The organism is Nocardia sp. NPDC050697 (assembly GCF_040654395.1).
GTDB lineage: Bacteria > Actinomycetota > Actinomycetes > Mycobacteriales > Mycobacteriaceae > Nocardia.
Genome location: NZ_JBFAHY010000012.1, coordinates 1 through 182959, shown reverse-complemented (window position 1 = coordinate 182959; position 182959 = coordinate 1). Strand labels below are relative to the sequence as shown.

Here is a 182959-nt window from a genome sequence, read left to right as displayed (position 1 = left end):
CTGTTTGTGGTGGTTTCTGTTCTTCTTGCTTTGGTTGTTTTATTTTTTACTCCTCCTCCCTCTTTCCACCCCCCCCCCCCCCGACCCCTACCCCGGAGGGATCAGTCCTGCGGCACGCAGAGGTCGCGGAGCAGCGAACCGTACTCCGGGTGCGCCAGCGCGGAGGCGAACTGGGCGACCAGGTAGTCCGCCGGGTTCCCGGTGTCGTACCAGCGGCCCGAGATCACCTGCCCGAACACCGGATTCGCTGCGGCGTGCGCGTTGATGGCATCCGTCAGGTAGATCTCACCGGTGCGGTGCTGGTGCCAGTCGCGCGTCTGCGTCCGCAGCTCCTCGACGATCCCCGGCGTCACCACGTACCCGCCGATGGCGGCGAACGAGGACGGCGCGTCCTGGGGCTTCGGCTTCTCCCGCAGCCCGGTGATCCGCAGCAGCCCGGCCCCCCGGTCCTCGGCCACCACCGGGACGCCGTAGCGCTGCGAATCCGCCGGATCCATCGGCAGCAGCGCGAGTACCGGCGCACCGGTGCTCTCGTACGCGTCGATGAGCTGCTGCGCCCGCGGCACCTCGGCGACGAAGACGTCGTCCGGCCAGAGCACGAGCATGGGCTCGTCACCCGCGTGCCGCGCGGCATTGAGCACCGGCGTCCCGTTGCCGTACGGCCCGTGCTGGTCCAGGTAGGTGATGTGCCCGCGCCGGGAGAGCTCCCCGACCTCCTCGACGGCATCGGCGAACGCCGTCTTCCCGTCCGAGCGGAGCTGCGCGACGAGCGCGGGGTTGGGGCGGAAGTGGTCCTGGATCAGCGATTTCCCGCCGCTGACCACGATGGTGATGTCGGTGATGCCCGAGGCGACCAGCTCGCGCACGGTGTGCTCGATGACCGGCTTGTCGCCGACCGGAAGCATCTCCTTCGGGATCGCCTTGGTCAGCGGCAGCAGCCGGGAGCCGATTCCGGCGGCCGGAATCACGGCCTTGCGGATCTTCATGCGCCGATCATCACACAGCGACCGCCGGTCGGCGCGGAGCCCCCGATCCGGGCGGGGATTCGGCACCCGCCCCCGATTTCCGGCCTGGTCACGGCGTTCGCTGTCGGTGGGCGGGCGTAGATTCTGCACCCGTGCGACCCGTCCGCAGCCCCGCCCCGGTACCGGCGGTGCCGCACGCCCGGGGCCGGGGCGCGGGGCCCGGGTGACGACCGGGCAGGCGGCCCGCCGATGGGTGCTGCACATCGACATGGATGCCTTCTTCGCCTCGGTCGAGCAGCTCACCCGGCCCACGCTGCGCGGGCGGCCGGTGCTGGTCGGCGGAGTCGGGCAGCGCGGGGTCGTGGCCGGCGCCAGCTACGAGTCCAGGGTCTTCGGCGCCCGCTCGGCCATGCCGATGCACCAGGCCAGGCGGTTGGTGGGGAGTACCGCGGTGGTGCTGCCCCCGCGCGGCGCGGTGTACGGCGCCCTGAGCGGGCAGGTCTTCGACGCGCTGCGCGCGCGGATCCCGGTGCTGGAGACGCTCTCCTTCGACGAGGCGTTCGGCGAGCCCGCCGAGCTGGCCGGCGCCACCGCCGCCGCCGTGACCGAGTTCTGCGCGGAGCTGCGCGCGCTGGTCAGGGCGCGCACCGGGCTGGTCGCCTCGGTGGGCGCCGGGACCGGCAAGCAGCTGGCGAAGATCGCCTCCGGGCTGGCCAAGCCGGACGGCATCCGGGTGATCGCCCCCGCCGAGCAGGGCGCGCTGCTGGCCGCGCTGCCGGTGCGCAAGCTGTGGGGGATCGGGCCGGTGGCGGACGGCAGGCTGCGCGCGGCCGGGATCGAGACGGTCGGCGCCTTCGCGGCGCTGCCCGAGCAGGAGGCCGCGACGCTGCTCGGCGGCGCCGTCGGCGCCGCGCTGCACCGGCTGGCCCGCGGCGTCGACGACCGCCCGGTCGCCGAGCGCGCCGAGGCCAAGCAGATCAGCGCCGAGACCACCTTCGAGCACGACCTGGTGACGCTCGCCCAGCTGCGCCCGGCCATCGATGCCATGGCCGCGGCCGCGTACCGGCGGCTGACCAGGGACGGCAGGGCCGCCCGGACCGTGGTGCTGAAGCTCAGGAAGGCGGATATGAGCATCGTGACCCGTTCGGTCACGCTGCCCTACGCCACCACCGATGCCGCCACCCTGGCCACGGCGGCGCAGCGCTCGGCCATCGATCCCATGGAGCTGGGGGCGGTGCGGCTGGTCGGGGTCGGGTACGCCGGGCTCTCCACGGTCCGGCAGGAATCGCTCTTCCCGGAGCTGGACCGGGAGCTGCCCGCGCCGGAGGAGACCGGGGACGAGCCCGGCTACTTCCCGGGCGGCGCTGTGCCGCAACCACTTCCGGTGGCCGCCCGGGATCCGGCGGCGAACGCGGCGCTGCCGCACTGGTACCCGGGGCTGGACGTGGCGCACCCCGAGCACGGCCACGGCTGGGTGCAGGGGGCCGGGCACGGGCGGGTGACGGTGCGGTTCGAGACCCGCTCGACAGGGCCAGGCCCGGCGCGTACGTTCGCTGCCGACGACCCGAGGCTGTCCCGAGCCGACCCGCTGGGCAGCCTCCGCTGACGGGTAGCCTGGGTGGCTCGTGCAGCGAACCTCCTCGACATGTGAAGGACGAGCAGTTGAAGCTTCGTAAGACCGGACGAATCGCGATCGCGGGCTTGGCCATTGTCGCGTCGCTTGGCCTGACGGCCTGCGGTGGCGACGACAACGAGAGCAAGCCCGCCACCACGACCAGCAAGAGCGCCGCGGCCAGCAGCTCCGCGTCGAACGCCGCGCTGCCCCCGGTCCCGACCGTCGAGCAGCTGAACAGCCAGCTCGGCACCGCGCTGGATCCGGCGATCCCGAGCTCGGAGAAGCTGGAGCTGGTGCAGGGCATCGAGGCCGATCCGGAGCTGCCGAACCGGCTCGCCGAGGCCGCCAAGGCGGCCGGTGTCGCGGTCACCGTGACCGACGTGACCTCCTTCGGCGAGAGCGTCAACGCCAAGGCCAACTTCGTGCTCAACGGCCAGGCCAACGTGGTCGACGTGCCGTTCGTCGCCGAGGACGGCAAGTGGAAGGTCCAGAAGCAGTGGGCCTGCCTCATGCTGACCAACCTGGGCCAGCAGTCGGTCGCCTGCACCGCCTGATCGCGGACGTGGACCGGCCCGGCCGGTCACCCCTTTCCCGGGGTGACCGGCCGTTCCGCATTCCGGGGCCGGACCCCGGGGCCGGAGCGCAGGATCGCGCGTGGCACGATCGAACCCCGTGGCCGATACGATGGTGCGGGCCGGGCGCGAGCCCGCCGTGAACGATCCGGATCCCGCGCGATCGCCCGGCGGTGCGCGGAGCTGGGCCGCTCCGGTCGCCCTGATCGCCGGAGTGCTCGGCATGCTCTGCGCCATCGCGGTCCCGCTGCTCCCGGTCCGGGTGGACGCCACCACGCTGGAGTTGCCGCAGCGCGGGACGCCCGGCTCGGTCGAGGCGCCGCTGGTCGCCTACGCCCCGCTGACCTTCGACGCCGAGATTCCGTGCGCCGCCGTCGCGCAGCTGCCCGAGGGCGGGGTGCTCGCGGCCACCGCGCCCGTCGGCGCCCCCGATCTCGAGCGCTACGGGTTCATCGCCCAGGTGCGGCCGGGCACTGCCGCACCTGATGCGTCCGAGCTGGATGGCCCCGGCACTCCGGCGCCCGGCGCGGAAGGTTCCGGCCCTGGCGCCGCAGCGGACCCGGCGAGCGGGGGTACTCCGGCCCGGCTGGATGTGGTGCTGCGCAACCAGGCGCTGCTGAGCACCCCGGTCACCGACCTCCCGCCGGGCTGCGTGCTCACCCTGCACGCCGACGGCGAGAAGACCACCTTCACCGGCGCGGGCGGCACCGAGGCCACCCTGGCCGGCGACTTCCGCCCGCAGGTGGCCGGGCTCTTCAGCGACCTCCCCGACCCGGCGGGCGCCAGCATGCGCGCCGAGGTCGACTCCCGCTTCTCCTCCACCCCCGGCCCGCTCAAACTGCTCGTCATCTGGGGCGCCGCGCTGAGCACGGTGCTTGCGCTGGCCGCGCTGTACCTCCTCGACCGGCGCGACAACCTGCGCCCGCGCCGGGTGCTGCCGGCCCGCTGGTGGCGGTTCACCCCGCTGGACGGCTTCGTCGCCGCGGTCATGGTGCTCTGGTACTTCATCGGCTCCACCACCTCCGACGACGGCTACCAGTTCGGCATGGCCCGCACCTCGGGCACGGCCGGGTACATGGCCAACTACTTCCGCTACTTCGGGGTGCCGGAGAACCCGGTCGGCACGCCGTACTACGACCTCATCCGGATCCTGGCCGAGATCAGCACCGCGAGCCCGTTCGTCCGGCTGCCCGCGCTCGGCGCCGGGCTGCTGATCTGGCTGCTCATCAGCCGCGAGGTCATCCCCCGGTTCGGGGTGGCGGTGCGGCAGCACCGGGTCGCGCGCTGGACCGGCGCGCTCGCCTTCCTCGCCGTCTGGCTGCCCTACGACAACGGCCTGCGCCCGGAGCCGGTGGTGGCGCTCGGCATCGTGCTCACCTGGTGCTCCATGGAGCGCGCCATCGCCACCCGGCGGCTGCTGCCCGCGGCGATCGCGGTGCTGGTCGCGGCCTTCGCCTGCACCGCGGGGCCCTCCGGGGTGCTCTGCGTGGCGGCGCTGCTGGCCGGGCTGCGGCCGCTGGCGCACATCGTCCGGCGCCGGGCGGCCGGGCCGCGGCGCTTCCTCGCCGGGCTCGCGCTGGCCGCGCCGATCGGCGCGGCGGGCACGCTGGTGCTCGCCGTCGCCTTCGCCGACCAGCCGCTGAGCGCCATGCGCGAGATGCAGCGGGTGCACTCGATCGCGGGCCCGGACGTCAAGTGGTTCCAGGAGTACCTGCGCTACCAGTACCTGCTGCAACCGGAGGTGGACGGCTCCTTCGCCCGCCGCGCCGGGATCTTCCTGCTCTTCGCCGGGGTACTCACCTGCGTGCTGGTGCTGCTGCGCAAGGGCGGCCGGATCCCGACCACCGCCGCCGGGCCGACCCGCCGCGCGCTCGGTACCGCCGTCGGCACGCTGCTGCTGGTGATGGTCACCCCGACCAAGTGGACGCACCACTTCGGCGTCTTCGCCGGGGTGGCGGGCATGGTCGCGGTGCTGGCCGCCGTGGCGGTGGCGCCCGCGGTCATGAAGGCGCCGCGCAACCGCGCGCTCTTCGCCGCGGTCGTCTCCTTCCTGCTCGCGCTCGCCTTCACCGGCGACAACGGGTGGTGGTACGTCTCCTCGTACGGCATTCCGTGGTGGGACAAGCCGGTGTCGCTGGCCGGGATCCAGCTCAGCACGGTGTTCCTGCTGCTCGCCGCCGGATTGCTCGCGGTGGCGGCGTGGTGGCAGGTGCGCGCGCCGGAGCCGGGGACGCCGCACCGCATCTCCGGGCTCGCGCGGCGGCTCTCGGCGACGCCGGTGCTCGCCGTCGCGCTGGCGCTGGCGGTGCTGCTGGAGGTGGCCTCCTTCGGGAAGGCGGCGATCAGCCGGTACCCGGCGTTCACGCTGGCCAGCTCGAATATCTCCGCGGTGCTCGGCGAGCCGTGCGGGCTGGCGAACGAGGTGCTGGTGGAGACCGACCCGACCGGGTCGGTGCTGCCACCGCTCACCGGCGACGCCGGGGCCGCGCTGGCGGGGACCGGCACCGGGTTCGTGCCCGGCGGGGTCGCCGCCGACCTGCGCCCGGACGACGAGAGCAGCGCCTCCGGGAGTATCGCGGACGCGCTCAGCGGCGCCACCAACTCCGACACCGCCAACGGCACCCGCTCGGCCGCGCTGCCCTTCGGGCTGGACCCGGCGCGGGTGCCCATGCTCGGCAGCTACGGCTCCGGCGACGCGGGCCCGGCCCAGCTGACCACCGGCTGGTACCGGCTGCCCGCCGAGCGGGACGGGATCGTCGCCATCGGCGCGGCGGGGCGGATCCGCTCGGTGGACAGCGACGGCGTGGTGACGCCGGGGCAGACGGTCGAGCTGGAGTACGGCACCGCCGACGGGGGTCCCCTCGGGCGGCTGCTGCCGATCGATATCGGGCCCGCGCCGTCCTGGCGCAATCTGCGGGTGCCGCTCGCGGACATCCCGGCCGAGGCCGATGTCGTCCGGATCGTCGCCGCCGACCGGGACCGCAACCCGGCGCAGTGGATCGCGCTCACCCCGCCCCGGGTGCCGCGCACCGCGACGCTGAACGAGGTGGTCGGCTCCGAGGCGCCGGTGCTGCTCGACTGGATGGTCGGGCTGCAGTTCCCCTGCCAGCGCCCCTTCGACCACCGCCGCGGGATCGCCGAGGTGCCCGAGTACCGGGTGCTGCCGGACCGCCCCGGCGCCGAGATCACCAGCCTCTGGCAGAACCACGACGGCGGCGGCCCGCTCGGCTGGACCACGCTGCTGCTCCGCGCCGAGACGCTGCCCACCTACCTCGCGAACGACTGGCGGCGGGACTGGGGTGAGCTGCAGCGCTTCACCCGGATCGACCCGAGCGCCGTCCCGGCGCGCCCGCAGGTGGCGCAGGAGAGCCGCTCCGGGCTCTGGACCCCGGGGCCCATCCTCACCGGCTACTGAGCGCCGACCATGCGCGCCGCCAGCGCGACCAGGTCCTCGCCGGTGAGCCCCGGGTACCCGTGCAGCAGCGCACGCCAGCGGGCGGGAACCGCGCTCGCGCCCCGGACGGCGCCGAGCAACCCGCCCGCGATGGCGGCGGTGGTGTCGGTGTCGCCGCCCGCGCGCACGCAGAGCTCCAGTGCGCGCGGCAGGTGCTCCGGCCCGTCGGCGGGGGTGTGCGTGATGGCCCACCAGGCCGTCTGCAGCGCGTGCACGACCCAGCCGTTCTCCGGGAACTCCGCCGGCGTGCCCTGCTCGGCCCGATCGAGCAGCGGGAGCCAGTACTCCGGGTCGATCCGGCCCGCGTACTCCCTGACCCCGGCGAAGCCGTCGCCGAGCACCGCCCGGCGCATGGCCCCGCTCCAGATCCGGCACGCCTGAATCGCCCGCTCGTCATGGTGCGTGAGCGTGCTCAGCGCCCCCGCCGCGCGCAGGCACCCGGCCTCGTCGCGCAGGTACGCCAGCGCCACCGGCGCGGTCCGCATGAGCGAGCCGTTGCCGCCGGTGCGGCCGTCCAGTTCCATGGCGACGAGCCGCATCTCGTGCGCGGAGCCGGGCCGCCGGGAGAGCACCCGGCTGGTCTGCACCCCGACGTCCGGCGGGGCCGAATCCCACCAGCGCACGAACCCGGCGGCCACCGCGTCCGCGTCGATGCCGGTGCCCGGCGCGCCCGCCGCCTGCGCGAGCACCACCGCCATGGCGGTGTCGTCGGTCCACTGCCCCGGCGCCCAGTCGAACGGGCCGCCGCCGATCATGTCGATGGGGGTCTCCGGCGACGGGTGGGTGAATTCGTAGCCCGCGCCGAGCGCGTCACCGGCGGCGGTGCCGAGCAGGACGCCCGCCGCGCGATCGTGTGTCTCCGCATCCATGGCGTCATCTTCCCGGGTCGGGCACCGGAAGTGCCGGTGCGGCGCGGCGATTCGTGCGGGCGCGGAGCAGGGCGTGCGCGCTGAAGACGAGGAGGGCGCACCAGATGAGGGCGAAGCCGGCCCAGCGCGAGGGGGGCATGGGCTCGTGCAGCACGGCGACGCCCCAGAGCAGCTGGAGCGCGGGGGTGAGGTATTGCAGCAGCCCCATGGTGGAGAGCGGGACCCGCTGGGCGGCGGTGGCGAAGAGCAGCAGCGGGACGAGGGTGACCGGGCCGGTGGCGATGAGCAGCGCGGTGTGCCCGACCCCGGAGCCGAACGAGCTCTCGCCGCGCACCGCGAGCACGAGGAGGAAGGCCAGCGCGATCGGCGCGCCGACCACCCCCTCGGCCGCGACGCTGCGCAGCGCGTCCAGCCGGATCACCTTCTTGACCAGCCCGTAGGTGGCGAACGAGCAGGCCAGGACGAGCGCGATCCAGGGCGGGCGGCCGTAGTCGACGGTCAGGACCAGCACCGCGAGCGCCCCGAGCCCGAGCGCCACCCACTGCGCGCCCGCCAGCCGCTCGCGGAAGATGAGCACCCCGAACGCCACCGTGACCAGCGGATTCACGAAGTAGCCGAGCGCGCACTGCACCACATTCCCGGAGAGCACCCCGAAGACGTAGACGCCCCAGTTCACCGAGATGGCCAGCGACGCCGCCGCGGCCAGCCGCCAGGTGCGCGCATCGATGCCGCGCAGTTCCCGCAACCGCCCGGTGACCGCGAGCACGAGCAGCACCACGACCAGCGTCCAGACGATCCGCTCGGCCAGCACCTCGACCGCCCCGGCGAAGGCGAGCAGCCCGAAGAACGCGGGGAAGAGCCCCCAGAGCAGATACGCCGAAGCACCGAACGCGACCCCGGGTATCGACCTCTTCCGCCACACCCGATCCACGGTAGTTCGCCGCGCCGCCTCGGTGCGGGCCGACGGCGATACCCCCGTAGCCTTGCGGCATGTCTGTTTCCGTCCGAGCGGATGCCGCGACCGGGCTGACCGCGGCCGAGGTCGAGCAACGCCGCAGCGACGGCCGCGCCAACGACGTCCCGGCCCGCGCCTCCCGCTCGGTGCGGGAGATCGTGCGCGCCAATGTCTTCACCCGGATCAATGCCATCCTCGGCGTGCTCTTCGTGCTCGTCCTGGCCGCCGGGTCGCCGATCGACGGCATGTTCGGGCTGCTCATCGTGGCCAACAGCGCGGTCGGGATCATCCAGGAGGTGCGCGCCAAGCGCACCCTGGACGAGCTCGCCATCGTCGGCCAGGCCCGCCCCCGGGTGCGCCGCGACGGGGTCGCCGCCGAGGTGCCGCCCGGCGAGGTGGTGCAGGACGACCTGATCGAGCTCGGCCCCGGCGACCAGATCGTGGTGGACGGCGAGGTGCTCGAGGCCGAGCTGCTCGAGGTGGACGAATCGCTGCTCACCGGCGAGGCCGACCCGATCGACAAGAAGACCGGCGCCGAGGTGCTCTCCGGCAGCTTCGTGGTCTCCGGCTCCGGCGCGTACCGGGCCACCAAGGTCGGGCGCGAAGCGTACGCGGCCCGGCTGGCCGAGGAGGCCAGCAAGTTCACCCTGGTCCACTCCGAGCTGCGCAGCGGAATCGACAGGATCCTGCGCTTCATCACCTTCCTGCTCATCCCGGCCGGGCTGCTGAGCATCTACAACCAGCTCTTCTCCAGCCACCAGAGCTGGCAGCCCGCGGTCACCGGCATGGTGGCGGCGCTGGTGCCGATGGTGCCGGAGGGGCTGGTGCTGATGACCTCGATCGCCTTCGCGGTCGGCGTGGTCCGGCTGGGCAGGCGCAAGTGCCTGGTCCAGGAGCTGCCCGCGATCGAGGGGCTGGCCAGGGTGGACGTGGTCTGCGCGGACAAGACCGGCACGCTCACCGAGAATGGCATGCGGCTCGCCGACGTCGAGAGCCTCACCGGCGACGCCGCCCCCGCCCGCACCGCGCTGGCCGCGCTCGCCGCCGACGACCCGCGCCCGAACGCCAGCGTGCAGGCGCTGGCCGAGGCGCTGCCGGAGCGCCCGGAGTGGCGCTCGACCGCGGTGGCCCCCTTCTCCTCCGCCACCAAGTGGAGCGGCCACTCCTACGGCGAGCACGGGAACTGGCTGCTCGGCGCCCCCGACGTGCTGCTCGACCCGCAGTCGGCGGCCGCCCGCAGGGCCGAGGAGCTGGGCGCCGCCGGGCTGCGGGTGCTGCTGCTCGCCCGCGGCGACCGCGCGGTGGACGCCGCGGGCGCCCCCGGCGAGGTCACCCCGGAGGCGCTGGTGGTGCTGGAGCAGAAGGTGCGCCCGGACGCCAGGGAGACGCTGGACTACTTCGCGAAGCAGGACGTCGCCATCAAGGTGATCTCCGGTGACAACGCGGTCTCGGTCGGCGCCGTCGCCACCTCGCTGGAGCTGCCCGGCGGCGACCACGCCGTCGACGCCCGCACCCTCCCCGACGGCCGCGACGAGCTGGCCGGCGTGCTGGAGCGCGAGACCACCTTCGGCCGGGTGCGCCCGGACCAGAAGCGCGCCATGGTCGGCGCGCTGCAATCCCGCGGCCACACCGTCGCCATGACCGGCGACGGCGTGAACGACGTGCTCGCGCTGAAGGACTCCGATATCGGCGTCGCCATGGGGTCGGGCAGCCCGGCCACCCGCGCGGTGGCGCAGATCGTGCTGCTGGACAACAGGTTCGCGACGCTGCCGTACGTGGTGGGCGAGGGCCGCCGGGTGATCGGCAATATCGAGCGGGTCTCCAATCTCTTCCTCACCAAGACCGTCTACTCGGTGCTGCTCGCCTTTCTGGTGGGGCTGGCCGGGGTCGGCTCGCAGATCTTCGGCTACGACCCGATCGGCTACCCGTTCCTGCCGCGGCACGTGACCATCGCGGCCTGGTTCACCATCGGCATCCCGGCCTTCGTGCTCTCGCTGGCGCCGAACAACGAGCGCGCCCGCACCGGCTTCGTGGCCAGGGTGATGAAGCTGGCCATTCCGTCCGGGGTGATCATCGGCGTCGCCACCTTCGTCGCCTACCTGATCGCCTACGCCGGGCCGGAGGCGGGCGAGCAGCAGCAGATCCAGGCGGGCACCACCGCGCTGATCACGCTCATCGTGATCGCCGTGTGGGTGCTGGCGATCGTGGCCCGGCCCTACGTGTGGTGGAAGGTGCTGCTGATCGGCGCCTCGGTGCTGGCCTACCTGCTGCTCTTCTCGCTGCCGTTCACCCGCGAGTTCTTCCTGCTCGACCCCTCCAACCCGCGGCTGACGGCGGCGGCGCTCGGCTGCGGCGCGGTCGGCATCGTGCTGGTCGAGATCGCGCAGTGGCTCGGCCGCCGCGGCGCCGCGGAGTAGACCGGAGACGCCACCAGAAACCTTGCGGCAAGCGGGCATTCGGCCCCGGTGTACCTTCTGGAGCCATGGAGGTACTGCTGCACCAGATCGACGCGTTCGCGGAGGCGCCGTTCACCGGGAACCCGGCCGCGGTGATGCCGTTGACCGCGTGGTTGCCCGACGGGCTGCTGCACCGGCTGGCCGAGGAGAACAACCTCTCCGAGACCGCCTTCCTCACCCCCGCGCTGCCCGCCGCCGCCGGGGCGCCGCCCGCCGACCGGCCCGCCTTCCACCTGCGCTGGTTCACCCCCGCGGCCGAGGTGGCGCTCTGCGGGCACGCCACCCTGGCCGCCGCCGCGCAGGTGCTGGAGGACCTGCACCCCGGGGTCGACGGGGTCTCCTTCTGGACCCGCAGCGGCTGGCTGCACGTGGAGCGCACCGACGACGACGAGTACGTGCTCGACCTGCCCGCGCAGCGGTCGGCGCCGGTGCCGGTGGCCCCGGCGCTGGCGGCGGCGCTGCGGGCCGAGCCGGTGGCGGCCTTCTCCGGGCCGGACGAGGTGCTCGTCCTCGGCAGCGAGGCCGAGATCCGCTCGCTGCGGCCGGATTTCGGGGCATTCCCGGCGGTGCCGCGCGGGGTGGTGGCGACGGCGCCCGGTGACTCGGTGGAGTTCGTCTCCCGGATGTTCGCGCCCGGGATCGGGGTGCCGGAGGATCCGGTCACCGGGTCGGCGCACGCGCAGCTCGCCCCGATCTGGGCGGAGCGGCTGGGGCGCACGGAGTTCCGTGCCAGGCAGCTCTCCCGGCGCGGTGGTGCGCTGCGGGTCGAGCTGGCGGGGGAGCGGGTGCTGGTGGCCGGGCGGTGCAGGCGCTACCTGGACGGGGTGGTCCAGGTGCCGGACGGGTACGTCACGGCGGTCGAGGGGGATGGCGCGGGCTGAGCCGCACCTCGGCCGCCCAGCGGCCGGGCCGGGCTCGGGCGCTGTGGCTTTCGCGAGTGCCGCGGGCTGCGCGCGGGCGCGGCACCCCGTCGGCGCGATGCGGGCCGGAAGCCGAGGCGGATGTTCAGCGCGGGGGCACCGGGCCGTCGTCCGGCTCGGGGCCGACCGTGCGGGTGGTGCCGGGCAGCAGCGGGGTGACCGCGAAGCGGTCGGCGACGGTGTCGGCGGGCAGCGCCTCGACGGCGCGAATACCGGTGCGCGCGGCCAGTTCCCGCAGCTCGGCGGGGGCGGCGCGGACGATCAGCCCGGCGGTGCAGGCGCACCCGGCGCGCAGCCGGGCTACCGCCACCTCGTGCACCTGCGCCGCGCGCTGATCCAGCGGCTGCCGGTCGAGGCGGTCGCGCAGGATGTCCGCCGCGGCGGCCGCTGCCCCGGTGACCGCCGCCGCGGAATCCGGCACCGGGATCGCGACGATCGGCGTCTGTACCCGCTCCAGCGGCACGTGCTCGAGCACCCGCGCCACCCGGACCCCCGCGGCGAGCGCCGGAACCCGCTCCGCCGGAACGTAGTCGGCGAAGGAGACCAGCGCCCAGCGCGGCGCGTCGTCGGTGCGCTCCAGGGTGGCGCGCGCCCTGGTCAGGTACGCCGAGACCGCCTCGCCCTGCTCCGGCCCCACCCGGTCGGTGGATACCCCGGTCGAGCGCGGCGGCGTCTGCGCCCCGATCCCGACGCCGGCCAGCACCAGCAGCCCGATCGCCCCGGCGAGCAACCCCTTGCGCCAGCGCGGATCCAGCGGCTCCGAATCCGGGTCAGGCATCCCGGAGGACATCCAGCGCGTGCCGCAGATCGTCCGGGTAGTCGCTGGTGATCTCCAGCCAGCGCCCGTCCGCCGGGTGGTGGAACCCGAGCGCCCTGGCGTGCAGCCACTGCCGCTGCAACCCGAGCCGCTCGGCCAGCCGCGGATCGGCGCCGTAGGTCAGGTCACCGCAGCAGGGGTGCCTGACGGCGGAGAAGTGCACCCGGATCTGGTGCGTGCGCCCGGTCTCCAGGTGGATGTCGAGCAGGCTGGCCGCCTGGAACGCCTCGACGGTGTCGTAGTGCGTCACGCTGGGCCGCCCGTCCGCGGTCACCGCGAACTTCCAGTCGTTGCCCCTGGCCCGGCCGATCGGCGCGTCGATGGTGCCGCTGGACGGGTCCGGGTGGCCCTGCACCAGCGCGTGGTACCGCTTGTCCACCGTGCGCTGCTTGAACGCCCGCTTGAGCACGGTGTACGCGTGCTCCGACTGCGCCACCACCATCACCCCGGAGGTGCCGACGTCGAGCCGGTGCACGATGCCCTGGCGCTCGTGCGCGCCGGAGGTGGAGATCCGGTAGCCGGCCGCGGCCAGCCCGCCGACCACGGTCGGGCCGCTCCAGCCGACGCCCGTGTGCGCGGCGACGCCGACCGGCTTGTCCACCGCGACGATGTCGTCGTCGGCGTAGAGGATCTTCATCCCCTCCACCGGCTCGGCGTCCACGGTGAGCTCGCGGCGCGGCTCGGGGAACTCGACCTCGAGCCAGGCGCCCGCGGTGAGCCGATCCGACTTGCCCGCCGCGACGCCGTCCAGCTGCACCGCGCCCTCGGCGGTGAGCGCCGCCACCGCGGTGCGGGAGAGCCCGAGCAGCCGGGAGAGCCCGGCGTCCACCCGCATGCCGTCCAGCCCGTCCGGAACCGGCATGGTCCTGGTCTCCCTCACGCGGGCTCCTCACCCGCCGTGCGCGCGGATTCCTTGCCGCGGTGCCTGGTCCCGTCCGGCTCGAAGCCGAAGACGGTCAGCGCGACGAGCAGGATGGCGCCGCACACGATGGCCGAGTCGGCGACATTGAACACCGGCCACCAGCCCACCGCCATGAAGTCGACGACGTGCCCCTGCAGCGGGCCGGGCGCCCGGAAGAGCCGGTCGGTGAGGTTGCCGAGCGCGCCGCCGAGCACCATGCCGAGCCCGACCGCCCACCACGGCGAGCGCAGCGTGCTGCCGATCCGGATCACCGCGATCACCACGCCCGCCGCCACCAGGGTGAGCAGCCAGGTCATCCCGGTGGCCATGGAGAAGGCGGCGCCCGGGTTGCGCACCAGGGAGAACCGGACCACGTCGCCGATCAGGTACACCGGGTCGCCCGGGGTCAGCCGCGCCACGGCGATGCTCTTGGTGAGCAGGTCGAGGCCGTACAGCACGGCGGCCAGGATCAGCAGCAGCGGCAACCGCTTCGGCCCGAGCCCGGCCCCCGGCTCGGCGGGTGCGGCTTCGCTGTGCGCGGCGCTGTCACTGCCTGCGGCGGGTTCGTTGTCGGCGGCGGGGTCGTCGGTCACACCGACCATCATCGCTCGAGCCGGTGCGGCGATTCGCCCCGGATGTCCCAGGCTGCGCTCAGGAACCGGTCGTACCCTGTTGCACGTGACGGTGTTGTCTTCTCCCCTGACGCCCCGGGCGGCCCGCTCGGGGGTGTTCCTGATGGTGCTCGCGGTCGGGCTCTCCGCGCTCGGCGTCGGGTGCGGCGACGGCGGGGAGCCAGGAAGCGACCGGGACGCGGCCACCGAGCCGCTCGGCTACGGCAAGGAGGTGACGGTGCCGATCTCGGCGGCCGTCACCACGCTGGTGTACCCGGGCGAGGAGCCCAGGTCGCCGCTGCGCCCGCACTACGCCGTCGGCACCGTGCAGCGGGTGACGCTGCGGACCGACCACAATATCGAGCAGATCATCAACGACCAGCAGCCGCGCGATTTCTCCAATCCGGAGATCACCATCCCGATGACCGCCGAGGCCGATGCCGACGGCGTCGACCTGGTGCTCGGCAATGTCACCACCGACGACCCGGTGCTGGCCAAGGCGCTCACCGATGCCGGTGGCTCGCACGCCGGCTTCGAGATGAGCGAGCTGGGCGCGATCACCGCGCTCCGCCTCGCGCCGTCCCCCGACACCTCGAATACCGCCCGCGCCGCGCTGGAACAGGCCTTCTACCAGGCGGTGTACCGCTCGGTGACCTTCCCGGACGAGCCGGTCGGCGTCGGCGCCATGTGGACCGTGCGGCAGGAGGTGACCGGCGGCGTGCTGCTGGACCAGGTCACCACCGCGACGCTCACCGAGCGCGACGGCGACCGGATCACCCTGCAGCTCGACGTCTCGCAGACGCCCAAGTCGGCGGTCTGGTCGCTGCCGAACGACGCCGGGACGCTGCAGATCGAGGACTACGAGATGACCGGCTCCGGCACCATCACCGTCGACCTCGGGCTGCCGCTGCCGGTGGCCGGGTCGATCACGGTCGGCGGGCACCAGGCGTACCGGGACGCGCGCAGCGACAGCGTGCTCCAGCAGACGATCAACACGCAGGTCTCGTGGGCCGAGTGAGGTTCGGTCCGGCGGGGGCCGCCGCGCTCGCGGTGCTGGTGCTCGCCGGGTGCGGGGACGACGAACCGGCGCCCGCGTCCGCCGGCGGGCTGCCGTCCTTCGGCGCTCCGGTCACCGCGGCGCCGGTCACCGGGACCGGCCCGGCCGGGCCGGCGGAGCTGCTGAACCGGCTGCTCTCCAGCACCGACCTGCCCGGCAGCTTCACCCCGCTGCCACCCCGCGACCCCGGCACCGGCGCGACCGCCGACGCCACCGACCCGGCCGCCTGCGTCGCCGTGCTGACCCCGATCGCCGCCCAGGCCCCCGGCGCCCGCGCGGACGCCGCGGTGCAGTACGCGGGCCCGGACTTCTCCAGCATCGATATCGACGCCGCCGCCTACCCGGCCGACGGCGTCGCGTCCGCGCTGGCAGCGGTGCAGCGCACCCTGCGCGACTGCGTCACCTTCGCCGACGCCACCCCGCCGGAGAGCGCGGACGACCCGCGCATCACCTACGAGGTGGCCCCCTTCGACCAGCCCGCCGCGGGCGACAGCAGCACCGCCTACCAGGTGCTGGTGCGCGCCGACGAGCTGACGCTGCACTCCGCGGTCGCGCTCGTCCAGGTCGGCGACACCCTGACCCAGATCGCGGTCACCGCCCCCGAGTCGGTGCAGCCCGAGGTGCTGAGCGCGCTCACCGCCCAGCAGGTCCGCCGCCTGCGCGGCATCGCCGGCCCCTAACCCGCGACGATGGAGTCCCCCTGGACCCGCACCGCCTTCGCGGCCAGCGGCTTCTTGGCGGGCCCCGCCACCGCGGTGCCGTCGAGCGCGAACTTGCTGCCGTGGCACACGCAGTCGATGGCGCCGTCCAGTACCTTGGTCACCTTGCAGCCCGCGTGCGTGCAGGTCGTCGAGAGCCCGACGTAGCTGCCGGGGGTGGGCTGGGTGATCACGGTGTCGCCGACGATCACCCCGCCGCCGACCGGCACGTCGGCGGTCTTGGCCAGCGCCTGCGCCGGGGCGCCCGGCTCGGTGGTGCCCGGCGCCGGGGTGCTCGGCGCCGCGGTGGGCTCGTCGCCGTAGGTGCTGCATCCGGCGACCGCGACGGCCGCCGCGGCGGCCCCGGCGCCGAGCACGACGCCGCGCCTGCTCACAGTGGGAGAGAGGGTCATGGGGAACTCCGTTCGGGTCGTGCGGATCAGAAGACGAGGCCGTTGTGCTGGAAGAACCACAGTGCGGAGGTGAGCCAGACGCCGACCAGCCCGGCGAAGAGCGCCCCGCCCGCGACCGGAATCACCCACCCGGGCAGCCCGCGCCGGGTGAGCAGCAGCATCTTGGCGACGAAGGCGCCGTAGAAGAAGCAGCCGAACAGCGAGTGTGCCAGCACCCGCGGCTCGCCGTGCTGGAAACCGAGCGCGTACAGGCAGTGCACCGCCACCGGCGTCGCGGCCAGCACCGCGAGCCGCCCGGACCAGGCGTGCGCCGCGCCGAGCCAGCCCGGCGCGGTGAAGCCGGGAATCCGCCCGTACATGGCCGCGGCCGAGCCGAGCTGGAACACCGCGAGCAGCGTCGCCAGCGTCGCCAGCCAGGACTTCACCGAGACCGGGCTGGAGAACCCGGCGACGTTCACCGAGAAGAACCGGGGTTCGTGCAGGGCGCCGTACGCCCCGAGCACCACCGCGACAGCGGCGCCGATCAGGACGGCACCGGCGATCACCACCGCGGGCGAACCGGTGCGCTGCTCAGTCGGCACTGTCCCCACCTCCGATCCGGGTCGCGGTGGCGGGCAGCGGCCCGGCCGGTGCGGTCGTGCCGTCGGGGCCGCGGCCCACGCCGGTCACCCCGCCGGCGCCGTCCACGATCCAGCTCTGCCTGACCCCGCCGTCGGTGGCGGCGTAGAGCCCGGCCGCTCCGGCGACGACCGGCGCGGTGAACTCCCAGCTCTTGTCGCCGATCCAGAGCGTGCCCCGCACCGCGCCGCCGCCCGCCCTGCCCTCCAGCCGGGCCCCGTTCTTCCCTTCCAGCCGGGCGACGTCGTCGACCACCCGGCCCTGCAACCAGGTCTCAACCGCAGCGCCGTCGCAGGCGTACGCGGTGACCGCGCCCTCCGCGACGGTGATCGCCAGCGTGAGCGGCGGCCCGGCGGCCCTGGTGATGGTGCCGACGTAATCCGCCTTGGCGGGGAACGGGACACCGGGCGTAACCGGGCTCGGGGCCGGGACGGCTGTTGTGGGGGGCACCACCGCCGCGGCGGGCGACGTCGCCGCGGCGGGCGCCGGTTCCTCCTTGGACATATTGACGCCGAGCAGGGCCAGGCCCAGCACGGCGGCCGCTGCGAGGGTCAGCAGCGGGCCACGACGTGTCATCGTTCGCTCCTCGATCGGGGTGGACGAGCGCGGTCCTCCCGGTGCGGGCACCGGTACCGCGTTTCGCCCCGACTACGGCGCGGCGGCCCCGCACGGTTCACCGCGCGCCGGAATCCGCTGTGAATCCGGCGTGTCGTCGGCGTGTCCCCGAAAAGCGAAGGGACCCGGCTGCCCCTCATCGGCAGCCGGGTCCCGCGCGAAACGATCAGTCGCCCTAGGCCTCCGCGATGGCGGTGAAGACGGTCGGGTCGACCAGGGTGCTGGTGTCGCCCAGCTCCCTGCCCTCGGCGACATCGCGCAGCAGCCTGCGCATGATCTTGCCGCTGCGGGTCTTGGGCAGCTCGGGGACCACGTGGATCTCGCGCGGCCGGGCGATCGGGCTGATCTCCCGCGCCACGTGTTGGCCGAGCTCGGCGGTGAGCGCCTGCCCGGTGTTCTCGGTGGTGGCGGTGAGGATGACGAAGGCGACGATGGCCTGCCCGGTGGTGGCGTCGCTCGCCCCCACCACCGCCGCCTCGGCCACTCCGGAGTGCCCGACCAGCGCGGATTCCACCTCGGCGGTGGAGATGCGGTGGCCGGAGACGTTCATGACGTCGTCCACCCGGCCGAGCACCCAGAGGTCGCCGTCCGGGTCGAGGCGGGCGCCGTCACCGGCGAAGTACCAGCCCCGCTCGGCGTAGCGCTCCCAGTAGGTCTCCTGGAAGCGCTGGTCGTCGCCCCACACCCCGCGCAGCATGGCGGGCCACGGCTGGTCCAGCACCAGGTAGCCGTTGGCCTCGGTCTCGCCGCGCAGCACGGCATTGCCCTCCTCGTCCACCACCCGCGCGGAGATCCCCGGCAGCGGGGTCATGGCGGCGCCCGGTTTGGCGGCGGTGACGCCGGGCAGCGGGGAGATCATGATGGCGCCGGTCTCGGTCTGCCACCAGGTGTCCACGATCGGGGTCCTGCCGTGCCCGATCACCTCCCGGTACCAGCGCCACGCCTCCGGGTTGATCGGCTCGCCGACGCTGCCGAGCACGCGCAGCGAGCTCAGGTCGTGCGCGTCCGGGATCTGCCTGCCCCACTTCATGAAGGTGCGGATGAGGGTGGGCGCGGTGTAGTAGATGCTGACGCCGTAGCGGTCGATGATGTCGAAGTGCCGGTGCTCGTCCGGCGAGTTCGGCGTGCCCTCGTACACCACCTGGGTGGCGCCGTTCGCCAGCGGCCCGTAGACGATGTAGGTGTGCCCGGTGACCCAGCCGATATCGGCGGTGCACCAGTAGACGTCGCGCTCCGGCTTCAGGTCGAAGACGTGGTGGTGGGTGTAGGCGGCCTGGGTGAGGTAGCCGCCGCTGGTGTGCAGGATGCCCTTGGGCTTCCCGGTGGTGCCGGAGGTGTAGAGGATGAAGAGCGGGTGCTCGCTGTCGAAGGACCGCGGGGTGTGCTCGGCGGGCTGCCGCTGCACGGTGTCGTGCCACCAGTGGTCGCGGCCCTCGGTCATCGGGGTGTCCTGGCCGGTGCGGCGCACCACCAGCACGTTCTCGACGGTGTGGCCCGGGGCCGAGAGTGCCTCGTCGACAGCGGGTTTGAGCCCGGCCGGGGTGCCGCGGCGGAACTGGCCGTCGGTGGTGACGACCAGGCGGGCCGCGGCGTCGTCCACCCGGGAGCGGAGCGCCGTCGGGGAGAAGCCGGCGAAGACCACGGAGTGGGTGAGGCCGAGGCGGGCGCAGGCCAGCATGGTGATGATCGCCTCCGGGATCATCGGCATGTACACCGCCACCCGGTCACCCGCCACCAGACCCAGGGTTTCGAAATGGTTCGCCGCACGGGAGACCTCGGCGAGGAGGTCAGCGTAGGTGAGGTCGCGGGTGTCGCCGGGCTCCCCGACGAAGTGGATCGCGACTCTATCGCCGCGGCCTTCGTGGACGTGGCGGTCCACGCAGTTGTAGGCCACGTTCAGGCGGCCGCCGGTGAACCACTGGGCGAAGGGGGCGTTCGACCAGTCGAGGACGTCGGTCCACCGCTGCTCCCAGTGCAGCCGGTCCGCCTGCTCGGCCCAGAAGGCGAGCCGGTCCGCCTGGGCACGTTCGGCCAGTTCCGGGCCCGCGTTCGCGGCCGCGGCGAACTCCGCCGTCGGCGCGTAGGTGGTTGGCAGCTCGGGTGCGCTGGTCACGAGGGATTCCTTTCTAACGCCGCAAGCGGCTTCGTCAGTGGGGGCGTTGGCGGCGCATCGGCGGCTTCCGGCCACTTGCCGCCGCGAAACGGCTGGGTTCGGTGTCGCGCACCGGGATCGGGGCGTCGGAACGCGCGCGGGCGACACTGCCGCACGCCGGAACGCGCCGCGCGAGGTGTTCCGCGCGGCGCGTGACCGGGATCAGTGCGAGATGGCCTTCTCGGCGCCGACGCCGGTGAGCGACCGCACCTCCATCTCGATCGCCTTGGCCGGATCCTCGTCGTCCTTGCCGAGGAAGGTGCCGACGATGCCCAGCACGAAGGCCAGCGGGATGGAGACGATGCCGGGGTTCGACAGCGGGAACCAGTCGAAATCGGCGTCCGGCAGCATGGCCGTCGGGCCGCCGGAGACGGCGGGGGAGAAGACGATCAGCACGATCGTCGAGATCAGCCCGCCGTACATGCTGCACAGCGCGCCGGTGGTGTTGAACCGCCGCCAGAACAGCGAGTACAGGATGGTCGGCAGGTTCGCCGCCGCCGCCACCGCGAAGGCCAGCGCCACCAGGAAGGCGATGTTCTGGCCATTGGCCAGGATGCCGAGCCCGATGGCGAGCACCCCGATCACCACCGCGGTGATCCGCGAGACCCGCACCTGCTTGCGCTCGTCCACCTGGCCCTTCTTGATCACGCTCGCGTAGATGTCGTGCGCGAACGAGGCCGACGCGGTGATGGTGAGCCCGGCGACCACCGCGAGAATGGTCGCGAAGGCCACCGCGGAGATGATGCCGAGCAGCACGACGCCGCCGAGTTCGAAGGCGAGCAGCGGGGCCGCCGAGTTCTGCCCGCCCGCGGCGGCCAGGATCCGGTCCGGGCCGACGATGGCCGCGGCGCCGTACCCGAGCACCAGGGTGAACAGGTAGAAGGCGCCGATCAGGGCGATGGCCCAGACCACCGAGCGCCGCGCCTCCTTGGCGGTGGGCACCGTGTAGAAGCGCATGAGCACGTGCGGCAGCCCCGCCGTGCCGAGGACCAGCGCCAGGCCGAGCGAGACGAAGTTCAGCTTCGAGGTCTCGCTGCCGCCGTACTGCGCGCCGGGCGCGAGCACGTCGCGCGCGGCGACCTTGGCGTTGGCCGACCCGCTGACCGCCTCCTGCGCGCCGCCGAGGATGTCGGAGAGGTTGAAGCCGAACTTGGCGAACACCATGACCGTCATCAGCGCGGCGCCGGTGATCAGCAGCACCGCCTTGATGATCTGCACCCACGTGGTGCCCTTCATGCCGCCGACCAGCACGTAGACGATCATCAGGATGCCGACCACCGCGATCACCACCGACTGCCCGGCCCGATCGGAGATGTCGAGCAGCAGCGCCACCAGGCCGCCCGCGCCCGCCATCTGCGCGAGCAGGTAGAAGAGCGAGACGGCGAGCGTGGTGAGCGCGGCCGCGGTGCGCACCGGGCCCTGCTTCAGCCGGAAGCTGAGCACGTCGGCCATGGTGAACTTGCCGGTATTGCGCAGCATCTCGGCGACCAGCAGCAGCGCGACCAGCCAGGCTACAAGGAAGCCGATGGAGTACAGGAAGCCGTCGTAGCCGTAGACCGCGATGGCGCCCGCGATGCCGAGGAAGGACGCCGCCGAGAGGTAGTCGCCGGCGATGGCGATGCCGTTCTGCGGGCCGGAGAAGCCGCGGCCGCCGGTGAAGTAGTCGGCGGCGGTGGCATTGTTGCGGCTGGCCCGGATCACCACCACCATCGTCACCGCGACGAAGATCGCGAAGATGGCGATATTCGCGGCGGGGTTGCCGACGGTGGTCGAGGCGGCCAGCAGGGAGGTGGTGTTCACGCCCGGTCTCCTTCCAGCTCCGTGCGGATGGCGGCCGCGCGCGGGTCGAGTTCACGGTTGGCGAACCGCACGTAGAGCCCGGTGATCAGGAAGGTGGTGACGAACTGGGCGAGGCCGAGCAGCAGCCCGACATTGATATTGCCGAACACCGTCGTCGCCATGAAGTCGTGCGCGTAGGCGCCGAGCAGCACGTAGGCGAGGTACCAGGTCAGGAAGAGCGCGGAGACGGGGAACACGAAGCGCCGCAGACGGCTTCGCAGCTCCTGGAACTGAGGGCTGGAGTGCGCCGCGGCGAACTCGGCCTGGGTCGGCGGCTGTCCGCCGCCGAGGTCGGTACTGGTCATCCGGGGGAGTCCTGTCGTGTGACGTGGCTGACAGCGGATGACCGTAACTCCGGGGCGGGGCCGCCGGGGCCTGTGTCGCAGGTCACTCCGTGAAGGGGTGTGATGGTGCGGTGAGCGGTCGGCGGGGCGCGGCGAGCGGTCAGCGTCCGGCGGGGCCGGGTGGCTCGGTTCCGAGGGTTCGGCCGACCGCGAGATCGCCCGCGGCCGGGCCGGGCAGGGAAGCGACCGCACCGTGCTGCTCGGGGCCGGATTCGCTGCTCCCGGCGCCCATTCCGTGCTCGCGGTCCGCGCCCATGCCGAGCTTCTCCGGCGCGTGCATGCGCACGAAGATGCGCCCGACCGCGCGCGTGTCCTGCCCGCGGGTCACCAGGCTCACCACGACCATGGTGGCGAAGGCGATCGGCACGCTGACCGCCGCCGGGTAGCCGATGATGTCCGCGGGCCAGCCACCCGCCCACCCGGCGGCGACGCCGCCCGTCACCGAGACCACGGTGGCCGCACCGGCTGTGAGCCCGCCCGCGGTGAGCCCCGCGGCGGCGCCCGCCGCGGTCAGCCCGCGCCACCAGATGCCGAGCACCAGCAGCGGGCAGAGCGTGGAGGCCGCCACCGAGAAGGCGAGCGCCACCGTCCGGGAGAGGTCGAGCGAGACCACGGTGAGCGAGAGCAGCAGCGGCACCACCCCGGCCACCACCGCCGCGAACCGGAAGTCGCGGACCCGCCCGCGCAGCACGTCGGTGCCGAGCACCCCCGCGATGCCGACCAGCAGCCCGGACGAGGTCGAGAGGAACGCCGCGATCGCCCCCGCCGCCGCCAGCGCCGCCAGCAGCCGGCCGGGCAGCCCGCTCAGCACCGCGCCGGGCAGCAGCACCACCGCCGCGTCCGAGGTGCCGGTGATCAGCAGCTGCGGCACGTACAGCCGGGCGAAGACCCCGAGCAGCACCGGGAACAGGTAGAAGACGCCGAGCAGCCCGATCACCGCGAGCGCGGTGGCGCGCGCGGCCCTGCCGTCCGGGTTGGTGTAGAAGCGGACCAGCACGTGCGGCAGCCCCATGGTGCCGAGGAAGGTCGCGATGATCAGCGAATACACCTGGTAGGTCGGGTGCGTGCCGCCGAACCCGCCGCCGGGCAGCAGCCAGCCCGCGCCGTCCGCGGGCGCACCCGCCACCACCGGGACCGCGCTGCCCGGCTCCAGCACCAGGTCGGTGCCTGCCCCGAGTTCGTGGTCGCCCGGGGTGAGCTCGACCGGTCCGTCCACCGCGGCGCCGTCCAGCGTGCCGCGCACCGTGACCGGGGTCACCCCGGCCACCTGCACCACCACGTCGGTGCTGATGTCCACCGTGGTGCGCTCGGCGAGCACCGGCGGCGCCGGCGCGCCGAGCGGCCGGTCCTCGGCCAGGAAGTGCCCGGCCAGCACCAGCGCGGGCAGCGCCACGGCGGTGAGTTTGAGCCAGTACTGGAAGGCCTGCACCAGCGTGGCCGAGCGCATGCCGCCGCCCGCCACGTTGCCGATCACGATCACCCCGACCGCCACCGCGCCCACCCACCCCGGCCAGCCGAGCAGGATCCGCAGCGTCAGCCCGGCGCCCTGGAACTGCGGGATCAGGTACACCGCGCAGACCAGCACCACCACCACCGCGGCCAGCCTGCGCAGCCGCGCCGAGCCGAGCCGGAACTCCGCGAAATCCGGCACCGTGTAGGCGCCCGAGCGGCGCAGCGGCGCGGCCACGAAGAGCAGCAGCCCCAGGTACCCCGCGGTGAACCCGACCGGGTACCAGAGCGCGTCCGCGCCGTACTTGGCGATCAGCCCCGCGACGCCGAGAAACGAGGCGGCGGAGAGGTACTCGCCGGAGATGGCGGCGGCGTTCCAGCGCGGGCCGACGCTGCGGCTGGCGACCAGGAAGTCGGAGGTGGTGCGCGCCAGCCGCACCCCGTACACCCCCAGCGCCACCGTGACCAGCGCCGCGAGCAGCAGCGCGGCCACGGTGAGCAGCGGGGCGGTGCCTGGCACCTCAGTCCCCGGCCAGTTCCAGGAAGTCCTGCTCGTTGCGCTCGGCCAGCCCCCGGTACAGCCGCCCCGCCCCGTAGAGCAGCGGATACGCCACCGCGCCGAGCAGCAGCCAGGGCAGCCGCACCCCGAACACCGTGAACGTGGCGGGCCCGCCCGCGGCGAAGAGCATGGGCAGCGCGCCGAGCCCGAGCGTCACGATCAGCCCGATCCGCAGTGCCAGCCCGAGCTGGGCCCGGATCAGCCCGTTGATCAGCGCCGCGCCGATCTCGGTCTGCTCGGCGACCTCGCTGCGGGTGCGCACCCGGCGGGCGCCGCGCCGCTCGGCCAGCACCACCCGCTGCCGCTGTGCCGCCGGGCGCTGCGGTCCCTCGCGCGGTGTCGCCGGGCGCTGCGGGCCGGTCACCGGCCGGTCCAGTTCTGCCGCGGGCCGTGCACCAGGCGGTTCTTCAGCTCGCGCAGCTGCCTGCGGCTCACCGGCAGCTCCACCGCCGCGGCCTCGCCCTCGGCGCGCAGGCACACCAGCGTCGCGCCGCCCGCCGTGCGCAACCCGGTGACCAGCCGCAGCGCGATCAGGTAGGAGCGGTGCACGCGCAGGAAACCCGCGTCCCGCCAGCGGGTCTCCAGCGCGGAGAGCGGAATCCGGACCAGGTGCGAGCCCGCGCTGGTGTGCAGCCTGGCGTAGTCGCCGTCGGCCTCCACCCAGTTCACGCTGCTCCGGTGCACCAGCGTGGTGACCCCGCCCAGCTCCACCGGGATCACCTCGGCCGGGTCGGCGCGCTGCGCGGCGGCCGGCGGCGCGGCGGCCGAGCGGGCGGCCCCGATCCGGCGCACCGCCTCCGCCAGCCGCTCCGTGCGCAGCGGTTTGAGCAGGTAGTCCACCGCGCCCAGGTCGAAGGCGGCGACCGCGCGGTCGTCGTGCGCCGTCACGAAGACCACCGCGGGCGGGTGCGCGAACTCGGCGAGGATGCCGGCCAGCTCCATTCCGTCCAGCCCCGGCATATTGATGTCCAGGAAGACCGCGTCCACCGGATGCTGCCGGAGCAGCCGCAGCGCCGCCGTCGACTCCCTGGCCGCGTGGATCTCGCCCACCCCCGGCTGCGCCCGCAGCAGGTAGACCAGCTCGTCCAGAGCGGGTTTCTCGTCGTCGACGGCGAGCACGCGCAGGGCGGCGCCGGGCGGGGTGGTGGCGGTCACAGCGGTCTCATCGTAGAAGAATCCGCCGTCACACCCGCACGCCCGGGCGGAACTTGGGCACCCGCAGGCTCACCTTGGTCCCCGCGCCCGGCGCCGTCTCCACCACCAGCCCGTAGTCGTTGCCGAAGGCCGCGCGCAGCCGATCGTCCACATTCGACAGCCCCACGTGCGCCGACTCGCCGGTGGTGACGGCATCCAGCTCACCGGAGCGGAGCAGCTCCGGGTCCATGCCTGCGCCGTCGTCCTCCACGCTGATCAGGCACTCCGTCCCCGCGTCGGCCGCCACGATGCTCACCGTCCCCGACCCGGTGAGCCCGTGCCGCACCGCGTTCTCCACCAGCGGCTGCAGCGCCAGGAACGGGAGCACCACCCCCAGCACCTCCGGCGCCACCCGCAGCCGCACCTGCAGCGCGTCCCCGAACCGGGCCCGCTCCAGCGCCAGGTACCGCTCGATATTGCGCAGCTCGTCGGCGAGCACCGTGAACTCGCCCGCCGCCCGGAAGGAGTAGCGGGTGAAATCGGCGAACTCCAGGATCAGCTCGCGCGCCCGATCCGGGTCGGTGCGCACGAACGAGGCGATGGTGTTCAGCGCGTTGTAGATGAAGTGCGGGCTGATCTGCGCGCGCAGCGCCCGCACCTCGGCCCGGTCCAGCCGGGCCCGCGAGGCGTCCAGCTCGGCCAGTTGCAGCTGGCCGCAGGCGTACCGCGCCACCTCCGCCAGCGCGCCGAGCGTGCCGGGGCCCGGCCGCTCCTCGGTGACCACGCCGAGCACGCCGGTGACCTCGTTGTCCGGCAGCAGCATGGGCTGGGCCACCAGCGTCCGCCCCGCCTGCTCGCCCGGGCCCGCCACGAGCACCGCGCGGCCGCCGGCCGCCGCTCGGGCCGCCGCCTCGGCGAAGGTCGCGCCGAGGGTCGCGTGCGGGCCGTCCCACGCCAGCACCGCCCCCGCGGCGTCCGCCACCCCCAGCGCCGCGCCCCCGATCAGCGCCCGCAGGTGCGGAGCCGCCTCCGCCGCCGACTCCGCGGTCAGCCCCCGCCGCAGCGGGACCGCCGCCAGCGCCGCCGTGTGCAGGGCGGAGTGCACCGCTCGTTCGGCGGGGGTGGTGACCACGCGGCGGGTGCGGGGCCACAGGAGCAGGGCGCCGGCCAGGAGGGCCGCCGCCACCACGAGTGCCACCGCGGTGGTGTTCATCGGGCGGGTTCCATGGGGTCGATTATGCGGTTCGCTCCCAGGTGCCCCGGGGAGCAGCCGGTGTCGGCCGCGCGCTTCGGATCCGGTTTACTCCACCCCCACCCGGGGCAATCCTCCCCAGCCCCTCCCACCGACCCGAGAAGGCCCCGATGAGATCAGCCAGACCCGTGCTCGCCGTACTGGCCACCGCCGTGCTCGCGACGGCCGCGCTGGTCGTCTTCGCCACCCCCGCGGTAGCGAACCCCGCCACCACCGGCGGCCCGTTCACCCCCGCGGTCGCGCTCACCGACGGGCCGTGCGTGGCTTACGTGGACACCGCGGTCACCGGTGACGCCTACCCGGAGCACGCGGCGTTCACCGTGGCGGCGACGCTGGTCGGCGTGGGCCCGTGCGCCTTGCCGGTCACGCTGACCTGGCGCAATGTCGACACCGGGGAGACCGGCGTGGTGACGAAGACGGCCAAGGGGCCGGGGTACTGGAGCACCAGCGGGCGGGACGCGCTGTTCCACGCCGGGATCGGCCGCTTCGAGGGCACCGTGACGATCGGCCCGGCGCACCTGCCGGAGCCGGGCACCGTCGACTTCACCGTCACCCGCTACCAGGGCTGACCAAGCCGGGCGGCGGGGCACGTCGAATCCGGAGCGGCGGACGGTGCCGGATTCGAGCCCCGGCATCGCCCGCCGCTCGAAAATCCGGTGCGCCCGGCCGCGCCCCGGCGCTACCGTCCGCGGGTGATCGATTACTTCGGGGAGGCGGTCGCCGCGACGTACGACCGGAATTCGGTGGAGCGGTTCGCGCCGGAGCTGGTCGAGTCCATCGTCGCCGTGCTGGCCGAGCTGGCCGGTGACGGCAGGGCACTGGAACTCGGGGTCGGGACCGGCCGGATCGCGCTGCCGCTGGCCGCGCGCGGAGTCCCGGTGCACGGCATCGAACTCTCGGCGGCCATGGTCGCCCGGCTGCGGGCGAAGCCGGGCGGCGCCGGGATCGGCGTTACTCTCGGGGATTTCGCGAGCACCAACGTGGGCGCCGATTTCACGCTCGCCTACCTGGTCTTCAACACCATCATGAACCTGACCACCCAGGACGCCCAGGTCGCCTGCTTCCGCGCCGTCGCCGAGCAGCTCGCGCCCGGCGGCTGCTTCCTCGTCGAGGTCATGGTGCCGGAGCTGCGCAAACTGCCCGCCGGGCAGACCGCGGTCCCCTTCGGCTTCGGCCCGGAGCGGTGGGCCTACTCGGACTACGACCCCGCGACCCAGTCGGTGATCTGCCACTACCTCGATACCGGGCGCGGTACGCACCGCAGCGTCCCGTTCCGCTACGTCTGGCCCGCCGAGCTCGACCTCATGGCGCGGCTGGCCGGGCTCGAGCTGCGGCACCGGTGGGCGGATTGGGAGCGTCGGCCGTTCACGGGGGAGAGTGCGCAGCACGTCTCGGTCTGGGCGAAGCCGGATTCAGGAGATGGCCCACGCCGGTAGCGGTTCGGTCCGCGCGGACCACTCGGCGGGCAGGCCGGGGTCGGCCGCGAGCACGCCGCCGACGATCGCGCAGGTCGTATCCACGTCGCCGCCCGCTGCCGCCGCGGTCCACCACGCCTCGGTCACCCGGCCGCGGTGGCGGGCGGCGAGCCACAGGCAGTACGGGACGGTGTCCAGGGCGCGACACTCCTGCCCGGTTCCCAGTTCCGCCGCGGCCGTTGCGGGTTCGGCGAATCGAGCGGTCAGGATGCGGTCCCGCACCGCCCCGGGCGGGGTCCGCTCGGCAACCGCGGTGAGCAGCGCTTCCCCGCCCAACCCCGGCTCGGCGACGACGAGCGCGGCCGCAACGGCCACCGCGACCGCCCCCGCGATGCCCTCCGGATGCGCATGTGTGACCTCCGCGGCGGCAGCCGCCTGCCCCGCGACCCGATCCGGATCGTCGGCGAAGTACGCGCCGAGCGGCGCGATCCGCATCGCCGCGCCGTTGCCCCGGGACCCCGCCCCGCCCCCGACCCGCGGCGCCAGCTCGCGCCAGTCCGTGCCGTCCCGGCGCATGAGCCGGAGAATTCGCGTGGTGCCCGGTCCGTAGCGGCGGTAGATGTCGTAGTGCTCGGCGAACGACCGCGCGAGCGCGTCCTGCTCCACCTGCCCGTGCCGCAGCAGGATGCGATACACCGAGCAGGCCATCTCGGTGTCGTCGGTCCACAACCACGGCCCCGGGGGCAGCGAGCGCGTCGCGAGGGCTGCCCGCCCGAGCGGGTCGGTGAAGCAGGAGCCGAAGCCGTCACCCGTCGCCAACCCGCGCAGCGCTGTCACCGCTCGTTCGTCCCGCTCGATCCGCACGTCGCACCCCGTCAGGCGGCGAAGACGGCGCGGACGACGGATTCGTCCCCGTCGATCTCGAGCAGGCCGAGCGCACGGGCATCGCCGAGGGTGACGGCGCCGGCGGCGAGTCCCAGTAGGTAGGCGGGTTCGGCGCGGACGGTGGCGGCGAGAACACGCCCGTCGCGCGGACCGATCTCGAATCCGGAGTCCGTCGCGCGCAGTTGCAGCGGCGCCTCCCCGATATCGATGCCGATCGCCGCCGGGGAGCGCACCTCGACCCGGGCACCGAGCAGCGCGGGGACGGCGAGCGCGAGCCACTCGGAGCGGAAGGTGTCGTCCCCGGGGCCGCGCGTCATCAGCGGGGTCGACCAGCGGATCAGGCTCTCGATCGGACCCCGCAGCTCGGTGCCCCACGGTGTCAGGACGTACTCGACCACGCTGCCCGTGCCCGCGAGGCGCCGCTCCACCACGCCCGCCGTCTCGAGGTCGCGGAGCCGGTCGGCGAGCAGGTTGGTGGCGATGCCGGGCAGGCCGTCGAGCAGGTCGCGGTAGCGGGCGGGGGCGATGAGCAGCTGGCGGACGACGAGCAGGTTCCAGCGATCACCCACGACCTCGAGGGAGCGGGCGAGCCCGCAGAACTGTCCGTAGCTACGCATCGGCTTCCTCGCTTGAAATTCTCAAGTGTGTATGACAAATTCAAGCATAGGTTCGGGCCGAGACACAAAGGGGCAACCATGACCGATCGCATCGAGAGCGCGCGGCCCGCCTGGGTCGACGACGCCCTGTTCCCGTTCGAGAGCCGTTTCCTCGAGATCGACGGGCACACCGTGCACTACGTCGACGAGGGATCGGGGCCGGTGCTGCTTTTCCTGCACGGCAATCCGACCTGGTCGTTCCTGTGGCGCGAGGTCATCGTCGCGCTGCGCACCGACTTCCGGTGCATCGCCGTCGACTACCCGGGCTTCGGGCTGTCGACGGCGGCGCCCGGGTACCGCTACCTCCCCGAGGAGCACGCGGAGGTGGTCACCGCGTTCCTCGGCGAACTGGCCCTCGAGGGGGTCACCCTGGTCGGGCAGGACTGGGGCGGCATGATCGGCCTGGCCGCGGCGCAGCGGCGACCGGGCGTGGTCGAGCGGCTGGTGCTCGCGAACACCTGGGCCTGGCCCGTCAACGGCATCCCGCACTTCGAGGCCTTCTCCCGCATAGTCGGCGGCGCGCCCGCCCGCTTCCTGATCGAGCGGTTCAACCTGCTGGTCAGCGCCTTCATCCCGACGGGCCACCGGCGGCGCACGCCAACCGCGGCCGAGATGGAGCACTACCGCCGGGCGCTGGACACCCGCGAGCGGCGCGGGGCCTCCGCCGTGCTGCCGCGCCGGGTGCTCGGCAGCCGGGCCTTCTTCGCCGAGGTCGAGGCGGGGCTGCCCGCGCTCGCGCAGCTGCCGACCCTGATCGTTTGGGGCGACGCCGATATCGCCTTCCGTCCCCGCGAGCGGGCCCGGCTGGAGGCGACCTTCCCCGAGCACACGACCGTGATCGTCGAGGGGGCCGGGACGTATGTCGAGTCCGACGCCCCCGAGGAGTTCGTCGCCGCGCTCCGCGACTGGGCGCCGCTGCGCGCGGACCCCGCTCAGCTCTGACAGACTGGATAGACCGCGGCGGGATGGCAGTGCCCGGGGCAGGCGAGCAGGTAGACCATATTGCCGAGCAGGAACCCGTCGTCGAAGGCGATCGCCTCGTCCGCCTGCCGGGTGCGGTGCCGGTAGCCGCCGAAGTCGTAGTTCTCCGCGACCTGGCACAGGAACACCAGGTCGGCGCCGCAGGGGCAGCGCAGGTGCTCGGCGCCCTGGAACCAGTGGGGGGTGCCGCCGACCTTGAAGTCCTGGAGCGGCCCGTCGTACCCGGGGTGATCGTCCTCGTCCACCGCGCGCTCCAGTGTGAGCCGGTGCGGGTGCAGGTAGGGGTCGAACTCGGCGAGCTCGGTGGCGTTGCGCTGCAGCAGGATTCGCCAGTGCGCGTGAGCGTTGGCGGGCGGGTGGTCCCAGAACTCCGGCGGGAGCTGCCCGGCGGCCTGGAAGCAGGCGTCGCTCTCGACCGGGCACTGGAATACCAGGAGCTGATCGCCGGCGAAGTGCGCGATGTCGGCGGGGACGCGGAGCTGGAAGTAGAGCGCCATCCGGGCCCCGCACGGGCACACCGGCCACGGCTGGCCAGGGTCGAGGACGGGCCAGCCGCCGATGGTGTCGAGATCGCCGGCGGTGGCGGGTTCGCCGTCGGCTCGGATGATGTAGGTGTGCGCGTCCACGGTCTGCTCCCTTCGGGCGGGGTCCACCCTGGCAGGCGCGGTGATGCGGCGCGAACCCGGGCGCGGAAAGATCCTCGCCGCGCGCTCGGGCCTACCCGGCTCCTGGTCGAGGCGCCGCTGATCGGCGGCGCCCCGGCCCGCGCTCAGCCCTCGTCGAGGCTCAGCACGACCAGCGGAATCGGCCGCCCCGCCTTGGACTGGAAATCCGCGAGCAACGGATTCTCGGCCAGTACCCAGGCCGCGAACTCGGCGTACTCGGCACCTTGGAGCACCCGGCCGGTGGCGCGGTGCGTCCGGTCCCCGAGCTCGACGGTGACCTGCGGGTTCGCCTTGATGTTGTGCCACCAGGCGGGGTACCTGTCCTCGACGAACGAGCTCACGTACAGGGTGTCGCCCCGGTAGAGGGGGCCGAGTGGGGTCGTGTGCTGCTTGCCGCTCCTGGCGCCGGTGGTGGTGAGCAGGATGAGGTCGCCGCCGGCGTAGGCGCCGCCCACCCTGCCCGAGTTCGCCCGGAACTCCGTGATCACGTCGCCGTTCCAGCCGGCGATGCTGCCCTCCTGGTCCCATGCCTGGTTCCAGGGGGCGCTCGGGTCGTTGTAGTCGGTGATGTCGGTATCGCTCATGAAACGAGTATGTCGAGGTCTTAGGTCAGTTCCGGTCCTAAGTGCGACGGCTTATCAAGATTGCGAACACAGCCGCTCCCTTAGCACGGGGGTGTGACAGACTCGAAAGTATGTTCGAGTGGATCTGGCGATGAGCGCTCGCGACCGGCTCGACCCGGAGCGCCTGGCCGCTATGTCGAAGGCCGAGCGAGTGGCGGCGCTGCGCGACGTCATCGACCGGGTCCCGGCCGCCGCGCGCACCCCGGTGCTCGCGGTCCCCCCGGCGCTCGGCCCGATCTTTCCGGGCGGCGGGCTGGCCAAGGGGTCCACCGTGACCTACGCCGGGACCAGTGCGGTACTGCTCGGGTTGCTGGCCGCTGTCACGGCGGACGGCGCGTGGGCCGCGCTGGTCGGCGGCGGGCGGCGCGGGCTGCTCGCCTTCCACGAGATGGGGGGTGCGCTGGAGCGGCTCGCCGTCATCCGGGATCCGGGGCGGGATCCGCTCGGCGTGGTGGCGGCGCTGACCGACGGAATCGACCTGGTCGTGCTGGACCACCGGGTCGACATCCCACCCGCTCGGGCCAGGACCCTGGCGGGGCGGGTACGCAGTCAAGGTGCTGTGTTGGTGATCGCCGGGCAGGACTGGCCGCACCCGGACCTGCGGATTCGCAGTCACCTGGCGGGGGCGCACGGCCTCGGCGCGGGGCGCGGGCGGCTCAAGGGGCTGGAGGTGGAGGTGGCGGCGCAGGACCGGACCGGCCGGGTGCGGGAGATCACCGCGGTGCTGGACGGGGTGGGCGGGCGCACCGGCTGGACCGCCGCGGAGGAACCGCGCGGCGCCGCCGCGCAGCCGCCGGTCACCGATCAGCGGACAGGATGAGAGCCGTGTCGGCACCCGGCCGGGGGACCGGAGCGCGGCCGCGCCGGATGTCGCCACCCGGCCGAGCGGACCGGAGCGCGGCCGCTGCCGGATGTTCGCCGAGGTGTCGCGCGGCAACCGGGCGCGGCCCGAATCGGGGCCATTTCCGACGCGCCGAAGGCGACGCGCCGGGATGCATATCGGCCGTCCCGCGGCGTCGGCGGGGCGGCTCGCACCGGCCGCGGCCGACGCCTAAACTCGGCCACTCGGGCCGGATCGACGGCGGGGCGGCACGCCTCCTCGCCGGAACGAGCGCGTCCCGATCCCGTCGCGACCCTGGGAGGTAGGACCGTCTTGGCCGAGTCCGGTTTCGTTCACCTGCACAACCACACCGAGTACTCGATGCTCGACGGCGCGGCCAAGATCTCGCCGCTCTTCGCCGAGGCGAACCGGCTCGGGATGACCGCGGTTGGCATGACGGACCACGGCAACATGTACGGCGCCTCCGAGTTCTACAACTCGGCGAAGAAGGCCGGGATCAAACCCATCATCGGGATCGAGGCGTACATCGCGCCCGCCTCCCGCTTCGACACCAAGCGGGTGCTGTGGGGCGATCCGAGCCAGAAGGGCGACGACGTCTCCGGCTCCGGCGCCTACACCCACATGACGATGGTCGCGGAGAACGCGACCGGGCTGCGGAACCTGTTCAAGCTCTCCAGCCTGGCCTCGATCGAGGGCCAGCTCGGCAAGTGGGCGCGGATGGACGAGGAGATCATCGCCGCGCACGCCGAGGGCATCATCGCCACCACCGGCTGCCCGTCCGGCGAGGTGCAGACCAGGCTGCGGCTCGGCCACGAGCGCGAGGCGCTGGAGGCGGCGGCCAAGTGGCAGGAGATCTTCGGCCCGGAGAACTTCTTCCTCGAGGTGATGGACCACGGCCTCTCGATCGAGCGCCGGGTGCGCGAGGGGCTGCTGATGATCAGCGAGCAGCTCGGCATCCCGCCGATCGCCACCAACGACTGCCACTACGTCACCAAGGACCAGTCCACCAACCACGAGGCGCTGCTCTGCATCCAGACCGGCAAGACGCTCTCCGACCCGACCCGGTTCAAGTTCGACGGCGACGGCTACTACCTCAAGTCGGCCGCCGAGATGCGCGCCATCTGGGACGCCGAGGTGCCCGGCGCCTGTGACAACACGGTGCTCATCGGCGAGCGGGTGCAGTCCTACGACGAGGTCTGGCAGCACCGCGACCGGATGCCGGTCTTCCCGGTGCCCGAGGGCGAGACCGAGGCCACCTGGCTACGCAAGGAGGTCGCCCGCGGCCTGGACCAGCGCTTCCCGAACGGGGTGCCGCGCGAGTACGCCGATCGGGCCGACTACGAGATCAGCGTCATCCTGGAGATGGGCTTCCCGGCCTACTTCCTGGTCGTCGGCGACCTGATCAAGCACGCCCGCGAGGTCGGCATCCGGGTCGGCCCCGGCCGCGGCTCGGCGGCCGGTTCGCTGGTCGCCTACGCCCTGCACATCACGAATATCGACCCGATCCCGCACGGCCTGCTCTTCGAGCGCTTCCTGAACCCCGAGCGCGTCTCGATGCCCGATATCGATATCGACTTCGACGATCGCCGCCGCGGCGAGATGGTGCGCTACGCCACCGAGCAGTGGGGCACCGACAAGGTCGCCCAGGTGATCACCTTCGGCACCATCAAGACCAAGGCCGCGATCAAGGACTCGGCGCGGGTGCTCTTCGGCCAGCCTGGCTTCGCCATCGCCGACCAGATCACCAAGGCGCTGCCGCCGCCGATCATGGCCAAGGACATCTCGGTCTCCGGGATCACCGACCCGAACCACGAGCGGTACAAGGAGGCCGCCGAGGTCCGCCAGCTGATCGACACCAACCCGGATATCGCCAAGATCTACGAGACGGCGCGCGGCCTGGAGGGGCTGATCCGGAACGCGGGCGTGCACGCCTGCGCGGTGATCATGTCCTCGGAGCCGCTCACCGACGCCATCCCGGTCTGGCGGCGGGCCCAGGACGGCGCCATCATCACCGGCTGGGATTACCCGTCCTGCGAGGCCATCGGCCTGCTCAAGATGGACTTCCTCGGGCTGCGCAACCTCACCGTGCTCGGCGACGCCATCGACAACGCCAAGCTCAACCGCGGTATCGAGATCGACCTGGACGCCCTGCCGCTGGACGACGAGCCCACCTACAAGCTGCTCCAGCGCGGCGACACCCTCGGCGTCTTCCAGCTCGACGGCGGCCCCATGCGCGACCTGCTGCGCCGCATGCAGCCCACCGCCTTCGAGGACATCGTGGCCGTCGGTGCGCTCTACCGCCCCGGCCCGATGGGCATGAACGCGCACAACGACTACGCGGATCGGAAGAACGGGCGGCAGGAGGTCAAGCCGATCCACCCGGAGCTGGCCGAGCCGCTGAAGGAGATCCTGGGCGAGACCTACGGCCTGATCGTGTACCAGGAGCAGATCATGCACGTCGCGCAGAAGGTCGCCGGGTACTCGCTCGGCCGCGCCGATATCCTGCGCCGCGCCATGGGCAAGAAGAAGGCCGAGGTGCTGGCCGCGGAGTTCGAGGGCTTCGAGGCGGGCATGCAGGCCAACGGCTACTCCAAGGCCGCCATCAAGGCGCTCTGGGACACCATCCTCCCGTTCGCCGGCTACGCCTTCAACAAGTCGCACGCCGCCGCCTACGGCCTGGTCTCCTACTGGACCGCCTACTTCAAGGCGAACTACCCCGCCGAGTACATGGCGGCGCTGCTCACCAGCGTCGGCGACGACAAGGACAAGGCCGCCGTCTACCTCTCGGACTGCCGCAGGCTCGGCGTGCACGTGCTGCCGCCGGACGTGAACGAATCCGAGCTGAACTTCGCCTCGGTCGGCACCGACGTGCGGTTCGGGCTCGGCGCGGTGCGCAATGTCGGCGCCAACGTGGTGGCCTCGATCCTGCAGGCGCGCAAGGAGAAGTCGAAGTACACCGACTTCTCCGACTACCTGAACAAGATCGATACCGTCGCCTGCACCAAGAAGGTCACCGAGTCGCTGATCAAGGCGGGCGCCTTCGACTCGCTCGGGCACCCGCGCAAGGGGCTGCTGCTCATCCACTCGGACGCCATCGACGCGGTGATGACCACCAAGAAGGCCGAGGCGATCGGGCAGTTCGACCTCTTCGGCGGGATGGACGCCGACGAGTCGATCACCTCGATCTTCAATGTCGCGGTGCCGGACGACGAGTGGGAGTCCAAGCACCGGCTGGCGCTGGAGCGGGAGATGCTCGGGCTCTACGTCTCCGGGCACCCGCTGAACGGCGTCGAGCACGTGCTGGCGGCGCAGGCCGACACTCAGATCCCGGCCATCCTGGAGGGTGACCTCAAGGACGGCACCCAGGTGACCGTCGGCGGCATCCTGGCCTCGGTGAACCGCCGGGTCAACAAGAACGGCCTGGCCTGGGCCTCGGCCCAGCTGGAGGATCTGACCGGCGGCATCGAGGTGCTCTTCTTCCCGCAGTCGTACCAGCTCTACGGCATGGACGTGGTCGAGGACGCCATCGTGCTGGTGAAGGCCAGGGTCAGCGTCCGCGACGACCGGGTCTCGCTGATCGCCAACGACCTCGCGGTGCCGGATCTCTCCGCCATCGGCGTCGCCAAGCCGCTCGCCGTCACGGTGACCACCCGGATGTGCACGCCGGACAAGATCGGCGAGCTCAAGCGGGTGCTCGGCAGGCACCCGGGCACCGCCGACGTGCACCTGCGGCACGTCGGCGCCAGGGACAAGACGACGCTGCTCAAGCTCGACGACAGCCTGCGGGTCTCGCCCTCCTCGGCGCTCATGGGCGATCTCAAGGCGCTGCTCGGCCCCGGCTGCCTGGCGAGCTGAGCCACATCGGGAGGCGCGTCGCCCCCCGGCTGCGCAGTGCCCGCGCCCTGCGGCGACACGCAGCGCGAATACCGAGGTGACCAGGACTTTCGGCCCTATTGTTGGGGTCGTTCGTCCTGATCTCGGCTCGTGTGGTGGAGGTGTGGGCATGGCGGTCGCCGGTTCGATCCGGTCCGGTTTCGCGCGCTGCGCGGCGGCCGGGGTGGCGGTGCTGCTGCTGGCCGCACCGGTGGGGGCGGCGCCGCTCCGGCAGGACGCGCAGTTCCCGCTCCCCGCGCTCGGGCTGACCGCGGCGCAGACCTTCGACGGCCGGGACGACGTGGTCACGCTGGTGGTCCCGGTGCCGCCGGGCATGGCGCCGGCCACGCTGCGCGGCACCCTCCAGGTCGCCCCGGACGCCGGGACCGGGCGGATCGATCTCGAGGTGCAGGGCCGGGTGGCCGGCTCGATCGAGGTGCCGCCGGGCAGCTCGACGCTCCCGGTGAGCCTCCCGCTGGCGGGGGTGCCGGTGCTGAACGGCGCCGCCACCGTCACCCTGCACTCGCACCTGACCGACATGGGCCAGGGCTGGTGCGCGCCCGACCCCACCGGCACGCTCACCCTGGTGGACGCGAGCGTCGACTACACCGGGGACGAGGCGCAGCCGGGGGTGATCGCGGACTTCCTGCCGCCGGTGCTGAACCGGCTCACGCTCTACCTGCCCGCCACCCCGTCGGCGGACGAGACCGCCGCCGCGCTGGAGCTCGGCACCGCCGTGGTGGCCAGGTACGCCAACCAGACCGTCGCGGTGCAGCTGCGCCCGCTCGGCCCCGGCAATGCCGTCCCGGCCGACCCGCCCGGGCTGCTGGAGCGCCGGGTGGTGATCACCGAGGCGGACACCGCGGGCACCACCCTGCAAACGGGGGCCCCCGGCGGCCCGGTGCTCGCCGTCACCGGCCGCGGCACCGAGCTGCGCACCCAGGCCCGGCTGATCACCAGCAATATGGCCTGGATCGCCGCGGACACCGACGCGGTCGCCGGCTCGCTGGAGCTCGCGCCGCAGCTCGCGTCGGACAGCGTCTCGCTGCGCGACCTCGGCGTCAGCACGCTGAGCGGGACCGGCCCCGGCCGGGTCCGGATCCCGATCGCGGTGGACCAGACCCGGCTCGGCCGCCCCTCCGGGGAGGTGCGGATCCACCTGCGCGGCAACTACACCCCGCTGCCGGAGGTGGCGAACGGCCAGCTCACGGTGGCCGTCGGGGACAGCACGCTGGACCACTGGCCGGTGGAGGGCTCCGGCCGCATCGACCGCTGGATCGACATCCCGGACCGGCTGCTCGGCCGCTTCACCGAGGTCGTGGTCGCGCTGCAGGTCGCGGGGACCGCGGGCTGCGAGGTGGCGCAGCCGGTCACGCTCACCCTCGACCCGGAGAGCACGGTGGAGAGCGTGCGCCGGGTGCCGCCGGTGCCCGGCGGGTTCGAGGCGCTGCCGCAGGCGCTCATGCCCGCCGTCCAGGTCGGGCTGAGCGCGGGCACGCTGGCCGACGCGGACCGCGCGCTCGGGCTGCTCGCCGGATTGCAGCGGATGACGCTGGAGCCGCTGCGCCCGGAGCTGGTCCCACTGGACACCGCGCTGGACTCCGCGAGCCCGGCCGTGCTGATCGCCGCCGACGGCGGGCTCCCGGACTCGCTCGACCTCCCGCTCACCGTGACCGGCCCCACCGTCACCGTCGCCGGCCCCGCGGGCGGCCCCGCGCAGACCGTCGACCTGCCGGGCCAGCGCCTCGGCTCGCTGCAGGCCACCTGGGAGGGCGACCGCATGCTGCTGGTCGCCACCTCCACCGGCGACCCCGCCGCCGCCGACCGGGTGCTGGACTGGCTGCGCGCCGAGCCGGACCGCTGGTACGGGCTGCGCGGCGGCGTCCTGGTGCAGACCGGTGACCGCGAGCCCATCCTGCTGCAGGAGCCGGTCGCGCTGCCCGCCGAGCCGGCCGCCGACGACCACACCGCGCTGCTCGCCGCGGGCGCGGCGCTGCTCGGCATCGGGCTGATCGGCGCCGTCCTGGTGCTGCTCACCCGGGCGCGGCGGAACCCCGGCCACCGGGCGTGAGACGGGCACCGGCCGTGCGCTGCGCACAGGGAGACCGGAAGCCGCCGGGCGGGCTGGGGCCACCCCGCGGGCGGGGCACGCCGATGGCGGCCGGGCGGGGGACGCCGTGAGCACCGAGACCGCGGCGCGCGCTCCGCTCTGGTTCCGGCATCCGGTCCTCGCGATCACCCTGCGCTGGGCGCCCATCGTCGGCGGCGGCGCCATCGCCTTCGACGCCTCGCTCGACCGGCTGCAGCCGAGCGCGGAGAACGGCCAGCGCATCGGGTACCTGGTGATGCTCCCGCTGCTGGCCCTGGTGGCCGCGCTCGGCATCGCCCGGCGCCGATACCGGGAGCTGCCGATCCACGACCGGCAGGTCGACTACATCGTCGGCGGGATGGCGCTGGTCCTGGCGGTGGTGATCGTCGGGCTGCTGGTCCCGCGCTACCCGGACACCTTCGACCTGCTGCGGCTGGACATGTACGCCGGGGTGGCCTACTACTTCGGCGGCTGCGTGCTCATGTTCGGGCTGCGCGCGACCGGGCGGTTCTGGCCGGTCTGGCTGGTGGTGCTGCTCTTCGGCCCGCTGCCGTACCGCGCGCTCGCGGTGCTGCTCGGCGGCGACTGGAAGGCATCGGCGCTGGTTTCGGTGCTCTTCGTCGGGTTCTGCGCGGGGATCGCGGTGGCACGCACGTGGCGGCGCGGGCTGCTCGGCGCGGTGGTGGGGCTGCTGGTCGGGCTGGTATTGGTCGGGCTGCTCGATCTGGCCACGACGGGCATCCCGAACCCGTTCGTGCAGCAGCTGCCCGCCGCGCTCGCGGCGGCCGCGGTCGGTATCTACTTCATCTGGCACACCATCCGGAACCGGGAGCCGAACGCGCACCTGGTGCCGCGCCGCGAGCCGACCGTGGCGCGGCCGTGGCCCGCGCTCATCGTGCTGGCCGCCGCCACCGTAGCGCTCGCCCTGCTGCCGCTGCCCCCGCCGATCGATCAGCGGATCGGCACCGGCCCGCCGCTCACCGATTTTCCCGGGCTGAGCGTGCCGGACGGCTGGGACCAGACCGGGTTCGCCCGGCTGGACTGGGCGCCGCAGTTCTTCGGCACCGACGCCACCCTGGTCCGCCAGGTGGTGACCGCCGACCGCGTGGTGGACGCCTGGGACACCAAGGGCCGCAGGCGGACGCTGGTGGTCGACACGCTGAACACCGACGACGTCTTCAATCTCCAGGTCTACCCGGGCCAGACCCTGTACTCCACCATCTACGCCCGCCGCTCCGACCCGCTCACCATCGAGCTCGCCCCCGGGCTGACCGGCCGGATCTACACCATCGTGGACGAGAACCTCTTCCTCACCTGGACCTACCTCAGCTTCATCTGGCACCGCGGCGCCGTGGTGGAGTCGGTGCGGGTGATCGCGGTCGACAACCACGAGCCGGATGCCCCGTTCCCCGAGCCGACGCCGAACATGGGCTCGATCGCGGCGCAGACCTTCACCATCATGATGCGCGGCAATGCCGTCGCGGTGGACGACAAACCCGAGTACAAGGACGTCGACCTGCTCACCACCTTCGGCCGCGCCCTGGTCGCCGAGCAGTGGGAGGCGCCGTGACCGATCCGGAGTTCCGCGCCGCCGCGCTGCACGACGCCGTCTCCGGGCTGCGCGAGCGCACCCCGAGCGCGTCGGCGGCGGTGCCCTTCACCCCGGGGCAGCGCGCGGTCGCGCTCACGCTGCTCGCGCTGCTGGTGGCGGGCGGCATCCTCGCGCCGATCCCCACCCTCACCACGCTCACCGCGCTGAGCACGCTGGCCTACGTCGCCGCGCTGATCGACCGGCTGGTGATCTTCCGGCGCGGGCTGCCCGCCGACGCCATCGTGCAGATCGACGACGACGAGGCGCACGCCATCCCGGACGCCGAGCTCCCGCCCTACACCGTGCTCATGCCCGCCTACGACGAGACCGAGGTGATCGGCCAGCTCATCGCGGCCATGCGCGCGCTCGACTACCCGGCGGAGAAGCTGCAGATCCTGCTGCTGCTGGAGGAGGACGACGACACCACCATCGCCGCCGCGGCCGCCGCCGGGGTCGAGCAGGTGGCCACCGTGGTGCTGGTCCCCGCCGCCGACCCGCGCACCAAACCCAAGGCCTGCAACTACGGGCTGCACTTCGCCACCGGCGAGATCCTCACCATCTACGACGCCGAGGACATCCCGGACCCGCTGCAGCTGCGCAAGGTGGTCGCCACCTTCGCCCGCGCCGACGAGCGGACCGCCTGCGTGCAGGCCAAGCTGGCCTTCCGCAACGGCAGGCAGAACCTGCTCACCGGCTGGTTCACCGTGGAGTACGACGTCTGGTTCAGCTACCTGCTGCCCGGCGTCATGCGGGTGAACGCGCCGATCCCGCTCGGCGGCACCTCCAACCACCTGCGGCGCCGGGTGCTCGACCACATCGGCGCCTGGGATCCGTACAACGTCACCGAGGACGCCGACCTCGGGGTCCGGCTGGCCATCAACGGCTACCGCACCGCGGTGCTGAACTCGATCACCTGGGAGGAGGCGAACAGCGACCCGATCAACTGGCTGCGCCAGCGTTCCCGCTGGTACAAGGGGTATCTCCAGTCCTGGCTGGTGCACACCCGGCATCCGGTGCGGCTCTGCCGCGCCATCGGCATCGCCGCCTTCCTGCGCTTCACCCTGCTGATCGCGGGCACCCCGCTGATCGCCTGCGTGAACGCGCTCTTCTGGCTGGTGCTGCTGCTCTGGCTGCTCGGCCAGCCGCGCGCGGTGGCCTGGGTCTTCCCGCCCGCGGTCTACTACCCGGCGCTGCTCAGCCTGGTGCTCGGCAACGCGCTGACCATCTACATGAACCTGATCGGCTGCCGCGAGGGCCGCGACCCCCGGCTGCTCGTCGCCTGCCTGACCGTGCCGATCTACTGGTTCCTGATGAGCATCGCCGCCATCAAGGGGGTCTGGCAGCTGCTGCGCAACCCCTCGTACTGGGAGAAGACCGCGCACGGGCTGGAGGTCACGACCGACGAGCCCGCGCCGTGAGGACGCGGCTGCTCTTCACCGGCACCGCCCTGGTCTACCTGGTGCTGGGCTGGCTGCTCGCGGTGCGGCACGGCTACCTCATGGGCGACGCGCTGAGCCGGGTGCAGGCGGTGCAGGCGGTGCTCTTCAGCCGCGACCCGCACCTGGCCGCCATCGGCTTCGTCTTCACCCCGCTCACCGCGCTGCTGGAGCTGCCGCTGGTGGCGCTGAGCCCGTGGCTGCCCGCGCTCACCCGGTACGGGGTCGCCGGGGTGGTGGTCTCCGCGCTCTTCATGGCGGGCGCGACCGTGCAGGTGTATGGGATCGGCATCGACCGCGGCGCCCCGCGCTGGCTGACCGTGCTGGTCACGGCGGTCTTCGCGGTGAACCCCATGATCCTCTGCTACGCGCTGACCGGCATGAGCGAGGCGCCGTTCGTCTTCTGCGGCTGCTGGGCGGTGCGCAGGCTGATCCGCTGGGTCCGCACCGACGACATCCACGACCTGATCACCGCGGGCACCGCGCTCGGGCTCGGCTACCTGGCCAGGTACGACGCCGTGGTGCCGATCGCGGTCACCGCGGCCTTCGTCGCGCTGCGCAGCTACCGGGCCGGCCGCGGCCGGAAGCGCGGCGACCGGGTGGCCGCCGGGGTGCTGGACGCGCTCATCCTGATCGGGCCCGGGGTGCTCGCGGTGCTCACCTGGTTCGTCACCAGCTGGCTGCTCACCGGCGAGGGGCTGGCCCAGTTCAGCTCGGCCTACGGCAATGCCGCCATCATCGAGCAGTCCGGCGGCGCGGCGCAGCGGGGGCTCGCCGCGCTCGGCTTCTCCGCCGCCGGGCTGCTGGTGCTCGCCCCCGCGCTGCCGCTGATCGCGCCGGTCGCGCTGGCGCTCGGGCTGCGCCGCCGGGACGTCGAGGTGCTGGTGCCGACGCTGATCCTCGGCTCGGTGCTCGCCTTCCAGGCGTACGCCTACTTCCGCGGCGCCACCTTCCCGCTGCTCCGCTTCTACATCGCGGGCATCCCGCTGGTCTGCGTCTACGCCCTGCAGCTGAGCCCGCCGGCCGGCGCGCTCCCCGCCCGCAGGCCGGGCCGCAATGCCCGCCCGCGCGGCGCCGCCGTGCCGCGGGCCCGCGCCGCCACCGCGCTCGCCGCCGCGCTGCTGGTGCTGAGCCTGCCGTTCACCGCGCTCGGCCTCGCCGAGCCGACGCTCTCGGTGCAGCAGTACGCGCTGCGCAGCCTCTTCACCGGCCCCGGCGACACCGCGCCGACTGTCGACACCGAGCACCGCATCCTCGCCTCCTTCCGCACCGAGCGCGCCATCGCCGACTACCTCGACGCCAAGCACCTGCCGGACGGCTCGGTCGTCACCGACTCCGTCTCCGGCTTCGGCATCGTGGTCGCCTCGGACCACCCGGAGCAGTTCGTCATCCCCTCCGACGAGGACTTCATCACCATCCTCAGCGACCCCGCCGCGCACGGCGTCCGCTACATCCTCGCCGTCCCGCCGGTCGGCCGCGGTACCGCGGACGCCGTCAACCGCCGCTACCCGACCATCTACGAGAACGGCAGCGAGGTCGCGGTGCTCGAGCTGGAGGCGCCGAACGACGGCCAGGACCAGCCGGATTGGCGGCTCTACCGGGTGATCCCGCCGCGCCCTAGCGAGCCAGGACGCTGAAGAGCGGGTCGCCCGGGCCGATGTCGTAGGTCTGCTCGCCGGGGCGCGGGTCCGGGACGAAAGCCCAGAGCAGGGCGCCCGCGGTGCCGGCGGCGCGCTGGCCGTCGATCTTGTGGGCGATATCGGTGGCGCGCTGGGCCAGCGAAGCTGGTGATTGGTCGCTGTTCTGCCCGATCTCACCTACCAGCAGCGGTTTTCCGGCGGCCCGCGCCTGCTCGATGCGGCGGGCGAGGCCGTTCCACTGGTCGCCGGGGAGCGGGACGCCGTCGGCGCCGTAGTCGTGGTACTGGATGATGTCGACGTTCGGCGACTCCGCGATCAACCCGTATTCGTCTCCGGCGGAACCGCATTGGCCGCCGCCGAGCAGCCCGGCGGTGATCGGGATGCCCGGTGCGTTCGCGCGGACGATCGCGCCCGCCTCGTCCATGAAGGCGCGCAGCACGGCGGCGGCGTCCGGCGGGCAGGTGCGGGCGTTCCAGGCGCAGTCGCCGCCGGGGCAGATGCCGGGCTCGGGCTCGCCGACGAGCTCGACGGCGGCGAGTGCGGGGGAGGCGTGCCAGCGGGCGGTGGCGGCCGCGGTCCAGGTGGCGAAGGGGCCGCGCCAGCCGGTGGTGTACCAGCTGTACTGCTTGAACTGCTCGTCCTCGCAGGCGCCGTCCTGTGCGGTGAGCACCGGGATCACCAGCTGTCCGTGCCGCTCGGCGGCGGCGAAGACCGCGTCCAGCGGGGTCCAGTCGCGCGCACCGGTCACCTTGTGCGTGGCCAGCGCCTCGAAGGCATTGAACCGGGTGAGCGAATTCGGGTGTAGCGCGGCGAAATACGCGTCCAGGTCGACCTGGGCGCCGCAGCCGCGGTTGATCGCCCAGTTCGTGCCGAGCTGGTAGGCGTTCAGCCCGGCCGGCCACCACGGCACGCCGTCCAGTCGCAATTCCCCCTGCTGCACGCTCACCCTCGGCATCACCCCAGTGTGGGCGTTGACCGAACGTTAAGGGGGCGAAAAGCGGAGGACCGCATTCTTTTCTCAACACCGACCGAAACACACACAGGAGAGAGAAAATGAACGTCCTTCGCGCCCAGTTCCGGCTGCTGGCCCTCGCGTTCACCGCGCTGGCGGCCGCCGCCGCGCTGACCATCGCGGGTGCGTCGGGTTCGGCCACCGCCGGGGTCTTCACCGAGCTGAAGCTGCAGCCGGGCACCAGCAGCGGCGGCATCGGCGGCGCCGTGGTCCGCGGCGACTCGGACACCTACATCCTGGAGGCCCGCTCCGGCCAGCTGTTCACCGCCGGGCTCGGCTCGGTCGAGGACAACGCGGTCTTCACCCTGATCGCCCCGGACGGCACCATCCTCGCCATCGAGGAGACCTACACCGAGGTCTGGCTGCCGCTCTCCGGCGACTACGTCCTCGATATCGCGCCGACCCGCGGCAATACCGAGTACTACCTGCAGCTCGAGATTCTCTGACGCTCCCGGCGGTGGGGGCGAGGGGTGCCCACCGCACGGGTCATGAAGGCCGCCGGTCCACGGACCGGCGGCCTTTCCCGTTTCCGGCACACCGGCCGCGAACGTGGAATCCTGGCCGGGTGACTCTCTTCGAGGTGTGGGCGCCCCGGCCGGATCTGGTCCGTCTCGATCTCGACGGCGAGGCGCACCCCATGCACCGCGACCACGGGGGCTGGTGGCGGGCCGATATCCCGGCCGCCCCCGGCGCCCGCTACGGCTTCCTGCTCGACGACGACCCGACCGTCCTGCCGGACCCGCGCTCGCCCCGGCAACCGGACGGCGTGCACGGCCGCTCCGCGCTCTGGAGCCCGGACCCGGAGCTCTGGACCGACGCCGCCTGGCCCGGCCGCGGGCTGCCCGGCGCGGTCTTCTACGAGCTGCACATCGGCGCCTTCACCCCGGAGGGCACCTTCGACGCCGCCGTCGGCAAGCTCGATCACCTGGTCGACCTCGGCGTCACGGTGGTCGAGCTGATGCCGGTGAACGCCTTCGACGGCACGCACAACTGGGGCTACGACGGCGTGCTCTGGTACGCCGTGCAGGAGTCCTACGGCGGCCCGGCCGGGTTGCAGCGCTTCGTGGACGCCTGCCACGCGCGCGGGCTCGCGGTGGCGCTGGACGTGGTCTACAACCACCTCGGCCCCTCCGGCAACTACCTGCCGAAATACGGCCCGTACCTCACCGACGGCCGCAATACCTGGGGCCAGAGCCTCAACCTGGACGGCCCCGGCTCCGACCACGTGCGCAGGCACATCCTGGACAACGCGCTGCGCTGGCTGCGCGACTTCCATATCGACGCGCTGCGCCTTGACGCGGTGCACGCCCTGGTCGACCGCACCGCCGCGCACCTGCTGGCGGAGCTCGCCACCGAGGTCGCGGTGCTCTCCGCCCGGGTCGGCCGCCCGCTCACCCTGGTCGCCGAGAGCGACCTCAACGACCCCCGGCTCATCACCCCGCGCGCCGCGGGCGGGTACGGCCTGACGGCGCAGTGGAACGACGATTTCCACCACGCCGTGCACACCGCCGTCTCCGGCGAGCGGCAGGGCTACTACGCCGACTTCGGCAGCCTCGAGTGCCTGGCCACCACGCTGACCCGCGGCTTCTTCCACGCCGGGACCTACTCCAGCTTCCGCGACCGCAGGCACGGGCGGCCGGTGGACCGCGCCACCACCCCGCCCGCGGCGCTCTTCGGCTACACCTGCGACCACGACCAGATCGGCAACCGGGCCATCGGCGACCGGCCCTCGATGAACCTCACCGACGGCCAGCTCGCGATCAAGGCGGCGCTGGTGCTGCTCGCCCCCTTCACCCCCATGCTGTTCATGGGCGAGGAGTGGGGCGCGCGCACGCCCTTCCTCTTCTTCACCTCGCACACCGACCCGGAGATCGGCGCCGCCACCGCCGCCGGGCGCAAGGCGGAGTTCGCCGAGCACGGCTGGGCCGCCGCCGAGGTCCCCGACCCGCAGGACCCGGCGACCTTCGCCCGCAGCAAGCTGGACTGGACCGAATCCGCCGACCCGTCCCGGGCCCGGCTGCTCGCGCTCTACCGCGACCTGCTCGCCGTGCGCAGGCTGCGCCCCGAGTTCACCGGCACCTGGATCCCGGACCAGGCGGTCCGTTACGACCAGAGCGAGAATTGGATCGTGATCACCCGCGGCGGCCTCGAGCTGGCCTGCAACCTCGGCACCGAGCCGGTGGCAGTACCGGTGACCGGCATCACAGTACTGGCCTCGGCCGAGCCGGACAGTGCGCCCGATGCGGCCGCCACGGTGCTCCCCGGCCACTCCTTCGCACTGCTGGCCTGCGAGAACGATTGAATCACCGTCTCGGACGGGCGATTGCCGGAGCGGAATCCCGCGACTACCGTTGTTCTATGAGCACCGTTGCTTCCGCCGGCGATTGCGCCGAGCTACCGGACGGTGTCGGCGGCAGCGCCGGCACCGAGTTCGCCCCGCTGGTCCGCGCCTTCGCGCGGGTCTTCGGCCACCGCAGGGACGCGGGGGCCGCGCTGGCGGTGTACCGGCACGGACAACCGCTCGCTCACATCTGGACCGGCTACGGTGGCGACCGGCCCTGGACCGCCGAGACCGGCACCGTGGTCTTCTCCGCCACCAAGGGCATCACCGCCACCGTCATCCACCGCCTCGCCGACCGCGGCCTCATCGACTACTACGCCCCGGTCGCCGAGTACTGGCCGGAGTTCGCGGCCAACGGCAAGGCCGGTATCACGGTCGAGCAGCTCATGACGCACCGCTCCGGGCTCTCCGCGCTGCGGCAGGTCGCGCAGAACACCACCGAGGTGCTCGACCACGAGCTCATGGAGCAGCGGCTGGCCGCCGCCGCGCCGGACCAGCTGCTCGGCACCCCGACCTACCACGCGCTCACCTACGGCTGGCTGATGAGCGGGCTGGCCCGCTCGGTCACCGGCAAGAGCATGGGGCAGCTCTTCCGCGACGAGGTCACCGAGCCGCTCGGGATCCGCGACGGGCTGCACCTCGGCTACCCGAGCCCCGGCTCCACCACCCGCTACGCGCCGATGGCAGGCACCCAGCTCAGCGCCGCCCGCCACCCCATCGCCTCGCTGGTGCTCGGCCGCGGGCACGGCATCCCCGGCGTGGTCGGGGCGGCGGTGCGCTGCCTCTTCGTGCCCGGGCTCGAGGCCATCCTCGAGGGCGCGGAGCCCTCGCTGCTGCAGACCGAGCAGGGCGCCGCGAACGGCGTCTGCACCGCCTCCGCGCTGGCCACCGTGTACGGCGCGCTGGCGGGCGACGGCATGGTGAACGGCGAGCGCTACCTCTCCGGCCACACGCTGCACGAGATGCGCAAGGTGCGCAGCTACCAGCTGGACCACGCGCTCTTCTACCTGCCGATGATGTGGCACCTCGGGTACCACTCCATCCCGGTGCCCGGCGGGCACACCGGCTTCGGCCACATCGGGCTGAACGGCTCGTTCGGCTGGGCCGATCCGCGCTCCGGCATCTCGGTCGGCTTCGTGCACAACCGCTTCACGCTGCCGTTCTTCGGCCTCGACATCTCCACCGTCGCCTGGCTGCTCCCGCTGATCGTCGGCTGCCTGCGCGGCGCCCCGGCCGAGCTCGCGCCCGCCACCCGCTCCGCGGCGTGAGCGGGCGGCGGGCGGGCCGGGTCAGGTGAGGTAGCGGTAGGCGGGGGAGCCGGGGTCGAGCCGCTCGCAGTTGATCGGCGAGTCCGCGATCCGCCGCAGCAGGGCGTCCAGGCAGTCGGCGGCGCCGAGCTCGATGCCGACCAGCGCGGCCCCGGTCTCCCGGTTGTTGCGCTTGACGTACTCGAAGACGGTGATGTCGTCGTCCGGGCCGAGCACCTCGTCCAGGAAGCGGCGCAGCGCCCCCGGCTCCTGCGGGAAGTCCACCAGGAAGTAGTGCTTGAGCCCCTGGTGCACCAGCGAGCGCTCGATGATCTCGTTGTACCGGGAGACGTCGTTGTTGCCGCCGGAGACCAGCACCACCACCGTCGAGCCGGGGGGCACCGAGATCTCGGCGAGCGCGGCGGTGGCGAGCGCACCGGCCGGCTCGGCGATGATGCCCTCGTTCTGGTACAGCTCCAGCATGGCGGTGCAGATGGCGCCCTCGTCGATCTGCATGAGCCCGAAATCGCCGTCGGAGCCGGTGCCCGCCGGGGCCGCGAGCAGCGGCAGCGATCCGTGCGAGACCACCCGCCCGCCGAACTCGGTGACCGCGGCGAACGGCACCGCGCCGATCCGCCGGACGGCGGCGCCGTCCACGAACGGATCGATCTCCGGCAGCGTCACCGGGCCGCCCGCCACCAGCGCCGCCGTCATCGAGGCCGCGCCCGCGGGCTCGACGCCGAGGATGCCGGTGTGCGGGGAGCGGTCGCGCAGGTAGGTGCCGATCCCGGCCAGGCAGCCGCCGCCGCCCACCGGGACGACGACCAGGTCCGGCGCGGTCTCCAGCTGGGTCAGGAACTCGGCGGCGATGGTGCCCTGCCCGGCGGCGGTGCGCGGGTCGTCGAAGGGCGGGACCATGGTGGCCCCGGTGCTCGCCACGTCGTCGGCGGCGGCCGCTGCGGCCGCGTCGAAGTTCTCACCGATCGCGATGAGCTCGACGAACTCGCCGCCGTGCACCTTGATCCGGTCGCGCTTCTGCTTGGGCGTCGTGGTCGGCACGTAGATCCGGCCGCGCACCCGCATGGCCTGGCAGGCGTAGGCGACGCCCTGCGCGTGGTTACCGGCGCTGGCCGCGACCACACCGGCGGCGCGCTCGGCCGCGGTGAGCTGGACCATGAGGTTGTAGGCGCCGCGCAGCTTGTAGGAGCGGACCGCGGTGAGGTCCTCGCGCTTCAGGTAGACCGTCGCACCGGTGAGCGCCGATAGCCGCGGGCTGTGCTGCAGCGGCGTCGGCTCGATAATGTGCCGAATGCGCTCCGCCGCGAGGTCGATCTCGGCAGCGGTCAGAGCCGGATGCGCGATGGACTGGGTCTCGAGTACCGGAAGCGGATTGGACACCCGGTCCATGGTGCCACCCGGCGCGGGTGCGGCGCGCGCCGGGTGGCGGGGTGTCTCGGCTGGTCAGCGCGGCGAGAGCACGAAGACCGGAATCTCCCGGGTGGTCTTGGTCTGGTAGTCGGCGTAGTCCGGCCAGACCGCGACCGCGCGCTCCCACCAGGCGGCCTTCTCCTCGCCGGTCACCTCGCGCGCGGTGTAGTCCTTGGTCTCGGTGCCGTCGCGCAGCTCCACGTGCGGGTCGGCCTTGATGTTGAAGTACCAGACCGGGTGCTTGGGGGCGCCGCCGAGCGAGGCCACCACCGCGTACTCGCCGCCGTGCTCGACCCGCATGAGCGGGGTCTTGCGCAGCTTGCCGGTCTTGGCGCCGCGGGTGGTGAGCAGAATGACGGGAACCCCGCGCAGCGTGGTGGCCTCGGTGCCGCCGGAGTTCTCGTACTGCTCGGCCTGCTCCCTGGCCCAGTCGGATGTGCTCGGTTCGTACTCTCCTGTAAGAGGCATGCAACCAGTAACTCGCGCAGCGGGCCGCACTGTTCCCGTGACACACGGAACAGAAAAGTTCGGTGGACCGAAAACTTCCTCGCGACTATGGTGAAGACATGACAGCGGTGCACCCTGATTCCCGGATCGCCGAGCGGCCCACGGTGTTGCTCGCCGGGGTGCCGTGGCCGCTCTTCAAGCTGGAGGCGCTCGCGCTCGGGCTCGGCGCGCTGCTGGTCCTGCTGCTCGTCACCGGTGCGCCCGCGGTCGCGGTGCTCGGTGGCGCCGGGCTGGCCGCCGGGCGCTGGGCGCTCGCCGCGGTGTCACCCGGCCTCCAGCGGTAGGTTCGCCAATTCTCCGCGGGCGGCAACGCCCAGCTTCGGGTACGCCTTGTAGAGGTGGTGGCCCACTGTCCGCGGGCTCAGGAAGAGCTGAGCGGCGATGTCCCGGTTGGACAGGCCGCGGGCGGCCAGCCGGACGATCTGCAACTCCTGCGGGGTGAGGCGGGCTATCGGGCTGGGGCCCGCCGCCGGTGCCGTGCCGCCGCCGAGCGCCGCGAGTTCGGTGCGGGCCCGCGCCGCCCACGGGGTGGCGCCCGCCCGGTCGAAGGTCTCCGCCGCCGGTTCCAGCTGGGCTCTGGCCTCGGTCTTGCGTTTGGCCCGGCGCAGCCACTCGCCGTAGAGCAGGCGGGTGCGGGCCTGTTCCAGGGGGCGGGCGCCGGATTCCAGTGCGGCGCGGTAGTGGTGCTCCGCGCCGGTGCGGAGGGCGCGGCAGCGCTGTTCCAGCGCGGCCACCCAGGGCTGACCGCTGCGGCGGGACCACTCGGCCAGCCGCTCGACGGCGTCGCCGGCGCGGTCCGGCTCGCCGAGCCGCACCGCCGCCTCCACCACGTCGGGGAGGGCCCGCACCGCCGCCACGTGGTGCCGCACCGGTCCCTCGGTGAGCGCGGTCAGCCGGTGCAGGGCATGCGCCACCCGGCCGAGGCCGAGGTCGAGCAGCCCCTGCGCGGCATCCGCCCAGGTCGAGCCGGGTGAATTGGCGCCGCCGACCTGCGCCACCGCCTCCGCGCACGCCCGCTCGTCGCCGGTGAGCGCGGCCAGGTAGGCGCGGAAGGCGTAGTGCTGGCTCACCCACTGGCCGAGCCCGGCGTCCTCCGCTATGCGCAGCCCCTCGGCGCCCGCTACCGCGGCTTCGGCCGGGTTGCCGCCGAAGAGCTCGGCCTCGGCGCGGAAGAAGAGCAGCGGCGGGAGCAGGGCGATGCGGCCCTGTTCGCGGCACTCGGCGATCAGCTCGGCGGCCAGCTCGCCCACCTGGTCATCCTGGCCGACCACCAGCCCGGCGCCGCAGAGCTGCACCAGGTCGCGCGGGCTGTCCGCGCCGAGCCGCCCGGCCGTGGCGGCGGTGTCCCGCAGGTCCGTGGTGCGGGTGCCGCGCAGGGCGGGGAGCATGTACCCGGCGATCGGTGCCACGGCGTCGCCCTCCGGCAGCTGGAGCTGCTCGAAAGCCGCCGCCACCGCGGTGATCTCGGGGTCGCCGAGGTACCAGGCGGGGTGGACCGCCTGGATCAGGATGCGGGCGGCGCGGGCGGGTTCGGTGGTCGCGGCGGCGCCGAGCAGCAGGCGGTGCGCCGCCGCCGGACGTCCCGCGCCGAACTCGGCCAGCCCCCGGACCACGTCGAGCCGGGCCAGGGTGGCCGGGTCCGGTGCGGCCACCGCGGCGGCGCGCTCGGCGCAGCGGCGGGCGAGGTCGAGCAGCCCGGCCTCGGCGGCGGTCTCCGCGGCGGGCAGCAGCCGCCGGGCCCGCGCCGCGTCGTCCACGCTGAGCGCGGCCGCGCGCTCGTAGGCGGCCACCGCGCCGTGGTAGCCGCTGCGCGCGCGGGCCCGCTCGGCGGTGCGCTCCAACGCGGCGGCGACCTCCTCGTCCGGGCCGGTGGCCGCCGCGGCCAGGTGCCAGGCGCGGATATCGGCGTTCTCCGGGCCGGTGGCGGCCGCGGCCAGCGCGCGGTGCACGGCCAGCCGCTCGGGCAGCGGCGCGCCCTGGTACACCGCCGAGCGCAGCAGCGGATGCCGGAACACCACCCCGGCGGTGCCGGTGCGCACCAGCCCGGCCCGCTCGGCCGGGGACAGCTCGGCGGCGCCCGCCCCCAGCGCCGCCCCGGCGCGCAGCACCGTGCCGAGATCGGCGGCGTCCGCCGCGGCGGCGACCAGCAGCAGGGTGCGGGTGGCGACCGGAAGCCGGGCGACCCGGCCGTGAAACGCCTGCCGGAGCCGCTGCGGCAGCGGCTGCTCCGGCGCGGCGCCCGGTACCTCGGCCGCGAGCAGCGCCGGGAGCTCCAGCAGCGCCAGCGGATTGCCCGCCGCCTCGACCAGCGCGCGGTAGCGCACCGTGGGCGCGAGGCCGGTGTGCCCGGCGTCCAGCAGCGCGGCGGCGACCTCGGGCGGCAGCGCGCCGACGGGCAGCTCGGGCAGCCCGGGCGCCGGGAAGTCGTCGTCGCCCGCCCTGGTGGCGAAGATCAGCGCGACGCCCTCGGCATCGAGCCGGCGGGCCGCGAAGAGCAGCGTCTCGGCGGTGGCCCGGTCCAGCCAGTGCGCGTCGTCGACCAGGCAGAGCAGCGGGCCGTCGGCGGCCTCCTCGGCGAGCAGCGAGAGCACCGCGAGCCCGATCAGCATGCGGTCGGCGGGGTCGTGCTCGGCCAGGCCGAAGGCGCCGTCCAGCGCGGCGCGCTGGCGCGGTGGCAGCGCGGTCAGGTCGGCGCCGCGGACCAGCAGGTGCAGTGCGGCGAAGGGCAGCTCGGCCTCGGACTCCAGCCCGGCCCCGCGCACCGTCGGCAGCCCGGCGGCGGCCGCGTGCTCCAGCAGCGCGGTCTTGCCGATGCCCGCCTCGCCGCGCAGCACCAGCGCACCGCTGCGGCCCGCCTGCGCCGCGGCGAGCAGGGCGTCGATGCGGGCCAGCTCGGCCGCGCGGCCCAGAAGTGCGGTCGGCATCCTCGAAAAGTACCTATAGGCGACCGATTCGGCGTACCCCCGGCCCGCCATAACGTAATCCTCACACCGCAAAACAGCAGGTAGAGGAGAAATCGTGAACGAGATCGTGGCGCAGTACCTGGAGGCGTGGAACACCACCGACCCGGCGGCCCGCCGGGCCGCCATCGCCAGGGCCTTCACCGACGACGCCGCCTACACCGACCCGCTCATGGCCGTGCGCGGCCACGCCGAGCTCGACGCCGGAATCGCCGCCGCCCAGGCGCAGCAGTTCCCCGGCTGGGAGTTCCGGCTGGCGGGCGAGCCGGACGGCCACCACGACCAGGTGCGCTTCACCTGGGAGCTGGGCCCGGCCGGTGCCGCGCCGGTGGTGATCGGCTTCGACGTCGCCGTGCTGGAGCAGGGCCGGATCGCCACCGTCTACGGCTTCCTCGACCAGCTGCCTGGGTGATTGGCGAGGGCTCAGCGCACCAGTAGCGCTACCGGCAACCGGTCGAAGATCTTCTCGAGGTGGGCCCGCCCCTGGAAGGTCTCGCCGGTGAGCCGGTCGGTCCAGAGGCCGGGCGGGAGGTCGAGGACCGTGTCCGCCCAGCCGGTCTCCCGCAGCTTCACGCTGTGCCTGGTGGCGGCGACCAGCACCTCGGGCAGCCGGCCCGGCTTGCCGCGGCCGTAGCAGATGAGGTGCCCGGCCTGCTCGCCGATGGCGTGCATGGGCAGGTAGCTGCCGCCGACGAAGCACTCGGGGCGCTCCCGCCGCAGCCAGAGCGCGTAGGCGACCACCCACATCTTGGCCGCGCCGGTGGGGTCCGGCGGCGGGGTCGTGGTGAGCGACTGCAGCATTCCGGCGCGCACCTGGAAATCCACCGGGCGCCGATTGTCCGGGTCGACGAGCGAATCCTCCCAGAGCTCGCAGCCCTGGTAGATGTCGGGGACGCCGGGGCCGCAGAGCTGCAGCAGCTTCTGCGCCAGCGCGTCCGACCAGGCGTGCGGGGCCAGCTCGTGCACCAGGTCGTTCAGCCCGGAGCCCACCGGTCCGTCGATCACCGCGTCCAGCCAGCGGTGCACCGCCGTCTCGAACTCGGTGTCCGGGTCCTCCCACGAGGTGCGGGTGCCCGCCTCCCGGATCGCCTTCTCCGCGTACTGGTGGATGCGCTCGCGCAGCCCGGGCACCGAGGAGGCCGGGCGGCCGTCCGCCGGCCAGACCCCGAACATGTTCTGCAGCAGGAAGAGCGCGGTCGCGCCGTCCGGGCCCGGCGTCATCTCCTGCCAGCTCCGCACCTGCCGCGCCCACTTGTTGCCGACCTGGGAGAGCACCCCGATCCGCGCCCGCACGTCCTCGCCGCGCTTGGTGTCGTGGGTGGAGAGCGTCGTCATCGAGGAGGGCCAGCGCCGGGCCCGCTCGCTGTTGGCCAGGTGGAATTCGTTCACCGAGCGGGCGAACCGCGCCGGGCTGCCGCCCACCTCCTGCAGCGAGATCAGCCGGACCGCGCGGTAGAACATGGCGTCCTCCACCGCCTTCGCCGTCATCGCCCCGCACACCTGGTCGAACCGGATCTGCGCCTCACCGTCCCTGGCCAGCGCGGTGACCAGCACCTGCAGCGGCGCGGTGAGCTCGGCATTGCGCCGCTCCACCTCGGCGACCACGGCGCCGGTCATCCCGGCCAGCGGGCTGTAGTCGGCCCGGTAGACCGGCATGAAGGCGAGCACCTCGATGGTGGCGTTGGTCAGCGCCATGGTGTCGAAGCCGGGGGTGTCGGCGTCGTGCTTGATCGCCGCGACCAGCCTGCGCACCTCGGGCGAGAGGATGGTCTCGGCCACCGCGCGCTTGATCCGGTGCTCGGTCTCGCCGATCCAGGAGCGGTCGCTGCCGTGCCCGGTGAAGCGCCGGGAGAGCTCGGTGAGCGCGGGCTCGCCCGCCGGGTCGATGAGGACCCCGCCCAGGTCGGCCAGGGCGTCGTAGCCGGTGGTGCCGTCGATCGGCAGCGTCGGGTCCAGCGGCTCCCGGTTCGCCAGGATCTTCTCGATCAGCAGCAGCCGGTCCGGGCCGAGCAGCTTCCGCAGCCGGTGCAGGTAGCCGATGGGGTCGGCGAGGCCGTCCGGGTGGTCGATCCGGACCCCGTCGATCAGGTCGTGCTCGCACCACGCCGCCAGCTCCCGGTGCGTGGCCTCGAAGACCTCCGGATCCTCCTGGCGCACCGCCGCCAGCTCGCTGACCGCGAAGAACCGCCGGTAGGTGCAGACCCCGGACTTCCAGCTCACCAGCCGGTAGTGCTGCTTGTCGTGGATGCGCAGCGCGTTGTCGCCGTCGGTGCCCGGCGCGATCGGGAACCGCATGTCGTGCAGGCTGAGCATGGGCTCGGGGCCGGAGCGGTCGACGCCGAGCGCGGCCGGGTCGTTCTCGCCCTGCAGCACCGGCAGCGCGAGCCGCCCGCCCGCGCCGTTGCCCTGGCTCCAGTCGATGTCGAACCAGTGCGCGTACTGCGACTCCTTCCCGTGCCGCAGCACGTCCCACCACCACTTGTTCTGCCGCGGGTCGCCGACCCCGACGTGGTTCGGCACCAGGTCGACGATCAGCCCCATGCCGCGGGTGCGCACCTCGTCGGAGAGCGCCTTGAGCCCGGCCGGGCCGCCGAGCGCCGCCGAGACCGTGGTCGGGTCGGTGACGTCGTAGCCGTGCGTCGAGCCGCGCACCGCGGTCAGGATGGGCGAGAGGTAGAGGTGCGAGATCCCGAGCTGCTGCAGGTACTCCGCGATGGACCTGGCGTCGGCGAAGGTCAGCGCGTCCGGCCGGAGCTGCAGCCGGTAGGTGCTGCGCACCGGCCGCCGGGCGGGCTCCCGGCGGCGGGGGGTGGGGTCGGTGGCGTGCGTCGCGGACTCGGTCATGGGCGCGGTTTCTCAGGTCGAGGGGTCGGTGTGGCGCAGGACGAGCAGACAGCGGGCGGGCACGGTGAGCGCGGCGCCCGCCGCCAGGACGGCCGCCGACTCACCGGTGGGCGTGGAGCAGTCCAGCACCACGCTCCAGCCCAGCCCGTAGTCCGTACCGGGCAGGGCGAAATCGAGCTCTTCGTCGTGCGCGTTGAAGCAGAGCAGGAACGAATCGTCGGTGACCCGCTCGCCGCGCGGGCCCGGTTCCGGGATACCCGCACCGTTGAGATACACCGCGAGCGACTTGCCGAAACCGCTGTCCCAATCCGCCGGGGTCATCTCCTCGCCCGCCGGGGTGAGCCAGGCGATATCGCGGGCGTCGTCCTTGGAGCGGATCGGCCGCCCGGCCAGGAACCGGCGGCGCCGGAAGATCGGGTGCTCGGTGCGCAGCGCGATCACCCGCCGGGTGAACTCCAGCAGGTCGGCATTGGTCTCCGCGAGCGACCAGTCCATCCAGGAGAGCTCGGAGTCCTGGCAGTAGACATTGTTGTTGCCGTGCTGGGTGCGGCCCATCTCGTCGCCGTGCGCCAGCATCGGGGTGCCCTGGCTGAGGACCAGGGTGGCCAGCAGGTTGCGGCTCTGCCTGGCCCGCAGCGCCAGGATCTCCGGGTCGTCGGTGGGCCCCTCGACGCCGCAGTTCCAGGAGCGGTTGTGGCTCTCGCCGTCGCGGTTGCCCTCGCCGTTCGCCTCGTTGTGCTTCTCGTTGTAGGAGACCAGGTCGTGCAGCGTGAAGCCGTCGTGCGCGGTGATGAAGTTGATGCTCGCGCTCGGCCTGCGGCCGGTGGCCTCGTAGAGGTCGGAGGAGCCGGTGAGCCGGGAGGCGAACTCGCCGAGCGTGGCGGGCTCGCCGCGCCAGTAGTCGCGCACGGTGTCGCGGTACTTGCCGTTCCACTCCGTCCAGAGCCCGGGGAAGTTGCCCACCTGGTAGCCGCCCTCGCCGACGTCCCACGGCTCGGCGATCAGCTTCACCTGGCTCACCACCGGGTCCTGCTGCACCAGGTCGAAGAAGGTGGAGAGCCGGTCCACGTCGTGCAGCTCCCTGGCCAGGGTGGCGGCCAGGTCGAAGCGGAAGCCGTCGACGTGCATCTCCAGCACCCAGTAGCGCAGCGAGTCCATGATCAACTGGAGGGTGTGCGGGTGCCGGACGTTCAGGCTGTTGCCGGTGCCGGTGTAGTCCATGTACTTCGACGGGTCCTCGTCGACCAGCCGGTAGTAGGCGGCGTTGTCGATCCCGCGGAAGGCGATCGTCGGACCCCGGTGGTTGCCCTCGGCGGTGTGGTTGTAGACCACGTCGAGGATCACCTCGATGCCCTCCTCGTGCAGCGACCGCACCATCGCCTTGAACTCGGTGACGGCGGCGCCGGCGCGCGGCATGGCGGCGTAGTCGGCGTGCGGGGCCAGGTAGCCGAAGCTGTTGTAGCCCCAGTAGTTCCGCAGCCCCTGGTCGAGCAGCACGGTGTCCTGGAGGAACTGGTGCACCGGCATGAGCTCGATCGCGGTGACGCCGAGGCTCTTCAGGTGCTCGATCACCGCCGGGTGCGCGATCCCCGCGTAGGTGCCGCGCAGCTCCTCCGGCACCGCCGGGTGCGTCATGGTCATGCCCTTGACGTGCGCTTCGTACAGCACCGTCTCGTGGTAGGGGGTCTTCGGCGCGCGGTCGTTGCCCCAGTCGAAGTAGGGGTTGATCACCACGCAGGTCATGGTGTGGCCGAGCGAGTCCAGGCCGTGCGTGTGCAGCGAGGGGTCGCCGTCGAACTCGCCGTCGAACGCCTTGCCGTACGGGTCGAGCAGCAGTTTGCTTGCGTCGCAGCGCAATCCGCGTTCGGGGTCCCACGGGCCGTGCACCCGGTAGCCGTAGCGCTGGCCGGGGCCGAGGCCCGGCAGGTAGGCGTGCCAGACGTAGCCGTCGACCTCCTCCAGCGATAGCCGCGTCTCCTGCCCGTCCCGGTTGATCAGGCACAGCTCGACCTTCTCCGCCACCTCGGAGAACACGGAGAAATTCACCCCGGCGCCGTCGTAGGTGGCGCCCAGCGGGTACGCCGTACCCGGCCACACCCCCAGCGGCGCCACCTCGGCCAGGGCGGGGGCGGGGGGACTGTCGCCGACCGGCGCGGACTCGAGCATGTCAACGACAGTAGCGGCACCTGGCGGGTCGGGGTTGCCAGGTCGCGACCATCACAGGGGCCGCGGACTTGAACGGTGTTCAAGGTACGGTGCTGCGATGGACCTCGACCGGCTGATCACCCTCGACGCCGCCCACGTCTGGCACCCGTACGGCGGTTTTCCCGCGAGTACCGCGCCGCTGCCGGTGGCGTCGGCGGCCGGGGTGCGGTTGCGGCTCGGTGACGGGCGGGAGCTGATCGACGGCATGAGTTCGTGGTGGGCCGCCATCCACGGCTACCGGCACCCCGCGCTCGACGCCGCGCTGCTGCGGCAGGCCGGGCGGATGAGCCACGTCATGTTCGGCGGGCTCACCCACGAACCGGCCGTCCGCCTGGCCGAGCTGCTGGTCGAGCTGACCCCCGCCGGGCTGGAGAAGGTGTTCCTCTGCGACTCCGGGTCGGTGTCGGTGGAGGTCGCGGTGAAGATGTGCCTGCAGTACTGGCGGGCGCGCGGGCGCCCGGAGAAGCGGCGGCTGCTCACCTGGCGCGGCGGATACCACGGCGACACCTTCACCCCGATGAGCGTCTGCGACCCGGACGGGGGCATGCACTCGCTCTGGACCGACGTGCTGGCCGCGCAGGTCTTCGTCGGCCCGCCGCCGCGCGAGTACGACCCGGCCTATGTGGCTGCGCTCGACCGGGCCCTCGGTGCGCATGCTCAGGAACTCGCCGCCGTCATCGTGGAGCCCGTCGTGCAGGGCGCCGGTGGCATGCGCTGGCACCACCCCCGCTACCTGAGCGACCTGCGCGCGCTCTGCGACCACCACGGCGTCCTGCTGATCTTCGACGAGATCGCCACCGGATTCGGGCGCACCGGAACGCTTTTCGCCGCCGACCAGGCGGGGGTGGCGCCGGACGTGCTGTGCGTCGGCAAGGCGCTCACCGGCGGGTACCTCACCCTCGCCGCCGCGCTCTGCACCACCCGGATCGCCGAGACGGTGAGCGCCGCGCACGGCGGGCTCATGCACGGCCCCACCTTCATGGGCAACCCCCTGGCCTGCGCCGTCGCCGTCGCTTCGGTGGAGTTGCTGCTCTCCAGGGACTGGGCGGCCGAGGTCTCCGGGATCTCCGCCGGGGTGCGCGCCGGGCTCGCGCCGCTGGCTTCGCTGCCGGGGGTGGTGGATGTGCGGGTGCTCGGGGCCATCGGGGTGGTGGAGCTGGAACGGCCGGTGGATATGGTCGCCGCCACCGATGCGGCTGTGCGCGAAGGGGTTTGGTTGCGGCCGTTCCGGAATCTGATCTATACGATGCCGCCCTTCATCTGTGGTCCTTCCGAGGTGGCGGCGATCGCGCGGGGGATCGGCGCGGCCGTGCGGGCGTCCCTGCCGTCGTGAGGCGTTACGCCACCCAGGGCGGCACGATGCCGTCGGTCTCGCCCGCACGGTAGGCGCGGGCTCCGGCGGGGGCCGTTGCCACGGCCGTGAGCCCCCACGGCCCCGCCGTGATCTGCCGGGGCACGTCGGCGGGGAGGACGGCGGTGTCGCCGGGGCCGAGCGTCACCGTCTCGGCGCCGAGGGTGATCTCCGCGCCGCCGTCGAGGACGGTCCAGAGCTGCTCGACGTCGATGCGGTGCTCGGGGCCGGCGGCGTGCGGGGCCATGCGGACGCGCCAGAGCGCGGAACCGGCACTGCCGAGGGTGGGGGAGGCGAGGGTGGTCATGGCGCCGGCCGGGGTTTCGGTGTGGCGGGCCTGGTCGCGGGTGATGACGGGCATGGGGTGCTCCTCGAGATGGTCAACGTGGTTGTCTTTCCGGGTAATGGTCAACCAGGTTGTCTATCCTGTCAAGGGTGAACTCCTTCGAGCTGCCGCTGCGCATGCTGCTCGCCTTCCGGTCCGCCGTCGACGAGGTGCACGCGGAGCTGGCCGCGCACGGGCATCCGGAGATCCGGCCCATGCACGGTTTCCTGTTCCAGGCGGTGCTGCGCACCGGAGGGTGCACGGCGGCGGAGCTGGGGCGGGTGCTGGGGATCTCCAAGCAGGCGGCCGGGAAGCAGGCGGAGGCGCTGGAGCGGCTCGGGTACCTGCGGCGGGAGGACGATCCGGCGGACGCGCGGCGCAGGGTGTACCGGCTGACGGCGCGCGCGGACGAGGTGCTCGCCCGGTCCGAGGCGGTCTTCGACCGGGTGCGGCGGGGGTGGGCCCGGGAGCTGGGGGACGGGCGGATCGCGGAGCTGGAGCGGGATCTGCGGGTGCTCGCGCCGGGAGAGCTGTTCCGGCTGGACGTGCCGGGTTGGTTCGCCCGCTGACCCGCCTTGAACGGCGTTCAAGTATGCTGCCGAGCTGTGAATATCGATCCGCTGAGCTGGTTGGACGAGCGCGCCGCGGAGCGGGTCGCGGCCGGGTTGCGCCGGGAGCTGCGGCCGCGGGGCGCCGGCATCGATCTGGCCTCCAACGACTACCTGGGGCTCACCCGGCATCCGGAGGTGGTGGCGGGGGCGGTCGCGGCGGTGCGGCGGTGGGGTGCGGGGGCCACCGGGTCGCGGCTGGTCACCGGGACCACCGACGAGCACTGTGCGCTGGAGCGTGAGCTCGCGGAGTTCGCCGGGGTGGAGAGCGGGCTCGTTTTCGCCTCCGGGTACGCGGCGAACCTCGGGGTGGTGACGGCGCTCGCCGGGCGGGACGCGCTGGTGGTGTCCGATGCGGCGAGCCACGCCTCGCTGGTCGATGCCTGCCGGCTTTCCCGGGCTCGGGTCGCGGTGGCGCCGCACGGGGATGTCGACGCGGTGGCTCGGATCCTGGCCGCGCGCAGTGAGCGGCGGGCGCTGGTGGTCACCGATTCGGTGTTCAGCGCGGACGGTGATCTCGCGCCGCTGGTCGCGCTGCACCGGGTGACCGGGGCCGCGGGGGCGGTGCTGGTGGTGGACGAGGCGCACGGGCTCGGGGTGCGGGGGAGCGGGGGACGCGGGCTGGTGCACGAGGTGGGGTTGGCCGGGGAGCCGGATTTGATCGTGACGGCGACGCTCTCCAAGGCGTTCGGGGCACAGGGCGGGGTGGTGCTCGGGCCGCGGCGGGTGCGGGACCACCTGGTCGATGCCGCGCGCACCTTCATCTTCGACACCGGGCTCGCCCCCGCCGCCGTCGGCGCCGCGCGGGCGGCGCTCGGTGTGCTGCGGCGCGAGCCGGAGCGGGCCGCCGCCGTGCTGGAGCGGGCGGCTGATATCGCGCGGATCGCGGGGGTACCGGAGCCGCCGTCCGCCGTCGTCTCGGTGGTGCTCGGTGACGCGTCGGTCGCCTACGAGGCGGCGCTGGCCTGCCGAGACCGCGGGCTCGAGGTGGGGTGCTTCCGGCCGCCGACGGTGCCGGAGGGGACGTCGAGGCTGCGGCTCACCGCGCGGGCGGATCTCACCGATGCCGAGCTGGGGGTTATTTCCGAGGTGCTCACGGAGGTGCTGGCGGCGCGACGGCCCAAGGTGGAGGTGCCCGCGTGAGCGGCATCGAACCGGCGCGGAGCGTCCGCGGAAGTGCCGGCCCCGCCGCGCCGACCGAGCCGCACAGTGCGGCGGCGGTCCAGAAGGCCGGGCGCGCCGCATCGGCGGCTCCGTACGCGCATACCGGGATTCTGCTGGTCACCGGCACCTCGACCGAGGTCGGCAAGACCATCACCACCGCCGCGCTCGCGGCAGCGGCACGAGCCGCGGGCCGCACCGTCGCGGTCTGCAAACCCGCGCAGACCGGCATCGCACCGGGCCAGCCGGGCGACCTCGCCGACATCACCCGCCTCAGCGGCGTCACCCGCACCGTGGAGCTGGCCCGCTACCCCGACCCGCTCGCCCCGGACACCGCCGCCCGCCGCTGCGGCGCCCCCCTGCTCACCCTGGGCGAAACCGCCGCCGCCATCGAGGAACTCGACGCCGACCTGATCCTGGTCGAGGGCGCGGGCGGCCTCCTGGTCCGCCTCGGCGACTTCACCCTGCTCGACCTGGCACTCCGGCTCGCGGCGCCGGTCCTCGTGGTCGCCGCCGCGGGCCTCGGCACCCTCAACCACAGCGAGCTGACCGTCCGCGCGCTCGACAGCGCGGGCATCCCGTGCGCGGGCCTCGTCATCGGCTCCTGGCCGCACACACCGGATCTCGCCGCCGAGTGCAACCGCGACGACCTGCCCCGGGTGACGGGGGTGCCGGTCGTCGGCGCCATCCCCGCCGGAGCCGGCGCGTGGGACCGCGCCCGCTTCACCGCCGCGGCCGCGGACTGGTTCGCGGAACCCCCTACAACCCCAGATCCCGCCCGATCAACTCCTTCATGATCTCGTTCGTCCCCGCCCAGATCTTGGTCACCCGAGCATCCCGCCAGGCCCGCGCCACCCGGTACTCGTTCATGTACCCGTACCCCCCGTACAGCTGCACGCAGTGGTCGAGCACCTCGTTCTGAATCTCCGAGGTCCACCACTTCGCCTTGGCGGCATCCGTCGCCGACAGCTCCCCCTGGGCGTGCGCGGCCACGTACCGCTCCACGAAAGCCCTGGTCACGTCGATCTTCGTGGCGAGCTCGGCGAGCAGGAACTTGTTGTGCTGGAACGACCCAACCTGCTGCCCGAACGCCTTGCGCTCCTTCACGTACTCCAGCGTCTCGGCCAGGATCTGCTCCGCGTGCGCGAGATTCGACACCGAGCAGCCGAGCCGCTCCTGCGGCAGGTTCTGCATCATGTGGATGAACCCGCCGTCCACCTCCCCGACCACCTCGGCATCGCTCACCCGGACCCCGTCGAAGAACAGCTCCGCGGTATCGGACTCCGGCTGCCCCACCTTGTCCAGCTTGCGCCCGCGGGAGAAGCCGGGCCGGTCCGCCTCGACGGCGAAGAGCGTGATGCCGCGCGCCTTCTTCTCCGGGCTGGTGCGCGCCGCGACGATGATCAGGTCGGCGGAGTAGCCATTGGTGATGAAGGTCTTGGAGCCGTCCAGCACCCAGTCGGCGCCGTCGCGCACGGCGGTGGTCTTCAGCGCGGCCAGGTCGGAGCCGCCGGAGGGCTCGGTCATGGCGATGGCGGTCAGGATCTCGCCGCTCACCACGCCGGGGAGCCAGCGTTTGCGCTGCTCCTCGGTGGTGAGCTTGGTCAGGTAGGGCGGCACGATGTCGGCGTGGATGCCCATGCAGGAGGCGAGCGAGGCATTCACCTTCGCGCACTCCTCCAGCAGCACCGCGTTGAACCGGTAGTCGCCCGCCTCGCCGCCGCCGTACTGCTCGGGCACCTCCAGGCCGAGCAGCCCCTGGCTGCCCGCGTCCAGCCAGAACTGCCGGGGCAGCGCCTTCCGCTCGATGTGCTCGTCCAGGTGCGGCCGCACCGAGCGCTCGACGAACTGCCGGACACTGTCCCGGAACGCCTCGTGGTCCGCGCTGTACACGGTGGGTGGGGGGAGCGCCATTGCCGATCCTTCGTTGCCGGGTAACTCTGATCCGCCGTCCAGTATCGTCGGGCCCGTGACATCGACCCGAATCGGCAGGCACATCGCGGCCCCGCGCGCCGCCGTCTACCGGTTGCTGCTCGACGCCGACGCGGTCGCCACCTGGATGGTGCCGGACGGCATGCGCAGCGAGGTGCGCGCCTTCGAGCCGCGCGAGGGCGGTGCGGTGCACATCGCGCTCACCTACGACGACCCGGCCGCCACCGCCGGCAAGACCGATGCCCGCACCGACTCCTACCGCGGCCGGTTCGTGGCGCTGGTGCCGGACGAGCAGGTGGTGCAGGTGGTCGAGTTCGACACCGACGACCCGGAGATCCGCGGCGAGATGCGCATCGTGTTCACGCTCGCCGACGCCGACGGCGGCACCGACCTGGTCGCGCTGCACGACGGGGTGCCGCCCGGCGTCGCGCCGGAGGACAACGAACTGGGCTGGCGGATCTCGCTCGGCAAACTCGCCGCACTCGCCGAGGGCGAATCGCTGCCCTGACCACCCCGCACACCGCCCGCGACCCGACCGTCCGCCCCGCTTCCCGTGGCACCCCCGCCGCACCGTGCCTACAGTGGGATGGATGTCGCCGTTGGACGATCGGCACCCGTCCACCGTCTCGGACTGGAGCGAATCGCGACGTCGGGCCCGCTGGCGGGAGACCCGGCCGTGGACGTCGCGGCACCGGACCCGGACGGCCCTGCTGCGGGTGACCGCCCTGCTCCTCGCGGGGTTCGTCGGGTTCGCCCAGTACTGGCAGCACGACGTGGCCCCGGAGCGAGACCGCCTGGCCCGCACCGAACCCGCGCTGCTCCCGGTCGCCACCCCCGCCGACGAACGGAGCTGGGACACCGTCGTGGTCGACCTGGTCGGGCTCGGCAACCTCAACGCCCACGACACCGCCGCCGCGCTGCCCGCGCTCAGTGAGCTCGGCGTGGTGTGGGCGGTGCGCTACGACCAGAGCGGTATCGACACGAAGGTCATCGCCGACCTCATCGTGCGCGCGGCGCAGATGTCCGGGCTGCGCAACGTGATCCTGGTGGGGCACAGCATGGGCGGGGTGATCGCGCTCGAGGTGGCGCGGCACATCCACACCGAGAGCGACCGCAGGCTGCTCGCGGTGATCCTGGACTGCACCCCGCTCGACCTCGACGCCGTGCGCCGGGAGAGCCGCGGCCGCGGCGAGGACCTGGTGCGCTGGATGGGCTGGCTGCCGGGCGTCAGGGAGAGCCGGACCCTGCGCACCGCCGCCGAGCTGTACGCGCGCCGGGACCGCTTCGTCACCCACCGCGGCGCCCTGCCCGCCGTCGACTGGCCGCGGCTCGGCACCGCGCTGGACGAGGTGCTGCGGCAGAAGACCTTCTCCGCCGACGCCGCCAGCAACGGCCTCATCGAATCCCAGTTCCTCGCCATCGTGGCCAGCGGCGCCGGCAACGACCTGCGCGCCCTGCGCGAGCCGCGCCCCGGCCGGGCCCGCCCCGCCATCGTCCTGCTGCGCCCGCAGGACCCCGCCGACGACCACATCGTGCTGGTCGACCGCACCCAGGCCACGCTCACCGCGGAGGCGGGCGCCCGCGCGGGCGCGCTGCTGGTGGTCAGCGGCAAGATCGGGCACGCCAACCCGCGGCAGCGCCCGGAGGCGTACAACGCCATGCTCACCGAGCGGGTGCTTCCCTTCCTGGCCCGCTACCAGCAAACAGCGCGCGGCGGCGCCGCCCTCCCTCAGCCGAGGTGAGCGACGGCGGCGCTGCCGTGCTTCGCGGCGTGCCGGAAGAACTCGCGGAGCCCGGCGTAGTGGTGGTTCAGGTAGTGCAGCCCCTCGGCGCCGCCCTCGCGCAGCCAGATATTCGGATAGATCCCCGCCCGGTCGAGGGCGGCCGGGTCGTAGTGCGCGGCGAGGGCGTCGAACGGGAGCGCGCGCAGCCGCTCGTCGGTCTCCCGCACCAATTCCCCGGGCCAGAGCGAGTAGTCCGTGTCGGCCAGCGAATTCCCGGCATCGGTCAGCTCGATCCCGCTCCCCGCGGCCTGGAGCAGATGGTCGAGCCCGCTCCACGCCTTGTCCAGGTAGCCGCTCGGGCCCGGGTTCTCCGCCGCGAACACCAGCTCCCCGACCTCGTCCGCCCCGGCGAACCCCAGCTCCGCGACCTGCTCCGGGCGCACCCGGACGAACGACATGACGATGCCCATAGCGCGCACGGTAGCCGGACGGGGTGACAACGCCGAGTTGGAATCGCGATGAAAACAACCGTTCTCGCTGCTCCCCGCTGCTGCTTGACTACTGCACCATGTCTCGAACCCGTCTGTTCCGCACCGGCCTTCGCGGCCGCATGACCGCCGCACTGCTCGCCGTGGCGACCGTCGCGACCCTCGGCACCGCCGGTTGTGCGAAGAGCGACGAGCCGGTGGCGGCGGCCAGTGGTCCGCTGCCCACCGAGATCCAGCCCGGTACCAAGCTCGTGATCGCCGACCAGTCCGAAAGATTACAGTCGGCGCTGCGCTTCTCCGGCGAGCTGGACAAGCTCCCCTTCCAGGTGGAGTTCGCCAACTTCACCGGCGGCCCCGCCATTCTGGAGGCGTTCCGGGCCGGCGCCGCCGACCTCGCCCCGGTCGGCGACGTCCCGCCGATCCACGCCCTCGCGGCCGGCCAGGACGTCCCGATCATCGCCTCCTACCGCACCAACCCGCAGGCCATGAAGCTCGCGGTGGCGCCGGGTGTCCCGGTGCGCACGCTGGCCGACCTGAAGGGCCGCAAGATCGCCTACGCCGAGGGCACCGCCCAGCAGGCCGCGGTGCTGCGCGCCCTGGACAAGGCCGGGCTGAAAACCGGTGACGTCGAGCTGGTCCGGCTGCAGCTGGCCGAGTTCCTGGACGCGGTCCGCACCGGCCAGGTCGACGTGGCGCCGCTGCTGGAGCCCAACGTCACCCGGCTGCTGCGCACCCAGGGCGCCACGCTCATCCCGGACTCCGAGACCGCGGGCATCTACCCCGGCCTCGCCTACCTCTACGCCCGCCGCGACGTGGTGAACGACCCGGCCAAGGCGGGCGCGGCCCGCGCGCTGGTCGCGGCCTTCATCCGCGCCTTCCACTGGGCCAACACGCACGGCGACGAGTGGCAGCGCCGGTACTACGTGGAGAACCAGAAGGTCAGCCCCGAGGACGCCGCGCGCATCGTCGCCTCGCTCGGCCAGTGGACCTTCCCGCACCTCGATCAGAAGGTGATCGACGTGCAGCAGCAGACCATCGACGCCATCGACGCCGCCGGGCAGCTGCCCAGGAAGGTGCGCGCGGAGAACGGCTTCGACCTGCGCTTCGACGACGTGATCACGCAGACGGTCACCGAGTCCGGCGCCTCCTTCGGACCGGAGGTCGGCTGATGGCCACCATCACCAGGAAGATCAGTGCCCCGGCCGGGCTGCTCGGCCGCAGCGCCGGAAGGGCGAGCGGCGAGCGGCGGGTGGTCCGCAAGCGCCGGCTCGGCCCCGGCAAGGCGATCCCGTTCGGGATCGGGCTCGGCCCGGCGATTCTCATCGCGGTCTGGGTGATCGGCTCGGCCGCGGGCACCATCGACCCGGAGACGCTGCCCGCCCCCTGGACCGTCGCGCAGACCGCCGGTGACCTGATCGCCGACGGCCGGTTGCAGTCCAACCTGCTCACCTCGCTGCAGCGCGCGGTGATCGGGCTGGTGCTCGGCGTCTCCATCGGGCTGGTGCTCGCGCTCGTCTCCGGGCTGAGCCGGGTCGGCGAGGCGCTGGTCGACGGCCCGGTGCAGATCAAGCGCTCGATCCCGACGCTGGCGCTGATCCCGCTCTTCATCGTGTGGTTCGGCATCGGCGAGGAGATGAAGCTGGTGGTGATCACCACCAGCGTGCTCATCCCGGTCTACATCAACACGCACGCGCACCTGCGCAGCGTGGACGCCAGGCACGTGGAGCTGGCCGAGACCGTCGGGCTCTCCCGCTGGGGCTTCGTCCGCCGGATCGCGCTGCCCGGCTCGCTGCCCGGCTTCTTCACCGGGCTGCGGCTCGCGGTCACCATCTCCTGGCTCGCCCTGGTCGTGGTGGAGCAGGTCAACGCGACCAGCGGCATCGGCTACCTGATGACCCAGGCCCGCACCTACGGCCAGATCGACGTGATCGTGGTCGGGCTGGTGATCTACGGCCTGCTCGGCCTGTTCGGCGATATCGCCGTGCGCACCATCGAGAGGAGGGCGCTGTCGTGGCGACAGACACTCGGGGACTGAACGTGGTCCGCACCCGCGGCCTGACCAGGAGCTTCGGCGACCGGGATGTGCTGGCGGGGATCGACCTGCAGATCGCGCGCGGCGAGTTCGTCGCGCTGCTCGGGCGGAGCGGTTCCGGTAAGAGCACGCTGCTGCGCGCGCTGGCCGAGCTGGACGGCGAGGTCACCGGGGCCGGCGAACTCACCGTGCCCACCGAACGCGCCGTGGTGTTCCAGGATTCGCGGCTGCTGCCGTGGAGCCGGGTGCTGGACAACGTGATCCTCGGCCTCACCGGCTCGGACGCCAGGGCCCGCGGCACCGCCGCGCTCGCCGAGGTCGGGCTGGCCGGGCGGGAGCGGGCGTGGCCGCGCGAGCTCTCCGGTGGTGAGCAGCAGCGCGTCGCGCTGGCCCGCTCGCTGGTCAGAGAGCCGGAGCTGCTGCTCGCCGACGAGCCGTTCGGCGCGCTGGACGCGCTCACCCGGCTGCGCATGCACGCACTGCTGGAGGCGCTCTGCGCCAGGCACCGGCCGGCCGTGCTGCTGGTGACCCACGACGTGGACGAGGCGGTCGCGCTGGCCGACCGGGTGCTGGTCCTGGACGAGGGCCGGATCGCGCTGGACGAGCCGGTCGAGCTGGAACGCCCGCGGCGCCACGGCGACCCGCGCTTCGCCCGGCTGCGCGAGCGGCTGCTCGGCGCGCTCGGCGTCGACACCCCCGATTCGACCGAAAGACGAGCCTCATGAGCACCGCGTCCCGTCAGCTCAGCCTCAATGCCTTCATCTACCCGTCCGGGCACCACGAGGCGGCCTGGCGGCACCCGGCCAGCAGCCCCGACCGGCTCTACGACGTGAAGTACTACCAGGAGATCGGCCGCACCGCCGAGGCCGCCAAGCTGGACGCGGTGTTCTTCGCCGACGGCCCCGCGCTGCGGGTGAACGTCAAGCACAATGCCGCCTCCGGGCTGGAGCCGATCACCCTGCTCACCGCGATCGCCACCGCCACCACGCACCTCGGGCTCATCGCGACCGCCTCCACCACCTACTACGAGCCCTACAACCTGGCCCGGCTCTTCTCCACGCTCGACCACCTCTCCGGCGGCCGCGCGGGCTGGAACATCGTCACCACCGCGACCGACCAGGCCGCCGCCAACTTCGGGCTGGACCGGCACCCGGACCACGAGGAGCGCTACGCCCGCGCCCGCGAGTTCGTCGACGCGGTTGTCGCGCTGTGGGATTCGTGGGAGGACGACGCCATCGTGCTCGACCCCGCGGCCGGCATCTACGCCGACCCCGAGCGCATCCACCGGATCGACTTCGAGGGCGAGCACGTCAGGGTGCGCGGGCCGTTCAACGCGCCGCGCACCCCGCAGGGCCACCCGGTGCTGGTGCAGGCGGGCGCCTCCAACGAGGGCCGCGCCTTCGCCGGCCGCTATGCCGAGGCCATCTTCACCGCGCACCAGCAGCTCAGCGACGCGCAGACCTTCTACCGCGACATCAAGCGGCAGGCCGCCGAGTTCGGGCGCAACCCCGAGCACGTCAAGATCCTGCCCGGGCTCAGCCCCTTCATCGCCGACACCGAGGCCGCGGCCAAGGCGCTGGAGCGGGAGTTCAACGAGCTCACCGTGCCCGAGTACGGACTGCACCAGCTGGAGAACCTGGTCGGCACCAGCCTGCGGCACCTGCCGCTGGACGAGCCGGTGCCGACCGCGCTCTTCGAGCAGGCGGGCGACGTCACCGACAACACCCGCAGCCGCCTGCAGGTGATCGCGGGCATCGTGCGGCGCGAGCACCCGACCGTGCGCGGCCTGCTGCACCGCCTGGCCGGCGCCCGCGGGCACCGGGTCTTCGCCGGCACCCCCGAGCAGGTGGCCGACACCATCGAGGAGTGGTTCACCCAGGGCGCGGCCGACGGCTTCAACGTCATGCCGCCGTACTACCCGGGCGGGCTCGAGGTCTTCGCCGAGCAGGTGGTGCCGATCCTGCAGCAGCGCGGGCTCTTCCGCACCGAGTACAGCGGGACCACGCTGCGCGACCACTTCGGGCTGCCGCGCCCGGAGAGCCAGTTCGCCGGGCGCCCGGCGCTGGCCGGGTGACCGCCGCACCCGCCACCGGCTGTCCCACGCCGGGTCCGCGTGTGCGGGCCCGGCTGGCACCCCTGGTTCTCCCGGTCTTCGTGCCGTCCGCCGTCTACGGCCTCGGCAACGGCGCCGCCGCGCCCATGTTCCCGCTGCGCGCCCTGGAGCTGGGGGCATCGCCAGGGCTCGCCGGGCTGGTCGTCGCGCTCTCCGGATTCGGCATGATCCTCATGGACCTGCCCGCCGGCTCGATCGTGGCCCGGCTCGGCGAGCGCGTCGCCATCGCGCTCGGCTCGGCCGCGGGCGCGCTCGGCATGCTCGCCGCCATCTTCGCGCCGAATATCGCCGTGTTCGGCGCCGGAATGCTGCTCACCGGGGCCGCCACCGCGGTGTGGGGGCTCGCGCGGCAGTCGTACGTCGTCGCCGTGGTGCCCGTCGCCGATCGCGGCCGGGTGCTCTCGATCTTCGCCGGGAGTATGCGGCTCGGGTTCTTCGCCGGGCCCTTCCTCGGCGCCGCCATCGTGCACGGGGCCGGGCCGGTGGGTGCGCTCTGGGTGCAGCTGGGCGCCGTCGTGCTGGCCGGGGGACTGGTCGCGGTCATGCCGGAGCCGGAGGAGGGGGCCGCTACCGGTGCGACCGGGATCGGCACCGTGCTCCGCGAACAGCGCGGGCTGCTCACCACGCTCGGCTCCGGAGCCCTGCTCATGGGCGCCGCGCGCGCCTCCCGGCAGGTCTTGCTCCCGCTCTGGGCCGCGCACATCGGGGCCGACGCCGCGGTGGTCGCGCTGCTCTTCGGCATCGCGGGCGCGGTCGACGTGCTCATGAGTTACCCGGCCGGGCTGTGGATGGACCGCTTCGGGCGACGGGCCATCGGCGTGCCCTCCATGCTCTGCTTCGCCTCCGGGTACGTCGTGCTTCCCTTCGCCGGGTCGGTGCTGTGGCTGGGGGTTGTTGCCACGCTGCTCGGTGTCGCCAATGGGCTCAGCAATGGGGTCATCATGACGGTCGGCGCGGATATCGCCCCCGCTGACCGGCGGGCGGAGTTCCTCGGGGCGTGGCGGTTGACGCACGATTTCGGCATGTTCGCCGGACCGATCACCATCGGCGTCATCGGCGCCGTGTCGATGCTCGGGGGAGCGGCGGTGGTGCTCGCCGTTTCCGCCGGTGTGGGCGCTGCGGCGATGTATCGCTGGTTCCCGGGTCCGGGAGGAGTACTGCGCGGTTCCGCGCGGTAGCCCTGTGGTCCATCGGGTGTAGGTCCGCTCAGGTCCGGTAAGGCCAGGATTCAGGTCGGAATTGTGGCCAGCATGCCAGACTCGGCTCGGTGGAGATCATTCCCATCACAGAGGCCACAGCGCGCTTCGTCGAGCTGGCGGACGGCGTGGCGCGCGAGCACGACCACTTCACCATCACCCGCGATGGCCGAGCGGATGTCATGCTGATCGCCGTCGCCGAGTACGAGTCGATGCAGGAGACGCTGAACATTCTGAGCGACAGCGACACCCTGGCGGACCTGCGGCAGTCCAGGGAGGACTTCGCCTCGGGTAACACCTTCGACCTCGACCAGGTGCAGGCGGAGTTCGAAAAGCGGCGCCGCGGGCCATTGCCAACTGGCTGACGACTTGTCACACGCTACAGATCGTGAAACGGCACTTCATGTCGCCGTCACCGTTCTCGGAGGAGCGCGATCGTGAGGCCGATCAGTCCGAGGACGAGCGCGACCAGGGCGAGTTCGGCGCCCGTCACGACCAGCCCACCGTTTCGAGGTAGGCATCGGCCATGGCATACCGGGGGCAGCGATGCCCGGCGTGCATCGCCATCACGTGCAGAGCATGTGACCGGCCGCGAAAGGGATCCGCCCACCGGCACGCGGCCGGGTGTATATCCAGCCGCCGTAACCCCGCCGCTACGCGACGCATCGTCCGCGAATCAGTAAGCCAGACCCCCACTACCGCACCCCCATTTTCGGCCTTCCGGCCTGTCGCTCGGCAGGCTCAACCCTGTCTGCCGAGCCGACTGCGAAGTGCCACATCCTGTGGCACCGTTGAGGTATGGACGACGTTAGCGTCGGCGAACGGACCGCGAGGGCGCGCAAACTGGCGCGGCTCACCCAGCCGCAGCTCGCGATGCAGGCGTCCGTGTCGCTCTCCCTCCTGCGGAAGGTCGAGCAGGGCTCCCGGCCCGCTTCTCCGGTGTTCATCGCGGCGGTGGCCCGGGTCCTCGGCGTCGGAATCGCGGACCTGACCGGCCAGCCCTACGCACCCGAGCAGCACGACGGCGGCGCGCACGCCACCATTCCCGAACTGCGGCGCGCGATCGTGGCCTTCGACGACGAAACACCCGCGGTGCCGCCCACCTTCGATGAACTCACCACGACCCTGGACCGCGTGCGGGAGGGAATGCGCCGCGCCCGCTACAGCGACCTCACCGCCGATCTCCCCGACGTGATCCGCGGCCTGCACCTGCTCGCCGCCGACCAAGCCCCCGGGTGCCACCGCGAGGCCGTCCACTCGGCGCTCGCCTACGCCTACAGCAAGGCGATGCTCTTCGCCTACCAGTACGGATATCTCGACCTCGCCGCGCTGGCCGCCGAACGCTGCACGTGGTCCGCCGACCGCAGCGGGGATCGGGTCTGGACGATCGCCGCCGAGTACAACCGGGCGCTGATCCTGCTGTCGTCCGGTGCCTACACCGGCGGGCAGCGCATCATCCAGCGCGCCTACTCCGCCAGCGAGGACCTGGAGACGACACCGGATCTCTTGGCCGTGCGCGGCGCCCTGCACCTCCGTGGAGCGATCCTTTCCGCCCGCGCACTCGACGCCGATACCGCCGAGGCGCACCTCCGGGAGGCCAGCGGGATCGCCTCGGCCGTCGCCGGGATTAGCTACCGCAACTACGGGACCGGTTTCCGCCCGTCGAACGTCGACATTCATTCCGTGGCGGTCCCGGTCGAACTGTCGGACTACACCGCCGCGGTCACCCGCGCCGAGCGAATACGGCTCCCGTCCTCGGTCGCGCCGTCCCGCGTCGGACACCACCACATCGACCTGTCGCGGGCCTGGCTGCTGCACGGAGACCACCAACGGGCGCTGGCCAGCCTGGAGAAGGCCAGGGCCGCGGCCCCCGAGCTGACCCGCAACCACCCTCAGGTGCACGAGACCGTCCGGGCCCTGGCGCGGTCCCGCCGGGGGACCGGTTCCCTGACCCGTTTCGCGAAGTGGGCGAATATCAGGATCTGACCGGCGCTATTCCACTTCGGTGACGTACTCCTGACCGAGACTGTTCCTGACCCCACCCACGAACAACTGCAACCCGAAGTCGAACCGCGCGGTCGGATCGGCATCCACCTCGGCGAGCGGCGAATCCGGCTCAGCCAGTGCCCCGGCGGAATCCATCTGCATCCGCGACTGCTCGTCCACCGTCTGCCCGAGCACGTAGTAGAGCAGCGCGAAAGCAGCGAGATCGGCGTCCCGCTGCGGCATTCCGGCGCGCAAAGCGGCGGCCGCGAAACGTTCCCGCCCGCGACTGGTGGTGAGCCGGGAGGCATAGGTGGCGGAGACCAGCTCGGCACCGTCGCGGTAGGCGAGCAGACAATCGCGCAGCCGATGCGCGAGCTCGACCAACTGCCCGGCCCAGTCCTCGGCCACCACCGCCCGCTCCATGGGCGCGAGAATCCGGTCGGCGACCGCGCCGAGCAGCGCCTGCTTGTTCGGGAAGTGCCAGTAGAGCGCCCCCGGCTGCACGTTCAGCGAGCTCGCCAACCGGCGCATGGTCAGGTCGGCCAGGCCGTACTGGTCCAGGATGCCGATCGCACCGTCCACCACATCGCCCCTGCGCAACTGCACCCGCCGACCTCCCGTCTCGCCTGGCCTCGAACCGTACTCTATCCTGAACGCCGTTCAAGTAGTCCTGAACGGCGTTCAAGTCGGCGGGCTACCTCGGCGAAGAAGGGATTATTCATGACCCAGGCACCCGTGCTCACCGACATTCTGGCGCGAGCCCGCGAGCAGGTGCTCGAGCGCGGAACCGGGCTGGACCGGGCGCAGACGCTGGAGGTGCTCGAGCTCGGCGACGACCGGCTGGAGGAGCTGCTGGCGCTGGCGCACGAGGTGCGGCTGCGCTGGTGCGGCCCCGAGGTCGAGGTGGAGGGCATCATCAGCCTGAAGACCGGGGGGTGCCCGGAGGACTGCCACTTCTGCTCGCAGTCGGGGCTCTTCCAGTCGCCGGTGCGCGCGGCCTGGCTGGATATCCCGAGCCTGGTCGAGGCGGCCAAGCAGACCGCCAAGACCGGCGCCACCGAGTTCTGCATCGTCGCCGCGGTGCGCGGGCCGGACGCCCGGCTCATGGCGCAGGTGGCGGCGGGGGTGGAGGCGATCCGCAACGAGGTCGACATCCAGGTGGCCTGCTCGCTCGGCATGCTCACCCAGGAGCAGGTGGACCAGCTCGCGGCGATGGGCGTGCACCGCTACAACCACAATCTGGAGACCGCGCGCTCGCACTTCCCGAGCGTGGTCACCACGCACAGCTGGGAGGAGCGCTTCGAGACCCTGCGCATGGTGCGGGAAGCGGGCATGGAGGTGTGCTGCGGCGGCATCCTCGGCATGGGCGAATCCCTGGAGCAGCGCGCCGAATTCGCCGCCGACCTGGCCGCGCTCGACCCCGACGAGGTGCCGCTGAACTTCCTGAACCCGCGCCCGGGCACCCCCTTCGGCGACCTGGAGGTGCTGCCCGCGGCGGACGCGCTGCGCGCGGTGGCCGCCTTCCGGCTGGCGCTGCCGCGCACCATGCTGCGCTTCGCCGGCGGCCGGGAGATCACGCTCGGCGACCTCGGGGCCAAGCAGGGCATCCTCGGCGGGATCAACGCGGTGATCGTCGGCAACTACCTGACCACCCTCGGCCGCCCGGCCGAGCGCGATCTGGATCTGCTCGGCGAGCTGAAGATGCCGATCAAGGCGCTGAACGAAACGCTCTGACCGGTGCGATGAGCGAAAGACCACTGGGTACTGTCATGGCCATGGAGGAGCGCTACAACCCGTTCACCGGCGCACCGATCGGGCCCGGTGCCGAGGACGCGATCCCGGCGGCGGCCGCGCTCGGGCTGGAGCCGCCGCGGTACTGCGCGCACTGCGGCCGCCGGATGGTGGTGCAGGTCAGCCCGGACGGCTGGTGGGCGCGGTGCTCCCGGCACGGGATGCTGGAGTCGGCCGCGCTGGAACGTCGCTAGTGGCCGGCCGGATGCGCCGCGAGCTGCGGGCCGCGCTCGCGATCGGGGTCGGGGTGCTGGTCGCGGGTGCGCTGCTCGGCGTCGCCTGGGGGTTCCTGGCCCCGGCCGAGCGGCTGGTGGTGGTCTCCGACGGCCGCGGCGCGCCGCTCACCGGGGAGAGCCTGCACCGCTTCGACGCGCTGGCGATCTTCGTCCTGCTCGGCGCCGGGCTCGGGCTGGTCTCGGCCGCCGCGGCCTGGCGGGCGCGCTCGGTGCGCGGGCCGCTGGTGCTGCTCGCGCTGCTGCTCGGCTCGTTCGCGGGGGCCTACGCCATGTCCGACATCGGGGAGCTGGTGGCGGAGGGGCGGAATCCGCGACCGGACGATCCGATCGTCGGCCAGCTCGTCACGCTGCCCGCCGAGGTGGAGGCGTGGCAGGCGCTGCTGGTCCAGCCGCTGCTGGCCGGGCTGGTGTTCCTCTTCCTGGCCGCGCTGAGCACCGCCGAGGATCTCGGCACCGGGTTCACCGGGCCGTTCGGCGAGAGCAGGCCGGTGGGGGAGGCGGAGCCCGACGACTCCGCGGCCTACGCACCCGTTCCCGAGCCCCGCCCGGCGCAGCCGGATTCCGGCTGGTCCCGCCCGGACCCGGCCGAGCGCTGACGGGGTCGCGCCGCCTCGCGTTCTCCCCCGATTATTCACCGTTCCCGCCGGATCAACCCACCGGACATCCGCGTGTCCACCCGGATGTCCGGTGCGAAACCCGGTGCGGCTGCTCGATCCTGGGGAGATGACGGAGACCGAGCTCGACCTCTTGCCGGTGCCCGACGAACTACGCCGCGCGCTGGCCGGTGACTACGCCGATCGCGCGCGGGTCGTCGACGGCCAGCGGGTGCGGGTCGACCTGGACTGGTGGAACACCTCCCTGGTGAAGCTGGGCGCCCCCGGCGGCTGCCTGTGGGTGGACGGCACCGACACCGGCCAGGTCGACGTGACCCGCGCGCACGTCTTCGCCGCCGCCGACCAGGGCGTCTGGCCGCTGCTGTGGCTCTCCATGGCCTGGGGCACCGGTTCCCGGCGCAGGCTGGTGCACAAGCGCATGCGCGCGGCCGCCGCCGACCCGGAGCGCTACGCCGCCGCGCTCACCGCGGCCGCGCGGGCCGCCGCGGACGCCCCCGAGCACGCCTACGCCCTGCTCTACCCGGGCGACCGCAGCCTGGTCCCCACGCTCGGCCCCTCCTTCTTCACCAAGTTCCTCTACTTCGCCGGCGCCGGGAACCCGGTGCACCGCAGCCGCATCCTGGACAGCCGGGTGGCCCGCAGCCTGCACCGCGCGGGCTGGCGCTCGCTGAAGACCGGCGGCGCCTGGCCCGCCCGCACCTACGGCCGCTACACCGGCCTGCTCGACGGCTGGACCCGCACGCTCGGCGCCGAGCTCGGCCACCCGGTCGCCGCCGACACCGTGGAGCGCTGGCTCTTCGACCAGGGCGTCTCAGCCCCGCGGCCGGAGCGCCGCGAACTCGTCCGTGACGCGTAGCTCGGAGTCGGTGAAGCGGTAGAGCGCCGCCGGGCGGCCGCCGCTGCGGCCGGGGGCGGCGGTGGCGCCGGTCGGGGTGATCACCGTGCGGCGGCTCAGCACCCGCTGCAGGTTCGTGGTGTCCACGTCGTAGCCGAGTGCGGCGCAGTAGATCTCGCGCAGGGTGGACATGGCGAAGCGCTCGGGCGCGAGGCCGAAGGCGATATTGGTGTAGGAGAGCTTGGCGGCCAGCCGGTTGCGCGCGTGCTGCAGCACGGTGCCGTGGTCGAACGAGGTGACCGGGAGCGCGGAGAGCGGGTGCCAGGCGGTGTCGTCCGGGAGCCGCGGGTCGGCGGTCATCGGGACCAGCCCGAGGTAGGCCGAGGCGATCCGGCGCGGGCCGGGCACCCGGTCCGGCGCGCTGAAGACCGAGAGCTGCTCCAGGTGGCTGAGCTCGCGCACGTCCACCTTCTCCGCGAGCTGCCTGGCGGCGGAGGCGTCCAGGTCCTCGTCGGCACGAAGTTTCCCGCCGGGCAGCGACCAGGTGCCCTTCTGCGGGTCGAGCGCGCGCTCCCACAGCAGGACCGCGAGCTCGGGGCGCTTACCTGCGGAGACGTCGCGAACCTGGAACACCGCGGTGAGCGATTCGTGGATGGTGCTACTATGGGTCACGTTTTCGATTGTAAGTCGAAAACCTGGTTCGGTGCGAATCCGGCGACGAGGGCCGGCGCACGAGGAAGGAGCCGTCATGGCGATGCCAGCACTGATGGAACAGGTCGTGGACGGGCCCGAGGGGTACGAGGGCGTGCAGGCGGGGCCGGAGTGGGCCGCCGAGGTGCGGCGGCTGGCGAAGGCGCGCAACGCCACCATCCTGGCGCACAACTACCAGCTGCCGGAGATCCAGGACGTCGCCGATCACGTGGGCGATTCGCTCGCGCTCTCCCGGTTGGCGGCGGAGGTGCCGGAGCAGACCATCATCTTCTGCGGCGTGCACTTCATGGCCGAGACGGCCAAGATCCTCAGCCCGGAGAAGACCGTGCTGATCCCGGACCAGCGCGCGGGCTGCTCGCTGGCCGACTCGATCAAGGGCGAGGAGCTGCGCGCCTGGCGTGACGAGTTCCCGGACGCCGTCGTGGTCTCCTACGTGAACACCACCGCCGAGGTGAAGGCGCTCACCGACATCTGCTGCACCTCCTCCAACGCGGTCGACGTGGTCGCCTCCATCGACCCGGAGCGCGAGGTGCTCTTCCTGCCGGACCAGTTCCTCGGCGCGCACGTCAAGCGGGTCACCGGCCGGGCCAATATGCACATCTGGGCCGGCGAGTGCCACGTGCACGCCGGCATCAACGGCGACGAGCTGGCCGAGCAGGCGCGCACGCACCCGGACGCCGAGCTCTTCGTGCACCCGGAGTGCGGCTGCGCGACGTCGGCGCTGTACCTCGCGGGCGAGGGATCGTTCCCGGCCGACCGGGTGCACATCCTCTCCACCGGCGGCATGATCGACCAGGCCAAGGCGGCGAAGTCGTCGCAGGTGCTGGTGGCGACCGAGATCGGCATGCTGCACCAGCTGCGCAAGGCGGCGCCCGGCATCGACTTCCAGGCCGTGAACGACCGCGCCTCCTGCCGCTACATGAAGATGATCACCCCCGCCGCGCTGCTGCGCTGCCTGGTCGAGGGCGCCGACGAGGTGCACGTCGACCCCGAGATGGCCGCGCTCGGCCGCAGCTCGGTGCAGCGCATGATCGCGATCGGCAACCCCGGCGGCGGGGAGTGACCGGGTTCGTCCCGCGTACGGTGCCGGTCGCCGTGGACTGGGAGGCAGCCGCCGATCTGGTGGTGATCGGCGGCGGCGTCGCCGGGCTCACCGCGGCGCGCACGGCGTCGCTGCGCGGGCTGCGGGTGCTCACGCTGAGCAAGGGCGGCCCGGCCGACACCGCCACCCAGTACGCGCAGGGCGGGATCGCGGTGGTCGCGCCGGACGGTGATTCGGTGGATTCGCACGTGCGCGACACCGTCGCGGCGGGCGCCGGGCTCTGCGATGCCGCCGCGGTGCGCTCGATCGTGGCGGGCGGGCAGGCCGCCGTCGCCGCGCTCACCGACCTCGGCGCCGTCTTCGACCTGGGCCGGGACGGCCGGGTGGCGCGGACCAGGGAGGGCGGGCACAGCATCCGCCGGATCATCCACGCCGGCGGTGACGCCACCGGCGCCGAGGTGCAGCGGGCGCTGAACGCCGCCGGGCTGCCGGTGCTCTTCGGCGCCGCCGCCGGCGAGATCCTGCGCGGGCCGGACGGGGTGCGCGGGGTCCTCGTGGTCTCCGAGCGCGGCACCGGGGTCGTGCACGCGCCCGCGGTGCTGCTCGCCACCGGCGGGCTCGGGCAGCTGTACGCGCTCTCGACCAATCCGGACGGTGCCACCGCCGACGGGGTCGCGCTGGCGCTGCGCGCCGGGGCGGCGGTGGCCGATCTGGAGTTCGTGCAGTTCCATCCGACGGTGCTCTACACCCCCGGTGGGCTCGGGCGCAGGCCGCTGATCAGCGAGGCCGTGCGCGGGGAGGGCGGGGTTCTGATCGATCTCGCGGGCCGCTCGGTGACCGCGGGGGTGCACCCGCGCGGGGATCTGGCGCCGCGCGACGTGGTCTCGCTGGCCATCGCCGCGCGGATGCGGGCGACCGGGGCCGACCACGTGCTGCTCGACGCCACCGGCATCGCCGGGTTCGCCACCCGGTTCCCGACCATCACCGCCTCCTGCCTGGCCGCGGGGATCGATCCGCGCACCGACCCGATCCCGGTCGCGCCCGCCGCGCACTACCAGTGCGGCGGGGTGGTCACCGATACCGCAGGGCGGACCGGGGTGCCCGGGCTGTACGCGGCCGGTGAGGTGGCGCGGACCGGGTTGCACGGTGCCAATCGACTGGCCTCCAACAGCCTGCTGGAGGGGCTGGTCGTCGGGGAGCGGGCCGGTGCGGCCGCGGTCGAGCGGCGGGGTGCCGCCGCCGAGGTGGGCGAGGTGCGGCGGGTGGCGGCCGAGGTCGCGCCGCGGGCCGCGGTGCAGGCGCTCGCCACCGCGCACGCGTCCGTGGTCCGCGACGCGGCGGGGCTCGACCGGGCGCTGCGGCGGTTGGCCGAGCTGAGCCGTCCGGTGGCCGCGGATGACCGGCGTTGGCCGGACGCTATCGGCGGGTGCACTGCCGCGTCCGACGGACCGGGGCACGGAGGAAGTGGTCCCGCCCGTGCGGAGGCCGTCGCTGCCAGGCGGATCACCGCCGTCGAGGATGCCGCGCTCACGCTGACCGCGCGGGCGCTGCTGGCCGCCGCCGCCCTGCGCACCGAGAGCCGCGGCTGCCACACCCGCTCCGACCACCCGGGCACCGACGCGGCCCAGGCGCACAGCACCCGCTTCGTGCTCGGCCCGGACGGCACGCCGGTCCCGGCGGGCGCCGCCCCTGCCGTCCCGACGGCGTCCTGACCCGGCCGCCCGGCGGTGTTCCGACGGCGACCCCTTCCATCACCCGACCCCGAGGAGAACCGATGACCCTCGACCCCACCCTCGACCGCGAGGAACTACTCACCCTCATCCGCACCGCCCTGCACGAGGACCTGCGCTACGGCCCGGACGTCACCACCACCGCCACCGTCCCCGCCGACGCCACGGTGAAAGCCCGCGTGGTCTCCCGGCAGCCGGGCACGATCGCCGGGCTGGATATCGGGCTCCTGGTCCTGGACGAGGTGCTCGGCGCGGACGGCTACGAGGTCACCGCCCGCATCGCGGACGGGGCCCGGGTGGCCCCCGGCGATGTCGCCCTCGAGCTCGCCGCCCCCACCCGCGGCCTGCTCACCGCCGAGCGCACCCTGCTCAACCTGCTCTGCCACCTCTCCGGCATCGCCACCACCACCGCCGCCTGGGTTGATGCCGTCGACGGCACCAGCTGCCGCATCCGGGACAGCCGCAAGACCCTGCCCGGGCTGCGCGCGCTGCAGAAGTACGCGGTGCGGGTCGGCGGCGGCGTGAACCACCGCATGGGGCTCGGCGACGCCGCGCTCATCAAGGACAACCACGTGGCCGCCGCGGGCTCGGTGGTCGCCGCCCTGCGCGCGGTCCGCGCGGCCGCCCCCGGGCTACCCTGCGAGGTCGAGGTGGACAGCCTGGAGCAGCTGGACGCGGTGCTCGCCGAGAACCCCGAGCTGGTCCTGCTCGACAACTTCCCGCTCTGGCAGACCCAGGCGGCGGTGCAGCGCCGCAATGCCACCGCCCCCGGCACCGAGCTGGAGTCCTCCGGCGGCCTCACCCTCGATGTCGCCGCCGACTACGCCCGCACCGGCGTCGACTACCTCGCCGTCGGCGCGCTCACCCACTCCGTGACCGTGCTCGATCTGGGGCTCGACGTCTAGCTCGACAGCTCCTTCTCCAGCGGGGTGCGGAACCGCGGAACGGCCCGCACCTCGCCGTAGAAGGCGCGCATGCGCTCCGCCTCGGCGGTGATCGCGGCCTCGGCGTCGCCGCCGACGTCCTCCAGCAGCCGCCAGGCCAGCTCGCCGTCCTTCCGCTGCGCCCAGCCGCCGACGATCCGGCCGTTCCACCACACCGTCGGGCCGATATTGCCGAAGGTGTCGAAGAGCGCGGGGCCGTGCGGGCCCAGGTACCAGTCGCGCGATTTCCAGCCCATGGGGGTCGGGTCGAGGTGCGGGAGCAGGGCGGCCCAGGGCTCCGGCTCGGGGACCGGCTCCAGGTCGTCGGCGAGGAGCAGGCCGGGGGTGCCGTCCAGGTCGACCTCGGCGGTGTCCACCTCGGCCAGTGCCTTGGTGACGTCGCGCTTGGCCCAGCCGGTCCACCACACCAGGTCCGAGAGGGGCGCCGGGCCGAAAGCGCGCAGCCAGGCCCGGAGCAGGGCGGCGCGCGCCTCCACCAGGGGAACGGCCGGAACGCCCGCGGGAAGCCAGGATTCGATCGGCTCCCAGCGGTACTGGCTGCCCGCCCAGGTGCCGCCGGGGCGGCCGCGCACGATCCGGCCCTGCGCGCCGAGCAGGACCAGCACCCACGTGGTGATCGGGCCCGGTTTGGAGTACGCCTTCTCCGGGGCTGGGTCGACCTTGGTGGCCAGCCGGGGGACCAGCTTGCCGAGCTGCGCGCCGGTCGCCGAACCGGCCGCGAGCAGGGCGCGGTGGGTCTCCTCGGCGACCTCGTCCAGCCAGGCCGCGGTATCGCCGTCGCCGACCCCGGCCTTGGTGAGCAGGCGGGTGTAGTTGCGGTGCTGGGTGACGGCGAGCGCGTCGGCGCAGGCGGCCTGCATCACCGGGACCAGCTCGGTCGGGACGACGAACATGGTGCGCCGCATGCCGAGCAGCCGCACCAGCTCGCGCCGGTCGTACAGCGCCTCCTCCAGGTGCCGCGGGGTGAGCTCGGGGCCGCGCGCCGCGGTGGAGAGGAAGACGGTCGCCGGGTCGGTGGCGTGCAGCGCGACCAGGGAGCGCACCACCTCCACCACGTCCGCGGTGCGAGCCTCGTGCGCGAGCCGGTGCCGCACGGCGAGCCGCGCCCGTCGCTGCGCCGTATCCATGGTGTACACGCGCGCAGCGTAGCGGGGGAGGGTGACACGGGCCGCCCGCGCGGTCGCCGGATGGGATGCCCGAGCACGCCCCGTGGAGCCCGGCGCGGGAACGCGGGCGGGCAGCAGCGGGGTGCGGCGGGAACACCCGCGCGGCTTCCGCGGTTGTCGCGGGAGAGGCGCGTCCGCGCCGCACCCGAGGCGAGGAGGCCCGATGCCGGCACAGCCACCCTGGCGAGGCGCGGAACTCGACCTGGACGCCTACCTCACCCGTATCGCCTACGACGGCGATCGCACGCCGACCGCGTCCACCCTGCACGCCCTGATCCGCGCCCACACCACCGCCATCCCCTTCGAGAACCTGGAGACCCTGCTCGGCCGCCCGGTCCCGCTGGATCTGGATTCCTTGCAGCGCAAGCTGATCCACAGCAGGCGCGGCGGCTGGTGCTACGAGAACGCCGTCCTCTTCGCGGCGGCCCTGGAGCGCCTCGGCTTCGACTTCACCGCGCTCAGCGGCCGGGTCACCATGGGTGCGGCGGGCCCGCTGGACATCCCGGCCAGACCCGCCACGCACGCCCTGCTCGCCGTCCGGGTGCCGGGGTCGGCGCATCCGCTGATCGTCGACGTCGGCTTCGGCGCGGGCCCGCTCGCCGCCTACCCGCTGGCCGAGCGGGGCGAATTCGCGCTCGGCGACTGGCGCTTCCGGCTCGAACGGCTCCCGGAGTGCTGGGTCCTGCACCAGTTCGCCAGGGACGGCTGGGTCGACCGCTACACCTTCACCGAGGCGCCGCAGTACCCGATCGACTACGAGGTCGCCAACCACTACGTCGCGACCTCGCCGCACTCGCCCTTCACCCGCCGCGTCTTCGCCCAGCGCTTTTACCCGGAGGTGCACCACATCCTGGACAAGACCACCTGGACCGCCGAATACCCGGACGGCCGAGCGGAATCCCGCGCCCTGGAACCGGACGAGCTGCCGAAGGTCCTCACCGAGGTCTTCGACATCGACCTGAACGCCGCCGACGCGGCGCGGATCGTCGCGACTGTCCGGGACTGAGCCGCTTCGTCCCGCATATCCGGCCCCTCCGGCGTTACTCTCCCCGCGTGCGCTCTCCCTTCCGCCGACCGCTGGTCGCGCTCGTCGTGCTCGGCTTCGGGCTGGCCGGTTGCTCCGGCCCGGCCCAGCCGGACACCGTGGCCGGCGAGTTCGCCGACGCCATGCAGCGCGACGATGTCGCCGCCGCCGCCCGGCTGACCACCGACCAGAACGCCGCGATCCCGGTGCTGGAGGGGCTCTACCGGGCACTCGGCACCGAGAACGAGGTCACCGTGCGCTCCGCTGACGGCAGCGACTTCACCCTCGACGTCACCTGGCGGCTCGGCCCCGGCGGCCGGAACCTGTGGCAGTACACCACCTCCGGGCTCGCCACCGACACCGACGACGGCTGGCGGGTCAAGTGGAACCCCGCCACCGTGGCCCCCGGCCTGGACACCGGCCCGCTCGAGTACTCCACGGCCTACGGCACCCCGGCCCGGGTCCTCGACGCCGCGGGCGGCGAACTCATGACCGAGCAGATCGTCACCCTGGTCAACCTGGCCCCCGACGCCGACACTGCGGGCGCCGCCGCGCTGCTCGGCCCGGCCGCGCCCGGCCTCACCGCGCAGACCCTGGACACCGAACTCGCCGCCGCGCAGGGCCGGACAGTGACCGCGGTATCGCTGCGCGCCGCCGATATCGCCCCCATCCAGGACCGGCTGAGCGCACTGCGCGGCGTCACCCTGGCCCCGCAGACCCGGCTGCTCACCGTGGACCGGGCACTGTCCGGGCCACCGCTGAACGGGCTCGCCGAGCTCTGGCAGCGGGAGGCCGACGAGGCCGCGGGCTGGTGGATCCAGGCGGAGACCGCGCAGGGCACCCGCCGGGTCGCCGGCCGTGACCCGCGCGCCGCCGCCGACCTGCCGAGCACCGTCGACCCGGGGGTGCAGCGGGCGGCGGAGGCCGCGCTCGCCCCGATCGCGACCCCGGCCGCCGTGGTCGCGCTGCGGCCCGCCACCGGCGCCGTCGTCGCGGTGGCGCAGAACGCGGCCGCCGACGCGCAGGGCGCGCTCGCGCTCACCGGGCTCTACCCGCCCGGCTCCACCTTCAAGACGGTCACCTCATCGGCCGCGCTGCAGGCGGGCGCCGCCACCCCCGACACCGTGCTGCCCTGCCCGGGCAGGGCGGATATCGAGGGCAGGCGGATCCCCAACGACGACAACTTCGACCTGGGCCGGGTGCCGCTGCACACCGCCTTCGCGCGCTCCTGCAACACCACCATGGCCGCGCTCGCCGCCGGGCTACCCGCCACCGCGCTCACCGACGCCGCCGCCCAGCTCGGGCTCGGCATCGACTACGTCACCCCGGGGCTGACCACCGTCACCGGCTCGGTGCCCGCCGCCGAGACCCCCGCGCAGCGGGTGGAGGCGTCGATCGGGCAGGGGCAGGTCACCGCATCGCCGTTCGGCATGGCGCTGGTGGCGGCCGCGCTGGCGCAGGGCTCGGTGCCGGCCCCCGCCATCGTTCAGGGCCGCCCGGGCACCCCCGACCGCACCCCGCCCGCGCTGCCCGCCGGGGTCGCCGACGACGTGCGTTCGATGATGCGGGAGACCGTCACCGGGGGCACCGCGACCGCGCTGCGTGACATTCCCGGCCTACTCGGCAAGACCGGTACCGCCGAGTACGGCGACAACTCCGCGGCGCACGGCTGGTTCGTCGGGATCGACGGCGAGCTGGCATTCGCCGTGTTCGTCGCGGACGCGGGCAGTTCGGAGCCCGCGGTGGCGGCCGCCGGGCGCCTGCTTCGGGCACTGCGATAGCGAAAACGTATGGAAACACGGTATCGTGATCGGCGCGAGATAAACCACCGCTGACGCCGACTCGGGATCACAGGCCCGCTACACTTGGCGTCGAACGCGCGGATGTCGAGCCGCGCGCTGTCACGATTTCGAGAAGGTTCGGAGTAGAAGCCATCGATACCGGTCAGTTGATCGCGGAACACTACCGCCTGGTCGAGCGGATTGGTAGCGGCGGCACGGGCGTGGTCTGGCGTGCCCTCGACGAGCGGTTGCAGCGCTCGGTCGCGGTCAAGCAGATCCACATCAAGCCGAGCCTTCCGCAGGCCGAGCGGGAAGTGGTCCGCCAGCGCGCATTCCGTGAGGCGCGCAACGCCGCCCGCTTCCAGCACCCGAACGCCATCGTGGTGTTCGACATCACCGAGCACAACGGTGACCCGTGCCTCGTCATGGAGTACCTGAAGTCGCGCAGCCTGGCCGCGGTCATCTCCGCGCAGGGCACGCTGCCGCTGACCCAGGTGGCCCGGATCGGCGAGCAGGTTGCCGCCGCGCTGATCGCCGCGCACCAGGCGGGCATCGTGCACCGCGACGTCAAGCCGGGCAACGTCCTGCTGGACGAGCACGGCACGGTGAAGATCACCGACTTCGGCATCTCCCGCGCCACCGGTGACGTCACCCTCACCGAGACCGGGCTGATCTGCGGCACCGCCGCCTACCTCGCCCCCGAGGTGGCCCGCGGCGCCGACCCCACGCCGTCGGCCGACGTCTTCGCGCTCGGCGCAACGCTTTTCCACGCGCTGGAGGGCGAGCCGCCCTACGGCGCCAGCGCCAACCCGCTCGCCGTGCTCTACGCGGCGGCCAACGGCCAGGTCAGCGAGCCGCGGAATGCCGGGCCCGCCACCGATTTCCTGCTCCAGCTGCTGGATCCGGATCCGGAGCAGCGGCCGACCATGCGCACCTCGCGGGCCCGGCTGGCCGCGCTCGCCGAGGCCGGTTCGGAGCCGGTGCCCGCCGGGTTCGTGCCCGCCAGCGAGGCGTACGGGGGCCGCGAGCAGCAGCGCGGCGGTGCCGGGGTGCGCACCGCGGCCCCGCCGCCGCAACGACATTCGCGCCCCACCTCGCCGCGCAACGGCGCGCCCGGTACCCCGCGCAACGGCGTCCCGCCGCGCGGCCAGGGGCATCCGAAGACGGCGACGCACCCGCGCACGGCCGCGCACCCGCAGCCCGCGCCGGATTCCGGCTCGGGCTCCGGCAAGCGCACCGCGGTGCTGATCGGCGCCGGGCTCGGCGCGGTCGCCGCCGTGGCCGCGGTGCTCTTCACCACCATGGGCGGCGACGGCTCGTCCGGGAACCAGGTGCAGGCCAGCACCCCCTCGATCAGCGCGCCCGCGGGCCCCGCCACCAGCTCGGCCCAGCTGGCCGCCATCGGCCAGACGCCGAGCGCGGCCACCGTCGACCTCGGCTCGGCCGCCCAGCTGGTCGTCGACTTCTACAGCAGCCCCGCGAGCAACTGGTCGCTGCTCACCCCGGCCGCGCAGAAGGTCTACGGCTCCGAATCGGAGTTCCGCCAGTACTGGCGCTCCCGCACCATCGACACCTTCTCCAATATCGACGCCCCGTCCCGCGCCAACAACGACGACGGCTCCATCGACATGCGGGTCGCCAGCCTCACCATCGGCGGCCGGACCGAGGCGGTCACGCTGCGGGTGATCGGCTCGGGGAGCGGCAAGCTGCTCATCGACAGCGACACCCGCTAGGTCCCGGCGACGCCGCGGGGGTGACGGCGACCACGCGGCGCGGCGGCCCGGGAAAAGCCCGTGCGCGGGACGGATAGGCTGGTAGCCGGACGCGCGCTGCCGCCCACCCCCTCGAGACAGGACCGCACACCGAGATGACCACACCCCTCGAGCTCGCCCGCGTGGATCTGCGCGGTCGCACTCCCGCCGTGGCCGAGCTGCGCAGCGCGCTGCCGCGCGGGGGCGTCGACGTGGACTCGGTGCTGCCGCAGGTGCGGCCGGTGGTGGAGGCGGTCCGGGATCGCGGGGCCGCGGCCGCGCTGGAGTTCGGCGCGAAGTTCGACGGTGTCGCGCCCGCCGCGGTGCGGGTGCCCGCGAAAGCGCTGGCCGAGGCGCTGGCGGAGCTCGAGCCGAAGGTCAGGGCCGCGCTCGAGGTCGCGATCGAGCGGACCAGGAGGGTGCACGCGGATCAGCGCCGCACCGACACCGTCACCGAGGTGGTGCCGGGCGGCACCGTCACCGAGCGCTGGGTTCCGGTCGAGCGGGTGGGGCTCTACGTGCCGGGCGGCAATGCCGTCTACCCGTCGAGCGTGGTGATGAACGTGGTGCCCGCGCAGGCCGCGGGGGTGGAATCGCTGGTGGTGGCCTCGCCGCCGCAAAAGCAGTTCGGTGGCGCGCCGCACCCGACGGTGCTGGCCGCGGCGGCGCTGCTCGGCGTGGACGAGGTGTGGGCGGTCGGCGGCGCGCAGGCCGTCGCGCTGCTCGCCTACGGCGGCACCGACACCGACGGGCAGCCGCTGGCCCCGGTCGACCTGATCACCGGGCCGGGCAATATCTACGTCACCGCCGCCAAGCGGCTCTGCCGCGGGCTGGTCGGGATCGACGCCGAGGCCGGCCCCACCGAGATCGCCATCCTGGCCGACGCCACCGCCGACCCGGTGCACGTGGCCGCGGACCTGATCAGCCAGGCCGAGCACGACGTGCTCGCCGCCAGCGTGCTGGTCACCGACAGCCCGGCGCTCGCCGACGCGGTGGACGCCGCGCTCACCGCGCAGCTGCCGGTGGTCGAGCACGCCGAGCGGGTGCGCACCGCGCTCACCGGCGCCCAGTCCGGCACCGTGCTGGTCGACGACATCGCCCAGGGGCTGCGCGTGGTGAACGCCTACGCCGCCGAGCACCTGGAGATCCAGACCGCCGACGCCCCCGCGGTCGCCGCGCGGGTGCGCAGCGCGGGCGCGATCTTCGTCGGCGCGTACGCCCCGGTCAGCCTGGGCGATTACTGCGCCGGCTCGAACCACGTGCTGCCGACGGCGGGCTGCGCCCGGCACTCCTCCGGGCTCAGCGTGCAGACCTTCCTGCGCGGCATCCACGTGGTCGAGTACACCGAGGCCGCGCTGAAGGACGTCGCCGGGCACGTGGTGGCGCTCGCCGACGCCGAGCAGCTGCCCGCGCACGGCCAGGCCGTGCGGGCCCGGTTCGAGGCGCTGTCGTGACCGTTCCCGGAATCGGCATCGGGCTCGACGACCTGCCGCTGCGCGAGAACCTGCGCGGCAAGCAGCCCTACGGCGCGCCGCAGCTCAGCGTCCCGGTGCAGCTCAACACCAACGAGAACCCGCACCCGCCGACCCGCGCGCTCGTCGACGACGTGGCCGAGGCGGTGCGCGCCGCCGCCGCCGAGCTGCACCGCTACCCGGACCGGGACGCGGTCGCGCTGCGCACCGATCTCGCCGCCTACCTGACGAAGCAGACCGGCATCGCGGTCGACACCGCCAATGTCTGGGCCGCCAATGGCTCCAACGAGATCCTCCAGCAGCTGCTCCAGGCATTCGGCGGCCCCGGCCGCAGCGCGCTCGGCTTCGTGCCCTCCTACTCGATGCACCCGATCATCTCCGAGGGCATCGACACCGAGTGGATCGAGGCCAAGCGGGCCGGCGACTTCGCGCTCGACGTCGACCACGCGCTCGCCGCCATCGCCGAGCGCCGCCCCGACGTGGTCTTCGTGACCAGCCCGAACAACCCCACCGGCCACAGCATCCCGGCGCCCGAGCTGGAGCGCATCCTGGACGCCGCGCCCGGCATCGTGGTGGTCGACGAGGCGTACGCCGAGTTCTCCGCGCAGCCCAGCGCCATCGGGCTGATCGACCGGTACCCGGCCAAGCTGGTGGTCAGCCGGACCATGAGCAAGGCCTTCGCCTTCGCCGGCGGCCGGCTCGGCTACCTGGTCGCCGCGCCCGCCGTGGTGGACGCGCTGCTGCTGGTCCGGCTGCCGTACCACCTGTCGGTGGTCACCCAGGCGGCCGCCCGCGCGGCGCTGCGGCACGCCGCCGAGACGCTCGGCAGCGTCGCCGAGCTCGCCGCCGAACGCGATCGGGTGGCGGCCGAACTCACCGCGCTCGGCTTCGACGTCGTCCCCAGCGACGCCAACTTCCTGCTCTTCGGCCGGTTCGCCGACGCACCGGCCAGCTGGCGGCGCTACCTGGACCGCGGCGTGCTGATCCGGGATGTCGGCATCCCCGGGCACCTGCGCGCCACCATCGGCCTCGCCGCCGAGAACGACGAATTCCTGCGGGCGAGCGCCGGGCTGACCGGCGACCTCGCCCCGCGATGACCACCGGAGGGAGCCCGATGAGCAGAACCGCGCGGGTGGAGCGCGTCACCAGGGAATCGAGCATCCTGGTCGAGCTGGACCTCGACGGCACCGGCCGCACCGAGATCAGCACCGGCGTGCCGTTCTACGACCACATGCTCACCGCGCTCGGCGCGCACGCCGGCTTCGACCTGACCGTGCGCGCGCAGGGCGATACCGAGATCGAGGCGCACCACACCGTCGAGGACACCGCCATCGTGCTCGGCCAGGCGCTCGGGCAGGCGCTCGGCGACAAGGCCGGGATCCGCCGCTTCGGCGACGCCTGGATCCCCATGGACGAGACGCTCGCGCACGCCGCCGTCGACGTCTCCGGCCGCGCCTACTGCGTGCACACCGGCGAGCCGGAGCACCTGCTGCACGCGGTGATCCCCGGCTCCGGGCCCGGCGCGCCGTACTCGACCGTGCTGAACCGGCACGTCTTCGAATCGCTGGCCTCGCACGCCAGGATCGCGCTGCACGTCCGGGTGCTGTACGGCCGCGACCAGCACCACATCACCGAGGCCGAGTTCAAGGCGGTGGCGCGCGCGCTGCGCGCCGCCGTCGAGCCGGACCCGCGGATCACCGGGGTCCCCTCCACCAAGGGCGTGCTGTGAAATCCGTCGCGCTGCTGGACTACGGCTCCGGCAACCTGCACTCCGCCGAGCGCGCCCTGGTCCGCGCCGGCGCCGACGTCACCGTCACCGCCGACCCGGAGACCGTGCTCGCCGCCGACGGCCTCGTCGTCCCCGGCGTCGGCGCCTTCGCCGCCTGCATGGACGGGCTGCGCGGGGTGCGCGGGGAGCGGCTGATCGGGCAGCGGCTGGCCGGTGGGCGGCCGGTGCTCGGCATCTGCGTCGGCATGCAGATCCTCTTCGAGCGCGGGGTGGAGTTCGGCGTCGAGGCCGACGGCTGCGGGGAGTGGCCCGGCACCGTCGACCGGCTGGAGGCCCCCGTCCTCCCGCACATGGGCTGGAACACCGTCGACGCCCCCGCCGGGAGCGTGCTCTTCGACGGCCTCGACCCCGAGACCCGCTTCTACTTCGTGCACTCCTACGCCGCCCGCAGCTGGGAGCTCCCCGGCTCCGACCACCTCGCCCCGCCCCGCCTGACCTGGGCCACGCACGGCGGCCGCTTCCTCGCCGCCGTCGAGAACGGGCCGCTCTCCGCCACCCAGTTCCACCCGGAGAAGTCCGGCGACGCCGGCGCCGCCCTGCTCCGCAACTGGATCCGCGCGCTCTGAATCCCGGTGGCAAACCCCCAGGCCGGGCCGCTCCGCCCGCCCGACTAAGCTGCCACGGGTGAGTCTCGTACTACTGCCCGCCGTCGATGTCGCCAATGGTGAGGCCGTGCGCCTCGTGCAGGGAGAGGCCGGTAGCGAAACCAGCTACGGCTCACCCCGGGAGGCGGCGCTGGCGTGGCAGGAGGCCGGGGCCGAGTGGGTGCACCTGGTCGATCTGGACGCCGCGTTCGGGCGCGGGTCGAATCGGGAGCTGCTGGCCGGGGTCGTCGGTGAGCTGGATGTGAAAGTGGAGCTCTCCGGGGGAATCCGGGACGACGACTCGCTGCGCGCGGCGCTCGCCACCGGGTGCGCGCGGGTGAACCTGGGCACCGCCGCGCTGGAGGATCCGGTGTGGTGCGCCAAGGCGATCGCGGAGTACGGGGAGCGGATCGCGGTCGGGCTCGATGTCCGGATCGTGGACGGCGAGCACCGGCTGCGCGGCCGCGGCTGGGTGAGCGACGGCGGCGACCTGTGGGAGGTGCTGGAGCGGCTGGAGCGCGACGGCTGCACCCGCTACGTCGTCACCGACGTCACCAAGGACGGCACCCTCACCGGCCCCAACCTGGACCTGCTGCGCGACGTCGCGGGCGCCACCGACGCCCCGGTGATCGCCTCCGGCGGCGTCTCCACCCTGGACGACCTGGTCGCCATCGCCGAGCTGGTCGGCGACGGGGTGGAGGGCGCGATCGTCGGCAAGGCGCTGTACGCGGGCCGGTTCACGCTGCCCGAGGCGCTGGCGGCGGTGCGCTGAGCGGTGGGTCTCGCCGACGACGATCTGCCCGAGCTGCTGCACCTCGCGGGCACCATCCTGGATGAGGTCGCCCCCCGCTTCGTCGAGGGCATCGGCGCGCCGAGCGCGGTCACCAAGGGCCGCAACGACTTCGCCACCGAACTCGACCTGGAGCTGGAGCGCACGGTGAGCGCCGCGCTGCGCGACCGCACCGGCATCGAGGTGCACGGCGAGGAGTTCGGCGGCCCGCAGCTCACCTCCGGCGCCGCCTGGGTGCTCGACCCCATCGACGGCACCTTCAACTACTCCGCCGGGCACCCGCTCTCCGGCATGCTGCTCGCCCTGGTCCGGGACGGCGAGCCGGTACTCGGGCTCACCTGGCTGCCGCTGCTCGGCCGCCGCTACGCCGCCGCGGCGGGCGGCCCGCTGCTGGTGGACGGCGTGCCGCTGCCGCCGCTCGAGCAGGCCGCGCTCGGCGAGTCCATGATCGGCTTCGGCGCCTTCAACGTGGAGTCCATGGGCCGCATCCCCGGGCAGTTCCGCTTCGACCTGCTCGGCCCGCTGAGCAGGCTCTCGTCCCGGGTCCGGATGCACGGCTCCACCGGGATCGACCTGGCCTTCACCGCGCACGGGGTACTCGGCGGCGCCATCGTCTTCGGCCACCACCCGTGGGACAACGCGGCCGGGGTCGCGCTGGTCAGGGCCGCGGGCGGGGTGGTCACCGATATCGCGGGCGAGCCGTGGACCATCACCTCCGGCTCGGTGCTCGCCGCCGCGCCCGGCGTGCACGCCGAGCTGCTCGCGATGATCTGCACGGTCGCCGAGGACGCGTGAGAAAGGTGCCGACATGACGCTGGCCGTGCGGGTGATCCCGTGCCTGGACGTGGACGCGGGCCGGGTGGTCAAGGGCGTGAACTTCCAGAACCTGCGGGACGCGGGCGACCCGGTCGAGCTGGCCGCGACCTACGACGCGCAGGGCGCCGACGAGCTCACCTTCCTCGACGTCACCGCCTCCACCGGCGACCGCGGCACCATGATCGACGTGGTCACCAGGACCGCCGAGCAGATCTTCATCCCGCTCACCGTCGGCGGCGGCGTGCGCACCGTCGCGGACGTGGACCGGCTGCTGCGCGCGGGCGCCGACAAGGTCTCGGTGAACACCGCCGCCATCGCCCGCCCCGAGGTGCTGCGCGAGATGTCCGAGCGGTTCGGCTCGCAGTGCATCGTGCTCTCGGTGGACGCCCGCACCGTGCCGGACGGGCAGCCGGCGACCCCGTCCGGCTGGGAGGTCACCACGCACGGCGGCAAGCGCGGCACCGGGATCGACGCGGTCGAGTGGGCCGAGCGCGGCGCCGAGCTCGGCGTCGGCGAGATCCTGCTCAACTCCATGGACGCCGACGGCACCAAGGCCGGCTTCGACCTGCCGATGATCAGGGCGGTGCGGGCCGCGGTGGCGGTGCCGGTGATCGCCAGCGGCGGCGCGGGCGCGGTCGAGCACTTCGCCCCCGCGGTGCAGGCCGGGGCGGACGCGGTGCTCGCGGCCAGCGTCTTCCACTTCGGCGAGCTGACCATCGGGAACGTCAAGGACTCGCTGCGGGACCAGAAGATCGTGGTGCGCTGAACAAGAATCACCGCCTGCCGAAGCCGGGGAATTCCCTTGCAGCGGAACGCCGTTGCATCGTGACGTGAGTATCGGAATCGCACTGTCCCCCGTCGTACTCGGCGCTGCCGCCAATGCCGTCGACGCCGCCGTCTCGCTGGGCCGGGAGGCGGAGGCCGTCGGGCTCGCCTCGCTCTGGCTCGGCCAGACCTTCAGCCACGACGCGATCGCGGTCGCGGGGATCGTCGGCCGCGAGGTGCCCGGCCTGGAGGTCGGCACCTCGGTGGTGCCGATCATCGGCAGGCACCCGCTGCTGGTCGCGAGCCAGGCGCAGACCGCGCAGGCCGCCGCGCGCGGCCGCTTCACGCTCGGCATCGGGCTCGGCGCGGCCGCCATCGCCACCCCGGCCTTCGGGGTCGCCGACGAGCGCCCGATCACCCGGCTGCGCGAGTTCATCACCGCGCTGCGCTCGGTGATCGGCACCGGCGGCGCCGAGCTGCGCGGCGAGACCATCACCGCCGTCACCCCGATGCCGGGCGCGGTGGCGGGCGCGCGCACCGACACCGCGATCCTGGTGGCCGCGATGGGCCCGCAGGCGCTGCGGGTCACCGGCGAACTGGCCGACGGCACGCTGCCCTTCCTGATCGGGCCCGCCGCGCTGGCCGAGCACGTGATCGCGCCGCTGCACGCCGCCGCCGAGCGGGCGGGCAGGCCGCGGCCGCGGGTCGCGATCGCGGTGCCGGGGGTGGTCACCGCCGACCTCGAGGCGGCCCGGGCGGCGGCGGCCGCGCAGACCGCGTTCTACGACACCATCCCGTCCTACCGGCGCACCATCGAGCTCTCCGGCGCGCGGAGCGCCGCCGAGCTGGTGGTGTTCGGCGACGAGGAGACGGTGGCCGCCCGGATCGCGGAGTACTTCGACGCGGGCGCCACCGACGTGATCTTCACCCAGACCGACCTGACCACCCCGGCCGACCGGCGCCGCACCTGGCGGCTGCTCGGTGAGCTGAACCGGTCCCGTATAAAGGCAGCATGAGCCTGGATCCGACGATCGCCGCCCGCCTCAAGCGCAACGAGGCGGGGCTGGTGGCCGCGGTGGCCCAGGAGAAGGCCACCGGGGCGGTGCTCATGGTCGCCTGGATGGACGACGAGGCGCTGGCCCGCACCCTGGCCACGCGCAAGGCCACCTACTACTCGCGCTCCCGGCAGCAGTACTGGGTCAAGGGCGAGACCTCGGGGCACACGCAGTACGTGCACGAGGTGCGGCTGGACTGCGACGGCGACACCGTGCTGCTCGTCGTGGACCAGGAGGGCGCGGCCTGCCACACCGGCACGCACACCTGCTTCGACGGCGATCGGCTGCTCGCCGAGGTGTAGGTCAGTCCTGATTCTCCTGGTCGAGGACATCGGTGAGGTGCCGGGAGAGCGTGTCGACCACCCGGGCGAGTTCGCGGGTGGTCTCGGCGTCCAGCGCGTCGAAGACCAGCCTGCGCACCGCCTGCAGGTAGCCCGGCGCCACCTCGACCACCTTGACATACCCGGTATCGGTCAGGACGGCCTGCACGCCGCGTTTCCCCGTGGTCGCGGAGCGCTGCACCCAGCCGAGCCTCTCCAATTTGGAGATCACGTGCGAGAGCCGGGATAACGACGCATTTGCCTTGTGCGCCAGCTCGCTCATCTGCAAACGGTGCCCGGCCTCCTCCGAGAGCAGGGTCAGCACCCAGTACTCGAAATGCGTGATCCCGAATTCCCGCTGCAGCCGGGTGTCGAGCGCACCGGGCAGCCGCGTGGTCACCGTGACCATCGCGCGCCAGGCGCGCTCTTCGACCGGGTCGAGCCATTTCGTCACTGCCTGCCTACTTTCGGAGCCAAGTGACGTGGGGAGGAGGTTCAGCCGGGCTGCTTCGGCGCGGAATTCACTGCTACGTGTCTTCACAGTCACTCGCCCGAGCGAGTTTGCCACGGTGATGCTCGAGCGTCATGGAGATGCCGAGTTCCGTGAAAACACTCACAAACCGCCGAAATGGGTCGCCGGTGCTACTTCGCGCGGTCGCGGAGGAACCGCAGGGCGTCGTCGGCGTGCACGGTGGCGCGCAGCTCGCTGGCGATCACGGTGAGCACGGTGCGGTCGGTGTCGATCACGAAGGTCTGCCGCTTCACCGGCGCCAGCTTGCCGAGCAGCCCGCGCTTGACGCCGAACTCCTTCGCCACCGCGCCGTCGGCGTCCGAGAGCAGCGGGTACCCGAGGCTCTGCTTGCCCGCGAACCCGGACTGGGTCTGCACCGAGTCGGTGCTGATCCCGGCGCAGCTCGCGCCGAGCGCCGCGAACTCGCCGGCCAGGTCGCGGAAGTGGCACGCCTCCGCGGTGCACACCGGGGTGTTGGCGGCGGGGTAGAAGAACAACACCAGCGGTCCGTCGGCGAGCAGCGCGTCGAGCGAACGGGGTGTACCGGACTGATCGGGGAGCTCGAACCGCGGAGCGAGCTGGCCTGTCTGCATGAACCCCGACCCTACCTCCCGCGCCCCCGCTCGACCGGGGGCGCGATTCCCGCTCGCGGCCGACTGGGATGATGGCCGGATGCACGCCGCGCCGACCCCAGCCACCACGTCCCGCGCACGCTTCCACGAGCTGGCCGCGGAGCACCGCGTGGTCCCGGTGACCCGCAAGGTACTGGCGGACTCCGAGACCCCGCTCTCCGCCTACCGCAAGCTGGCCGCGAGCCGCCCCGGCACCTTCCTCTTCGAGTCGGCGGAGAACGGCCGCTCCTGGTCGCGCTGGTCGTTCATCGGCGCGGGGAGCCCGTCCGCGCTCACCGTGGCCGACGGCGAGGCCGCCTGGCTCGGCACCACCCCCGCCGATGCCCCGGTCGGCGGCGACCCGCTGACCGCGCTGCGCGACACCCTGGAACTCCTGCGCACCGAGCGGCTCCCCGGGCTGCCGCCGCTCACCGGCGGCATGGTCGGCTACCTCGGCTACGACGCGGTGCGGCGGATGGAGCGGCTGCCCTCGCTCACCACCGACGACCTGCGGCTGCCCGAGATGGTGCTGATGCTCGCCACCGACCTGGCCGCCTTCGACCACCACGAGGGCGCCATCACGCTCATCGCCAACGCGGTGAACTGGAACGGCACCGCCGACCGGGTGGACGAGGCCTACGACGACGCCGTCGCCCGGCTGGACCGGATGACCGCCGCGCTCGCCGCCCCCGCCGCCTCGACGGTCTCGGTCTTCGACCAGCCCGAGCCGGACTACCGCAGGGCCAGGACCAGCGACGAGTTCGGCGCCGATGTGCGCAGGCTGATCGGCGAGATCGAGGCGGGCGAGGCGTTCCAGGTGGTGATCTCGCAGCGCTTCGAGATGGACTTCGACGGCGAGCCGATCGACCTCTACCGCATGCTGCGCGCCGCCAACCCGAGCCCGTACATGTACCTGCTGCAGATCCCGGACGCCGCGGGCGGGACCGCCTTCTCCATCGTCGGCTCCAGCCCGGAATCGCTGGTCACCGTGGTGGACGGGGTCGCGACGACGCACCCCATCGCCGGTACCAGGTGGCGCGGGGCCACCGAGGAGGACGACCTGCTGCTGGAGAAGGGGCTGCTGGCGGACGAGAAGGAGAACGCCGAGCACCTCATGCTCGTCGACCTGGGCCGCAACGATCTCGGGCGGGTCTGCCTGCCGGGGACCGTGCGGGTCACCGAGTACCGGCACATCGAGCGGTACAGCCACGTCATGCACCTGGTCTCCACGGTCTCCGGGCACCTCGCGCCCGGGAAGATCGCGCTGGACGCGGTGCGCGCCTGCTTCCCCGCCGGCACGCTCTCCGGCGCGCCCAAGGTGCGGGCCATGCAGCTCATCGAGGAGCTGGAGCCGACCCGGCGCGGGCTCTACGGCGGCGTCGTCGGGTACCTCGATTTCGCCGGGGACGCCGATACCGCCATCGCCATCCGGACCGCGCTGGTCAAGGACGGGATCGCCTACGTGCAGGCGGGGGCGGGGGTGGTCGCCGACTCGGTGCCGGAGTACGAGGACGACGAGGCGCGGAACAAGGCGATGGCGGTGCTGCGCGCGGTGGCCGCCGCGCGGACGGTCCGGCCGTTCGGGGCCGAGGCCCTGATCAGCGACGGTGCGCCGTGAGCCGCGGGACGGCCGACGCGGGGGAGCCGGATCCTTCGGCCGCCGACGGCGGCGGCGCGAAGCCGGGGCGGCGGTATCCGGTGGGGCCGGTGGTGCTGCTCGCTATCGCGGCGGGGCTCATGTGGGTGGCCTCGCGGATGACGTGGGTGACGGTGACCTCGTCGGACGGGCTCACCGAGCCGCGCACCGACGAGCTCGTCGGCGGCACCTGGTTCGGCGCGCTCACCCCGCTGGCGCTGGTGCTGCTCGCCGCCATCGCGGCGGTCTTCGCGACTCGCGGGTGGCTCCGGCGGTTCCTCGGGGTGCTGGTCACGCTGGTGGCCGCGGTGACGGCGGTGCCCCCCTTCGCGCTGCTCACGAACTCCGGCGATCCGGGGCAGCGCGGGGCCACGCTGGCCGAGCTGCCCGGGCGGGCCGAGGTGACCGGCGTGCAGACCGCGGTGTTCCCGGCGGTCATCGCGCTCGCCGCCGCGCTCGCCGCCTTCACCGCGGGCGCGCTGCTGGCCCGGATGCCGCGCGAATCCGCCGAGCTCTCCGGGCGCTACGACGCCCCCGCCGTGCGCCGCGCCGCGGCCGGTGCCGAGCTGGACCGGGCCAGGTCCGGCGAGGACGCCGACCTCACCGAGCGCGTCCTCTGGGACGCCCTCGACGCCGGGGACGACCCCACCGCCGATCCGCCCCCCGCCGCCGACGGTGACCGGCCTCGCAACGGGGGCCGCGAGTGACCCGGCGCACCACCGCGGAACGCACCGCGGGAACCCGGGTCCGGCCCGGTGGGAGCACGGATCGGGGAGGCTACCCCGGACCCGATTCGGGCTCCGGGTTCCCCGCCATTTATTCTTGGTCGGCATCGGTGAGACAGCGCCTGAAGGGATTCTCCGGCAGCAAGTCCGTCTCCCCAGAAAGGATTCGAGCCAGATGACGGTACTCGACTCGATTCTCGACGGGGTCCGTGCGGACGTGGCCGCCCGCGAAGCCGTCACGGATTTCGCCGCGATCAAGGCGGCCGGCGCCGCCGCCCGCCCCGCCCTCGACGCGCGGGCCGCGCTGCTCGAGGACGGTATCGGAGTCATCGCGGAAGTCAAGCGCGCCAGCCCGTCCAAGGGCTCGCTGGCGACGATCACCGACCCCGCCGCGCTGGCCAAGGCCTACGAGGACGGCGGCGCCCGGGTGATCAGCGTGCTCACCGAGGAGCGCCGCTTCCACGGCTCGCTGGACGACCTGGACGCCGTGCGCGCCGCCGTCTCCATCCCGGTGCTGCGCAAGGACTTCGTCGTCGGCCCGTACCAGATCCACGAGGCGCGGGCGCACGGCGCCGACGTCATCCTGCTGATCGTGGCCGCGTTGCAGCAGGACGTGCTCTCCTCGCTCATCGACCGCACCGAATCGCTCGGCATGACCGCGCTGGTCGAGGTGCACACCGAGGAGGAGGCGGACCGCGCGCTGGAGGCGGGCGCCTCGGTGATCGGCGTGAACGCCCGCAATCTCAAGACGCTCGAGGTGGACCGCGACGTCTTCTCCCGGATCGCCCCGGGGCTGCCCACCGAGGTCATCCGGATCGCCGAGTCCGGCGTCCGCGGCACCGCCGACCTGCTCGCCTACGCGGGCGCCGGCGCGGACGCCGTCCTGGTCGGCGAGGGGCTGGTGACCAGCGGCGACCCGCGGGCCGCCGTGCTCAAGCTGGTCACCGCCGGTACCCACCCGTCCTGCCCGAAGCCGGCCCGGCGGGGCCGGTGATGGCCGGGCTGCCCCAGGCGAGCGCCGGCGTCGCCGAGCACAGCGCGCACGAGCCGACGCCGGGCGGCCACTTCGGCATCTACGGCGGCAGGCACGTCCCCGAGGCGCTGATGGCGGTGATCGAGGAGGTCACCGCCGAGTACGAGAAGTGCCGCACCGACCGCACCTTCCTGGACGAGCTGGACCGGTTGCAGCGCGACTACACCGGCCGCCCGTCGCCGGTCTTCGAGTGCACCCGGCTGGCCGAGCACGCGGGCGGCGCCCGCATCCTGCTCAAGCGCGAGGACCTGAATCACACCGGGTCGCACAAGATCAACAATGTGCTCGGGCAGGCGCTGCTGGCCCAGCGCATGGGCAAGAAGCGGGTGATCGCCGAGACCGGCGCCGGTCAGCACGGCGTCGCCACCGCCACCGCCTGCGCGCTGCTCGGGCTGGAGTGCGTGATCTACATGGGCGCGGTCGACACCGCGCGGCAGGCGCTGAACGTCGCCAGGATGCGGCTGCTCGGCGCGGGCGTGGTCTCCGTGGAGACCGGTTCCCGCACGTTGAAGGACGCCATCAACGAGGCGCTGCGCGACTGGGTCTCGCACGCCGACGACACCTACTACTGCTTCGGCACCGCCGCGGGTCCGCACCCGTTCCCGCTGCTGGTCCGGGATTTCCAGCGGATCGTCGGGCTGGAGGCGCGCGAGCAGGTGCAGGCGCGCACCGGCAGGCTGCCGGATGCCGTGGTGGCCTGCGTCGGCGGCGGCTCCAATGCCATCGGCATCTTCCACCCCTTCATCGACGACGCCGGGGTCCGGCTGATCGGCTACGAGGCGGCCGGTGACGGCGTCGAGACCGGGCGGCACGCGGCCACCTTCACCGGCGGCACCCCCGGCGCCTTCCAGGGCGCCTACTCGTACCTGTTGCAGGACGAGGACGGCCAGACCATCGAGTCGCACTCCATCTCCGCCGGGCTCGACTACCCCGGCGTCGGCCCCGAGCACGCCTACCTCAAGGACATCGGCCGCGCCGAGTACCAGCCGGTCACCGATGCCGAGGCGATGGACGCGCTGCTGCTGCTCAGCCGCACCGAGGGGATCATCCCGGCGATCGAGTCGGCGCACGCCGTCGCGGGCGCGCTGCGGCTCGGCAGGGAGCTGGGGCCGGGCGCGATCATCCTGGTGAACCTCTCCGGGCGCGGGGACAAGGACATGGATACCGCCGCCCGCTGGTTCGGGCTCTTCGACGAAGGGCAGGAAGCGTGAGTTCGCGTCTCGCCGGTACGTTCGCGGCCGCTCGCGGTGAGGGCAGGGCCGCGCTCATCGGCTACCTGCCCGCCGGGTACCCGGATGTGGACGGTTCCATCGCCGCCTGCCGGGCGCTGGTCGAGGCCGGGTGCGACATCGTCGAGGTGGGGGTCGCGTACTCCGACCCGGTGATGGACGGGCCGACCATCCAGGTCGCCGCCGAGCAGGCGCTGCGCAACGGGGTGCGGGTGCGCGACGTGTTCCGGGTGGTCGAGGCGGTCACCGCCGCCGGCGGGCAGGCCGTGGTCATGAGCTACTGGAATCCGGTGCTGCGCTACGGGATCGACACCTTCTCGCGCGATCTCGCCGCCGCCGGCGGGGCCGGGATCATCACGCCGAACCTCATTCCGGACGAGGCGGGGGAGTGGTTCGCGGCCTCCGACGCGCACGGGCTGGATCGGATCTTCCTGGTCGCGCCCTCCTCCACCGAGGAGCGGCTGGTCATGACGCTGGAGGCGAGCCGCGGGTTCGTGTACGCCGCGTCCACGATGGGCGTCACCGGGGCCCGGGATGCCGTCTCCTCGGCGGCGCCCGAGCTGTGCGCGCGGATCCGGGCGCACAGCGATATCCCGATCGGGGTCGGGCTCGGGGTGCGCTCCGGGGCGCAGGCGGCGGAGATCGCGGCCTACGCCGACGGGGTGATCGTCGGCTCCGCGCTGGTCACCGCGGCGGGCGAGAGCCTGGATGCGGTGCGGGCGTTGACCGCCGAGCTCGCCGAGGGTGTGCGCTCCGCGCCGGTCACCTCCTGAGGTAGAAACTTTCGTACCCCCTCCGGGGGTACACCCCCTTCACCCCTGCCGGGGCGGGGGACCGAGCGGCTCGGATACGGTGGCGGTCGTGACCTCACGAGTCCTGGCAGACAGTCTTTCCGGCGCCGCCGACGTGCTGGCCTACATTCCGAGTCCCGCGCAGGGTGTCTGGCAGCTGGGGCCGTTCCCGTTGCGCGCCTACGCGCTCTGCATCATCGCGGGGATCATCGTCGCCATCTGGTGGGGTGAGCGGCGCTGGCGGGAGCGCGGGGGACAGCCCGGGGCTGTGCTCGACGTCGCCATGTTCGCGGTGCCGTTCGGGCTGATCGGCGGCAGGCTCTACCACGTCGCCACCGACTGGCAGAAGTACTTCGGGGCGGACGGGAACGCGATCGACGCGCTCAAGATCTACCAGGGCGGGCTCGGGATCTGGGGCGCGGTCGCGTTCGGCGCGGTCGGCGCCTGGATCGGGTGCCGGATCTACAAGATCCCGCTGCCCGCCTTCGGTGACGCGGTCGCGCCCGCCATCCTGCTGGCGCAGGCCATCGGGCGGCTCGGCAACTGGTTCAACCAGGAGCTGTACGGCCGGGAGACCGAGGTGCCGTGGGGGCTGGAGATCTACCGCCGGGTCGGCGACGACGGGCGGCTGGACATGATGGGCGGGGTCTCCACCGGCGTCGTCGACAAGGTGGTGCACCCGACCTTCCTCTACGAGCTGCTGTGGAATGTGCTGGTCGTGATCGCGCTGGTGTACGTGGACCGGCGGTACCGGATCGGGCACGGGCGGCTCTTCGCGCTGTACGTCGCCGGGTACAGCTTCGGGCGCTTCTTCGTCGAGCTCATGCGGGACGACGAGGCCACGCATATCGCCGGGATCCGGATCAACTCCTTCACCTCGGCGGTGGTGTTCCTGCTCGCCATCGCGTACTTCGTCTTCGCCACCAAGGGGCGGGAGACGGCGGAGCAGTTGCAGCCCGCCGCCGGGCGGCCGTGGCCGTGGCAGATCGGGGCGCTGCGCACTTTCGGCGCGGCGGGAGCTGTTCCGGGCGACCCGGACGGCGTCGGCGCTTCGGCGGATTCGGGTACCGAGGAGCCGGAGTCGGGCGACGCGACCGAGGACGCCGAGGCGAAAGACGCGACGGGGTCCGGCGACGCGAAGGAGTCGGACCTTGCCGGGGCCGAGGACGTGGCGGAGCCGGGCGACGCGAAGGGCGAGACCGTGTCTGCCGAGGCGAAGACCCCTGGGGAGAAGCCCGAACCGCCCGCGGAGTCGGCGACTTCACCCGGGATGAAGGCCACCGAAACCACCCCGGATCCCGATCTCGCGAAATCCTCGGGGGATTCCGGCAACGCCGAGGCGACCGTGCGCGATAACGGAACCGAGAGCGGCGCCGAGTCCGGCGCGACGAAATCGAGTGGTTCACGCCAGAATGACTCGTGACCGTCGCGGCTGCACGCCGCTCGGATCAGCACACGGGGCCTGAGCAAGGCGCCCGCACGACGGAGGAGGACGTGTGACCGACCCCTATCAGAGCAATCCGGGTGGCCCCCAGTACGGCCCGCCCGGCACCGGCCCCGACTTGAACAAGTCCGGTGAGCAGCCGCAGCAGCCGTACGCGCAGTCCGACCCGTACGGCCAGCAGCAGTACGGCCAGCCCCAGCAGCCGTACGGCCAGCCGCCCCAGCAGTACGGGCAGCCGCAGTACGGCCAGCCCGACCCGTACGCCAACCCCGGCGGCGCCTACCCGGCCCCCTACCCGCAGCCGCAGGGCTACAACCCGAACGACCCCGAGGCCCCGTACGGCCGCGACATCTACGGCACCCCGCTCTCGGACAAGCAGAAGCTGGTCGCCGGGTTGCTGCAGATCTTCGTCGGCTACTTCGGAGTCGGCCGCTTCTACCTCGGCTACACCACGATCGGCGTGCTCCAGGTCGTGGTCAGCGTCGTCACCTGCGGCGTCGGCGCGGTATGGCCGCTGATCGACGGAATCATGATCCTCATGGGCAAGGTGCCCGACCCCCAGGGCCGCCCCCTGCGCGACTGACCGAGCGCTGCCCCGAGACGTCATCGCGCGCGGTGACGTCTCGGTTCGTTCCCGGCCCGGGGGCGATAGGCTGAACCCCTCCGTCGAAAGGGGTCAGCCGTGCGCCGCAGGCTGTTCGCCGCCGTCCTGCTCGCCGTCCTCGCCGCCACCGGCCTGACGGCGTGTAGCAGCTCGAGCGATCCCGACGTGCTCCGGGTCGGCACCGAGGGCACCTACGCGCCCTTCAGCTTCCAGGGCACCGACGGCGCGCTGACCGGCTACGACGTCGAGATCGCGCGGGCCGTCGGGGAGAAGCTGGGCAAGCGGGTCGAGTTCGTGCAGACCCCGTGGGACGCCATCTTCGCCGGGCTGGAATCGCGCCGCTTCGACGTGGTCGCCAACCAGGTCACGGTGACCCCGGAGCGCAGCCGGAAGTACGGCATCTCCACCCCCTACACCGTCTCCGAGGGCGTCGTCGTGACCCGTTCCGACGACGACTCCATCCGCTCGCTCGCCGACCTGCGCGGCAAGACCAGCGCCCAGTCGGTGACCAGCAACTGGAACCAGGTCGCCACCGACGCGGGCGCGAAGGTGGAGGCGGTCGAGGGCTTCGTGCAGGCCGTGCAGCTGCTGAAGAACGGCCGGGTGGACGCCACCGTCAACGACAACCTCGCGGTCGCCGAGTACACCACCCGCACCGGCGACAAGGGCGTGAAGGTGGCCGCCGAGACCGGCTCCAGCACCGAGCAGGCCTTCGCCACCCGCTCCGGCGACGCGCTGCTCACCGACCTGAACCGCGCCCTCGACGAGCTGCGCGCCGACGGCACCCTGAAGCGCATCTCGGAGAAGTACTTCGGCACCGACGTCAGCGTGCCCGCGGGCAGCTGACCTCGGAATGGACGCCGCCACCAGGGAGCTGATCCTGCACAACCTGGCGCCGATGCTGCGCGCCACGGTGACCATGACGCTCCCGCTCACCGCGATCAGCTTCGCCATCGGGCTGGTGCTGGCGCTGCTGCTCGCACTGGCCAGGATGTCGCCGCTGTGGCTGCTCTCGGTGCCCGCCCGGATCTACATCTCGATCATCCGCGGCACCCCGCTGCTGGTCCAGCTCTTCATCGTGTTCTACGCGCTGCCGCAGTTCGGTGTGGTCATCGACCCGTTCCCGGCCGCGGTGATCGCGTTCAGCCTCAATGTCGGCGGCTACGCGGCCGAGGTGGTGCGGGCCGCGATCCTCTCGGTGGCGCACGGGCAGTGGGAGGCGGCCTGGGCGGTGGGGCTGCGCTACCCGCAGATCCTGCGGCTGATCATCCTGCCGCAGGCCGCCCGGATCGCCGTCCCGCCGCTCAGCAATACGCTGATCTCGCTGGTCAAGGACACCTCGCTGGCCTCGACGATCCTGGTCACCGAGCTGCTCCGCACCGCCCAGCTGGCGGCCGCGCCGACCTTCGACTTCTTCGCGCTGTACGGGGTGGCCGCGGTGTACTACTGGGTCATCTGCCTGGTGCTCGGGTTCGGCCAGACCCGGCTGGAGACGCGGCTCTCCCGGCATGTCGCCCGTTAACGAGAGTTTCACCTGCGCCGAGGAGGGGCAGGGGCGCGGGCAGGACTAGTCTCGACGCCGTGATGCGACGGACGAAGATTGTGTGCACTCTCGGACCGGCCACTGCCTCCGAGGCCCGTATTCGCGAACTCGTCGAGAGCGGCATGGACGTTGCCCGGCTGAACTTCAGCCACGGCGAGCACGCGGACCACGCCGAGAACTACAAGAAGGTGCGGCAGGCCTCCGACCTCGCCGGTCGCGCCGTCGGCATCCTCGCCGACCTACAGGGGCCCAAGATCCGGCTCGGCCGCTTCACCGAGGGCCGCACCACCTGGGCCACCGGCGAAGAGGTCCGGATCACCATCGACGAGGTCGAGGGCAGCCACGACCGGGTCTCCACCACCTACCGCGAGCTGGCCAAGGACGCCAAGGCGGGCGACCGGCTGCTGGTCGACGACGGCAAGGTCGGGCTCACCGTCACCGGGGTCGACGGCAACGACGTGATCTGCCGGGTCACCGAGGGCGGCCCGGTCTCCAACAACAAGGGCGTCTCGCTGCCCGGCATGAACGTCTCGGTGCCCGCGCTCTCCGAGAAGGACATCGAGGACCTGGAGTTCGCGCTGGAGCTCGGCGTCGACTTCATCGCGCTCTCCTTCGTGCGCTCGCCCTCCGACGTCGAGCTGGTGCACGACGTCATGGACCGGGTCGGGCGCCGGGTGCCGGTGATCGGCAAGCTGGAGAAGCCGGAGGCCATCGACAATCTGGAGGCCGTGGTGCTGGCCTTCGACGCGGTCATGGTGGCCCGCGGCGACCTCGGCGTCGAGCTGCCGCTGGAGCAGGTGCCGCTGGTGCAGAAGCGGGCCATCCAGATGGCGCGGGAGAACGCCAAGCCGGTCATCGTGGCGACCCAGATGCTGGAGTCCATGATCGAGAACTCCCGCCCGACCAGGGCCGAGGCCTCGGACGTCGCCAATGCGGTGCTGGACGGCGCGGATGCCGTCATGCTCTCCGGCGAGACCTCGGTCGGCGCCTACCCGATCGACACCGTGCGCACCATGGCGCGGATCGTGCACGCGGTGGAGTCCGAGTCCACCACGGTGCCGCCGCTGACCCACGTGCCGCGCACCAAGCGCGGCGTCATCTCCTACGCCGCGCGCGATATCGGCGAGCGGCTGAACGCCAAGGCGCTGGTCGCCTTCACCCAGTCGGGTGACACCGTGCGCCGTCTCGCCCGGCTGCACACCCCGCTGCCGCTGCTCGCCTTCACCCCGCTGCCGGAGGTGCGCAGCCAGCTCTCGCTCACCTGGGGAACGGAGACCTTCCTGGTCCCGACGGTGCACAGCACCGACGCCATGATCAAGCAGGTGGATACCGCGCTGCTCACAATGAACCGCTACCAGCGTGGTGATCTCGTGGTCATCGTGGCCGGGTCCCCGCCCGGAACCGTCGGTTCCACTAACCTCATCCACGTACACCGGATCGGTGAGGAGGACCATTAGTGAGTGACCTATCCGCTGCCATGTCCGTCCCGGCGACGGGCGGTGCGCAGCCGTGACCCCGTCGGTCCCCGGCGCGATCGAGGTCGGGACCGATCTCGCCGTGCTGCTCGACCTCCTCGATCTCGAGGAGGTCGGGGCGGACGTGTTCGTCGGGCAGCACCCGGAGAAGGTGTGGAGCCGGACCTTCGGCGGCCAGCTGGTCTCGCAGGCCATCATCGCCGCCGGCCGCACCGTCGGCGATCGCCCCGTGCACGCCGTGAACGCGCACTTCGTGCGGGGCGGCGATGTCAAGAAGCCGATCGAGTACCACGTCGAGCGGCACCGCGACGGGCGCGCCTTCGCCAACCGCACCGTCACCGCGAGCCAGGACGGCCAGGAGCTGTTCGTCATGCTCGCGGCCTTCCAGGAGTGGGGGCGCGGGCTGGAGCACGCGCACGAGCGCCCCGACGTGCCGGATCCGGAGACGCTGCCGCGCATCGAGCAGAGCTTCGCGGGGTTCGAGGACAAGCTGGAGATGTTCGTGAACGCCCCGCGGCCGATCGACCTCCGCTACACCAACGATCCGTCCTGGATCCTCAAGGGCACCGGGGAGAAGCTGAACCACAACCGGGTCTGGATGAAGGCCGACGGCACGCTGCCGGATGATCCGCTGCTGCACAACGCCACGCTCGGCTACTCCTCGGACACCACCGTGCTCGACTCCATCATCACCACGCACGGGCTCTCGTGGGGGCTGGATCGGATCGTCGCGGCGACGGTGAACCACTCGATCTGGTTCCACCGGCCGTTCCGCTTCGACGAGTGGACGCTGTACGCGACCGAGTCGCCGGTGGCGGCGGGGTCGCGCGGGCTTGCGACCGGGCGGTTCTACGCGCGCACCGGTGAGCTGCTCGCGACCACCGTGCAGGAGGGCGTGATCCGGCACTTCCCGCCGCGGCGGCCGAAGGGTTAGATCCGTTCGCGGTCGGCGTCCAGGTCGAGGTCGGTGCGCTGGGAGGCGCTGAGCGTGAACGGGATCTCCGGTTCGTCGCGCGGCGCCGCGTAGAGCGCGAGCAGCAGCGTGTGCTCCAGCGCGGCGATATCGTCGTCGGTGAGCTCGGCCGGCGCGCCGACCAGGCTCAGCGCGATCTCGTAGCTACCGCGCGTTCCCGGGTCCCGGTCCGGATTGTCGGTTCGCCACTGCGATTCCAGGGCCGCGTGCCTCGGGTCGTCGGCGTCGACCGGCAGGGTGAAGCGCCAGGCGAAGACGTCCCGCTCCGCCAGGTGTGCGTCGACCGCGTCGCGCACCGCGCGCACCACGTGGTCGAGGGTCTCGGGGGTGAGGTAGACGTGGAGCGAAACATCCGAAATCCGCTTCGGCATGCCTGATTCCTGTCCTCGGGGCGCGCCGGAACCGGCGCAGGGCTCGTCCGCGGGGAGTGTAGCGCCGAGGTTCGCGGTGCGGACCGGCACCACGCCGGAGCGGCCGCGCCCCCGTCGCGGCGGGTGGGGTCATCGCGTGCGGTTGGCGGCGAGGAAGGCCGAGAGCGGCGCCTGCGGCTGCGGCCGGATCACCAGCCCCAGCTGCGCCTCCGCCACCGGCCGGTGCTGCTCGTACGGGGCGAGCGCGAGCAGCAGCGGCACCACCGCCTCCGCGATCCGGTCGCCCACCTCGCAGTAGGACTGCGCCGAGAGCCCGATCGGGTCGGCGATGTTCTCCCGGTGCACATACGCCAGATCATGACGCGCGGCATGCAACTCGCCGATCGTCCGCGCCCCCGTGAGCTTCGCGATCCGCCGCGCCTCCAGCAGCGTGAAGCTCCGCGCGGGCGCCCCGAACCCCATCCCGCCCGCCTGATCCCGGAGCTGATCGGTCATGGCCAGGATCAGATCCGCCCGATCCACCAGCTCCGGCGTCAGCTTCCGCGCCCGGAACCCCTCCGGATCGCCGCCGAGCCCGGCGATCGTCTGCGCCGCCAGCGGCTCCACCGGAAACCCCACCAGCGCACGGGTCCCCGCGCTCTCCGCGGTGAGCCGCGGCAACTCGTAGTCGACCGCGAGGGCGCGCGTGAGCCGCTCGGCGATCGCCGAACGGCAAACGTTGCCATTGCAGACGAACAGGACGTGCATACGACAACGGTATGCAGGTCACAGCGTTGTCACGACCCCGCGCAGCGGGAAATCACACCCCGCCCGACAAGTGTTCATCCGCAGGTCGGATACCGTACACGCCCCCTCGGGAACCCCTCCGTGTCCCGGTACTCGGTGCAGAAATCCTCGAAACTCACCGTGCTCCGAGCGGCCGCACCGGGACAGCGGTCACTTCAACCGGACGACCGCCGCCGGGCTTTGGCCCGTCCGGTTGTCCACCACCCGCACACCCCGCCACGGGCAAACTTCCCGCCGAGATCCGCCGAATTGATGCGGAACGATCATTCCATCCTCGACCGGCGCCGGATGTGGCCCTGCCGGACACGCCACCCGCGCGACCTCGCTCCCCCGATACAGCACCGCCCCACACAGCGAGACCGGAATCCACGGTCCGTGCTCACACCCCTGCTCACTCCTGCTCCCCACCGATATCCCCTGTTCGTCGTGGTTGTCGAGCATGCTGACCGACAGCTTCGCGCCCTGGTCGGGGAGGTGGTGTCAAGTTTTCTGTCAGTTTGACGCGGAACAACCGAGTCCAATCGGATCATGAGCGGTATGAGCGAAAATACGGCCAGCGGTGTGGGACAGCGAGTTCGGGGGACCCGCAAACTTCGCGGCTGGACCCAGCAACGCCTTGCACAAGAAGTCGCCCGGTACTCCGACAGCGTCTCCCTGTCTCTCATCCGACAGGTCGAGCAAGGCCGCCTGCCCGCATCCCCCTCTTTCACCGCCGCCTGCGCACGAGCCCTGAAAGTGGCACCGAGTGACCTCTACGACGACATCTACCCGCGCACTACTCCGGACGAGCAGAACATGCACGCAGGCATTCCCGAGATCCGGCGTGAACTCGCCGCCTATCGCCTCCCGCCCGGCGATTCACCCATTCGGCCGTTCGCCGATCTCGCACGCGACGTCGCTCGCGCTTCACAACTACGTCATCTGGTGAAACTCGGCGACCTGGGCAGACTGCTGCCACCATTGCTGCACGACCTCCGAGCTGCCCGGTACTCCGCGACGGGCTCGGACGAAGAGCGCATCTTCGGCCTGCTCGCCGAGACGTTCGCCGCCACCTCCCAGGCTGTCTACAAACTCGGCTACACCGACCTGTCCTCGCTCGCGGTCGACCGCTACGAATGGGCAGCCGCTCGCTCCGGCGATGAACTCGCCGTCCTCGTCGGCGATTACCAGCGAGCCGGCGAACTCATCTGCGTCGCAGATTTCACCGCTGCCGAAGACCTCCTGGCAACAAGCCGCGCCCGCCTGGAAGACGAATTGCATCGCGGTGACGGGGCCACCCTGGCCACCTACGGCAACCTGCACTTGAAATCCGCCCTCGCCGCAGCGCGGTCGGGCAAACGCGACGCCGCCGACGCTCACCTGGAGGAAGCCAGGCAAATCGCGGCCCGCATCGGCACAGACCGCGACGACTACCGCCTCTGCTTCGGTCCCGCCAACGTCGCCATCTGGTCAGTAGGCCTCGCGGTCGAGCTGATGGACGGCACCGAAGCCGTCAAGCGCTCCGAGAGCCTCCGCCTGCCACCCGAAACCCCCCGTGAACGAGTCGGGCACCACTACATCGACCTCGCCCGCGGCCACCTCCTGCACGGCGACAGACAGCGTGCCTTCGCCGCCCTGCAAACCGCCAAGAAGGTCACACCCACCCAGACCCGCTACCACCCCATGGTCCGCGAAACCGTCCGCACCCTCGCGCGTCAGGAAGCGCGTGCGACGGATACCGTCCGAGGCTTCGCCGCGTGGTGCGGAGTCACCCACCTCGACTGAATTCGGATATCCGCCAATTCGGCGATCCGTTATGGCACTGCGAGGCCACCGCAGCCCGTACGCTCTCGCCATAGTCGAGCGAAAAGCGACGCCGAAGGCATGAAAAGGGCGCAGCGTGCACTGCATCCCATAGGCCCCATTGGTGCCGAGTGTGGGACTCGAACCCACACGCCCTTTCGGGCAACGGTTTTTGAGACCGTCGCGTCTGCCAGTTCCGCCAACCCGGCGCACCGTGAGCGACTATAGCCGCTGGGTGGCGCCCGGCGCGAAACGGCGGCGCGGGGCGGGGTTCGCGCAGGGTATATGGGTTGTCCGGCGCGCTGAACGGTACTCTCTACAGCACTCGCATGCGGAACCAGAGGGGTCTACCAATGAGCACTACAGCAGGGGGCGCCGGCCCGACGCGGGACACCGGTGCGAAGCGGGTGGTCGTCGCCGAGGACGAGACGCTCATCAGGATGGACCTGGTCGAGATGCTCACCGAAGAGGGCTACGAGGTGGTGGGCGAGGCGGGCGACGGGCAGCAGGCGGTGGACCTGGCGGTGGAGCAGAAGCCCGATCTGGTGATCATGGACGTCAAGATGCCGCGCCGGGACGGGATCGACGCCGCCGCCGAGATCGCGTCGAAACGTGTTGCGCCGGTGGTGATCCTGACCGCTTTCAGCCAGCGCGACCTGGTGGAGCGGGCGCGCGACGCGGGGGCGATGGCGTACCTGGTGAAGCCGTTCACCAAGTCCGACCTGGTGCCGGCCATCGAGCTGGCGGCGAGCCGCTTCCACGAGATCACCGCGCTGGAGAGCGAGGTGGCGAACCTCTCGGAGCGGCTGGAGACCCGCAAATTGGTCGAGCGCGCCAAGGGTGTGCTGATGCAGACCCAGGGGCTCTCCGAGCCGCAGGCGTTCAAGTGGATCCAGCGCACCGCGATGGATCGGCGCACCACCATGAAGGCGGTCGCGGAGGTCGTGCTGGAGAATCTCGCGCCGCAGTGATCTACGCGGCATTTTTCGATACCGCGGAGCGCGTGTCAGGGGGCTGAGCGCCGCGTCCGCGGAATCGTGGTGCGAAAAGCCCGCCGTGACGGCCGGAAATTTTACGTGCCGGAAACCTGAACTGCGAGAACAATTCGACACGAACCCGTCTCCCTGGAGCGATTGTGATGCGGATCCATCGCACCGACGCTATGTTTCTGACCGGGCTGGCGCGGTCGGCCCCCTCGGTCCGACCGGGGGAACACGGGAACGTAGAGGTGAGACGCGTGCTGAGTTCGACATGGCGAAGGCGCTCCACGCGCGGCGTGCTGGCATTCGGTGCCGTCGCCGCGCTGGTGCTGACCGGATGTGGCGACAAGTCGACGAGCGACGGTTCGGATTCGTCCGGCACCGCGGGTGCGGGCGGGTTGTCGATCCAGCCGGTGCTGCAGGTCGACGCGCAGGGCAAGGAGATCCCGAAGGCGGACGCGGCCGCGGCGGCCGATCCGGCCGGTGCGGGCGGCGCCACCTGCCCGGCGGGTACCTCGATCGCCATGGCGGGCGCGCTGACCGGCCCGGACGCGGCGCTCGGCATCAATATCGTGAACGGCGTGAAGCTCGCGCTCGACCAGCACAACAAGGCCAACCCGGGCTGCCAGATCGCGCTCAAGCAGTTCGACACCGAGGGCGACCCGCAGAAGGCTTCCCAGGTGATTCCGCAGATCGTCAACGATCCCACGGTGATCGGCCTGGTCGGCCCGGCCTTCTCCGGCGAGACCAAGGCGACCGGCCAGATCCTCAGCGACGCCGGGCTGGTCTCGGTCACCTCGTCGGCGACCAACGCCACGCTCACCGCGAACGGCTGGCAGACCTTCTTCCGCGGTCTGGCCAACGACGACGTGCAGGGCCCCTCGGTGGCGAACTACCTGGTGAACACCGCCGGGTACAAGAAGGTCTGCGTCGTGCAGGACAACACCGACTACGGCACCGGCCTGGCCAAGAGCATCACCGCCGGCCTGGGTGCCGCCGCCGACCCGGCCTGCGCCGCCAGCATCAAGAAGGGCGACAAGGACTTCTCGGCCACCGTCACCAAGATCTCGGCCGCCAAGCCGGACGCCATCTTCTACTCGGGCTACTACTCCGAGGGCGCCCCGCTGGCCCAGCAGCTGAAGTCGGGCGGCGTGGACGCGGTCTTCGTCTCCGCGGACGGCACCAACGACCCGCAGTTCGTCGCGCAGGCGGGCAGCTCGGCCAAGGGCGCGGTGCTCTCCTGCCCGTGCGGCCCGGCGCCGGAGACCTTCGCCAAGGAGTACGAGGCGCTGAACGGCCAGGCGCCGGGCGTGTACTCGGTCGAGGCCTACGACCTCACTACGATCCTCGCCAAGGGCATCGACGGCGGCGCGGTCACCAGGCCCGCCCTGCTCGACTTCGTGAAGACGTACGACGGCGCCGGCCTGGCCCGCCAGTACAAGTGGAATCCGAACGGCGAGCTGTCCAACGCGCTGATCTGGATCTACGAGGTCAAGTAGCGCCGACACCGGCGCGGCGGCACGTACGAACCCTGCCGGGGGCGTACGTGCCGCCCGCGTCCGGGGCCGATTCGGGATGGTGAAGATGAGGGCGAACTACGAATGACGACATCAACTCTGCTCGGCGCGGCCTACCTCGCCGACGGGTCGATCGACTTCAACTACGAGGGCGTGATCGACCAGTTCTGGCGGCTGACCGTCGACGGGCTGTCCTACGGCGCGATCTACGCGCTGGTCGCCGTGGGTTACACGCTGGTCTACGGCGTGCTGCGGCTGATCAACTTCGCGCACTCCGAGGTCTTCATGCTCGGGCTGTTCGGGCAGTACATCGGGCTCATGCTGCTCGGCTTCTCGCCGAGCGGTGACGTGTACTCGGAAGGCATCCTGCTCACCGTCACCTACCTCGGGCTGGCCATGCTCTTCGGCATGGCGGTCTCCGGCGCCGCCGCGGTGGGGCTGGAGCGGGTGGCCTACCGGCCGCTGCGCAGGCGCGGCGCCAAACCGCTGATCTTCCTGATCACCGCGATCGGCATGTCCTTCGTGCTGCAGGAGTTCGTGCACTTCGTGCTCCCGGAGATCTGGCCCGGGCTCGGCGGCACCAATGCCCAGCAGCCGATCATGCTGGTCGAGCCGGAGGTGCAGTTCAGCTTCTTCGGCGCGGACGTCACCAATGTGACGCTGGTGATCATCGCCGCCGCGGTGATCCTGGCGATCGCCACCGAGATCGTCATCAACCGCACCAAGTTCGGCCGCGGCATCCGCGCGGTCGCGCAGGACCCGGACACCGCCACCCTGATGGGCGTCTCCCGGGAGCGCGTCATCATGCTCACCTTCCTGATCGGCGGGGTGCTCGCCGGCGCCGCCGCGCTGCTCTACGCGCTCAAGATCCCGAACGGCATCATCTACTCCGGCGGCTTCGTGCTCGGCATCAAGGCGTTCAGCGCCGCGGTGCTCGGCGGCATCGGCAACCTGCGCGGCGCGCTGCTCGGCGGGCTGCTGCTCGGGCTCGCCGAGAACTACGGCCAGATCCTCTTCGGCACCGAGTGGCGCGACGTGGTCGCCTTCGTGGTGCTGGTGCTGGTGCTGATGTTCCGGCCGACCGGCATCCTCGGTGAGAGTCTCGGGAAGGCACGGGTATGACCGACAACGACCCGGTGACGCAGCGCCTGCCGATCCAGAAGGCGGCGCCGACGCCGCCCGCGCGCCCGATGCACGGCGTCGGCGACGCGCTGCGCTCCTGGTGGGCGGGGCTCTCCCGGCCCGCGCAGTGGGCGGTCGGCGTGCCCGCGCTGATCGTGCTCGCGCTGCTCCCGCTCTTTCCCCCGCCCTTCCTGAACACCCCCGGCACCAGCTTCGGCGGCGTCATGGCGCAGTTCGCCATGTACGCGCTGATCGCCATCGGGCTGAACGTGGTGGTCGGCCAGGCCGGGCTGCTCGACCTCGGCTACGTCGGCTTCTACGCCGTCGGCGCCTACACCGTCGGGCTGCTGACCAGCCCGAACAGCCCGTGGAACCAGACCGACGGCGGCTGGCTGAACGAGGACTGGGCCTGGCTGGCCTGCCTGCCCATCGCGGTCGCGGTGACCGCCATGTCCGGGCTGATCCTCGGCTCGCCCACGCTCCGGCTGCGCGGCGACTACCTGGCCATCGTGACGCTCGGCTTCGGCGAGATCGTCCGGCTGCTCGCCGACAACCTCGGCGACATCACCAATGGCAGCCTCGGCCTCTCCGGCATCGCCTACCCGAGGGTCGGCGAATCCGAGGAGCAGCCGAACGGCGTCTTCTCCGCGGGCAATGTCGGCGACCCGAACGCGTCGAGCCTGCTGGACAGGGCGAACTCCGGGGTCTGGTGGTTCTGGATCGGCATGATCCTGGTGATCATCGTGCTGCTGATCGTCGGCAACCTGGAGCGCAGCCGGGTCGGCCGCGCCTGGGTGGCGATCCGCGAGGACGAGGACGCCGCCGAGGTCATGGGGGTGCCCGCCTTCAAGTTCAAGCTCTGGGCCTTCATGATCGGCGCCGCCATCGGCGGGCTCTCGGGCGCGCTCTACGCGGGCCAGGTGCAGTTCATCAACCCGACCGGGTTCAACATCATCAACTCCATGCTCTTCCTCTGCGCGGTGGTGATCGGCGGGCAGGGCAACAAGCTCGGCGTGATCGTCGGCGCGTTCATCATCGTCTGGCTGCCGAACCGGCTCATGTCGGTGCAGCTGGTGGAGCAGACCGCCACCGGCTACGCGCTGCTCGCGCTCACCGTGGTGGTGCTGATCGCGGCCATCGTCGGCTGGCGGAAGTGGGCGCGGCACCAGGAGGGCGCCGGGGTGCGGTACGGCTACGCGCTCGGCTCGATCGCGGTGCTGATCGGGCTCGGTGCGGTGCTCGGCAGTGTGCTGGACTTCCAGGAGCAGGGCGCGCAGTCGCTGGGCGACTTCAAGTACCTCTTCTTCGGCATCACCCTGGTGGTGCTGATGATCTTCCGGCCGCAGGGGCTCTTCCCGGCGCGGCAGAAGCTGCTCACCTACGGCCGCCAGATCTATCAGGCCGTGCGCAAGCCGGCCGCCGGACCGATCGGAGAACAGGCATGACCGGGCCCGGCGCGGGTGACGCGCTGTTCGACAACGAGGACATGTCCGCCGGCTACCGCAAGCCGCCGGAGCCGGTGGAGTACGCGGGCGACGTCGAGGTCACGGCGGTGCTGCCGGTGCTCGCCGACCCGGACGCGGTCGCCGAGGTGGTCGCGCCGAGCCGGACCATCGACACCCCGGTGGGTGCGGCGCTGCTCCGCACCGAGGGGCTGACCGTGAAGTTCGGCGGGCTGACCGCGCTGGACAGCGTGGACTTCGAGATCCGCCGCGGCGAGATCCTCGGGCTGATCGGGCCGAACGGCGCGGGCAAGACCACCTGCTTCAACGCCATCAGCGGGGTGTACCGCCCCACCTCGGGCACGGTGTACTTCGACGGCAAGCCGCTCACCAAGACCAAGCGCAATGCCATCACCCGGCTCGGCATCGCGCGCACCTTCCAGAACATCCGGCTCTTCGGCGAGATGACCGCACTGGAGAACGTGGTGGTCGGCACCGACGCCAGGCACAAGACCTCGGTGCCGGGCGCCATCTTCCGCACCCCGCGGCACCGCCGCGAGGAGCGCGACGCCATCGAGCGCGGCATGGCGCTGCTGGAGTTCGTCGGCATCGCGCCGCGCGCGGTGGAGAAGGCGCGCAACCTCTCCTACGGCGACCAGCGCCGGCTGGAGATCGCCCGCGCGCTGGCCACCGAGCCCAAGCTGCTCTGCCTGGACGAGCCCGCCGCCGGGTTCAACCCGAGCGAGAAGTCGGCGCTCATGGAGCTGATCCGGAAGATCAGGGACGACGGCTTCACCGTGCTGCTCATCGAGCACGACATGCGGCTGGTGATGGGCGTGACCGACCGGATCGTGGTGCTGGAGTTCGGCCGCAAGATCGCCGACGGGCTGCCCGCCGAGATCCGGGAGAACCCGGACGTGATCGCGGCCTACCTCGGCGTGCCGGACGACGAAGAACAGGGGCAGTGATGGGTGACGCGGACGTGCTGCTCGAGGTCACCGACATGGTGGTGAACTACGGCAGGATCCAGGCGCTGCACGGGGTCTCGCTGCAGGTGCGGCAGGGTGAGCTGGTGACACTGCTCGGCGCCAACGGCGCGGGCAAGACCACCACCATGCGCGCGCTCTCCGGGCTGCTCCCGCTCACCGCGGGCCGGGTGATCTTCGACGGCGAGGACATCACGCACGTCAAGGCGCACGAGCGGGTGGGGCGCGGGCTCATCCAGGCGCCGGAGGGGCGCGGCGTCTTCCCCGGCATGACGGTGCTGGAGAACCTGGAGATGGGCTGCTACGCCCGGCCGTTCAAGGAGAAGGCGGAGTACGGGAAGACCCTGGACTGGGTCTTCGAGCTCTTCCCGCGGCTGGCCGAGCGGCGCAGGCAGGTCGGCGGCACGCTCTCCGGGGGCGAGCAGCAGATGCTCGCCATCGGCCGCTCGCTCATGGCCCGGCCGCGGCTGCTGCTGCTGGACGAGCCGTCGATGGGGCTCGCGCCCATGGTGATCCAGCAGATCTTCCGGATCATCGGGCAGATCAACGCCGAGGGCACCACGGTGCTGCTGGTCGAGCAGAACGCGCAGCAGGCGCTGGCGCGCAGCACCCGCGCCTACATCCTGGAGACCGGCGAGGTCACCAAGACCGGCGCGGGCCGCGAGCTGCTCACCGATCCCGCCGTGAAATCGGCGTACCTCGGCGTCGGCTGAGCCGTCGCCCCGCGGCGGAAACCCGGGCCTCACCTGGGTCTCCGCGGCGGGCGGGCCGGCGCGGCGCCCGGCGTGCGCCGGCTCCGCCGCCCGGCGGGGTGCTTGCGGCGCGCCCGGCGCTCCGCTTCCATGGATTCGGTGGTGCGGGCAACGGCGCCGACCACCACGGAGCGAGGGGGAACGATGAGCGGGCCGTGGTGGAGCCGGCCGCGCCGGTTGATCGCCCTCGCGGCGGGGGCCGCGGTGATCGGCATGGTGCTCGCCGCCGGGGTCTCCCGGCCCGCGCACCGGACCGCGGAGCCGCCGGCCGAGCTGCGCGCCGCGCGCGGCGCCCCTGCGGGCCCCGGCTTCGCGGGCGTGCTCAGCGAGGCGGGCCGCCCCGCCGGTGACGACGCGCCCCCGGTGGCCGAGCTGCCGCTGGCCGGGGTGCCGCTGCGCGCCGGGCCCGGCGCCCCCGACCCGCGCCCGGTCTTCGCGCTCGCCGACCACCCCCTGCTGGCCAGGCACGCCGGGCTCGCCCGGATCAGCTGCGAGCTGCCGCCCTGGCACGACGAACCGCGCGGCGCCGAGGCCTTCCTGCGCGCCGCGCTGGACTGCCTGGACGACAGCTGGTCGGTGACGCTGCGCAATGCCGGGCTGCCCTTCCGCCCGCCGCGGCTGGAGCTGCGCGCCGAGGGCGCCCGCACCGCGTGCCCGGATCGGCTGGCCGGCCCCGGCGACCGGCCGTTCTACTGCCCGGCCGAGGAGAGCATCGTGGTCCCGGCGGAGGCGCTGCGCCCGCTCGGCGCCGGCTCCCGCCGCGGTGCCCAGCTCGCGGCGCTCGGCCACGAGTACGGCCACCACGTGCAGCAGCTGGTCGGCGTGGTGCGCGCCTACTCCGACGCGCGCACCGCGGCGGGCTGGAGCTCCGAGCGCGGGCAGGAGCAGAGCCGCAGACTCGACCTGCAGGCGTGGTGCTTCGCCGGCATGTTCCTCGGCACCAACCACGGCCGCGGCGATATCGACCACCGCACCTGGGAGGAGGCCGCGAGCGCGGTGCGGGCCGGCGGTGACCGGCCCGGCGAGCCGCGGCTGCTCGGCAGCCAGGAGTCGGTGTGGGGCTGGTGGCGCTGGGGCTCCGACACCGGCGACACCTGGGAGTGCAACAGCTGGTACGCCGCCGCGGCGCACGTCGGCTGAGCCGCGCGGGTCCCGGCCGCCGATGTCGGAGCCGGTCCCTAGACTCACCGGTGTGACTTCACCGACCACGCAGCCAGCCACCTCCGCCGCCCCCGCGACCGCGGGTGGTGACCGGCCGACGCTGCTGCTGCTGGACGGGCACTCCATCGCCTACCGGGCCTTCTTCGCGCTGCCCGCGGAGAACTTCAAGACCGTCACCGGGCAGACCACGAACGCCGTCTACGGCTTCACCGCCATGCTCATCAACCTGCTCCGCGACGAGAAGCCGACGCACGTGGCGGCCGCCTTCGACGTCTCCCGCGCCACCTTCCGCACCGAGGCGTACCCCGAGTACAAGGCCAATCGCAGCGCCACCCCGGACGAGTTCCGCGGCCAGGTGGAGCTGACCAAGGACGTGCTCGGCGCGATGGGCATCCCGGTGATGGCGATCGAGGGGTACGAGGCCGACGACGTGATCGCCACCATCACCACCCAGGCGCTGCGCGACGGCTTCCGGGTCCTCGTCGTCACCGGCGACCGCGATGCCATCCAGCTGGTGAACGACGACGTCACGGTGCTCTACCCGCGCAAGGGCGTCTCCGACCTGACCCGCTTCACCCCCGGCGAGGTGCAGGCCAAGTACGGCCTCACCCCGGCCCAGTACCCGGACTACGCGGCGCTGCGCGGCGACCCGAGCGACAACCTGCCCGGCATCCCCGGCGTCGGCGAGAAGACCGCCGCCAAGTGGATCCGCGAGTTCGGCGACCTGACCGCGCTGGTCGACCGGGTGGACGAGGTCAAGGGCAAGGTCGGCGACGCACTCCGCGCCAACCTGAGCGGCGTGGTGCTGAACCGGCAGCTCACCGAGCTGGTCAAGGACGTCCCGCTGCCGTACACCCCGGAGCAGCTGGCGCAGGCGCCGTGGGATCGGAACAAGATCCACCAGCTCTTCGACGACCTGGAGTTCCGGGTGCTGCGCGACCGGCTCTTCGAGACGCTGGCCCCGCCGGAGCCGGAGGCCGAGTCCGGCTTCGAGATCAGCGGCGGCGCGCTGGAGGTCGGTGCGGTCGGGGAGTGGCTCGCCGAGCACGCGAAGGCCGGTGCCAGGCACGGCCTCTCGGTGGTCGGCAGCGGCAGCCCGGCCGCCGGCGACGTGCGGGCGCTCGCCATCGCCGCGGCCGACGGCGAGGGCGGCTACATCGACACCACGGTGCTCACCCCCGACGACGAGGCCGCGCTCGGCGCCTGGCTGGCCGACCCCGAGGTGCCCAAGGCGCTGCACGAGGCGAAGGCCGCCATGCACGCGCTGCGCGGCCGCGGCTGGCGGCTCGGCGGGCTCGCCACCGACACCGCGCTCGCCGCCTACCTGGTGCGGCCGGGCCAGCGCAGCTTCAACCTGGACGATCTCTCGCTGCGCTACCTGCGCCGCGAGCTGCGCGCCGAGGTGGACGAGACCCCGCAGCTCTCGCTGCTCGACGAGGAGAACGCGGCCGACGCCGAGCTGGCCATGGCCGAGATGCTGCGCGCCCGCGCCGTCGCCGACCTGGCCGACGCGCTGGACGAGGAGCTGGCGAAGATCGAGTCGGTGCCGCTGCTCACCGAGATGGAGCTGCCGCTGCTCGGCGTGCTCGCCACCCTGGAGGAGTCCGGCATCGCGGTCGACACCGACCAGCTCGGCACGCTGCAGCGCACCTTCGCGGACAAGGTCACCGATGCCGCCGAGGCGGCATACGGGGTGATCGGCAAGCAGATCAACCTCGGCTCGCCCAAGCAGCTGCAGGTGGTGCTCTTCGACGAGCTGGACATGCCGAAGACCAAGCGCACCAAGACCGGCTACACCACCGACGCCGACGCGCTGGAATCGCTCTTCGAGAAGACCGAGCACCCCTTCCTGGAGCACCTGCTGGCGCACCGCGACGCCACCCGGCTCAAGGTCACGGTGGACGGGCTGCTCAAGTCGGTGGCCGACGACGGCCGCATCCACACCACCTTCAACCAGACCATCGCCGCCACCGGCCGGCTGTCATCGACCGAGCCGAACCTGCAGAACATCCCGATCCGCACCGACACCGGCAGGCAGATCCGCGACACCTTCGTGGTCGGCCCCGGCTACGCCGAGCTGATGACCGCCGACTACAGCCAGATCGAGATGCGGATCATGGCGCACCTCTCCGGCGACGAGGGGCTGATCGAGGCCTTCAACTCCGGCGAGGACCTGCACACCTTCGTGGCCTCGAAGGCCTTCGACATCCCGATCTCCGAGGTGCACCCGGAGATGCGGCGGCGGATCAAGGCCATGTCCTACGGGCTGGCCTACGGGCTCAGCGCCTTCGGCCTCTCCGCGCAGCTCAAGATCAGCACCGCCGAGGCCAAGGAGCAGATGGAGACCTACTTCGCCCGCTTCGGCCGGATCCGGGACTACCTGTACGAGGTCGTGGAGCAGGCCCGCAAGGTCGGCTACACGCAGACGCTCTTCGGCCGCCGCCGCTACCTGCCCGACCTGGACACCAGCAACCGGCAGCGCCGCGAGGCCGCCGAGCGGATGGCGCTGAACGCGCCGATCCAGGGCACCGCCGCCGACATCATCAAGGTCGCCATGATCAATGTGCACAATGCCGTCGAGGCGGCCGGGCTGCGCTCCCGGATGCTGCTGCAGATCCACGACGAGCTGGTCTTCGAGGTCGCCGAGGGCGAGCGGGAAGAGCTGGAGCGGCTGGCGCGGGAGGAGATGTCGGCGGTCATCGAGATGTCGGTGCCGCTGGACGTCTCGGTCGGCACCGGGCGCAGCTGGAACGCCGCCGCGCACTGACTCCCCTTCGCCGCCTGCGAACCAAGTGTTGCGATCAGGGTGAGTCGTACCGGGGCCTTCGCTGAGGGGTAGCTCTACGGTGGGCCGTGTCATATGAGCGTTCCCGCATACGAGTGCGAAGGATTCTTCCGCATGACCGTCACCGATCAGCTGCTCGAGAACAACGCCGCCTACGCCGCGACCTTCACCGGCCCGCTCCCGCTGCCCCCCGCCAAGGGCGTTGCCGTGCTGGCCTGCATGGATGCCAGGATCAACGTCTACGGCGTGCTCGGCCTGAACGAGGGTGAGGCGCACGTCATCCGCAATGCGGGCGGCGTCGTCACCGCGGACGAGATCCGGTCGCTGGCGATCAGCCAGCGGCTGCTCGGCACCCGCGAGATCATCCTCATCCACCACACCGACTGCGGCATGCTCACCTTCACCGACGACGACTTCAAGAAGTCGATCCAGGACGAGGTCGGTATCAAGCCGGAGTGGGCGGCGGAGGCATTCGGCGATCTGGACGCCGACGTGCGGCAGTCCATCGCGCGGATCAAGGCGAGCCCCTATGTGCCGCACAAGGACTCGATCCGCGGCTTCGTCTTCGACGTGGCCTCGGGCAAGCTGAACGAGGTGCTCGAGGCCGCCTGAGCGCCGTCGGCGCCACGGGCCCGCGCGAGTTCGCGCTCGCGCGGGCCCGCGCCCGTCAGAACTCCAGCACGCCCCGCGCGGGCCATGCCCCCTCGGCGCGGTGCTGCTGCACCACCCGCACCCAGACCTGCCAGGCCGCCGTCCCGGCCGGCTGGTAGCGGTTGGTGTCCAGGTCCAGGGTGAGCTCGAAATCCTCGTCCGGTTCCGGCGAGCGGCCGGTGCTGCGGGCCGCGACCAGGTACCGGGCCGAGCGGTCGTCGCCGTTGCCGAGCTCGTACTCGACCCGCCAGCGCACCGGGTGGATGCGCACCCCGCGCGGCTCCCGGCCGCCCTCGCCCGCCGCGCTGTAATCGGCGGCCACCTCGTACTCGCCGAGCGCGGTGTACTCGTAGACCTCCCCACTGCCGGAGTCGACCACGAAGCGCACCGCCGCCGCCTCCTCGGGCAACGGCGTGCAGACCCAACCGCGTTCGAAGGGCACCGATCGGAAGGTCAGCCCCGGGCCGAGGATCTCCGTCAGATGGTGTTCGGCGCGCACAGTGTCATCGGTCGGCTGGATCATGCTCGCTCTTCTCTTCCCCCGCGGCCTGGCCCGCGAAAGCGATTCGCGGACTTCTTCTTTCGGCACGACGCCGGCTGCGCCGTCCGACATGGGTTTGGACGCGCGATGTGAACCTGCGGTTCCCCACTGTGACCGGGGCGACGTTCATCCCGGGTGGCGCATGAGTTGCGGGGGTCCGGGCGGCCGGAGCGGACCGCGCGGTCCTCATGCACACCGCGCACCGCCGCCGAGTCTGCGTGACCCGGCGCACAGCACCCGCCGTGAGCTGCGCGAATACTACTTATGGGTAGCGGCGACACCGGGTGTTAACGCGGTTGCCATCGCCGGACGACATCCCTATTGTGAAAGCCGTGCCGTACCCCGCCCGCCACCGCGCCGCAGCGCTCGATATCGCAGACCGCGATCGCGCCGCGCGCATTCCGCTCACCGCGATGGTGGCGCGGCGACTTCTCGTAGTAGCTCGCCGTAGCGAGGTCTGATCCGGACCAGCCCCCTCGCTGCGGGCTTCCTCGAACGTTACTGCTGGTCACCCCTGTTTCATTCGGACATACTCCCCGGGAAGACCAAAACCTGCCATGACCATGTTGACTCTCGACATCGATACGTTCCGGACCGCCGCCCCCGCCGCCCTGCGCGCCGAGTGTGCCGGTCTCACCGACTCCGACTTCCAGGATCGCTACTGCGGCGAGCAGGGCCCGATCCGGCTCGGCGACTGGTCGCCGGCGGACAGCCGCAGCGCCTGCTTCACCGCCACCCTCGAATTCGCCGACCGGCTGCGCAGCGTGGTCGCCACCGGCAGCCCGGTGGCCGCGCTCACCTCGGCGCTCTACAGCGAGGGGTACCCGGTCGAGATCCTGCAGTTCCACCAGCGCGGCACCGCCGCCGGGACCGCGACCTTCGTGCGCTGCGAGCTGAACGGCCGCAGGGGCTGGGGCGCCGCGCTCGCCGACGACGGCCTCGAATCCACGGTCCGCGCCATGATCGCGGGCGTGAACGGGCTCGGCGCCTGACCGGCGTCTCCCGGAACGAACCGAGGGCCGCTCACGGATCGTGAGCGGCCCTCGTCGTCGGTTCGCGCGCTACTCGGCGGGCTGCTGCTCCGCGAGCTGCTTGCGCACCTCGTCCATGTCCAGCGCCTTCACCTGGGAGACCAGGTCCTCCAGCGCGGCCGGGGGCAGCGCGCCGGGCTGCGCGAAGACCAGCACGCCCTCGCGGAACGCCATGATGGTCGGGATCGAGCGGATGTTGGCGGCGGCGGCGAGGCTCTGCTCGGCCTCGGTGTCCACCTTGCCGTGCACCACGTCGGGGTGCTTGTCCGCGGACGCCTCGAAGGTGGGGGCGAAGCTCTTGCACGGGCCGCACCACGAGGCCCAGAAATCGACGAGTACCACGTCGTTCCCGGTCACAACCTCGTCGAAGTTCTGCTGGGTCAGCGTCTGGGTGGCCATGTCGTCCTCTCGTTGCGGTTGCCTGCTGTAACGCGGGGCTGCTGTTCTATGTTCCACGGACAGTCCACTCGCGGCGCCGATCGCCGTCCCATCGGCGAATACCCACGACCGTCGCCGGGGAATCACCGTCGGCGGCGATCAGGGTGATCGCCGCGCCGAGCCGCTCCGGCGGCAGCCGCCTGCCGAGCGTGACGTGCGGGGTCCAGCCGTCCGGCCGGACGTGCGCCGGAACGCCGGGATCGGCGCCGAGCGCGGCGTGCACCCGGCGGTGCAGCGCGAGCAGCGCCCCGGTCGCGATCACCAGCCGGACCAGGATCAGCCGGTGGGTGCCGAAGACGACCGGGCTGCCGAGCGTGATCGGGAACGGCTCGAACTCCAGCTCGCCCAGCGCGGCCTCGGCCTCCGGGGCCAGCTCGGCGGCGACCGCGACGGTGATGTGCGGCCGGTTCGAGGCCCCGGTGTGCGCGGCCTGGCTCGGCAGCCCGGCCGCGGCGAGCGCCGCCCACTGCGCCCGCACCGCGGCCTCGGCCGCCGCGTCCAGCAGCAGTTCGACGGACTGCACCATGATCGTCCGACGGTAACCGACCCCGCGGCGCCGCGCGCCGGAACCGCGCGCCACGATGAACGGGTGAGCGGAAGCACGGAGGGCGGGCTGCGGCTCGGCGTACTGGACGGCGACGGCATCGGGCCGGAGGTGGTGGCGGCCACCACCGCCGTGGTCGACGCGGCGCTGGCCGCGGCGGGGGCACCGCCGGTGGAGTGGGTGCCGCTGCCGTTCGGGCGCGCCGCGCTGGACGAGTTCGGCGACGCGGTGCCGGAGCGCACGCTGCGCGAGCTGGAGCGGCTGGACGCCTGGATCCTCGGCCCGCACGACAACGCCTCCTACCCCGGCGGGCACGCCGACCCGCCGAGCGGGCGGATCCGCAGGCACTTCCGGCTCTTCGCCAATATCCGCCCGGCCAAGGCGTTCCCGGGGGTGCGCGCGGCGGCGCCCGATATCGACCTGGTGATCGTGCGGGAGAACACCGAGGGCTTCTACGCCGACCGGAACATGGCGATCGGCTCGGGCGAGTTCGCCCCGACGCCGGATGTCGCGCTCTCGGTGGGGCTGATCACCAGGGCGGGCAGCACCGCCATCGCGCACGAGGCGTTCCGGCTGGCCAGGGCGCGGCGCGAGCGGCTCACCATCGTGCACAAGGCCAATGTGCTCCCGCTGACCATGGGGCTCTTCCGCACGGTCTGCTACGAGGTCGCCGCGGAGTACCCGGACGTCACGGTGGCGGACGAGCACGTGGACGCCGCCGCGGCGCACCTGGTGCGCGCCCCGGCCGATTACGACGTGCTGGTGACCGAGAACCTGTTCGGCGACATCCTCTCCGATCTCGCCGGTGAGCTGAGCGGATCGCTCGGCATCGCGCCCTCGGTGAACTGTTCGGCGCGCAAGGCCATGGCGCAGGCGGTGCACGGCGCCGCGCCGGACATCGCGGGCCGCGGCATCGCCAATCCGGTTGCGCTGCAGGGCAGTGCTGCGCTGTTGCTGCGGCGGCTGGGGGAGCGCGGCGCCGATCCGCTGGTCCAGACCGCGGCCGGTGCGCTGGAGCGGGCGCTCGCCGCGGCGCTGGCCTCCGGGGTGGCCACCCCCGATCTCGGCGGCACCGCGACCACCAGCGAATTCACCGCGGCGGTGCGGAGCGGGCTCGGCGCGCCGTAGTGCCGGTGGCGGGAACCCCCGGCATTAATGTTCGGTTACTGTGCCCACACGGACGGTGCCGGTCGCCTAGATTTGCCGAACGGGCGGTGCCGCCCGGGTAGTGCGATTCCGACGTGTGTGGAGGTCCGCTGTGGCGGTTCGATCGGTGCTCGGCAGGCGTGCCCTGCGGGTGATGTGCGTGCTCGCCGGTGGCGCGCTCGTCCTGACCGGGTGTACCAGCAATACCGAGGACGGCGGCGCCGGGAGCGACGCGGAGAAGGTGCAGGTCGACAAGGTCGACGCCATCGCCGCACAGCTGCCGGAGAAGCAGAAGCAGGCGGGCAAGCTGGTGATCGGGGTGAACGTCCCCTACCAGCCGAACGAGTACAAGGACGCCTCCGGGAAGATCGTCGGCTTCGACGTCGACCTGATGAACGCCGTGACCGGGGTGCTCGGCATCCAGGCCGAGTACGTGGAGTCCGCCTTCGAGAAGATCATCCCGGCCATCCAGGCGGGCACCTACGACGTCGGGATGAGCTCGATCACCGACTCCAAGGAGCGCGAGCAGCAGGTGGACTTCACCACCTACTTCAACGCGGGCATCCAGTGGGCGCAGCAGACCGGCAAGCCGATCGACCCGGAGAACGCCTGCGGCAAGCGGGTCGCGGTGCAGGCCACCACCGTCGAGCACACCGACGAGATGCCGGCCAAGAGCGCCGCCTGCGTGGCCGCGGGCAAGCCCGCCATCGATATCCAGGCCTTCGACGAGCAGAGCCAGGCCACCAACGCGCTGGTGCTCGGCCAGGTGGACGCCATGTCCGCCGATTCGCCGGTCACCGCGTACGCCATCAAGCAGGGCGGCGGCAAGATCGAGCCGGCCGGCTCGGTCTTCGACTCCGCACCGTACGGCTGGGCCGTGCCGAAGGGCTCGCCGCTGGCGGCCGCGCTGCAGAAGGCGGTGCAGCACCTGATCGACAATGGCCAGTACAAGACCATCACCGAGAACTGGGGTGTGCAGGACGGCGCCATCACCACCTCGGTGATCAACGGCGCGACGAACTGAGATGGCGGTCGACACCACCAAGCCGGACAGCGCCGAACCGGAGCCGATCAAGGCCGTTCCGCTGCGCAGGCCGGGCCGCTACCTCGCGGCCGCGCTGATCCTGGCGCTGGTCGGGCTGTTCCTCTACGGCGCTGCCACCAACGAGGCGTACCGCTGGGACACCTACTGGGCCTACCTGCGCGACGAGCGGATCGTCGCGGGCGCGGTGGTGACGCTGGAGCTCACCGTGCTCGCCATGGTGATCGCGGTGCTGCTCGGCACGGTGCTCGCGGTCATGCGGCTCTCGCCGAACCCGGTGCTGCGCGCCAGTGCCTGGGTGTACCTGTGGATCTTCCGCGGCACGCCGGTCTTCGTGCAGCTGGTATTCTGGGGGCTCTTCCCCTCGCTGTACCGGCAGATCCAGCTCGGGGTGCCGTTCGGGCCGAGCTTCTTCGAGCTGGACGTGCAGGGGTTGCAGGCCGCGTTCACCTTCGCGGTGATCGGGCTCGGGCTGAACGAGGCCGCGTACATGGCCGAGATCGTGCGCGCCGGCATCAACTCGGTGGGCGAGGGGCAGCGCGAGGCGTCGACCGCGCTCGGCATGTCCTGGGGCCAGACCATGCGCCGCACGGTGCTGCCGCAGGCCATGCGGGTGATCATCCCGCCCACCGGCAACGAGCTGATCGGCATGCTCAAGACCACCTCGCTGGTGACCGCGATCCCGCTCAGCACCGACCTCTACGGCCGGGCCCGCGACATCTACGGCGTGAACTTCCAGCCGATCCCGCTGCTGCTGGTCACCGCGACCTGGTACCTGGCCATCACCAGCGTGCTCATGGTCGGGCAGTACTACCTGGAGCGGTACTACTCGCGCGGGGCCTCGCGCCAGCTCACCGCCAAGCAGCTGCGGGAGCTGGCCGAGGCGCAGAAGGTGGTGGAGCCGCGGTGACCGAACCGATGATCCGGGCGGACCGGGTCTGCAAGAGTTTCGGCGCGCTCCGGGTGCTGCGCGGGGTCTCGCTGGAGGTGCCGCGCGGCGAGGTGCTCTGCCTGATCGGGCCGTCCGGCTCCGGCAAGTCCACCTTCCTGCGCTGCATCAACCACCTGGAGCAGGTGAACGCGGGCCGGCTCTACGTGGACGGCGAGCTCGTCGGCTACCGGGAGAAGAACGGCAGGCTCTACGAGCTGCACCCGCGGGTCGCGGCCAGGCAGCGGCGCGAGATCGGCATGGTGTTCCAGCACTTCAACCTGTTCCCGCACCGCACCGCGCTGGAGAACGTGATCGAGGCGCCGACCCAGGTGAAGGGCGTCCGCAAGGCGGACGCGGTGGCGCGGGCCAGGGAGCTGCTCGACCGGGTCGGCATGGTGGAGAAGGCGAACGCCTACCCGGCGCAGCTCTCCGGCGGGCAACAGCAGCGCGTGGCCATCGCCCGCGCGCTGGCCATGGATCCCAAGCTCATGCTCTTCGACGAGCCGACCTCGGCGCTCGACCCGGAGCTGGTCGGCGAGGTGCTCACGGTCATGCGCGAGCTGGCCGCCTCCGGCATGACCATGGTGGTGGTGACGCACGAGATGGGGTTCGCCCGGGAGGTCGCCGACCAGCTGGTGTTCATGGACGGCGGGGTCGTGGTGGAGTCCGGGAAGCCGAAGGAGGTGCTGGCGGCGCCCAAACAGGAGCGCACGCAGGCATTCCTGTCCCGGCTGCTCTAGGCCGGAGCGAAGGCCGCGCGTAGTGCGGTGACCAGCGCTGCCGCTGCCGGGCCGCGGGAGTTCTCGGCGTTCCAGGCGAGGGCGAGGCGGCCGCGGATCTCGGGGACCAGGGGGATGGCGCGCACGCCGAAGGCGGCCGCCTCCTCCGGTTCCAGCCCCGGGACGACGGCGATCCCGAACCCGCGCGCGGCAAGCCGCAGCAGCAGCGGGGGAGCCGCCGCCTCGAACGCCACCTCGGCGCGGAACCCGGCCGCCGCGCACGCCTTCTCCAGCTCGGCCCTGACCCCGGTGCCGGTCGGCAGGCAGATCAGCGGCTCCCCGCGCAGCGCGCGCACCTTCAGCGTCGCCCCGTACCCCTCGGCATGGGCGGCGACGGCCGCGACCACCGGGGTGTCCAGCACCACCTGCAGGCCGAGCCGGGGATCCGGCGGGTCGCTGGTGAGCGAGACCAGCGCGGCGTCCAGCTCCCCGCGCAGCACCGCGGCCAGCATCTCGGCGGAGATGTCCTCGGTGAGCCCGATGGTGATCCCCGGATGCGCGGCGTGGAACCCGGCCAGCGCCCCCGCCACGTCGAACTCGTCCGCGGTGGCGCCGGAGATGAGCCCGATCCGCACCTGCCCGCGCAGCAGCCCGGTGAACTCGTCCGCCACCTGCCCGGCGCGCTCCGCCGCGGCCAGCGCCGCCCTGGCGTGCGGCAGCACCGCCGCCCCCGCCTCGGTGAGCGTCACCCGCCTGCCGCCGCGGTGCAGCAGTGGCAGCCCGAGCTCCTTCTCCAGCTGCCTGAGCTGCGCGCTCAACCCCGGCTGGGTGACGTGCAGCCGCTCGGCGGCCCGGGTGAAGCCGCCCTCGTCCACGATGGTGACGAAGTAGCGCAGGTGGCGCAGTTCCATAACTCAGAGTTATCCGTTCCATCAGAACTATCTGTTTCACTTCTAGTCTACTGCGCGGCAGGGTGGAGCCATGGAGAGTTTTCAGACCGCCTACGCCCACAACCCCGACCTGATCGTCGAGCCGCGCACGGCCGAGGAGGTCGCGGCCGCCGTCCGGAACGCCGCCGAGCGCGACCTGCCGATCGGCGTCCACGCCACCGGCCACGGCCTCTCGGTCCCCCTCGACGGCGGCGTACTCATCGACACCGGGCACCTGAACGGCCTGCACATCGATCCCGACACCCGGATCGCCCGGGTCGAGGCGGGGGTCCGCGCGGGCACCCTGCTCACAGCCGCCGCCGAGCACGGCCTGGCCCCGCTCTCCGGCTCCTCGCCCTCGGTGAGCGTGATCGGCTACCTGCTCGGCAGCGGCCTCGGGCTGCTCGCCAGGCACTACGGCTACGCCGCCGACCGGGTGCGCGCGCTGGAGCTGGTCACCGCCGACGGCGAGCTGCGCAGGCTGGTACCCGGCGATGCGCTGTTCGGCGCGGTACTCGGCACCGTCGGCAACTTCGGCGTCGTCACCGCCGTCGAGCTGGAGCTGCTCCCGGTCACCGAGATCTACGGCGGCCAGCTCGTCTTCGACGCCGCGAACGCCGAGCCGGTGCTCGACGCCTGGCGCGCCTGGGCCGCGACCGCGCCGGACACGGTGACCACCTCCGCCGGGCTGCTCACCTACCCCGACCTGGAGCAGCTGCCGCCGTTCCTGCGCGGCCGCTCGGTGGTGGGCCTGCGCATCGCCTTCGAGGGCACCGCGGCCGAGGGGGAGCGGCTGGTCGCGCCGCTGCGCGCGGCGGCCTCGACCATCACCGACGACCTGCGGATCATGCCGTACGCGGAATCCGGCAGCATCCACCGCGAGCCGCCGGAGCCGCACGGCTACGCCGCCACCAACGCGGCGCTGCGCCGCTTCGACGCCGCCGCGCAGCGCGCCCTGCTCGCCGCCACCGGCCCGGACACCGTGGTCGACATCAGGCAGCTCGGCGGCGCGCTGCGCGAGCCGGGCAAGTCCGGTGCGGCCGTCGACTTCCGCGAGGCCGAGTTCCTGGTCCGGGTGATCACCGCCGCCGACGGCCCCGGCCGGGTCCCCGCGCTCGACGCGGTGCGCAGCGCGCTCGCCCCCTGGACCCTCGGCCACCAGCTCGGCTTCCTCTACGGCGCCCCCGCCGCGGCGGACGAGGCGCAGACCAGGGCCGGCTTCACTCCCGAGACCTACGACCGGCTGGCCGCGCTCAAGGCCGAGTACGACCCCGCCGCCCGCTTCCGCGCCACCCGCGCCATCGTCCCCGCGCGCTGACCATCGACGGCGAGCCCGGCTTCCTGCTATCGTGGTGATATCACTTTGATACTGGGAGGATGTCATGAAGTTTCGACCCGCATGGCACGTCAACGGGTTCGCGGTCCTGGTGGCGTGGTTCGTGCTCACGCTCGGCTTCGGCGCGGCGGCGGCCTACGGCTTCGTGGTGGCGAGCCGCGACGGCAGCGTTCCGGCGCTGGTCGCGGCGATCGCCGCCACCGTGCTCGCGGTGCTGGTGCTGATCCTGGCCAGCGGCCTGATCGTGGTGAACCCGAACGAGGCCAAGATCGTCCAGTTCTTCGGCCGCTACATCGGCTCGGTCAGCGAGCCCGGGTTCTTCGCGGTGCTCCCGCTCACCGACCGCAAGAGCATCTCGCTGCGGGTGCGCAACTTCGAGACGCAGAAGCTGAAGGTCAACGACGCCGACGGCAGCCCGGTGGAGATCGCCGCGGTGGTGGTCTACCGGGTGGTCGACAGCTTCAAGGCGGCCTTCGCGGTGGACGACTACGAGGAGTACGTGGAGACCCAGTCGGAGGCGGCGGTCCGGCACCTGGCCACCACGCACCCGTACGACTCGCACGAGGTCGGCACCAGCCTGCGGGACGGCGCCGAGATCGCCCAGGAACTCACCGTCGAGCTGGGCGAGCGCACCGAGCTGGCCGGGATCGAGGTGCTGGAGGCCAGGATCACGCACCTCGCCTACGCGCCGGAGATCGCCCAGGCCATGCTGGTGCGGCAGCAGGCCGCGCAGGTGGTGGCGGCGCGCACCCGGATCGTGGAGGGCGCGGTCGGGATGGTCGGGCTGGCGCTGGACCGGCTCAGCGAGCAGGGCGTGGTCGAGCTGGACGAGGAGCGCCGCGCCGCGATGGTCTCCAACCTGCTGGTGGTGCTCTGCGGCGACCGGGCGACCCAGCCCGTGGTCAACGCGGGCTCGCTCTACGGCTGAGCGGGGGCCCGGATGGCCGAACGCAAGAAACTCCTGCTCCGCCTCGATCCGGCGGTGTACGACGCGATCGCCAAGTGGGCCGCCGACGACCTGCGCAGTGTGAACGCCCAGATCGAATTCGCCCTCCGGCTGGCGCTCGATCAGGCGGGCCGGAATCCGAAAAGCGGTCGGGTCGGACGTGATTCGGCGGCCGACGGGGAATCGGAGCCCTGACCGGAGCGGAGAGCGGAGCGCGTGCCGACGGCACCCGCTCCGCTACCGTGTCCGCGTGCCGCTCTCCTTCGACCTCACCGGAATGCAGGCCCTGGACGACAGCACCTGGGGGGATCCGGTCACCCGCGACGTGGTCGCCGTGCACTTCTTCGACATCGCGCCGGAGCTGCCCGCCGCCCTGGACGACGCCGAGACGCTGCGGCGCGGGCTCGCCGAGCACCACGCCGCCTCCGGCTGCCTGATCGAGGCGCTCGTCATCTGGGTGGACTCGCTGCCCGCGCTGCTCCGGGTGGAGAAGGTGCCGATGCCCTTCGCGCCGGGCAAGTTGGCCTATTCCGCCTCGATCCTGGTGCCGCGGGCGCGGTGCAGCGCGGTGCTGCAGATCATCTGCCCCGAGGTGGGGGACCCGATCGCCCGCGAGGTGGTGGTGACCCAGCGCGCCGAGACCAGGAACCGCAGGCGCGGCCACCCGTACGCGCCGGGGCTGCAGGGCCGGCTCCCCTTCACCTCCGCGGACGACGTGCGCTGGGACGAGAGCTTCCCGGACCACCCGCTCAGCCGGGCCAGGCGCTGGGTGGTGCAGACCGTGCCGACGGTCCGGGTGGACCCGGAGTTCGCCGCGCTGGAGCCGTACGGCGGCTGAGCCGTCAGGGCCTGCGGGTCACGAAGATGGCGGTGCCGGGGAAGATCTCCCCGCGCAGCGGGCTCCACTGCCCCCACTCCCGGTCCAGCCACTCCGGCCAGTCCGGCTCCACGATGTCGAGCAGCTCCAGCCCGGCCCCGACGATCTCGCGCACCCGGTCGCCGATGGTGCGGTGGTGCTCGACGTAGACCGGGGTGCCGTCGGCGCCGGTCTCCACATACGGGCTGCGGTCGAAGTAGGACTGCTGCGCGACCAGCCCCGCCGGGCCGGGATCGTCCGGGAAGATCCAGCGCATGGGGTGGTTCACCGCGAAGACCCAGCGCCCGCCCGGCCGCAGCACCCGCGCCACCTCGCGCATGACCGCCGCCGAGTCGGCCACGAAGGGCACCGCGCCGAAGGCCGAGCAGGCCAGGTCGAAGCTCCGATCCGGGAAGGGCAGCGCCTCGGCGTCGGCCTGCACCAGCGGCACCACCGGCCCGCCGCGCGCCATCACCGCGGTGCCGCGGCGCAGCATGCCCGCCGAGATGTCCAGCCCGACCGGCCGCGCGCCGTTGCTCGCCAGCCAGCGCGCGCAGGGCGCCGAGCCGCAGCCGATCTCCAGCACGGCGCGGCCCGCGACCTCGCCGAGGAGGTGCCAGTCGCCCTCGTGCAGCCCCTCCGGGCACCAGACGAATTCGCCGGTCGGGGAGTCGACGCCGAGGAAGTTCGCGTGCTCGCGGTGGTAATCCGCGGCATCGGCGTCCCACCAGCGCCGATTGGCGGTGCTGCTGACGGCCGAGCCGGCCGGGACCCGGGCGACGGTGGTCACCCCGAAATCGGCCGCGGCGGCCGCGTGGCGGTGGTCGGACACCCGGATGAGCCTAGTGGTGCCGCCGATTTCGGTGCCCCCGGCCCGGTTTGCCCGGGCGTGATCGGGTGCCGTAGGCTGATCCGCGAGTGTCAACTGTACTGGCGTACCGATCACCGGGGTCCGCGAAAGCGGGATTTTCGGGGTGAGCCGGTCGGAGCACAGGGTATCGGGCCGGGTACACTCGGCGCGCCTCCCGAAACACTCCGCGCTCGGAATATCCGGCGGCCACGCCGGGTTTCGTCAGGCGATGCGTGCGGTACGTTCATTGTGTCCGTCGTCGCATCGTCGCGGTGATTTCGCAGCGTACCGAAAGTTCCAATGTCCGCAACCGACCACAATCCGTCCGGAGCACACCGACACATGCCCACCACCGTCACCTCGCCGCAGGTAGCCGTCAACGACATCGGCTCCGCCGAGGACTTCCTCGCCGCCATCGACGCCACGATCAAGTACTTCAACGACGGCGACATCGTCGAGGGAACCATCGTCAAGGTCGATCGCGACGAGGTTCTGCTCGACATCGGTTACAAGACCGAAGGCGTCATCCCTTCCCGCGAGCTCTCCATCAAACACGATGTCGACCCGAACGAGGTCGTTTCCGTGGGCGATGAGGTGGAAGCCCTGGTCCTCACCAAGGAGGACAAGGAAGGCCGCCTGATCCTGTCGAAGAAGCGGGCGCAGTACGAGCGTGCGTGGGGCACCATCGAGGAGCTCAAGGAGAAGGACGAGGCCGTCAAGGGCACCGTCATCGAGGTCGTCAAGGGCGGCCTGATCCTCGACATCGGGCTCCGCGGCTTCCTCCCGGCCTCGCTGGTCGAGATGCGCCGGGTCCGCGATCTGCAGCCGTACGTCGGCAAGGAGATCGAGGCCAAGATCATCGAGCTGGACAAGAACCGCAACAACGTGGTCCTGTCCCGCCGCGCCTGGCTGGAGCAGACCCAGTCCGAGGTGCGCAGCGAGTTCCTGCACCAGCTGCAGAAGGGCCAGGTCCGCAAGGGTGTGGTCTCCTCCATCGTCAACTTCGGCGCCTTCGTCGATCTCGGCGGTGTCGACGGCCTGGTGCACGTCTCCGAGCTGTCCTGGAAGCACATCGACCACCCGTCCGAGGTCGTCGAGGTCGGCAACGAGGTCACCGTCGAGGTGCTCGACGTCGACCTGGATCGCGAGCGCGTCTCGCTGTCGCTGAAGGCGACCCAGGAGGATCCGTGGCGGCAGTTCGCCCGGACCCACGCCATCGGCCAGATCGTGCCGGGCAAGGTCACCAAGCTGGTTCCCTTCGGCGCGTTCGTCCGCGTCGAGGAGGGCATCGAGGGCCTGGTGCACATCTCCGAGCTGGCCGAGCGCCACGTCGAGGTGCCGGACCAGGTCGTCGCGGTCGGCGACGACGCCATGGTCAAGGTCATCGACATCGACCTGGAGCGGCGCCGGATCTCGCTGTCGCTGAAGCAGGCGAACGAGGATTACAACTCCGAGTTCGACCCGTCGAAGTACGGCATGGCCGACAGCTACGACGAGCAGGGCAACTACATCTTCCCCGAGGGCTTCGACTCCGAGACCAACGAGTGGCTCGACGGTTTCGAGAAGCAGCGCGAGGAGTGGGAGGGCCGCTACGCCGAGGCGGAGCGTCGCCACAAGATGCACACCGCGCAGATCGAGAAGATGGCGGCCGACGCCGCGGCCGAGGCCGCGAACGGCGGTGGCTCCTCGAACTACTCGTCGGAGTCCGGCAGCGGTTCGCAGTCCTCCTCCGCCCCCGAGTCCAGCGGCGGCTCGCTCGCCAGCGACGCGCAGCTCGCCGCGCTGCGCGAGAAGCTCTCGGGCAACGCCTGATTCGCTCAGCAGTACGCCGAAGGCCCCGATCCACGCGGATCGGGGCCTTCGGGCTTTCCGAGGTCAGCCCGCGGGGCGGGCGGCGATGACGGTAACCGGGGGCCGGGCGCCGCAGTCCGGTTGCGCTGTGGCGTTTCGGGACATGGAGACGACGATGGCCCGGCCGCCGCGGCCGGGCCACACCGTGCGCGAGTTCAGTTGGCGGCGGCCGGAATCCAGCGCGCGACGGCGAGCAGCGGACGTTTTCGCGCGGGCACGAAGCTGTGCCGGGAGGGGCTGAGCAGCGCGGCCAGCCACGGCCTGCGGTACTCCGCGATCGCCGCCGCCACGGCGGGGTAGCGGATGCAGTGCACTCCCCCCGCCATACCGAGGCGGTGGCGACCCGCTCGGTTGAGTTCGGTGCGCAATGAACGTCCTTTGCTTCGTGCCGGTGCGGCCGGAATTCGCCAGGCCGAACAGTATCGGAAATCTTCCGATCGGCCCAGTACTTCGTCCTGGAAAACGCCGCCGCGTGTCGGAAAGTTATCGTCGCCAGCGCGGGTCGCACGGAAATTGTTGCGAATTGATCTCGGCAGCGTCACGGATCGGTCAGCGGCCCGGAAACATGGTGAATTCCGGGTGCGCGATGGGTACCAAGACTGATCGGCACCTCGTGCGAGACTGGGCCCATGTTGCGGATCGGCCTCACCGGAGGCATGGGAGCGGGCAAGTCGACGGTGGCGCGGATCCTGACCGAGCTCGGCGGCGTCCTCATCGACTCGGATGTCATCGCCCGCGAGGTGGTCGCCCCCGGCACCGAGGGGCTGGCCGCCCTGGTCGCCCGGTTCGGCGCCGGCATCCTGGCCGCCGACGGCAGCCTGGACCGCCCCGCGCTGGCCGCCATCGCCTTCGCCGACGACGAATCCAGGGCCGCGCTGAACGGCATCGTGCACCCCCTGGTCGGCAAGCGCACCGCGGAGCTCTTCGCCGCCGCGCCCGCCGACGCCGTGGTGGTGCAGGACGTCCCGCTGCTGGTGGAGAACAACCTCGCGCCCATGATGAACCTGGTGCTGGTCGTGCACGCCCCCGCCGAGCTGCGGCTCCGGCGGCTGGTCGAGTTCCGCGGCGTGGACGAGGCCGACGCGCGGGCGCGCATCGCCAGCCAGGCCACGGACGAGCAGCGCCGCGCCGCCGCCGACGTCTGGCTGGACAACAGCGGCGAGCCGGCGGCGCTCGACCCGGTGGTGCGCGCGCTCTGGGCCGAGCGGCTGCTGCCCTTCGAGCAGAACCTGCGCACCGGAACCGCAGCCGGGCCGGGGTCGGTCGAGCTGGCCGAGCCGGACCCGGAGTGGCCCGCCCAGGCGCAGCGGCTCATCGCCCGCCTCTGGCTGGCCTGCGGCGGCGTGGCGAAGGCCATCGAGCACACCGGCTCCACCGCCATCCCGGACTTCCCGGCCAAGGACGTGCTCGACATCCAGATCACGGTGCCGAGCCTGGAAGCCGCGGACGGGCTGCGCGACGGCCTCACCGCCGCCGGGTTCCCGGTGAACGAGCACCGCTTCGACAACCCCAAGCCGGGCGACGACGACCCGGCGCGCTGGGAGAAGCGGCTGCACAACAGCGCCGACCCGGGGCGCCCGGCCAATATCCACCTGCGGGTGGCCGGCTCGCCCGGCGCGCGCTTCGTGCTCGCCTTCCGGGACGCGCTGCGCGCCGATCCCGAGCTGCGCGCCGAGTACCTCGCGGTCAAGCGCAAGGCCGCGGCCGAGGCCGAGGGGCTGACCGGGCGCGCGGCCATGGACGCCTACCTGGCCGTCAAGGAGCCCTGGTTCGACGAGGTCTACGCGCGGCTCAGCGCCAGCTGAGTTCCATGCCGAGCGACCGCGCCCAGGCATCCACCGAGTAGCCGTGCGCGGCCAGCCCCTCGATGGCGTAGGTCGCGTTCAGCACGGCCGCCTCGGCGGCGGCGGCATCGATGAGCCCGGCCCGCAGCGCCGCGAGCAGCTCGTCGGTGTCGAGCAGCTCGGCCTCCCTGCCGTCCTGCACCGCGATGTCGAGGTAGTGGTCCAGGGCGCGCCAGCGGGTCGGCGTCACCGGGCGGAAGACCCCGATATCCAGGTAGACGTCCTGGTCGCGGTGCTCGCCGGCACGGAAGTGGAAGATCGTGGCGCGCACCCCGAGGTCGGGGAGCAGCCAGGACTCCATGTGCTCGAACCGGGGGTGGTCGGCGGTGCGCGACATGTACAGCCCCCACGGCTCCTCCCGGTACACCTCGACCGGCCGCACGAACCCCTTGTTGTCGGTATTGGTGCGCGCCGCCAGATCGAAGTGCTCGACCTTGGGCCGATGCACCGATACCCCCTCCGCGTCTGTCATGCCCGGAAATGTACCGGGCTCCGGCGGCAGCGCAGGAGTGTGTCGGTGGCTCCGCCTACCCTGGTGAGCATGGCATTCGCAACCGAGATCCCCGAGGGGACGCCGCTGGCCCACTCGGAGTTCCGTCCGGTGGGCGAGATCGAGCGGGCCGAGGGCGAGTTCCGGGTCGTCAGCGACCACAAACCCGCCGGTGATCAGCCCGCCGCCATCGCCGAGCTGGAGCGCCGGGTGCGGGCCGGGGAGCGCGACGTGGTGCTGCTCGGCGCCACCGGCACCGGCAAGTCGGCCACCACGGCCTGGCTGGTCGAGAAGCTGCAGCGGCCCACGCTGGTGATGGCCCCGAACAAGACGCTCGCCGCCCAGCTGGCGAACGAGCTGCGCGAGATGTTCCCGCACAACGCGGTGGAGTACTTCGTCTCGTACTACGACTACTACCAGCCCGAGGCGTACATCGCGCAGACCGACACCTACATCGAGAAGGACAGCTCGATCAACGACGACGTGGAGCGGCTGCGCCACTCCGCGACCTCGAGCCTGCTCTCCCGGCGCGACGTGATCGTGGTGGCCTCGGTCTCCTGCATCTACGGCCTCGGCACCCCGCAGTCCTACCTGGACCGCTCGGTGCAGCTGGAGGTCGGCGGCGAGGTGGACCGGGACGCGCTGCTCCGGCTGCTGGTCGACGTGCAGTACACCCGCAACGACATGTCCTTCACCCGCGGCTCGTTCCGGGTGCGCGGCGACACCGTGGAGATCATCCCGTCCTACGAGGAGCTCGCGGTCCGCATCGAGTTCTTCGGCGACGAGATCGAGGCGCTCTACTACCTGCACCCGCTCACCGGCGACGTGGTGCGCAAGGTCGACACCGTGCGCATCTTCCCGGCCACGCACTACGTGGCGGGCCCGGAGCGGATGGAGCGCGCGGTCCGCGATATCGAGGCCGAGCTGGAGGGGCGGCTGGCCGAGCTGGAGAAGCAGGGCAAGCTGCTGGAGGCGCAGCGGCTGCGCATGCGCACCCAGTACGACCTGGAGATGATCCGCCAGGTCGGGTTCTGCTCCGGCATCGAGAACTACTCGCGGCACATCGACGGCAGGCCCGCGGGCTCGGCGCCGGCCACCCTGCTCGACTACTTCCCGGAGGACTTCCTCCTGGTGATCGACGAATCGCACGTCACGGTGCCGCAGATCGGCGGCATGTACGAGGGCGACATGTCGCGCAAGCGGAACCTGGTGGAGTTCGGCTTCCGGCTGCCCTCCGCGGTGGACAACCGCCCGCTCACCTGGGAGGAGTTCGCCGAGCGGATCGGCCAGGCGGTGTACCTCTCGGCCACGCCAGGCCCGTACGAGCTGGGGCAGACCGGCGGCGAGGTGGTCGAGCAGGTCATCCGCCCGACCGGGCTGGTCGACCCCGAGGTGGTGGTGAAGCCGACCAAGGGCCAGATCGACGACCTGGTGCACGAGATCCGGCTGCGCACCGAGAAGGACGAGCGGGTGCTGGTCACCACGCTCACCAAGAAGATGGCCGAGGATCTCACCGACTACCTGCTCGGCCTCGGCGTCCGGGTGCGCTACCTGCACTCCGAGATCGACACGCTGCGCCGGGTGGAGCTGCTGCGCCAGCTCCGGCTCGGCGAGTACGACGTGCTGGTCGGAATCAACCTGCTGCGCGAGGGGCTCGACCTGCCCGAGGTCTCGCTCGTCGCCATCCTGGACGCCGACAAGGAGGGGTTCCTGCGCAGCAGCACCAGCCTGATCCAGACCATCGGCCGCGCCGCCCGCAATGTCTCCGGGCAGGTGCACATGTATGCCGACAAGATCACCGACTCCATGCAGCACGCCATCGAGGAGACCGATCGGCGCCGGGCCAAGCAGGTGGCCTACAACGAGAAGATGGGCATCGACCCGATGCCGCTGCGCAAGAAGATCGCCGACATCCTGGATCAGGTCTACCAGGAGGCCGACGATCAGGTGGCGGTCGGCGGCTCCGGGCGCAATGCCAGCCGCGGCAGGCGGGCGCAGGGCGAGCCGGGACGCGCGGTGAGCGCGGGCGTCTACGAAGGCCGCGACACCGCGTCCATGCCGCGCGCCGAGCTCGCCGACCTGGTCGCCGAGCTCACCGCGCAGATGATGAACGCCGCCCGCGAGCTGCAGTTCGAGCTCGCCGGGCGGCTCAGGGACGAGATCGCCGACCTCAAGAAGGAGCTGCGCGGCATGGACGCCGCCGGGCTCTCGTGAGCGGGCTCGCGTGCGCGGGTCAGCCCTGCTGGGCCATCCATTCGTTCACCCGGCGCTCGGCCTCCTCGGGGGAGACGTCCTCGACCCGGGTCATGGTCACCCAGCGGTGGCCGAAGGGGTCGATGAAGACGCCGAAGCGGTCGCCGGTGACGAAGGTGGCCGGCTTCTCCAGCACCGTCGCGCCGTGCGCGGCGGCCCGCTCGACCACGCCGTCCACGTCCGGGCAGTAGTGCACGACCGAGGTGTGCACCCAGCCCTGCTCGGGCGCGCGCACGCCGTTCTCCGGCATCGGCAGCCCGACCTGGAAGGTGGCGTCCCCGACCTTCACCTCGGCGTGCGCGGGCTGGCCGTCCGGCAGGTCGTTGCGGGTCAGCACCTCGGCGCCGAGCACCGCCGTGTAGAAATCGAGCGCGGCATTGCCGTCCGGCACCGCGAGGAAACAGGTGATCGAGTGGTAGCCGCTGGGAATGGGATTCACGGTGTTCGTCATGGGAACCACCCTGCCCCGGCCGCCCGCGCCGATCTTGGAAGAACGCGACACCGTGGGTGACGAGCGCGCCGCCCCGCTGCGCGGCGGCATCAGCGCGCGGGACAGCCTCAAGGGCATCCTGCACCCCGGCGAGCAGGCCAGGCACCGCTCGCTGCACCGGCTGCCGGTCGGCCCGGCGCTGCGCCGCTACGTGGCCTGGTACTGGGCGGTGCACTGGGACCTGCGCGAACCGTACCGGGCCGAGGTGCTCTCCTACCCGTGCGTCAACGTCACCTTCGAGGCGAGCGAGCGGGAGCGCGGCGGCTTCGTCAACGGGGTCTGCACCACCCGCTTCGAGCGCGAGCTCGCCGGCCGCGGCCACACCTTCGGGCTGCGCTTCCACCCCGGCGGCTTCGGCGCCTTCACCGGGCTCGACGTGGGCGCGCTGCGCGACCGGCGGCTGCCGCTGGACGAGGTGCTGCCCGGCGCGGGCGCGCTGACCGCGCGGGTGCTCGACGCCGCGGACGACGAGGCGCGCGCCGCGCTCGTCGAACGGGATCTCACCGGCCGGGTCGCCGCCGCCGACCCGCAGTACGACCTGGTGCTCACCGTCGTCGCGGCCATGGAGCGGGACCGCGAGCTGACCCGGGTGGACCAGGTCACCGCGCGCTTCGACATTCCGGTGCGCACCCTGCAGCGGCTCTTCCGCCGCTACGTCGGCGCCGGGCCCAAGTGGGTGCTGCGCCGCTACCGGCTGCAGGACGGCGCGCACCTGCTCGCCCGCGGCCGCAGCGCCGACCTGGCCGCGCTGGCGCTGGAGCTCGGCTATTTCGACCAGGCGCATTTCTGCCGGGAATTCACCGCCGAAATCGGGATGCCGCCGCTGGAATACGCGCGCAATTCCGCCCGCACCGCGGACCCCGGACACGATTCGGCGGATTCTTCGGGTCGATAGCGGATATCCGGCGGCCGCGGCGGGACAATTGTCCGGTCGGATTCCGATCTCGCGAAGGAGCGGGTCATGGATGTCGTGGTGTTGATCGGGCGGATCCTGTTCGCGGTGCTCTTCCTCGGCTCCGCCGCGGGTCACCTGACCCAGGCGGACGGGATGGCGGGGTACGCGGCGAGCCGGGGGATACCGGCGCCCAAGCTCGCCGTGCTCGGCTCCGGGGTGCTCATGCTGGCCGGCGCGCTGAGCGTGCTGCTCGGCGTCTGGGCCGACCTCGGATCGCTGCTGCTGGTGCTCTTCCTGCTGCCGACCGCGGTGCTCATGCACCCGTTCTGGAAGGAGACCGACGCGGAGACCAAGCAGCTGGAGCTGATCGGCTTCAACAAGGACCTCGCGCTCGGCGGCGCCGCGCTGGCGCTCTTCGCCTTCTTCGCGCACACGCCCGAGCTGGGGTTGACGATCACCGGGCCGCTCTTCCACCTGAGCTGACCGGGCGGTACGCATTTCCCGCCGGAAACCGGCGGGGTTCCGGCGCTGTGACGAATGTCTTACCGCGGCAAGGCGCTTCGATTCGCCTGTGACACTTCACAGATCGGCGCCGCGCGGGCCGCGTCGGCGCTGGTTACCGCGGGCCGGTCAGCGAACTCGCGGTGCGGGAGATCACCGGAATGGGCCGGGGGCGCGGATGTGATGTGTTGCGATTTCTTAAATTCTGCGGCGTTTTGCCGCTATGGTCGGTCGCAGTCACCGCCCGGTGCGTGTCTCAGCCAGGCACCGGACCGGACCCGCCCTGAGTCGTTGGAGGAGAGATGACCGCCTACCGGACCATTGTCGTCGGTACCGATGGATCGGACTCGTCGTACGTGGCCGTGGAGAAGGCCGCGGCGCTGGCCGGCGTTTCCGACGCCGCCCTGATCGTGGCCTGCGCGTTCTACCCGACGGACGACCGTGATGTCGCCGCCGCGGCGGACGTGCTCAAGGACGAGGCGTACCAGGTGCGCGGCTCCGCGCCGACCAACGAGATCCTGCGCATCGCGCGGGACAAGGCGACGGCCGCCGGCGCCAAGAACATCGTCGAGCGCTCCATCGTCGGCGAGCCGGTCGACTCGCTGCTCAACCTGGTGCGCGAGGTCGACGCCGATCTGCTCGTGGTCGGCAACCGGGGGCTGAACACCCTGGCCGGGCGGTTGCTCGGCTCGGTGCCGTCGGATGTCGCGCGCAAGTCGCGCTCGGATGTGCTGATCGTGCACACCGTGCGCTGACGCGGAGTCTTCTCACCGCGGCCCCGCCCGATCGAATCGGGCGGGGCCGCGGTGCGTCGGTGTCCGCGCGGGCCCTCAGGGAGCGAGCGTGCTCAGCTCGGCGGGGAGATCGCCGGTGTGCAGCACGGTGAGCCGCTGGGTGGCGCGGGTGAGCGCGACGTACAGGTCATTGCGGCCGCGCGGCGACTCCGCCACGATCGCGGCCGGTTCGACCACGATCACCGCGTCGAACTCCAGCCCCTTGACCTCGGCGACGGTGAGCACCCGCACCGACTCGCTCGGCGGCGCGGGCAGCGCGCCCGCCAGCGCGTGCGGCACGATCACCGCCGTCGTTCCCGGCCCGGTCTCCGCCGCCACCGCCTTGCCCACCGCGTCGGCGAGTTCCCCGGCCGCGACCCGCACCGCCTTCGGCCGCACCCCGGTGGCGCGGATCGAGCGCGGCACCTCGGCCGCCGGGTCGATCGCCGCGAGCACCCCCGCCGCCACCGCCATGATCTCGGCCGGGGTGCGGTAGTTGACGGTGAGCTCGGCCAGCTTCCAGCGCCGCGCCACGTACGGCTCCAGGATCTCCTGCCAGGACGAGGCGCCCGCCGGGTCGCCGGTCTGCGCGACGTCGCCGACCGCGGTGATCCACCGGTTCGGGATGCGCCGCATGACCATGCGCCAGGCCATGGCGGAGAGCTCCTGCGCCTCGTCCACGATGACGTGGCCGTAGGTCCAGGTGCGGTCGCCCGCGGCGCGCTCGGCGGTGGTCTGGCTGGTGCGCACGTTCTGCCGCTCGGCCAGCTGCCCGGCGTCGATCAGGTCGTAGGCCATGAGGATCTCCGGGTCCAGCTCGTCCTCCAGGTCCTGCGGCGCCGAGCCGGTGAGGATGTCGAGCGCGTCCTGCGCCTCCTCCAGCCGGGCCCGGTAGCGCCGCCGGGAGCGCTCCCGCTCCTCGGCGTCGTCCACCCCGAGCAGCTCGGCCAGCTCGTCCAGGAGCGGGGCGTCGGCGGCGCTGAACTCGCCGGTGTCCGGGCGGTGCAGCTCGGCCCGGTCCGGCTCCGGCATGCCCTTGGCCACCCGGGCCAGCCGCTCCGGCTGGGCCAGCAGGTCGGCGAGCACCTCCTGCGGCGAGAGCGTGGGCCAGAGCCGGTCGATGGCGGCCTGCACCTCGGGGTCGGCGCGCATCTCGTCCCTGATGTCGCCGAGGTCGGCCGGGCTGAGCAGGCTCTCCGCGCCGACCAGGTTGGCGCCCATGGTGGCGGCCAGCTGCTCGGTGAGCGCGTCGATCACCGCGGCGGCGAAGACCGGCCTGGCCAGGTTGTGCGGGCGCCGGGAGGAGCGGGCGCGGCCGCGCGCCCTGGTCGCGATGGTGCGGTCCAGCGTCACCGGGTAGCTGTCGAAGCGCAGCCGGATCGGCTCCTTCGGCACCTCCTGCCGGTCCCGCACCGCCTGCTTGAGCACCTCCAGGATGCCGAGCGAGCCCTTGAGCTCGCCCGCCCGCAGGCTGTCCTCCCTGGTGGCCTTCACCCCGGGGTAGAGATCGCCGATGGTGGAGAGCAGCACGCCGGTCTCGCCGAGCGAGGGGAGCACCTGCCCGATGTAGTCGAGGAAGGTGGCGTTCGGGCCGATGATCAGCACGCCGCTCTTGGCCAGCTGCTGGCGGTAGGTGTAGAGCAGGTAGGCGGCGCGGTGCAGCGCCACCGCGGTCTTGCCGGTGCCCGGCCCGCCCTGCACCACGAGCACGCTGCGGTGCTCGGAGCGGATGATCGCGTCCTGCTCGGTCTGGATGGTCTCGACGATGTCGTTCATGTGCCCGGTGCGGGCCGCGTTCAGCGCGGCGAGCAGCGCGCTCTCACCGCCGACCCCGCCGTCGGACTGCGCGGCGCCCGCCGCCTCCAGCGCCTCGACCGCCAGGTACTCGTCGTTCAGCGCGGTCACCCTGCGGTTGCGCGAGCGGATGTGCCTGCGCCGCCGCACCCCCTCCGGCATGGCGGTGGTGGCCAGGTAGAAGGGCCGGGCCAGGGGAGCGCGCCAGTCCAGCAGCAGCGGGTCGTAGTCGTGCTCCTCGTCCAGGATGCCGAGCCTGCCGATGTAGCGGCTGGCGTCCTCGGACTGCTCCGGGTCGAGGTCGATCCGGCCGAAGCAGAGGCCGTGCTCGGCGGCGTCGTACTTGGCCAGGTCCTCGCTGTAGAGCTGGGTGAAGGACTCGCGCTCGCTGCGGGCCTGCGGGGTGCCGCCGGTCTCCAGCAGGACGGTGCGCAGCCGGGTGCGCGCGTACTCGCGCATGGCGTCCAGGCGCTCGTACAGCGCGGTGAGGTACTCCTGCTCGGTTACCAGGTCGTCGTCGCGGCCTTCGGGCACGCTGAACTCCTTCTCGGCCGGGGTGGGGAGTCCGCTGCGCAGGGCGCGCAACCGGAGAACGGAACGATCGAGTCTACTCCGGCCGGTGCCGGTCAGGAGGCGTGCGTACTCGTCGGGTGGCCACGGTCACCACCCGGCTTGGCCTGGTACATCGCCACGTCGGCGTCGTGCAGCACCGCCTCCGGGGTGCGGTCGTCGCCGGGCAGCAGATCGGTGGCGCCGACCGAGGCGTCCACCTCGATCCGGTGCCCCCTGGCGATGATCGGCTCCGCCATCGCGGTACGCAGCCGGTGCACGAGCGCCTCCCGGTCGGCGGCGCGGGTGCGCCCGGCGACCAGGACCAGGAACTCGTCGCCGCCGAGCCGGCCGACCACGTCGTCGGCGCGCAGCGCCCGCTGCAGCCGCTGCGCCACGATCTGCAGCACGGTGTCGCCGATGGCGTGCCCGAGCGTGTCGTTGATCGCCTTGAAGCCGTCCAGGTCGATGAAGAGCACCAGCGAGACCGGCTGCTCGTCGCCGGCGGCCAGCGCCTCGGCCAGCCGGGCGAGCACCAGCGAGCGGTTGGCCAGCCCGGTCAGCGAATCGTGCGTGGCCTGGTACTCCAGCTGCCTGCGGCTGGCCCGGAACTCGGTGATGTCGGAGAACGAGGAGACCGCGGGGGAGCCGGGGTCGTCCGGGTTCAGCAGCCTGCTGCTGCCCGAGAGCCAGCGGCGCTGCCCATCGTGCCGGTCCACCCCGAAGACGTAGCCGGTGATGGTCTCGCCGGTGGCCAGCGTGCGCGCCACCTGGTGCCGGTGCGGCGCCAGCGGCCGCGCGGCCGAGTCGAGCAGGGTGAGCGGCAGCTCCTCGATCCGGTGCCCGATCGGGTCGACCCCGGTGAGCACGCCGAAGATGCGCCGCGCGGCCGGGTTGATGGACTCGATCCGGCCGTCCCGGTCGATCACCACCACGCCCTCCTCCAGCTGCGACACCACGGTGGTGAAGTGCTGCTCGGCCCGGCGCTGCGCCGCCTCGGCGGCGCGCTGCGCGGTGAGGTCGTGGATCACCACCTGGTAGGCGAGGTGGCCGTGCCAGGGCGTGAGCACCGCGACGGTCTGCACGTCGACGGTGGTGCCGTCCAGCCGGAGCAGCGTCATCTCGGCGGGCGGCGAGGCCGCGCCCTCCTCGGTGAGCCCGGCGATCCGGTCCAGCATGGCGGGCACGAAGCGCGGGTGCACGAAGTCGGTGAGCGGCCTGCCGACCACCTCGGCGGCCGAGGCGGCGCCGACCAGCAGGACCGCGGCGGGGTTGACGTAGACGACGGTGCCGCGCTCGTGCACGCAGACGCCGTCCGGGATGTGCTCGACCAGCGAGCGGTAGCGCTGCGCGAGCAGTTCGGCGCCGGCCAGCCGCGCGTCGGCGAATTCGAGGCTGCCCGGCCGCGCGTCGGTGCCGGCAGCATCGACGGTGCCGTCCTCGCCCACGTCGCTCCCCGATCACTCGTCCCGGTCGTCCCGCTCGGAACGGCAGCCACCCGCACGCTGGCCACGGTGGTAACCGGTTCGCCCGCCGGGGAGCCGGCGGAGGAGCACAGATATTGCCCGGTGCCGCAGAAGCCGTCCAGAGCAGTACTCGATCATATGTCGATCGATCGCACCGTTCCCGTTACCGCACAGTACGCACCGGCCCGGTCAGAGCGGCACCGACCAGCGCAGCCTGGTGCCGGGGAAGGTGCGCGGGTCGGCGTCCGGCCCCGCGGTCACCACCGCCAGCGAGCCGCCCGCCGACTCGGCGCGCTGCTCCAGATTGCGCAGCCCGGAGCGGGCCACGTGGTGCGGCATGCCCCAGCCGTTGTCGGTGACCACGACGGTGAGCGCGCTGCCCGCCGCCACCTCGACCAGCACGGTGTCGGCGCCGGAGTGCCGCACCGCGTTGCTCACCGCCTCGCGCACCACCGCCTCGGTGTGGTCGGCCAGCTCCGGCGCGAGCGCGTCCACCGGGCCGCTGATCCGCAGGTCGGCGTGGAGCGCGGTCTCCGCGGTCTGCTGGCGCACGGCGTCGGCCAGCCGCTGCGGCAGCCCGATCCCGCCGTGCAGGTCGAAGATCGAGGTGCGGATCTCCTGCACCACCTCGTGCAGGTCGTCGATGGTGGCGCCGAGCCGCTCCCGCACCTGGGGCCCCTGCACCTGCGGCAGCGTGCTCTGCAGCGCCAGCCCGATGGCGAAGAGCCGCTGGATGACGTGGTCGTGCAGGTCGCGCGCGATCCGGTCGCGGTCGGCGACCAGGTCCAGCTCGCGCACCCGCTGCTGGGCGTCGGCGAGCTGCATGGCGAGCGCGGCCTGGTCGGTGAAGGCGGCGGTCAGCTCGACCAGCTCGTCGCTGAACGGCGCGAACCCGGCGGGCCGCACGGTGACCAGCACGCCGAGCGTGCTGTCCGGGGTGCAGAGCGGGAGGACAAGCACCGGCCCGGCATTGCGCAGCGGCACCCCCAGGTCGGCGCCGCCGAGATCGTCCCAGCGCAGCGGGGTGCGGCGGGTGAAGGCCTCGCCGAGCGCGGTGCCGGAGACCCGCACCGGCTGCCAGTCGGCGCCCGCGTCCGGCCCGACCCACTGCGTCACCACCAGCTCGCGCACCGGGGTGCCGCCCGCCACCCGCATCGGCGCGCTGGCCAGGAAGGCCTGGTGCGAGCCGCTCAGCGTACGGGCGTGGTCGACCACGTGCGCCAGCACCCGATCCGAGTCGGTGCCGGCCAGGAACTCGGTGGCGATATCGCGGGTGGCCTCGATCCAGGCCTGCCTGGTCCGCGCCGATTCGTACAGCCTGGCGTTGTCCACCGCGGTGCCCGCCGCCGCGGCCAGCGCCTGCACCAGCACGTCGTCGTCCTCGGTGAAGGGCTGGCCGCCCGCCTTCTCGGTGAGGTAGAGGCTGCCGAACACCTCGTCCCTGATCCGCACCGAGACCCCGAGGAAGGTGCGCATGGGCGGGTGCCCCGGCGGGAAGCCGACCGAGTCCGGGTGCGCGGTGAGATCCTCCAGCCGCACCGGGCGGGTGTGCCCGAAGACCGTGCCGAGCACCCCGTGCCCGGCGGGCTGGGCGGCGATCCGCGCCCTGGTGGCGTCGTCGATGCCCTCGTCCAGGAACTGCACCACCTGCTCGTCGTGGCCGCGCACCGCGAGCGCGCCGTAGCGCGCGTCCACCAGCCGGGTGGCGGCGTGCACGATGGCCTTCAGCGTGTCGTCCAGATCCAGCCCCGCGGTGACCGTGAGCATCGCCTCGACCAGGCCGTCCATCCGGTCCCTGGAGTCGATGATGAGCTCGACCCGCTCCTTGACCTCGCCGAGCAGCTCGCGCAGCCGCAGTTGGGAGAGGGTGTCGCGCACCGAGTAGGGATCGCTGCCGTTCTCGTCGGTCATCCGCGCATTCCCCTGCTGCCGGGCGTCGGCGCCCGAACTCGAAAACCCCTGGCGCGCGGCACCGGCCGCGCTGGTCCAGTTTAGAACGCCGGGGTGGCGGGCCGGTCGCGCGCGGGTGCCGTGTCGCACGCCCCGGCCGGTGACAGAGGACTTTCGACCCTGGTCCCTTGCGCGGGGCGGCTGTTCCATGGTCAGCGGGAACGAATCGGAAGTGGGGTGTGGCAGATGGATTCGTCGAAACGGGTGCGCCGATCGTCCGCGCCGCGGTCGGTGGCGATGCGCCGCCGTCCGGTGGCCGCGGGCCGGATCCGCAGCACGCCCGAGCCCGAACGGGCGGTGCAGCAGTGGAGCACCGCGGGCGACCCGGTGCTCGCGGTGACCACCTCCGGTGAGGTGGAGCCCGCCGAGGTGACCAGGGCGGTGCGCGCCATCGGCCGGGTGCTGCGCAGGCACCGGCTGGACGCCACCACCAGGGTCAGGGTGACGGCGCCCGCCCGGCCCGGCGACCCCACCCTGGTGCAGGCCAACCTCTGCCTGCGCGACCTGCCGACCCGGGTGCAGGTCACCGGCCCGCGCGGCTTCGCGGTGACCTTCGCCGCCGAGCGGCTGGACCGCAGGCTGGCCAGGGCCGCCTCGGGGGAGGCGCGGGCCTGGCCGGACCCGGCCCGCCCGCCGCTCACCGCGATCACCGGGCCGCGGCCGATCGTGCGCAGCAAGCAGTGCCTGCTGCTGGACGGCACCGCCGCCGAGGCGGCCGCCGTCCTGGACGCCATGGACTACGAGGCGTACCTGTTCGTGGATGCCGAGACCGGGGAGGACGCGGTCGTGCACTGGGTCGATGGGACCGGGGCCGGGCTCATCCGGCAGCGCTCCACCCGGCCCGCGCCCTCGCCCATGACCGGACCGCTGAGCGTCGGCGCGCTCCCGGTGCGCACCAGCGCCGAGCCGGCGCCGGTGCTGGCCAAGGCGGCCGCCGCGCACCGGCTCTGCCGCGCCGGGATGCCGTTCCTGTTCTTCACCGACACCGCCACCGGCCGCGGCGCCCTGCTCTACCGCCGCTACGACGGCGACCTGACCCTGGTCACGCCCGCCGCCGCGGGCTGATCATGAGGGTTCAGCCGCCCGGCTGCGGGGCTCGGCGGCGCCGGGCGCGGGAATAGGCTCAGGCGCCGGAGTCCAGCTTGCTGGCGAGCACGGCGGCCTGGGTGCGGCGCTCCATGCCGAGCTTGGCGAGCAGCCGGGAGACGTAGTTCTTCACCGTCTTCTCGGCGAGGAACATGCGGGCGGCGATCTGCCGGTTGGTGAGCCCCTCGCCGAGCAGCGCGAGCAACCGCCGCTCCTGCTCGGTGAGGCGCTCCAGCACGGCGGCGCCGCTGGCGTGCCGCAGCCGCGCCTCCAGCGTCTCCGCCGAGCGCCCGCCGAGCAGTGAGCGGCCCGCGCCGACCTGCTTGATGGCTTCGGCCAGCTCCATCCCCTTGATGTTCTTCACCACATAGCCGCCCGCCCCGGCGAGCACCGCGTCCAGCATGGCGTGCTCATCGCTGTACGAGGTGAGGATGAGGCAGCGCAGCCCGTCGTGCTCGGCCAGCAGGTCGCGGCAGAGCTCGATGCCGTTGCCGTCCGGCAGCCGTACGTCCAGCACCGCGACGTCCGGCCGCACCGCACGCACCCCGGCCAGCGCGGCCGCGACCGTGCCCGCCTGACCGACGACGGTCAGCTCCGGATCGCTCTGTAGCAGGTCGACCAGCCCCCGCCGGACGATCTCGTGGTCGTCGACCAGGAACACCCCGAGCATCCCGCCCTCCGCTCCGCCCGCCGCCGCAGCGGCGCCGCGTCCGTATGCTGGACGACGAATACGTGCGGCGCCTGCACCCCGGCGGCCGCGGTCGTCGTGTTCTGCGACCCCACCTTAGCCCCCGCCCCGACCTCGCGGCCGCTACTTGTCGGTGGTCGCCTCTAGCATCGCCGCCGGGGACACCTGTGCACGTCGGAACACGATCGAGAAGGGACTTCTGGTGGCGGAACGCCTCACCGTTCGCGGAGCTCGGGAGCACAACCTGAAGGGGGTCGACCTCGATCTGCCCCGGGACAGCTTGATCGTGTTCACCGGGCTCTCCGGCTCCGGCAAGTCGAGCCTTGCCTTCGACACCATCTTCGCCGAGGGCCAGCGGCGCTACGTGGAGTCGCTCTCCGCGTACGCGCGCCAGTTCCTCGGCCAGATGGACAAGCCGGACGTGGACTTCATCGAGGGGCTCTCCCCCGCGGTCTCGATCGATCAGAAGTCGACGAACCGCAACCCCCGCTCCACCGTCGGCACCATCACCGAGGTCTACGACTACCTGCGGCTGCTCTACGCCCGGGCAGGCACCCCGCACTGCCCGGTCTGCCACGAGCTGATCGCCAAGCAGTCCCCGCAGCAGATCGTGGACCAGGTGCTCGCCATGGACGAGGGGCTGCGCTTCCAGGTGCTGGCCCCGGTGGTGCGCACCCGCAAGGGCGAGTTCGTCGACCTCTTCGACCAGCTGAACGGCCAGGGCTACTCGCGCGTCCGGGTGGACGGCGTGGTCTACCCGCTCACCGACCCGCCGAAGCTGAAGAAGCAGGAGAAGCACGACGTCGAGGTGGTGATCGACCGGCTCGCCGTCAAGGGCAATGCCAAGCAGCGGCTCACCGACTCCATCGAGACCGCGCTGCGGCTGGCCGACGGCATCGTCGTGCTCGACTTCGTGGACCGCGACGAGCACGCGCACGACCGCGAGCGCCGCTTCTCCGAGCGGCTGGCCTGCCCGAACGGCCACCCGCTCGACATCGAGGACCTGGAGCCGCGCTCCTTCTCCTTCAACTCGCCGTACGGCGCCTGCCCGGACTGCACCGGCCTCGGCATCCGCAAGGAGGTCGACCCGGAGCTGGTGGTGCCCGACCCGGAGCTGAGCCTGGCCGACGGCGCCATCGCGCCGTGGTCGCGCGGGCAGTCCGCGGAGTACTTCACCCGGCTGCTCTCCGGCTTGGCCGAGGCGAACGGCTTCTCCATCAAGACGCCGTGGAAGAACCTGCCCGCCAAGGCGCGCAAGGCGGTGCTCGAGGGCAGCACCGACCAGGTGCACGTCTCCTACACCAACCGCTACGGCCGCAAGCGCTCCTACTACGCCGACTTCGAGGGCGTCATGCCCTTCCTGCAGCGGCGCATGGAGAACACCGAGTCCGAGCAGATGAAGGAGCACTACGAGGGCTACATGCGGGACATCCCGTGCCCCGTCTGCCGCGGCAGCAGGCTGCGCCCGGAGATCCTCGCGGTGACCATCGCCTCGGGCGACGACCGGCGCTCCATCGCCGAGGTCAGCGACCTGTCGATCGGGGACTGCGCGGCCTTCCTGAACGGCCTCACCCTGGGCGAGCGGCAGGCCGCCATCGCCGGGCAGATCGTCAAGGAGGTGCAGGCCCGGCTCGGGTTCCTGCTCGACGTGGGGCTGGAGTACCTGAGCCTCTCGCGCGCCGCCGCCACGCTCTCCGGCGGCGAGGCGCAGCGCATCCGGCTCGCCACCCAGATCGGCTCCGGGCTGGTCGGCGTGCTGTACGTGCTGGACGAGCCCTCCATCGGGCTGCACCAGCGGGACAACCGCAAGCTCATCGAGACGCTCACCCGGCTGCGCGACCTCGGCAACACCCTGATCGTGGTCGAGCACGACGAGGACACCATCCGGGCCTCGGACTGGGTGGTCGACATCGGCCCGATGGCGGGCGAGCACGGCGGCAAGGTCGTGCACAGCGGCACCTACCGGGAGCTGCTGAGCAACGAGACCTCGCTCACCGGCGCCTACCTCGCGGGGCGGGAGAGCATCGCGCTGCCGCTGGTGCGCAGGCCGATCGACCGCAAGCGCAGGCTCACCGTGGTCGGCGCCACCGAGCACAACCTGCGCGGGATCGACGTGCACTTCCCGCTCGGCGTGCTCACCGCCGTCACCGGCGTCTCCGGCTCCGGCAAGTCCACCCTGGTGAACGACATCCTCGCCACCGTGCTGCAGAACAAGCTGAACGGCGCGCGGCAGGTGCCGGGCAGGCACACCAGGATCACCGGGCTCGATCACCTGGACAAGCTGGTGCAGGTGGACCAGTCGCCGATCGGCCGCACCCCGCGCTCCAACCCGGCCACCTACACCGGCGTCTTCGACAAGATCCGCACCCTCTTCGCGGCCACCACCGAGGCCAAGGTGCGCGGGTACCAGCCGGGGCGGTTCTCCTTCAATGTCAAGGGCGGGCGCTGCGAGGCGTGCTCCGGCGACGGCACGCTCAAGATCGAGATGAACTTCCTGCCGGACGTCTACGTCCCGTGCGAGGTATGCCACGGCGCCCGGTACAACCGGGAGACGCTGGAGGTGCACTACAAGGGCAAGACCATCGCCGAGGTGCTCGACATGCCGATCGAGGTCGCCGCCGATTTCTTCGAGCCGGTCACCTCGATCCACCGGTACCTGAAGACGCTGGTCGACGTCGGGCTCGGGTACGTCCGGCTGGGGCAGAGCGCGCCGACGCTCTCCGGTGGTGAGGCGCAGCGCGTCAAGCTCGCCGCCGAGCTGCAGAAGCGGTCGAACGGGCGCACCGCCTACATCCTCGACGAGCCGACCACCGGGCTGCACTTCGAGGACATCCGCAAGCTGCTCATCGTGATCAACGGGCTGGTCGACAAGGGCAATACCGTGATCGTCATCGAGCACAACCTGGATGTGGTCAAGACCGCCGACTGGATCATCGACATGGGGCCGGAGGGTGGCTCCGGCGGGGGAATGGTCGTCGCCGAGGGGACGCCGGAGGAGGTGGCGGCGGTCGAGGGCAGTTACACCGGCGGGTTCCTGCGGGAGGCGCTGGAGACCGCCGCCGAGCGGGGTGCGGTCGCGGCGCCGGTGCGCAAGGCGCGGGCGCGCAAGGGGGCGGATGCTTCTCCGGAGGTGGACGCCCCGGCGGAGCCGGTGAACGTCAAGGCCGCGGCCAAGCGCACCGCGAAGGCGGCGCCGGCGAAGGCGGCTCGGGGCGAGGCCGCGAAGGCGGCGCGCGGGGAGGGCGCGCCCGCGAAGGCGAGTGCGCGGAAGGCGCCCGCCAAGAAGGCCGCGGCCGCCGATGCCGAGCCCGCGCAGCGCGCGGCGGCCACCGCCAAGCGGCTCTCCCGCAAGGCGGCGGCCCTGCGCTGAGCCGAGCTTTTCGACGCGGGCCCCGTAGCTGCAACGTCAGCCGCGGGGCCCGCGCCGCGTTCGGCCCGTCGCGTGTTCGCCCGTGCGGGGGCACGGCATTTTCGGTCGCCGAGAATCGGCATTCGGTCGAACGTCCAGATTTCGGCCCGATCTGAAACGGCCGTATGTAAGATCGGCGGCGCCGCGTCCGGAACGTGTCCCGGACAGCGCGGCACTCGTTCGATCCGGATCGTTCCCGATCGCCGGCGCGGCGGCGGCACGATCCGGAAATGGTTCCGCCAGAGAGGAATTCACATGGAAGGCGTCGATATCGCGGCGCTGGTCGCCGCGGTGCTGCAGGCCCTGAGCACCGGCTCGTCGCTCAACTACAACCCCGGCACCGGCGCCTGAGCGCGCCACCGGAAAGGAAAACGGATACATGGACACCGGAAGTGCCGGATTCTCCGACCTCTTCGCCGCCCTCGCCCAGGTCATCGCCACGGGCTCGTCCATCTCGGTGACCCCGCCGGGGCTGTGAACAGCACCGGGCGGAGCAGCCCACAGGCCGCTCCGCCCGGTCACGAATTGCTCAGTACACCGGCCCGGTGTACTTCTCGCCCGGCCCGGTCCCCGGCGCGTCCGGGTGCGCCGAACTCTCCCGGAAGGCCCGCTGCAGCGACTGCAGCCCGTCCCGGATCGGCCCCGCGTGCGGCCCCAGATACTCCACCGACGCGGTGACCAGCCCGGCCAGCGCGGTGATCAGCCGCCGCGCCTCGTCCAGATCGCGGCGCGGGCTGGTATCCGGATCCGCGTCGGCCAGCCCCAGCTTCTCCGCGGCCGAGCTCATCAGCATCACGGCGGCCCGGCTGATCACCTCCACCGCCGGAATATCGGCCAGCTCGCGCACATCGGGCTCGGTATGCGCGGCGGTCTCGGTGGTGGCGGCGGATGCGGGCTGGTCGGTCATGGCGTTCAGGCTAGCGATGCCCGCCGGGCCAGCCGGAGCTGCCCGAGCTCCGCGACGTTCTTCATGAGCTCCGCGTTCACCCAGGCCACCAGGTGGGCCACGGTCGGCCAGGCGCCCGCCGGCTCGGCCAGCGCGTCCGGGCCGAGCGTCTCCAGGGCGGCGAGCCACTCGGTGCGCAGGGCGCGCAGCCGGGCCACCGCGGCCCCGGTGCTCCCGGCCCACGGGACGTCGCCGTGCCCGGGCGGCGCGGCGCCGCGGACGGTGGCGAGCGCGCCCGACCACCACCAGTCGATGTGCCAGGTGAGCCAGCCGATGGTCGGCACCGGGATGGGGTCCGGCTCGGTCTCCGCCCAGTCCGGGCGCCAGACCCCGGCGGCGTCCCGGCGCACGGTCCAGACCAGCGGGCCCGGCTCCCACAGCGCGTCGTCGGCGGTGAGATCGTCGAGGTGGATGGTGGCGAGCGACCAGGTCAGGTCGAATTGCCAGCGCAGCAGGTCGGTCACGGCCGGAACGGTCCCAGCGAACCGCCGGCACTCGCAAGCGAATAAGGGGCGATTGGGAGCCGGGGCGCATAACTGCTAGAGTTGTCCGCGACGACCGCCCTGGTCGGTGGTAAGCATGCCTGTCGCATGCTCACTCTCCGTCCGGGGTCGCAAGTGGAGCCCGACTCCCACCGCCGCCGACCCTCGTGTCCGGTACGTGGTCCGGTCACCCGCCCCCTCGGGGGCCGGATTCCTGTGTGCCCTCCGGCGTACGGGTTCCGTGGTGATCGGTCGACTCGGGCCTCGGCCGGTGAAATACCGGACCGGGGCTTTCGCGTTGATATCGGGGTTACCTGCACGCGGTCGTCGACGACACCGCTTGACCTAGGAGGCCCCATCAGCACTGAGACCCGCATCAACGATCGCATCCGTGTTCCCGAGGTCCGGCTCATCGGGCCCGGCGGCGAACAGGTTGGGATCGTGCGTGTTGAAGATGCGCTACGCGTCGCCCTCGAAGCCGATCTCGACCTCGTCGAGGTGGCCCCGGATGCCCGTCCGCCGGTCTGCAAGATCATGGACTACGGCAAGTTCAAGTACGAGACGGCGCAGAAAGCGCGTGAGTCCCGGAAGAACCAGGTCCAGACCGTCATCAAGGAGCAGAAGCTCCGCCCCAAGATCGACGACCACGACTACGAGACCAAGAAGCGCAATGTGGTTCGCTTCCTCGAGGCCGGGTCCAAGGTCAAGGTGACGATCATGTTCCGGGGTCGCGAGCAGTCCAGGCCCGAACTCGGGTTCCGGTTGCTGCAGCGGCTCGCGTCCGACGTCGCCGAGCTGGGTTTCGTGGAGACCTCGGCCAAGCAGGACGGCCGCAACATGACGATGGTCCTCGCCCCGCACAAGGGCGCGAAGACCCGGGTGAAGGCGCAGCAGGACGCGGCGCCGCGCCCCCGGACCGGCCCCGCCCCGGAACCGGCCCCCGCGCCGGCCGACACGGCCGCGCCGCAGTAGGACGAACAAGCACTCGGCGGCCCACGGGCCGCCGGCACACAGATTGAGGTCACTCATGCCGAAGATGAAGAGCCACAGCGGCGCCTCGAAGCGATTCAAGGTGTCGGGCAAGGGCAAGCTGCTGCGTCAGCAGGCGAACCGCCGCCACCTGCTCGAGCACAAGCCGAGCCGCCGGACTCGTCGTCTGGACGGCATCGAGTCCGTCTCCACCGCCGACGCCCCCCGCATCAAGCGGCTGCTCGGTATCTGACGTGCTTCCGGCGCGGGTAGCGATACCCGCGCGACCCCGCGTCCGCTGACCCGGACGCCCAGAATCAACCGAACCAGGGCGCCTCGCCGCGCCCACGACATCCGAACAGGACCGACCAGTGGCACGCGTCAAGAGGGCCGTCAACGCTCAGAAGAAGCGCCGTTCCATCCTCGAGGCCTCCAAGGGCTACCGGGGCCAGCGCTCCCGGCTGTACCGCAAGGCCAAGGAACAGCAGCTGCACTCGCTCACCTACGCCTACCGGGACCGCCGGGCGCGCAAGGGTGACTTCCGCAAGCTGTGGATCGCGCGCATCAATGCCGCCGCCCGGCTCAACGACATCACCTACAACCGGTTCATCCAGGGCCTGAAGGCCGCCGGTGTCGAGGTGGACCGCAAGATCCTGGCCGAGCTCGCGGTGTCGGACGCCGAGGCGTTCGCCGGCCTCGTCGCGGTCGCCAAGGCGGCCCTGCCCGAGGATGTCAACGCTCCCGCCGCCTGACGGCACGCGTTGAATCACCACTTTCCGGAACGACCCGCGGGGGATATCCCGCGGGTCGTTTCCGCGTCGGGCGGTGCCCGTGGCTGAGCCGCTGGAGCCGCGGAACCCGCGGGTCGTCGCCGCCGCCAAGCTGCACCGCTCGGCGCAGCGCCGGAAGAGCGGGGCCTTCCTCGCCGAGGGGGCGAACGCGGTGAGCGCCGCGCTGGAGACCGGGCGGGTGCGCGAGCTGTTCTACTCCGCGAGCGCCGCCGGGCGGGAGCACGAGCTGGTCGCCGGTGCTGCGGCGAGCGGCGTGCGCACCACGCTGGTGAGCGAGCGGGCCGCGCAGCACCTCGGCGAGACGGTCACTGCCCCGGGACTGGTCGCGGTCTGCGACCTGCTCGACGTGCCGCTCGCCACGCTGCTGTCCGCGCCCGGTGGTACGGGCACCGCTGACGCCGCGGCCACCACCGGCCCAGCGGCGACCGTCGCCGTATCCGCGCTGGTCGCCGAGGGTTCACCGCGCGCGGCAAGCTCCGGTTCCGCCGCCGAGCGCGCACCCGCGCTGTTCGCCGTACCGGTCGAGATCGCCGAGCCCGGCAATGCGGGCACGCTGATCCGGGTGGCCGACGCGGTCGGCGTGGACGGCGTCGTGCTGGCCGGCGACACCGTCGACCCGCACAACGGCAAGTGCGTGCGGGCCAGCGCGGGCAGCCTGTTCCACGTCCCGATCGCCAGGGAGCGCGACATCACCGCCGCGCTGGACGCCCTGAGCGCCGCGGGCGTCACCCTGCTCGCCACCACCGCGCGCGGTGAACTCGACCTGGACGACGCCGACCCGGTGCTGGCCGGCCCGGTCGCCTGGCTCTTCGGCAACGAGGCGCACGGGCTCGCCCCCGAGCTGGCCGAGCGCGCCGACCACCGGGTGCGCATCCCCATCCGCGGCCGCGCCGAGAGCCTGAACCTGGCCGCCGCCGCGGCCATCTGCCTCTACGCGAGCTCGCGGGTCAGGCACGCCCGGTAATCCGGGTGAAGCCGCCGCGGCCCATCGAATACGATTCGACCGGGACGATTCCGCACCTAACCGCAGGGAGAGACGAGCTACTGTGGCCGACGACACCGCAGCCGAGCAGGGCACCGCGCTGACCGAGGAGGCACTGGCCGCGGCCGCGGCTGCCGCCGAGAAGGCGTTCGCCGCCGCGGCGGATCTGGAGGCGCTGGCCGTCGCCAAGACCGAGCACCTGGGCGGGAAGGCGCCGCTGGCGCTGGCCCAGCGCGCGCTCGGCAGCATCCCCAAGGAGGAGAAGAAGGACGCGGGCAAGCGGGTCAACGCCGCCCGCACCCGGGTCTCCGACGCCTTCGACGCCCGCCGCGCCGCGCTGCTCGCCGAGCGCGATGCCGCCGTGCTGGTCGCCGAGGCAATCGACGTCACGCTGCCCGCCCGGCGCGCGGCCGCGGGCGCGCGGCACCCGATCACCGTGATCTCCGAGCAGATCGCCGACGTCTTCGTCGCCATGGGCTGGGAGGTCGCCGAGGGGCCGGAGGTGGAGACCGAGCACTTCAACTTCGACGCGCTCAACTTCCTCCCCGACCACCCCGCGCGCACCATGCAGGACACCTTCCACATCGCGCCGGAGGGCTCGCGCCAGGTGCTGCGCACGCACACCTCGCCGGTGCAGGTGCGCTCGCTGCTGGCGCGCGAGCTGCCGATCTACGTGGTCTGCCCGGGCCGCACCTTCCGCACCGACGAGCTGGACGCCACCCACACCCCGGTCTTCTCCCAGGTGGAGGGGCTGGCGGTGGATAAGGGGCTGACCATGGCGCACCTGCGCGGCACCCTGGACGCCTTCGCCCGCGCGCTCTTCGGCCCGGAGACCCGCACCCGCATGCGCCCCAACTACTTCCCCTTCACCGAGCCCTCCGCCGAGGTCGACGTCTGGTTCCCGGACAAGAAGGGCGGCGCGGGCTGGGTCGAGTGGGGCGGCTGCGGCATGGTCAACCCCAAGGTGCTGATCGCGAGCGGGATCGACCCGGAGGAGTACAGCGGCTTCGCCTTCGGCATGGGGCTGGAGCGCACCCTGCAGTTCCGCAACGGGATTCCCGACATGCGCGACATCGTCGAGGGCGATGTGCGGTTCACCCTGCCCTTCGGCGTCCGGTCCTGACCCTTCCGATACGAGAGAGCGACACGTCACGTGCGAGTAGCGCAGTCCTGGCTGACCGAGATCATCGCCCGCACCGTCCCGGAGTGGTCGGTGACGCCGGAGGAGCTCGACGCGGGATTCGTCCGGGTGGGGCTGGAGGTCGAGGAGGTCGACCGGCTCCAGCGGGTGACCGGTGACCTCGAGCATCCGCTGGTGGTCGGCCGGGTACTGGAGATCACCGAGCTCACCGAGTTCAAGAAGCCCATCCGCTTCTGCCGGGTCGATGTCGGCAACCCGGAGCCGCAGGAGATCATCTGCGGCGCCCGGAATTTCGCCGAGGGCGACCTGGTCGTGGTGGTGCTCCCCGGCGCGACGCTGCCCGGCGGGTTCCGGATCAGCTCGCGCAAGACCTACGGCCACACCTCGCACGGCATGATCTGCTCGGTCGCCGAGCTCGGCATCGGCAAGGACCACTCCGGCATCCTGGTGCTCGAGCCCGGCACCGCCGAGCCGGGCACCGACGCGAACGAGCTGCTCGGGCTGGACGACACCGTCATCGAGCTGAACATCACCCCGGACCGCGGCTACTGCTTCTCGGTGCGCGGCCTCTCCCGCGAGCTGGCTTGCGGCTTCGACCTGGAGTATGCCGACCCCGCGGTGCGCACGCTGCCGGACTCGGCCGCCCCCGCCTGGCCGATCACGCTGGAGCCGGAGTCGAAGTGCACCCGCTTCGCGGCCCGCCGGGTCACCGGCATCGACCCGAAGGCGGTCTCGCCGTGGTGGCTGCAGCGCAGGCTGCTGCTCTCCGGGGTGCGGCCGATCTCGCCCGCGGTGGACGTCACCAACTACGTCATGCTCGAGCTCGGCCAGCCGCTGCACGCCTTCGATGCCGCCGCCGTGCGGGGTGAGCTGGTGGTGCGGCAGGCGCGGCCGGGGGAGCAGCTGCGCACCCTGGACGACGTCGAGCGCACGCTCGACCCGGAGGACGTGGTGATCGCCGACGACTCCGGCGTGGTCTCGCTGGCCGGGGTCATGGGCGGCGCGAGCACCGAGGTCGGCGCCGCCACCACCGACGTGCTGCTGGAGGCCGCCACCTGGAACCCGCTGCTCATCTACCGGACCGCGCGCAGGCACAAGCTGGTCTCCGAGGCGGGCAAGCGGTACGAGAGGGTGGTGGACCCGGAGCTCAACGTGGTCGCGCTGGACCGCGCCGCCGCGCTGCTCGCCCAGATCGCCGGCGGCACCGTCGAGGACGTGCTCAGCGACGTCCGGGTGCCGGTCGCGCCCGCGCCCGCCATCGCCATGGACATCGACCTGCCGGACCGGGTCGCCGGCGTCACCTACCCGACCGGAACCGCCGCGCGCAGGCTCGCGCAGATCGGCTGCACCGTCGAGGTCGCGGTGAGCGACACCGGGCACGGTCAGCTGCTGGTCACCCCGCCGAGCTGGCGGCCGGACCTGGCGCAACCCGCCGACCTGGTCGAGGAGGTGCTGCGGCTGGAGGGGCTGGAGCAGATCCCGTCCGTGGTGCCCACCGCGCCGGCCGGGCGCGGGCTCACCCCCGCGCAGCGCCGCCGCCGCGCGGTGAGCCGGGCGCTCGCCTTCACCGGCTGCGTCGAGGTGCCGCCGCCGGTCTTCCTGCCCGCCGGGGTGTTCGACGTGTGGGGGCTGGACGACGAGGACCCGCGCCGCACCACCACCCGGGTGCTGAACCCGCTCGACGCCGAACGCCCCGAGCTCGCCACCACGCTGCTGCCCGGGCTGCTCGAGGTGGCCGCGCGCAATATCTCCCGCGGCGCGCGCGACCTCGCGCTCTACGGCATCGCCCAGGTGGTGCTGCCCGGCCCGAACGTGCGGCCGGTCGAGGCGCTTCCGGTGGACCGGCGGCCGTCCGACGAGCAGATCGCCGAGCTGCTCGGGTCGCTGCCCGCCCAGCCGGTGCACGTCGCCGCGGTGCTCTCCGGCCGCCGCGAGCCGCGCGGGCCGTGGGGTCCGGGCAGGCAGGCCGAGGCCGCCGACGCCTTCGCGCTGGCCGACGCGGTGGGTGACGCCGCGGGGGTCACGATCGAGCGCCGCCCCGCCGCGCACCTGCCCTGGCACCCGGGGCGCTGCGCCGAACTCGTCGTGGACGGCGCCGTCGTCGGGTACGCGGGCGAGCTGCACCCGGCGGTGCTGGAGCGGGCCGGGCTGCCCGCCCGCACCTGCGCGCTCGAACTCGACCTGGACGCGCTCCCGCTACGCGACACCCGTCCGGTGCCGGTGGTCTCGCCGTTCCCCGCGGTGCTGCAGGACGTCTCGGTGACGGTGGCCCGCTCGGTGCCCGCCGCCACCGTCGAGGCGGCGCTGCGCGACGGCGGCGGCACGCTGCTGGAAGACATCGCGCTCTTCGACGTCTACGAGGGCGCGCAGGCCGGGGCCGACCGCCGCTCCCTCACCTACGCCCTCCGCTTCCGCGCGCCCGACCGCACCCTCACCGAGGACGAGGCGAGCGCCGCCCGCGATGCCGCGGTGGCCGCCGCGGCGAGCGCCGTGGGTGCGGAACTGCGCGGGTAACGTCGGGGGAGTCCCCGGCGAAAGGCGCATCATGCGAGCGGAATGGAACGGCGCGGTCCTGGCCGAGAGCGACGACACCGTGGTGGTGGAGGGCAACCACTACTTCCCGGCGTCGGCGCTGAACCGGGAGTACTTCGCCGCGAGCGACAAGCACTCGGTGTGCCCGTGGAAGGGCACGGCGTCCTACTACAGCGTCACCGTGGACGGCGCGACCAACCCCGACGCCGCCTGGTACTACCCGGAGCCGAAGCCGAAGGCCGCGGAGATCCGGGACCGGGTGGCGTTCTGGCGCGGCGTCGAGATCACCGGATGACGCTGGCGGTGCGCGCGGCGCGGCACCCGGCGAACGCGGTGATGCACGCGCTCACCTACCACCCGACCCGGGAGATCGCCTGGACCCCCGACCTGCTCGGGCTGGCCTGCACCGAGCTCGCGCCGCGCACCGCCGACGGGGAGACGCTGCACGCCTGGTGGCTGCCTGCCAGGGGCGAGCAGATCGGGCACATCCTCTTCGCGCACGGCAACGCGGGCAATATCGGCGACCGGCTGCCGATCTTCGCGCTGCTCACCGCCGCCGGGTTCGACGTGCTCGCCTTCGACTACCGCGGGTACGGCCGCAGTACCGGGCGGCCCAGCGAACGCGGCACCTACCTGGATGCCCGCGCCGCCCGCGAGGCGCTGCTCGAGCGGTCGGAGATCGATCCGGCGCGCGTCGTCTACCTGGGGAAATCGCTCGGCGGGGCGGTCGTCACCGAGCTGGCGGCCGCGCACCCGCCCGCCGGGGCGGTGCTCATGTCCACCTTCACCGGGCTGCGCGCCGCCGCCCGCTCGGTCTTCCCGGTGATCCCCGCGCCGCTGGTGCCCGATGCCTACCCGACCCTGCGTCGGATCGGCGGCCTGCGTACCCCGCTGCTGCTCATGCACGGCGATCGGGACGAACTCATCCCCGTCGAGCACTCGCACCGCCTCTACGCCGCCGCCCCCGACCCCAAGCGGCTGGAGATCTTCCCCGGCTCGGGTCACAACGACCTCATCATGGCCGCCGGCCGCCGCTGGGCCGGGCTCATCGCCGAGTGGGCGCGCACGGAGTGCGGCCTCGCTCCGTAGCCTGGACGGCATGACCGACTCCGCCGGAATCGCCGCACTGCTCGCCGCGCTCCCGGACGACGAACTGCTCGCCGTACTCCGCGCCGCCACCGCGCAGCGGCCGACGTTCGCGCGGGCACATGCCGCGCTCACCGAGCAGGCCACCTCGGGCGAGCCGCTCGACGCCGTTGTGATTCCGGACACCCCGCACCCCGACCCCGGCACCGTGCCGCCGCGGGCACCCGGATCGCAGCAGGTCGGCGGCGGGTTTGCGGTACCGCCGGTACCGGTACCGCCGCAGGGTATGTCCGGTACGCCGCCGACCGGCGGCTATACCGCCTCCGGGGTGCCGACATTCGACTCCGTTCGCGATAAGGTCGAGCAGCGCTTCGGCACCGCGCAGGGCCGGGAGGAGCTCGATCGCGAGACCACCGCGGGGCGCAGCGTCGAAGAACAGTGGCAGGCGCGCGAGGACGCGGCCCGCGACCGCCTCGACAAGATCCGGAAGTCGATGCGCGACGAACCCACCGGGCCGTGACACCCGCCGGCTCGGCGACACGAGAGTGGAGAACATGCCCGAGCCGCGCGAGATCGCCGAACGACTCCTCGACGCCCAGGTCGACTACCTGCTCGCGGAGGTGACCGGCGAGCGCTTCACCGAGGTGGTCGCCCGCGACGTCGACGCCGTGCTCGGCGTCGCCGAGACCATCCTGCTCCGCGACGTCGTCGCCCCGGAGCAGGCCAAGCAGACCGTGGCCACCGTGGCCGACCTTGTCGGCGGCAGCCCGGTCTTCGCCGACATGGCCGGCGTCTTCTCCGACTCCATCTACTCCCACATCGCGGAGAACGACGAGTACACGCTGGGCGAGGTGGTCGAGCGGCAGCCGGTGGAGGCGCTGCTGCGGAAGATCCTCGGCATGCACCAGGCGCAGGAGCGGATCCTGACCCGGCTCACCGAGAGCCCGCTGGTCGCCACCGTCGCCTCGAAGTTCGTGGACAAGCTGATCGACGACTTCATGCAGGCCAACCGGCAGCGCGCGGAGAAGATCCCCGGCGTCGGCTCGCTGGTCTCGCTCGGCCAGTCGGCCGCCAACCGGGCGCGCAAGGCCGCCGCGGACAATGCCTTCCTCAGCGACATGGCCGACAAGGGCGCGCGCTTCGCGCTGGAGCGCACCAACAACGCCATCCGCGAGGTGCTCCGCGACGCCCCCGTGCACAGCGCCGCCATGGAGTTCTGGGACCTGCACGCCGGCGAGCCGGTGAACGGCCTGCGCGAGTACCTCACCAAGCAGGACCTGCGCGACCTGGTGCTGCTCAGCTACGAGATCGCGGTGACCACCAGGGAGAAGCCGTACTTCGGGCTGCTGCTGGACGAGTGCGTCGACGTCTTCCTCGGCAAGTACGGCGAGTTCACGCTGGCCGCGCTGCTGCCCGAGCTCGGGCTCACCGGCGACGACGTGCGCACCGAGATCCTGCGCTACGGCCCCGCGGTGATCGAGCGGGCCAAGGCGGACGGCGTCCTGGCCGGGCTCATCCGCGAGCGGCTGGAGCCGTTCTATCTGTCCGAGCCGGTGCTCACGATCCTCGGCGGCGCTGGAGTCGGCGAAGGCTGACCCGAGGCGCGGGCGGGACCCGCGTGGGCCGAACCGGCGCGTGCGGAACCCGCGCCGCGATTCCGCGCTCCCGCGAGTGGGCCGGGCGGCTCGATCGCCTGACGCGCGCCGCTGCGGCACGCCCCTGACCACGAAAAACCGCCCGGTCTCCCGCCTTTCGACGTGCCGAATCGCTGGGCGTGTCGCCGGGACTTACGCGGCGTCCCCGCGCCGCCTCCGGCTACGGTGGCCGACGTGCTCACCGTCGTCGCCGTCGAGAACTACCGGTCCCTGCGCCACCTGATCGTGCCGCTGACCCCGCTCACCGCGATCACCGGCGCGAACGGCAGCGGCAAATCGAGCCTGTACCGGGTGCTGCGGCTGCTCGCCGAGTTCGCGAGCAACGGCGCGGTGGCGGCGCTGGCCAGGGAGGGCGGGCTGGATTCCACGCTGTGGGCCGGGCCGGGGCGCCCCGCGGACGGCACCCCGGTGGCGCTGCGGGTCGGCTTCGCCGCGGAGGACTTCGGCTACGCTGCCGACCTCGGCGTCCCGCCGCCCGCCGACTCGCTGTTCGACCGCGACCCCGAGATCAAGGCCGAGGCGGTGTGGGCCGGGCCCATGCTGCGCCCGGCCTCGGTGCTCACCGAGCGCGCGGGTTCGGTGGTGCGGGTGCGCGCGGGCAGGCGTTGGAACACCGTCCCGCACACGCTGCGCTCCTTCGACAGCATGCTCGGCGAGCTCGCCGACCCGAGCCGCGCCCCCGACCTGCTCAGCGTGCGCGACCGGGTGCGCGGCTGGCGCTTCTACGACCGGCTCCGCACCGACGCCGGCGCCCCCGCGCGGGCCCCGCAGATCGGCACCCGCACGGTCCGGCTCGGCCACGACGGCGCCGACCTGGCGGCCGCGCTGCAGACCATCAGGGAGATCGGCGACGCGGTGGAGCTGGACGCCGCCGTCGACAAGGCCTTCCCCGGCAGCCGGGTCGAGGTGGCCGCGCACGCGGGCCGCTTCACCGTGCGGCTGCACCAGCCCGGGCTGCGCCGCCCGCTGGAGGCCGCCGAGCTCTCCGACGGCACCCTGCGCTACCTGCTGGTGGTGGCCGCGCTGCTCACCCCGCGCCCGCCCGAGCTGCTCGTGCTGGACGAGCCGGAGACCAGCCTGCACCCCGAGCTGCTCACCGCGCTGGCCGACCTCATCGTCACCGCGTCGGCGCACACCCAGGTGATCGTGGTGACGCATGCCGCGGCGCTGCTCACCGCCTTCGCGCGGGAGGAGCGCGCCTCGGTGCTGGAGCTGCGCAAGGACGACGGCCGCACCTACCTGGCGGGTCAGGGTTTACTGGACGAGCCACCGTGGGCCTGGCCCAAGCGCTGATCGGCGTGACCAGCGTGTGAATTCCCCCCGGTGTGCGCCGCGTCGCATATCGGCGCGGCGGGCGCCGCAATAGTCTCGGCGTATGAGCGACCCGAGGATCGAGACCGAACCCGAGGCCATCCGGCCGCTGCGCGACGACATCCGCTTCCTCGGCGGGGTGCTCGGCGACACCATCCGGGACCACGAGGGGCCGGAGGTCTTCGACCTCATCGAGCGGGTGCGCAAGGAGGCCTTCCGGATTCGCCGCGAGGAGGTGGACCGCAGCGCCGTCGCGGAGATGCTGCGCGGGGTCGACGTGGCGGTGGCGATCCCGCTGATCCGGGCCTTCAGCTACTTCGTGCTGCTCGCCAACCTGGCCGAGGATCTGCAGCGCGACCGCCGCCGCGCGGTGCACGTCGGCGCGGGCGAGCCGCCGCAGGACTCCTCGCTGGCCGCCACCTACCGCAAGCTGGACGCCGCCGCGCTGGACGGCGCGACCGTCGCCGACCTGCTCTCCGACGCCCTGGTGGCCCCGGTCATCACCGCGCACCCGACCGAGACCAGGCGCCGCACCGTCTTCGACGGCCAGGCCAGGATCACCGAGCTCATGCGGCAGCGCGGCCGCGCCGCCGAGGGCGAGCGGGGTGCGCTCGAGCTCGATATCCGGCGGCAGGTGCTCGCGCTCTGGCGCACCGCGCTGATCCGGCTGGCGCGGCTGCGGATCCAGGACGAGATCGCGGTCGGGCTGCGCTACTACGAGCTCACCCTCTTCGACGTCATCCCGGCGATCAATGCCGAGGTCAGGGCGGCGCTGCGCGCCCGGTGGCCCGGGGTGGAGCTGCTGCCGCGGCCGATCCTGCGGCCCGGCTCCTGGATCGGCGGCGACCGGGACGGCAACCCGTTCGTCACCGCCGAGGTGGTGCGCACCGCGGCCGGGCAGGCCGCGAGCGTCGCCTTCGAGCGGTACCTGCGCGAGCTGGCCGAGCTGGAGAAGGTGCTGGCCCAGTCGGCGCGGCTGGTGCCGGTCTCGGAGCGGGTCGCCGGGCTGGCCGCGGCCGGCTACCCGGATCGGGAGACGCACGCCGACGAGCCGTATCGCCGTGCGCTGCACGCCATCCGGAACCGGCTCACCGCCACCGCCGTGCGCGCGCTGGGCAGCGCACCGGTGCACGGCTCGGATGTCGGCGCCGAGCCGTACGACACCCCGCAGGAGGTGCTCGACGACCTGGACGCGGTCGACGAGTCCATGCGCGCCGCCGGCGACGGCCTGCTCGCCGACGACCGGCTGGCCGCGCTCCGCTTCGCGCTGGAGACCTTCGGCTTCCACCTGCAGAGCCTGGACATGCGGCAGAACTCCGAGGTGCACGAGCAGGTGGTGGCCGAGATCCTGGCCTGGGCCGGGGTGCACGCCGACTACGCGAGCCTCCCCGAGGACGAGCGGGTGGCGCTGCTCGCCGCCGAGCTCCGCACCCGCAGGCCGCTGCTCGGGCCGCACGCGGCGCTGAGCGAGAAGACCACCCAGGAACTCGGCATCGTCCGCGCGGCCGCCGAGGTCATCGCCACCTTCGGCGCCGAGGCGGTGCCGAACTACATCATCAGCATGTGCACCTCGGTGAGCGACATGCTGGAGGCGGCGCTGCTGCTCAAGGAGGCGGGCATCCTGGACCCGGGCGGCCCCTCGTCCTCCCCGGTCGGCATCGTCCCCCTCTTCGAGACCATCGAGGATCTCGCCGCGGGCGCGACCACGCTCGCCGCCGCGCTGGACGTGCCGGTGTACCGCGAGCTGGTGGCCGGTGCCGGGATGCGCCAAGAGGTCATGCTCGGCTACTCCGACTCCAACAAGGACGGCGGCTACCTCGCCGCCAACTGGGCGCTCTACCGCGCCGAACTCGAACTGGTCGATGTCGCCCGCAAGACCGGCATCCGGCTGCGGCTCTTCCACGGCCGCGGCGGCACCGTCGGCCGCGGCGGCGGCCGCAGCTACGACGCCATCCTCGCCCAGCCCGCCGGAGCCGTGCGCGGCGCGCTGCGCCTCACCGAGCAGGGCGAGGTGATCGCCGCCAAGTACGCCGAACCCCGGGCCGCGCACCGCAATCTGGAGTCGCTCATCGCGGGCACCCTGGAGTCGACGCTGCTCGACGTCGAGGGGCTCGGCCCGGATGCCGAACCCGCCTACGAGCTCATGGACGAACTCGCCGCCCGCGCCCGCGCCGCCTACGCCGCGCTGGTGCACGACGAGCCGGGTTTCGTCGAGTACTTCCGCCAGTCCACCCCGGTCGCCGAGGTCGGCGACCTGAACATCGGCAGCCGCCCGGCCTCCCGCAAACCCACCAGCTCCGTCTCCGACCTGCGCGCCATCCCCTGGGTCATGGCCTGGAGCCAGGCGCGCGTCATGCTGCCCGGCTGGTACGGCACCGGCACCGCCCTCGAGGAGTGGGTCTCCGGCGACCCGGACCGCCTCGCGGTGCTCACCGACCTCTACCACCGCTGGCCCTTCTTCCGCACCGTCCTCTCCAACCTGGCCCAGGTGCTCGCCAAGAGCGACCTCGCCATTGCCGAGCGGTACGCGGAGCTGGTTTCCGATACGGCCCTGCGAGACCGCATCTTCGGCATGATCCGGGACGAGCATGCCCGCACCATCCGCATGCACGCCGCCGTCACCGGCAACGACCACCTGCTCGCGGACAACGCCTCGCTGGCGGAGTCCATCCACAACCGTTTCCCGTACCTGGAGCCGCTGAATCAGATGCAGGTGGAGCTGCTGCGCCGGTTGCGGGCGGGAGATGATCAGGAACTGGTGAAGCGGGGGATTCTGCTCACCATGAACGGGTTGGCGACGGCGTTGCGGAACTCGGGGTAGGGCTGCACCGGGCGTGGAGTCCCGGTGGTACACCCAGAAGATCAGCCGTGGGCGGCCCCGCGTGCCCGGATGAGGTTCTGCGCCGCTGTGTTCTGGCCGAGGCGGTTACCGAGCTCTCGGTGCAGACCGAGTGCCTGCTCGAACAGGTCCGCGGCTTTCGGGTAGTCGCCGACGACGAGGTGCACAGCCCCGATGTAGTCGATGGTTCCAGCCTCTTTGCCGCGGTGGCCGAGGCGGCGGAAAATGGCCAGCGCTTGCCTGAACAGGTCCGTGGCCGCATCGAATTCGCCGGCTGCGAAGTGGGTGGCACCGAGGTAGTTGAGAGCATCGGCTACGCCCATGTCGCTGCCGAAGCTGCGGTACAGAAGAAGTGCTCGCTCGAATAAATCCTTGGCTGTTTCGTTCTCACCGACGGCGAAGTGGGTAGCCCCGAGGCCGTTGTGCGCGTTGGCTTCGCCGAGTTCGTTGCCGAGGCGGCGGTAGAGGTCGAGGGCTTGCTGGAAAGCTTCTCGAGCTCGCTCATATTCACTCGCGGCGAAGTACGCTTCGCCCAGGCAGGCCGAAGCAGTCGCCACTCCCAGCTGATGTCCGAGGTCACGGTAATAGTCGAGAGCTTGCCTGTGCAGGTCGATGGCTTGCTCGGTGTCGCCGGTGACAAGAGCGGCGAAACCGAGGTGATTCGAGATCTCGGCCTGGCCGCGCCGGTCGTCGAGAGAGCCGGCGGTCTCGGCGCCGCGGCGAAGCAGGCGCACCGCCAGCTCCAACGGCCCATCCGACCACAGCAGGCCCACGACGGCAGTGGTCAGCGCGACCAGGCGCTCCGGAACCTGATTTGCGACGTAATCCAGACAGTCGAGCAGGTTGTTCCGCTCGGCGCGCAGCCACGTCAGTCCGTGCCATTGATCGTCGAATTCCTGCGCGAGGGCCTGCACTTGCCCATCGCCCCCGCGAGTCGACACCATCGACCAGTGGTTCGCGTTGTCACTGCTGCGCTGGTAGTAGCCCAGCAACTCGCCCACCGCCTCGGTGCCGTCGGTGCCGGTGAGCCCCCGGGAATAGTCGCGGAGCAGATCATGCATCCGGTATCGGCCGCGAGAGACTTCCTCGAGCAAGTGGCTGCGGTGCAGAACCAGTAGTTCTCGTCGCGAGGTCACGACGTCGGTGCCGGTCAGAGCCGCGGCCGCATACGCGTCGATCTCGCGGCCGGGGTGCGAACCCAGGCAGCCGAACAGTCGCTGCTGCGTAACCGTCAGTGCCTGAAAGGACAGATCGAAGGCGGCGCGCACGGACGGAGCGTCTTCATCGAGAGCGGCTATGCGATCAACCGCCGATTCGATCTCGGTGGCGCGCTCGGCGATATCAGCCGCCGTCCATCGTCGGTGATGGGCGACCTGCCCTGCGATCATGGCAATCGCCAACGGCAAATAGCCACACGCCTCGGCGATACGGGCGCCGGCCCGCTGTTCCGCCCGATCCGTCGAGTCGCGGCCGGCGACGGCGAGAAACAAGGTCACCGCCGAATCGCCGGCCAGGGCCCCCAGGGCGAGCAGCCGCATATCGGCAACGGTCAATCGGTGACGGCTGGTGACGATGGTGAGGCAGTCGGCCCCGCTCGGCAGCAGCGGCTCGATCTGTTCGTGGCCCACCGCATCGTCGAGTACGAGCAGTACCCTTTTCGTGCTCAGCAGAGCGCGCCAACGATCACGGCGCCGGGCGAAGGTATCGGGAAGATGCGCCGGGTCCATTCCGCTCGCGAGCAGGAGATCGCCCAGCACCTCGGCGGGGTCGGCGGGCTGCCGGCTCGGCGAGTAGGCATGGAGACGAACGAAGTACCGGCCGTCCGGGAACCGTGGGGCGAGCTCGTGGGCGGCGCGTACGGCCAGGGTGGTCTTTCCGGCTCCGGCCATGCCGGCGATCGCGTGGATCGAGACGATCCGGCTCGGATCCGGGGCATCGAGTAGCTGACGCAGCTCCGAATCGCGGCCCACGAAAACGCGGGGATCCGCGGGGAGGGTCGATGGGCAAGGGCCGGAAGCGGCGGTAGCGGAGTGACTTGCCTCGTCCTGGCCGTCGTCAATCGGTGTCTCCGCGGTCGACCGCCAAGCCCTGCGGGCGTGCCGCCACTGTGTTTCGACCTGCGCGAGCCACTCGGGCGCGGTGTCGAGGGCACGGGCGATCGTCTCCACCCGCTCCCACGGGATGGGGCGGGCGGCGGTCATCAGATCGGAGACGAGCTGTCGGCTCTGTAATGCCTCCTGCGCCAGAGCGGCCTGCGTATCGAGTTCGGAGGAACGCAGTTTCGCGCGGAACAGCTCACCCAGAATTCGCGCGGGGCGTGGCCGCGCGGTATCCCGAGCAGAGTCTGTCCCGCCCATGTCCCGCAATCCTCCCGATATCGTCCCGAACAGCGCCGGACCTCCGATCCTGCCCGACCGTAATCGGCATGACCACAACCGAACTGCTCGCCCTGCTGCTGGCACTGTCGCTCACGGTGAACCTCGGCTTCACCGTGGCCTGGATCGCGAAAGCGGCTGGGCAGAGCACCGGCAAGGCCGTCCTGATCGCCCTGGGGCTCGCGCTGCCTACCCTGGGCCTGTACTTCACCGCGCTCAGCGCCTACGCATGACAGTGCCGAGGAGCTTGCTCCGTCGCCGGCAGTGCCCCGCGGGATCAGTCCGCTCGCTTCGCGGCGGTGATGAGGGTGCGCAGGGTGGCGGTGACCGTGGCGGTGTCGAAGCCGCCGACCAGGGCGTGGTGCAGGGCGAAGCCGTCGAGGTAGTCGACGAGTGGGCGGACCGCGGATTCCGGGATGGCGGGGTCGCCGGTGGCGGCGCGGAGGTGTCCGGTGAGCCAGGTGGTGAGGCGGAAGTGTCCGGCGCGCAGGGCTTCTCGGACCTCGGGGAGGTCGCGGGCCTCCAGCATGAGGGCGTAGCGGGCGAGGGTGGCCGGTTCGTCGGCGGTGACGGCGTGGTGCAGCACGGCGCCGAGCACCTCCACCAGTTCGGCGGGGTCGCGCGGGGTGGGGGCGCGGTCCCAGGCGGCGTGGTCGCGCTCCTCGAGGCGGCCGGTGATGCCGATGAGCAGGGCGGCGCGGGTGCGGAAGTAGTTGGAGGTGGAGCCGGGGGGTAGGTCGGCGGCTTCGTCGACGGCGCGGTGGGTGAGGGCGCGCGGGCCGCGTTCACCGAGGAGGCGGAGGGCGGTGTCGAGGACGAGGGTGCGTTTGCCGGTCACGCCGGAATACTACAGGGGTAGTGCTCAACACTATCTTTGTAGTAGATTCCACTACATCAGTAGTGAGAAGGAGTGGGTCGGATGGACGAGGTACTGATCGCCGGGGGCGGAATCGGCGGGCTGGCGACGGCGCTGGCGGTGCTGCGGGCCGGGAAGCGGCCGGTGGTGCTGGAGCGGGTGGCGGAGCAGGCCGCGGTGGGTTCGGGACTTTCGCTGTGGCCGAATGCGATTCGTGCGCTCGATGTGCTCGGCGTCGGGGCGGAGGTGCGGGCGCGGGCGGTCGCCGATGCGTCCGGTGGGATCCGGGATGCCGCCGGGCGGCCGCTGCTGCGGGTGGATGCGGCGGCGTTGCGGGAGCGGTTCGGGGAGCCGATCGTGGTGCATCGGGCGGAGTTGATGGCGATTCTGCGGGATGCGCTGCCCGACGGGGTGTTGCGGAGCGGGGTCGGGGTGACGGCGGCGGAGGAGTCCGGGCGGGTGGTCACGACGGTGGGGGAGCGCCACGCCGAACTCGTCGTCGGGGCAGACGGTATTCGCAGCGTCGTGCGCCGGGCGGTGGCGGGTGAGGTCGAGCCGCGCTACGCGGGATACACCGCCTGGCGCACGGTGGTGACGCCGTCCGAGCCGGTCACCGAGTTCGGCGAGACGTGGGGGCGCGGGCAGCGCTTCGGCTTCGCCCCGCTGGCCGACGGCCGCGTCTACTGCTTCGCCACCGCGAACGCGCCCGCGGCTGCGAGTGGATCCGGCGTCGGCAACGGGGTCGCCGGTGTGCGCGGCGGTGCGGAAGGCCACGATGACGTAGCCGCGTCGTTCGTTCGAATGAACGACGAACTCGCCGAACTCCGGGAACGCTTCGCCCACTGGCACGCCCCCATTCCAGCCCTCCTGGAAGCCGCCGACCCGGCCGCGGTCCTCCGCCACGACATCTACGACCTCCCCGCCCTCCCGCGCTTCACCGCGGGCCGGATCGCCCTGGTCGGCGACGCCGCCCACGCCATGACCCCCGATCTCGGCCAGGGCGCCTGCCAGGCCCTGGAGGACGCCGCCACCCTCGGCGCCGTCCTCGCCACCGACGCCGACCTGCGCCGCTACGACGCCCTGCGCCGCCCGCGCACCCAGCGCATCGCCGCCAGGGCGCGCAGCATGGGCCGGGCCGGACAGCTCTCGGCGCGCCCGCTGGTCGCCCTGCGCGACGCGGTCATGCGCCGCACCCCGGCGAGCGCGCAGCTCGCCGCCATGGCCTCCCTGCTGGACTGGGCACCCGAGGAATTCGCTCCGACAGCGTGATGCGGGAGAGCCATAACGACCACCACCCTCGGGTACACCGGGCTCTCCCGCCGCACCCGGGCCCGGATCACCCTGGTGAACTCCTCGGAGCGGTTCACCGGGCGCCTGCACCAGCTCACTGAAGCCGCGCCTCACTCCGCGTACCGGCGAGCCATCGCCACCGCCGTCTCGGCCATGACCGCGCGCAACTCGGCGGGCTCCAGCACCTCCGCGTGCGCCCCCAGCGGCAGCAACCCGTGCGCCATCACCTCGTACGACTCCGCCGCCACCGTCACCCGCACCCACCCCTCGGCATCCGGCTCGCCCGCCGAGGCCACGGCGTCGGCCACGGCCGCGGGCTCGAACCCGAGCCGCAGCAGCGACAACCGCCCGGCATCGATCCGGCAGCGCGCCGTCACCCGCAGCATGGCCCTGGCGAACTCGTCCGCCGCCCGCTCCCAGTGCGCGGCGAGATCGAAATCGCCGGGCCGGGTGAAGGTCTCACCGGTATCGTGAGCCTCGGCGATCCGCCCGACCCGATACGACCGCACCGACCCACCGGCCAGCGCCACCAGGTACCAGGTGCCCGCCTTGAGCACCAGCCCCAGCGGCCCGACCCGCCGCCGCACCACCGCGTCCCCGCGCTCGTACCCGATCTCCAGCAGCCGATCCGCCCACAGCGCCTCGGTGACGACAGCCAGCGCCGGGGTCCGATCCGGCCGGTGGAACCAGCCCGCGGCGTCCACATGCACCCGCTCGGCGATCCGGGTGGCCCGCCCGCGCAGCTCCGGCGGCAGCGCGGCGAGCACCTTGAGCTGCGCGGTCGCCAGTACGGTCCCGAGCCCGAGGTCGGCGGCGGCGCCGGGCTGCCCGGCCAGTAGCACCGCGTCGGCCTCGTCGGGGTTCAGCCCGGTGATCCGGGTGCGGTAGCCGTCCAGCAAGCGGATGCCGCCGGCGCGCCCCGGCTCGGTGTAGACCGGGACGCCGGCGGCGGAGAGCGCGTCCACGTCCCGGTACACCGTGCGCACCGAGACCTCCAGCTCCGCGGCGAGCTGGGACGCCGTGCACCGGCCCCTGGTCTGCAGGAGCAGCAGCAGGCGGAGGAGTCGGCTCGCGCGCATCGACCGACACTATCCGGACAACCCTGACAGCGGGTGTCAACAAGCGGTCGTACCGTCGGCCCCATGACCACCTGGAACGAGTTCCTGACCGACGCGCCGCGCGTCGCCGGCGTCTTCAACCGCAGGCACCGCGCGACCGGCCACCTCTGCCTGCTCGGCACCCTGCGCGCCGACGGCTCGCCCCGGATCAGCCCGATCGAGCCGCGCGTCTTCGAGGGGTTGCTGGTGCTGGCGGGCATGCCGAAGACCCGCAAATTCGCCGACCTGGCCCGCGACCCGCGCTTCTGCCTGCACACCGCCACCGCCGACCCCATGGTCGGCGACGGCGACGCCAAGCTCTTCGGCACCGTCACCGACCTGAAGGACAAGGACCTGCACACCCGCTTCCTGCAGCACCTCTTCGAGGAGAGCGGCTTCGACGCGCGCGGCGAGGAGTTCGACCACTTCTTCGTCGCCGACCGGCTGACCGGGGGCTCCACCGTCGAACTCGTCGAGGGCCGGCTGGAGATCACGGTGTGGACGCCGGGAAAGGGGGAGCGGGTCGAGGTGAAGAACTGAGCGGCCGTACCACTCCTGGGTACCCTGGGAGAAAGCCCCGCCGTGAATGAGCTTGCACAGTCGTGCATAATCATCACATGGTTGATTCCTCGAACGGGGCCCTGCGGGTCGCGGTGGCCGGAGCGAGCGGGTACGCGGGCGGTGAGGTCCTGCGTCTACTGCTGGAGCACCCCGAGTACCGACGCGGGCGCCTCGAGATCGGGGCGCTGACCGCGGGTTCGAACGCAGGCACGCCGCTCGGCACGCTGCAGCCGCACCTGCTCCCGCTGGCCGACCGGGTGCTCGCCGCCACCACCGTGGACGAGCTGACCGGGCACGACGTGGTCTTCCTCGGGCTGCCGCACGGCCAGTCCGCCGCGCTGGCGAACACCCTGCCCGAGTCCACCGTGATCATCGACTGCGGCGCCGACTTCCGGCTGCACGACGCCGCCGCCTGGCAGCGCTGGTACGGCGGCGAGCACGCGGGCACCTGGCCCTACGGCCTGCCCGAGCTCGGTTACAACCGGGAGCAGTTGCGCGGCGCCCGCCGGATCGCGGTCCCCGGCTGCTACCCGACCGTCACCAGCCTCGCGCTCGCCCCCGCCTTCGCCGCCGGGCTCGCCGAGCCCACGGTGAACGTGGTCGCGGTGAGCGGAACCTCCGGCGCCGGACGGAAACTCGACATCGGGCTGCTCGGCTCGGAGGTCATGGGCTCGGCCCGCGCCTACGGCATCGCGGGCGCGCACCGGCACACCCCCGAGATCGCGCAGAACCTGAGCGCCGCGGCGGGCGCCCCGGTCGCGGTCTCCTTCACCCCGGTGCTGGCGCCCATGCCGCGCGGCATCCTGGCGACCTGCACCGCCCCCACCAGCGCCGATCTCGCCCAGGTGCGCGCCGCCTACGAGAAGGCGTACGCCGCCGAACCCTTCGTGCACCTGCTGCCCGAGGGCGCGCTGCCCTCGACCGGCGCCGTGCTCGGCTCCAACGCCGTCACCCTGCAGGTCGCGGTGGACGCCGACGCGGGCCTGCTGGTGGTGATCGGCGCGATCGACAACCTGACCAAGGGCACCGCGGGCGCCGCGGTGCAATCCATGAACCTCGCCGTCGGTTTCGACGAGACCGCCGGGCTTCCCACCGTAGGAGTGGCGCCGTGACGACGACCGAAGCAGGCAGGCTGGTCCGCACCCAGGGGGTGACCGCGCCGCTCGGCTTCCGCGCCGCCGGAATCGCGGCCGGGATCAAGGCCAGCGGCAAGGCCGATCTGGCGCTGGTCTTCAACGAGGGCCCGGAGTACGCCGCCGCCGGGGTCTTCACCAGGAACAAGGTGAAGGCGGCGCCGGTGCTGTGGTCGCAGCAGGTGCTCACCGCCGGCCGGCTGCGCGCGGTGATCCTGAACTCCGGCGGTGCCAATGCCTGCACCGGCCCCGGCGGGTTCCAGGACACCCACCGCACCGCCGAGGCGCTGGCCGCCGCGCTGAGCAGCTGGGGCACCGAAACCGGCGCCGGCGAGATCGCGGTCTGCTCCACCGGGCTGATCGGCGACCGGCTGCCCATGGACAAGATCGTCCCGGCCATCACCGAGATCGTGCACGAGATGGGCGGCGGGCTCTCCGGCGGCACCGATGCCGCGCACGCCATCATGACCACCGACACCGTGCCGAAAGAAGCTGCCTACCACCACCGTTCGAAGTGGAACGTGGGCGGCATGGCCAAGGGCGCGGGCATGCTCGCCCCCTCGCTCGCCACCATGCTGGTGGTGCTCACCACCGACGCCTCGGTCACCGCCGAGCAGCTGGACGCCGCGCTGCGCAAGGCCACCGCGCGCACCTTCGACCGCCTCGACGTGGACGGCTCCTGCTCCACCAACGACACCGTGCTGCTGCTCGCCAACGGCGCCAGCGAGGTCACGCCGTCGCAGCAGGAGCTGGACGACGCCGTGCTCGCCGTCTGCGACGACCTCGCCGCCCAGCTCATGGCCGACGCCGAGGGCGTCACCAAACGGGTGCTGGTCACCGTGACCGGCGCCCTCGACGAGGACGAGGCGCTCATCGCCGCCCGCACCATCGCCAGGGACAGCCTGGTCAAGACCGCGCTCTTCGGCTCCGACCCGAACTGGGGCCGGGTACTCGCCGCCGTCGGCATGGCCCCGGCGACGCTGGAGGCCGACCGGATCACCGTGTCCTTCAACGGAAGCCCGGTCTGCGTGGACGGCGCCGGCGCGCCCGGCGCCCGCGACGTCGACCTCTCCGGCGCCGATATCGAGGTCGTGGTGGACCTGAAGATCGGCGACGGCACCGCCACCATCCGCACCACCGACCTCTCGCACGGCTACGTCGAAGAGAACTCGGCCTACAGCTCATGACCGGGCTCGCGCACGACCTCAGCGCGCTGGACAAGGCGCACGTGCTGGCCGGGGCGCTGCCCTGGCTGCAGAAGTTCCGGGACAAGGTCGTCGTGGTCAAGTACGGCGGCAATGCCATGGTCGACGACGAGCTGAAACGCGCCTTCGCCGCCGACATGGCCTTCCTGCGCACCGTCGGCGTGCACCCCGTCGTGGTGCACGGCGGCGGCCCGCAGATCACCGCCATGCTCGGCAAGCTCGGCCTGCAGGGCGAGTTCCGCGGCGGCTTCCGGGTGACCACGCCCGAGGTCATGGACGTGGTGCGGATGGTGCTCTTCGGGCAGGTCGGCCGGGAGCTGGTCGGGCTGATCAACGCGCACGGCCCGTACGCCGTGGGGATCTCCGGCGAGGACGCCGGGCTCTTCACCGCCACCCGCCGCACGGTGCTGGTGGACGGCGAGGCCACCGATATCGGCCTGGTCGGCGATGTCACCGAGGTCAACCCGGACGCCGTGCTCGACCTCATCGACGCAGGCCGCATCCCGGTGGTCTCCACCATCGCCCCCGACATCGACGGCGTGGTGCACAACATCAATGCCGACACCGCCGCCGCCGCGCTCGCCGAGGGCATCGGCGCCGAGAAACTGGTGGTCCTCACCGACGTCGAGGGGCTCTACACCGACTGGCCGGACCGCTCTTCGCTCACCACCGAGATCGGCGCCGCCGCGCTCGCCGCGCTGCTGCCCAGGCTGGACGCGGGCATGGTCCCGAAGATGGAGGCCTGCCTGCGCGCGGTGCGGGGCGGCGTCCCGACCGCGCACGTGATCGACGGCCGGGTCCCGCACTCGGTGCTGCTGGAGCTGTTCACCGGAGAAGGAATCGGCACCATGGTGACCCCCGAGGAGACGATATGAGCTCGGCCGACCTGCAGGGCCGGTGGAACACCGCCCTGATGAACAACTACGGCACCCCCAAGATCGCGCTGGTCCGCGGCGCGGGCGCGGTGGTCTACGACGCCGACGGCAAGCGCTACCTCGACTTCCTCGGCGGCATCGCGGTCAACAGCCTCGGCCACGCGCACCCCGCCATCCTGGCGGCGGTGACCCAGCAGCTCGGGACGCTCGGGCACGTCTCCAACCTGTACGTCAGCGAGCCGGTGATCGAGCTCGCCGAGCGGCTGCTCGCCCAGTTCGGCGAGGGCCGGGCCTTCTTCTGCAACTCCGGCGCCGAGGCCAACGAGGCGGCTTTCAAGATCGCCAGGCTGACCGGGCGGCCGAATATCGTCGCCTGCGAGGAGGCGTTCCACGGCCGGACCATGGGCGCGCTGGCGCTCACCGGCCAGCCCGCCAAGCGCGAGCCGTTCGCGCCCATGCCGCCCGGCGTGCGGCACATTCCGTACGGCGACGCCGTCGCGCTGGACGCCGCGGTGGACGAGAACACCGCCGCTGTCGTTCTGGAGCCGATCCTCGGTGAGAGCGGCGTCATCGTCCCGCCCATCGACTACCTCGCCAAGGCCCGCGAGATCACCTCCCGGCGCGGCGCGCTGCTCATCCTGGACGAGGTCCAGACCGGCATCGGCCGCACCGGCGCCTTCTACGCGCATCACACCGCCGGCATCGTGCCGGATGTCGTCACCCTGGCCAAGGGCCTCGGCGGCGGCCTCCCCATCGGCGCCGTGCTGGCGCGCGGCGCCGCGGCGGAGCTGCTCCAGCCCGGCGCGCACGGCACCACCTTCGGCGGCAACCCCGTCTGCGCGGCCGCCGCACTGGCCGTGCTGCGCACCATCGACGAGGAGGGGCTGCTCGCCCACGTCGAGTCGGTCGGCAAGCGGCTCGGCGACGGCATCGCCCTGCTCGAACACCCCGAGGTCGACCACGTGCGCGGCGCCGGGCTGCTCCTCGGCATCGGGTTGAAGCGCGGGATCTCCGGCTTCGTCGAGGCGCGCGCGCGCGAGGCCGGCTACCTGATCAACGCCCCCAAGCCGGACACCATCCGGCTCGCCCCGCCGCTCGTCCTCACCGAAACCCAGGCGGAGAGCTTCGTCGCGGACCTGCCCGCGATCCTCGATGCCGCCGCCGCCGACGCCAAGGAGGAAGCGTGATGTCGGAATCGATCGAGGGCGGATCGGTGACGCCGATCGGCGCCGCCGCCTCGGCCGCGCATCCCGGGACCGGCCCGGCTGCGCAGGGAGGTGCCGCGCCCGCGCCCACCCCGGCAGCCCGGGCGGGGGCCGAAGCCGCGCCTGCCCCGCGCCACTTCCTCCGCGACGACGACGTGACCCCGCCCGAGCAGGCCGAGATCCTCGCCCTCGCAGCGGAACTGAAGGCGTTCCCTTTCTCCCGCAGGCCCCTCGAGGGCCCGCGCGGCGTCGGCGTGATCTTCGAGAAGAACTCCACCCGCACCAGGTTCTCCTTCGAGGTCGGCATCGCCCAGCTCGGCGGCCACGCGGTGGTCGTCGACGGCCGCGACACCCAGCTCGGCCGCGAGGAGACCCTCGCCGACACCGGCCGCGTCCTCTCCCGCTACGTCGACGCCGTCGTCTGGCGCACCTTCGCCCAGGCCCGGCTGGAGCAGATGGCCGCCGCCGCGACGGTCCCGATCGTCAACGCCCTCTCCGACGAGTTCCACCCCTGCCAGGTCCTCGCCGACCTGCTCACCCTCCGCGAACGGCTCGGCTCGCTGTCCGGCCGCACCCTGGCCTACTTCGGCGACGGCGCGAACAATATGGCGCACTCCCTCCTGCTCGGCGGGGTGACCGCCGGCCTGAACGTGGTGATCGCCGCCCCCACCGGCTTCGTCCCCGACCCTGCGGTGGTCGCCGCCGCCACCAAGCGTGCCGCCGAGACCGGCGCGAGTGTGACCGTCACCGACGACCCCATCGCCGCCGCCACCGGCGCCGACGTCCTGGTCACCGACACCTGGACCAGCATGGGCCAGGAGAACGACGGCCTCGACCGCGTCGGCCCCTTCCGTCCCTTCCAGATCAACGCTGCCCTGCTCGCTCTGGCTGCCCCGGAGGTCGTTGTCCTGCACTGCCTCCCCGCCCACCGCGGCGAGGAGATCACCGACGAGGTCCTGGACGGCCCGCACAGCGCCGTCTGGGACGAGGCCGAGAACCGCCTGCACGCCCAGAAGGCGCTCCTCGTCTGGCTGCTGGAGAAACAGGCCCGGCAGTGAGCGTTCCGCGAAGTCAGTCCGGCCGGGGCCCCGCCATCGCGCGGACCCGGGCCGGACGGCAATCCCGCATCATCGAACTCCTCGCCAGCAATCCCGTTCGCAGCCAGGGGGAATTGGCCGCTCTGCTCGCGGCCGAGGGAATCGAGACCACTCAGGCCACGCTCTCCCGTGATCTCGATGAGCTCGGGGCGGTGAAGTTGCGCGCCGCCGATGGGGGAGCGGGGGTGTACGTCGTTCCCGAGGACGGGAGCCCCGTTCGCGGGGTCACCGGTGGTACCGATCGCCTCTCCAAGCTGCTCGGCGACCTGCTCGTCTCCACCGATGCCAGTGGGAACATGGCCGTTCTGCGGACTCCGCCGGGGGCGGCGCACTACCTCGCGAGCGCGCTCGACCGTGCGGCGCTGCCGTGGATTGTCGGGACGATCGCCGGGGACGACACGATCGCGGTGATCGCTCGGGAGCCGCTGACCGGGGCCGAGCTGGCGGCGAAGATCGAAGAGCTTGCCTGATCGCGACCAGATGAGCTGCTCGCAACGCGCAGGTACGATCTGACAGCGACAGAACAAGGGGGGTACATGAGCAATCTGGTACTGGATCCGGGCCGAGCCCGGGAATTGGCCGATATCGTAGGCAGAATCAGCGACAGTATACGTGAGCTGAATCCACTAGCTGACGGAATCGAGGCGGAGCCGACCCTGCAGTCGGCCGAAATTGGTGAAGTCGTCGATACGACCGCGACCGCTTTGGAAAAGGTGATCACATATCACGCGGATCGCTTGCTCGAATTTTCCGACCTCACCAACCGTGCAGTCGACAATTTCCTGCAGCAGGAGGCCGCCGGCGCGGCCGGGATCGACGGGACAGTGCCGCGGTGAGTGGGGGAGGATACGTTGAGGCGATCACTGTGCCGACGGTCTTGGGCTGGGACCCACGCCCTGCCCTTCGCGTGGCCGACAAACTCGAGGAGAAGGCGCAGGAACTCGATGCGCTGACGCACAGTGCCGCTGTGGCCATCGACAACTCGTACGATTTCTGGACGGGCGCCGCCGGCGACGCGGCACGCATCCGCGCTGCCCAGGATCGGGACAACGCGCGCCGATCGAAGGAAGTGATGGTCGGCGTCCAACAGGAGATCTACAAGCAGATCGCCTCCCTGGTCGGTTACATCGATGTCATCAGAGAGAAGAAGGCCGAGGCGGAGGAGTCCGGATACGACCTCTTCGTCCGTGACGACGGCGGTGTGGATTCCCGCATGTCCAACCTCGAGGTTCTGGTTTCCTTCGGCCCCGCCGGTCTGACGGAGAAGGAGGGGTACGAACAATTCCTGACCTTGACGATCAGATCGGCTCTGCGGCGAATCCAAGCGACGAACGAGGAGGGGTCCGAAGCCATTCGGCGGTGGCTGGAAGAACTGGCCGACGATGTCCAGCGAGGAGCAACCGCTCAGCCGGTCGACCCAGAACTCGCCCGAATCCTCGCCGAGTATCAGGTCTCGCCGTCCGGCGACGGAGCGCAACTGTGGCCCTCCGGAACGCTGCTCGACAGCATTCGGACACTCGATCCGTCGTTCCAGCCGACCCTGATGACTCCCGAGGAGGCGTCCCTGCTGGGGCTGATGGCAGCGCAACCGGACGGCGCCAAGGAAATCTACGATTTCTTCGACATCAGATCCCAGGCCGAAGAGGCGGCACGCTCGGCATACCCGGACCCGACCGCACAAGCAGACGGCCACGGTGACGCCTACCGCCACATGTATTGGAACGCGCTCATGACACAGCGCTACGGCGAGGAATGGACAGCCCAGTTCGCCTCGTCCCATGAAGGGGTCGGTGGTAACGCTCCCGCTCGAGAAGCCATGGACCTTTACAATAATCAGCTTGGCCGGCAGGTCGCCGCGGAAAATCCAGATGCGTCTCCGGAGGATCTCGGGAGACTCGTCCAGCAGAAGATCGACAGCGGTGAGGCGATCGTCGTCAACGGTGATCGGCAGATCGAATGGAGCAACCGGGTGGGTGTCGGAGAGACTGAATCGCCTTTCCCGGTCGACATTCCCCTCCCGGGAGCGAACTGAGATGCGGAAGCTTGTCTCGACAGGGATCGCTGTGACCGCAGCAGTGCTGTCGGTGGCCTGTGGAAGCAGCGATACCGCGACCGTGTGCAGCGGGAGCTTCGCTGTGGATTCGCCCGCGGAACCACTGGGTTCTTCGGCGGCTCTGGAACGGGCTGTTCGGGAACTCTCGTCCACGAGCGGACCACTGTCGATGGCCGAAGTGACCGCCGCCGCCGATTGGAACGCAGGCTGGGATCGGATGATCGCTGTCTACGGCGGTTCCGATCCGGAACGAATCAATCGAGCTGCCGGGCTGCCCGGTTATTGCTGGCCAGGGCTCCCCGGGTTCGATCGGACCGAGCGACGACTTCCGGTCTTCTACGTCTTCATCGCGGGGAACACGGCAGTGCAATCGGTGCGGAGTCACCGGTACGACCAGCTGTTCGACCTGGACTCGGATACACGGATCCTGCGGCCCGAGTCGATGCTCGAGCCTGTGCCACCGAAGCCGTCGATTCCTGGATCGTTACGAGTAGTGCCTTGATCCTGCGGTCTGTCGGCACGGTCCAGCCGCAGGTGGTAGTCCTGCGGACATCCGCCACGGCTGGATGCCGAGCGCATGGAGCCGGGTGGCGATGCCGATGCCGGGCCAGTCCAAGTCGCGGTGGTAGCGGATCCGGACACGCTGGGCGAGCGCGAAGCCTGCGGCGGCCGGACTACCCGCTGAAGCAGACGAGCGGCGCCAGAACTCCGCGCTTTACCGCGAGCTGGAGCACCTGCGGGTTCTCGCAGGCGGCAACGGTGACGCCGGAAACGACACGACCGCGGTGATCGCGGAGGAAATCGACAGCGCCGTGCGCGACGGGATCGCTGATTCCGGTTCCGACGCCGGATGATCGTCGTCGGTGACACCTCGGGTCTGGTCGCCGCCTTCAGCCTCGCCGATGCGGAGCATTCCAACGCCTGCGTGGCGCTACAGCAAGCCGCGCTGACGGTCGTCTCGCCGCTCGTGATGCTCGAGATCGAATACATCACCACCCGCTGTATCAACCGCCGGTCCACCGATGCCGTCGATGACTGGCTCCTGGCGCAAGGGCGTGCCGGACGGCTGGAAATGCCTGCTGCCCGACGATCTCTGACCGCTGTGGAGCCGGTTCGTCGCGGGCGCCCGCGGTCCGGTTCGAGCACGATGGATCGGGCGGCGCGAAATCACGGATCATCGAAGGTCGGCGAGCAGTACATCCAGTAGGGACTCCTCGTGTACAGCGAGCCCGGTGCGGTGCATGGTCGGTGCGAGTTCGGGATCCCATGGAATCGGTACCTGCTCAGGGAGTCTACGACGACAAGGCCGTCCTGATCTGGGTCGACGACCACGGCGTCAGGCACGTGAGCGAGTACCGGGCGAACACGGACCCGACGGCGCGGTACATCGACAACCCCCATGAGACCCGAGACGTGAACGGCGATGGAAAGCCGGAACTGGGCCGCCTTCCCGCCGGAACCTCCGAGTACGGACACAACTGGTTCAAGAACAAGCACGAAACGGTGGGAGACGGCAACGTTTTCACGATGCCGGAAAGCGCCCGAGTCGCGGCGGAATACGACACGAACCACGACGGATTATTCAATGACAATGCCACCGGCCCGGGCGGGGAATCCATGTTCTGGCATTGCGGGCGCGAGGGCGACGTCGCCAGCGCAGGATGCCAGACAATGCCTTCCGACGATTGGAGCAGGTTCACCTCCGATATGGGTGTGTCCCTGACCGACAAGTACACGGGTGAACAGGTTCCGCTGCGCTATACGTTGGTGAACGAGAATCCGGCCAATGGGAACACGGAGTACGGACATGTCGAAGAGGGAGTCGCCTGAGCAGGCCAGGCCGTCGGCGCCGGCGGCCTGGAAGGTGCCGATGGTGGTGGTAGCCGCTGCGACCGCACTGTGCTGCGCCCTGAAGTTGTGGGCGGATGTGACGACTTTCGCCGACGGGGAATTCTGGCTGTCCCTCGGCCTTCTCGTCGCCGTCCCGGTGGCGGTGTGGCTGGTGCTGATCGCCGTCGGCTGCGTGCGGTACGCGAACTGGTGGCGTCTGGGACTCCTGGTTCCGCTGTTCCTGGTGGCGACCGTGGCCCTGGCCGGATTCGCGGTTCCCGGCCGGATCGGCTGGCAGCTGGCCCGAAGCGAAATGGATCAAGCCGCTGCGGAGTGCGGCACGCTGCAGGGCGGGCTGTCGGATAGCTCGTACAAAAGTGCGACAATCGGTGTCTACGACTTCCACCATATCGAGAGCGGGCCCGGCGGAGAATGCGAATTCTATCTGTCGAAGCATTACCCCGGAGTGCGTAGCGGGTTCCTCTATCTACCGGCTGGTGCAGCCCCCGTCAGCGACATCGATCACGAGTACGTCCGCCTCGGGGATTCTTGGTACTACTTCAAGGCATGATCTCCGCGCCATCCGGTCGATCAACGAGTCGGTGGGCGCGACCGCTCGGCCCGGTGGCGGCGCCCTGTGCCCTATGCTGGCCCCGAACCTAAACGCTGTCCCGTAAGTCTTGGAAGGCTGTGAAGAGCAGCGGCGGATCGGAGTGTCAGGCTGCGTGAGCGAGGTTCGCGAGCCGGGCTACTC

At 72.3% G+C, this 182959-nt stretch carries 171 protein-coding genes, 1 tRNA gene and 2 pseudogenes; 119 read left to right on the top strand and 55 right to left on the bottom strand.

Going from position 1 to position 182959, the window contains the following annotated elements; translation table 11 throughout:
• Nucleotides 1–101: 101 nt before the first annotated feature.
• Entirely contained in the window at nucleotides 102–986 is an 885-nt protein-coding gene (locus tag AB0H71_RS31655) for a UTP--glucose-1-phosphate uridylyltransferase (RefSeq protein ID WP_357028379.1), read from the bottom strand.
• A gap of 202 nt (nucleotides 987–1188) precedes the next feature.
• Between AB0H71_RS31655 and AB0H71_RS31650 the strand changes: the two genes are divergently transcribed.
• The 3 genes from AB0H71_RS31650 to AB0H71_RS31640 all read left to right on the top strand — a co-directional run bounded on the left by AB0H71_RS31650 (nucleotide 1189) and on the right by AB0H71_RS31640 (nucleotide 6567).
• A complete protein-coding gene (locus tag AB0H71_RS31650; RefSeq protein WP_357028376.1) occupies nucleotides 1189–2571 on the top strand; it encodes a DNA polymerase IV in 1383 nt (460 codons plus the stop codon).
• A gap of 56 nt (nucleotides 2572–2627) precedes the next feature.
• Nucleotides 2628–3134, top strand: coding sequence for a hypothetical protein (locus tag AB0H71_RS31645; RefSeq protein ID WP_357028373.1), 507 nt, complete (start codon nucleotides 2628–2630; stop codon nucleotides 3132–3134).
• Nucleotides 3135–3252: 118 nt separating this feature from the next.
• Complete coding sequence (locus tag AB0H71_RS31640; RefSeq protein ID WP_357028370.1) at nucleotides 3253–6567, top strand: arabinosyltransferase domain-containing protein; 3315 nt, start codon at nucleotides 3253–3255, stop codon at nucleotides 6565–6567.
• Here AB0H71_RS31640 and AB0H71_RS31635 read toward each other — a convergent pair.
• A complete protein-coding gene (locus tag AB0H71_RS31635) occupies nucleotides 6561–7475 on the bottom strand; it encodes an ADP-ribosylglycohydrolase family protein (protein WP_357028367.1) in 915 nt (304 codons plus the stop codon). The genes AB0H71_RS31640 and AB0H71_RS31635 overlap by 7 nt on opposite strands.
• Nucleotides 7476–7479: 4 nt before the next feature.
• Entirely contained in the window at nucleotides 7480–8397 is a 918-nt protein-coding gene (gene rarD / locus AB0H71_RS31630) for an EamA family transporter RarD (protein ID WP_357028364.1), read from the bottom strand.
• Nucleotides 8398–8465: 68 nt separating this feature from the next.
• On the opposite strand from rarD, the gene AB0H71_RS31625 reads away from it, so the two are divergent.
• Together AB0H71_RS31625 and AB0H71_RS31620 are read left to right on the top strand one after the other, a co-directional pair.
• Nucleotides 8466–10847, top strand: coding sequence for an HAD-IC family P-type ATPase (locus AB0H71_RS31625; RefSeq protein WP_357028361.1), 2382 nt, complete (start codon nucleotides 8466–8468; stop codon nucleotides 10845–10847).
• Nucleotides 10848–10912: 65 nt separating this feature from the next.
• Nucleotides 10913–11767, top strand: coding sequence for a PhzF family phenazine biosynthesis protein (locus tag AB0H71_RS31620; RefSeq protein ID WP_357028358.1), 855 nt, complete (start codon nucleotides 10913–10915; stop codon nucleotides 11765–11767).
• A gap of 124 nt (nucleotides 11768–11891) precedes the next feature.
• On the opposite strand, the gene AB0H71_RS31615 is transcribed toward AB0H71_RS31620, so the two are convergent.
• Genes AB0H71_RS31615 through lspA form a run of 3 tightly spaced genes read right to left on the bottom strand, consistent with a single transcriptional unit; the run spans nucleotide 11892 to nucleotide 14126 of the window.
• The gene (locus tag AB0H71_RS31615) at nucleotides 11892–12584 is read right to left on the bottom strand and encodes a hypothetical protein (protein WP_357028355.1); all 693 of its coding nucleotides are present in this window, start codon (nucleotides 12582–12584) and stop codon (nucleotides 11892–11894) included.
• Entirely contained in the window at nucleotides 12577–13503 is a 927-nt protein-coding gene (locus tag AB0H71_RS31610; RefSeq protein ID WP_357028352.1) for an RluA family pseudouridine synthase, read from the bottom strand. The genes AB0H71_RS31615 and AB0H71_RS31610 overlap by 8 nt, the downstream gene beginning before the upstream one ends.
• Nucleotides 13500–14126: a signal peptidase II gene (gene lspA / locus AB0H71_RS31605; RefSeq protein ID WP_357028421.1), complete on the bottom strand. Its 627-nt coding sequence runs from the start codon at nucleotides 14124–14126 to the stop codon at nucleotides 13500–13502. The genes AB0H71_RS31610 and lspA overlap by 4 nt, the downstream gene beginning before the upstream one ends.
• A gap of 133 nt (nucleotides 14127–14259) precedes the next feature.
• Between lspA and AB0H71_RS31600 the strand changes: the two genes are divergently transcribed.
• Both AB0H71_RS31600 and AB0H71_RS31595 read left to right on the top strand, forming a co-directional pair.
• Nucleotides 14260–15153, top strand: coding sequence for a hypothetical protein (locus AB0H71_RS31600; RefSeq protein WP_357028418.1), 894 nt, complete (start codon nucleotides 14260–14262; stop codon nucleotides 15151–15153).
• Nucleotides 15150–15872, top strand: coding sequence for a hypothetical protein (locus tag AB0H71_RS31595; protein ID WP_357028351.1), 723 nt, complete (start codon nucleotides 15150–15152; stop codon nucleotides 15870–15872). Before AB0H71_RS31600 ends, AB0H71_RS31595 begins: the two co-directional genes overlap by 4 nt.
• On the opposite strand, the gene AB0H71_RS31590 is transcribed toward AB0H71_RS31595, so the two are convergent.
• From AB0H71_RS31590 to AB0H71_RS31545, 10 genes are all read right to left on the bottom strand, one after another.
• Nucleotides 15869–16303: a Rieske (2Fe-2S) protein gene (locus AB0H71_RS31590; protein ID WP_357028348.1), complete on the bottom strand. Its 435-nt coding sequence runs from the start codon at nucleotides 16301–16303 to the stop codon at nucleotides 15869–15871. The genes AB0H71_RS31595 and AB0H71_RS31590 overlap by 4 nt on opposite strands.
• A gap of 26 nt (nucleotides 16304–16329) precedes the next feature.
• A complete protein-coding gene (locus AB0H71_RS31585; RefSeq protein WP_357028345.1) occupies nucleotides 16330–16884 on the bottom strand; it encodes a DUF6529 family protein in 555 nt (184 codons plus the stop codon).
• A complete protein-coding gene (locus tag AB0H71_RS31580; protein WP_357028343.1) occupies nucleotides 16874–17497 on the bottom strand; it encodes a hypothetical protein in 624 nt (207 codons plus the stop codon). The genes AB0H71_RS31585 and AB0H71_RS31580 overlap by 11 nt, the downstream gene beginning before the upstream one ends.
• 214 nt (nucleotides 17498–17711) lie before the next feature.
• Nucleotides 17712–19649 (bottom strand): acetate--CoA ligase, encoded by a 1938-nt coding sequence (gene acs, locus AB0H71_RS31575; RefSeq protein WP_357028340.1) that lies wholly within the window; start codon nucleotides 19647–19649, stop codon nucleotides 17712–17714.
• A 201-nt stretch (nucleotides 19650–19850) separates the two neighbouring features.
• A complete protein-coding gene (locus AB0H71_RS31570) occupies nucleotides 19851–21488 on the bottom strand; it encodes a cation acetate symporter (RefSeq protein WP_357028338.1) in 1638 nt (545 codons plus the stop codon).
• Complete coding sequence (locus AB0H71_RS31565; RefSeq protein ID WP_357028335.1) at nucleotides 21485–21832, bottom strand: DUF485 domain-containing protein; 348 nt, start codon at nucleotides 21830–21832, stop codon at nucleotides 21485–21487. The genes AB0H71_RS31570 and AB0H71_RS31565 overlap by 4 nt, the downstream gene beginning before the upstream one ends.
• Before the next feature lie 139 nt (nucleotides 21833–21971).
• Nucleotides 21972–23840 carry a cation acetate symporter gene (locus tag AB0H71_RS31560; RefSeq protein ID WP_357028333.1) on the bottom strand — a complete coding sequence of 623 codons (1869 nt, stop codon included), beginning with the start codon at nucleotides 23838–23840 and terminating at the stop codon, nucleotides 21972–21974.
• A 1-nt stretch (nucleotide 23841) separates the two neighbouring features.
• Nucleotides 23842–24174: a hypothetical protein gene (locus tag AB0H71_RS31555; RefSeq protein ID WP_357028415.1), complete on the bottom strand. Its 333-nt coding sequence runs from the start codon at nucleotides 24172–24174 to the stop codon at nucleotides 23842–23844.
• 65 nt (nucleotides 24175–24239) lie between these two features.
• Nucleotides 24240–25034 carry a LytTR family DNA-binding domain-containing protein gene (locus AB0H71_RS31550; protein ID WP_357028330.1) on the bottom strand — a complete coding sequence of 265 codons (795 nt, stop codon included), beginning with the start codon at nucleotides 25032–25034 and terminating at the stop codon, nucleotides 24240–24242.
• 28 nt (nucleotides 25035–25062) lie between these two features.
• Nucleotides 25063–26226 (bottom strand): histidine kinase, encoded by a 1164-nt coding sequence (locus AB0H71_RS31545; protein WP_357028327.1) that lies wholly within the window; start codon nucleotides 26224–26226, stop codon nucleotides 25063–25065.
• A 149-nt stretch (nucleotides 26227–26375) separates the two neighbouring features.
• On the opposite strand from AB0H71_RS31545, the gene AB0H71_RS31540 reads away from it, so the two are divergent.
• Entirely contained in the window at nucleotides 26376–26834 is a 459-nt protein-coding gene (locus AB0H71_RS31540; RefSeq protein ID WP_357028324.1) for a hypothetical protein, read from the top strand.
• Between the two features lie 123 nt (nucleotides 26835–26957).
• A complete protein-coding gene (locus AB0H71_RS31535; RefSeq protein ID WP_357028321.1) occupies nucleotides 26958–27701 on the top strand; it encodes a class I SAM-dependent methyltransferase in 744 nt (247 codons plus the stop codon).
• Here AB0H71_RS31535 and AB0H71_RS31530 read toward each other — a convergent pair.
• Together AB0H71_RS31530 and AB0H71_RS31525 are read right to left on the bottom strand one after the other, a co-directional pair.
• Entirely contained in the window at nucleotides 27678–28517 is an 840-nt protein-coding gene (locus tag AB0H71_RS31530; protein ID WP_357028318.1) for an ADP-ribosylglycohydrolase family protein, read from the bottom strand. The two genes, AB0H71_RS31535 and AB0H71_RS31530, sit on opposite strands and share 24 nt — an antisense overlap.
• A 38-nt stretch (nucleotides 28518–28555) precedes the next feature.
• Nucleotides 28556–29182 (bottom strand): helix-turn-helix domain-containing protein, encoded by a 627-nt coding sequence (locus tag AB0H71_RS31525; RefSeq protein ID WP_357028315.1) that lies wholly within the window; start codon nucleotides 29180–29182, stop codon nucleotides 28556–28558.
• A gap of 78 nt (nucleotides 29183–29260) precedes the next feature.
• On the opposite strand from AB0H71_RS31525, the gene AB0H71_RS31520 reads away from it, so the two are divergent.
• Nucleotides 29261–30163, top strand: coding sequence for an alpha/beta fold hydrolase (locus tag AB0H71_RS31520; RefSeq protein WP_357028312.1), 903 nt, complete (start codon nucleotides 29261–29263; stop codon nucleotides 30161–30163).
• Here the strand turns inward: AB0H71_RS31520 and AB0H71_RS31515 are convergent.
• Nucleotides 30154–30828: a hypothetical protein gene (locus tag AB0H71_RS31515; RefSeq protein ID WP_357028309.1), complete on the bottom strand. Its 675-nt coding sequence runs from the start codon at nucleotides 30826–30828 to the stop codon at nucleotides 30154–30156. The genes AB0H71_RS31520 and AB0H71_RS31515 overlap by 10 nt on opposite strands.
• A gap of 143 nt (nucleotides 30829–30971) precedes the next feature.
• Nucleotides 30972–31451 (bottom strand): nitroreductase/quinone reductase family protein, encoded by a 480-nt coding sequence (locus AB0H71_RS31510; protein ID WP_357028306.1) that lies wholly within the window; start codon nucleotides 31449–31451, stop codon nucleotides 30972–30974.
• Nucleotides 31452–31581: 130 nt separating this feature from the next.
• Between AB0H71_RS31510 and AB0H71_RS31505 the strand changes: the two genes are divergently transcribed.
• From AB0H71_RS31505 to AB0H71_RS31480, 6 genes are all read left to right on the top strand, one after another.
• The gene (locus AB0H71_RS31505; protein WP_357028304.1) at nucleotides 31582–32310 is read left to right on the top strand and encodes a hypothetical protein; all 729 of its coding nucleotides are present in this window, start codon (nucleotides 31582–31584) and stop codon (nucleotides 32308–32310) included.
• Between the two features lie 333 nt (nucleotides 32311–32643).
• Nucleotides 32644–36186 carry a DNA polymerase III subunit alpha gene (gene dnaE / locus AB0H71_RS31500; protein WP_357028301.1) on the top strand — a complete coding sequence of 1181 codons (3543 nt, stop codon included), beginning with the start codon at nucleotides 32644–32646 and terminating at the stop codon, nucleotides 36184–36186.
• 148 nt (nucleotides 36187–36334) lie between these two features.
• Entirely contained in the window at nucleotides 36335–38275 is a 1941-nt protein-coding gene (locus AB0H71_RS31495) for a cellulose biosynthesis cyclic di-GMP-binding regulatory protein BcsB (protein ID WP_357028298.1), read from the top strand.
• A gap of 106 nt (nucleotides 38276–38381) precedes the next feature.
• A complete protein-coding gene (locus AB0H71_RS31490) occupies nucleotides 38382–39863 on the top strand; it encodes a hypothetical protein (RefSeq protein ID WP_357028295.1) in 1482 nt (493 codons plus the stop codon).
• Nucleotides 39848–41302: a glycosyltransferase gene (locus tag AB0H71_RS31485; RefSeq protein WP_357028292.1), complete on the top strand. Its 1455-nt coding sequence runs from the start codon at nucleotides 39848–39850 to the stop codon at nucleotides 41300–41302. The genes AB0H71_RS31490 and AB0H71_RS31485 overlap by 16 nt, the downstream gene beginning before the upstream one ends.
• Complete coding sequence (locus AB0H71_RS31480) at nucleotides 41299–42957, top strand: glycosyltransferase family 39 protein (RefSeq protein ID WP_357028289.1); 1659 nt, start codon at nucleotides 41299–41301, stop codon at nucleotides 42955–42957. The genes AB0H71_RS31485 and AB0H71_RS31480 overlap by 4 nt, the downstream gene beginning before the upstream one ends.
• Here AB0H71_RS31480 and AB0H71_RS31475 read toward each other — a convergent pair.
• On the bottom strand, nucleotides 42938–43915 hold the full coding sequence (locus tag AB0H71_RS31475) for a beta-mannosidase (protein WP_357028286.1): 978 nt from the start codon (nucleotides 43913–43915) through the stop codon (nucleotides 42938–42940). The genes AB0H71_RS31480 and AB0H71_RS31475 overlap by 20 nt on opposite strands.
• Before the next feature lie 98 nt (nucleotides 43916–44013).
• On the opposite strand from AB0H71_RS31475, the gene AB0H71_RS31470 reads away from it, so the two are divergent.
• The 3 genes from AB0H71_RS31470 (at nucleotide 44014) to AB0H71_RS31460 (ending at nucleotide 47581) form a co-directional block, all read left to right on the top strand.
• Nucleotides 44014–44418, top strand: coding sequence for a hypothetical protein (locus AB0H71_RS31470; protein ID WP_357028284.1), 405 nt, complete (start codon nucleotides 44014–44016; stop codon nucleotides 44416–44418).
• A gap of 119 nt (nucleotides 44419–44537) precedes the next feature.
• Entirely contained in the window at nucleotides 44538–46274 is a 1737-nt protein-coding gene (gene treZ, locus AB0H71_RS31465) for a malto-oligosyltrehalose trehalohydrolase (protein ID WP_357028281.1), read from the top strand.
• A gap of 56 nt (nucleotides 46275–46330) precedes the next feature.
• Nucleotides 46331–47581 (top strand): serine hydrolase domain-containing protein, encoded by a 1251-nt coding sequence (locus AB0H71_RS31460; RefSeq protein ID WP_357028278.1) that lies wholly within the window; start codon nucleotides 46331–46333, stop codon nucleotides 47579–47581.
• Nucleotides 47582–47602: 21 nt separating this feature from the next.
• On the opposite strand, the gene ilvA is transcribed toward AB0H71_RS31460, so the two are convergent.
• Together ilvA and AB0H71_RS31450 are read right to left on the bottom strand one after the other, a co-directional pair.
• The gene (ilvA, locus tag AB0H71_RS31455; RefSeq protein WP_357028275.1) at nucleotides 47603–48967 is read right to left on the bottom strand and encodes a threonine ammonia-lyase IlvA; all 1365 of its coding nucleotides are present in this window, start codon (nucleotides 48965–48967) and stop codon (nucleotides 47603–47605) included.
• 54 nt (nucleotides 48968–49021) lie between these two features.
• Nucleotides 49022–49456: a nitroreductase family deazaflavin-dependent oxidoreductase gene (locus tag AB0H71_RS31450; RefSeq protein ID WP_357028272.1), complete on the bottom strand. Its 435-nt coding sequence runs from the start codon at nucleotides 49454–49456 to the stop codon at nucleotides 49022–49024.
• A gap of 98 nt (nucleotides 49457–49554) precedes the next feature.
• Here AB0H71_RS31450 and AB0H71_RS31445 point away from each other — a divergent pair, with 98 nt between their 5' ends.
• Entirely contained in the window at nucleotides 49555–49779 is a 225-nt protein-coding gene (locus AB0H71_RS31445) for a hypothetical protein (protein WP_357028269.1), read from the top strand.
• Here the strand turns inward: AB0H71_RS31445 and AB0H71_RS31440 are convergent.
• The gene (locus AB0H71_RS31440; protein ID WP_357028266.1) at nucleotides 49759–52419 is read right to left on the bottom strand and encodes an AAA family ATPase; all 2661 of its coding nucleotides are present in this window, start codon (nucleotides 52417–52419) and stop codon (nucleotides 49759–49761) included. The genes AB0H71_RS31445 and AB0H71_RS31440 overlap by 21 nt on opposite strands.
• Nucleotides 52420–52513: 94 nt before the next feature.
• On the opposite strand from AB0H71_RS31440, the gene AB0H71_RS31435 reads away from it, so the two are divergent.
• The gene (locus AB0H71_RS31435; protein WP_357028263.1) at nucleotides 52514–52867 is read left to right on the top strand and encodes a nuclear transport factor 2 family protein; all 354 of its coding nucleotides are present in this window, start codon (nucleotides 52514–52516) and stop codon (nucleotides 52865–52867) included.
• Between the two features lie 11 nt (nucleotides 52868–52878).
• Here the strand turns inward: AB0H71_RS31435 and treY are convergent, their stop codons facing one another.
• A complete protein-coding gene (gene treY, locus AB0H71_RS31430; RefSeq protein ID WP_357028260.1) occupies nucleotides 52879–55299 on the bottom strand; it encodes a malto-oligosyltrehalose synthase in 2421 nt (806 codons plus the stop codon).
• Nucleotides 55300–55311: 12 nt separating this feature from the next.
• Nucleotides 55312–57465 (bottom strand): glycogen debranching protein GlgX, encoded by a 2154-nt coding sequence (gene glgX, locus AB0H71_RS31425; RefSeq protein WP_357028258.1) that lies wholly within the window; start codon nucleotides 57463–57465, stop codon nucleotides 55312–55314.
• 97 nt (nucleotides 57466–57562) lie between these two features.
• Here glgX and AB0H71_RS31420 point away from each other — a divergent pair, with 97 nt between their 5' ends.
• A complete protein-coding gene (locus tag AB0H71_RS31420) occupies nucleotides 57563–58837 on the top strand; it encodes an adenosylmethionine--8-amino-7-oxononanoate transaminase (RefSeq protein WP_357028255.1) in 1275 nt (424 codons plus the stop codon).
• Nucleotides 58838–58841: 4 nt separating this feature from the next.
• On the opposite strand, the gene AB0H71_RS31415 is transcribed toward AB0H71_RS31420, so the two are convergent.
• Nucleotides 58842–59216 carry a cupin domain-containing protein gene (locus AB0H71_RS31415; protein ID WP_357028252.1) on the bottom strand — a complete coding sequence of 125 codons (375 nt, stop codon included), beginning with the start codon at nucleotides 59214–59216 and terminating at the stop codon, nucleotides 58842–58844.
• Nucleotides 59217–59290: 74 nt separating this feature from the next.
• Here AB0H71_RS31415 and AB0H71_RS31410 point away from each other — a divergent pair, with 74 nt between their 5' ends.
• From AB0H71_RS31410 to bioD, 3 genes are all read left to right on the top strand, one after another.
• Entirely contained in the window at nucleotides 59291–59749 is a 459-nt protein-coding gene (locus AB0H71_RS31410; RefSeq protein ID WP_357028249.1) for a MarR family winged helix-turn-helix transcriptional regulator, read from the top strand.
• 36 nt (nucleotides 59750–59785) lie between these two features.
• Nucleotides 59786–60931, top strand: a complete 1146-nt coding sequence (locus tag AB0H71_RS31405; RefSeq protein ID WP_357028246.1) for an 8-amino-7-oxononanoate synthase — start codon at nucleotides 59786–59788, stop codon at nucleotides 60929–60931.
• A 128-nt stretch (nucleotides 60932–61059) separates the two neighbouring features.
• Nucleotides 61060–61746: a dethiobiotin synthase gene (gene bioD, locus AB0H71_RS31400; RefSeq protein WP_357028411.1), complete on the top strand. Its 687-nt coding sequence runs from the start codon at nucleotides 61060–61062 to the stop codon at nucleotides 61744–61746.
• Here the strand turns inward: bioD and AB0H71_RS31395 are convergent.
• Nucleotides 61709–62863: an acyl-CoA dehydrogenase family protein gene (locus tag AB0H71_RS31395; protein ID WP_357028243.1), complete on the bottom strand. Its 1155-nt coding sequence runs from the start codon at nucleotides 62861–62863 to the stop codon at nucleotides 61709–61711. The genes bioD and AB0H71_RS31395 overlap by 38 nt on opposite strands.
• Before the next feature lie 55 nt (nucleotides 62864–62918).
• Here AB0H71_RS31395 and AB0H71_RS31390 point away from each other — a divergent pair, with 55 nt between their 5' ends.
• A complete protein-coding gene (locus tag AB0H71_RS31390) occupies nucleotides 62919–63389 on the top strand; it encodes an SRPBCC family protein (protein WP_357028240.1) in 471 nt (156 codons plus the stop codon).
• An 82-nt stretch (nucleotides 63390–63471) separates the two neighbouring features.
• On the top strand, nucleotides 63472–64623 hold the full coding sequence (locus tag AB0H71_RS31385) for an alpha/beta fold hydrolase (RefSeq protein ID WP_357028237.1): 1152 nt from the start codon (nucleotides 63472–63474) through the stop codon (nucleotides 64621–64623).
• On the opposite strand, the gene AB0H71_RS31380 is transcribed toward AB0H71_RS31385, so the two are convergent.
• Complete coding sequence (locus AB0H71_RS31380) at nucleotides 64611–65075, bottom strand: YfbM family protein (RefSeq protein ID WP_357028235.1); 465 nt, start codon at nucleotides 65073–65075, stop codon at nucleotides 64611–64613. The genes AB0H71_RS31385 and AB0H71_RS31380 overlap by 13 nt on opposite strands.
• A gap of 98 nt (nucleotides 65076–65173) precedes the next feature.
• On the opposite strand from AB0H71_RS31380, the gene AB0H71_RS31375 reads away from it, so the two are divergent.
• The 8 genes from AB0H71_RS31375 (at nucleotide 65174) to AB0H71_RS31340 (ending at nucleotide 72420) form a co-directional block, all read left to right on the top strand.
• Entirely contained in the window at nucleotides 65174–66262 is a 1089-nt protein-coding gene (locus tag AB0H71_RS31375) for an ABC transporter substrate-binding protein (RefSeq protein WP_357028233.1), read from the top strand.
• Complete coding sequence (locus AB0H71_RS31370) at nucleotides 66262–67128, top strand: ABC transporter permease (RefSeq protein WP_357028230.1); 867 nt, start codon at nucleotides 66262–66264, stop codon at nucleotides 67126–67128. The genes AB0H71_RS31375 and AB0H71_RS31370 overlap by 1 nt, the downstream gene beginning before the upstream one ends.
• Entirely contained in the window at nucleotides 67104–67850 is a 747-nt protein-coding gene (locus tag AB0H71_RS31365) for an ABC transporter ATP-binding protein (protein ID WP_357028228.1), read from the top strand. Before AB0H71_RS31370 ends, AB0H71_RS31365 begins: the two co-directional genes overlap by 25 nt.
• A complete protein-coding gene (locus AB0H71_RS31360; RefSeq protein ID WP_357028225.1) occupies nucleotides 67847–69199 on the top strand; it encodes an LLM class flavin-dependent oxidoreductase in 1353 nt (450 codons plus the stop codon). Before AB0H71_RS31365 ends, AB0H71_RS31360 begins: the two co-directional genes overlap by 4 nt.
• A complete protein-coding gene (locus AB0H71_RS31355) occupies nucleotides 69196–70416 on the top strand; it encodes an MFS transporter (protein ID WP_357028222.1) in 1221 nt (406 codons plus the stop codon). Before AB0H71_RS31360 ends, AB0H71_RS31355 begins: the two co-directional genes overlap by 4 nt.
• An 89-nt stretch (nucleotides 70417–70505) precedes the next feature.
• Complete coding sequence (locus AB0H71_RS31350; RefSeq protein WP_357028219.1) at nucleotides 70506–70799, top strand: type II toxin-antitoxin system Phd/YefM family antitoxin; 294 nt, start codon at nucleotides 70506–70508, stop codon at nucleotides 70797–70799.
• 23 nt (nucleotides 70800–70822) lie between these two features.
• Nucleotides 70823–70951: a hypothetical protein gene (locus AB0H71_RS31345; protein ID WP_357028218.1), complete on the top strand. Its 129-nt coding sequence runs from the start codon at nucleotides 70823–70825 to the stop codon at nucleotides 70949–70951.
• A 281-nt stretch (nucleotides 70952–71232) separates the two neighbouring features.
• Nucleotides 71233–72420 carry a helix-turn-helix transcriptional regulator gene (locus tag AB0H71_RS31340; protein ID WP_357028216.1) on the top strand — a complete coding sequence of 396 codons (1188 nt, stop codon included), beginning with the start codon at nucleotides 71233–71235 and terminating at the stop codon, nucleotides 72418–72420.
• Between the two features lie 6 nt (nucleotides 72421–72426).
• Here AB0H71_RS31340 and AB0H71_RS31335 read toward each other — a convergent pair whose 3' ends face one another.
• A complete protein-coding gene (locus AB0H71_RS31335; RefSeq protein ID WP_357028213.1) occupies nucleotides 72427–73026 on the bottom strand; it encodes a TetR/AcrR family transcriptional regulator C-terminal domain-containing protein in 600 nt (199 codons plus the stop codon).
• Nucleotides 73027–73140: 114 nt separating this feature from the next.
• Between AB0H71_RS31335 and bioB the strand changes: the two genes are divergently transcribed.
• The 4 genes from bioB (at nucleotide 73141) to AB0H71_RS31315 (ending at nucleotide 75917) form a co-directional block, all read left to right on the top strand.
• Nucleotides 73141–74154 (top strand): biotin synthase BioB, encoded by a 1014-nt coding sequence (gene bioB, locus AB0H71_RS31330; RefSeq protein ID WP_357028210.1) that lies wholly within the window; start codon nucleotides 73141–73143, stop codon nucleotides 74152–74154.
• 41 nt (nucleotides 74155–74195) lie between these two features.
• On the top strand, nucleotides 74196–74405 hold the full coding sequence (locus AB0H71_RS31325; RefSeq protein WP_357028207.1) for a hypothetical protein: 210 nt from the start codon (nucleotides 74196–74198) through the stop codon (nucleotides 74403–74405).
• 11 nt (nucleotides 74406–74416) lie between these two features.
• Nucleotides 74417–75043: a DUF2567 domain-containing protein gene (locus AB0H71_RS31320; protein WP_357028204.1), complete on the top strand. Its 627-nt coding sequence runs from the start codon at nucleotides 74417–74419 to the stop codon at nucleotides 75041–75043.
• Nucleotides 75044–75170: 127 nt separating this feature from the next.
• The gene (locus AB0H71_RS31315) at nucleotides 75171–75917 is read left to right on the top strand and encodes a hypothetical protein (RefSeq protein WP_357028201.1); all 747 of its coding nucleotides are present in this window, start codon (nucleotides 75171–75173) and stop codon (nucleotides 75915–75917) included.
• Here AB0H71_RS31315 and AB0H71_RS31310 read toward each other — a convergent pair.
• Entirely contained in the window at nucleotides 75873–76568 is a 696-nt protein-coding gene (locus tag AB0H71_RS31310; protein ID WP_357028198.1) for an NUDIX domain-containing protein, read from the bottom strand. The genes AB0H71_RS31315 and AB0H71_RS31310 overlap by 45 nt on opposite strands.
• Nucleotides 76569–76662: 94 nt before the next feature.
• Here AB0H71_RS31310 and nadA point away from each other — a divergent pair, with 94 nt between their 5' ends.
• The 3 genes from nadA to nadC all read left to right on the top strand — a co-directional run bounded on the left by nadA (nucleotide 76663) and on the right by nadC (nucleotide 80284).
• On the top strand, nucleotides 76663–77670 hold the full coding sequence (gene nadA / locus AB0H71_RS31305; protein ID WP_357028408.1) for a quinolinate synthase NadA: 1008 nt from the start codon (nucleotides 76663–76665) through the stop codon (nucleotides 77668–77670).
• A complete protein-coding gene (locus AB0H71_RS31300) occupies nucleotides 77667–79361 on the top strand; it encodes an L-aspartate oxidase (protein WP_357028195.1) in 1695 nt (564 codons plus the stop codon). The genes nadA and AB0H71_RS31300 overlap by 4 nt, the downstream gene beginning before the upstream one ends.
• A gap of 62 nt (nucleotides 79362–79423) precedes the next feature.
• Nucleotides 79424–80284, top strand: a complete 861-nt coding sequence (gene nadC / locus AB0H71_RS31295; protein ID WP_357028193.1) for a carboxylating nicotinate-nucleotide diphosphorylase — start codon at nucleotides 79424–79426, stop codon at nucleotides 80282–80284.
• Here nadC and AB0H71_RS31290 read toward each other — a convergent pair.
• Entirely contained in the window at nucleotides 80281–81450 is a 1170-nt protein-coding gene (locus AB0H71_RS31290; protein WP_357028405.1) for a winged helix DNA-binding domain-containing protein, read from the bottom strand. The two genes, nadC and AB0H71_RS31290, sit on opposite strands and share 4 nt — an antisense overlap.
• Before the next feature lie 202 nt (nucleotides 81451–81652).
• On the opposite strand from AB0H71_RS31290, the gene AB0H71_RS31285 reads away from it, so the two are divergent.
• The 12 genes from AB0H71_RS31285 (at nucleotide 81653) to hisI (ending at nucleotide 93618) form a co-directional block, all read left to right on the top strand.
• Nucleotides 81653–82495: an arylamine N-acetyltransferase gene (locus tag AB0H71_RS31285; protein ID WP_357028190.1), complete on the top strand. Its 843-nt coding sequence runs from the start codon at nucleotides 81653–81655 to the stop codon at nucleotides 82493–82495.
• An 86-nt stretch (nucleotides 82496–82581) separates the two neighbouring features.
• Nucleotides 82582–84294: a penicillin-binding transpeptidase domain-containing protein gene (locus AB0H71_RS31280; RefSeq protein ID WP_357028402.1), complete on the top strand. Its 1713-nt coding sequence runs from the start codon at nucleotides 82582–82584 to the stop codon at nucleotides 84292–84294.
• 167 nt (nucleotides 84295–84461) lie between these two features.
• Nucleotides 84462–86027, top strand: coding sequence for a protein kinase (locus AB0H71_RS31275; RefSeq protein ID WP_357028187.1), 1566 nt, complete (start codon nucleotides 84462–84464; stop codon nucleotides 86025–86027).
• Between the two features lie 134 nt (nucleotides 86028–86161).
• The gene (hisD, locus tag AB0H71_RS31270; RefSeq protein WP_357028184.1) at nucleotides 86162–87499 is read left to right on the top strand and encodes a histidinol dehydrogenase; all 1338 of its coding nucleotides are present in this window, start codon (nucleotides 86162–86164) and stop codon (nucleotides 87497–87499) included.
• Complete coding sequence (locus AB0H71_RS31265; protein WP_357028181.1) at nucleotides 87496–88614, top strand: histidinol-phosphate transaminase; 1119 nt, start codon at nucleotides 87496–87498, stop codon at nucleotides 88612–88614. The genes hisD and AB0H71_RS31265 overlap by 4 nt, the downstream gene beginning before the upstream one ends.
• Before the next feature lie 17 nt (nucleotides 88615–88631).
• Nucleotides 88632–89246, top strand: a complete 615-nt coding sequence (gene hisB, locus AB0H71_RS31260; RefSeq protein ID WP_357028178.1) for an imidazoleglycerol-phosphate dehydratase HisB — start codon at nucleotides 88632–88634, stop codon at nucleotides 89244–89246.
• Nucleotides 89243–89872, top strand: coding sequence for an imidazole glycerol phosphate synthase subunit HisH (hisH, locus tag AB0H71_RS31255; protein ID WP_357028175.1), 630 nt, complete (start codon nucleotides 89243–89245; stop codon nucleotides 89870–89872). Before hisB ends, hisH begins: the two co-directional genes overlap by 4 nt.
• A gap of 58 nt (nucleotides 89873–89930) precedes the next feature.
• Complete coding sequence (priA, locus tag AB0H71_RS31250) at nucleotides 89931–90662, top strand: bifunctional 1-(5-phosphoribosyl)-5-((5-phosphoribosylamino)methylideneamino)imidazole-4-carboxamide isomerase/phosphoribosylanthranilate isomerase PriA (RefSeq protein WP_357028172.1); 732 nt, start codon at nucleotides 89931–89933, stop codon at nucleotides 90660–90662.
• Nucleotides 90663–90665: 3 nt separating this feature from the next.
• Nucleotides 90666–91475 (top strand): inositol monophosphatase family protein, encoded by an 810-nt coding sequence (locus AB0H71_RS31245; protein WP_357028169.1) that lies wholly within the window; start codon nucleotides 90666–90668, stop codon nucleotides 91473–91475.
• 13 nt (nucleotides 91476–91488) lie between these two features.
• Nucleotides 91489–92262, top strand: a complete 774-nt coding sequence (gene hisF, locus AB0H71_RS31240; protein WP_357028166.1) for an imidazole glycerol phosphate synthase subunit HisF — start codon at nucleotides 91489–91491, stop codon at nucleotides 92260–92262.
• 64 nt (nucleotides 92263–92326) lie between these two features.
• On the top strand, nucleotides 92327–93277 hold the full coding sequence (locus tag AB0H71_RS31235) for a TIGR03564 family F420-dependent LLM class oxidoreductase (protein ID WP_357028163.1): 951 nt from the start codon (nucleotides 92327–92329) through the stop codon (nucleotides 93275–93277).
• On the top strand, nucleotides 93274–93618 hold the full coding sequence (gene hisI / locus AB0H71_RS31230) for a phosphoribosyl-AMP cyclohydrolase (protein ID WP_357028160.1): 345 nt from the start codon (nucleotides 93274–93276) through the stop codon (nucleotides 93616–93618). The genes AB0H71_RS31235 and hisI overlap by 4 nt, the downstream gene beginning before the upstream one ends.
• 1 nt (nucleotide 93619) lies before the next feature.
• Here hisI and AB0H71_RS31225 read toward each other — a convergent pair whose 3' ends face one another.
• Entirely contained in the window at nucleotides 93620–94090 is a 471-nt protein-coding gene (locus AB0H71_RS31225) for a MarR family transcriptional regulator (protein WP_357028157.1), read from the bottom strand.
• 188 nt (nucleotides 94091–94278) lie between these two features.
• Nucleotides 94279–94740 (bottom strand): peroxiredoxin, encoded by a 462-nt coding sequence (locus tag AB0H71_RS31220; protein WP_357028154.1) that lies wholly within the window; start codon nucleotides 94738–94740, stop codon nucleotides 94279–94281.
• Between the two features lie 79 nt (nucleotides 94741–94819).
• On the opposite strand from AB0H71_RS31220, the gene AB0H71_RS31215 reads away from it, so the two are divergent.
• From AB0H71_RS31215 to AB0H71_RS31165, 11 genes are all read left to right on the top strand, one after another.
• Nucleotides 94820–96376, top strand: coding sequence for an anthranilate synthase component I (locus AB0H71_RS31215; protein WP_357028399.1), 1557 nt, complete (start codon nucleotides 94820–94822; stop codon nucleotides 96374–96376).
• On the top strand, nucleotides 96373–97101 hold the full coding sequence (locus tag AB0H71_RS31210; RefSeq protein WP_357028151.1) for a TIGR02234 family membrane protein: 729 nt from the start codon (nucleotides 96373–96375) through the stop codon (nucleotides 97099–97101). The genes AB0H71_RS31215 and AB0H71_RS31210 overlap by 4 nt, the downstream gene beginning before the upstream one ends.
• 193 nt (nucleotides 97102–97294) lie before the next feature.
• Nucleotides 97295–98113 (top strand): indole-3-glycerol phosphate synthase TrpC, encoded by an 819-nt coding sequence (trpC, locus tag AB0H71_RS31205; protein WP_357028148.1) that lies wholly within the window; start codon nucleotides 97295–97297, stop codon nucleotides 98111–98113.
• Complete coding sequence (gene trpB / locus AB0H71_RS31200) at nucleotides 98113–99363, top strand: tryptophan synthase subunit beta (protein ID WP_357028145.1); 1251 nt, start codon at nucleotides 98113–98115, stop codon at nucleotides 99361–99363. The genes trpC and trpB overlap by 1 nt, the downstream gene beginning before the upstream one ends.
• Complete coding sequence (gene trpA / locus AB0H71_RS31195) at nucleotides 99360–100154, top strand: tryptophan synthase subunit alpha (protein ID WP_357028142.1); 795 nt, start codon at nucleotides 99360–99362, stop codon at nucleotides 100152–100154. Before trpB ends, trpA begins: the two co-directional genes overlap by 4 nt.
• An 88-nt stretch (nucleotides 100155–100242) precedes the next feature.
• A complete protein-coding gene (lgt, locus tag AB0H71_RS31190) occupies nucleotides 100243–101595 on the top strand; it encodes a prolipoprotein diacylglyceryl transferase (protein WP_357028139.1) in 1353 nt (450 codons plus the stop codon).
• A 73-nt stretch (nucleotides 101596–101668) separates the two neighbouring features.
• Nucleotides 101669–102199 (top strand): TM2 domain-containing protein, encoded by a 531-nt coding sequence (locus tag AB0H71_RS31185; RefSeq protein ID WP_357028136.1) that lies wholly within the window; start codon nucleotides 101669–101671, stop codon nucleotides 102197–102199.
• Between the two features lie 99 nt (nucleotides 102200–102298).
• Nucleotides 102299–103066: an amino acid ABC transporter substrate-binding protein gene (locus tag AB0H71_RS31180; RefSeq protein WP_357028133.1), complete on the top strand. Its 768-nt coding sequence runs from the start codon at nucleotides 102299–102301 to the stop codon at nucleotides 103064–103066.
• 7 nt (nucleotides 103067–103073) lie between these two features.
• The gene (locus AB0H71_RS31175) at nucleotides 103074–103742 is read left to right on the top strand and encodes an amino acid ABC transporter permease (protein WP_357028130.1); all 669 of its coding nucleotides are present in this window, start codon (nucleotides 103074–103076) and stop codon (nucleotides 103740–103742) included.
• Nucleotides 103743–103801: 59 nt separating this feature from the next.
• Nucleotides 103802–105220 carry a pyruvate kinase gene (gene pyk, locus AB0H71_RS31170; RefSeq protein ID WP_357028127.1) on the top strand — a complete coding sequence of 473 codons (1419 nt, stop codon included), beginning with the start codon at nucleotides 103802–103804 and terminating at the stop codon, nucleotides 105218–105220.
• A 52-nt stretch (nucleotides 105221–105272) separates the two neighbouring features.
• Nucleotides 105273–106172 (top strand): acyl-CoA thioesterase II, encoded by a 900-nt coding sequence (locus AB0H71_RS31165; RefSeq protein WP_357028125.1) that lies wholly within the window; start codon nucleotides 105273–105275, stop codon nucleotides 106170–106172.
• Here the strand turns inward: AB0H71_RS31165 and AB0H71_RS31160 are convergent.
• Nucleotides 106169–106582 carry a hypothetical protein gene (locus AB0H71_RS31160; protein WP_357028122.1) on the bottom strand — a complete coding sequence of 138 codons (414 nt, stop codon included), beginning with the start codon at nucleotides 106580–106582 and terminating at the stop codon, nucleotides 106169–106171. The genes AB0H71_RS31165 and AB0H71_RS31160 overlap by 4 nt on opposite strands.
• 129 nt (nucleotides 106583–106711) lie before the next feature.
• Entirely contained in the window at nucleotides 106712–107329 is a 618-nt protein-coding gene (locus AB0H71_RS31155; protein WP_357028119.1) for a low molecular weight phosphatase family protein, read from the bottom strand.
• A gap of 567 nt (nucleotides 107330–107896) precedes the next feature.
• On the opposite strand from AB0H71_RS31155, the gene AB0H71_RS31150 reads away from it, so the two are divergent.
• Nucleotides 107897–109132 carry a helix-turn-helix transcriptional regulator gene (locus AB0H71_RS31150; RefSeq protein ID WP_357028116.1) on the top strand — a complete coding sequence of 412 codons (1236 nt, stop codon included), beginning with the start codon at nucleotides 107897–107899 and terminating at the stop codon, nucleotides 109130–109132.
• Nucleotides 109133–109272: 140 nt separating this feature from the next.
• Here AB0H71_RS31150 and AB0H71_RS31145 read toward each other — a convergent pair.
• A tRNA-Leu gene (locus AB0H71_RS31145) sits at nucleotides 109273–109359 on the bottom strand.
• A 144-nt stretch (nucleotides 109360–109503) separates the two neighbouring features.
• Between AB0H71_RS31145 and AB0H71_RS31140 the strand changes: the two genes are divergently transcribed.
• The 9 genes from AB0H71_RS31140 to AB0H71_RS31100 all read left to right on the top strand — a co-directional run bounded on the left by AB0H71_RS31140 (nucleotide 109504) and on the right by AB0H71_RS31100 (nucleotide 120507).
• The gene (locus AB0H71_RS31140; protein WP_067655508.1) at nucleotides 109504–110121 is read left to right on the top strand and encodes an ANTAR domain-containing response regulator; all 618 of its coding nucleotides are present in this window, start codon (nucleotides 109504–109506) and stop codon (nucleotides 110119–110121) included.
• Between the two features lie 305 nt (nucleotides 110122–110426).
• On the top strand, nucleotides 110427–111629 hold the full coding sequence (locus AB0H71_RS31135; RefSeq protein ID WP_357028396.1) for a branched-chain amino acid ABC transporter substrate-binding protein: 1203 nt from the start codon (nucleotides 110427–110429) through the stop codon (nucleotides 111627–111629).
• A 102-nt stretch (nucleotides 111630–111731) separates the two neighbouring features.
• A complete protein-coding gene (locus AB0H71_RS31130) occupies nucleotides 111732–112769 on the top strand; it encodes a branched-chain amino acid ABC transporter permease (RefSeq protein WP_357028113.1) in 1038 nt (345 codons plus the stop codon).
• Nucleotides 112770–112837: 68 nt separating this feature from the next.
• Nucleotides 112838–114214 carry a branched-chain amino acid ABC transporter permease gene (locus tag AB0H71_RS31125; RefSeq protein WP_357028393.1) on the top strand — a complete coding sequence of 459 codons (1377 nt, stop codon included), beginning with the start codon at nucleotides 112838–112840 and terminating at the stop codon, nucleotides 114212–114214.
• The gene (locus AB0H71_RS31120) at nucleotides 114211–115179 is read left to right on the top strand and encodes an ABC transporter ATP-binding protein (protein ID WP_357028110.1); all 969 of its coding nucleotides are present in this window, start codon (nucleotides 114211–114213) and stop codon (nucleotides 115177–115179) included. The genes AB0H71_RS31125 and AB0H71_RS31120 overlap by 4 nt, the downstream gene beginning before the upstream one ends.
• On the top strand, nucleotides 115179–115910 hold the full coding sequence (locus AB0H71_RS31115; protein WP_357028107.1) for an ABC transporter ATP-binding protein: 732 nt from the start codon (nucleotides 115179–115181) through the stop codon (nucleotides 115908–115910). The genes AB0H71_RS31120 and AB0H71_RS31115 overlap by 1 nt, the downstream gene beginning before the upstream one ends.
• Before the next feature lie 183 nt (nucleotides 115911–116093).
• Nucleotides 116094–117089, top strand: coding sequence for a neutral zinc metallopeptidase (locus AB0H71_RS31110; protein WP_357028104.1), 996 nt, complete (start codon nucleotides 116094–116096; stop codon nucleotides 117087–117089).
• 52 nt (nucleotides 117090–117141) lie between these two features.
• Nucleotides 117142–119877, top strand: a complete 2736-nt coding sequence (gene polA / locus AB0H71_RS31105) for a DNA polymerase I (protein WP_357028101.1) — start codon at nucleotides 117142–117144, stop codon at nucleotides 119875–119877.
• Nucleotides 119878–120009: 132 nt separating this feature from the next.
• The gene (locus AB0H71_RS31100) at nucleotides 120010–120507 is read left to right on the top strand and encodes a carbonic anhydrase (protein WP_357028098.1); all 498 of its coding nucleotides are present in this window, start codon (nucleotides 120010–120012) and stop codon (nucleotides 120505–120507) included.
• Between the two features lie 55 nt (nucleotides 120508–120562).
• Here the strand turns inward: AB0H71_RS31100 and AB0H71_RS31095 are convergent, their stop codons facing one another.
• Nucleotides 120563–121069: a hypothetical protein gene (locus tag AB0H71_RS31095; protein WP_357028095.1), complete on the bottom strand. Its 507-nt coding sequence runs from the start codon at nucleotides 121067–121069 to the stop codon at nucleotides 120563–120565.
• Nucleotides 121070–121644: 575 nt separating this feature from the next.
• Between AB0H71_RS31095 and AB0H71_RS31090 the strand changes: the two genes are divergently transcribed.
• Nucleotides 121645–122079: a 2-keto-3-deoxygluconate kinase gene (locus tag AB0H71_RS31090; RefSeq protein WP_357028092.1), complete on the top strand. Its 435-nt coding sequence runs from the start codon at nucleotides 121645–121647 to the stop codon at nucleotides 122077–122079.
• A 69-nt stretch (nucleotides 122080–122148) separates the two neighbouring features.
• On the opposite strand, the gene trxA is transcribed toward AB0H71_RS31090, so the two are convergent.
• Nucleotides 122149–122517, bottom strand: coding sequence for a thioredoxin (trxA, locus tag AB0H71_RS31085; protein WP_067655533.1), 369 nt, complete (start codon nucleotides 122515–122517; stop codon nucleotides 122149–122151).
• A 46-nt stretch (nucleotides 122518–122563) separates the two neighbouring features.
• On the bottom strand, nucleotides 122564–123082 hold the full coding sequence (locus tag AB0H71_RS31080; RefSeq protein WP_357028089.1) for a 2'-5' RNA ligase family protein: 519 nt from the start codon (nucleotides 123080–123082) through the stop codon (nucleotides 122564–122566).
• A 63-nt stretch (nucleotides 123083–123145) separates the two neighbouring features.
• Here AB0H71_RS31080 and AB0H71_RS31075 point away from each other — a divergent pair, with 63 nt between their 5' ends.
• The 4 genes from AB0H71_RS31075 (at nucleotide 123146) to AB0H71_RS31060 (ending at nucleotide 126959) form a co-directional block, all read left to right on the top strand.
• Nucleotides 123146–124228 (top strand): isocitrate/isopropylmalate family dehydrogenase, encoded by a 1083-nt coding sequence (locus tag AB0H71_RS31075; protein WP_357028086.1) that lies wholly within the window; start codon nucleotides 123146–123148, stop codon nucleotides 124226–124228.
• A gap of 172 nt (nucleotides 124229–124400) precedes the next feature.
• Nucleotides 124401–125270 (top strand): ABC transporter substrate-binding protein, encoded by an 870-nt coding sequence (locus AB0H71_RS31070; RefSeq protein WP_357028391.1) that lies wholly within the window; start codon nucleotides 124401–124403, stop codon nucleotides 125268–125270.
• A gap of 1 nt (nucleotide 125271) precedes the next feature.
• Nucleotides 125272–126198, top strand: a complete 927-nt coding sequence (locus AB0H71_RS31065) for an amino acid ABC transporter permease (RefSeq protein ID WP_357028083.1) — start codon at nucleotides 125272–125274, stop codon at nucleotides 126196–126198.
• An 8-nt stretch (nucleotides 126199–126206) separates the two neighbouring features.
• Entirely contained in the window at nucleotides 126207–126959 is a 753-nt protein-coding gene (locus tag AB0H71_RS31060) for an amino acid ABC transporter ATP-binding protein (RefSeq protein WP_357028388.1), read from the top strand.
• Here the strand turns inward: AB0H71_RS31060 and AB0H71_RS31055 are convergent.
• A complete protein-coding gene (locus AB0H71_RS31055; RefSeq protein WP_357028080.1) occupies nucleotides 126956–127849 on the bottom strand; it encodes a LysR family transcriptional regulator in 894 nt (297 codons plus the stop codon). The genes AB0H71_RS31060 and AB0H71_RS31055 overlap by 4 nt on opposite strands.
• Nucleotides 127850–127919: 70 nt before the next feature.
• Here AB0H71_RS31055 and AB0H71_RS31050 point away from each other — a divergent pair, with 70 nt between their 5' ends.
• The 4 genes from AB0H71_RS31050 (at nucleotide 127920) to AB0H71_RS31035 (ending at nucleotide 130987) form a co-directional block, all read left to right on the top strand.
• A complete protein-coding gene (locus tag AB0H71_RS31050; RefSeq protein WP_357028077.1) occupies nucleotides 127920–129185 on the top strand; it encodes an FAD-binding oxidoreductase in 1266 nt (421 codons plus the stop codon).
• A gap of 64 nt (nucleotides 129186–129249) precedes the next feature.
• The gene (locus tag AB0H71_RS31045; protein WP_357028074.1) at nucleotides 129250–130131 is read left to right on the top strand and encodes an SPFH domain-containing protein; all 882 of its coding nucleotides are present in this window, start codon (nucleotides 129250–129252) and stop codon (nucleotides 130129–130131) included.
• A gap of 12 nt (nucleotides 130132–130143) precedes the next feature.
• Nucleotides 130144–130344, top strand: a complete 201-nt coding sequence (locus AB0H71_RS31040; protein WP_357028071.1) for a hypothetical protein — start codon at nucleotides 130144–130146, stop codon at nucleotides 130342–130344.
• 55 nt (nucleotides 130345–130399) lie between these two features.
• Nucleotides 130400–130987 carry a hypothetical protein gene (locus AB0H71_RS31035; protein WP_357028068.1) on the top strand — a complete coding sequence of 196 codons (588 nt, stop codon included), beginning with the start codon at nucleotides 130400–130402 and terminating at the stop codon, nucleotides 130985–130987.
• A 4-nt stretch (nucleotides 130988–130991) separates the two neighbouring features.
• Here AB0H71_RS31035 and AB0H71_RS31030 read toward each other — a convergent pair whose 3' ends face one another.
• Entirely contained in the window at nucleotides 130992–131795 is an 804-nt protein-coding gene (locus AB0H71_RS31030; RefSeq protein WP_357028385.1) for a class I SAM-dependent methyltransferase, read from the bottom strand.
• A 402-nt stretch (nucleotides 131796–132197) separates the two neighbouring features.
• On the opposite strand from AB0H71_RS31030, the gene rpsA reads away from it, so the two are divergent.
• Complete coding sequence (gene rpsA / locus AB0H71_RS31025; RefSeq protein WP_357028066.1) at nucleotides 132198–133667, top strand: 30S ribosomal protein S1; 1470 nt, start codon at nucleotides 132198–132200, stop codon at nucleotides 133665–133667.
• A gap of 194 nt (nucleotides 133668–133861) precedes the next feature.
• Here rpsA and AB0H71_RS31020 read toward each other — a convergent pair whose 3' ends face one another.
• Entirely contained in the window at nucleotides 133862–134032 is a 171-nt protein-coding gene (locus AB0H71_RS31020; RefSeq protein ID WP_357028063.1) for a hypothetical protein, read from the bottom strand.
• A 303-nt stretch (nucleotides 134033–134335) separates the two neighbouring features.
• Between AB0H71_RS31020 and coaE the strand changes: the two genes are divergently transcribed.
• Complete coding sequence (coaE, locus tag AB0H71_RS31015; protein WP_357028060.1) at nucleotides 134336–135511, top strand: dephospho-CoA kinase; 1176 nt, start codon at nucleotides 134336–134338, stop codon at nucleotides 135509–135511.
• On the opposite strand, the gene AB0H71_RS31010 is transcribed toward coaE, so the two are convergent.
• Entirely contained in the window at nucleotides 135498–136022 is a 525-nt protein-coding gene (locus AB0H71_RS31010) for a DUF402 domain-containing protein (RefSeq protein ID WP_357028057.1), read from the bottom strand. The two genes, coaE and AB0H71_RS31010, sit on opposite strands and share 14 nt — an antisense overlap.
• Nucleotides 136023–136091: 69 nt before the next feature.
• On the opposite strand from AB0H71_RS31010, the gene uvrB reads away from it, so the two are divergent.
• A complete protein-coding gene (gene uvrB / locus AB0H71_RS31005; protein ID WP_357028054.1) occupies nucleotides 136092–138254 on the top strand; it encodes an excinuclease ABC subunit UvrB in 2163 nt (720 codons plus the stop codon).
• Nucleotides 138255–138273: 19 nt separating this feature from the next.
• Here the strand turns inward: uvrB and AB0H71_RS31000 are convergent, their stop codons facing one another.
• Nucleotides 138274–138744, bottom strand: a complete 471-nt coding sequence (locus tag AB0H71_RS31000) for a VOC family protein (RefSeq protein WP_357028051.1) — start codon at nucleotides 138742–138744, stop codon at nucleotides 138274–138276.
• On the opposite strand from AB0H71_RS31000, the gene AB0H71_RS30995 reads away from it, so the two are divergent.
• From AB0H71_RS30995 to AB0H71_RS30985, 3 genes are all read left to right on the top strand, one after another.
• Entirely contained in the window at nucleotides 138743–139678 is a 936-nt protein-coding gene (locus AB0H71_RS30995; RefSeq protein WP_357028049.1) for a helix-turn-helix domain-containing protein, read from the top strand. The genes AB0H71_RS31000 and AB0H71_RS30995 overlap by 2 nt on opposite strands.
• A gap of 66 nt (nucleotides 139679–139744) precedes the next feature.
• Nucleotides 139745–140161 (top strand): DoxX family protein, encoded by a 417-nt coding sequence (locus AB0H71_RS30990; RefSeq protein WP_357028047.1) that lies wholly within the window; start codon nucleotides 139745–139747, stop codon nucleotides 140159–140161.
• Between the two features lie 320 nt (nucleotides 140162–140481).
• Nucleotides 140482–140934 (top strand): universal stress protein, encoded by a 453-nt coding sequence (locus tag AB0H71_RS30985; protein WP_357028044.1) that lies wholly within the window; start codon nucleotides 140482–140484, stop codon nucleotides 140932–140934.
• Between the two features lie 75 nt (nucleotides 140935–141009).
• Here AB0H71_RS30985 and AB0H71_RS30980 read toward each other — a convergent pair whose 3' ends face one another.
• The 3 genes from AB0H71_RS30980 to AB0H71_RS30970 form a co-directional block, all read right to left on the bottom strand.
• Nucleotides 141010–143280, bottom strand: a complete 2271-nt coding sequence (locus tag AB0H71_RS30980) for an ATP-binding domain-containing protein (protein ID WP_357028041.1) — start codon at nucleotides 143278–143280, stop codon at nucleotides 141010–141012.
• Nucleotides 143281–143372: 92 nt separating this feature from the next.
• Nucleotides 143373–144743, bottom strand: a complete 1371-nt coding sequence (locus AB0H71_RS30975; protein ID WP_357028038.1) for a diguanylate cyclase — start codon at nucleotides 144741–144743, stop codon at nucleotides 143373–143375.
• A gap of 207 nt (nucleotides 144744–144950) precedes the next feature.
• Nucleotides 144951–146672: a GAF domain-containing protein gene (locus tag AB0H71_RS30970; protein WP_357028035.1), complete on the bottom strand. Its 1722-nt coding sequence runs from the start codon at nucleotides 146670–146672 to the stop codon at nucleotides 144951–144953.
• A 225-nt stretch (nucleotides 146673–146897) separates the two neighbouring features.
• Between AB0H71_RS30970 and AB0H71_RS30965 the strand changes: the two genes are divergently transcribed.
• Complete coding sequence (locus tag AB0H71_RS30965; protein ID WP_357028032.1) at nucleotides 146898–147776, top strand: sigma 54 modulation/S30EA ribosomal C-terminal domain-containing protein; 879 nt, start codon at nucleotides 146898–146900, stop codon at nucleotides 147774–147776.
• 58 nt (nucleotides 147777–147834) lie between these two features.
• Here AB0H71_RS30965 and AB0H71_RS30960 read toward each other — a convergent pair whose 3' ends face one another.
• Entirely contained in the window at nucleotides 147835–148467 is a 633-nt protein-coding gene (locus AB0H71_RS30960; protein WP_357028030.1) for a response regulator transcription factor, read from the bottom strand.
• 220 nt (nucleotides 148468–148687) lie between these two features.
• Here AB0H71_RS30960 and uvrA point away from each other — a divergent pair.
• Nucleotides 148688–151522, top strand: a pseudogene (gene uvrA / locus AB0H71_RS30955) (excinuclease ABC subunit UvrA); the annotation flags it as partial.
• Between the two features lie 901 nt (nucleotides 151523–152423).
• On the opposite strand, the gene AB0H71_RS30950 reads toward uvrA, so the two are convergent.
• Nucleotides 152424–152801, bottom strand: a complete 378-nt coding sequence (locus AB0H71_RS30950; protein WP_357028027.1) for a DUF1844 domain-containing protein — start codon at nucleotides 152799–152801, stop codon at nucleotides 152424–152426.
• 5 nt (nucleotides 152802–152806) lie between these two features.
• Entirely contained in the window at nucleotides 152807–153304 is a 498-nt protein-coding gene (locus tag AB0H71_RS30945; RefSeq protein WP_357028024.1) for a DinB family protein, read from the bottom strand.
• 321 nt (nucleotides 153305–153625) lie between these two features.
• On the opposite strand from AB0H71_RS30945, the gene infC reads away from it, so the two are divergent.
• The 12 genes from infC to ppc all read left to right on the top strand — a co-directional run bounded on the left by infC (nucleotide 153626) and on the right by ppc (nucleotide 166610).
• Nucleotides 153626–154294, top strand: coding sequence for a translation initiation factor IF-3 (gene infC / locus AB0H71_RS30940; RefSeq protein WP_357028382.1), 669 nt, complete (start codon nucleotides 153626–153628; stop codon nucleotides 154292–154294).
• A gap of 55 nt (nucleotides 154295–154349) precedes the next feature.
• Complete coding sequence (gene rpmI, locus AB0H71_RS30935; RefSeq protein ID WP_357028020.1) at nucleotides 154350–154544, top strand: 50S ribosomal protein L35; 195 nt, start codon at nucleotides 154350–154352, stop codon at nucleotides 154542–154544.
• 118 nt (nucleotides 154545–154662) lie between these two features.
• Entirely contained in the window at nucleotides 154663–155043 is a 381-nt protein-coding gene (gene rplT / locus AB0H71_RS30930) for a 50S ribosomal protein L20 (protein ID WP_067591293.1), read from the top strand.
• Nucleotides 155044–155122: 79 nt separating this feature from the next.
• The gene (locus AB0H71_RS30925; RefSeq protein ID WP_357028017.1) at nucleotides 155123–156046 is read left to right on the top strand and encodes an RNA methyltransferase; all 924 of its coding nucleotides are present in this window, start codon (nucleotides 155123–155125) and stop codon (nucleotides 156044–156046) included.
• A gap of 82 nt (nucleotides 156047–156128) precedes the next feature.
• Nucleotides 156129–157187: a phenylalanine--tRNA ligase subunit alpha gene (gene pheS / locus AB0H71_RS30920; RefSeq protein WP_357028014.1), complete on the top strand. Its 1059-nt coding sequence runs from the start codon at nucleotides 156129–156131 to the stop codon at nucleotides 157185–157187.
• Between the two features lie 30 nt (nucleotides 157188–157217).
• Nucleotides 157218–159719: a phenylalanine--tRNA ligase subunit beta gene (pheT, locus tag AB0H71_RS30915; protein WP_357028011.1), complete on the top strand. Its 2502-nt coding sequence runs from the start codon at nucleotides 157218–157220 to the stop codon at nucleotides 159717–159719.
• A 31-nt stretch (nucleotides 159720–159750) separates the two neighbouring features.
• Nucleotides 159751–160032 carry a DUF427 domain-containing protein gene (locus AB0H71_RS30910; RefSeq protein WP_357028008.1) on the top strand — a complete coding sequence of 94 codons (282 nt, stop codon included), beginning with the start codon at nucleotides 159751–159753 and terminating at the stop codon, nucleotides 160030–160032.
• Nucleotides 160029–160826 (top strand): alpha/beta fold hydrolase, encoded by a 798-nt coding sequence (locus AB0H71_RS30905; protein WP_357028005.1) that lies wholly within the window; start codon nucleotides 160029–160031, stop codon nucleotides 160824–160826. Before AB0H71_RS30910 ends, AB0H71_RS30905 begins: the two co-directional genes overlap by 4 nt.
• A gap of 10 nt (nucleotides 160827–160836) precedes the next feature.
• Nucleotides 160837–161343: a hypothetical protein gene (locus AB0H71_RS30900; RefSeq protein WP_357028003.1), complete on the top strand. Its 507-nt coding sequence runs from the start codon at nucleotides 160837–160839 to the stop codon at nucleotides 161341–161343.
• A gap of 34 nt (nucleotides 161344–161377) precedes the next feature.
• Entirely contained in the window at nucleotides 161378–162418 is a 1041-nt protein-coding gene (locus AB0H71_RS30895) for a hypothetical protein (protein WP_357028000.1), read from the top strand.
• Between the two features lie 234 nt (nucleotides 162419–162652).
• A complete protein-coding gene (locus AB0H71_RS30890; RefSeq protein ID WP_357027997.1) occupies nucleotides 162653–163771 on the top strand; it encodes an AAA family ATPase in 1119 nt (372 codons plus the stop codon).
• 82 nt (nucleotides 163772–163853) lie between these two features.
• The gene (gene ppc, locus AB0H71_RS30885; RefSeq protein ID WP_357027994.1) at nucleotides 163854–166610 is read left to right on the top strand and encodes a phosphoenolpyruvate carboxylase; all 2757 of its coding nucleotides are present in this window, start codon (nucleotides 163854–163856) and stop codon (nucleotides 166608–166610) included.
• A gap of 41 nt (nucleotides 166611–166651) precedes the next feature.
• On the opposite strand, the gene AB0H71_RS30880 is transcribed toward ppc, so the two are convergent.
• Complete coding sequence (locus AB0H71_RS30880; RefSeq protein ID WP_357027991.1) at nucleotides 166652–168985, bottom strand: tetratricopeptide repeat protein; 2334 nt, start codon at nucleotides 168983–168985, stop codon at nucleotides 166652–166654.
• Between the two features lie 68 nt (nucleotides 168986–169053).
• Between AB0H71_RS30880 and AB0H71_RS30875 the strand changes: the two genes are divergently transcribed.
• Nucleotides 169054–169236 (top strand): hypothetical protein, encoded by a 183-nt coding sequence (locus AB0H71_RS30875; protein WP_357027988.1) that lies wholly within the window; start codon nucleotides 169054–169056, stop codon nucleotides 169234–169236.
• Nucleotides 169237–169280: 44 nt separating this feature from the next.
• Here the strand turns inward: AB0H71_RS30875 and AB0H71_RS30870 are convergent, their stop codons facing one another.
• Nucleotides 169281–169841 carry a TetR family transcriptional regulator gene (locus AB0H71_RS30870; RefSeq protein ID WP_357027985.1) on the bottom strand — a complete coding sequence of 187 codons (561 nt, stop codon included), beginning with the start codon at nucleotides 169839–169841 and terminating at the stop codon, nucleotides 169281–169283.
• Nucleotides 169842–169922: 81 nt separating this feature from the next.
• Here AB0H71_RS30870 and AB0H71_RS30865 point away from each other — a divergent pair, with 81 nt between their 5' ends.
• Entirely contained in the window at nucleotides 169923–171128 is a 1206-nt protein-coding gene (locus AB0H71_RS30865; RefSeq protein WP_357027982.1) for an FAD-dependent monooxygenase, read from the top strand.
• Nucleotides 171129–171259: 131 nt separating this feature from the next.
• Here the strand turns inward: AB0H71_RS30865 and AB0H71_RS30860 are convergent, their stop codons facing one another.
• The gene (locus AB0H71_RS30860; protein WP_357027979.1) at nucleotides 171260–172228 is read right to left on the bottom strand and encodes a YafY family protein; all 969 of its coding nucleotides are present in this window, start codon (nucleotides 172226–172228) and stop codon (nucleotides 171260–171262) included.
• 63 nt (nucleotides 172229–172291) lie between these two features.
• On the opposite strand from AB0H71_RS30860, the gene AB0H71_RS30855 reads away from it, so the two are divergent.
• The 10 genes from AB0H71_RS30855 to AB0H71_RS30810 all read left to right on the top strand — a co-directional run bounded on the left by AB0H71_RS30855 (nucleotide 172292) and on the right by AB0H71_RS30810 (nucleotide 180877).
• On the top strand, nucleotides 172292–172786 hold the full coding sequence (locus tag AB0H71_RS30855) for a pyridoxamine 5'-phosphate oxidase family protein (protein WP_357027976.1): 495 nt from the start codon (nucleotides 172292–172294) through the stop codon (nucleotides 172784–172786).
• 77 nt (nucleotides 172787–172863) lie between these two features.
• Nucleotides 172864–173919 carry an N-acetyl-gamma-glutamyl-phosphate reductase gene (argC, locus tag AB0H71_RS30850; protein ID WP_357027973.1) on the top strand — a complete coding sequence of 352 codons (1056 nt, stop codon included), beginning with the start codon at nucleotides 172864–172866 and terminating at the stop codon, nucleotides 173917–173919.
• Nucleotides 173916–175127 carry a bifunctional glutamate N-acetyltransferase/amino-acid acetyltransferase ArgJ gene (gene argJ, locus AB0H71_RS30845; protein ID WP_357027970.1) on the top strand — a complete coding sequence of 404 codons (1212 nt, stop codon included), beginning with the start codon at nucleotides 173916–173918 and terminating at the stop codon, nucleotides 175125–175127. Before argC ends, argJ begins: the two co-directional genes overlap by 4 nt.
• On the top strand, nucleotides 175124–176020 hold the full coding sequence (argB, locus tag AB0H71_RS30840; protein WP_357027967.1) for an acetylglutamate kinase: 897 nt from the start codon (nucleotides 175124–175126) through the stop codon (nucleotides 176018–176020). Before argJ ends, argB begins: the two co-directional genes overlap by 4 nt.
• Nucleotides 176017–177207 (top strand): acetylornithine transaminase, encoded by a 1191-nt coding sequence (locus AB0H71_RS30835; RefSeq protein ID WP_357027964.1) that lies wholly within the window; start codon nucleotides 176017–176019, stop codon nucleotides 177205–177207. The genes argB and AB0H71_RS30835 overlap by 4 nt, the downstream gene beginning before the upstream one ends.
• Entirely contained in the window at nucleotides 177207–178283 is a 1077-nt protein-coding gene (argF, locus tag AB0H71_RS30830) for an ornithine carbamoyltransferase (RefSeq protein ID WP_357027961.1), read from the top strand. The genes AB0H71_RS30835 and argF overlap by 1 nt, the downstream gene beginning before the upstream one ends.
• On the top strand, nucleotides 178280–178792 hold the full coding sequence (locus AB0H71_RS30825) for an arginine repressor (RefSeq protein ID WP_357027958.1): 513 nt from the start codon (nucleotides 178280–178282) through the stop codon (nucleotides 178790–178792). Before argF ends, AB0H71_RS30825 begins: the two co-directional genes overlap by 4 nt.
• Before the next feature lie 66 nt (nucleotides 178793–178858).
• On the top strand, nucleotides 178859–179158 hold the full coding sequence (locus tag AB0H71_RS30820; RefSeq protein ID WP_357027955.1) for a hypothetical protein: 300 nt from the start codon (nucleotides 178859–178861) through the stop codon (nucleotides 179156–179158).
• A 71-nt stretch (nucleotides 179159–179229) separates the two neighbouring features.
• Complete coding sequence (locus tag AB0H71_RS30815; protein WP_357027952.1) at nucleotides 179230–180354, top strand: hypothetical protein; 1125 nt, start codon at nucleotides 179230–179232, stop codon at nucleotides 180352–180354.
• A gap of 190 nt (nucleotides 180355–180544) precedes the next feature.
• Nucleotides 180545–180877, top strand: a complete 333-nt coding sequence (locus AB0H71_RS30810; protein WP_357027949.1) for a hypothetical protein — start codon at nucleotides 180545–180547, stop codon at nucleotides 180875–180877.
• Here the strand turns inward: AB0H71_RS30810 and AB0H71_RS30805 are convergent.
• A pseudogene (locus AB0H71_RS30805) lies at nucleotides 180860–181042 on the bottom strand (DUF2399 domain-containing protein); the annotation flags it as partial. The gene AB0H71_RS30810 and the pseudogene AB0H71_RS30805 overlap by 18 nt on opposite strands.
• Before the next feature lie 183 nt (nucleotides 181043–181225).
• Here AB0H71_RS30805 and AB0H71_RS30800 point away from each other — a divergent pair.
• From AB0H71_RS30800 to AB0H71_RS30790, 3 genes are read left to right on the top strand one after another with little or no spacing between them, the layout of a single operon-like run.
• Nucleotides 181226–181582, top strand: a complete 357-nt coding sequence (locus tag AB0H71_RS30800; RefSeq protein WP_357027946.1) for a hypothetical protein — start codon at nucleotides 181226–181228, stop codon at nucleotides 181580–181582.
• 59 nt (nucleotides 181583–181641) lie between these two features.
• Nucleotides 181642–182205 (top strand): hypothetical protein, encoded by a 564-nt coding sequence (locus AB0H71_RS30795; protein ID WP_357027943.1) that lies wholly within the window; start codon nucleotides 181642–181644, stop codon nucleotides 182203–182205.
• A complete protein-coding gene (locus AB0H71_RS30790; protein WP_357027940.1) occupies nucleotides 182183–182776 on the top strand; it encodes a hypothetical protein in 594 nt (197 codons plus the stop codon). Before AB0H71_RS30795 ends, AB0H71_RS30790 begins: the two co-directional genes overlap by 23 nt.
• Nucleotides 182777–182959 lie beyond the last annotated feature (183 nt).

Excerpts from the sequence above, each read along its gene's own strand:
- AB0H71_RS31655 (WP_357028379.1), bottom strand. The coding sequence starts at position 986 with ATGAAGATCCGCAAGGCCGTGATTCCGGCCGCCGGAATCGGCTCCCGG.
- AB0H71_RS31635 (WP_357028367.1), bottom strand. The coding sequence starts at position 7,475 with ATGGATGCGGAGACACACGATCGCGCGGCGGGCGTCCTGCTCGGCACC.
- AB0H71_RS31625 (WP_357028361.1), top strand. The coding sequence starts at position 8,466 with ATGTCTGTTTCCGTCCGAGCGGATGCCGCGACCGGGCTGACCGCGGCC.
- AB0H71_RS31620 (WP_357028358.1), top strand. The coding sequence starts at position 10,913 with ATGGAGGTACTGCTGCACCAGATCGACGCGTTCGCGGAGGCGCCGTTC.
- AB0H71_RS31615 (WP_357028355.1), bottom strand. The coding sequence starts at position 12,584 with ATGCCTGACCCGGATTCGGAGCCGCTGGATCCGCGCTGGCGCAAGGGG.
- lspA (WP_357028421.1), bottom strand. The coding sequence starts at position 14,126 with ATGGTCGGTGTGACCGACGACCCCGCCGCCGACAACGAACCCGCCGCA.
- AB0H71_RS31600 (WP_357028418.1), top strand. The coding sequence starts at position 14,260 with ATGGTGCTCGCGGTCGGGCTCTCCGCGCTCGGCGTCGGGTGCGGCGAC.
- AB0H71_RS31590 (WP_357028348.1), bottom strand. The coding sequence starts at position 16,303 with ATGACCCTCTCTCCCACTGTGAGCAGGCGCGGCGTCGTGCTCGGCGCC.
- AB0H71_RS31580 (WP_357028343.1), bottom strand. The coding sequence starts at position 17,497 with ATGACACGTCGTGGCCCGCTGCTGACCCTCGCAGCGGCCGCCGTGCTG.
- AB0H71_RS31565 (WP_357028335.1), bottom strand. The coding sequence starts at position 21,832 with ATGACCAGTACCGACCTCGGCGGCGGACAGCCGCCGACCCAGGCCGAG.
- AB0H71_RS31545 (WP_357028327.1), bottom strand. The coding sequence starts at position 26,226 with ATGAACACCACCGCGGTGGCACTCGTGGTGGCGGCGGCCCTCCTGGCC.
- AB0H71_RS31540 (WP_357028324.1), top strand. The coding sequence starts at position 26,376 with ATGAGATCAGCCAGACCCGTGCTCGCCGTACTGGCCACCGCCGTGCTC.
- AB0H71_RS31525 (WP_357028315.1), bottom strand. The coding sequence starts at position 29,182 with ATGCGTAGCTACGGACAGTTCTGCGGGCTCGCCCGCTCCCTCGAGGTC.
- AB0H71_RS31520 (WP_357028312.1), top strand. The coding sequence starts at position 29,261 with ATGACCGATCGCATCGAGAGCGCGCGGCCCGCCTGGGTCGACGACGCC.
- AB0H71_RS31510 (WP_357028306.1), bottom strand. The coding sequence starts at position 31,451 with ATGAGCGATACCGACATCACCGACTACAACGACCCGAGCGCCCCCTGG.
- AB0H71_RS31505 (WP_357028304.1), top strand. The coding sequence starts at position 31,582 with ATGAGCGCTCGCGACCGGCTCGACCCGGAGCGCCTGGCCGCTATGTCG.
- AB0H71_RS31495 (WP_357028298.1), top strand. The coding sequence starts at position 36,335 with ATGGCGGTCGCCGGTTCGATCCGGTCCGGTTTCGCGCGCTGCGCGGCG.
- AB0H71_RS31475 (WP_357028286.1), bottom strand. The coding sequence starts at position 43,915 with ATGCCGAGGGTGAGCGTGCAGCAGGGGGAATTGCGACTGGACGGCGTG.
- AB0H71_RS31470 (WP_357028284.1), top strand. The coding sequence starts at position 44,014 with ATGAACGTCCTTCGCGCCCAGTTCCGGCTGCTGGCCCTCGCGTTCACC.
- AB0H71_RS31460 (WP_357028278.1), top strand. The coding sequence starts at position 46,331 with ATGAGCACCGTTGCTTCCGCCGGCGATTGCGCCGAGCTACCGGACGGT.
- ilvA (WP_357028275.1), bottom strand. The coding sequence starts at position 48,967 with ATGGACCGGGTGTCCAATCCGCTTCCGGTACTCGAGACCCAGTCCATC.
- AB0H71_RS31450 (WP_357028272.1), bottom strand. The coding sequence starts at position 49,456 with ATGCCTCTTACAGGAGAGTACGAACCGAGCACATCCGACTGGGCCAGG.
- AB0H71_RS31445 (WP_357028269.1), top strand. The coding sequence starts at position 49,555 with ATGACAGCGGTGCACCCTGATTCCCGGATCGCCGAGCGGCCCACGGTG.
- AB0H71_RS31440 (WP_357028266.1), bottom strand. The coding sequence starts at position 52,419 with ATGCCGACCGCACTTCTGGGCCGCGCGGCCGAGCTGGCCCGCATCGAC.
- treY (WP_357028260.1), bottom strand. The coding sequence starts at position 55,299 with ATGACCGAGTCCGCGACGCACGCCACCGACCCCACCCCCCGCCGCCGG.
- glgX (WP_357028258.1), bottom strand. The coding sequence starts at position 57,465 with ATGCTCGAGTCCGCGCCGGTCGGCGACAGTCCCCCCGCCCCCGCCCTG.
- AB0H71_RS31420 (WP_357028255.1), top strand. The coding sequence starts at position 57,563 with ATGGACCTCGACCGGCTGATCACCCTCGACGCCGCCCACGTCTGGCAC.
- AB0H71_RS31415 (WP_357028252.1), bottom strand. The coding sequence starts at position 59,216 with ATGCCCGTCATCACCCGCGACCAGGCCCGCCACACCGAAACCCCGGCC.
- AB0H71_RS31395 (WP_357028243.1), bottom strand. The coding sequence starts at position 62,863 with ATGGCGCTCCCCCCACCCACCGTGTACAGCGCGGACCACGAGGCGTTC.
- AB0H71_RS31385 (WP_357028237.1), top strand. The coding sequence starts at position 63,472 with ATGTCGCCGTTGGACGATCGGCACCCGTCCACCGTCTCGGACTGGAGC.
- AB0H71_RS31380 (WP_357028235.1), bottom strand. The coding sequence starts at position 65,075 with ATGGGCATCGTCATGTCGTTCGTCCGGGTGCGCCCGGAGCAGGTCGCG.
- AB0H71_RS31375 (WP_357028233.1), top strand. The coding sequence starts at position 65,174 with ATGTCTCGAACCCGTCTGTTCCGCACCGGCCTTCGCGGCCGCATGACC.
- AB0H71_RS31370 (WP_357028230.1), top strand. The coding sequence starts at position 66,262 with ATGGCCACCATCACCAGGAAGATCAGTGCCCCGGCCGGGCTGCTCGGC.
- AB0H71_RS31360 (WP_357028225.1), top strand. The coding sequence starts at position 67,847 with ATGAGCACCGCGTCCCGTCAGCTCAGCCTCAATGCCTTCATCTACCCG.
- AB0H71_RS31340 (WP_357028216.1), top strand. The coding sequence starts at position 71,233 with ATGGACGACGTTAGCGTCGGCGAACGGACCGCGAGGGCGCGCAAACTG.
- bioB (WP_357028210.1), top strand. The coding sequence starts at position 73,141 with ATGACCCAGGCACCCGTGCTCACCGACATTCTGGCGCGAGCCCGCGAG.
- AB0H71_RS31325 (WP_357028207.1), top strand. The coding sequence starts at position 74,196 with ATGGAGGAGCGCTACAACCCGTTCACCGGCGCACCGATCGGGCCCGGT.
- AB0H71_RS31320 (WP_357028204.1), top strand. The coding sequence starts at position 74,417 with ATGCGCCGCGAGCTGCGGGCCGCGCTCGCGATCGGGGTCGGGGTGCTG.
- AB0H71_RS31315 (WP_357028201.1), top strand. The coding sequence starts at position 75,171 with ATGACGGAGACCGAGCTCGACCTCTTGCCGGTGCCCGACGAACTACGC.
- nadA (WP_357028408.1), top strand. The coding sequence starts at position 76,663 with ATGGAACAGGTCGTGGACGGGCCCGAGGGGTACGAGGGCGTGCAGGCG.
- nadC (WP_357028193.1), top strand. The coding sequence starts at position 79,424 with ATGACCCTCGACCCCACCCTCGACCGCGAGGAACTACTCACCCTCATC.
- AB0H71_RS31290 (WP_357028405.1), bottom strand. The coding sequence starts at position 81,450 with ATGGATACGGCGCAGCGACGGGCGCGGCTCGCCGTGCGGCACCGGCTC.
- AB0H71_RS31285 (WP_357028190.1), top strand. The coding sequence starts at position 81,653 with ATGCCGGCACAGCCACCCTGGCGAGGCGCGGAACTCGACCTGGACGCC.
- hisD (WP_357028184.1), top strand. The coding sequence starts at position 86,162 with ATGACCACACCCCTCGAGCTCGCCCGCGTGGATCTGCGCGGTCGCACT.
- hisB (WP_357028178.1), top strand. The coding sequence starts at position 88,632 with ATGAGCAGAACCGCGCGGGTGGAGCGCGTCACCAGGGAATCGAGCATC.
- hisF (WP_357028166.1), top strand. The coding sequence starts at position 91,489 with ATGACGCTGGCCGTGCGGGTGATCCCGTGCCTGGACGTGGACGCGGGC.
- hisI (WP_357028160.1), top strand. The coding sequence starts at position 93,274 with ATGAGCCTGGATCCGACGATCGCCGCCCGCCTCAAGCGCAACGAGGCG.
- AB0H71_RS31220 (WP_357028154.1), bottom strand. The coding sequence starts at position 94,740 with ATGCAGACAGGCCAGCTCGCTCCGCGGTTCGAGCTCCCCGATCAGTCC.
- AB0H71_RS31215 (WP_357028399.1), top strand. The coding sequence starts at position 94,820 with ATGCACGCCGCGCCGACCCCAGCCACCACGTCCCGCGCACGCTTCCAC.
- trpC (WP_357028148.1), top strand. The coding sequence starts at position 97,295 with ATGACGGTACTCGACTCGATTCTCGACGGGGTCCGTGCGGACGTGGCC.
- trpB (WP_357028145.1), top strand. The coding sequence starts at position 98,113 with ATGGCCGGGCTGCCCCAGGCGAGCGCCGGCGTCGCCGAGCACAGCGCG.
- AB0H71_RS31175 (WP_357028130.1), top strand. The coding sequence starts at position 103,074 with ATGGACGCCGCCACCAGGGAGCTGATCCTGCACAACCTGGCGCCGATG.
- AB0H71_RS31160 (WP_357028122.1), bottom strand. The coding sequence starts at position 106,582 with ATGCCGAAGCGGATTTCGGATGTTTCGCTCCACGTCTACCTCACCCCC.
- AB0H71_RS31155 (WP_357028119.1), bottom strand. The coding sequence starts at position 107,329 with ATGCACGTCCTGTTCGTCTGCAATGGCAACGTTTGCCGTTCGGCGATC.
- AB0H71_RS31150 (WP_357028116.1), top strand. The coding sequence starts at position 107,897 with ATGAGCGGTATGAGCGAAAATACGGCCAGCGGTGTGGGACAGCGAGTT.
- AB0H71_RS31140 (WP_067655508.1), top strand. The coding sequence starts at position 109,504 with ATGAGCACTACAGCAGGGGGCGCCGGCCCGACGCGGGACACCGGTGCG.
- AB0H71_RS31130 (WP_357028113.1), top strand. The coding sequence starts at position 111,732 with ATGACGACATCAACTCTGCTCGGCGCGGCCTACCTCGCCGACGGGTCG.
- AB0H71_RS31125 (WP_357028393.1), top strand. The coding sequence starts at position 112,838 with ATGCACGGCGTCGGCGACGCGCTGCGCTCCTGGTGGGCGGGGCTCTCC.
- AB0H71_RS31120 (WP_357028110.1), top strand. The coding sequence starts at position 114,211 with ATGACCGGGCCCGGCGCGGGTGACGCGCTGTTCGACAACGAGGACATG.
- AB0H71_RS31115 (WP_357028107.1), top strand. The coding sequence starts at position 115,179 with ATGGGTGACGCGGACGTGCTGCTCGAGGTCACCGACATGGTGGTGAAC.
- AB0H71_RS31110 (WP_357028104.1), top strand. The coding sequence starts at position 116,094 with ATGAGCGGGCCGTGGTGGAGCCGGCCGCGCCGGTTGATCGCCCTCGCG.
- AB0H71_RS31100 (WP_357028098.1), top strand. The coding sequence starts at position 120,010 with ATGACCGTCACCGATCAGCTGCTCGAGAACAACGCCGCCTACGCCGCG.
- AB0H71_RS31095 (WP_357028095.1), bottom strand. The coding sequence starts at position 121,069 with ATGATCCAGCCGACCGATGACACTGTGCGCGCCGAACACCATCTGACG.
- AB0H71_RS31090 (WP_357028092.1), top strand. The coding sequence starts at position 121,645 with ATGACCATGTTGACTCTCGACATCGATACGTTCCGGACCGCCGCCCCC.
- trxA (WP_067655533.1), bottom strand. The coding sequence starts at position 122,517 with ATGGCCACCCAGACGCTGACCCAGCAGAACTTCGACGAGGTTGTGACC.
- AB0H71_RS31080 (WP_357028089.1), bottom strand. The coding sequence starts at position 123,082 with ATGGTGCAGTCCGTCGAACTGCTGCTGGACGCGGCGGCCGAGGCCGCG.
- AB0H71_RS31070 (WP_357028391.1), top strand. The coding sequence starts at position 124,401 with ATGTGCGTGCTCGCCGGTGGCGCGCTCGTCCTGACCGGGTGTACCAGC.
- AB0H71_RS31065 (WP_357028083.1), top strand. The coding sequence starts at position 125,272 with ATGGCGGTCGACACCACCAAGCCGGACAGCGCCGAACCGGAGCCGATC.
- AB0H71_RS31060 (WP_357028388.1), top strand. The coding sequence starts at position 126,207 with ATGATCCGGGCGGACCGGGTCTGCAAGAGTTTCGGCGCGCTCCGGGTG.
- AB0H71_RS31055 (WP_357028080.1), bottom strand. The coding sequence starts at position 127,849 with ATGGAACTGCGCCACCTGCGCTACTTCGTCACCATCGTGGACGAGGGC.
- AB0H71_RS31050 (WP_357028077.1), top strand. The coding sequence starts at position 127,920 with ATGGAGAGTTTTCAGACCGCCTACGCCCACAACCCCGACCTGATCGTC.
- AB0H71_RS31045 (WP_357028074.1), top strand. The coding sequence starts at position 129,250 with ATGAAGTTTCGACCCGCATGGCACGTCAACGGGTTCGCGGTCCTGGTG.
- AB0H71_RS31040 (WP_357028071.1), top strand. The coding sequence starts at position 130,144 with ATGGCCGAACGCAAGAAACTCCTGCTCCGCCTCGATCCGGCGGTGTAC.
- rpsA (WP_357028066.1), top strand. The coding sequence starts at position 132,198 with ATGCCCACCACCGTCACCTCGCCGCAGGTAGCCGTCAACGACATCGGC.
- AB0H71_RS31020 (WP_357028063.1), bottom strand. The coding sequence starts at position 134,032 with ATGGCGGGGGGAGTGCACTGCATCCGCTACCCCGCCGTGGCGGCGGCG.
- coaE (WP_357028060.1), top strand. The coding sequence starts at position 134,336 with ATGTTGCGGATCGGCCTCACCGGAGGCATGGGAGCGGGCAAGTCGACG.
- AB0H71_RS31010 (WP_357028057.1), bottom strand. The coding sequence starts at position 136,022 with ATGACAGACGCGGAGGGGGTATCGGTGCATCGGCCCAAGGTCGAGCAC.
- uvrB (WP_357028054.1), top strand. The coding sequence starts at position 136,092 with ATGGCATTCGCAACCGAGATCCCCGAGGGGACGCCGCTGGCCCACTCG.
- AB0H71_RS30995 (WP_357028049.1), top strand. The coding sequence starts at position 138,743 with ATGGGAACCACCCTGCCCCGGCCGCCCGCGCCGATCTTGGAAGAACGC.
- AB0H71_RS31000 (WP_357028051.1), bottom strand. The coding sequence starts at position 138,744 with ATGACGAACACCGTGAATCCCATTCCCAGCGGCTACCACTCGATCACC.
- AB0H71_RS30990 (WP_357028047.1), top strand. The coding sequence starts at position 139,745 with ATGGATGTCGTGGTGTTGATCGGGCGGATCCTGTTCGCGGTGCTCTTC.
- AB0H71_RS30985 (WP_357028044.1), top strand. The coding sequence starts at position 140,482 with ATGACCGCCTACCGGACCATTGTCGTCGGTACCGATGGATCGGACTCG.
- AB0H71_RS30970 (WP_357028035.1), bottom strand. The coding sequence starts at position 146,672 with ATGACCGACGAGAACGGCAGCGATCCCTACTCGGTGCGCGACACCCTC.
- AB0H71_RS30965 (WP_357028032.1), top strand. The coding sequence starts at position 146,898 with ATGGATTCGTCGAAACGGGTGCGCCGATCGTCCGCGCCGCGGTCGGTG.
- AB0H71_RS30960 (WP_357028030.1), bottom strand. The coding sequence starts at position 148,467 with ATGCTCGGGGTGTTCCTGGTCGACGACCACGAGATCGTCCGGCGGGGG.
- AB0H71_RS30950 (WP_357028027.1), bottom strand. The coding sequence starts at position 152,801 with ATGACCGACCAGCCCGCATCCGCCGCCACCACCGAGACCGCCGCGCAT.
- rpmI (WP_357028020.1), top strand. The coding sequence starts at position 154,350 with ATGCCGAAGATGAAGAGCCACAGCGGCGCCTCGAAGCGATTCAAGGTG.
- AB0H71_RS30910 (WP_357028008.1), top strand. The coding sequence starts at position 159,751 with ATGCGAGCGGAATGGAACGGCGCGGTCCTGGCCGAGAGCGACGACACC.
- AB0H71_RS30905 (WP_357028005.1), top strand. The coding sequence starts at position 160,029 with ATGACGCTGGCGGTGCGCGCGGCGCGGCACCCGGCGAACGCGGTGATG.
- AB0H71_RS30900 (WP_357028003.1), top strand. The coding sequence starts at position 160,837 with ATGACCGACTCCGCCGGAATCGCCGCACTGCTCGCCGCGCTCCCGGAC.
- AB0H71_RS30895 (WP_357028000.1), top strand. The coding sequence starts at position 161,378 with ATGCCCGAGCCGCGCGAGATCGCCGAACGACTCCTCGACGCCCAGGTC.
- ppc (WP_357027994.1), top strand. The coding sequence starts at position 163,854 with ATGAGCGACCCGAGGATCGAGACCGAACCCGAGGCCATCCGGCCGCTG.
- AB0H71_RS30880 (WP_357027991.1), bottom strand. The coding sequence starts at position 168,985 with ATGGGCGGGACAGACTCTGCTCGGGATACCGCGCGGCCACGCCCCGCG.
- AB0H71_RS30875 (WP_357027988.1), top strand. The coding sequence starts at position 169,054 with ATGACCACAACCGAACTGCTCGCCCTGCTGCTGGCACTGTCGCTCACG.
- AB0H71_RS30865 (WP_357027982.1), top strand. The coding sequence starts at position 169,923 with ATGGACGAGGTACTGATCGCCGGGGGCGGAATCGGCGGGCTGGCGACG.
- AB0H71_RS30860 (WP_357027979.1), bottom strand. The coding sequence starts at position 172,228 with ATGCGCGCGAGCCGACTCCTCCGCCTGCTGCTGCTCCTGCAGACCAGG.
- AB0H71_RS30855 (WP_357027976.1), top strand. The coding sequence starts at position 172,292 with ATGACCACCTGGAACGAGTTCCTGACCGACGCGCCGCGCGTCGCCGGC.
- argC (WP_357027973.1), top strand. The coding sequence starts at position 172,864 with ATGGTTGATTCCTCGAACGGGGCCCTGCGGGTCGCGGTGGCCGGAGCG.
- argB (WP_357027967.1), top strand. The coding sequence starts at position 175,124 with ATGACCGGGCTCGCGCACGACCTCAGCGCGCTGGACAAGGCGCACGTG.
- AB0H71_RS30835 (WP_357027964.1), top strand. The coding sequence starts at position 176,017 with ATGAGCTCGGCCGACCTGCAGGGCCGGTGGAACACCGCCCTGATGAAC.
- argF (WP_357027961.1), top strand. The coding sequence starts at position 177,207 with ATGTCGGAATCGATCGAGGGCGGATCGGTGACGCCGATCGGCGCCGCC.
- AB0H71_RS30820 (WP_357027955.1), top strand. The coding sequence starts at position 178,859 with ATGAGCAATCTGGTACTGGATCCGGGCCGAGCCCGGGAATTGGCCGAT.
- AB0H71_RS30810 (WP_357027949.1), top strand. The coding sequence starts at position 180,545 with ATGGCCGAAGTGACCGCCGCCGCCGATTGGAACGCAGGCTGGGATCGG.
- AB0H71_RS30800 (WP_357027946.1), top strand. The coding sequence starts at position 181,226 with ATGATCGTCGTCGGTGACACCTCGGGTCTGGTCGCCGCCTTCAGCCTC.
- AB0H71_RS30795 (WP_357027943.1), top strand. The coding sequence starts at position 181,642 with ATGGAATCGGTACCTGCTCAGGGAGTCTACGACGACAAGGCCGTCCTG.
- AB0H71_RS30790 (WP_357027940.1), top strand. The coding sequence starts at position 182,183 with ATGTCGAAGAGGGAGTCGCCTGAGCAGGCCAGGCCGTCGGCGCCGGCG.